Raw genomic sequence first — 230,686 nt, 5'->3', positions numbered from 1 at the left:
AAAGTTGCGATCGCGTGAAGAATTAGCCCTCCTAGGTGGCGCGGTAGGTATAACTAAAGGGCTAGTTTATTTAATCGCTACCCTGATGGTAAGTTCTACGGCTACGGTGATTTTTCATGTGCTGCTGGGTGCGGTCACTCTCAAGGTTTTTGAAGGTTTGGCTTGGAGTATTGTCGCTTTAGGATTAAGCCCCTATTTAGAGCACGTTTTTGACCTAATTACACCCATACGACTAGCAGAATTAGCTAATCCGAATCGGCCCCTACTGAAAAGATTAGCCACAGAAGCTCCTGGCACTTTTCAGCATACCATGTTTGTGGCTAGTTTAGCAGAAGCCGCCGCCAGTGACCTAGGCTGTAATGTGGAACTGGTACGGACGGGAACCCTTTACCATGATATTGGTAAAATGCACGACCCCCTAGGATTTATTGAAAATCAGATGGGTGGTCCGAATAAACATGATGAAATTGACGACCCCACAGAAAGCGCTCGCATTATTAAAAAGCACGTCAGCGAGGGTTTAGTTATGGCTCGTAAATGTCGCTTACCTAAAGCTATTCAGGCTTTTATACCCGAACATCAGGGACAAATGTTGATTGCTTATTTTTACTATGCAGCCCAACAAAAAGCCAAAGAAGATAATAGCATTGTAGTTAAGGAAGAAGATTTCCGCTATGATGGACCTATCCCCCAATCTAAGGAAACTGGTATTGTCATGTTAGCAGATTCCTGTGAGGCGGCATTGCGATCGCTTAAAGATGCCACCCACGAAGAAGCCTTACAAATGGTTAATAAAATTCTGCGCGCTCGGTGGCAAGATAATCAATTAGTAGATTCGGGATTAACACGGGAAGAAATGGCAAAAATTGCCGAAATTTTCGTCCGGGTCTGGGAACAAGTTAACCATAAACGTATCGCTTACCCCAAAGGTGTTTTCTCATCAAGATAATGGATAATTGACAAATGTTTTCCCAAGTTTATTATTTACTCTGCTCTCAAAAAGATGGTCAATATGTAGCCGCTCATCCTAACCCGGATTTACCCGAAAGCTATGTGCTGCTATTTGCCGAACATTTTGAAGCCCTTAGCTACCTGAACCAACATGGCGCAGAAGTAAGCGATCGCTTTACCGTTGAATCTATCTCAGGTTCTCAAATCCAAAGCATTGTTCAACGTTGGGGATTTTCTGGGTTAGGGATGGTCAAAGACCCCCTGATTCCCACCATTGAATTTTTATCCATTCAAGCCGAATAATTAGATAGGCCCCCTGGGATATTTCCTCTAACTGCATTTCACAGATGCCATCTAGCCCTCAATGTGCAAAAATAATCCCAGAGAGTTCTATGATCATCAACAGCGCGGAGTTAAACTGTGGAGTCCCGATATAATCCTGCATCCATCGAACAGAAGTGGCAAAACGCATGGGCTGAACAGGGGTTGTACCAAACCCATCAAGACCCCAATAAACCCAAATTTTATGCCCTATCCATGTTTCCCTACCCATCGGGAAGCCTGCACATGGGTCATGTGCGTAATTACACCATCACCGATGTAATCGCACGACTCAAGCGGATGCAAGGATATCGTGTCCTACACCCCATGGGATGGGATGCCTTCGGACTACCAGCCGAAAATGCGGCCATTGATCGCGGTATCCCTCCCCAAACCTGGACTTATCAAAACATCGCCCAAATGCGCGAACAACTCCAACGGCTGGGATTCTCCATTGATTGGGATGCTGAAGTAACCACCTGTTCCCCGGAATATTATCGCTGGACTCAATGGATTTTTCTGCAATTTTTCCAAGCCGAACTCGCCTACCAAAAAGAATCGGCCGTTAACTGGGACCCCATCGACCAAACCGTATTAGCCAACGAACAAGTGGATAATGAAGGGCGTTCCTGGCGTTCTGGTGCCATAGTAGAACGGAAACTATTACGCCAGTGGTTCCTTAAAATTACCGACTACGCCGAAGAACTCCTCAATGACCTGGAAAAACTCCCCGGTTGGCCAGAACGAGTGAAACTAATGCAGGCTAACTGGATTGGTAAATCTGTGGGGGCGCGTTTAGATTTCCCCATTGTGGGAGTTGATGATCAAATCTCTGTGTTTACCACCCGTCCTGATACGGTCTATGGGGTGACTTACGTTGTTCTCGCCCCAGAACATCCCTTAGTCGCCCAAGTTACCACCCCAGACCGCAAAGCTGAGGTAGAAGCCTTTATTAAACAAGTGACGGCTGAAAGCGAAATGGAACGCACCGCTGAGGATAAACCCAAGCGCGGTATTCCTACCGGTGGAAAAGCTATCAATCCTTTTACTAAAAAAGAGGTTCCTATTTGGATTGCAGATTATGTCCTGTATGAATACGGAACTGGGGCAGTGATGGGGGTTCCCGCCCATGATGTCAGAGATTTTGCCTTTGCTAATCAATACAATTTGCCCATTCGTCAGGTGATTGTTCCTGATGATGCTGATAACGATAATGACCCCGATGATCAACCACAGAGTGCTTACACGGAACCGGGGATTATGGTAGACTCAGGACCTTTTAGCGGTGAACATTCTAAACATGGTAAAAAGGCGGTTATTGAGTATGCCGAAGATGAAGGCTATGGGGAAGGAAGGGTTCAGTATCGCCTGCGGGATTGGTTGATTTCCCGTCAACGCTATTGGGGTTGTCCGATTCCGATCATTCATTGTCCAGACTGTGGGGCGGTTCCAGTTCCTGAAGGGGATTTACCGGTGAAGTTGCCGGAAAATGTGGAATTTAGCGGCCGTGGTCCATCTCCGTTAGCAGCCTTAGAAGATTGGGTTAATGTTCCCTGTCCTAGTTGTGGCACGCCAGCGAAGCGGGAAACTGACACTATGGATACATTTATTGATTCTTCCTGGTATTTCCTGCGCTATCCTGATGCTAAAAATCCTGACCAGGTTTTTGATTTAAGCAAAACTAACGATTGGATGCCTGTTGATCAGTATGTGGGGGGCATTGAACACGCGATTTTACATTTATTGTATTCTCGCTTTTTTACTAAGGTACTACGCGATCGCAATTTGTTAAAATTTGATGAACCTTTCCAGCGGTTATTAACCCAGGGGATGGTGCAGGGGATTACTTACAAAAACCCCAAAACTGGTAAATATATCCCCCCTACTAAGATTAACCCTGATGAACCCAAAGATCCAGAAACAGGCGATCGCTTGCAGGTTTTCTTTGAGAAAATGTCGAAATCTAAATATAATGGAGTTGACCCATTATTAGTAATGGAAAAATATGGCGCAGACACCGCCCGTATGTTTATCCTCTTTAAAGCACCCCCAGAAAAGGATTTAGAATGGGATGATGCTGATGTCGAAGGACAATTTAGATTCCTGAATCGGGTATGGCGGTTAGTTACCGAATTTGCGGCTAATCACTCGGTTAGTAGTACCAAATCAACTACTGGGAATCTGAATAAAGCCGAAAAAGACCTGCGCCGCGCTATCCATAATGCTATTAAAGAAGTTACCGAGGATTTAGAGGGAGATTACCAATTTAATACAGCCGTATCGGAAATGATGAAATTGAGTAACGCCTTATCTGATAACAGCAAAATTCAAGACTCGCCTATTTATCAGGAAGGTATCGAGACTCTGTTAAAACTTCTCGCCCCTTTTAGTCCCCATATAACCGAGGATTTGTGGCATCAAATTGGTTATGGTGATTCAGTTCATTTACAATCTTGGCCGACATTTGACCCCAGTGCTTTAGTGGTGGATGAAATCACCTTAGTAATTCAAATCAATGGTAAAACTCGCGGCACTATTCAGGTAGCTAATGGGGCGGATAAGTCTACTTTGGAACAACTCGCCAAAGACTCGGAAATTGCTCAACGACACCTAGAGGGTAAGCAGCTACGCAAGGTGATTGTTGTACCTGGTAAGTTAGTCAATTTTGTGGTCGGTTAATTTACCATTTAACGATTTTGGTAGGGTGCGTCAGAAATCAATTATCGGGTGTTCAGGATAATTCTCTAATCATGATTTTGGTAGGGTGCGTCCAAACCCGGCTATATAAATCCTCACCGAATAACTATCGGCTGACGCACCTTCAATCAATTATCGGGTGTTCAGGATAATTATCGGTGTCTGACGCACCCTACGGGAACTAGGGTAGCTGGTGGTTAAAAGCGGATTTTGTTTTTCATAAAATGCCCGAAAAGTCCGAAACAAAGGGCAATTTCTGCGACAATGATTTGATCACCAAAATGGTGATGGCGTTGGGGGGAATTATAATGAACTTGGCTGATGGCATTTAAGTCAATAATGCGATCGCTGATGGGAATCATCAACTTATCCCAGTGGCTACCTTCGCCAATTTCTACAGCCCAACTACCCATGACTGAGTAATCAGGTTCAAACAAAAATAAACCGTTTTCGTCTGTTATTCCTTTGGTCTCGGGCAAATTGGAGTCGGCGGGAGGATGCACGACTACATCGGCATTATAAAAGGCTTCTCCGGTACTAAATACGGCCTCGATTTCTAGGGCTTCCCCTTGTAGATGATAGTTGGTGAGGACACTATGGGCTAAGGCATCTCCGGGAAAACCTAGGAGACTAATAAAAATGGCGATCGCTACTACAAACTGTTTAAATTTCATCGGCTTTTGAGACTACTAAAATTGACTAATTGGCACTACTGATATCGGTCGTTTTAGGCGAAAGAGTGGGCTGAGATAAATGTTAAACCCATGCCAATCAAAACGACAAAGAAGGCACTTACAATAGATAACTTCTGCAAAATCATCTGATTTTCTGGGAACTTTTCCAGCCACTGACCAGCATAAACGGCTACTAAGCCTAAACTGACTAGGACTAATGCTAACCCTAAACTAAAACCGCCCACTAGAAATAATCCATAGACGATCTGGTGTAGGGCTACTGCACTTAATAACAGAACAAGTGCTGTAGGGCAAGGAACTAACCCGCCAGCAATCCCTAATTTAATCAGAGATGATACACTACTTGAGGTGTGGCTGTGGCTGTGACTGTGACCGTGGCTGTGACCGTGTCTGTGGCTGTGACTGTGACCGTGGCTGTGACTGTGACCGTGGCTGTGGCTGTGGCTGTGGCTGTGGGAATTTAATCTTTTTCTGAGTAGGTCTAAGCCAATGAGACAAATGGCGAATCCACTGAAACCACTCAGTAGGGGATACAATTGTTCTGGTAAGATATATTGGGAAGCAAATAGGGCGATCGCACCTAAGACAAAAACACTGAGGGTATGGGTGGCTGTGGTGGTGACTCCTAGTAAAATGGCTTGTTGTGGGGTTCCCTTACTGCCGATTAAATAGGCACTTACTAGGGTTTTACCATGTCCTGGGGATAGGGCATGAATTGCACCTAGACCAAAGGCAATGGCTACCCCTACCAGAATTGTAGTTAAATTCGGATCGGCTGTAAGCAGATTCACCAAATCGGCGCTATGGTTGAGATGGGCGAAAATTAGATTTGCTCTCATGTTAACAGTGATATGCTATAGGTCTGATTTGACGGTTAAGTTGATATTACGACAATAGCCAATTATAAGCTGTCGTTGATGGATATGGGGAAAAGTTGCAGGGTGAGTTTTGGTTGATGACTTGTGATTATGATTGATTTGCCCTAATAGTGCGGTTGATTTTTGGGCAGTTTGATAAGTCTCATGGGTGAGGATTTACAGGTGATTAAATAACGGGGATTTACGGGACTATTTTAAGGTTCTGATAGTCACCACCTGGGGAGGTGTAGCATCTGGGGGATAGCGGAAATCTAACCGAACTAAACGGGTTTCTTGTGGCTTCAGCTTGAGAGTTAGTAGGGGTTCAAGAATTTGTCCGCGACGATGCCATAAATGCAGATATTTAGTATTTTCCACAGAGCGATCGTCGTGATATTGTAGGCGGACGGTGCCGCGAAAATAGGGGAAATCCCAGGGAGGCTGTCGGAACATCAACCCGCCTTGGGATAGGTTTTCTTCCTTTTGAGGAGTTTCTAAAGTAATGGTGACTACCTGTTGAGTATCTGTAGGATTAAACAGGGGAGTAGTTAGATCATAATGAACGCCATAATTACCATGGGATTGATAAGCAGTATCAGGATAGCGAACGGCTAATTCGGCGGCTTGAATTTGACGGGTTCCCAAGGTGCCGCTTCGGATGGTACTAATCACATAAGAAATGGCTTTTCCGGCTTCAGGAATAGTTAGGTAGTTAGCGGCTTCATCAACTAAATCGGCTTGCCATTTAGAACCCTTTTGTACTCCAGCGACTCGACTATAAACTAACTGACCAGTAGTTTGTTCGGGTGGAGTTGGTAAGCGATCGCGAGGCTGTGCTAAACTGCCATTATACAGGAGATTTTGCCATTCTTGTAATTCTGGCGATCGCTCCTTACCATCAGGGGAAATCTTGGCATACATTGCCAAACTTGCCACATACACATGAGAAGGAGTGGGAACAGTGCCACTGGTGGTACAATTGAGGCGCATAAAAGTCGATCGCCCATTGACCGGACGTTCCAAGCCTTTAACGGGAATTGGATGATTTAACAACATCCGCATTTCGCCGGGGGGAATTTCTAACTGAGAGGGAAAATCGGCTAGTCGGGTTCCCCGCATCACCGCATCAACGGCGCGAATACCGGGTCCTGAATAGACATTTCCCAGGGAATTATCAGCCATGGGCGGTTTCTCCTGAAAAGGGGCATCAGGTTCCAACAAATAACTCGCCACCGCCGGAATATACAGCCTCACAGGCTCGTTATGGGGGTTGTAGACCAAAATACCTATATAGAGGGTTTTGGACTCTGGTGGCGTATGTACGAAGTGATGGGCGAACAATTCAAACTCACCCCCCAGAGGATAATCAAGATGGGCTTCTGGGACAGCCTTACCATGAGGGGGAAATGTGGATAGCAAAATTCCCTCCTGCTTCACCCACTCCGGGCTGTTACTATTAAACATTGGGATATCGTCCAAAGCGCCGGGGAGAGGTCGCACTTCCCCCGGTTGAATGGCGACTGAATGTTCCCCTTGGGCTTTCAGAGCAGCCAATAGGGGGTTTTTAGGGGACTTCCAGGCTAGTAATTGGGTAGTTACCTGGCTTTTCACCGGAACTACCACGGACACCCGAAACAAGATCCCCGCCAAACCGCCGCCTAAAGCTGCGAGTGCGACAATGCAAATAGAGGTGATGAGATTGAAAACTCGATCCTTCATTGATCCTGAGATTTTAGAGTTCCAAATTGTTAATTGATTATGTCCTATTCACCACAATTCCTCAGCGGGAGCGAAATTCGTCAGAAATTCCTCAATTTCTACGCCGAACGTCAGCATAAAATTATGCCTAGCGCTTCTTTGGTCCCAGAAGATCCTACCGTCCTGCTAACTATCGCGGGAATGCTACAGTTTAAACCCATATTTCTAGGACAGCGACCCCGGGAAGTTAACCGCGCCACTACGTCCCAGAAATGTATCCGCACCAATGATATCGAAAATGTAGGACGCACCGCCCGCCATCATACTTTTTTTGAGATGTTGGGTAATTTTAGCTTTGGAGACTATTTTAAAGAACAAGCGATCGCTTGGGGTTGGGAAATTTCTACCGAGGTATTCGGACTGCCGCCAGAACGTTTAATTGTTAGTGTATTTGAGGAGGACGACGAAGCGTTTGCGATTTGGCGAGATCAAATTGGTATCCCCCCCCACCGCATTCAACGTATGGGTGAAGAAGATAACTTCTGGAAATCTGGACCGACGGGACCCTGTGGCCCCTGTTCTGAGATTTATTATGATTTCCACCCAGAAAAGGGGGATGACCATATCGACTTGGAAGATGATAGCCGATTTATTGAATTTTACAACCTGGTTTTTATGCAATATAACCGGGATGCTGATGGCAACCTGACCCCTTTACAAAATCAGAATATTGACACGGGTATGGGGTTGGAAAGAATGGCGCAAATTCTGCAATGTGTGCCGAACAACTATGAAACTGATCTGATTTTCCCGATTATTAAAACGGCGGCGGATCTGGCGGGTATTGATTACGCTAAAAGTGATGATAAAACTAAGGTTTCTCTCAAGGTGATAGGGGACCATCTGCGGGCGGTGGTTCATCTGATTGCTGATGGGGTGACTGCTTCTAATGTGGGGCGAGGTTATATTCTGCGGCGCTTAATTCGCCGGGTGGTACGTCATGGGCGCTTGATTGGTATCACGGGAGAATTTACTACGAAGGTGGCGGAAACGGCGATTAGTTTATCGGAAGATGTTTACCCGAATACCCGCGAACGGGAAAGGGTGATTAAGGGGGAATTGCAACGGGAAGAATCGCGGTTTTTGGAGACTTTGGAAAGAGGAGAAAAACTGCTGGCTGAATTGTTGGCAAAACAGCCGGATCAAATTTCTGGTCAGGATGCTTTTGTTCTCTATGATACCTATGGATTTCCCCTAGAATTAACTCAGGAAATAGCTGAGGAAAATGGGTTAACTGTTGATGTGGATGGTTTTGAGGCGGAAATGTCTGCCCAAAGAAAGCGATCGCAAGCCGCCCATGAAACTATTGATTTAACTGTTCAGGGTAGTTTGGATAAGTTGGCAGAACAGATCCACCCAACGACATTTTTGGGCTATGATTTCCCGGACTCTGAAGCGACGGTGGAGGCGGTTTTAATTGCTGGTAAATCGGTGACGGAAGCGGTGGCTGGAAGTGAGGTGCAAATTGTGCTTGACCAAACTCCTTTTTATGGGGAGTCTGGGGGACAAATTGGCGATCGCGGTTATTTGACTACTTCTGATGTGATTGTCCGGGTTGATGATGTGAAAAAAGATTCGGATATTTTTATTCACTTTGGTAGGGTGGAAAGGGGAACTTTAACTGCGGGAATTACTGTGAATGCACGCATTGACCGCGCTTGTCGTCGTCGCGCGCAGGCTAATCATACGGCTACCCATTTATTGCAAGCGGCACTAAAATTAATTGTTGATCCGGGTATTTCTCAGGCGGGTTCTTTGGTGGCTTTTGACCGCCTACGATTTGATTTTAACTGTCCTCGTGCTTTGACAACTGAGGAGTTACAACAGGTGGAAAATCAGGTGAATAGTTGGATCGCTGAAGCACACCCAGCCACGGTGACACAAATGGCTTTAGAGGAGGCTAAAAATAAGGGGGCGATCGCTATGTTTGGGGAAAAATATGCGGCGGTGGTGCGGGTGGTTGATTACCCGGGTGTATCTATGGAGTTGTGCGGCGGAACTCATGTTACTAATACGGCGGAAATTGGATTATTTAAGATAGTTTCGGAAACCGGAATTGCGGCGGGTATTCGGCGCATTGAAGCTGTGGCGGGACAGTCGGTTTTGGATTATTTGAATGTCCGAGATGCGGTGGTTAAAGAATTAGGCGATCGCTTGAAAGCTAAACCCGAGGAATTGCCAGAACGCTTCACTAATTTACAAGCGGAATTAAAAACGACTCAGAAACAGTTGGAAGCTGTGAAAGCTGAGTTGGCTATAGCACAATCTGACCAATTATTATCTACTGCTGAAAGGGTGGGAGATTTGCCAATTCTGGTGGCGGAACTTCCCGGAGTTGATGGAGAGTCCCTGAAAACGGCGGCGGAACGTTTACAGCAGAAATTAGGCGAAAGTGCGGTGGTTTTGGGGTCTGTAAGTGATGGTAAGGTTAGCCTGGTGGCGGCTTTTAGTCCGGTGGTAATTAAGGATAAGAAGTTGCAGGCTGGTAAGTTTATTGGTGCGATCGCTAAATTATGCGGCGGTGGCGGCGGTGGTCGTCCGAATTTAGCCCAAGCTGGCGGACGCGACCCTAGTAAATTACCCGAGGCTTTATCAACAGCAAAATCTCAGCTAATTGACGCATTGAAATAGTTAGTAAATCAGGTGGGTATTTTACCCACCTTTTTTGATACCTAGGCTATAATTATGGCTACAGGTTCAACGAATAATCAATCCAGATAATTAATTAAGTGCCTAGATTTATGTTATAATTGGCTGCTGCCATAATTTACCGATAACGTCAAACTATGAAAATCAATCAACTACAATATTACGATGAAGAATATCAATGGAGGCTGGCACCCATAGATTTATTAGAAAATTGTAACCTACTGGTGGGGGTGTCTGGTGCTGGGAAAACCAGAATCTTAAAATCTATCTATAGTTTAAAAGCCATAGCTAATGGTGCGTCTTTAAATGGCGTTAGCTGGAGTGTTAATTTTTCTACCAAAGATAATCATCAATATCTGTGGTCTGGTAAATTTGAAACCAAAGAAAATTTAACCCTTATTGATAGTGATTCTGAGAAAGAAGACTCGGTTAGAATTATAGAAGAAACTCTAGTAGAATTAAATCAAAATATCATTGTCGTCGAGAGAACACCAGAACAGATAATTTTTCAGGGTTCAAAAACCCCTAAGTTATCGCCTTTTGAGAGCGTTATAGAATTATTAAAAGAAGAAGATATTATTATTCCAATTAAACAAGAACTAGACAAAATTATAATTACTGATTCAGAACGTGATTTTGATAAAATCTGGAGATTACCAGTCTCTGTATTTAGAAAGCATGAAAATGCCTCTTTGTCAGTTATTAAAGGAAGTGATTTACCTATTTTTATTAAATTAGCTATTGTTTATAGAATACTTCCCCAAGAGTTTGCCAAAATCAAAACAACTTTTATCAGTATCTTTAATAATGTCGAAGATATCAAAGTAGAAACTTTAAAAGATGAGGATATTCCTATGGCATTATCCCGATTATTACAAGAGGCGACGATGGTGAGTATTAAGGAAAAAGGGGTAGACAAATGGATTGATAATATTTCATCAGGAATGTTTAAAACTTTGATGTATATCAGTGAATTATATTTATCTCCTAATGATGGCGTGATTCTGATTGATGAATTTGAGAATAGTTTAGGAGTTAATTGCATTGAACAGGTCACGGAGTTAATTTTAACCGATAGACAATCTCAATTTATTCTGACCAGCCATCACCCTTATATCATTAATAATATCAGTCCTGCTTATTGGAAAATAGTCACTCGTAAAGGGGGTTTAGTCACCGTGAAAAGTGCCAAAGATTTTCATATCCCAGAATCGAGACAAAAGGCTTTTATTGATTTAATTAATGTCCTTAAAGATAACGAAGAAGATGGGGAGGATTAATGAATATTTACTTCTTAGTAGAGGGAAATAGTACGGAAAAAAAACTTTATCCCAAATGGCTGTCATATTTAGTTCCTGAATTAACCGAAGTTCAATATTATGACCAAGTTAAAAAGAATAATTATTATCTCATAAGTGGGGAAGGCTATCCGGCTATTTTGCATGATGGTCTTGATAACGCTATTGACAAAATTCGGGAAACAAACAATTATGATTATTTAGTGATTTGTGTAGATGCTGATGAAGAAACTGTGGAGCAAAGATTAAATTATGTTCAAGAATTTATTGATGATTTTCAAAAGAGCAAAAATCTAAATATAGGGAATACTAAAATTAAAATTATTGTGCAAAATCGTTGCATAGAGACTTGGCTATTGGGAAATAGAAAAATTTTTGATTCCAGACAACCTTTAAAATCTCCATTATTAGATTATGTTAATTATTATGATGTTTCTCAAGATGATCCGGAAGCTATGGGTAGCTATAATAAGAGAAATCATGCTGAGTTTCACGGTGAATATTTAAAAAAGATTTTCGCAGCCAAAAATATATCATATACGAAAACCAGACCTGGAGAGGCTACAAAACAATATTATTTACAAGAATTGCAAAAAAGGACAGTATTTAATAGTCAGCATTTAAAAAGTTTTCAAACCTTCTTGAGTTTTTGTGAAATGATTAAAACCCAAATATCTACATAGGTGGATATTCGGTAGATAATTCCTGGGGTGGGGTAGCGGTTAGATGGAGATTTGCGCCAGTTTGAGGATGCTGGAAACTCAGAGAATAAGCGTGTAAATAATATCCACAATCTCCCGGAAATGTGCTATGATGGTTTGAGGTTGGGTCGGGTATGCGTGGCTTTCCGCCAATGGTATAAAGAGGATCTCCCACTAGGGGAAATCCGGCGGCGGCGAGGTGAATGCGAATTTGATGGGGTCTACCTGTCAGAATGGTTACTTGTACGATCATTTTATCGGTGTCTCGCTTAATTACTTGACAGTGACTTTCGGCGGATAATCCGGTTTCTGTCGCGCCGTAAATATACCCGATAATCGGATGGGGAATTTTGCCGATCGCACAATTAATACTAAAATAATCCCTAGGACTACAACCTTCAGCTAAGGCTAAATAAACCTTAGTAATTTGTCGGTGGCGCATTTGTTGGGTTAAATGCGATCGCGCTAAGGTAGACCTCGCCAATAGCACCAGTCCTGATGTTCCCCTACCTAAGCGATGAATTGGTATCGGTGTATCCTGGGGATATTTCCTTTGTAATTGTCGCAGTAGGGTATGTTCCAAAAAACCGCCACCAGGTATCACTGGAAGTCCTGACGGTTTAGCAACTACTAAAATATCTGCATCTTCATAAATTACCTGGAAAGATAGGGGAACATCTGGTTCACTCCACGGGGGTCGATGATAGGCGAGTTGCTGTCCGGCTTGAAGTTCTATTTCTGCTGTCGCTGGCTTTCCATTTAACCAAATCTGCTGCTTATTAATGCGATCGCACCATTCATTTCTACTGGAATGGGTATATCGCTTGCTATAGTAATCCAAGATAGTTAATCCGGCGCTAAGGCGATCGACTTGTTCCCGATAAATCCAACCTGAATTTAACAATTAACTCTCTTCTCAAGACATGACATTAAATCTATCACCAAATCACCAATTTGTCAACCCATAATCATCACAGATAACATGGGGGAAACTCTCCCTAATAGGTAAATTTCCCCCTCAACATACTAGATGATTACACCAAATTTTATACATGAGATAACCTCTGATTAATTGGTGAATTAAAGTAGACTTTACTGCGGTTTGTTTAGGAGTGTTTTTACCTGCTCTAGTAAAACTGTGGGAATTTGGCAAATACCCCCTTGTTCCAGTACACCCCAAGTCATTTCTAGCCAAGGTTCCCGTTTATGGATTACCTCCTCTATTTCCAAAGAACTATGCAGAACCGCCAGACATTTGAGATTACCGCGATCGCGACAAAATTCATGCCAATGGGCAATTTCTTCTGGCTTAGAACTAATGATTAAATAATGAGTACAGGCTTCTAGTAACGGTACTTTTTCCGTCTGTACTTGACCACCTACATCTACCACAACTAAAGTTTTTTGACGACGTAGATTAAGGATAGCTTGACTATGATGCTGGAAAAAATTATCAGTTATCCCACCCTTATAAGCAAGTTTATAGGCTTCGCGATCGCTTGATTTTGTCATCTCCCCTAACTCCAAAATCCAGTTACCTTCACCATCCCAGTGAGCCCTCTGTAAATATATGTCAGAATACTCAGTTAATAGGGTGCGGAATAGTGCGTGGGACAGGACAGATTTACCGCTGTCAGGTGGTCCTACAATCATCATGGCTGGACACAAACGCGGGGGTAAATTTTCCTGTACATCGATAGATAAAACCTGTCCGACCTGAGTTTGGCGGGAGTGGGTGGAAACTACCACCGCACCTAAGCGCGGATCGTAGCAAGCCACCCAAGCAGCCGGGTGTAGTTCATGAATTAGATAGCCATAAAGCCAGATCGGACCACGCCCTGAAATCACTATACCACCTTTATAGTCAATGTGGGCAGGTAAATTCTGGTCTCTCAAATCTTCCGGGGAGATTAGGCGGTCTTTAGTTACCAATTCAATAGACAGAATCTGATAACTTAACCCTTGTACAGACCGGGATTGACTTAAAGTTAATTTAATCGCTGGTTCAGCAGACTGGGGCATTTTTTTTAACCGACAAATTAAGCTACAAATATTGTAGAGTATTATGGCATAGCAATTGAAGAGGGTACTTCTACAACTAATTAGTATGTTTACTTATCCACCTACTCCCGCGATTTTGCAATGGTTGAGTCAGGGACAGTTTCCTAGTCGGTTACATAGATCAGTCAGAATGTGGTTAATACTCGATCGCCTTTATGGAGGACAATTTAACTGGGTTCAATCTCTATCCCAGCCATTTCGTTATAGCCAATTACGCGATCGTCTATTTTCTCTCAGTCATAGCAAAGGCGAAACTTTATCAGCCCAAGAATTAACCGTAAATTGTTCTGACCCCAAATGTTTATGTCATCAGTCACTTAGTACCATATTAAGCCATAGTAACTTACCTCAAAGTTTGAGTGAATGGGTAACTGAAACATCCCAACGCACAGGCTTATCTGTCGCGGAAATTCAAACTCACCTAGATGACTGTCCTTTTGCTACTGTTCACCGTTCATTACGAGACGATTTAACCCTGTTAGCATCCCAGGGATGGTTAAAGCATAGAACCCGCCAAGGCTATTATTCTTTCCCTCCCCAACAGTTACCAAAGCCACCTATAGCCACTCACCCTAGCCGCCACTTTGAGCAACTATCTTCTACCCAAAAATCCCATCTTATTCATATATTAGAATCAGTGGCTTTTGTACAGCCAGATATTGACATCGCCATTAATACATTGTGGGAGGAATTGACTAACTCAACGCCTAACTCATCTGACTATTTGACCGAGAAAAATCGGCGGATATTTCTGCACTTTGACTATATTCTGTCGTCGGAAATCCAAGAAAAAGTCGATGATTGGCAACAACAAATTGAATCCTTATGGTATAATCGTGATGGTGGCATAATTCAATTTAAAACCTGGGTGGCAAGGGAAAACAGGGTGGCTTTAGTTACAGTGTATCCTGTGTGTTTACACTATGCTAGACGCGCTAAATATCTAAGTGCTTATGGAGTTGATCCTTGGGGTGAAATCACTTGGCATAATTATCGACTCGATCGCATTATGTCTCCCCAATTGAGGATTTTATCCTGGGATGATCCAGCAGTTCCTCAACTGCTCAAAAAACAGCACGAAACTGGTACACTTCCTAATCCTGGATGGATTGAAGAACAACTAGAGGAAGCCTGGGGGTTTAATTTTTATCTACCTAAAGCTCTATTGATTATGCGCTTTCCTGTAGACTTTGCTAGTAATTATGTGGATGATACTGTGAGACATTCAACTTTTCAAAAAATCCCTTATTCGGAATTATTTAGCTCCGTTGAAACCCAGATTAATAATAGGGAAGAAAGACAACTTATCCAGAAAATTTTGCGGCAACGTTCTCCTGATGATGCCTACTATCAAGCATGGGTGAGGGTCGGTGATATTAACATAGTGATGCGACTGCGAGACTGGCGACCAAAGGGAGAAATAATTGCACCAGTTGTGCTACGTCAACAAATGTGGGAGGAGGTAGAAGCCGAACGTTTGCATTATGGTCAGGACTTCAGCAATTAACAGGCTGATTAAATGTTAATACAGGCATTAACAAATTTATCAAATTTTCGCGAGTAAATATCAAGCCATGGTTTCAATTTCTAGCTGGTCTAAAAAAGAGCTAATCATTCATAAACTGCGCCATCATATTCATAATGCCGCCACTGAGTTTGCGATTTCTCCCGAAATTGTGGGAGGGATTATTTTAGATGAATTACAACGGCGAGGTTTTAAAGATGATTTGGAAGAAATTATTGCCAGAATTTTCCCTCGGTTAGTTTATTGGGCTAACTGGTCTATTGGGGTGGCTCAATTTAAACCCAAAACGGCGGAATTAGTCTATAGTGAATTATTAGATGATTATCCGAGACCTGTAGCCATTGTGCGATCGCTTCTTGATGATGCTTTATCCTGTCGTTTAGTCGCCGCCTATTGTCGTTATATTATCAATCTCTGGAAGCCAGTATATCCCCAGGCGGAAAATACTAATATTGACCAAAATGGCGCTCGTTTGTTAGGAACCCTGTACTCCCTAGAAGCTACGGGAACTTGGGGAGTAAATGATAATCCCATATTTAATGACCGAGGAGAAGGTATAGTCTCTAGTATGCCGAAAATTAGGCAATTAATTCAGGATTAAAAAACCCAGATTAATTACTTGGTTTTTCGGGAAAATTTAGCCAATCACTTGCTAAAAATCCCCAAATCTGCTAAACTGGAAATAATACGATAAAATGGGCGCGGTCTGTGACTAAAGATACCGAAGACCAATTAAACCCGTCCCCTGATAGCGGGTGGAACCTGTGGGACTCAAGCTATAACCTCGACTCGGAGACAGCAGAAATCAGCAGGCGAGAAAGACAAAAAGCCCTTGATAGCATAGAGTCTAGCCTACGTCCGGGACAGGATGCGATGGGTAAATGGAAAGGGGGACCCTTGGCGGTTTCGGCGGTTCCTGGTGCGGGAAAATCGACGGGAATGGCAGCGGCGGCAGCTTTAGCGATCGCCCGTCATCAACTCAACCCCCAACGCCAATTAATCGTTGTCACCTTCACCCGCGCCGCCGCCAGTAATATCCGCGCCAAAATTCGCCAACACCTGAACAACCTATCCATTCCCCCCGTCGGCTTCGTGGTGAATACCCTCCACGGACTAGCGCTATACATTGCGACCAGTCACCCGGAATTATCAGGCTTAGACCTAGACAACTTCACCTTAGTAGTTCCCACTTCCAGCCACCGCCTAATCCGCGCCTGTGTGGAACAGTGGATAACCCATAATCCCCGCCTGTACGAAACCCTAACCGAGGGATGTCAATTTGACTCGGAAGAAACCGAAAAATTGCGGCGGCGATCGGTTTTGCGTACCGAAGTTTTACCAGAGTTAGCCTGGAAAGTTATTCAGGAAGCCAAAAGCTCTGGTTTAACTCCCGACCAGTTGCGAAGTTTAGGGCAAAAAATCCCGGACGATTACGAAATCATGAACATAGCGGCTGGCTTATATGATAACTATCAACAGCTGTTACAAAAGCAGCAATTTCTGGATTACGAGGAAATGATTTTAGGGGCGTTGCGAGTCTTGGAAAATCCCCAAGTCTGTCAAAGTTGGCAACAGCGAGTATTTGCGGTATTTGAAGACGAAGCCCAAGACTCTACGCCTCTGCAAAATAAACTCATAGAAATTTTAGCCCAGGATAGTAGTAATAACTCCGATTTAGTGAACTTAAACTTAGTGCGAGTGGGAGACCCAAATCAAGCAATTAACTCAACATTTACCCCTGCTGACCCGGTTTATTTTCGTCAATTTTGTGAAAACTGCGAAGCCTTGGGAAGGTTAGCTACCATGGATAGGGCGGGACGTAGTAATCAGATTATTATTGCAGCGGCTAACTTTGTATTAAAGTGGGTAAATCATAAATTTGCGGGGCTAAATGAACTGCCGTTTAGAGAACAGGAAATTCGCCCGGTTGACCCGGATGACCCACAAGAAAACGCCAACCCTAATCCCACAGGAAAAGGATTAGAAATATATGAGCCGGAAACTATTTATGATACAGTTAACCTCATTTTTAAGCGAATTATATCCATTTTTCAGCAACACAAGGAGGGAAGTTTTGCAATTTTAGTCCGAGAACATCGCCAAGGAGAATTTATCGCTAATGCACTGCGTCAACCCCAAGAATATGACCTAGAGGTTAACTTTAGTGATTATCCAATTACCATATTTGATGCTTATGAAAGCACTCGTCAGTCTCATATTCCTAGGGAAATGTTGCACTTACTGCAATTTATACACCGTCCCCATTCTCCCGAATATTTGAAGGCTGCTCTCAAAGTATTAAGCGATCGCCATCGTATTCCCAACCAAGATTTTAACATACTAGCAGCACAGCCAGAACAATTTTTATATCCCAGTCCTCTCTCACCTCCTCAGCCAGAAACAGTCAGCCGCTGTCGTCAACTTTGCTGTAACCTAATTAAAGCCCGTGTCGAACTTCCCGCTTATGAATTAATTGCATTTATCGCCCTCGCTTTACAATACGAAAAAAGCGAACTCGCCAGCGCCGATAAACTCGCCACTAAAATTTCTCAGAAGACCGCCGAAAATCAATCCTTATCGGCAATGTTAACGGCTTTGGATGAAATGGTTAGTTCCGCAAGATTTGAGACCATAGAAGAGGAAGAAAATTCAGATGATAGTATTTTTACCCGTCCCGGTCAGGTGACAATTATCACCATGCACAAAGCCAAAGGACTAGACTGGGATTATGTATTTCTGCCATTTTTACATGAAAAAATTATCCCCGGCAACCTGCGAGTTAATCCCCAAATCAGATTTTTAGGGGATTTTACCCTATCGGAAGTCGCTCGCGCGCAAATTCGCGCTAACCTCCATAATTCCCAGCAATTACCGGATATAACCACGGCTTGGGAACAGGCAAAATACCTAAAAACTGCTGAGGAATATCGCTTACTTTATGTAGCCATGACTAGAGCCAAACGGCTGTTATGGATGTCCGCCGCCCAACTCGCTCCCTATTCTTGGCACAGACCAGAAAACCAGCAGAAACAAACACCATGTCCGGTTTTAGCTGCCTTAAAAAAAGAATTTCCCCATAGTTTCATATCTAGGAGTTACAATGAAGATAATTAATTAGGTATCCCCTTGTAATTCATCGACTGTAAACAATCAACTCTCAACTATTTCCCATTATGTTGAAGTTTAAACTACCTTTACTGTCACTTTCCCTTTCCGTGGCCGCCTGGCTGAGTGGTTGTACTCAGGAGCCACCTTTTGAATGCACAGATGCGATCGCTTGCGTTACCATTAACCCAGGAGAACCTATAAAAATAGGAGTTCTGCAAACTCTGAGTGGGGGAACTGCTCCCGGTGGTATTGATCAAGTCCGTACCATTGAACTGGTGGTAGAACAACAGGGAGATATATTAAATCATCCCATTCTTCTCAAAGTTCAAGATGAACGCTGTTCTCCAGAAGGAGGTGCAAACGGCGCTTTAAGACTAATTGCTAACCCTCAAGTTATCGGAATTTTAGGCACTAACTGTTCCGGCGCGGCTGTCACTGCCAGCAAAATTATGTCCCCAGCTGGATTAGTGATGATTTCTAGTGCTAATACATCACCATCTTTAACCTCTGTAGGTAATGAACCAGGAGAGAATTTTCATCCGGGATATTTTCGGGTAATATATAATGATGCGATCGCTGGAAAAATATCAGCAGAATTTGCGAGATGGGTGCTAGGAATTGAGCGAGTCGCTATCATTGGGGTGAGCAATATTTACTCCCAAAGCCTGTTACAAATGTTTGCGGAATCCTTTACTGCTCTTGGCGGGGAAGTGGTATTTATAGGAACCATAGATCCAGAAGATACAGATATGAAACCTGTGCTGATAGGAGTGATTAATTCTGGGGCGGAATTGCTATTCTTTCCCTTGGGAAAACCAGACCAAGGAGCGCTCCTAGTAAAACAGGCTCAACAACTTTTGGCGACTCAGGAAAGCCAGGAATTGGTTTTATTGGGGGATGAGGCATTAATGTCGGAGCAATTCTTACAAGTGGTGGGAGATGATGCTATTGGTATGTATCTTGCTGGACCCGCATTGATTGATACTCCCGAAGTTCAACAATTGCAAAAAGCCTATCAGGAAAAGTATAATCAGCCCCCCATAACTACCCTCTATAGTTTTGCTAGTGATGCTACTAATTTGCTCTTAGATGCTATCATTTCAGTGGCTATCATAGACTCTAACGGCAGCCTACATATTGGCCGCCAAGCCTTGCGAGATGCTCTATACAATACTGAGAATTTCCCCGGACTTACAGGCAGCCTGACCTGTAATAAATTTGGTGATTGTGGGGCGATCGGTTTCAATATTTATCGCCTTGATGAACCCGATGCTGGGATGCCGCGATTAAGCGAAAACATAGTTTATAGTCGTTAATTTTGTAATATATGAAGTTTCCCTTATTGCAGTTAAAAAATCCGCTGAAAATTTACATAATTAGGATTCGTAAATATTGGAGAAATCTGCGAATTACCAGTAAATTTGGGACGGTTTTTAGTCTTTTATTATGTTTAATGATATTGGTGAGTATTACCAGCTACTGGTCACTACATATTGTCCGGCGTAAAACCGAATCTGCTATTTTAGTCAGTACAGAAATTCAGCGATTAGTATTAACTATGGCTCATGGTTTACAGTCGGCTCGCGTATATCACCGGGATTTTTTCTTACAATATCCAGAGATAGGATTTGCTCAGGCGCGAGATACTTATGCTCAAAAAACCGTCCACAATATTGCCGAAGTTATTACAATTAGTTATCAGTTAAAAGACCTCATCTCAGAATCAGAAGTTAGCCAGAATTTTGCCGATAAATATAGTGATATTAACCTATTTTTATCTTCTTCTCAACGCTATGCTGAGACTTTCTTAGACTCAGTAGATTTAGTAACGGAACTAGCAGCAGAGGATACAGGACTACTGGCACGAATAAATAACATTTCCTCATCTATTCACGACACACTAGAAGATAAGGAATATGAACTGTTCGATTTATATATCCAGATGAAAATGAATGAACAGCAGTATTTTTTAACCAGAAACAGACCATTTATGCAGACTGCATTTAATACAATTGCCCAAATAATTGAGATTGTCGAAGCATCGGATAACTTTAATGATGAAGAAAGAACACAAATCTTGAATTACCTGGAAACTTATCAAAATATTGCCGAAAAAATTTTAGATATTGATGTCCAGATACGCCGTAATTTTCGAGACTTTGAGTTACAAGCAGAGTCCATTGACCCCATTGCTGAAGAATTAGTAAATTTAGCCAGTTTAGAACTTGAGAGAGCTCGTCAGCAAATTCAGGAGACCAGCAGACTGGCGCAAATTATCTTAGTAGTGGCGATTTTTTCAGGACTGATGTTGGCGATCGCGATCGCTAAATTATTAAATCATAGTATCACTAATAATATTGTTAACTTAACCCAAGTAGCCCAAGAATTACAGGGGGGAAATTGGCAAAAACGAGCTACCATAGACAGTAAAGATGAGTTGGGCTTATTAGCCACAACTTTTAACACCATGGCCGATCGCCTTTATTCCCTAGTAGGAAACCTGGAACAACAGGTAGATGAACGTACAGAAGCCTTAGTTAAATCCAATCAGCAATTACAGCAGGAAGTTCTAGTGCGCCAAAAAGCTCAAGAAGCTGCTCATCAATCTCAGAAAGCCGCCGAAGTCGCCAACAAAGCCAAAAGCGAGTTTTTAGCTAATATGAGTCACGAACTCCGCACCCCATTAAATGGGATTTTAGGTTATACTCAAATTCTACTACGCGATCGCACTGCTTCTCCTAGCCAGCTTTCTGGGGTGCAAATAATCCATGACTGTGGCACTCACTTACTCAACCTGATTAATGATATCCTAGATTTGAGTAAAATTGAAGCACGCAAGCTAGAATTATGTCCCCAACCCTTTGAATTGCAAACCTTTCTGACAGGAGTTATAGAAATTTGTCGGATCCGCGCCGACCAAAAAGAAATAGGCTTTATTTACCCAAACTTAACCCCCCTTCCTCAAGCCATTATTGCTGATGATAAACGCCTGCGACAAGTATTAATTAATCTTTTGGGAAATGCCATAAAATTTACCGATCATGGGGAAGTTATGTTTACCGTAGAAACCATAGACGAACAAGAAAGCGACCCCCCTATAGTGCAGTTACGCTTTCAAATAAAAGATACGGGAATTGGCATGAGTCCAGAACAAATTGAGCGCATATTTTTACCCTTTGAACAAGTAGGCGATCGCGAGCGAATGGCGGAAGGAACTGGTTTAGGACTAGCCATCACCCATACCATTGTCAAAATGATGGGCTCAAAATTATCAGTACACAGTGAAATTAACCAAGGGAGTACATTTGAATTTGAGATCTCTGTTCCGGTTGCGACTACCTGGACTCAAATTTCATCTGAGAAAACCGAAAATGCGATCGCCGGCTATTTAGGACCACGACGCTGTATCCTAGTGGTAGATGATTCTTGGGAAAATCGGTCTGTAATTGCTGATTTAATCACACCCTTGGGGTTTAATGTACTCCAAGCCAGTAATGGTCAAGAAGGGCTACAAAAGGCTATAGAGGCTCACCCAGATGCTATTATTACAGATATAATCATGCCGATTATGAATGGGTTAGAAATGACTAGACAACTACGAAGACTATCAGAATTTGAAAAAATCCCGATTATAGCCTCCTCCGCTAGTGTTTTTAACATGAATCGCCAAAATACTCAAGATTCTGGCTGTGATGAGTTTATTCCCAAGCCTATACAAGCCAAGGAACTGCTAGATAAAATTGGTAAATGTCTTGGTTTAGAATGGATATATGAGGAAACCATCGAATCTCCGCAGGATCTTCACATCTCTGGTATTAAATCAGAGTTGGAGGATGTTAATCTAGTCTACTTACCCGCTGAGGAGTTAGCCACCCTTAAAGAAGCTGTAGCTATTGGTGATGTCGAAAACATACAGAGAACCGCAACTCGTTTAACCCAGTTGTCTCCTAAGTTTACAGCCATCGCTAATCAGTTATTACAGTTGGCTGAGGAGTTTAATATGGAAAAACTTCAAGTTCTGGTAAATCAATATATCTCAGAGTAGTGCAATGGATAATGAACAGTCAGCCAAGATCTTAATTGTTGATGATACACCAACTAATATTAAAGTCCTGTTTAACTTACTCAAAGAAGCCGGATTTAAGGTGCTGGTAGCCAACTCGGGTGAAATTGCACTATCTAGCCTGGCTAAAGTTACACCCGACTTAATTTTACTGGATGTTCAAATGCCGGGAATTGATGGCTTTGAAACCTGTCGCCGTTTCAAAGAAAATCAGGCGACCCAGGAAATTCCCGTAATTTTTATGACGGCTATTTCTGATGTGGAACATAAAGTCAAAGGCTTGGAACTTGGGGCGGTTGATTATATTACTAAACCCTTTCAGCATCAAGAAGTATTAGCCCGGGTTAAAGTACATTTACAGATGCGACAACTCCAGAAAAATCTCAAAGACAAAAATTTGGAACTGGAAAAGCTCAATCAAACCCTAGAACATCGAGTTGAAGAAAGAACCGCTCATCTCCAAAAAACTGTTCATCAGTTACAGGAGATGCAAGACCAGCTAGTTAATCATGAAAAAATGTCCGCCTTGGGACAGTTGATGGCTGGGGTAGCCCATGAAATTAATAATCCTATTAATTTTATTGTGGGTAATTTAAAATATGCGGAAGAGTATATTCAAGATTTGGTTGATTTATTGGCTTTATATCAACAAAAATTTCCCGAAGGTGATGACGATATTAATGAAAAAATCGAGGAAATTGATTTGGATTATTTACTGACAGACCTCCCCCAACTTATCGCTTCAATGAAGGAAGGAACCTGTCGCATATCTCAAATTAGCACATCTTTAAGAATCTTTGCTCGTTCGGATACCGATGCCAAAATTGACTTTGATATTCATGATGGTATTAACAGCACTTTATTAATTTTAAAACATCGCTTTAAAGCCAATCAAAATCGTCCGGGTATTCGGGTAATTAAAAACTATGGTCAATTGCCCAAAATTCAATGTTATCCAGGACAATTAAATCAAGTATTTATGAATGTTATTAGTAATGCGATCGATGCCTTAGAAGAAGCCAGCACCGGTAAACTTAGGTCAGAACTTGAAGCTAACCCTAATCAAATTACGATCGCCACTAGATTTGAACCATCCAGACAACTGGCTATTATTTCCATTAATGATAACGGTCCGGGAATGTCTCCCGAAATTCAAGCCAAGATTTTCGATCGCCTATTTACCACCAAATCAGTAGGAGTCGGTACTGGTTTAGGTCTATCGTTATCCCGCCAAATTGTCGAAGACAAACACAACGGTAAAATCCTCTGCAAATCGGAACCCGGAGAAGGGGCAGAATTTATCATTGAAATTCCAGTCAATTAATAATTAATAATTATTAATGGTAGGGGCGGGTTCTGTTGTCAATTCTCCATCCCCACGACTTAATGAATAAACCCGCCCCACCGTGTTGAGAAACCGGGTTTCTTGACCTTTGGGGGCTGTTAGTATAACTCATACTTGAGTAAAGTGCAGGGTAGGGCCCCATTGTATAGGGGTATCCGTTGGGAAGTTCTTAATCCAATGCGCTTTGATAGGGCTTTGTTTCCGGTAAAGATAAACGCCGTCCACCCCTTAAAGCGTTGTTTGAGAATATCCCCAAGTTGCTGATATAAGTCTCCCAACTCCTCCACATTTCCTAAACGTTCCCCATAGGGAGGGTTGCAGACAATTAAACCATTATCCCCGGTGGGTTCCACCTCTGATAGGTCTGCCTTCCATAAGCTAATATGACTATCTACGCCGCACTTTTTGGCATTATAATTGGCTTGGGCGATCGCTTCTGAATCGCGATCGCATCCCCCGATAGAGATCTTCAAATTTTCCCGACAACTAGCTTCCGCCTCCCGGACCAACTGCTTCCACAGAGACTCATCAAAATCCGACCACTTCATCAAAGCAAATGTTTCACGAAATAGCCCTGGCGCGACGTTGAGGGCTTTTAAAGTCGCTTCTAGGGGGAGAGTACCAGAACCGCACAAAGGGTCTAAAAACGGGCGATCGCCTTGCCATTGTGCTAAGTCCAATAACCCCGCGGCCAGACTTTCTTTAAGGGGTGCTTTTCCCACCGCCGGACGATATCCCCGCCGATGTAGACTAGGACCAGAACTATCTAGGCTGAGGATGCCATGATTACCGTTAATATGCAGATTTATGTGTAGATCAGCATCCAAAATATCCACCGTTGACCGCTGACTAAACTTGTCTCGCTGTTGGTCAACGATCGCATTTTTCACCTGTAAAGCCGTAAAATGGGTATGATTTAACTGTCTATTTTTACCCGTACAGTGAACCGATAAAGTCTGATGGGGTTTAATATATTCTTCCCAGTCTATTTTCTGGACTTCCTTATAAAGGCGATCGCCATTCGGACAGGGAAATTTCGCTATGGGAACCAAAACCCTAAAAATAGTTCTCGACCATAGATTCACCTTATAAAGCAAGTGGCGATCGCCACTAAAACTCACCCCCGCAAAGTCCGGCTTTACCTGTCTCGCGCCCAAACTTTCCAACTCATTAGCCGCCACCGATTCCAACCCATGAGCCACCGTCGCAAAATACTCAGACATTCAACTACCGCTCACAATTTCACCCGAATATTTACTAGGTGCAAATACCAACTCTCACATGGCAGTTTACCATCACAACCACAATTCTATATCCTTTTTACTCCAATCTAAGCAGCCAGACACATATCTGCAATCAAAATTTAATCAGACAAAGCCCATATATGGCACTCCTAATTAAAAGCGGAGATTATGGGAGCGACCATTAAAGCGATCGCCCCATTTCACTCACACACCACATAAGAATGAAGCATATTTAGCAGAGACATAACTATTGTTTTTTCAGAAAGGACACCGACGACTGGCCGTGTTTCGTCTCGGTGTCCCAACTGGTTCGCTCCTCACACGATTGTAACTCTAGCCAACCCCCATAGTTTTGTCAACACTTTTATCAAAAAAAATTTTGATGAATGCCCAAAACCCTTGCCAAATAGGTAATTTTTATAGTTCCCCACACCGTTAGCAATGGATGTTTGCTCAGACCCATTCAGCAGCGAATAGGGGGGGTCAGTCCCCACCTTCGATAAATTCTGACCCTAAAGCGACCCACCCAGGTTGTCCAACCAATTAAGAATCAGAGGATTAACCACAGTTGGCCGTTCATCGTGGGGACAGTGGCCAGTTTCGGGAATAGAAACAAACTCAACCGATGCACCAGTTGTCGCTAAATCCCGATAAATTTCCGCACCCTTAATCGGAGTCCAGGGGTCATTTTCCCCCCAGATTACTAATAAAGGACGCTGTAATTTCGGCAAAAGTTCCCAAGGGCAAGGGCCAGCCGGGGCGGTTAAAATGGAAGCAAAAACCTGTTGTGCGCCGACATCATTAGAGGGTTGATAGAGTAAATCCACCAACTCATCTGTGATTGCGTCTCGGTTTCCGTAGACTTGGCGGAGGGTGTTGCGGATGCGGTGTTTTTGGCGGACTTGGTTAAACACAAACGGCCCAATAGCCGGGGAAGCGACTAGCTTAGTAAATGTTCCCATGACCACCCGTAGGGGAAAATTCAACTCTTCCGGGCGATGATTCAAGCCTCCCGCGCAGTTTAACAGGACTGCCCCTCGGCAAATATCGGGATAATTGACCGCCATCATTAAACTCAGCAGCGCCCCAATGGAGTTACCGACAAAAACAGCAGGTTCTCCCACTTGTTCACTCCAGAAATCCCGCAGCAATTCTTCCCATAGGTCTAAGCTATAATCAACGGCTGGTTTCCCAGAAGCCCCAAAACCCAATAAATCTAAGGCAAAGACCCGATATCCTCCAGCGGCTAAAACGGGGATATTTTGTCGCCAATGACCAATCGAAGCCCCAAACCCATGGACTAAAATCAGGGGTTGGCCTGTTCCCTGGACTGTATAGCGGATTTGGTGACTTTTCCAGGTCCAATCGAGAGGTTCCAAACAACTACGGACAGTAACAGACGGTTGGGTTGCGGTCATATTGTGAACTTTTGTAAACTCTGTACTTCCATCATACAACATAAATAATTAATAATTAATAATTAATAATTAATAATTAATAATTGTAGGGGCGGGTTCTGCTGTTAATTCTCCCACCCCACCAGGATATTAATAAACCCGCCCTCCGGGTTCTGCTGTTAATTCTCCCACCCCACGGTTGGCTTAGAAACCGGGTTTCTTGACCACGATAGGGGCGGTGCGTCAAAGGAATCAAATTTGCCGTTTACCCGATAGGTTATCCCTCTGACGCACCCTACGAGAGTGATAATAATTAATAATTAATAATTAATAATTAATAATTGTCGGGGCGGGTTCTGCTGTTAATTCTCCCACCCCACCAGGATATTAATAAACCCGCCCTCCGGGTTCTGCTGTTAATTCTCTCACCCCACGGTTTGCTTAGAAACCCGGTTTCTCAAAGAAACCGGGTTTCTTGACCAATAATTAATAATTGTAGGGGCGGGTTCTGCTGTTAATTCTCGGACCTCACCAGGATATTAATAAACCCGCCCTCCGGGTTCTGCTGTTAATTCTCGGACCTCACCAGGATATTAATAAACCCGCCCTCCGGGTTCCGCCGTCAATTCTCGGACCCCACCAGGATATTAATAAACCCGCCCTCCGGGTTCTGTTGTCAATTCTCGGACCTCACGGTTTGCTTAGAAACCCGGTTTCTCAAAGAAACCGGGTTTCTTGACCACGATAGGGGCGGTGCGTCAAAGGAATGAAATTTGCGGTTAACCCGATAGGTTATCCCTCTGACGCACCCTACTTCCTATCAAAGTCCCTCTACCCGTCTGGGATCCAGATTTAGGGTGAGGGCAATGTATTATTAGAAACCCGGTTTCTTGACCACGATATGGGCGGTGCGTCAAAGGAATGAAATTTGCTACTATAATTGTTAATGGATAATTGTTGAGTTTTAATTATGATTAAACTAGAAGATATAACTCGTGGTACAATTATTAAAGGGATTTTGCCTAATGAAAATGTTACCGTTATTGATGCTGCTTGGTATGGTGATGATGCGATTGAATTGACCTATAAAGATAGTCGGGGGAAACCTGGTAATGAACTACTATTTCGCAGTGACCAAGATAGATTAGAAATTGTTAGGGATGGACAGCCCTGGAGTTTTAACGGAGATGGTGCTATATTTAGATTGGTTTCGGAAGCTCACCGCATTCGCCTGGCTCATTTGTTTGACCCTCGGCTGGCTGTTCATACTTCTTTGGTGGAACCTCTCCCACACCAAATTGATGCCGTTTATAACCAAATGCTGAACCGTCAACCTTTGCGGTTTTTGTTGGCTGATGACCCCGGGGCGGGTAAAACTATTATGGCAGGATTATTTATTCGGGAATTGTTGATTAGGGGGGATTTACAAAAGTGTTTGATTGTCTGTCCGGGGAGTTTGGCGATACAGTGGCAAGATGAATTATATCATAAGTTTCACCTACCTTTTGAAATTTTGACAAACGATCGCCTTGAAGCAGCCCGCAGCGGGAACGCCTTTACAGAAATTCCCCTACTGGTCGCCCAATTAGATAAACTGAGCCGTAATTCCGATTTACAGGCGAAACTCAGCACAACTGATTGGGATTTGGTCGTAGTTGATGAAGCCCATAAACTCTCGGCTTCCTTTTTTGGGGGGGAAATTAAGGAAACCAAGCGCTATAAATTGGGGAAACTTCTGTCGGGTTTGACCCGCCATTTTTTGCTGATGACCGCTACGCCGCACAATGGGAAAGAAGAGGATTTTCAGCTATTTTTGGCTCTGTTGGATGCCGATCGCTTTGAGGGGAAATTTCGGGATGGTGTCCATGTCTGCGAGACCGCTGATTTGATGCGTCGCCTGATTAAAGAAAACCTGCTAAAATTTGATGGTCGTCCCCTGTTTCCGGAACGTTGCGCCCACACGGTGGAATATCGTCTTTCCGAGTTGGAAGCCATCCTTTATAAACAAGTAACCGACTATGTGAAAGAAGAATTTAATCGCGCCGATAACCTCACCCAAAAAGGACGTAGGGGAACCGTAGGTTTTGCCTTAACTATTCTCCAGCGTCGTCTGGCTTCCTCTCCCGAAGCCATTTATCAGTCTCTGAAACGACGGCGCGATCGCCTCCAAAAAAGACTGCGGGAAGAACAGCTAATCCACCGAGGACTCAAGGGGGAATTAGACCCGGGAAGGATGATTGATCAACAAGACATTGATGATGATTTGGAAGACTTACCCAGTAGCGAGAGGGAAAACATCGAAACCGAAGTCGTTGACCTGGCGACCGCTTCTCGGACTATTCAGGAATTACAGACAGAAATCGAACGTTTGCGCCAATTGGAAGAGTTAGCCCAACGGGTGCGCCAGAGTGGGAAAGATTGCAAATGGGAACAATTATCCCAGGTCATGGAAAACGAAATTTTTACCATTCCCAACCCCCAGAATAGCGACCATGAACCCGGACAGAAAGCATTGCGGAAACTGGTAATTTTTACCGAACATCGCGATACCCTTAACTATTTGCGCGATCGCATTAAAACCCTTTTAGGTCGTCCTGAAGCCGTAGTTACCATTCATGGAAGTATGGGACGGGATGAACGCAAAAAAGCCGAAGAAGACTTTAAACAGGATGTTACCGTCCAGGTATTAGTAGCCACCGACGCAGCGGGGGAAGGAATTAACCTACAACGCGCCCATCTTATGGTTAATTATGACCTACCTTGGAATCCGAATCGTTTGGAGCAGAGATTTGGGCGCATTCACCGGATCGGACAGACCGAAGTTTGTCATTTGTGGAATTTGGTCGCCGGGGAAACGCGGGAGGGGGATGTATATTTATCCCTGTTGCGGAAACTGGAAATTGAGCAAAACGCCTTGGGGGGTCAGGTGTTTGATGTGTTGGGAAAAGCGATCGCTCAGGTAGAATTGCGGGAGTTACTCATTGAAGCTATCCGCTATGGCGATCGCCCTGATATTAAAGCCAAACAGCAGCAATTGAGCGATCGCCTGAACCGGGAATATTTGCAAACACTCATCGAGGAAAAAGCCCTCGCGAGAGACTCCTTGGATACCACCAAAGTTCAAGCCATTCGGGAGGACATGGAAAGGGCGCAAGCGCGGAAACTCCAACCCCATTTTATCGGCTTATTTTTCCAGGAGGCTTTTACCCGCTTAGGGGGAACCATGCGTCTCCGGGAACCCCGACGTTATGAAATTACCAACGTTCCCGGGGTCATTCGTCATCGCGATCGCCAAATAGGACTGAGTGAACCTATACTAAGACGTTATGAGCGGATCTGTTTTGAGAAGGACTTGATCAGCCTTCCGGGGAAACCCATAGCCGACCTAGTTTGTCCTGGTCATCCCCTTCTTGATGCCACCCTAGACCTGATTTTAGAACGTCATCGAAATCTATTGCGTCAGGGGAGCATTTTGGTTGATGATAGTCCTAACCCGCAGCCAGAGAGAATCTTAGTTTATCTGGAACATAGCATTCAGGACGCGCGAACCGACTCCAACGGACAGCGGCGGTTAGTCTCCCGCAGAATGCAATATGTGGAACTTCCCTGTAGTCTGTTTCCCGACCGCGACCCGACTCCCTCCCCCGCTATTAATGGGGGATATGCGCCTTATTTGGACTATCGCCCCCTCACCGAAGAGGAACATAAAGCGATCGCTCCTTTTCTGCCTAATTTACCCCCAAAAGAGGACATTGAGAAACAGGCGACTACCTACGCCATTACCCATTTAGTCCAACCCCACCTCGAAGAAGTCCAGAAACCCAAACAGGAACTCATTGATAAAACCCTAGTCGCCGTCAAAGACCGACTCACCAAGGAAATCAACTATTGGGACCAAAGGGCTGTCAGTTTGCGCCTGGATGAACAAGCGGGGAAACCCAATGCTAAACTTAACTCTACCAAAGCCCAGCAACGGGCGGACGAGTTAGCCTCCCGCCTAGAAAAAAGGCTCCGCGAACTGGAAGACGAGCGCCGACTTTCACCTTTACCCCCCGTGGTGGTAGGGGCAGCTTTAATCATTCCCAGCCACCGTCTGGCAGCCCTACAACCCCCCTTGCCGAAGATTTCCGACACTTTTGCCCAAAACCGGAAAGCGGTGGAATTAGCGGCAATGGAGGCGGTGATGCGGAAGGAAAGGGAGTTAGGCTATCAACCGCGAGACGTTAGCGCCGAAAAGTGCGGTTATGATATCGAGTCGGTCATTCCCGAAACCGGACAATTGCGGTTTATCGAGGTGAAAGGACGCATTGAGGGGGCGCAAACGGTGACGGTGACTAAAAACGAGATTTTGACCGCCTTAAACCGACCTGATAGCTATATCCTAGCATTAGTGGAAGTTCCAGGCGATCGCATTTCCTATATCCACCAACCCTTTCAGCAACAACCCGATTTTGCCGCCCACAGTATCAATTATAATTGGCGAGACCTATGGGAACGCGGAACAATTCATAATTAATTGTAGGGGCGGGTTCCGCCGTCAATTCTCCGACCCCACCAGGATATTGATAAACCCGCCCTCCGGGTTCCGCCGTCAATTCTCCGACCCCACCAGGATATTAATAAACCCGCCCCCACCGTTTACGTTTACTATCAAAGTCCCTCTCCCAGAGGGGGAGAGGGACTTTGAGAGGTGATCAGATGATTTCTCAACAGGCTGTAATAAACCCGCCCCCACCGCCCATAATTAATAATTAATTGTAAATGTGGTGCATCAGATTGAGAAAATTGGCTGCTGACCGGGTAGGTTATCCTTCTGACGCACCCTACCAGTTACCAGCTATACTGGGAGTCGGTGTCTACACTGCTTCCCATGACCTACCGCAAAAAACTCATCGAAGTTGCCCTACCCCTCGAAGCCATTAATATGGAGTCCGCGCGGGAAAAGTCTATTCGTCACGGACACCCCTCCACTCTGCATTTGTGGTGGTCGCGGAAACCAACCGCTACAGCTAGGGCGGTGCTTTGGGCTTCTTTGGTAGATGACCCCAGTAGTTGGCCGGAAAAATTCCCCACCCTGGAAGCACAAACCCAGGAAAGACAACGCCTTTTTGATATCTTAGGCCGAATTGTCGTCGATACCGATAAGAAGGGGAAACAAAAACAGGTGGTGCGGGGTTTGGTGTCTTGGGATGATATCAAAGACCCCCAGGTTATTCAAGACGCACAAAGGGAGATAGCCCGCTGTTTGGCGTGGGGAAGGGGGGAAAAACCACCCACGAAACCCGAAGAGGTCCGGGAGTATATCGCCCAGTATGCGCCACCCGCCTATGACCCTTTTGCCGGAGGTGGGTCTATTCCCCTGGAAGCGCAACGGTTGGGGTTGGAAGCCCATGCTAGTGATTTGAACCCGGTGGCGGTATTAATTAATAAGGGGTTGATTGAAATTCCCCCTCGGTTTGCGAATTTACCCCCGGTGAATGGAGATGATAGAAAACGGACTGGGTTGGAGTCTTGGCGTGGCGCACAGGGGTTGGCTGCCGATGTGCGATATTATGGAAGTTGGATGCGAGAGGTGGCTGTTAACGGCATTGGGGATTTATATCCTCCGGTGACTTTGGAAAATGGCGACAAGGCGACGGTTATTGCTTGGTTATGGGTGCGGACGGTGACTTGTCCTAACCCGGCTTGTGGCTGTCAAATGCCTTTAACGAGTAAGTTTTGGCTTTCCACAAAGAAGGGAAAGGAGGCTTGGGTTGAGTATGCCATTAACGGGGAAACTAGCCCCCCCGAAATTGATTTTGTGGTGAAGACGGGGAAGGGAAAACCACGGGAGGGGACGGTTAACCGCCAGGGGGCGGTTTGTCTGGCTTGCGACACTTCTGTAAAGTTGAAATATGTGCGTTCAGAAGGTCGTGAGAAGCGCATGGGGGCTCAGTTAATGGCTATTGTGGCTGAAGGAAAGAAAGGCAGGATTTATTTACCCCCTACCAAACAACAGGAAAAAATTGCTTTTTCCGCTAAACCAACATGGAAACCTGATGCAATTCTACCCAAAAATCCACGGGATTTTAAAACTCCTAATTATGGGATGACAAGTTTTGCTGATTTATTCACCTCCCGTCAATTGGTGGCTTTAACTACTTTTAGTGATTTGGTCAGTAAAGCTAAAGATAAGGCGTTTCAAGATGCCCTGGCTGTAGGGTTATCTGATGATGATATTCCCTTGAATAAGGGGGGGAATGGCGCGAGGGCTTATAGTGAAGCGATCGCAATTTATTTAGCGTTTGTGTTGAGTAAAGTAACAGATAGAGGTTCCACATTGGGACGATGGGACCCTACTCCTACACAAAGTGGGGTTATTAATACATTTAGCCGTCAAGCATTGCCAATGACATGGGACTATGCAGAGACAAATTCATTAGGTGACGCTTCTGGAAGTTTTATGGGTTCAATTAATTGGGTGATAAAAGTTATTGAAAATCACGATAATGTCAATGTTAAAGCTAGGGTATTTCAACATGATGCACAAGTAAACCATGACAATGACTCACAAGCAAAAATAGTCTCAACCGACCCGCCCTATTATGATAATATTGGCTACGCGGATTTATCCGACTTTTTCTATGTGTGGCTGCGTCAATCTTTGGGTTCAATATACCCTGATATTTGCAGCACCCTGTTAGTGCCGAAATCTCAAGAATTGATAGCAGCCCCGCACCGCTTTGAAGGCAGCAAAAAAGGGGCTAAAGAATTTTTTGAAGCCGGATTAATGCAGGCGTTTAAGCGCATGAATAGCATAGCTGATGCTAACTATCCGCTGACCGTTTATTATGCTTTTAAACAAGCCGAAACTGATGCTAAAGATAAGGTGGCTTCTACGGGTTGGGAAACCATGTTAGAAGGGTTAATGCAGGCTAACTTTAGCATTGGTGGAACATGGCCGATGCGTAGCGAATTGAGTAACCGCATGGTTGCCAGTGGTACAAACGCCCTCGCTTCTTCTATAGTGTTAGTGTGTCGTCCCCGTGGTGAGAATGCCGCACCAACGACCAAGCGAAAATTTTTAAGTGAATTGCAAAACGAACTCCCCCAGGCGCTAAAAACGCTGCAAGAGGGAAACATCGCCCCCGTTGACCTAGCCCAAGCCAGTATCGGACCGGGTATGGCAATATATAGCAAGTATAGCGAAGTTTTAGAAAACGATGGCAGCAAGTTGACCGTCCGCAGCGCCCTACAATTAATTAATCAACTCCTAGATGAATACCTGACCGACCAAGAAGGGGAATTTGACAGCGATACCCGTTGGGCGTTGACATGGTTTCAACAATACCAATTCGACCCCGGACTATATGGGGAAGCGGAAACCCTGTCGAAGGCGAGAAATACCAGTATACAAGGGTTAGAAACGGCGGGAATTTTAACCGCGAAAGCCGGGAAAGTCCGGTTGCTGAGACGGGATGAACTCCCGGAGAAATTGACGGCGGAAAAAGATACACGCCTCCCCCACTGGAAACTCACCCAAGGGCTAATTCAGCGACTCCTAGAAAAGGGAGAAACCGGGGCGGCGGAGTTGCTGTCTGGGCTTCGACAACAGAAAGCCGAGGTAGAAATAGCCAGGGACCTCGCCTATCGTCTATATAATTTATGCGATCGCAAAGGATGGTCATCAGAAGCGATCGCCTATAATAGTCTAGTAGTATCCTGGCCGGAAATCACCCGTTTAGCCAGTGAGTTTGCGGCTAAACCTTCCCAAGGGGAACTTTTCAATTAATAATTAATAATTAACAATTAATAATTAATTGTAGGGGCGGGTTCCGCCGTCAATTCTCCGACCCCACCAGGATATTAATAAACCCGCCCTCCGGGTTCCGCCGTCAATTCTCCGACCCCACCAGGATATTAATAAACCCGCCCTCCGGGTTCCGCCGTCAATTCTCCGACCCCACCAGGATATTAATAAACCCGCCCTCCGGGTTCCGCCGTCAATTCTCCGACCCCACCAGGATATTGATAAACCCGCCCTCCGGGTTCCGCCGTCAATTCTCCGACCCCACCAGGATATTAATAAACCCGCCCTCCGGGTTCCGCCGTCAATGTATTATTAGAAACCCGGTTTCTTGACCACGATATGGGCGGTGCGTCAAATGAATCAAATTGGCGGTTAACCCGATAGGTTATCCCTGTGACGCACCCTACGAGGGGGGGGAATTGGTGGGAAAAGTGGGTTATTTTCAACAGGTGAACAAAATGTGCGGTTTTGGCATATAATTGATCTCAATCACGCATCCTACCGATTATGGCTATCAGCAATTACGAGAGAGTTGGTCGCGCCTTGGGGATACTCCGAGATGGATTGTATCCTTTCGTGGAAAGGGAAATGCGATCGCATTATGGCGATCGCTGGTTGACCGCCGCCAGCGCCTCCCTCCCCGATAATTATGTTAGCCGACAATCTGTCGAGGAAGTCCTGAAAAAAGATGTATCCGCCCTGCTGATTATCCTGTGGGAACATTGGAATGACGTATTTCGCCAAATTCTGGGAAGGAGTGAACGCAGCATTGCCAGCGAATTGCGCGACAACCGCAACCAATGGGCGCACCAAGGGACTTTTTCCACTGATGATGCTTACCGTATCCTTGATAATATCGCCCGTCTGTTAACCGCTATTTCCGCCCCAGAAGCCAGCCAAGTGGAAAAAGAGAAAAATGAATTGATGCGATCGCGTTTTGAAGCCGAAGCCCGTCGCGAAAGAAGGAAAGTCACCGTCACCCCCACGGAAGGACAACCTCAAACCGGACTCAAACCCTGGCGAGAGATTGTTACACCTCATCCTGACGTGGCTGGCGGGACTTTCCAACAAGCAGAATTCGCCGCGGACTTATGGGAAGTATACCTCGATCAGGGGTCTGATGAATATAGAGACCCGACGGAATTTTATCGCCGCACTTACCTCACCGAAGGCTTAAAACAGCTTCTCAGTAATGCACTGCTACGGTTAACTGGTCAAGGGGGAGACCCGGTAATTGAATTGCAAACTAACTTCGGCGGCGGCAAAACTCACGCCCTGTTATCCCTCTATCACCTTTGCCAAGCCTGCCATATTCATAACTTACCAGGGATGGAAGAGATTTTTCAACAGGTGGGTATATCTCAACCTCCCCAAAATGTTAACGTGGCTGTGTTGGTGGGGAATAAACTGCCCCCCAGTGGCATTAAACCCTATGGAAAAGGCGATCGTAACCGCCCCCCATAATTAAAACCCTCTGGGGGGAGTTGGCTTGGCAGTTGGGAGGAGAAGAAGGTTATCAAATGTTGCGGGAGGCTGACGAAACGGCAACTAATCCCGGTGATATACTTAAACAACTGTTTAACCACTTCTCCCCCTGTCTAATTCTGATTGATGAATGGGTCGCCTATGCTAGACAACTCCACGAAAAACCTGATGTGGTGGGGGGGACTTTCGACACTCAATTCACTTTTGCCCAAACTTTGAGTGAGTCCGCCAAAAATGCTAAGGATACCCTGCTGGTGGTGAGTGTTCCCGCGTCGGATATTGAAAAAGGCGGCGAGAAGGGATACGAAGCGACCGACAGGCTGAAAAATGCGATCGGTCGCGTAGAGTCCCCTTGGCGACCTGCCAGCGCTGAGGAAAGTTTTGAAATCGTCCGGCGGCGCTTATTTCAGTCTACCACGGATACGACTCTCTTCGCTCAACGAGATGCGGTGATAGATACCTTTTACAATATGTATCGCGCAGATAGCCAGGAGTTTCCCACGGATACCAAGGAGGCTAACTATAAACGCCGTATGCGAGAGGCTTATCCTATTCACCCAGAATTGTTCGATCGCCTTTATGAGGACTGGTCGAGTTTAGATAAGTTTCAGCGGACCCGTGGGGTTTTGCGTCTCATGGCTAAGGTGATTCATACCCTATGGGAACGTAATGATGCTAATCTGTTGATTATGCCGGGAAATGTGCCGATGGATGACCATCAAGTGCAGTCGGAACTTACCCGCTACCTGGAAGATAATTGGACTCCCATTATTGATAAAGATGTCGATGGACCATTATCTTTACCCCTAGATATCGATCGCCAATACCCTAATTTCGGCCGTTATTCGGCTTGTCGTCGCGTTACCCGCACTATCTACATGGGGTCAGCACCAACCCAGAAAGCGGCTAACCGTGGCTTGGAAGACCGTAGAATAAAACTAGGTTGTGTGCAACCGGGAGAGTCGGCCGCGACTTTTGGGGACGCACTCCGACGACTCAGCGATCGCGCTACCTATCTCTATGTTGATAATAACCGCTACTGGATTTCCACTCAACCTAATGTTAACCGCACAGCCGCAGAAAGGGCTGATCAGTTTCTCGGTGAAGGCGATCGCTATTTGGTCGAGGAGGAAATTGTTAAACGTCTCAAAAAATTTGGCGATCGGGGTATCTTTACCACGGTTCATGTGGCCCCCAATTCTAGCGGGGATATCCCTGATGATAACCGCTCCGGTGTGCGTCTGGTTATACTCCCCCCACAATTCCCCCACGACCAAGGCTTAAATTTACAGAGTCCGGCTTGCCAACGGGTGGCTGATGTGTTAGACTACAGGGGGGAAACTCGTCGCTATTACCAAAATACCCTGGTGTTTTTGGCTGCTGATAAAACCAAGTGGGAAACCCTGGGAAAAAATGCCGCCCAATATCTCGCCTGGGAGTCCATTTGTAGCGAAAAGGAAGAGTTGAACCTAGATGCTTTTCAGGCTAAACAAGCCCACACCAAACTACAGCAGTTTGATAATGATGTCCAAAAGCAGATTTCCGAAACCTACCAATGGTTATTAGTCCCTGAACAACCAGACCCCAAAGAAGCGATCGCCTGGAAAACTATCCGCCTCCGTAATCTTGAGTCCTCCCCGACACTTAACGCCAGCAAAAAGGCGATCGACGAATCCCACCTCTCAGATACCTACGCCCCCCTAAATCTCTATTTAGAGGTTTTGGAACCCTTCGTCTGGCGCGACAAAAACCACATCAGCCTACAGGATATCTGGGAATATCTAACTAAATATCCCTATCTGCCCCGCCTCAAGGATGAACAGGTTTTGCTAAAAGCGATCGCCGACGGCGTATCCTCGACCGCTTGGAGTCAGTGGTTTGCCTACGCGGAAGGCTTCGATCCAGAAACCGGCACCTATCAGGGACTGAAAGCCGGGGAATCCATCAATCCTACAATAGCTCAAAATAGTTTAATTGTCAAGCCCGATGTAGCCCAAAAACAGTTACAACTGAGCCAGCAGCCCAGCCCCAATTCCTTGGAGCAATATTCCGCCCCCTCACCGGGTCAGGAAAGGGAGGTAAATGCGATCGTAGGGGAGGACATAAACCCCGGAAATTATAGAGTTTCCCCGGCTCAAAATCAGCCCCTAAGACGCTTTTACGGGGTGGTAGAAATTGAGGCTTTACGACTCAACAGAGACGCGGGAGTAATTAGCGATGAAGTCATTCAACATTTAATCTCTCTCAAAAACACCAAGGTAAAAATTACCCTAGAAATTCAGGCAGACATTCCCGACGGTATCCCGGAAAATGTAGCCCGGACAATTATGGAAAATTGCCAAACCCTAAAATTCCAGCAAAAAGGCTTGGAAACCAATTAATAATTATCACACTCGTAGGGTGCGTCCGAGGGATAACCTATCGGGTAAACGGCAAATTTTATTCATCTGACGCACCACCGATATCGCGGTCAAGAAACCCGTTTGTCCCAGAGGTCAAGAAACCCGGTTTCTCAATTATTAAATTAATTTTTGCTTGAGTTGCTGTAATTTTTCTGGGGTAAGAATTACCTTGACATCCAATAATTGTGCCGGGTCTCTAAATAGTATCATTAAGCCATTATTGCCCACGGCAATATGAGGATTTTCGATATTGATGGTGTCATATTTAAGCTCAGGGATACTAACTTTCAGCACCAGTTGCTGTTGAGATTGAGAGAAAATATAAAGCTGTTGGTGGTCAAGGTCAAGCACCATTTTCCGGGGGGTGATACTACGTTGGTCGGGGTTGTTTGGTTTACTCCAAAAAATGGTGATTCCCCTGATTTCGGGGTTGCAAATTACAAAATTTTCGTCAAACTTTTGGGGTTCCCAGTTTAACTGACTGGGGTCTGTATCCTGTGGCATAAGTCGCTGTTGCCAGTCGATTTTAATATTCTGGAGGTTAGCCCACCATTGTCTAATAACTTCCAGGTTATTGGCATGATCAGGGTTGCTGCTGCCTAACTCCCAAATAGTTGTGCTATCCATGTTAATTGTCTCTAGTTGAATTTAATATTAGTTAGATTGTACAACCTGAATATATGCACCGATGAATTTGCCGATTGTTTTTCATCCCGACTATGTAGCCCCCCTGCCACCAGGACACCGTTTTCCGATGCCGAAATTTGGGTTACTTTGTGATATGTTACTCCAAGAAGGCGTAATCAGACGATCGCAACTTCACCTACCCAAACTGCCACCTACTGAGTGGATCGAATTAGTCCACCACCGGGACTATGTAGAGGCTTACTGTCAGGGGAAACTAGACCCGAAAGCACAACGCCGCATAGGTCTCCCCTGGAGTCAGGCTTTAGCCCAGCGGACTTGTATCGCAGTGGGGGGTGCGACATTGACCGCTAAACTAGCATTATCTCACGGTTTAGCCTGCAACACGGCCGGAGGCACTCACCACGCCTTCCCTAACTATGGATCTGGTTTCTGCATATTCAATGATATAGCGATCGCTGCCTGTGTCATGCAAAAATTAGGACTAGCCAAAAAAATCCTGATTGTGGATCTTGATGTACACCAGGGGGACGCAACGGCGGTAATTTTTCAAGATAACCCCCATGTATTTACCTTTTCAATGCACTGTCAAGCTAACTTTCCGGCTAAAAAACAAACAAGCGATCGCGATATTCCCCTAGCCGTGGGTATGGAAGACGAAGAATATTTGCAAATTTTAGCCAGTCATTTACCTGACTTGCTTACGGAATTTCGCCCAGATCTAGTGATCTATGATGCAGGAGTAGATACCCATATTGGCGATCGCTTAGGAAAATTGGCCCTAACTGACTCTGGGTTATGGCGGCGGGAAATGCAAGTTTTGTCTACCTGTGTGGGAATGGGATATCCGGTGGCGGGAATTATTGGCGGTGGTTACTGTGAAGATATGCAGAGTTTGGTTTACCGCCATTCTCTCCTACACCGCGCCGCTACGGACGTTTACCGCCAGTATCGCCTGTAATTAGATAATAGTAGAAAGTGAAAATATGATGATGAATTATCTGTTAGGGATTTTTTGCGGCGTTGGTTTAAGCGCCGCCTGTGGGTTTAGAATATTTGTACCCCCGGTAATTTTGAGCACAGCCGCCATATACGGCGATTTTGACCTACCCCCCGACTTAGAGATTTTGGGAACCGAGACGGGGTTGATAGCCGTCGCTACTCTGTTAGCAGTGGAGGCGATCGTCTATTTTATCCCCGGAGTCGATCATGCTTTGGATATCCTGGAAGCACCGATCGCTATGGTGGTGGCTACTTTGATTGTAGCTGCATTTTTACCAGACATGGAACCTCGGTGGATGTGGACAGTCTCTATAATTCTGGGGGCTGGATCAGCCGGAGTGATTGAAATGTTAATGGGTATTACCCGTGTCGCCTCTACTATGGCCACCGGAGGCTTGGCTAATCCATTGGTATCCACAATGGAGTTGCTGTGCGCTATGATCTTATCAGTATTGGCGATTTCTCTGCCTATATTGGGGGCGATAACAGTGGCGATCGTACTGGTGTTGGCAGTTCCGAAAATTTTGAGACGTAATTGGCAGCGATCATAAGTTGGGAAATAGGATTTTTACCCCCCACAAAGTTGCCCCGGTTGGCATAGGTGGAAAATGGCGATCGCCCCTGTGAAAATGGTAACAATGTCTCCAGTGATGCAGTGGCTTAGAATTGCTGTCAGCTAATATAAAAAAACAGACAGTGGGACACACATACTATGAAACCCGAATCAAACGCTGACATTTTAGCCCCTCTCAAAAATAACATTTTATTTGATAAACTACCTCCAGAAGCCCAACAATGGGCGGAAAGTTTACCTTGGGAACAGCGGCGCTATTTACTGTCTTTGTGTTACATATTCTGTGCCTCCCATCCCGAAAAACAGGCGGAATTTTTAGATGAATATACCGCCGATGGCTTAGTGTCTAAACTACTGGAAGATATCGACTCAATTAATCGGATTCAAAGATACTTTAACTGGTTTAAAGTGACTAGCCCCTTGACCGAGGGAGTTCTCCGCAAATATATCCGTCAGTTTTATATCCACTCCGCCCAAGATGCTAGATGTCAGCCAGATATCTACTTAGAATCAGCTTTAAAATTGGTAGCCAGCACCAAAGAAAAAGAGAACGTTTTTAATTATATTGTCGGTTTTGAATTGATTAAAATCATGTTCAAAATGAGTTGGCAACAACACGAAAGACTAGCCCGACTGCAAAAAAATCAGGACGATTTTATCAAACAATATATTAAACCTATTCAATATGCCCACCGCATTAATCGCCTGGTGGTCCCGAAAGATGAAAAAGTATTTTTTGCCAAACGAGATTATTTTGTGAAACCACCGGAAGTCAGTTCTCAAAAACTCATGGCTTTAATTATGGCAACTTTTACCACTGACCAAATTGTTAACTGTGGCTTTTCTGTAACTAGGCATATCCGGGCGCTAGAATTTGATTATGACTATATTTTTAACTTTTCGGAATCGGAAAGTATTTTTCCTTGGAACTCCGAATCAATGCTAGAATCAAGTTAAAACTCACTCTCAGAGTGGGTCTTAGTCGTGATGTCTATAAACACGGGAACTGGGAAAGTCGGAGTCCTTACTTAATAACTGTCAACTGTCCACTATAGGGACCCTATCCTAGTTTCCGTTAATCTAAATTAAGTGAGGCACAAAAGTGTTACTACCCAAAGGTTTTGAAGTCGAAATGTACACGGGTACACCCCAGGGGGACATAGTAGGCTTTTCCGATAAAATAGTTAAAAATCTTGATGGGTTTGTCCGGGAACCAGATACCCGCAATGTGGAGTATATAACCGCCCCAATTTGCAGTTACGATCGCTCTCTTTGCGCTTTAGTCAAACCTCGGCAACAACTGCGACAATACCTGCGCCAACTTGGCAACTACACCATTATACCAGGTAGCACTCTCTCTCTGGGAGATAGTCGGCGCTTTTACCGTTCTGACCCCAACAACCCCTATCATGCCTACATTCAGGAAACCTACGGAACTGATGTAGTTACCGCCAGCATCCATATTAACATCGGTATTGATGATCCAGAAGTGCTAATGCGTGCCGTGCGCCTAGTGCGGGTAGAAGCACCATTATACCTCGCCCTAAGCGCCTCCTCTCCGTTTTTGGACGGTAAACCCACCGGTTATCACTCCCAGAGGTGGCATTTGTTCCCCAAAACTCCCCGCCACGTTCCCCTCTTTGAAAGTCATTCTCATTATATCCAGTGGACTAATGAACAACTAGAAGCCGGAACTATGAGAAATGTGCGACACCTGTGGTGTTCCGTGCGTCCTAATGGGGTTCGTCGCCCCTACAGCCTCAATCGCCTGGAATTAAGGATTTGTGACCTAATGGTGAATCCCATAGCCTTACTGGCGACTACAGCCCTCTTAGAGGCAAGGTTATGGCAACTGATGGAGACCCCGAACCTAGACCCCCTGGAATTGAGTAGCCTACCAGCAAACACCCGCAATCAGGAATTAGTGGCGATCGCAGATGCCAACGAGGAAGCAGTAGCCCACCGGAGTCTCGATGCTAACCTGAAACACTGGAAAGATGGCAGTAGTATTTTAGCCCGCGATTGGATCGAGAATCTGTATCAAGAAGTTTGGCCAGTGGCTAAACAGCGTGGTTTTAGCTGTTTTCTGTCTCCCCTCAAAAAGATTCTGCGGTCGGGAAACAGCGCCCAACAGTGGCTAAAACAGTATGAAAGCGGCATCGATACTCGTAGTATTATCAAAAAGGCGATCGCTGATGCTTATGAACAAGAACAGGAACTTGAAGATAAATTATGTCAACTACTGGTTACCTAGTGGGTTGATGCAAAAGACCTATTAATATATCTTATATTCTCAGCGAAGGAGGAAATATAAAGAAAAGCTATAGAAATGTGGCTTTTAGTTCAGAAGTTGGGGATGATCATAGTATTGACTTCTGGTAGGTAAATTCCTGGCCTTTCAATGCGATCGACTATGCCCCAACTCGTTCTAGTTAATCCTCAAATCCCCCAAAATACAGGGAATATTGCCCGCACCTGTGCGGCGACCCAAACACCCTTGCATCTGGTGGGCCCCCTGGGATTTGAAATTAGCGATCGCTATCTGAAACGGGCAGGACTAGATTACTGGCCCTATGTACCCCTTAAATACCATACCCATATAGAGGATTTCCAAGCCTTTCACCAACCATTAGGGGGCCGCTGGGTAGGATTTAGCGCCCGTGGAAAACAGAATTATGTGTCCTTTCAATTTCAGGAAAATGATTGGCTGCTGTTTGGTAGCGAGACAGAAGGGCTCCCCCCAGAAGTTCTAGCCCTCTGTCAAGCTACCGTCTACATCCCCATGTGTCAGCCGAATGTCCGCAGCCTGAACCTCTCCGTTAGTGCCGCTGTAGGATTGTTTGAAGCCCGCCGACAACTAGGTTTGCTGGCTTAACCCCCACGGTTCAAACATAAGTTTTGATTATATCCTCTAGGAGGAGTAGCTCTATGTCTTCTGATAGATTTTCGTGATAAATCCAAGGATGTCTGGGTGAGGGGGTAAAGTCGGCGTAAGGATTGATATATCAAGTTGTTGGGTACTTGAGTATATTCTTAACACTACTCTGCTAAAGTTGGGAAACCACAAAACAATGGTTCCCAAGCCATTGTGTTTTTTGAGGTAGATGGTGTAAAGTCTCATTCGGGATCAGCAAATTCCCAATCTGCATTTCCTACAAACTGTCTTTTATCTATGACATCAAGGGAATTGCCAGATTGTTAACTCACACTCTCAACTTTGGGGTAATTGATGGGTAAAGGTGGCTTGTCGAAATTCAAAAAGCAAGGTAATCTGACCTAATCAATATGGCTGACAGTGGTGGGCCTCATGCAATCAGCATGATAAATATCACTTATCAGTTACTGTAATCGCAGGTTCTGCTTAAAGCCGTGTTAAATACAGATAACTGAGGAAAACCAGCCCCAAAAACAGTTTAAGCGCTTCTCCATAGGAGGTCGTTCTTTGAAAGGAACAGTTCCAAACAACAATCAGCCTGTTGTTACGGGTGCCATTAATACAGATATGAACGTGGAAACTACACAACAGGTCACAGTCCCCAGTCGGAGCAAGGTGAAAACCTCTGCGGCGTTCTTGGGTTTAGCGATTGCATCAGGTCTTCTGTTTCCCGAAGGGGGTAGTGCTGCTACTGAGTCACTAAAAGCCGATAGCAACAACGCGATGCAGTCTTCTTCTAATCAAGCTGCAATTAATCAAAACGGCGACTCAGTATCTGATTCATCAGATTGGCAACCATCCATTCTGCGAAACCTGACAGAATCTAATTCTAGGTCTATGGGTTCGGCAACCCCAGTAGAACCAGCAGCAGTTATTGACCATCAGGAAAACGAGACTCAAGCCCAAGAGCAAGCCCAGCCTGGGTCTGTGGTTGTCTCGGAATCGTCTTTATCAAAATCTGAAGAAAAACCTTTCCCCTATCAGTTTGACACCATAGAAAGGTTTGACACCACAGAAAGGGCGGGGGGAAATGGCATTAGCGGTTCAGACTCCTACGGTTCTGGTGTTACCGAAAACACTGCCCCTAGCCCACGGTTTTCTCAACCTTCCCAGGTGAGCAATGCGGTTAGGGAGACAATTAGGGAAACTGATATCAGTTCCTTTAATAGGGTTCCCGGTACCTTGGTGATTGACTCAGACCCCACTCAGTCGGTTTCGGTGGTCTATAAGGTCAGTTCAGGAGACACTATAGCTCGAATTGCTGAGGCCCACGGGGTGTCAGTAGATGATGTGATTAGAGCTAATAATTTGACTGACCCTCACTTGATTAAGGTTGATCAAGAACTGAGGATTCCTAAACGTTTGCATAACTATCTGGCATCTCCAAGAGATAGTTACACAGCAGATAACAACTTAAACAACTCCAGAAGTGATTTGGGTTCTGCCCAAACTACTACTCCTAGCCACAGAGCATCTACTAACGACAATACTCCGGGAGCTTCTGTTAGACTACGCTTGAGTCAAACTGTGACTCCTACGGTTCTCCCGTCCCAAATATCTGGCGATATCACCAAACCGGTGGGCCTGAAAGTGGATTTGGGCGATCGCTTGGGTACATCAAATGATGGCGGCGATCGCATTTCCCCCAGGAAACTTTCGGAACTCAGTCAACAAACCCCTGTCATAGAGTCTAACTATACTGATAACTCAACTACAGCTTCACGAAAGGATCTATCAACTAGTGGTGAGTCCCAACCCAGTAGTAATGGGGAATTTAGTCTTGCTGATGCTGAGGAGAGAAGGCTTACCCCTCTCAATCGCCGCCACAGCGGCAGTAGACTCTATAGCGATCGCCTGAGAACTGAGATTGAGCGACTGCGAAACGAGTACCACGCTCAACAGTCTCAACCCACCTATTCCTATCAAACTGTCAGCTTTTCTCAGGAACCAGAAGAAGTAGCGATCGAGGCGAAAGCCGAAAAAGCCGAAACCGCTGATCAGGTGTTGGCTGCTACTGAACCTAACCCCAGACGACTACAACGGATTAACCCTGAGTTTAACCCCACAGCCTACCAATATCAAAAGGATATCGATGGGGAAAAACCCTCAGACGGGGCTACTCAAGAGATTTCCCGCCGCCCAGAACCAGGTTCCGAAGATAACCCCAATTCATTGGTTGCTACTGCTCCTCTGGGGGCTAGTGCTTATGATCCACTTCAGAACCCTACTCTCGGTCGCATTGTTTCCCCCGATTTACCGCCACTACTTGGCCCGGATGCCTACCTACCGGGAGGCTCCACACGGTTTGCTGGCTATATTTGGCCAGCCGAGGGAATTTTAACCTCCGGCTACGGTTGGCGCTGGGGAAGAATGCACCGAGGTATTGATATTGCCGGTCCGGTGGGTACTCCCATCTTAGCAGCCGCTCCGGGAGTGGTTATCTTTTCAGGTTGGAACAGCGGTGGCTATGGCAACTTGGTGGAACTAGAGCATCCTGATGGCAGTGTTACCCTTTATGCTCATAATCACCGGAATCTGGTCAGTAAAGGGCAGAAAGTTACCCAAGGTCAGCTAATTGCGGAAATGGGTAGCACCGGGTTTAGCACTGGTCCTCACTTGCACTTTGAAATTCACCCCACCGGAAATGGGGCTGTCAATCCTATGGCTTTGTTGCCCAGGGATTAATGACCAATTTGGGGCTAAGAACAGACCCAGATTTTCCCCTGGTCTGTTCTCCCCCTTAACAGGTTGAAAATTTTTTTTGGCGATCGCTTGCCATATATGGGGAATAGGTGCTATATTTATAAATCGTTGAGAAACAAGGCTCTGTAGCTCAGTGGTTAGAGCAGGGGACTCATAAGCCCAAGGTCGCAGGTTCAAATCCCGCCAGAGCCATTTATTGAACTGATTTAACGTAGAGTCCTACACAAAAAAACATGGGACCCTTTGAGCCAGGCCCCCCATAAACCGGGGCCTCCAAGCGACGCGCCGGCGGAAATATCTGGCGGTCAATTATAGTATGATCAGGATGATGCAAGCATAACAAATTGTCAACTCAGCCATAAAAAACTGGGTTTTCAGAGGAATTAGGAGATTTACCCATGACAAGTGAGTGTATTCGCGTTGGTTTAGCAGCCCCGGATTTTACCGCCACAGCGGTTATTGACCAAGAGTTCAAAACTATTAAGTTATCTGAATATCGGGGTAAATACGTTGTTCTGTTCTTTTATCCCCTGGACTTTACTTTTGTCTGTCCTACAGAAATTACCGCATTTAGCGATCGCGCTGAAGAATTTTCAGCCATTAACACCCAAATCTTAGGGGTTTCTGTCGATAGCGAATTTTCTCACCTAGCTTGGATTCAAAGCGATCGCCAGTCCGGTGGAGTTGGCGACCTCAACTATCCCCTAGTGTCTGACATTAAAAAAGAAATCAGCGCCGCCTACAATGTGCTTGACCCAGAAGCCGGAATTGCACTGCGGGGTCTGTTCATTATTGACAAAGATGGCATTATTCAACACGCCACTATCAATAACCTCGCCTTCGGTCGTAATGTAGACGAAACCCTACGGACCTTACAAGCGATCCAATATGTGCAAGCTAACCCCGACGAAGTTTGTCCCGCAGGTTGGAAGCCAGGAGATAAAACCATGAACCCCGACCCAGTTAAGTCTAAAGAGTTCTTCGCGGCCATCTAAATCAACAATAGTGCATAGTTAACAGTTGACTCTGACAGGGAGCTAGGGGCTTAGTCCTCCCAGCAATGGGTCTCAAGCCTCCCCCTTGTAGGGTTCCTCCTCACTCAAATTATAATCCCGCCGCCGTAAAGCCTGACGGTTTCTCACCTCTAACCTTTGGTATAGTGGCAGTCATCTTGGGACAATTAAAATAGAGAAACTGTATTCTACTATCACTTCAAGTCACAGACCCAATGAGATTCACAATGATTCAACCCCTTACTCCAATTGCTGGCGGTGTGCTAGGAAGTTTACTCTTGATGGCTTGTGCAACACCAACCGGAGTAGAAACCCCACCGGAGAACCCTATAGGACAAATCCTATCCACCGACCTTGAATCTGGTGCATCTATCCCTCTGAATCGGGAGTGGGAACAAACCACAGTGGTGGAGAATTTGGAACATCCCTGGGGATTAGCGTGGCTTCCTGATGGGACAATGCTGATTACTGAGCGACCAGGACGCTTACGGATAGTGCGCGATGGGGTTCTCGACCCTACTCCTGTAGCTGGGTTACCAGAAATCTTAGTCCTGAATCAGGGAGGTTTACTCGATATTGCCGTTCATCCCCGGTTTGAGGAAAATTCATTGATTTATTTCACCTATTCCCAAGGAACGCCCGAAGCCAATGGGGTGGCAGTGGGTAGAGGGGAGTTAAGGGGAAACAGCCTAGAGAATGTCGAGGTGATTTTCCAAGCTGTTCCTTTGAAGCGGGGAGGACAACACTTTGGTTCGCGCATCGTGTGGTTACCCGATGATACTCTGTTGGTGGCGATTGGTGATGGCGGAAATCCACCGCTGGAACTCGATGGGGAACTGATTCGCTTACAGGCTCAAAATCGAGAGAGTCATTTGGGTAAGATTGTACGCCTGAATGACGATGGCTCAATTCCCGGTGATAATCCTTGGCAGGGAGACCCTGATAGTGACCCTGCTATTTGGAGTTATGGTCATCGGAATATTCAGGGGTTAGCCATTGATTCCCAACGGGGTCACGTTTGGTCTACCGAACATGGTTCCCGTGGTGGGGATGAGTTAAATCTGATTAAAGGGGGGGAAAATTACGGCTGGCCTCTTGTTACCCATAGTCGGGAATATACGGGGGGGCAGATTTCCGATCGCCAAACCCATCCAGATATGGTTGACCCCCATATCGTCTGGACACCAGCGATCGCTCCGTCCGGGTTAGCCGTGCATGGGGGTGATTTGTTTGCTGGGGGTTTAGTATCCCAATCCGTGCATCATATCCAATTAAATGACTCCGGTGAGGTGGTAGACCAACGAGCGATCGCGATCGGTCAGCGTGTGCGGGATGTTCGGGAAAGTCCTGATGGTCATCTCTATGTGTTGACTGATGCCGCCCCCGGGCGGTTAATTCGACTTCATTAACTTAGTTAGCGCGAGTTTTCTGGCTGTCTCCTGGATCCGGAAAAATTCAGTTTCTGCCTCAATTCTAACCCCTGGCGTGCAACTGACCGGATTTTCCAGAATTTGACCCTTCTCCCAGGTTAGGGAACTGGCGTCTTCTAGCTTGGTCTCACAGCGCAGCGGGGATTGGATTAGCCCCGTTGTATGCCCTCAATCATCAGGATTATCAACAAATCCGCCAGAAAATTGATACAGCTCTGGACGACTGACGATATCAGTGACGAGTTCGGCGTTAGGGTAGAGTTAGAGTTTCCCCTAAGCAACTTTTAATCCAGTCGAAAATTTCCCGGTTCACCCGTTCGGGACATTCATCATGGGGGCAGTGACCCGCGCCCTCCAGTTCTACTAACTTGATGTGGGGATTATATTTTAGGTAGAGGTGAGGTTTAGCCAGTTTCAGGGGAATCAGTCGATCCTGTTTTCCCCAGAGTAGTAATATGGGAACCTGCACCTGGGGAAATAGACTGCGTACAGCAGGGCCGAGTTTAGAACTCCCCATAATCCGAAACAGAATAGTAAAAGCCCTAGCTGCCCCTCGTTCTTGGGGTGGAGTAGATAGAATATGTATCAGTTCCTCTGTAACTGCATCAGGATTGTGATAGGCTAATTTAACCCAACGACTGATGACAGATGGTTGTCTCACTAGATAGAATATGGGACGTAATATAATAGGGGAAGCAACCAAACTTTGGATTAACTCAACTGGGGGAACCATCCACCCAGGTAATAAGTCCGCTTGAGCGGCGGGATCGGGTAAACTGAGCATAACCAAACCTTTAGCGGTTTTGGGATATTGAGCAACAGTTGCTAAGGCGATTAGAGAACCAATAGAGTTTCCCACCCAGATGGTCGGACGGCGGATAAAAGTTTGCCAAAAGTCATGCACCAATTCTGTCCAGAGGGAAACATTATATGGAGCGATCGCCTTTTCAGAACCACCAAACCCCAATAAGTCCAAAGCATAAACTGGGTGCGAATGACTGAAGACCGACAAATTGTGTCTCCAGTGGCCGATAGATGCACCAAAGCCGTGAAGGAAAATTAAAGGAACAGGAGAGTTGCTCCCGAGTGGGTCTTGAACCTCAAAAATAGGCGATTTAGCCTCTTTAGGGTGCTGCCAACGCAGAAAAGTATAGCGAACTCTCCAACCCCTCCAAATCCAATCACGCTGAAAGCCCATCTGTTTGTGCAAGTCTGGTAAATCCATCTAACCGTCGTCCTGAGTGCAACATAACTTGAAAGTTACCCCTAAAATACTAGGGTCCCTAAAGTTTAGATTAAATGTCAAGCCTATTGATATGGGAAATCAGTACAATGTTCGGTTAGTGCGACCCACAATTTTCGAGACATTCGTTAACCTCATTAACTTAAAATTCCTGTAATGCCTGTGATAGAATCAAAAAGAAATCGCAACTTACCTCAAATCAACGACAATATCCGCTTTCCTAAGATTCGCCTGATCGATACCGAAGGCGGTCAGCTAGGGATCATGACTCCCAGGGAAGCCATGAAACTAGCTCAGGAAAAGGAACTAGACCTAGTTCTGGTTAGCGATAAAGCTGACCCTCCCGTATGCCGGATTATGGACTATGGGAAGTTCAAATATGAACAGGAAAAGAAAGTTCGGGAAGCTCGTAAAAAGCAGCATACCGCCGATGTCAAAGAAGTTAAGATGCGTTACAAAATTGATGATCACGACTATCAGGTGCGTGTGAATCAAGCCAAGCGCTTCCTTAAATCCGGCGATAAGGTCAAAGCCACAATCATGTTCCGGGGTCGAGAAATTCAGCATAGCAACCTGGCCCGGGAACTGCTCAAACGTATGGCAGTAGACCTAGAAGAACACGCAGAAGTTCAACAGTCCCCCAAACAAGAGGGACGGAGCATGATGATGCTGTTGGCTCCCAAAAAAACAACTAGCTGAGACTTAGGAATTGCGGGCCATTGTCATTTATCAAACCTGTTGCTGCTACAGTTATGATAAACCAGTAACCCCAGTTCCCCCCCCATAACTGATAATTTAGAAAAGAGTTGACACTCCCCGTTCTAAAGAGACGGGGATTCTTGGTTCGCGCTACTCGCCATTAGACCGCAGGTTTACACCAACAGCCCAAGATAGCCAATCTCCCCCAGCGTAAGTTCCGGCGTGCCCCGCCTTAGCTAGTCCGCGTTTCCGGATATTCACTGCCACATTAACATCACGGTCGGCTACATACCCACAGTGCGAACACATTATGTGTTCTTTCTCATAGGGTTTTCTTGACTCATTGACCCCAGTTTGAGCATTCTTGGCTGGTATAGCGAGGCTCTGCAGCTACCGTCACCTTGCCATATTTCACACCAAAATACTCTAGCCAACTGCGAAAAGTAGACCAACCTGCATCAGAAATAGATTTAGCTAGTTTTCGATTTCTTGCCAGCCCTTTCACATTCAAGTCTGTAGATTGGATAACGGAATATGCTAATCTCTTGCAATATTCTTTTCGCTGCCTACTTACTCTTAAATGCTTACGAGCATATCTATTTCTAGCTTTGTGATAGTTTTTAGATGGTTTTTGTCTGGCTTTCTTTTGAGCGTAACTGTACTTTTTAGACTTCTCTACCATAGCATCTACAGCATCTACAGCGATCGCAAATTGAGCATAGTATCCATCAGCCTGGCGGACTAATCTTACTCGCTTAATTTGTGTGATGTCGTAGTAGTTCAGGTCCCAGGTTCCCTTTAATTTCAGAGTCCCGATACCTTTTTTGTCAGAAAAGGTAATAGCTTTTCTGGTTTCCGAAAGTTGCCATCCGCTAGTTTTATATTCAACAGAGCGACTATGTTTTTTGAACTTAGGAAAACCTTTTTTACCCTTAACACTCAGCGAAGTCAAGGCTTTAACTTTTTTCTGACAGTTATCGTAGAACCGAGAAATAGCAAACCAAGCGCGTTCAGCAGCTGATTGTCTAGCCATCGAGTTCAATTCCTTGGCAAAAGGAAACTCAGCCGCTAAGACAGCACAATATTTATTTAGGTCATATTTACCCACCCCTTTATTATCCATCCAATAGCGCCAACATTTGTTTTGGATAAACTTAGATGTGCGAATAGCCTCGTCTATAGCTTGGTACTGAGATGGTTTAGCTTTGATGGGCGAACTCGTATACAATCATTGCTCACTCTAACAACCTTATGCTATTATAGGATACCAATGAAAAGATAGCAATAGTAGGTAGGCGAATAAATTTGCCCTAGCCGCTACATCCGCCCTATAAAGAGAGGCGGCAAAAGTGGCTATCAGGTGTTTTCAGATAACATTGAGGGGTCTCAATACGGGATGGAAAAGCGAATTGGTGAACCCGCAGGAGTGGGACAGGGTGTGCTACGCGGTCTAAATCTCCGCCCAGAAGAAGTAGAGCGAACCTTATTAATGTTCGCAGTTTATACTTTTTCATCCATCGGACTGATTTGGTTAGAACTAAGTACCGTCGGCCTATTTATTGATCAATATGGGGCAGAAAAACTGCCTTGGATTTATATTGCTAGTGCTGGGATCGGGTCTAGTTTGGGTGTAGTTTACTCTCGGTTACAGACCTTTTTACCCCTGCGCCGGGTGATTGTTCTGATTTTACTACTGATGGCAATCCCCCTGTTTCTATTTCGTTTTGGTTTGGGAATAGAAGATTTCCGGGTCTTGGGATTAAGTCTTCAGTTTGTCACCCTATTTGTCATGTGGCTGTGGGTTGAGGCTTGTTATCTTCTCAACGATCTCAATACCTCCATTACCTCTAATCAACTTTTTAACATTCGGGAGATCAAGCGCACCTATCCCATTATCAGTAGTGGTTATCTGGTGGCTGGGGTGGTTAGCGGTTTCTCCCTACCCCTATTACTGAGATTTGTAGGATTAAACAATGTCACCCTAGTATCTGGGACTATGGTTCTCGTGGGTGCAGGTGTTTTATTTTATCTGTCCCAAAGATATGAACAGTCTTTCCCAGATTCTTCCCGGTGGACCCCCGAAGACGAACTCCCCGAATTTAGTACCCGTAGCCTCAAAGGTCCCCTACAAGGCTATGTCATTCCCTTGGTGCTATTTTTCGTCATGGCTGAAGTCGTCTATGTCATGGTCGATTTCCAGTTTTTCAGTCAATTAGAATACCGTAGTGGTATCGGTGGCGCTAGTTGGATTGTTAGCTTCCTGGGACTATTTGAGGGGGTTTTGAGTACCTTCCAAGTAGCCACTCAGTGGTTTGCTTCCAGTCGCTTGGTCGAAAAAATAGGCGTGTTTGGTACAGCATCTATCCTTCCCGTGGGGGTAGTCGCCTTGGGCCTGTTTTCCTTGATAGGGGGGGCTACGGGTTTATTTACCATATTTATAGGGTTTTTGATTCTCAGATTTTTAGATGAACTGTTCCACTACACTCTCATCGAAACTACGGGGACGGTTCTATTTCAACCCCTACCAGAAAATATTAGGAGTGATATTCAGACCCTGGTTAATGGTGTCTTTGAACCCCTGTCAACGGGTTTGAGTGGTATAGGGATTTTGCTGTTGCTGTGGCTGATTCACATATTTTTACCCGATGGTGTCCCAGAAGGTATTTTCCAGCAAGACCAAAGTCTGATTTTTGTCGTAACTATTATTTTGTTGGCTTTTGTCTGGTTGTGGGTGGTCTGGAAAATTCGCTCCCAATATGTAAGACTTTTAGTTCGTAGTGCTGAACGCGGTCGCCTGGGAACTACAGATATTGATATGCGTAGCCTCAAGCGATCGGTGGTCGATGAGTTGAAACAGCCAACCCCAGAAGCTGATAAGCGTTCCTGTATTGAATTACTCAGCCAACTTGATCCTAAAAATGTCGGGGATACTCTGGTTCCACTACTGGAGATTATGTCCCCGAATCTTCAGCGTCAAGCCCTAGAACTGATGCTAGATTATCCTAATCCCGCTCATTTAGAGGCGATTAGATCCCTATCTCATAGCAGTCTACCTCCTGAAGTTTTGGCTTTGGCACTACGCTATATCTGGTTAACTGAATCTAACCCAGATATTAATCAGTTGAAACCTTACCTACAACCAAGGGTCGATCCGGTGGTACGGGGAACAGCTGCGGCCTTGATTATGCGTCGTGGCGATCGCGAACAAAAAGCGGCGGCTACTAATACTATCCGCCGCATGATCGTCTCTAATCAAGAACCCGAACGGGTGATGGGAGTCCGCGCTCTGGGTGATGCTGATTATCTGCAAGGGTTGCGAGTTTATCTTAATGACCTCCTCGCTGATGAATCTCTCAGGGTCCGCTGTTCGGTCTTGGAAGTCATTGCGGCTACTAAGATGGAAGAATACTATGGCTCCCTATTAAAAGCCGTTTCCTACCGTTCTACCAGAGAAGCAGCAAGAATGGCCTTAGTCCGATTGGGAAATGAGGCTATTCCTCTATTAATGAGAATAGCAACGGATATCTATAAATCAGATTTGGTCAGACTTCAGGCTTGGTCTGCTTTGGGAGAAATTGGTACGCCAGAAGCCTTAGATACTCTCATTGATAATCTGTTAATTTCCTGGGGAACCACCCGACGTAATATTCTCCGCATTCTCCTGAAAATTCCCGATGATGTGGGGATTGAAAGAACTTTAGACCGCATTGGACGTAATGGGGTGGAAACGTTAATTGAACAGGAGTTGATGTTTATTGGTCAAATCTATAGCACTCTTTTAGACCTCGAACCTGAAAAACCTACAGCTCCTATCTTACCTTCTACTGTCTCCCTTGAGGTCGCTTCCCCCTAGAAATGCTCTGTCGCGCGCTCCGTAATCTTGAATCGGATGCCATAGACCGCTGTTTTCTGCTGATGAAGTTCCTTTACTCCCTCGGATCTATTCAGGCGGCGGCTTTCAATATTCGCTCTGGACAACAGGGAAATATTGCTCGTGGGTTGGAAATCTTGGATAATACTGTTGATATTTCCCGTAAACGAGCCTTGATTGGCATTTTGGATAATCACTCTATTGTCCAAAAAATTGAGGACCTCTCCCCTTTGATTTCCTATAAACCAATGACACCTAGCGAGCGCCTTCGTCGTTTACTGGAGTTTCGCCATTTCCTCTCGGATTGGTCTTTGGCTTGTTGCTTCCACCAAGCGCGGTCCGCCAGTTGGAGCCTCACCGCTGAACAGACTTTGATGTGTCTGAGACATCCCACAGGTTTTGTCCGGGAAGCTGTTTTGGCTTACCTCAAGATGGGAGCGCGTCAGGCTTTGGTAGAATTATTGCCAATGCTACAAACCGATCCGGACCCTTTGGTGGCTCACCAAGTACAACAATTAATCTCGGAATTAGCTGTACACATAAAAACCGAAATGCCTTGAGCAATGGGGAGTCCCTCTGGATTCAAGTTTACTAACTCGCGCTTTACCTCGTCTGATTATGTTAACTAGCGTACAACGCCTATTGTTTGTCCGAAAAGTCCCCATTTTTCAAGAACTTAGGGATGATTTCTTGGTGCGTCTTGCTTCTGTTATGGATGAATTGTCTTTTCCCCCTAATCAAAGTATTTTTACTGAGGGACAAGAAGGGCGATCGCTTTATATTGTCGTTTCTGGTCAGGTCAAGGTTCATCATGGCGATCGTGAATTGGCTCGTTTGGGTAAGGAAGACTGTTTTGGCGAAATGTCTCTATTTGATGCTGAACCGCGATCGGCTTCTGTCACTACCCTAGAATCCTGTGAATGTCTCATGCTCACACAGATGCAGCTTTATGATGCTATTGATGAGACTCCTGGTATTGCGGTTAATATTATTCGCTTACTATCTCGCCGCATCCGAGAATTGAACCAAAAAGCCAACGCTCAAAACCCTAAATCTTCCATTTCCGAAGTTAAAGTCCCACCCCCTCGGTCTTGATGTATCTTGATTTTTTTTCAAAAAAAAAATTGGGGTCGCTTTTTTGCCTCGCGGGCATTGACAACCCAGGGCATTCCTGCTATTATATTGACAATATCTTTAATAATTGGGTATAGCCAAAAATAAAAATTTTACAAGCATCCCATTATATTAAAAGTGTAGCGCAAGTAGCCACGAAAGGCAACCCCCCCTCCCCCCAAAAAAATTCGCATTTTGCCAGTTGATTTTTTTTTCAAAAAAAAAATTGGGGTCGCTTTTTTGCCTCGCGGGCATTGACAACCCAGGGCATTCCTGCTATTATATTGACAATATCTTTAATAATTGGGTATAGCCAAAAATAAAAATTTTACAAGCATCCCATTATATTAAAAGTGTAGCGCAAGTAGCCACGAAAGGCAACCCCCCCTCCCCCCAAAAAAATTTTTTGCAACATTTCTTAAAATTTTGTTACAAAAGTTAATAAAGTTCTAGTTTGGTAGGAAGGGATTAGTCTGTAAGCTAATGTTTGGACACACAGTTACCCATTAATCCCAAAATTGGGCAGCTATTTGGCTAGGGTAGGTGTAGCAGTTCGTGGCTGACAGAAGCAGTCCGAGGGCGGGTGTAGCAGTCTTGCTGGTGTTGGTAGTAGCTGACAGAAGCAGTCCGAGGGCGGGTGTAGCAGTCTTGCTGGTGTTGGTAGTAGCTGACAGAAGCACCCCGAGGGCGGGTGTAGCAGTCTTGCTGGTGTTGGTAGTAGCTGACAGAAGCACCCCGAGGGCGGGTGTAGCAGTCTTGCTGGTGTTGGTAGTAGCTGACAGAAGCACCCCGTGGGCGGGTGTAGCAGTCTTGCTGGTGTTGGTAGTAGCTGACAGAAGCACCCCGAGGGCGGGTGTAGCAGTCTTGCTGGTGTTGGTAGTAGCTGACAGAAGCACCCCGTGGGCGGGTGTAGCAGTCTTGCTGGTGTTGGTAGTAGCTGACAGAAGCACCCCGTGGGCGGGTGTAGCAGTCTTGCTGGTGTTGGTAGTAGCTGACAGAAGCACCCGCCCCTACTGTCAATGCGGAAAGAAAAGTCTTGTATCTGCTATGATAATTCAATAGCCCAGGTACTCTGGGTGGTAATGCCTGTGGAGCTGTCGGAACGGGGTAAGACTGTTGGGAGGTTTCGGCCACTTGTACCAACAACTGCTGGGGAAGACCAAGGAAGCAGGAATGCCTTATCGTGAGGTAAGGAAGCCCGTGTCGTAATCTTTGATTCGATGACGGGAGGATGTCACGTCGGAGATGGCAAAATCTATCAAGGTCCTATGTCAACAGAAATTAAGGACGAATTACAGCTAGAAGTGCAACGCCGCCGTAATTTCGCCATTATCTCCCACCCAGACGCGGGAAAAACCACGTTAACAGAAAAACTACTTCTGTATGGAGGAGCCATTCACGAAGCGGGAGCGGTAAAAGTCCGCAGGTCGCAGCGTCACGCGACATCAGACTGGATGGCGATGGAACAACAACGGGGGATTTCCATCACTTCAACAGTGTTGCAGTTTGAATATCATAACACTCAGATTAACTTACTGGATACTCCCGGACACCAAGATTTCAGTGAAGATACCTATAGGACGTTGGCGGCGGCGGATAATGCGGTGATGCTGGAAGATGCAGCTAAGGGTTTAGAACCTCAAACCCGGAAGCTGTTTGAAGTGTGTAAGATGCGGGGCTTACCTATTTTTACGTTTATTAATAAAATGGATCGCCCTGGTCGGGAACCTTTGGAACTTCTTGATGAAATTGAGCAGGAATTGGGGTTACACCCTTACCCGGTAAACTGGCCTATTGGTATGGGCGATCGCTTTAAAGGAGTTTTTGACCGCCATAAGGGACAAATTCATCTATTTGAACGGACAGCCCACGGTTCTCGGGAAGCGGTAGATACAGTGATAGATTTGGGAGATCCGCGCATTGAGGATTTATTAGACCAGGATCTGTATTATCAACTCAAGGAAGAATTGGAACTGTTGGACGCTTTAGGTTCAGACTTGGATCTGTCGGCGGTACATAGTGGGAAAATGACCCCAGTATTTTTTGGTAGCGCCATGACTAACTTTGGGGTACAACTGTTTCTGGATGCTTTCCTAGAATATTCGTTAAAACCAGGTCCCCACAATAGCACGATTGGGGATATTCCCCCAGATTATCCAGAGTTTACAGGGTTTGTGTTTAAGTTACAGGCGAATATGGACCCGAAACATCGCGATCGCGTGGCTTTTGTGCGGGTATGTACAGGAAGATTTGAGAAGGACATGACGGTTAGCCATGCTAGAACCGGAAAAACGGTGCGTCTGTCACGTCCGCAAAAACTGTTCGCGCAGGATCGTGAGTCAATTGAGGCGGCTTATCCTGGGGATGTCATTGGTTTAAATAATCCGGGAGTATTTGCGATCGGTGATACCATCTACAATGGTCAAAAACTCGAATATGAGGGGATTCCCTGTTTTTCGCCGGAACTTTTCGCCTATCTGAAAAATCCTAATCCGTCTAAATTTAAGCAGTTCAATAAGGGTATTACAGAACTGAGGGAAGAGGGAGCAATTCAGATCATGTATTCTCAGGATGATTCTAAACGCGATCCAATTTTGGCGGCGGTGGGTCAACTTCAGTTTGAGGTAGTTCAGTTTCGGATGCAGAATGAATATGGGGTGGAAACTCGCCTAGAATTGTTACCCTATAGTGTGGCTAGATGGGTAGCAGGGGGATGGGAAGCGTTAACCAAGGTGGGAAGACTGTTTAATACTGTTACTGTTAAGGACAGTTGGGGTCGCCCAGTTTTGTTATTTAAGAATGAGTGGAATTGTCAACAGGTACAGTCGGAACATCCAGAACTGGAATTAAGAAGTTCGGCTCCGGTGGTGTCGGGTCAGCAACCGCAATAGTGGGAAAAATTGAGTAGGGACAACATATAGTTGTCCCTATCGTTTGTGTGTATATACAGAATTGACAGAAAGACAATGAGGATCCTTGTGTTGACTACTCCCCGCGCTAAAGCGACGGGGATTCCCCGGAGGGATTTCAGAACTTCCGACAAGTCGGACTCCTAGGCGAAGTCAAATACGCCTCTATAGGTTGCCCGAAGGCTTCCTTTTACTTATTTTCATTCAATCACCTTTTGTCTCTCGCCAATGAAACGTCTTTGCTGCCGACATTTCTGCATGATGCAAGTCTGCCCTCACGGGATGTTAAGCCCCTTTCATTTGGGTCATAGAGAAGGCGATACCATTCTATCATAGTCATTGCGGCTAAAGCCGCCGAGTCGTTTTTCCGCCCCGCTTTAAAAAGACGGAGCTACCAAACTCCCGAATTTTTGCCGTGTTGTATATGGAGGGAAGCGCAATAGTTAGTTATTCGACAATAGCGGGGGTTTCTTCGATTGGCGTTTCAGAAAATAAGGCTGTATAGGCATATCCGGCGGCGATCGCTCCTACAATGGGAGCCAACCAGAATAACCACACTTGACTAAACAATTCTACGCCAGCAAACAGGGCTGGTCCTGTGCTGCGAGCGGGGTTAACAGAAGTGTTGGTCACGGGAATGCTGATTAAGTGAATTAGGGTTAGGGCTAAACCAATAGCAATAGGAGCAAAGCCCTTGGGGGCTCGGCTATCTGTTGATCCCAAAATCACCATCAAAAACATGAATGTCAGAACTACTTCTGTGATTAAACACGAAAGTAAGGAAAAGCCACCGGGAGAGTGAGGCCCAAAACCATTAGTAGCCAGAGGATTAGTACCAGTAAGGATAAAATCTGGTTGACCTATGGCGATTAGATAGACCAAACCGGCGGCAACGATCGCACCTATAACCTGAGCGACAATATAGGGGAGTAAATCCGAGGCTGGGAAGCGTTTTGCTGCCCATAAACCAAAGGAAACTGCCGGGTTAAGGTGACAACCGGAAATGTGACCAATGGCATAAGCCATAGTCAATACGGTGAGACCAAAGGCGATCGCCACACCAATAAAGGCAATCCCAAAAGGATTATCAACACCCCGTGGAAATTCGGCTGCTAATACCGCACTACCACAACCTCCGAACACGAGCCAAAACGTACCGAGAAACTCGGCGATGCACCGTTTATTCAGGGGCATTTTTTTCACCTCAAATAACTAATTGGGTAAGTTTAAGCAGCAATGCTATCACGTCTGCTTCTGGGAGTGAATTGTTGTTAGTAAAACTTTATAATTGTCGTGGCTATCTGGAAGCCCTAGACTATGATTCAATGAACATATAACTATATGTTAACCTAACAGATATCTAGTATTTGTTGGGTATGCCCTGAGACCAGGTATGGCTTATATATCCTGTGGAAAAGCAGTTATAGAGTTAATTAAACATAGTTAATCAAAGACGATCGCCTGTTTGTGGGTGAAAAAGATGCACTTTTTCATGGGCGATCGCCAAGTTAATTTTATCCCCCAAACTGACATCAATGGCTGCGGGAATCCTCACCTGTAAGCCATCTTCTGGGGGGTGGGTAAACCTAGCAAATAACAGGGTTTCATGTCCCAAGGATTCGACCCGTTCAACCCTGACATTAAGATGATTCGGGCTAGGTTCTGCGAGGGTTAAATGTTCCGAACGCACGCCCAAAACGATAGACTGATCAGCCAAATTCGTGAGATTAGCTATGGTTTCCTGAGATAAACTGAGGCGAAAATGGGGATGGATTAACTCACCGGACTTAGACAATTTAACGGTGAGAAAATTCATGGGACTAGAGCCAATAAACTCGGCTACAAAACGATTAGCGGGGGAGTTATACAAAACCATGGGACTGTCAATTTGCTGAATTTGTCCGCCATTCAGGACAGCAATTCGAGTCCCCATAGTCATAGCTTCGGTTTGGTCGTGGGTAACATAAATAGTGGTAGTTCCTAACTGTCGTTGTAAGTCAACAATTTGCGATCGCATTTCGGTGCGTAACCTAGCATCCAAATTAGATAAGGGTTCATCCATGAGAAAAACCTGGGGATTTCGAGCCATAGCCCTTCCTAAAGCGACCCGTTGCTTTTGACCGCCGGAAAGTTGTTTGGGAAACCGATCTAGTAGGGGTTCAATTTGCAACATCTCAGCAATTTGTTGTACTCGCAGCGCAATGGAACGTTCCCGACTAGACTGGTTACGGAAGGAATTAGGAAAAGGGAGCGATCGCTTTATAGTTCCGGCTAGTCTTTGAGGCAATTTTTCGGGTTGGCCAGTACGTCGCAACCCAAAAGCCAAATTATCATAAACTTTAATGTGGGGATATAGGGCGTAATTTTGAAATACCATAGCGACATCGCGGTTTTTGGGAGGATAATCATTAACTAAGCGATCGCCAATCCAAATCTTTCCGGCTGTGGGAGTTTCCAAGCCAGCAATCAAGCGTAATAGGGTACTTTTTCCGCAGCCAGAAGGTCCGACAAACACCATAAATTCACCATCACGGACGGTGAGGTTAATATTACGAAGGACGGCTCTATCTCGGTCGGTTTCCGAGGGGGTATTTTCCGGGGAAAAACGCTTATAAATATTCTCCAAAACGACGATCGCCATAGTGATTAACCCTCGATTTTTGTACGGTGAATGGGGCTAACCACGGACAAAATCGGTTCCCCAGCATTCAATTCTACCAGGCGATCGCCATAACCATCCTTACCCCAAACCGGAACCACATCAGGAACTAAAGTTACCTAATGATTTTCACTGGTTAAACAATATACAACCTCACGGGGAGTAGTCGCGGCTAACCCCCGACAAGCATATCATGATGACGGAGAGTTTAACATCTGAGTACCAAGGACTAACTGGACTATGGAGGTTTAAGCGATCGCAATTCATTTTTGAGGGATTTTAATAACTCGGAGCGATCTGATCATCAACCGCCTACCCCCACCGGGTGCGATCGTTTGATTCCCGCTCAGTTAGTAGGGTGAGATGGTGGTGTTGGGTTCCGTACCTCCACCCAACCTACTCAAATAGGCGATCGCTCTTTGTTGCTAGGGTGAAACCCAACATTTGTTGCTTGGGTTTCACCCAACAGGGAGAGATATGACGGAAAAAGCGATCGCCCTTTGTTGCTTGGGTGAAACCCAACAGGGAGAGATATGACGGAAAAAGCGATCGCTCTTTGTTGCTTGGGTTTCACCCAACATTTGTTGCTAGGGTGAAACCCAACAGGGAGAGATATGACGGAAAAAGCGATCGCTCTTTGTTGCTTGGGTTTCACCCAACATTTGTTGCTAGGGTGAAACCCAACAGGGAGAGATATGACGGAAAAAGCGATCGCTCTTTGTTGCTTGGGTTTCACCCAACATTTGTTGCTAGGGTGAAACCCAACAGGGAGAGATATGACGGAAAAAGCGATCGCTCTTTGTTGCTTGGGTTTCACCCAACATTTGTTGCTAGGGTGAAACCCAACAGGGAGAGATATGACGGAAAAAGCGATCGCTCTCAGTGATTAACCCTCGATTGTTGTACGGTAAATGGGGCTAACCACCGACAAAATCCGTTCCCCAGAATTCAATTCCACCATGCGATCGCCATAACCATCCTTACCCCAAACCGGAACCACATCAGGAACTAAAGTTACCATACGATTTTCACTGGTTAAACAATAGACAACCTCACCGGGACTAATCGCCGCCAACCCCCGACAAGCATCATCACGGGTGTGAAACTGTAACATTTGAGTACCAATTCCCCCTCGACGGGAACGTTGGAGACTTTGTAGAGAAATCCGTTTAAAATACCCTTGTTCTGACACCAACAGAATAAACTGGTTGTTTAACTCACCCGTTGATGACAGCGTAATACAGCCCACCAACTGTTCATTTTTTCGGAGTCGGGTAGCCACAGAACCCTGAGCGGTTCTTCCCATGACCGGGATCTGCTCAGAATTAATATCCAAACGCAACAGCCGCCCCCCAGAGGTAGCTAAAACCACTTGATCGCCTGTAGCAGCCAGATTAGCATAACTCAACTCATCATTATCTTTGAGTTTCATTACCGTAATCCCCCTAGCACTCAAATCCATGAAATCAGTCCCGGAGAAGCGCTTAATCTTCCCCTCTGCTGATAGCATGATTAAATCAGTCTCTGGGGAAAAAGCACTCTTGGGGGAGGTTCCGCCATCAGTTGTCCGTCTTAGGGGAGAGCTTTGTAAACCCGCCCCCGCAAATGCAGCTACAATCAAATCTTGAGGGCGACTACTGGCATCTTTGGTGGCGGAGGGGGATAATAACGTGATTAAAGGTACACCACGGGACTTCTGAGAAACACTGGGGATATCAGCGACGCTCAAGGGGTAAGCCTTACCCATGCGGTTAATAATCACCAGGGTTTCCGCTGTGGTAGTTAGATAAGAAGCTACGGGAAAATCATCGATCGCCTCAATCGTAATATCCTCACGGGACTGGGGACGAGACAGGGCGCTGGGAGTCACTCGTCGCACATATCCTTTTAGGGTCATTTCGACCAAAGTCTCTTCTACGGCCGGTAATTGGGGGCGTAAAATCTTGGATTTCGTAGGTTTTGAGGAGGGATGCACCTCCTTAGAAGAGGGGACAGACACGGAGGGAGATTCCTGGGGTTCTGAAGAAACAATGCGAGTGCGACGTGGGTCTGAATATCGACGTTTGAGCGATCGCAATTCCTTTTTGAGGGATTTTAATAACTCCGCGCGCTCTGATAATAAAAGGCGCAGGCGATCGATTTGCGCCGCCAACTCCGCCGCTTCCTGCTGCAACTTTTGCCCCTCCAACTGCGTCAATCGTCTGAGGGGCATAGCTAGAATTGTATCGGCTTGCTCGCCAGTCAGATCTAAACGAGTTTCTAGGGACATTTTAGCCGAAGTACCATCGGGAGCATTTCGCAAAATCTCGATCACCTCATCCAAAGCTGCTAAAGCCTTGAGTAAGCCTCCCACCATCAAAGCGCGACGTTCCGCTATCTGTAACTCGGATCTATAGCGACGCAGGAGAGTTTGTTCACGAAACCCTAGAAATTCCTGGAGGATTTGTTTAAGGCTCAGTTGTCGAGGTTGACTGTTGACCAAAGCCAGGAAAATCGCCCCAAATTTCGACATCAAATCCGTGTGCTGATAGAGATTATGCAGCACCACTTCTGGGGTGGCTTCCCGTTTCAGTTCGATTACCACTCTAATCCCTTCGCGATCGCTTTCGTCTCGGATATCAGAAATCCCCTCCAATTTACCCGCATTCACCAAAACCGCCACCTTTTCAATCCATCCGGCTTTGTTGACCTGAAAAGGTAATTCCGTCACCACAATCGCATTTTTAGTGCGTTTACGACCCGCCGTTGGTACCTGCTCAATTTTCGCGACCCCCCGCATGACAATACTACCTCGCCCTGATGTGTAGGCTTCTGTAATCCCTGCTGTAGCCACAATTTCCCCCCCAGTGGGAAAGTCCGGTCCCGGAATGAGTTGCATTAACTTCTGATCGGAAAGGTCGGGATGATCAATCAAAGCGATTAAGCCATCGACTACCTCCCCTAAATTGTGGGGAGGAATATTAGTCGCCATACCTACTGCGATACCAGAGCTACCATTGAGGATTAAAAACGGTAGTTGCGCCGGGAGAACTGTGGGTTCTTGTTGGGAATTGTCAAAGTTACTCGTAAAATCAACCGTCGCTTCTCCTACCTGGGTAAGCAGTCCCTCATTACCAATAGCAGCTAACCGGGTCTCTGTATACCTCATGGCGGCGGGAGGGTCGTTATCTACCGAACCAAAGTTACCGTGACCCGCCAATAACGGATAACGACTAGAAAACTCTTGCACTAACCGCACTAGAGCATCATATACCGACTGGTCGCCGTGGGGGTGGTATTTTCCTAATACGTCCCCAACTACCCGCGCACACTTACGATAAGGGCGATCGGGTGTTAGCCCTAGTTCGTGCATCGCATATAATATGCGACGGTGTACTGGTTTTAAGCCGTCTCGGACATCTGGTAGCGCTCGCCCCACAATTACACTCATGGCGTATTCGAGGTACGATTGCTGCATTTCATTGGTTAATGATGTGGGTATCACTTCCCCGCTCAGAAAATTTAACTGTTTAGCCATGAGTTGGATCGATTTTAGGGTTTAGCAATTTTAATATTTGGGAAACTCTAGGGATTTCAACACCTGAGTTAAGGACGATTTCGGAGCCTACTATTTTAGGTTAACTGCAATGTTGCCCGGTTTTGACCAAAATTTTCAGATTCAATTGCGGGTTAAATCAGGTTCAAGTTGCTGTTTTGTGGTCATAATGATATCAGACGGGGATTTTTTGGGTTCGCCCAATACTATCAACGTCGTGTTATGATTGCACATCGTAACTGGAGAGTATGTCCAGCGGAGACTCTGATGAAGACCGTTCTGATTGTAGAAGACGATCCGGTTAATGCCCGCGTTTTTGCCAAAATTTTGAGCAAACGAGGGGGATTAGCGGTTAAGCACACTGAAAACGTAGACGAAGTAATGCAGATAGCTCGCACTAAAGAGGCTGACCTGATTTTGATGGATGTGTCATTGGCTCGCAGTGTGTATCTGGGTAAAGCAGTCGATGGGATTAAAATTACCCAGTTGCTCAAGGCTGATCCAGATACAGCTAAGTTACCAATTATTCTAGTGACCGCCCACGCTATGGCGGGCGATCGCGAAGATTTTTTGGCGGAAAGTGGCGCTGACGACTATATTTCCAAACCTGTGATTGATCATCAAGAATTTGTCAATAAAATTAAGTCCCTACTCCCCAAGGATTAGCTATGCTATCCTTAGAGTCGGCTGATGGTTTGCTGCATCCGAGGTGTGGAAAGAAAAGTCCGAGCATCCTCCATGAGGCGATCGCCCCAGAGATTTTCTCGGAGAAATTCAAGCTCTGCATAACGACTGTCTAGTTGCAGGGCTTGTTCTCCCAAGGTTAAAGCCCTTTCTGTGTCGCCCTGTCGATAAAGGGCTACTGCAATCGCTAACAACGGCTCGGCGGCGGTTTCATCAATGGCAAAAGCCTCTTCCCAACGCTGCACCGCTGAATCGGTTTGACCGAGTTCGTATTCCACTAAACCAATATTATTAATTGCTGGCCAGAGGAGTCTTTCCTGGTTATAGGCTTCTTTGTATCTGGCGATCGCTTGCTCGAATTTTCCCAGTTGGAAATAGGCATTACCTAAATCAAACAAGGCTCCGGGAACGTTAGGATTGATTCTTAAACCCTGTTCGATTTCCTCCACAGACCTCTGATACTCTCCTTTGCGAAAGTAAGCCTCCCCTAAGACAAACCTAATTGCTGGGTTGTCAGGGGCTAAGGCTTGGGCTCTGTTTAGGGATTCGATTCCAGCTTCTATGCGATCGACTTGGATATACAGACTACCTAATAAAGCCCAGGTTTGATAGTTGTTGGGTGCTAATTGGGTGGCTAATTCAGCCCTGGGTAGGGCGAGTTGGTATTGCTGAAATCGTGTGAGTTGGGCGGCTTCTTCAATTAAACCATCTCCGGTTTGTTGTAAATGTTCTGAGTCTACTTGCAGAGTGTAAGGTAATAAGGCTTGGGCGAATGCCGCTTGACGCACACCCGTCAGGTTTACCCATAGGGGGAGGGTCAGCAGTAATCCTCCTAATTGCCTCACTAGGCGGAAATGGCGACTTGTGAAATGGCTAAAAATTGATGTCCAGAGCATGATGATTACAGGTGATCAAAGGGGGTTTAATTTAGATTTAGGTTAGGGGGAGCCAAATTTCAAATTCTGTGCCTACACCCAGTTGCGATCGCAGATTTAGCTTGCCTCCGTGTTTGGCGGTGACAATTTGATAGCTTAACCCTAAACTGGTTTCTTTGTCAGCGCGACGATGGGCCGAGAATGACTCCAGGATTTTTTTCAACTGCGACGATGACATCCCCGGACCATTATCACTTATTTTAATTAAAACCCAGGACTCCTGATTTGACTCCCCCCTGGGGGTATCTCCTTGGTCCTCTGTCATGGCGCTAACCTTGATGGTAATTTCAATTTGGGGGCGATCGCTTCTTTGAATTCGATGCACAGGCCCGAACTCTTCTACCCAGTCCTGTCTCACCGCCCGATCAATCAGAGCGCTAACCGCATTGGTGAGAATATTCATAAACACCTGATTTAACTGTCCAATATAGCAGGAAATCGGCGGAACTTGCCCATAGTGCCTAATAATTTCGATTTCCCCTTTGATTTGGCTTTGGATTAACAAGACAATACCATCCAAAGACCCCTGCAAATCTGCTGGCTTGGGGTGGACATTATCAATATGGCAGAAGTTCTGTAAGCTGGTGGCTAATCGATTTAGGCGATCGGCCCCTCCACTAATACTAGCAACTACTCGCGGTAAATCCGATCGCACAAAGTCTAAGTCTATCTCCTCCTGTTTAGCTTCAATCTCTGGCGGCACTTGGGGAAAATGCTTCTCATAAGCTGATAATAACTCCATTAACCCTTGGGCGTATTCGTTTAAATGGGTAAGATTACCCCAAATAAATCCCACCGGATCTAAGATTTCGTGGGCGACACCATCTACTAAGCGCCCTAGGTTACTCATTTTTTCACTCTGAATCATTTGGATCTGGGTGCGTTCATAACGCACTTGGGTTTCAATACCTCTAATTTGCCAATGGGCAATATTGAGATCGTCAATATTTAAAATAGAATAGGGGATGGCTGGATTTCCTCGATGAGCTACAACAATTGGTTCGGCAATTAGTTCTGGCGATCGCCTTCTAGCATAGCGCGCCGCTTCTAAAATCGTCATCGTTTCCGGTAAAACCAGCATCGGGAAACCCCCATAGCTATAACAAACTCCCAAGGGTTGACTTGACAACATTTCCCCCCCTTGAGGTCGGATGAAAAACTCTAATAATTGTCGTCGGGAAAGTAGCCCCACTAATTGGGGTTCCTCCGATTCTATGTCTTCCCAAATTAATACCCCAGGTAGTAAAGCGTGACCCTGAAATTGTCGGACTACTTCTGAGACTTGGCTATCTGATTTTATACCAAAATGATAAGTGGGTAAATCCCCTAAAGTGGCTTCCCAGTCTAGGTCGGGGCTATTTCCCTCTAACCTCTTGGGAAAGGATAAGTAAGTTTTAAATGGCTCTGACACTGGATACTATGGCGATCGGAATTTTGATGATAATTTAATTATAAATTATTCCGAGCCTTGGTCAGATTAAATTTGACTATCCCTGCGTAAATCCATGGGGACCAATAGTGCGATCGCATTGTTCAGGAGATAGATTAACTCCCTTAGCCCGAAACAGGTTACAACCAATAAATATAGCCTTTTCTATCTGGGCTCCTTCCAGGTTAGCACCCTGTAGGTCAACATTGACTAGGTAAGCATCTTGTAAATCCGCATTATACAAGTCCGCCGCTTGTAAATTTACATCAGACAATTGCGCCCTCTGTAAGTTACTATAGCGCAGATTAGCTCGATAAAAATTACTATGGGATAGGCAAGCATCAGATAAATTACCCTCCTTCAGCTTCACATCCCCAAATTCACTCTCAATAATCTCTGTATTGCTCAAATTAGCATAACTTAAATTAGCATAGGGCATATATACTTTAATTAATCGACTTGCTACCAGTTGAATATTTCGCAAATCTACCTCAAATAAATTCGCTCTCACTATTTCAATATTTACAAAATCTCGTTGACCATTAACATAATTTCGCCATAAATCCTGATCAGTTAACTTCTGCATTTTGGAATTAGCTAAGATATCATTCCTTTTCGGGAATCTTTCCCCGAAAAGTCGATTGCCATTTTACACTGTAGGACACCTAGACACCAAAACCGATAAGTTTTAATCTTTTTTTTATAGTTAGCGATTTATGGCACTGAATAGCCAGTAGTTTTATAAATATAATCTTGAATTCTTTGATAAGTACCGGGGTTGCTGTGGCGATTAATCACTACCTGTTCACGGGTATTCGCCAACCAAAATACAATCCGCTGGGTACCATCACAGCTAAATACTTGGATACGACTCAAATCAATTATATATTCATTGCGGTCATAATTAAACTTAATCCAAAACCCTGTGGCTGGACTTGCTGCTGTTTGTTTTTTGATGTAATCCAGAATAATTTGATAGGTTTCTGGGTGAGTTTTCGGATGAATTACAATGGGATAGTTACCGTCTTTTAACCAAAAGGTTAGGCGATTATTTAACCCAAAACAAAATGCACCGATGCTATGGAGATCGATAATATAGGTTTCTCTTTCATAGATCAGTTTAATCCAGTGCGCCACAAGATTACCTCAAATCTGTGATTCTTGCCATAATGAGTATTCAGAAAATGCAGCATTAAGGATTACCTAAAATCAGCCCGAACCAATTGATAAAATCTCCTGGGCGGGCTGTAATTTTTAGGACTTATCAGCGGAATTATTGACTACCGCCTTCGGTTTGTTCTCCGACCTAAACGTGTTTTTTTTGTCTTTCTCTAATAGATGACAAGCTGCTTGAATCAACCCTTTGAACAGGGGGTGGGGAGTATTAGGTCGAGACTGGAACTCAGGATGAAATTGGGTAGCAATGAAAAATGGATGCTGGGGAAATTCAATAATTTCTACCAAGCGACCATCTGGAGATGTACCACTGATCATATAACCGGTTTCCAAAAACAGACTCCGATAGGCATTATTAAACTCATACCGATGTCGGTGGCGTTCATAAACCACTTCCTGATCGTACAGTTTGGAGGCGAGGGTATCAGGCTTTAACCTACAAGGATATAACCCTAAACGCATAGTTCCACCAAGATCGACAACATCCTGCTGTTCTGGTAATAAGTTAATTACCGGGTTAGGGGTGTTGGGATCAAATTCGGCACTATCTGCGTTTGCTAGTCCCGCACAATAACGCGCCCATTCGATAATAGAACATTGCATCCCTAAGCATAGACCTAAAAACGGGATTTGATGTTCTCTGGCATAACGAATCGCCGCAATTTTACCATCAATTCCCCTGACCCCAAATCCCCCCGGTACAATAATACCGTGAACTTCTTTCAGGGCTGATTGTACATCATCAGTTTGTAGGTCTTCTGAATTTACCCATCTGAGATTGACTTCGGTTCCCACATCAATTGCTGCATGGCGCACGGCTTCTACTACGGATAGGTAAGCATCGCTTAACTGGATGTATTTACCGACGATCGCAATTTCCACGGGGGTGGGTTCCATAGTCGCCAATCCACCCCTTTGGGTATGATAGAGGCGATCGACAAGAGTTTGCCAAGAACTCAGATCTGGCTGTCGCTGTTCTAATTGTAGAAGTTCCAAGGTTTGCTGGGCGAGTCCTTCTTTTTCCAAAATTAGGGGTACTTCGTAAATGCTATCAGCATCTTGGGCTGTAATCACACTCTCTACCTCTACATCGCAAAACTCGGAGATCTTCTCTTTTATCCCCATAGGTAAAGGGCGATCGCATCTACAAACCAGAATATCTGGTTGAATACCAATTGATCGCAATTCTTTCACAGAATGTTGAGTCGGCTTAGTTTTCATCTCCCCCGCCGCACTAATAAAAGGCATTAAGGTAACATGGAGATAGACCACATTTTTGCGGCCCACATCTTTCCGAAATTGTCGGATCGCCTCCAAAAAGGGTAAAGACTCGATATCCCCCACGGTTCCACCCACCTCTGTAATTACCACATCTGAGTGAGTATTCTGGGCTACCCTATGGATACGTTCCTTACACTCATTGGTAATATGGGGGATCACCTGGACTGTTCCCCCGTGATAGTCCCCCCGTCTCTCTTTATTGATTACAGCTTGATAAATCGCCCCCGCTGTCACACTATTTAGGCGGGACATAGAAGTGTCAGTAAATCTTTCATAATGTCCCAAGTCTAAATCAGTTTCTGCCCCATCTTGGGTAACAAACACCTCCCCATGCTGAAACGGACTCATAGTTCCCGGATCTACGTTAATATAGGGATCTAACTTGAGGATGGAGACCGAATAGTTACGGGATTTTAGCAAACGCCCTAAACTCGCGGCCACAATTCCCTTACCGATACTGGAGACGACCCCACCTGTAATAAAAACAAACTTAGCCATAAAAATGATCCAACGCTCACCCATTGGGACTACACTTATTCTGCCATAAAACTGAACCCTTGCTAGTTAAATCTTGACACTGAACACTTAATTTTTGTTAATGTTCGTTAATGTGTTTCCCTCTGGGCTAGACTAAAGCATCCTCCCGGCTACATTTGTTGACAGCCATTAAACCCCATTAGTATCACGATATTTAAACATATAATCTACTGGGAGATAATTGCTCAAATATAGAATCGGCTTTTCCAGCTAGATACTCCCCATAGCGTTGGGCTAAGGGTGGCACAAATACCAAGGGATTACTAAAACCTGAAAATATATGGATTCCTGACCAATTTGGCACCGCACCTATCAGGGGTAAACCATCCCCGCTAAAGGCGACTAAACAGTGATGCCAAGTGGCTGGCAAATGGGCTAAACTCGGTAAAATTTTGGCGATCGCCTCTCGGATAGTTGCCTCACTTTCCGCCTGATTAATCACCGCGTTGGGATTACTCAAAGTTCGCGAAGGTTGCCCGATTCTCAAACGACCATCTAACAATTGTACAGCACTAGGGTCTATAATAAATGGTGCTAATTCCTGATAGGGGTCATCCCACAACTCTTCTAGTTCCGGCTGAGTAGCGATCGCTTCCAGCCTAAATCTGGGCATAGTCGCCGACATCACTACAGTTCTCAATTTTGGCGGCAATTTATCGGTTTCTAAAACCTCCGTATGAGTAAAGTGTATTTTTACTTTAATTCCCGCTGCTTTTAACAGTTCCCTACTCATACCACCCGCACAAACCACCACATTAGCAGCCGATAAATTTTCCCCATCTGCAATCACACCAGTTATCCGATTTCCCACTCTGATTAAATCAGAAACTATGCCAATTTTGACAGTTCCCCCTAACCGTTGGAAACCATGTATATATCCCTGGTTTAGAGCCTCTGGTAAAATGTGACCATGGCGCACCGTAAACGCACCAGCTATTTCTTCCGGGTTTAGTAGGGGTTCTAATTCGCAAGCGGTTTGAGTATCCACCCACCTAGGAGGAGTCACAAAAGGGGGATAATTAGCGGCTATGGCTTCCGGGTCAGTATCTCTGGGGACTGTTAACACCAGATCGACTTCCCGCAACTGCGTATCAACCCCTAACTCCTCTGATAAAACCTGATGGCGTTTCCGTCCCTGTTGACACAATTCATAGGTTAGATCATTATAACCCGCCCAATAAGCTAGTCCCCCATAACTGTAGCACGTAGCATTTTCTGGAGTCGGAAACTGATCTATTAACATCACGGAAAATCCGTTTTTGGCTAATTCATAACTGAGGGAAGCACCAGCAATTCCCGCACCAACTACAATCCAATCAACAGTTTTCATGGTCTAATTTTCATATAGATTACCTAAGATTTTCCCATAAATAGCGATCGCACTACTATATTATTCATACCCACCCCAATGGTTCAGGAAAGGGTCAACCCCATAGTTACTATAGGCGATCGCTCCAGTGTCAGACCCCCTAAACCTATCACCTTACCCAATAACTTGGAAAGTGGCTATTCTGTTACTCATCCTGATGAGAATCGATATAAGCAAGCAACCATTTAGCTTCATCGAAATCTTCCATGATAGTTTTTAAGTCTAGTAATCCGATTAATTTATAAACATCAACAAATTATTAACAGTTAAAATCGCCTTATGTTCTGCTTTAACTACTTCTATATAAATCGTAATATCTATCATGTCTCACCGCCTTCATTTTATGATTTGTCTGAATTTTGGGTATATTACAGACATGAATAATGGATGGCTATGATTGGCTAACTCTATGTAATTAAAATTTATGTATATCAACGGAATATCTACCATCTTTTACCGCCTATAATACCTTGCAGCCATGCTTGACCGACCAGAAAATTATCAAGCCAGTCCTCAAACTCATCTGATGACTTAAAATTTACCTCTGTCTCATTTTTCTGGTTTTTTTCAAATATTAATACATCCTCAATATCGAATGAATTTAGCAGCAATGGTGAATGAGTCGTTACGATTATTTGCGTATTTTTGGATGCTTGCTTGAGTGCATCTGTGATGGTATTAATCATGTCGGGATGAAGATTTGTTTCCGGCTCATCAATACAGACTAAGTTACCTCGTTCAGGGTTAAATAATATGGATAATAGCAAAAGATAGCGGAGGGTTCCATCTGAGATATGTTCAATAGAAACTGACTTAGCCAGATAATCTTCACGAAGGACTAAGTATAATTTAGAACCCAAAAAATTAAAATTGATGTCTTTAAAATGTGGGTTAATTTTCTTGATGGCTTGCTCGATTTCAGCATACCAGAGAGAATTGTTATTTCTGATGTTGTTAATAATCGTCATCAGGTTTTGTCCATCATGGGACAATTTTCTTTCAGTACCATAGCTGGAAGGTTGTCTGATGACACTTTCAAAGGTGGTATCAAAATAATAATAGACAGCTACCTCTTCTAAAGCTCTTTTTAAGGTGAAAATAGGATAAAATCTCTCCGGGTCTGAAATCTGACTTAAAACGGGTTCTGTGGATTTAAAATTGACCTGTTGACTTTCTTGGGGATATCTCTGAAAACCCACTTTTCCTTCTTACCGAGTGGAAATAACTCCCTGGGCATTATTCATGTCCATGAAGATAAAATCATCTTGATCATCACTTCGGCAATATAGCTTTTCTTTCAAGTAATATGAAGTTGACCCCGCTTTAAAGATTGTGAGTTCGTAAATGGGATTAGTTTTAAATTGGAATCCTCTTCTATCGTGATTTTGGTGAATTGCATCTTTGCTAAATTCAAAGCCGAGTTTTATATAGTCTTTGGTGTCCTCATTAAAATTGGCCACGGCATCAAAGCCACTCCACTTTTTTAAAAAAGTCTTTTCCAATCCATTCCCGGCAATAATCTCATACAGTAAAGCGATCGCCTTTAACAAGTTGGATTTGCCACTACCATTAATACCTAGGAGAATATTCACACCAGGATTCAGCTTGATGGTTGTGGGTTTTCGGAAACTAAAAAAGTTTTCTAAGGTAATTTCTGACAGCATTCTTATGGATTTTTCTTTGATATGGTCTGTGTCTGTCTAAGTTATACAGCTTGTTCACCAGTCGCTTAATACATTGCCCTCACCCTAAATCTGGATCCCAGAAAGGGAGAGGGACTTTGAGAGGTGATCAGATGATTTCTGAACAGGCTGTAACTTGGATTATACTATAAAGATGCTTGATTTCGGTCTGGGGACTGTTTCTGGCTGCTGTCTTTTCATTCTTCCACACTTCTCCTCTTGATAGTCAGACAAGTTTGCGCCCCAACTAGGCTGGGGGTGAATGGCGACTATGGGGACTACAATCCTATCCATTTATGGGTAAAAATTAAGGCGGCGATATGGGTTCATATAAGATAGTTTTTCCTCGCCTTTGACCAGAATCTTGCCATCCCCGTTTATGTAGTTCTCCTAGGCGGTTTAAAGTGGTAATATATGGGGCGGAAACTCCCAAAATTTGCGCTAATTCTTTGCCGGTTTTTAAGCGAGAATCTATGGGTTGATGTGATGGTTGGCGTGATGATGGTGGCGAGGGTTTTGATAACTTATTTGATAACTTATCAGCCGGGGAAGCTGGCGGCGGTGGTGCCGAAGCGCGATCGCTCGCTTTTGAGTCTATATAATTCGGCAATATGTCCCGAATTTGGGGTTCCAGATTTTGTTGCAAATAATCTTCAATAATTTGTTTGATATCGAGATCCATTCTCCCATCTGAACCAGAGGAAAAGGCGATCGCTACCTGATGATCCAGAGGTGCCAGATAAATTTTGATTAACCCAACTAACACCTGTTCTGGGGACATTTGATAGGTCGCACAACGTTGCTGGAAATCCTCCCACAGCTTAGGATTAACCCTCAAATTAATCGAAACTTCATGGTTTGAGACAACCACAGAATTTACCCTATTGTAATAGCCTTTCTCATTATAGATTACTCCTTTTCCCGCCCAAATCACACAGAGAACAAAGGATAATTATACCCATTGTGCAAGTTATCCTAAAACCCTGCTATACTATTGATAAAGAAACTCAAAAAGACCTAATTATGAGCGCTTCCAAACCCTACCAGCCCTTGCTATTTCGCCTATTACACGGCTTAAATAGCCTTTTAGTATTTGGATGTATTATCACTGGCTATCTCGTTTACGAAAGCTACGATCGCCGTTTCGGGACTCTCTGGTTAATCCCGGAAGATAGCAACCTGATCGACATCCATGGAACCTGGGGATTTTTCCTATTCTTTATGGCCTTAGCCTTCACCTACTACAGCCTACGTCGGGGGAAAAAACGCCTCATCCAACCTGACACCCTAGCCCAACTCAAACGGACCCCACAGCCAATCTGGTGGTACACCCTCCATCGAATCACCAACACCATAGCCTTATTAGCCCTAGCACTAGCCGTCATTTCTGGGAAATTCCAGGACGAAAACTGGCTGAGGGTAGGGGAAACACACCATTTGTCGTATAATATCCACCTGTTAGCTTGGGCAATTATGATTGTGGCGATCGCCCTTCATGTTCTCATGGCGGCGCGGGTTGGAGGTGTTCCCCTGCTGCTGTCTATGGCTAATTCTCAAATCAAATCCAGCGACCATCCCCGTCTCTGGTGGGGTAACTTGCGAAACTGGCTAAAACATCCCCGAATTTGACTACAAAAACGGAAAAGGCACCTGGGAGTCTGGCCGAGTTTCGACCCCAAGTACCTCTTCCTTCAAACCTTACTCCTCACACTTGACAACCAATATATACTATTTTCCGAGATTGTCAAGGGCATTTCCCAATTAAGCCACCGCCGGCTGAGGCTGAAACTGGAACATCGAGTAAATCACATTCCGGCGAATATCCGTCATCATATCCAGGAAAAGTTCGTAACCCTCCCGTTTATACTCCACCAGCGGGTCTTTCTGACCATAGCCTCGCAGACCCACAGACTCCCGCAAAGCATCCATTTGCTGCAAATGTTCCCGCCACAGAGTATCAATCTGTTGGAGAATAAAAAACCTTTCCGCATCACGCATCAGTCCAGGGCGAATCTGATTTACCTGAGCCTCCTTAATATCATAAGCATTACGCAGTTGTTCATACAAGAAAGTCTTAATCTCCTCAACCGTCATATCAAACAACTGTTCAGAAGTAAGATCCTTCAGCAAATAAACAAACTCCTTCACCTTAGCCACCAAAGTCTCAAGATCCCACTCTTCCGAAGGCAGATCCGGGTTAATATAAGCCTCGACGATATCATCCATCGTCTTTTCCCCATACTTAATCACCTGTTCCTTGAGATCCTGACCCTCTAATACCCGGCGGCGTTCCGCATAAATAGCCCGACGCTGATTATTCATTACCTCGTCGTACTCGAACACCTGCTTACGGATATCATAATAATAAGTCTCTACCTTTTTCTGGGCATTTTCCAGCGATCGCGTCAACAACTTCGACTCAATAGGTAAATCCTCCTCCACCTGAAAAGCCGTCATCATCGCCGACACCCGTTCACCACCAAAAATCCGCAGCAAATTATCTTCCAGACTCAAAAAGAAGCGAGTCGAACCCGGGTCTCCCTGACGACCAGCCCTTCCCCGCAACTGGTTATCTACCCGACGGGACTCATGGCGTTCTGTACCGATAACGTGCAATCCTCCCAGGGACACCACCTCATCATGTTCCTCATGAGTAAACACCTCATACTCAGCCACAATAGCCTGATAAACGTCCCGTATCCGCTGAACCACCACATCAGTAGTGGGAGCTTTTTCCGAAGCTACAGCTAGGATATCCTCAGCCATAAGTTCAGGAACACTACGTTCCCCATAAACCGACACCGCAAAATCTACCGCCGATCGCAGTTTCTCTTGAGTCTCTACCGACAACTCCGTGGGAAAAATTCCCGCCGCCACCTTCCAAACCTTCGGCTTATCAGCAGCAGCAAAACCCTGGGGCTTATTACGACGGGGACCCCCTCCGATTTGAGGGATAGCCAATTCTCGCTCATCTTGCGGTTTCACAATTCGGGGCATAAAATACTCCCGTAACTTCAACCGCGCCATATAATCAGCATTACCCCCCAGGATAATATCAGTTCCTCGCCCCGCCATGTTAGTAGCAATAGTCACAGCCCCTTTGCGACCAGCCTGCGCCACAATTTCTGATTCCCTTTCCACATTTTCCGGCTTCGCATTCAAAAGATTATGGGGAACCTCCTGCTGTGATAACAAACCAGAAAGCAACTCCGATTTTTCCACACTGGTAGTTCCCACCAATACAGGTCTACCCATATTGTGCATTTGCGCGCATTCAGTAGCGATCGCCAGCCATTTCCCCTGCTCAGTTTTATAAACCATATCCGACAAATCCGCACGAGCCGTCGGTCGGTTAGTCGGAACTACCGTCACCTGCAAATTATAAATCTTCTCAATTTCCGCCTCCTCAGTTTTCGCCGTCCCCGTCATCCCCGACAATTTGGGATATAGCAAAAAGAAATTTTGATAAGTAATTGTCGCCAAAGTTTGGGTTTCCGGCTGAATTTCCACACCTTCCTTAGCCTCGATCGCCTGATGTAAGCCATCACTCCAACGCCGACCCTGCATTACCCGTCCCGTGAACTCGTCTACAATAACGACTTCATCATCCCGAACGATATAATTAACATCCTTGATAAACAATTCTTTTGCTTTCAACGCATTAAACACAAAATGCGCCCAAGGGTCATTAGGATCATATAAATCCTTAACCCCCAAAAACTCTTCCGCCGCCGCAAAACCCTCATCCGTCAGCAGAACATTACGCGCCTTTTCGTCCACCTCATAATGTTCCTTATCCTTCTGTAGCGCCTTCGCCACCTCCGCCGCCCTCATATACTTCTCACTAGGACGTTCTACCTGACCAGAGATAATCAACGGAGTGCGCGCCTCATCAATTAGCACCGAGTCCACTTCGTCAATAATGCAATAATTGAAAGGACGCTGCACCACCTCTTCCATAGAGGTCGCCATATTATCCCGCAAATAGTCAAACCCAACCTCACTGTTAGTTGCGTAGGTAATATCACAGCTATAGTTCTTTTTCCGTTCCTCTGGACCCATTCCCTGCTGGATTAATCCCACACTCAACCCCAGAAAACGGTGTACCTGTCCCATCCACTCAGCATCACGACGCGCTAAATAATCATTAACCGTGATAATATGCACCCCGTGACCTGATAACCCATTCAGATAAGCCGGGAGGGTCGAAACCAGGGTTTTTCCTTCCCCCGTTTTCATCTCCGCGATTTCCCCCTTATGTAAAATCATACCCCCCAGCACCTGAACATCAAAGTGCCGCATCCCTAACACCCGTCGGGAAGCCTCCCTGACTACAGCAAACGCTAACGGTAAAATTTCCTCCAGGATTTGTTCCCTTTCCTCCCGGTTTTTGGCTTTCGCCAACATCTCCTTAAACTCCCCAGTCTTCGCCTTTAGACCTTCATCGGAGAGCGATCGCACATCTTCCTCTAGGATATTAACATCCGTCACTACAGGCTGATATTTTTTGATTTTCCGGGCATTAGGATCGCCCAGCAGAGCTTTAAGCATAGCAATAACAGGATAATCTCAACACTTTCCTATCTAGTATAGGGTTTATTCTTTACCTTGAAACTCCCATAGCCAGATCTTTTCCAATACGATCGCATCCCTGTTGGTTTAGATTATAATTACTGATTGCCATTGCTTTTTATGTTTCCTGAGTATTTACCCCCACTGGCTGAACCACTCACCGAATTGACTTCTATCTCCCTCGCTGAAGCAATTATTGCTCAACCCATAACCCTCCCAGCCGTCCCTCAACCTATCCTCACTACCTATGTCCGCCAAGGAAACCCACAGCCTCCCATTCTTCTCCTACACGGTTTCGATAGTTCCGTCCTAGAGTTTCGCCGACTCTTACCACTATTAGCTAATACCACCGAAACCTGGGCTGTGGATCTCTTCGGCTTTGGCTTTACGCAGCGATCGCCTTATTTAACCGTTAATCCTGCTCATATCCTAGCCCATCTCTACGCTTTCTGGCAATCCCGCATCAATCAGCCAGTTATCTTAGTTGGCGCTTCTATGGGAGGTGCTACAGCCATCGACTTTACCCTAAATCATCCCCACGCTGTACAATCTCTCGTCCTAATTGATAGTGCCGGAATTAATAAAGGTCCCATCGCTGGCAAGTTTTTATTTCCACCCTTCGACTATCTCGCTACCGAATTTCTGCGCCAACCTAAAGTTCGCCAAAGTATCAGCGAAAACGCCTATTTTGACAAAAGCCTCGCCTCCCGTGATGCTCAGTTATGCGCCGCATGGCATCTACAATCACCATTATGGAATCGCGGTTTAATTGAGTTTACCAAAAGTGGCGGTTATGGTGCTTTTGGCGATCGCTTAAATACTATTCAACAACCCACCTTAATTTTATGGGGCAACAATGACAAAATCTTGGGAACCAAAGATGCCGATAAATTCCGAACCGCTATCCCTAACAGTAAACTTATCTGGATTGACAAATGCGGTCATGTTCCACACCTCGAACAGCCACAAATTACCGCCAATCAAATACTCGAATTTGTCAATTAGCCACCCTCTCCCCCGCCCCCGCCTCATTCCCCCCAACCCTTGACAATTCCCCTCCCCATCAGTTATCATAATCCTGTGGTGGTTACATGGCTATACGCTTGATTTTTTATTCAATATCCCGTCCGCGCCTCATTTCCCCCCAACCCTTGACAATTCCCTTCCCCATCAGTTACAATATTCTTGTGGGGGTTACATGGGTATACGCTTGATTTTTTATTCAACATCCCGTCCGCGCCTCATGTCCCCCCAACCCTTGACAATTCCCTTCCCCATCAGTTACCATATTCTTGTGGGGGTTACATGGGTATACGCTTGATTTTTTATTCAACACTCCGTCCGCGCCTCATTTCCGCCAACCCTTGACAATTCCCTTCCCCATCAGTTACCATATTCTTGTGGGGGTTACATGGGTATACGCTTGATTTTTTATTCAACATAGAGCGATCGCCTCTATTAAATACATATCCTGCCAGAGGGAATATGATCCAACAACTTACCATTACAGTTCTGGTAGAAAATACAGCCGGGGGGAAAGGACTGCTAGGAGAACACGGGCCGTCTATTCTAGTGGAATTAGAATTTCATTCTAAATCGGAGGTATAACTATCATTCTGAGCGAAGGCATCGGCATCCAGTTCTAATACTTCGATCGCTTTCGTTTTCACCCCGATTCCATATTCGATTAACAGATCCAGCAGTTTTTCTCCGTTGATTAACGTGATTGGCGGCGCACCCGGGGCGAACGCCACCTCCACCGTCCCCTTGGAAAAATCGCCCGTGGTGATAATCGTACCCCGCACCGCTTGAAACCGATACAAACACCCCCGCAAAGCATCCAAAATTGGTCTTTGAATGTTCCCCTGTTGTCGCTTCACCTGCACCACTTCCCGCACCGAAGTGATCCCCAGTTCGATATCCGCGACCACATCGACTCCCTTATCATTCGTCGGTGATGTCACCTCCACATTTTGATAATTCATTGCCTCCAACAATTGCTTGATCAAATACTCAAAAGCGGTGGGAGCCATCGTCGATAGGATTTCTTGAATGCTGGATCTGACCGAGGCTTTCTGCTCTTTAACCAGGGTTAAAATTTCCTGTACTTTCCCCCCGCCGTCGAGTTCTTCATCGCCTCCCGAATCTTTCAAATAATTCAAACCCGCGTCGGTAATGCTGTAGGTTGTCCCCGTTTTGATCAATAATTCGCGATCGGCTAAATTGTAAAGCCGCCGCCACAGCGTATCTTTGATGGTGCTGTCTGTGCCGAATTGGGAGTAACGCTTGAGATAGTCCGACCAATCGGGTACAAAATCTCCGCGACGACCTCCCCCTTTTTCAGCCACCACACTTAGTAATTTTAATAAGCCTTCCCGTTCGTCAATTTGTTTTTCAACGTCTCCCAAGGAATGGCAGATAAAATCCCGTCCCGCATCAGTTAATACAACTTTCCCCCCTGAATCGTCTTCCAGCAATTCATAGATTCGAGACAGCAGCCAGTGTCCGTAAACGTGACGGGGGTTCACCCGGCGATCGCTTCCCGTCCAAATCGCCTCCGCCAGTTCTCGATTTTCCCCTTCCAGGCGTTCGGAGATCCAGCGATCAGGATTGGTCCAATCTACCGGATTTTGGGGGGTTCCCGACAGACTCATTATCGCCGATCGCAGTCCCGTGATTTGCGCGCGATCGCGTCCATTCCAAATCGGTAAAATCAATCTCAATTCCGAATAGGTGGGAAAGTGGGGAATTTTAACCCGGCGTTCGGTTTGCGGGTCTGATGTCGTCGAATTCGATTCGGAATCCATCGAGGTTACATCCCATTTTCTCAACCCAAAAACCCCGCGATTAATCTTCACGAAGCGACTGTGATCGCCCTTCTGTTTGATTTCGACGGCGATGATGGCGTTGAGGGTGGCTTCGGGACTTTTGCCGTTCGTTGGAATTAAATTCCGTGCGATCGCGATTTCAGCAATTTTGCGATAGTGCAGGGGAGAGCCAACATCTTCTAAAACTTGAATGGCAGCATCGGCGAAAGACATAGGAATCGTTAAAAATCAGAAATCATCAATTTTGTCACATCTAAAACAACCCGATTCGGCGAGATCTCCAATTAAAAGGACAACTCGATCCGCAATGGGGAGGTTATGGGGTGTTGGTTCCGAATTGCAGGCGGGTTCCTACGCGAACATCAATGCTACATCCAAGATGCCATAGATGGGCGATCGCATTAATGCCTGTACAGTGGTTAGCGCCTAGTAGTTGGACTTGATAATGCTTTAATTGGGCGGCGGTGGCTTCCAGGCGCTCTGGGTTAGCCTTTAACAGGTGCATACCTGATACATTTACGCGACATTTATCCGGCTATTGCCTGACAATGCGACGATAGCACTATTACCCGTTAAGGTAACAGAGGCGGTATCCCGCAAAGCTTTTAGAAAGATTCCAAAAGCACCGTTCCAGTCCCTCGGTAGAGTGAACCCACACTCCGGACATCGGAACACTTTTGAGCCACCTAGCTGGGAATGCACATGACCACAGTGAGTACAGGTTTTGCTGGTGTATTCTTCCGTCACATCTACAACTGTGGTTCCAGTTATTTCCCCTTGATGTCTCAGGGTTAGTTTGAATCGATAATGCGCCCATGTCAGCATGGCGCGGGCAGTCTTAGACCTGATTAGACGCTTCACCTTGGCAACCATATCGGAAGTCTCGAAGGTCGGCAGAAAAATTATGCTGTAGTTGTGAGTCAAGTAGTGAGCAATTTGTTTGTGGGCTTCATCAACTAGATTGCGAATTTTGGTTCTCATTCGTTGAGCCGCTTGCCTCATCCGTCGCCTTCTTGAACGACAGGGTTCCTTGGCGATTCGGCTCATCAAATCATCCAAATGTTGACATAGCCTAGTAATGCCTCCAATATCCCCGGAGCCCAATTCCAGAAATCGTGAACCATCAAACCCGGTCATAAAAGTTCGCACACCCGGGTCTAATGCAATCACGCCAGTAGCGTCAGTTGGGGTAACGGCAACTGGTTCAGGGAAAATCGCCAACCATCGACCTTTGGTAAACACCAACTGAGTCCCTTGCCCGCAAGTTTTAGGGATAGCTTCGGAAACCATGAAAGTTAATCCTTTCGTTAGTCTTGGATACCAACTCCCTGAAGAGAAATTAGTATTATTGAACTTAATCCCTTGAGAGCTGTCACGACAACTTCTAAACCTGGCATCAGGACTGGCGGTCAAAGCCTGATAGGCATCAAAGATGGCATTTTGCCGAATGTGGCAGGGTGTTTCTTTGACCCATGCAGGCAAGTCGCTCTGCATCACTTTATTGCGTAACTTTAACTTGCTTAGTCGTTTACCACTCCGGGATAATGCAATTGCTTGGTTGTAGCAATACCGACAAGCGGCTAACCATTTGCGCCAGACTTGATTTAGCTCCGGGCTGGGGTAAATCCGGATCTTCTTTGACCTGAGTTTTGTATTTACTCCGTCCGTATAATCGGGAACTGAAGCAGTGGAGGATGGCGAGGATGTCCTCAACCATTTCTGGTTCTGGACTGAGACTTGTCTGGTTGAGAACCATGAGTGAGCACCTGTTTTGCTCATAGAGCCATCGAAACAAGTCAAATCCCCATATTGCCAATCGGTCTTGGTGGGCAACGACAACCATGCCGACATCTCCTGACAAATGATGTCCCAGTAAGGCCAGCATTTTCTTTCCCTTGAAGTTGAGCCCGCCTCGGATTTCTGAGACGACTTCTGCTTCGGGGTAGAGGTTGGACAGTGCGGCCACCTGTCGGTTGAGGTCGGACTGCTGGGCGCGGCTACTAACTCTGGCATAGATAACGACTTTGCGTTTGTCACTGCCTGATTTGGCAGTATATCACTCAACGTTGTATCGTCGTTGCCCAGCGGGGGTTCTGATGGTCTCGATTGAGCCATTGTCGTCCCATCTGCGGAGTGTTCTTTCATGGACTCCAAGGATTTGGGCGGCTTCCTTGGGTTTGACATATCTGGCAATAGGTTTATCCTCAACCCTTCTCGCTTATTATACTGTATTGCCCTAAAATATTAACCGAATTTGTGATTAAATCATGCTCCCACGCTGAAAAATTGATTTTTTATTCAACAATCTCGGCCGCGCCTCATTTCCCCCAACCGTTGACAATTCCCCTCCCCATCAGTTACCATATTCTTGTGGGGGTTACATGGCTATACGCTTGATTTTTTATTCAACACAGCGATCGCGCCTCATTTCCCCCAACCCTTGACAACTACCCTCCTCATCAGTTACCATATTCTTGTGGGGGTTACATGGCTATACGCTTGATTTTTTATTCAACACAGCGATCGCGCCTCATTTCCCCCAACCCTTGACAATTCCCCTCCCCATCAGTTACCATATTCTTGTGGGGGTTACATGGCTATACGCTTGATTTTTTATTCAACACAGCGATCGCGCCCATATTCAGGGGATGAGCAACAACTTTTGAGGGGGAATTTTTCATTCCCCTGCTAACAACCAAAAACCCGTATAAGTTACCCCAGAATCATCAGGTTGAATCAAGAGAAAATGTAATCCCTTAGCCAAGCGTTTACGAGTCTCAAACATCCGCGCCGCCTGAGCGACATCATCATCATCAAAAGTAGCAACTACCCAGCGATCGCTCAACCCCGCCTCTAAAATCAAGCCATCAGGTTGTCCGGGAATGTAATTCAAGCCGACAGGTTTAACCGACTGTAACCATCTAGCCAAGCGCATAGACTGGCGACCCCCATCAATAACCACCCCGGAAATAGCAACGGTAGAAGCCAGACCCAAATTCAGGGGTAGTAAAAATGATGGCATATCCAAAATAGGAATAGGGCGATCGCCAAAGACTTCCTGAAGGTCTCCCGCTGGAAGAGTCGCAAACCGCCAGCGCGTCCCCCAGAGATTTTCCGGTAGAGGTAAAGGGGGTAATTTATCAATAGCCAAAGGATCATAATCCTCGCCAGTATAACCTGGCATTTGGGGATAAATTAACATCATCTCTGCCAGCAATTTTTTTAAACCCAGCGTCCGACGAGTCCCCTGGACAGTCACCCCCAACTGTTTACCCACCACCTCAAAGAGATTCAAGCAAGCAGGTCGAAACACCTGAATCAGATCAGGTTGATCAGTGTCCCAAATTTCTTCTAACTGTTTCAGCAGCCAAGTAGAGTTAGCTTCCGACTGAGGACAAGTCGCCACCAATAAGCGATCGCCCAATTCATCACAAAGTAACAGTTCCCACAAAGGCTGTCCGCTGTCATTCCGAAGAGGACGGCGATAAAAATCAGCTTGCCATATCCGCATAAAAAATTAAGCCATTAGTGAATCATTTAATCAATCTTAAAGTCAAAGGATAGCGATATCTGATACCCTCATTAGCTTTGCTGGCTGCCACAATAGTAAAAATCAAATCAAACAACAACACCGCAAATAGCAGAGGAATTCCAACTAAAAACACAATCAACACGATGGATACAAACAGATATATCAAAATGCTGATTTGAAAATTCAACGCTTCTTTAGCTTGATATTCAACAAATGGCATCTCATCCTTTTTCAGCAGCCAAATCACCAAAGGTCCAACGATATTAGCAACAGGTATGACATAACCCACAAAAGAGCTCAGGTGTGCGATCATACCCCAAGTTCTGCTTTCTTGATCTATCTGGTTCCGTCGATCAGTCATGTTGCCTCCATAGCTAAGTATGATGCCACTGTTGATCTATCTTAATACCATTTTAAGCAGATAGTACCTTAGCGCACCCCGTAGAACCATCAACTGTGATAGGTTAGGTAGAGAAAAAGCCTACTAATTAGGGTATCAACTAGCTAATTATACAAATGGGAACCGAAACAATCGTACTGCTATCGAGCCGAGAAATTGAAAAGATGCGCCAAGCCGGAAAGTTAGCCGCGCAACTACTGAACCACCTAGAACCGATGGTTAAACCAGGAGTCAGTACCCTAGAACTCAACGATGAAGCCGAACGCTGGACTCAGGCTCATGGTGCCCGTAGCGCTCCCCTCGGTTATAATGGGTTCCCCAAGTCTATTTGTACCAGTGTTAACGAAGTTATCTGTCACGGTATCCCCAGCGCCAAGCAGATTCTTCAAGATGGAGATATCATCAATATTGATGTCACCCCTATAGTTGATGGCTACCACGGCGACACCTCAAAAACCTTTTTTGTAGGTAATCCTTCCCCCACGGCTCAAAAATTGGTTGAAGTCACGGAGGAATGTTTGCGGCGGGCTATTGCGACGGTGAAACCGGGTAGTCGCATAGGGGATATTGGGGCTGCTATTCAAGAGTACGCGGAAAGTTATGGGTTTTCTGTAGTGCGGGATTTTGTCGGTCACGGGGTTAATACGGTCTTTCATACAGCACCGCAAATTCCCCATTATGGAACCCGTGGAAAAGGTAAAAAACTGCGCTCAGGAATGGTTTTTACGATTGAACCGATGATTAATGAGGGAACCTGGGAAGCAGAGGTACTCGATGATGGTTGGACAGCAATTACCACAGATGGTAAGCTGTCTGCTCAATTTGAACACACGATCGCTGTAACCGACCAGGGAGTTGATATTTTAACTTTACCATAGCGCTCTTGGTTAAACCAGCCAGGTAGGGACAATTGATCAGTTGCCCCTACTCTCGGAAATGGCTAAGATTAACTCCAGCCTAGGATATGGCTTGATAACTCATTACAGTAAACTGGGGCGGAAGGATTCGAACCTCCGAATGGCGGGACCAAAACCCGCTGCCTTACCGCTTGGCCACGCCCCAATAATCTCTCAGCCTTATTATCATATCAACACTCACCCCGGTTTTGTCAAGTGTTTTTGGAAATTTTTTTTCAGCCCCTGATATTTACCGGACAGAGAAAGCACTCAGAGGCTGGTAGATCTAATGAGCGTGCTTGAGTTCCGGGGGTGGTTCAATAGGAATCTGAATGGCAAAAGTGCAGCCCTCTCCCGGCTGTGAGATACATTTGAGGCTTCCTCCGTGCTTTTCAACAATAATCCGGTAACTAATTGATAGTCCCAGTCCGGTCCCCTTCCCAACGGGTTTAGTGGTAAAAAATGGATCAAACAGTCGATTTTTTAAATCATCGGGAATACCTGAGCCATTATCATGAATCTGAATCAACACCTGTTGACTTTTGGATACGGGAGGTTTGATCATCCCTTCAGAGGTGGTTTTGATGACATCAGAAGCGGGAAGTGGAAATAAGTTAGACCCAGAGCTAATTGATACGACTTGGGTGGTAATGGTGATCATACGGGGGTCTGGTTGATTATCTAAAGCATCGATCGCATTACTGAGAATATTCATAAACACCTGGTTAAGCTGTCCCGCATAACATTCCACCCTAGGAAGTTGACCATATTTTTTAACTATTTCAATACCAGAACTACTACCTTTTGCTTTCAGGCGGTTTTGCAGAATCAATAAGGTGCTATCAATACCCTCGTGAATATCCACGGGTTTCATTTCCGCCTCGTCTAAACGGGAGAAGTTCCGTAGAGAGACGACAATTTGACGAATGCGATCGGCTCCCATTTCCATGGAAGACAGGATTTTCGGTAAATCCTCCACCAAAAAGTCTAGGTCAATATCTTCTATGCGTTCTTGGATCACTTCCAGGGGTTCTGGATATTGTTCTTGATACAGTTCCACCAATTCCAGCAGATCCTTAGTATAATCGCGGGCATAGGTGAGGTTCCCATAGATAAAATTAACCGGGTTATTAATTTCGTGGGCTACCCCCGCCACCATTTGTCCTAAACTAGACATTTTTTCACTTTGAATCAATTGTGACTCTTTTTGTTGCAAGTCCTGGAGAGCCTCGCTTAGGTGGAAGGCTTGAGTTTGGGCGGCTAAGGCGGCGGCTCTAGTTTGGGCGTAAAGTTCGGCTTGGTCAATGGCGATCGCTAATTGATCTACTACGGCTCGCAATAGTTCCACATCACTATCTATCCAATCGCGAGGACTATTATATTGATTACAGACCACAGCCCCCCGCTGTCCCGATCGCGTCTCCAGGGGTAGTAAAATTTCCGAAGCAATTCCCGCATCTTCCAGTAATCCCCTGGTAGTTGCATCTAAAACTGTTGTATCTTGTAGATTATTAACCTGTACTGTTTCCCGGTTACAGATTTTATTAGCCAACCAGCCAATTTTATCGGAGGGGTAATCTTCTAAAACTGTTGATAAAGAAGGCGATCGCGATTCGTGAGTAATGGCAAAATTATGTCTGTTCGGTTGAGTGGGTAAGTACCACAAAAAATGGCATTGGTCGATTTGTAGAACACTGCGGATCTCCTGAACTGCTGTTCCCAAAATTGTGTCAATATCTAGGGAATTGCGGATTTGACTAGCCAAGCGAAATAGTAAGGCTTCCCTACGGCTTTGCAATTCTTCGCGGGCTTTTACCCGGTCAATTCCTACAGCGATCGCATTAGCAATCCAACCTAGCACATCCTGAACTTGCGGAGATAATGGATTAGAGCTACAAATAGCCATCATCCCCATTAACCGCCCTTCTACCACCAGTGGAACTTCTAAGGTTTGGTGGGAAGCCTGCGTGATCTGTTGAGACACTTGCGATAGTTCATGGTTCAATAGCTGAGGTCTCGGTGCTTTCAGGGTCACAATTCCCGCCCCAGCTTGTCGTTCAAGTTGATTAGTTTGACTGTTTAGGGTCCATATCGATACCCCGGCGACTTCTAAATATTGATCCATTGCTTTCGCGCAACGATTCAGAATAGTTGAAATTGTGCCACCCTGTCCTAGGGCTTTCCCAACTTCCGCCTCTAATAAAGAAAGGTGCGACCGCTCCCGCAGGATTTCTTCTGCTTGTTTGCGTTCGGTAATATCACGAGATATAGATACGATTTCTTGGATACTATTATTGTCAAGATTCCGGATAGCGTGAGAAGTGGTTTCAAACCATATAAAACTACCATCATAACGCCTAACTCGATAACTTACCGTATCTACATCCGAGTTACTCAATAAGGTCTGGTGAGATTTCTGGATGCGCTCTATATCATCACGGTGGAAAAAATCATAAGCTGACATTCCTATTAATTCTTCGGGTTTATAACCTAGTAAATCACGACAGGCTGGAGACGCATAAAGATAAATACCCTCAGCATCATGTCGGGAGATTAAGTCCGTAGCATGATCTGCTAACAGACGGTAGCGGGCTTCACTTTCTCGCAAAGCATCTTCTGACTGCTTCCGTTCGGTAATATCAGTTTGAATACCAATAAAATGCGTGAGTTGTCCTCGGTGGTCTCGCACCGGAGAAATAGCTAATTCATTCCAGAAGGAGCTACCATCTTTTCGATAATTTTTTAACGTCACTTTACATCCTTGATTGCGTTTGAGGGATTTTCTAATCATAGCGATCGCATCTTCATGGGTTTCTGGTCCTTGTAGAAACCGACAGTTTTGACCAATCACCTCTTCTTTAGTATACCCAGTTAGCTTTTCAAAAGCTGCATTACAGTAAATAATTGGCAGATCATTTTTGGTACTTTCCGAAATCACAATACCATTAGGACTAGCTTCGATCGCTCGTTGCAATAAATGCAACATTTCTTCGGACTGTTTGCGGTTAGTAATATCAATTCCACAGCCTAATATATATCTGAGAGAGCCATCTGGATTCATAATGGCACTATTTGACCAAGCTACTAAATGAGCATCTCCATTAGCTCCTTTCCAGAGGTTCTCACACTGTCTCGGAAAATGACCCATCCTTATACTATTGGATTGGACATGATGAGATGATGGGGGCGGATCGTCAAACTCAATGGCTGCTAAACCCCAATCCAACGACTCCCAGTCTTGATCAAAAATTGATAATCCTAAATCCTGAATCAATAAGCCCTCAACATCTCCCGCTTTATATCCCGTTAATTGTTCACAACTTTTATTAAAACGGACAATCTGACCCTCCGGATCAATCACCACTACTAGGGCGCTAATAGTATCTAAAACCGCATTGACAAAATCCCGTTCTTGTCGGACAATATCCCATACCTTTCTCCTTTCTTGGATAATAGTTTCCAGATGACTTAGTTTCCCGTGTAGGTCGATTAATTGTCGGTGTAAATTAACTTGGTTAGCTACTTGACGACTGAGGGATTCTAGTGCTAGAATCTGCTCAGGTAGAGGTTGCCAGCAATCATAATTCATTACTGATAGCATCCCCAATTGATAGCCGTCTAGGGTAGTAATTGGAACACCCAGATAGGATTTTATCGGTTGCTCATTATTAGCGATCGCGTGATTAGCCAGCTTGGGGTGAGTGCTGATATCTTGAATAATAATGGGTTGGGAGGTAGGACTGTCGGGTTCGGTGCTGAGACTCCCCCCACGATGATAGGCGATCGCATATCCGCAAAAATCCAAATAAACACTCAGATCATCAGACAAGCCTATTTGAGCCTTCAGCCACTGATGAGTTTGGTCGATAAAGCTGATGAAAGCGATCGGTGCATTGGTAATGTGAATAGTTAGGCGAGTTATATCGTCAAAGGAGATGTCAGGGCTAATGCCGATCTGACGCAATACCCCACTTCCCAGGTCGAAAACTCGGCCGTTTAATCTGGACATAGTTTTACCTTAAATTTTACTGTCATATAATTATTCCCACTTCAGGGAAGAGACTGGAACAAAGCACGGAACAGTCTATAACAAGGGGTCTGACTATAACAGACCTTAATTGAGAGGGGTAATACCAAACATCCGCATTTATTTTTTAACTCGCAACTGGCTTTAAATGGCTTGTCCAAAGTCTTAATGCCACACCGCAATTACCTTTAATTTAATCTTAACAAAAAAACAGGCCGTTCTTATAAATTTGTAACTGGACTTAACACCATCAATTACCGAAGCGTGAACATAACCATACTGTTATACCCTTCTCCCGTACTCACCCCTATTACCCATGATATCTAGGATGTGGGGATAGCAAGCCCCACCAAAATCTACAATAAATTGTTCAGATCAGGAACATCAACCCAAGTCCCTGTAACATTAGATTCATGGGTGATATCCATTAGTAATTGAGAATAGACCCCCTCCCGCAAAGAAGGTGCCAGGGACTCATGGCGTGATATGGCTTCCATCCAGCGATCGACAACCCGCAAAAAGGCAGAGATGCGACCATCATCATGAGTTTTGGGAAAATGCAAATTATCGGGAATGGCAATTTCTGCCAAATCTTCCCCAGCTTTACTTCCCCACAATTTGAAACCGTGGATATAGTCTTTTTGATTATTGCTACCGAGAATTAATGTTCCATCACTACCATAGACTTCTACCCAGTGTCCCCGTCCCTGGAAGGTGCAAGAACTCAAACATACCTGACAGGGGGTTCCGTCGGCTAACTCCAAGATTAAATTACAGGTATCATCGGCATCTACAGGCTTCAGTTTGCCGGACTCAGCCGGATCAGGACGTTGGGCTATAGTTGTGCTTAACTGTCCGCACAGGCGGCTTATCGGACCAAATAGCCAGTGTATATAGTCGAAGCTGTGGGAACCGATCGCGCCTAAAGCACCGCCGCCCTTTTGTTTCTCAGCATACCAGTTCCAGGGTCGATTAGCATCCGCGCGACTGGACACTAACCAATCAATCTTGACTAGCCTCGGTTGTCCGACATATCCCTGGCGTAGTAGTTTTTCTAATTGCAGCCATTGCGGGACAAAGCGAAATTCAAAATCCATGGTGGTGACACAGTTTTTGTCGTTAGCCAGTTGATACAGATATTTGGCCTCTTCAACATTAAGAGTGGTGGGTTTTTCTAATAACAGATGTTTTCCAGCGTGGAGAACTTCTTTGGCCATCTGAAAGTGGAGAAATGGGGGGGTAGCAACCGTAACAGCGCTGACTTCTGGTATAGTGACCATTTGACTCACCCGATCGCTGGCGTGGGGAATGTTATGTTCAGAGGCGATCGCCTTGGCTTTGTCTAGATCTCGATGGTAAACTGCTATAATCTCCGTGCGGGGGTGTTCCTTGAGGGCTGGGATGTGGACTTTTTGACCAAATCCCGTCCCGACTACGGCAATACCAATTTTATTTGCGGTCATAACTTACTCGTTCCGATCATCTATCCTAAGTGCGATCGTAGCACTGTTTAGTTAACTATTGTTAGCCGCTGGACTGCTAATGATGGTCAACTATTGCTAACAGGCGATCGCACCACAGACTTGATCAACCTCCTTGCTACTAGCCCAAAAGCTGACCTAAGTTCACCAAGATTTAATTTTAACCATCGTCAAAAATCTCGAAGTGTGTTATAATAGGAATGGTGGCGGAAAATGGTTTTTTCCCCGTGCATTAGATACATTAATTTTTCTAACTCCAATCAACAATGGGTCTTGTATTTAAGCAAGGCTGTGCTTGTCGTGTTCCTGGTAATATGAATTTGCTTTATAGGATGAGGTGCGATCGCGCCGCTTTGGCTTTATTATTGTTTTTAGGTGGGCTGCTGTTCTGGTTATCGCCATCTGCGGCGTGGGCGGGTTCATTAAGCGATCGTGAATTTCCCGACTGGAAAGGAAAACCCGTCTTGAGTGAAGCGAGGGGAGATTTAGTCTACCCAGAATGGATGGCGGGAAAATGGGATGTCACCAGTACCCTAGTGGAGGCGCGCGCCCCCCTAGCACCGGATCTGGTAACTCCTGGTTTTGAGGGAAATCTTGGCTATCTCGATCAACCCATAAGTTTTCAAGTCCAGTTTAGGGAGATGAAATCTGCGCCTATATCCTCGGTGTTATCTCCGGTTCCCCGGTTGAAGTTAGAGGAAAAACTCTATCCTGAGATAGTAGCCGATCGCTCTGGTAATGGGTTAAATATTGCTAAGGCTATATTAGGCGATCGGGGGGTGATATCCGTACAGGTTGACCCCAATAATCCCAACCGCCAAATTACTAAATTTCCTGGCGATCGTAGCTTGATATCTGTGGTAACCAGTCGCGGAACAGAAACACCATCACCAGGAGAATTTATCGCCTCAGAAATCGCCCAGCAGATATTTGAGGGAGAATCAACCCTATATCTGAATGAGGTAGAAACAACCACAGCTTATCGACAGGAGAAACAAGGGATAGTAGGTAATCAGATGACAGCGATTTACCTATCCCCACAAGATCCTAATTACTTTAAAGCCGCCGGAAATCCCGTCGCCCTTTATCGCTATCAACTAACGTTACAACAAGTTACCAATCAGGGGGATTAATTATCTATGAAATTCAATTTAGGCTGTCAGCTAAATTATGAGATTTATAGCGATAGTACCTTAATTTTCAATATTGCAGTTTGCAATAACCGATTTCAAAATATCCTCCAAGAAGACCTACACATTGCACCTGATGTTCCTATGGATGAATACATTCCTCCAGAACTAGAAAACCGATACATTAGGGTTAATTCACCTCCCGGAAATTTGGAAATATCTTATCAAGCAACAGTTGAATTTAAACCCTTTGAAGAACACCCTCACGATATTCATGAAGTTACCCCAGCGAAACTGCCTTTGGATGTGTTACCTTATTTATATCCTAGTCGCTATTGTGAGTCCGATCGCTTGATGCGGTTCGCCCAGACCGAGTTTGGTGATTTAGTTCCTGACTATTCGCGAGTGACAGCTATCTGTAATTGGATTTATGAAAATGTCACTTATTTATCCGGGAGTACCAACGCCCATACCTCCGCTTTTGATACGGTTACGGAAAGGGCGGGAGTTTGTCGAGATTTTGCCCATTTAGGTATTGCTTTGTGTCGGTCTTTGAATATTCCCGCGCGGTTTGTGACTGGCTATGCTTATGATTTGCAACCCCCCGATTTTCATGCCTATTTTGAGGCTTATTTAGGCGATCGCTGGTATTTGTTTGATGCGACTCGTTTAGTTCCCCGGACTGGGTTGATCCGCATTGGGACGGGAAGAGATGCCGCCGATGTTTCTTTTGCTACCATTTTTGGGTCAGTCTTTATGTCAAAAATGGAGTTATTTGTTGATTGTATCAGTCCCGGTGAATGTCCTATATATACTGAGGAGGCGATCGCCTTTTTGGAGTAGTCAACATCAGATTACGCTAATATGAAAGAATCCTAGTCAAGTGATAACCATCGTGGTTATAGGAGGGTCAAACATCATGTTGGGAAGGATAATGGCGATCGCCAAAAATGTGTTTTGGGAAGTCATGCGCGCTAGGGTTCTCTATATTTTGGGTATCTTTGCGCTGTTGATGGTAGCAGCAGTTGAACTAATGCCGCAGGTCGCTGCTAGTTTAGAAGATAAAATTGTCTTAGATCTCGGTTTAGCTGCTATCAGCATTCTTAGCTTAATTGTCGCAGTTTTTGTCAGTACCAACTTAATTAACCAAGAAATTGAAAAACGCACCGTTTACTTACTGATTTCCAAGCCAGTTAGTCGCCCAGAATTGATTATTGGTAAACATTTGGGTTTGTGGGCGGTCTTAGCAGTTTTATTGGTGGTAATGACAGTCATATATATGGGGGTTTTAAGTCTTAACCAAATTCCCTACCCAGGAAAAAGTATCGCCATTTCTAATCTGTTTATTTGGATTAAGTTTGGGCTAATTGGGGCCGCCGGGATTTTGTTAGGGGTGTTGACGAGTTCTCTCTTGGCTACACTCCTAACTTTTGCGGTTTATGTAATGGGGAGTTTGAGTCGAGACTTACTCGAATTAGGTCAAATTAGCGATAGTAACACCATTGAAAATGTCACTACGGCTATGTATGTCATTTTACCGGATTTAGCCCGTCTTAATCTCAAAAATGATGCCGTTTATGCCGATATCCCTGATGTTCCTATTCTCGTGGCTAATGCTGGATATGGTATAATCTACACTGTCCTACTATTAGCCTTGGCGATCGCTATTTTTTCCCGCCGAGAATTATAAGCCAAGCCATTAGTCATCATATCCCGCCCACACAGAGGCTAAATTTCCCTGACTGGGTGCTAACTGGTTAATGAGTTGGTTAATCCGCTTTTCTAGCTGTTGTAAAGACCACTCTCGGCTGGCTGGTTTGAGATCGGATAAATTCCAATACTCGACCGTATTCACCCAGGAAGGATATCGTTTAACCATTAATGGACGATAGATTGATTCATCAATAGCAATCGTTTTATTAGCATTTTTAAAGTTTATTTGAGATACGGGTCTGATAGTCCGCACAGAATAATCTAAGGAAATACCCCGTTTCTCCAATTCGTTAATCACCTCTAAGGCGATCGCCCCCATTGAATAATTACTAGAATAATGGCTTTTATCTACTGGTAATAAACCAGAATAAGCACGCCAACTCAAGCCCCTGGTTTCCGCCAAATAATTAAACAAATATTCAGAAAATCGACTGAGGTAGTCATTTCCTGTAGACAAAAATAAAATTGTTTTCATAAGCACCTTGATGTTGATTAGATGTGGGTTCAGACAGCGACCATGTATCTGCTAGGGGAGAAGTTGCTAAATTAGCCCTGCCATGTTCTCAATCAATCTTACCGTAGATCATAGTATAGCAACAACCACTATAACTTATTTGATATATTTCGGCAATTTATTTGATGGCGATAAACTTAGATCGCCCCCAGACAGTGGATAATCAGAATAGTCTCAACTCATAGACTGAGTACCATAGTGATAAAACTTCTCAAAAGTGATCATCTGAACCCAGTGGCGAGTTGTGACAATTGACTAAAAATGCGATCGCATTATACCACAACCATAGCCATTCAGTGTATTGTCAATCACATAAAACTTTTCAGTTATACAATTGGTTCACCATCACGGCGTAAATGGTTAAGGCTGGGGTTCTGTGGTCACTTATTAAGTTTTTTGGAAAACTGAATCATTTTCTCCCAGATGGCAGGATAATAACAGAGATAGGGTTAGGTCCACAAAGCTGAGACTTTGAGGACAGCCGGGCAATTATCCGCCCTCAACTCCTATCAGTAATAAGATTTACAAGCCAATCACCTATGAATATTCAAACGGTTATCCTACGGGGTTCTTATTTAGATCAGCTAGTCCATGAACTCTGCGACTACTTCCCCGATGTCATTGTCCGCACTATTGGTAATGTCAATATCTTAGTCGAGGAGTCTTTGTCGGCGCGAATTTCTGCCAATTTGTCAACCACGATAATTTTAAACTATGCCGAATTTGACTATTGTGAAATCGATGTCATCACTGCTGGTGGAGATGTCGGGTTTTTAAATCTAGGTTATGGTGCGGGTAAAGCTAGGATTGACAGCTTTGTGGAGATGCTAGAATCAATCTGCAAGTCCCATAACTGGAAAATTGAACGAAAAATCGATCAGTAGGATCACTTTATTGTTAAAATTCGTAAAGGAACTGTTAAGGATAATGTAGGATGCGGGTTGCGATCGCTGGAGCTGGATTAGCTGGCATGGCCACGGCTGTTGATCTGGTTGATGCCGGACATGAAGTAGAACTATTTGAGTCTCGCCCCTTTGTGGGTGGTAAAGTAGGTAGCTGGGTAGACCCAGAAGGTAATCATGTCGAAATGGGTCTGCACGTCTTTTTTGGCTGCTACTACCAACTATTTGATTTAATGAAAAAGGTGGGAGCCTTTGAGAATCTGCGATTAAAAGACCATATTCACTGCTTTGTCAACCGCGATGGCGTGATCGGAAGTTTAGATTTCCGGTTCATCACTGGCGCACCCTTCAACGGACTCAAGGCCTTTTTCACAACTTCTCAGCTTTCCGTTCAGGATAAATTGCAAAATGCGATCGCCCTGGGAACTAGCCCCATTGTCCGGGGTTTGGTAGACTTTGAGGGAGCCATGAGAAACATTCGAGACCTAGATCAAGTCAGTTTTGCGGACTGGTTTCGCCGCCAGGGAGGGTCTGAAGGTAGCCTCAAACGAATGTGGAACCCCATCGCCTATGCTTTAGGTTTTATCGATACTGAAAATATCTCCGCGCGCTGTATGCTGACGATTTTTCAGTTTTTCGCCGCCAAAACAGAAGCCTCCGTCTTGCGAATGTTGGAAGGGTCTCCAGCGGAATATCTCCATAAACCTATTGTTAACTATCTCCAACAACGGGGCGCTAAAATTCATCTGCGACGACGGGTTAGAGAAATTCAGTTTACCGAAATTGACGGCCAAACCCATGTCACTGGCTTGGTGGTAGCCCAAGGGGAAACCGAAGAAACCATTATTGCAGATGCTTATGTTTGCGCCTGTGATGTTCCTGGGGCTCAAAAAATGCTCCCAGAGGCTTGGCGAAAATGGCCGGAATTTGACAATATTTACAAGTTAGATACTGTTCCCGTAGCCACAGTGCAATTGCGCTTTGATGGTTGGGTAACAGAACTTCAAGACTCACTCGCACGCCAACAGTTAGAAAAAGCCGCAGGTATAGATAACTTGCTGTATACTGCTGATGCCGATTTCTCCTGTTTTGCTGATTTGGCTTTAACCAGTCCGGGGGACTATTACCGTCCCGGACAGGGTTCTCTGCTACAGTTAGTTTTGACTCCTGGCGACCCTTTTATTAAACAAAATAATGAGGCGATCGCCAATCATGTTCTCCAGCAAGTTCACCAACTTTTCCCATCTTCCCGAGAGTTAAATATGACTTGGTATAGTGTAGTTAAACTAGCCCAGTCCCTCTATCGGGAAGCCCCCGGAATGGACCCCTACCGTCCCCCCCAAAAAACTCCCATTGCTAACTTTTTCTTGGCTGGAAGTTACACACAACAGGATTATATTGATAGCATGGAAGGTGCTACCCTCTCTGGGCGACAGGCTGCCAGTGTGATCCTGGAAAATGCTGCTAACTTTCTCCAAATGAGCAAGCCGGGCGTACAGCCATAAAATCTTGTCCCTGTCTGGCTTGCTATAAGTAGGGCGGGGACTGTGCCTAAATATCAACTACCTCACACCTTAATAATTAAGTAACTAAAATGGCTGATTGGTTAGAACATAGCGTGCAAATTGAAGTTAATGTTCCCATTGATATCGCGTGGGATTTATGGTCAGATTTAGAACAAATGCCACGGTGGATGAAGTGGATCGAGTCCGTCAAAATCTTAGACGACAACCCGGAACTTTCTAAGTGGAAATTAGCTAGTGGTAACTTTGAATTTAGCTGGCTTTCTCGCATTCTTAAAGAGATTCCACATCAGATTATTCAATGGGAATCAGTCGATGGGTTGCCTAACCGAGGCGCTATCCGTTTTTACGATCGCCATGGTAGTAGTATTGTCCGCCTCTCAGTCTCTTATGCCATTCCCGGTCTGTTAGGGAAAATTATGGATAATCTCTTTCTTGGGGGTGTCGTTGAGTCTACTATTGCTAAGGATTTGGAACGTTTTAGGGATTATGCTTTAGATTATTATGCTCGTCGCTGAACTTTATTTATGGGAAGGGTTGACAGGTCGCCCCAAATCGTGATACTATATTGACATACTTTTAAATAATGGTAGTATTTGCAAACCATAAAATTTTGTCTATATTCCCATTTTTTAATATAGTAGCAGAAACGAACTCAGAAAGCAACCCCTACCCCCTACTTGTGACGAGGGGCTTGTTACAAAACTTAACATAATTCCGAGGACAATTAACAATGAACAATTCCCGGTGATTGGCTATTGCCTAATGGGGGCGGGTTGAGGAAAATAAAATGATGTAGGAATTGATCATTGAGAGGGTCTGGGGTGAAACGATCCATGATCGACAATTCCGAATTATTTTCCTTTAAAGGTCCGGTGTTGGGGTATATTCAACAATATTGCAGGATTCGTAATACAGATTTTGTGGATTCTGTCTATGTAGTTTAGAACAAATGGGAGAAGAATTTTAATGAAACGATTGGGTCAGGTATTAGCCTTAGTAGGCTTGTTGGTAGGTTTGCTAGGATGGAGTGTCCCTCAGCCTGCATGGGCAGCGGATTTGAGTTTTGTTCAATTACGGAGTCTGCAAGCACCTGTTTTGGCGGAAGTTAACCGTAGAAACAAGGCTGATGCCAAGTTGGGTACTGAATTTGGGAAAAAATTGGATTTGAATAATAGCTCAATCCGAGAATTCCGTCAATATCCGGGAATGTTTCCCACCTTGGCCAAAATTATCATTGACGCAGCGCCCTATGATTCAGTGGAGGAAGTATTAGAAATTCCGGGGTTAACCGATGCCCAGAAAGAGATTATAGAACGCTATATCGGTGAGTTTACCATCACTCCGGTAGAGCCGATTCTACAGGAAGGAGATTTCCGCCTCAATACCGGAGTCTATGACTAGGTTGGAGTAGAGAATCCGTTGATGGCTAAAATGTAAGTATTCAAGGCTAGGAATCAGGCTAAGAATTATGACCGCCGCCATTTCTCTGGACAACGCGCCCTAAGTAGGTGTGGGTCTGTGAGAAAGGGAGGCGGTCCATTTTTGTGGTCTATGGGTATAGATGTTGTTGTTGGATGATCTGACCGAGTGAGTTGACCCAAATATGGGAGGCTTCCCGAATTTGACCCTGTTTAAGTATAGCGATCGCAAAATGTCTATATTTATCAGGTCCTGTGCCTTGAATGCGTGGGACGCTGGCAGCATTAAGATATATAGTCTGATGTTCATCGACAGCTAGGGATTTCCGCAGATAGGCTTTAGTATGGCGGAGGGTGTGGTGCATATGACCAAAACCGACTAGGGGGATAGTTTTTCCATAATTGCGGGTTTGGGTAATAGCTTCGGCAAAGTCTGGGTCGCCATAGTCGCCGCCAATAGGTTTCCAGTCTTTACCACAGGGTGATTCTGGGGTATCTCCTAAACCAAATGGGCCGTTATGTCCCAAAAAAATAATCTGGTCAAATGCGGCGTTTTTAACTTGGGCTAAAATGCGATCGCTTGATTCTTGGTTGCTGTTGACACCAAAGCGGGTTTGATAAAATTCTTGATTGGTCCATTGTGGCCCCCCCCAACTAAAGGGTCGAGTACCCACAACCGTTAATCCTAACTCAGGAAAATCTCGTTTTCCATAGCCCACGTGGGCGGGTCCCAGCATATCAATTTGGGTTTGCACCCGGTCTTCCATGGTGCGATCGTAAGGACACTTTTGGCGACCCCATTCGGTCATGCTATACCAAGCATCATGGTTTCCAAACACTACCGCCTTGGGTAAATCTAAGTTAGCGATCGCCTTGACCACCTCTAGGGCTTCATTACCAAAATCACCTACAAATAGGGCTAAGTCTACCCCCAACTGTTTTAAGGCTATCTCATCTTCTGGTTCCCATTGGTCGTGGATATCTCCAATGAGGGCAATTTTGATAGTTAATTCCGGTGATGGGCTCATTGTATCTGATAGTACGTTTTTTTCTAGGATAAGTTGTTGCGACCCCAGGTTGAGATTTCTGGCTTTACTCTTTTTGGTGAATTCAACTATAATTAGGAATTAGAGAATCACAAACCAGAGGTCAACTGATGTTTGCAGCGACTTTAGACCGACAACCGACTGAATATGAGAAGCCAGAGGACTTGTTTGAGGCGATCGCCACTTTAAAGAAGGACCTTAATGCGATCGTGCTGGCCCACTATTACCAAGACCCCGATATTCAGGACATCGCTGATTATATTGGCGACTCCCTAGGACTGTCGCGCCAAGCTGCCGAAACCCATGCAGATGTTATTGTCTTTGCGGGGGTTCACTTCATGGCAGAAACCGCTAAAATTCTCAATCCAGAAAAACAGGTTTTACTCCCCGATCTTAATGCAGGATGTTCTCTAGCTGATAGTTGTCCTCCCGATGCTTTCGCTGCCTTCAAAGCTGCCCATCCTGACCATTTAGTGGTATCTTATATTAATTGCACTGCCGACATTAAGGCGATGAGTGATATCATCTGCACCAGTGCTAATGCCGTCAAAATAGTTAGCCAAATTCCCGCAGATCAGCCAATTATTTTTGCACCCGATCGCAACTTAGGGCGCTATGTCATGGCGGAAACTCAACGAGAAATGGTATTATGGGAGGGGGCTTGCATGGTGCATGAGAATTTCTCCGAAAAGAAAATTGTGCAACTACGGATTGAATATCCCGGCGCGGAAATTATTGCTCACCCCGAATGTGAACCCCCAGTTTTACGTCATGCCAATTATATAGGTTCTACCACTGCTTTATTAAAGTATGCCAAAGAAAGTGCTAATTCTACCTTTATTGTGGTTACAGAACCCGGGATTATTCACCAGATGAAAAAAGAGGCTCCCGACAAACTGTTTATTGCCGCGCCCCCCCTAAACAGTTGCGCCTGCAATGAGTGTCCCCACATGAGGTTAAATACCCTCGAAAAACTCTATTTATCTATGAAAAATAGACAGCCAGAAATCACCTTACCCCAATCTACCATAGAGGCGGCTTGGCGACCTATTCAGCGGATGTTAGAGATGAGTTAATTAATTAGGGAATAGAGAATTTGACACCCCCTCTCTGTCTACCTCTGGGAGAGGGCGATCTCATGTAGGGGCGGCGTTCCGCTAGTTCCTCGACTAGCGGCGAGAAGATAAATAAACCCGGCTTCTGGGTTCGGGTAGTTCTTCCGGGGGTAGGTGGGGGCGAGAAGATAAATAAACCCGGCTTCTGGGTTAGGGTAGTTCCTGCGGGGGTGGGTGGGGGCGAGAACATGAATAAACCCGGCTTCTGGGGAGGGGGTGAGACGAAAGGTTTTTTTGTGAGTTTCGGCCAGATAGGTTAAAATTATTAAGAGATGTGAAATTTTTGCATTTCCAGATAATCTCTGTTATCCCAACTGATCAAGTATGTCTCTTCCCATTCGCAACGTTGCTATTATCGCTCACGTCGATCACGGCAAAACCACATTAGTAGATGCTCTTCTCAAACAGTCCGGTATTTTCCGGGAAGGGGAAGATGTCCCGGACTGTATTATGGACTCCAATGATATTGAACGGGAACGGGGAATTACGATTCTCTCTAAAAATACCGCCGTTCGCTACGGAGAAACACTAATTAATATTGTCGATACCCCCGGTCACGCCGACTTTGGCGGAGAAGTGGAACGGGTGCTAGGTATGGTTGATGGCTGTATACTGATTGTCGATGCTAACGAAGGCCCGATGCCTCAAACGCGCTTTGTCCTGAAAAAGGCGCTAGAAAAGGGACTCCGCCCCATTGTGGTGATTAACAAAATCGATCGCCCTCGTGCCGAACCCTATGGCGCAGTTGATAAAGTCCTAGATTTATTCTTGGAACTGGGGGCAGATGATGACCAGTGCGAGTTCCCCTATCTGTTTGCATCAGGTTTAGCAGGATACGCCAAACAGGACTTGGAAGAAGAAGGGGTAGACATGAAACCCCTATTTGACTACATTATCGACCATGTACCACCACCTGTAGGCGACCCAGAAAAACCCCTACAACTGCAAGTTACCACCCTAGACTATTCCGAATATGTAGGGCGTATCGTGATTGGTAAAATCCATAATGGGGTGATTAGAGCCGGACAACAGGCTGCTTTAGTCAAAGAAAATGGCGAGGTAGTTCGTAGCAAGGTCACTAAGTTAATGGGATTTGAAGGTCTGAGCCGGATTGATTTAGAATCCTCTAGCGCCGGAAATCTGGTAGCTGTGGCTGGTTTCAGTGATGCTAATATTGGGGAAACCATCACCTGCCCTAATGAACCCCAGGCTTTACCTTTAATCCGGGTGGATGAACCGACTTTGCAAATGGCTTTCTCGGTGAATGATTCCCCGTTTGCTGGTCAGGAAGGTACTTATGTCACTTCTCGACAATTACGCGATCGCTTAATGCGAGAATTAGAAACCAACGTCGCCCTACGGGTTGAAGAAACCGACTCCCCTGATAAATTCATGGTTTCCGGTCGTGGGGAACTGCATCTAGGTATTTTAATTGAAAATATGCGTCGGGAGGGTTACGAGTTCCAAGTATCCCAACCCCAGGTAATTTACCGAGAAGTTAGCGGTCAACCCTGCGAACCCTTTGAATATCTGGTTTTAGATGTTCCAGAAGAGGCTGTAGGGAGTTGTATGGAACGCTTGGGTCAGCGCCGCGCCGAAATGCAGGATATGCGTATGGGGGGTAATGGTCGTGGCCAATTGGAATTTGTAGTTCCCGCCCGTGGTTTAGTAGGTTTCCGGGGGGAATTTATGCGGATGACCCGTGGTGAAGGGATTATGAACCACAGTTTCCTCGAATATCGTCCCATGAGTGGAGATATTGAAGCGCGACGCAATGGGGTGTTAATTTCTTTTGAAGAGGGGGTTAGCACTTTCTACGCCCTGAAAAATGCTGAGGATAGGGGTGTGTTTTTCATTACCCCGGGAACTAAGGTTTATAAAGGCATGATTGTTGGGGAACACAACCGACCCCAAGACCTGGAGTTAAATGTCTGCAAAACTAAGCAGTTGACTAACCACCGTTCTGCTACTGGGGATGAATTGGTACAATTACAGACTCCCATGGATATGAGTTTAGAACGTGCCTTAGAATATATCGGCCCTGATGAGTTGGTGGAGGTTACTCCTGAGTCCGTGCGTCTGCGTAAGGTGAGTAAAAAGTTGGTTAAACGCTAAACCTACCTAAAACTACCTTGGCGCTAAGGTTAAGCGGGCGGGTTGCTGTGGCTGTATATTACACAATACAGCGCGCACCCGCCCCTCAATTTTTCTGGGCCGGGGACAGGGAACCGTCAGGAAATCTTGACCCCAATTTAAAGGAAGGTTATTGACATATTATTAATTGTGTTATAATTGATAAAATATACAAAACGTTCATCTCCCCCACCCGTTAACTTAACTGGCTGTTTGTCCAGTTATTGGTTAACGTTCTGAGGAAGACGGAAGTAGGGACCCATGCCCGAAGGAACGCGCCACATTTTGACAGTTGGTTGAAGGGAGTCAGTACAATGTTTGTACCTTCTTTGGTGGCTTTTTCCGTCGCTTGCTTGGCGATTTACTTGAGTTTTCAGACTTCTGAGGAGGTTGTTAAGGTTGGAGCGAGGGGGACTGCATTTGTCTGTTTATTGATCAGTCTGGTTTATGCACCTTGGTCAGTTTTGCTGGTCTTAATTGTTCCAGTATTGGCTTTCCGACTGGCATAACAGAGATTTGCGTGATTTTCTCCTGAAAAATGATAGATTTCCAGAACTGAGACAGGGATTTTGACAAAATTAGCGAGTTTTTTGACTGCTAATTTTACCCTGCCCCAGTCAGCCCTTATGGGGGTCTTTTTTTTATTCTGGTAGTTTGTACTGTGCTACAATCCGTTTAGCAAAATCGGGGACGTGATTCTCTAGTTTCTCTGGGTAATTGCGTTTGACATAGAGATAGTTGCGGGTGTAGTGAGAGTCGATGGAAAAGCGGGCATATTCTAAGCCTTTGGGTCCAATGCGTTCAATAACTACCCCCATCATTTTAGCTGCCCACATGGGTATGGTGACGGCTTTATCGTAGGCGGGGATGCTCTGTTGAACGGCGGCGCGACGATCGCCCTGGGAAGATACGGGCTGAGTGTCCAGTTGGTCTTGAATCAGATCGAGCATTTCCTGTCCGCGATCGTTACGAACGACGATCCATTGCCAGCCAAAAGGAGCCCCCATATATCCTACCACTAAATCAGCAAGTGAGTTCACATAATCAAAACAACTGAGACAGGAGGGGGCAAAAATATCTTTAAGTTGGTTAGTTTTCAAGCCAAAAAATGGGACGGTTTCGGTGGAACCATCTTCGTGCTTAAAGTGGACGCGGAAATCCTGCATAAATTCATAATGGACAACAGTTTCCGGCGATCGGCTAGTAGTTTCCAAAAACTTTTGTAGACCGGCGCGGGTAACATTGTCAACGCAGGGAGTACCGAGAACATAGAGTTTTTCTAAGCCCATTTGTTTCTCAACGGCACGAAGGGCTTGAATCTGACATCCTACACCGATAACGAGTAATTTTTTCATACCCGATCGCTCTACTTCTTCCAAAACTGATAAGTTAGGGGAGAGGGTAGGCTTGTTAACCCTGGCGGCGAGAACTTCCTCCGGGGTGCGGGCGAGGATCGGCATAGGTCCAAAGCGATCCTCTTTGGTATTTTGGACACAAACCACCCCTTCGACTATACCTTGGTTAAGCATCTCACAGGCGATCGTGCTGACAATGCCTGTCCACTGTGCGCCTGGTATAGGTTCTTTTTTGCGGGCGGCCATCATATCCTGATGAACCCCAAAATACAGGTCATCTGAGTTGTCTAAATTACGGGATCTGCCGTGGGCTTGTTCTTCGAGGTTAGCGATCTGTTCGTTAAGAAAAGCACAGGCTTCCTTGACATAGTGGATATAGTAGGTATCGCAGAGACCGCATTCGCTACAGAGGGCTTTAGCGGGGCGACGGCTTCCGGGTTTAAGGGCTTTGGCTTTCTGATGCGAGTGAGGTTGCTGTAATGAAGTCATTGAAAGCGTGTTTGTTATGTGTAAGATTCAGTGGCTCAATTTTAGCATTTAGGCGACCACTTGGGGATTACGTGAGAATTTATTGTATAATTATAAGTGTTTTTTTCACCCTAGGGGGAGTAATAGGAGAATTGATGAAGGGGAGATATCCTAATCATTAAAAAGGCGATCGCCCCTCAAATGCCTATTTTTTTATTCAGGGTTCTGAACTATCAAAACCGAACACCTGAGATGATGGATCACATGATTACTAACACTACCAAGAAACAGTTCAGCCAGTTCGGAACGCCCCCGTCTTCCCATGACGACTAAATCAGGATTCCAGGATAAAGACACTTCTCTAATCCAATAACCTGCCTCACCAATTTTATACTCAGATGTAGCCCTAATCCCATGCTGTTCACACTCATCTAAAAAAGTTTGTAGCCAACTTTTGACCTCCTCAACTTCCTTAGCCATAAGTTCTTGTTGCACCTGCGCCGCCCGTCCCAACCCCTGTCCATAAATATCCCCAGCCGAACCAAAAGCCAGGGGAGACAGTCCCACACAATGAAAAATCTTCAGTTCCGCCTGTTCTACTTTAGCGAGGTGAAATGCTTTTTGGAACACGAGCCTACTTTGGGATGACCTATCAATGGCCACCAAAATTTTAGAATATTCCATAACCCGAACCAAATACGCCTTAAATTCATGATACCCCTTTATTGACAGTATCAGAGGAAATTATCTATTTTCCTGTTATGATATAAGGTTGCACTGCAATATATGAAACGATATCAAAATGACCCAAAACTACCGCATTACCCTTCTGTCAGGTGATGGCATCGGCCCCGAAATTATGGCGGTGGCGGTGGATGTCCTCAAGGCTGTTGGTAAACAATTAGACCTAAATTTTGAATTTAAAGAAGCTCTCATGGGGGGAGTGGCTATTGATGCTACAGGGGAACCGCTACCAGAGGAATCATTACAGGCTTGTCGCGATAGTGATGCGGTGTTGCTGGCGGCGATCGGTGGCTACAAGTGGGACAATTTACCGCGTCAGCAGCGCCCAGAAACGGGACTTTTGGCACTGAGAGCAGGTTTGGGGCTATTTGCTAACCTGCGTCCGGCTACTATTTTGCCTCACTTGATTGATGCGTCATCTCTGAAGCGGGAAGTTGTGGAAGGGGTAGATATTATGGTGGTGCGAGAGTTGACGGGGGGTATTTATTTCGGTCAACCCAAGGGTATTTTTGAGACGGAGACGGGGGAAAAACGAGGGGTCAATACGATGGCCTATGGAGAATCGGAAATAGACCGGATTGGACGGGTGGGGTTTGAAACGGCGAAAAAACGCCAGGGTCGCCTGTGTTCGGTGGATAAGGCTAATGTTCTGGATGTTTCTCAGTTATGGCGCGATCGCATTATGGCTCTGGCGGCGGACTATCCAGAGGTGGAATTGTCTCATTTATATGTGGATAATGCGGCTATGCAATTGGTGCGCTGGCCGAAACAGTTTGATACTATTGTGACTGGTAATTTGTTTGGGGATATCCTCTCAGACGCGGCGGCTATGCTAACGGGAAGTATTGGGATGCTACCTTCGGCGAGTTTGGGTGCTTCTGGTCCTGGGGTGTTTGAGCCTGTACACGGTTCGGCTCCAGATATCGCGGGACAGGATAAGGCGAACCCGTTGGCTCAGGTATTGAGTGCTGCTATGATGTTGCGTTATGGTTTGGATGAACCGGCAGCGAGCGATCGCCTTGAGAAAGCGGTGTTAAAGGTTCTGGATTGGGGATACCGCACGGGGGATATTATGTCTGAGGGTATGAAGGCGGTAGGCTGTCGGGAAATGGGGGATATGTTATTAAAGGCTTTGTCTGAACAGGGTTGATGACAATTCCCTGATCATGCGATCGCTTCGGGTTAGCTTAATTCTGGGGTTAATTTTGGGGAGGCGATCGCTATTTTCATAAGGTTATGAGATTTTGAAGAATGCTCAAAGGTCGAACTCCCCTTGCTTAAAGTTAACCAGTTTCTGTTTTTCGGCACTTTTCAGCACTTCATAACTGAGCCGAATATTTAATCTCTGTCGCTTCTCCACAATATCCTTAACGGTAACAATCTGAATCTTATCACAACTCTCAGTTATGTATTGGCTGCGATAAAATCCCGCAGATTTTGCGGTTGTTAGCATTTCTTTAGTAGGTTCTTGGAGGGTGATAAAAATCGCAAGACTAGCATTTTGTAGGGTCATGGTTCCGATTAAGTCCCGAATGTCTCCTGATTTGACTTTTCCTGATTTGACTTGGAAAATCATTTTTTCCGGTGTCTGTTGATCGCCTTGAAATAAAACGACTCCATCAACTCCTTGGTCTGCGCCTTTTTTGTGGTTAATTAATGCTCGGTTATTTGTATATGTTAAAACCGCCCATTTTTCAAATTCTTTCCTAGTGCGATCGTCCGCTTTGTTGGCTAATGCTATGGCGCTTTCCATGTCTTGGGGTATACCATGCCGTTTGATGGTCTCTAATACTCCCTTACCAAAGCTATCTTCTAATCTTTTTAAAATTAAGCTAATACTTTGATAGGTAATATCAATTCCTATCCATTTTCGGTTAAATTTTTCGCACACTGCAACTGTTGTACCACAGCCACAATAAGCATCTAATACTATATCACCCTCATTAGAACTGGCTTGGATTATTCTTTCTAATAATGCTTCTGGTTTTTGTGTAGGATAACCTAAACGCTCTTTAGCTTGAGAATTAAGCAGAGAAATCGGAAATATATCTCCAAAACGAATTTGAATCTTTTTGATAATGCTTTCTAAAGTCTTTAGTTCTTTGCTATCAATACCATAGATATCAAAATTTTCTTTAATCAAAGTTAAATAATTAAACAAAATAGAATTAAATAATTCTTCATTTTCTAGGCAATTTAATAATATTCTTTGCAAATCATGTAAGTCCTTAACTTCCCATACATCATTATCCTTAACTCCTGCTTGATTGATTTCGGTGACATAAACATCACCATTTTTGATGCGAGTATGATAATTTTGTTTTCTAAAAAAAGATTCACCAGAATATGCAGTATAACCTACATTAAAAGTATGGTTTTTATTATTTTTAGTGTAGAAAAAAATAATGTCATGCATTTTGAGAAAAGACTTGGAATTTCCCGTCCATCTTCTATAATGCCAAATAATCTCGTTCTGAAATTCTCCACCCTGAGAACAAAAAACCGCATCTAACACTAACTTTAAATAATGGCTGGCGGTTGGATCGCAGTGTAGGTAAAAGCTCCCGGTAGGTTTTAAAACTCGATGAATTTCGGTTATTCTTAAAGTCATACTAACTAAATAAGCTAGTAAACTTCCTTTACCCAATACATTCTCTAACCCAGTGATTAAATAAACAGCTTGCTCAGTGAATAAACCATTATAATTGGTGCTGATTTCCTCAAAGCCGTGCATAGCACGATTGTCCCATTCCCAGGTGTCAATAAATGCTTGAGCTTGTGCTTTGTCTTCCGAACCAATATTATTATAAATTTGATTATAATTTCGCTTAGAATTAAAAGGCGGATCGATATAACATAAGTCAACCGAATCATCTTTGATGTAGCGTCTCAAAACCTCTAAGTTGTCACCGTAATAAAGATGATTAGCCATGATTTTTCACCAAAGTGGTTGGGTTGAACTTGTTAAATCTCTACTTTTTCTAATTACGACAATGCCACAAACTTTAGGTATTTGGCTATACTTAAAAATCAGATTATGACGTAAGTTTTGTGAATAAATATTAACTAAATGACGTAAAATGACGTAAAATAACGTAAAATGACGGGCATCAACTAAGGTATAATGGCTAAATCGATTAGCCTGTTTAAGTTCAATGGATGTAACAGAAGTTTTACAATTGGCAGATCATCTAGTGTTTCAGCAAACAGAAAAGCACTTAGACGACTCTCAGCAAACTGTGATTAAGGGAGTATGGGAAGGGAAAACCTATGATCAAATTGCCGATTTATCTCATTTGAGTGAGCGTTATGTTAGAGATATTGGTTATAAATTATGGCAAATATTGTCTGAAGCATTAGGTGAGGATATAAAAAAAAATAACTTTCGCTCAACCTTTGAAAGGTTAGAATTTAACTCATCACAATTCATTCATATTAATACCATAGAAAGTAGTCATAATTTGCAATTTTATTCATCTCCTAATCAACCCCCAAATAGGGAGCAACGACACGAGGATATATTCCAGAAAATCGATTTAAGTTTAGCGCCTGAAATTATTGGTTTTTCCAGACGAGAAACGGAATTAAAGATGCTGGAAAATTGGTTATTAAATAAGGGAAAGAGTCGTTTAATTTCGGTGTTAGGAGTATCTGGTATTGGGAAAACTACTCTAGTTAAAAGATTTGTAGATCAGCACTTAGATAGATTTGAAGTAATAATTTGGAGGGACTTAAAATTTCCAGAATCGTTGACATCGCTAGTTAATGATTTATTGAAAGTTAGCGAAAAAGAACCAAAAGGAACTGTGAGCGATCGCCTTAAACAACTATTAGGTTTCTTGACGGAAAAGCACTGTTTAATCATCCTGGACGATGTACAAAATCTGTTTACGAGAGGCGCATTAGTCGGACAATACGAAAGAGACTATCAAGATTATCAAAACTTTTTCCGGGCGATCGCCGACTTAGAACATCAGAGTAATGTTATATTAATCAGTCGAGAGAAATGTCGAGAGATGGAGTGTTTAGATGAGCAATTATATCCGATAAAATCTTTAGAGTTATCCGGTTTAGAGGATGTAGAAATCCTGAGAAATATGGGAGGAGGACTGCTGAAGAATGAGGATAATTGGTTAAAGTTAATCCAATTATATCAGGGAAATCCTGGTTATTTGAAACAGATTGCTTTTATCATCCACAACATTTTTGATGGTCATGTCGCTGATTTTTTAGCCGAGAATAGCTTGATAATCACCCCAGAAATGCAGTTTGGTTTTCAGCAGCTATTTGAGCGACTCTCACCCATAGAACAGCAACTTATCTTAGAGTTGAGCCAGTTAGATAAACCTGTAACTAGAGAAGATTTAACCGAGAGTTTACAGTTATCATCAATGGACTTAATTAACGGGTTACAGTCCTTACAGCAGCGATATATAGTTACGAAAATTCGAGAAAATCGGCTGTTGTTTAAGGTGTGTCCGGTATTGAGGGAGTATCTGATCCGTTGTCAAAAGTGATAGGAATTGGTAGAATGGATTGGTATAGTGATGTGGCTAAAGAGAGCGATCGCAGTTATTCGGGGTGGTTGAGGTATATATGGCAGTGATTTCTTTAAAAATCTCCGAGGATAGATTCGAGGCGGTCGAGATCGCATCTTTGGGTAAAATCGACCTTTGATTTAACTCCGAAATAAAAAATTTGCAGATAGGGATATAGACTGAAGGTTTATTGGTCTCTTTTGACTTCTTCAGTTTTTCCTTCATCGCCAAAGCCAAAAAATTGCTCGAAAGTTCTTGATAATTCAGCTTTTGCAGGCGAACATAGTCCAGATAAGCATTCGCTGCCAAGTCGTTCGCATTTTCATAGGGGAGAAAATACCTCTCGACCCAATTTAATTAGATGGGGTAAACGTCTGGTTGCATTAACTCCAGCACCGGAATTATGGCGATAGGTTGGATTTGACCAAATGCCCTTGATGCGATCGCAGACTCGATCTTTGTGAAGGGGATTTTTATAATGATACCCTATTCCGAGGGCAATTACTTCATAGGCAGACAATAAAAACCCACCCAGAAATCTATCATCTTCGAGTTTATATCGCTTAAAGCTATTATCGCCCATCGTTTCATGCAAGATCTTAAAAGTCACATCAAAGGCTGTTTCTATATCGCCAAAATTCCAATTATTATCGATGGTTTTATCTCGCATTTCCTTAGTCAATAAATCACTGACATCACCTTTCATGTTTTCAAGATTTTCATCATCCCGGTCAAACAGAAGCATGAAACGCAATACTAATTCCATATCATACTGTTCTTCATAGAGGCGATCGCTCAAAGCAATACAGTTTTTGAAGGTATCCCTTTCCGCAAGCGATCGCATCACATTATATAGATTTTTATCTAACATTAATGCCATGCAATTCCTCACTTCTTGAGGCGTAGCGATCGACCCCCTTGTGTTGAGTCGCTGAAATAACTCATATTTGATAATTCTATCACTTTCTGGCAAAACAATATTTACCGTAATTTTGGCTCTCTTAATCAACAAACGCTGTGTCGGAGTCAGAGAATTTTCCTGGTCGTCCGGATCATCCCATTTTTTGCCCTTTAATGAAGGCAAGTACATGGTAGAATCCAAAATATAGAAATCGGTATCTTTATCTGGATGTTTGTCTCTCAAAATGCCGACAAATTCATAGATAGTTGAAAGTCTTTGTAAACCATCAATCACCTCCCACACACCGTCATTTCCTTGACTGACAAAAATTGGTGGAATCGGTATTCCCAAAACTATCGATTCTATAAATGATGATTTTTGGTAGTTTGACCACCTAAAATAACGTTGAAAATCCGGGCGAATTTCGATTTCTTTATGCTCATATAGACTCATCAACTCACCGATGGACATTGAGTAGCTGTCCGTTTTGATATTTCGTCTGTGTTTATCGATTTCTTGTTGTAATGACATGGGGGGATAAGTAGCAAATTTTAAAAGAGATTATAACCCATTATAACAGCATATAATCGATGGTGTAAAAACCATCCCATGGCGCGATCGCTCCATTGATCTGCGAGTTCGTCTCATTCCACCTAGTATCTATAAATCACTCCTCCCCAATTCCCTTTTTTTTCGCCAACCATCCCCCCTTGTCCAGATATTTGGGAAATGGGAACCCCCCCACCACTGGGAAATGTCTATTGATTCTCCGAGCATTTGACACTCCCCGACAAAAAAGCAAAAGCAAGATGTTCTCACTTTTGCCTAACTTGTAATAATTTAGGGATTAGGGGATAATAGACGAATTACCCCTAGTTTGATTGTAGTTTACCTTGGGGACTGTTTACGTTTCCGGGGTGCGATCGCCGCCTCAGCCGGAAAACCAACCCTAGCGATCACCTGATTTTGACGTTCTTGTTCAAGGACTTTGAGTTCCGTATAGTCAACCCAGTGAATGCAATCAACCGGACAAGTATCGATCGCCTCTTGAATGACATCTTCCGAATCTCCATCCTGGCGAAACACTCGCGATCGGCCATGGTCTGGCTCAATATAGAATGTGTTTCTAGCCACATGAGCGCAATGCTTGCAACCAATACAAGTAGGCTCATCAACATAAACCCCTTTTTGGCGCAGTGTACCCCCCAACTCTGGCTCAAACCCAGAACGCTCAGGTGCATCCCGCAAAAACCCACCCAATTCCGGTTCTAACCCCGAACGTTCTGAGTGAGACTGTTGTGATGATGCAGACAATTGAGACATTAAGCACTCCAGCGTTGAACAACTAAGCGGATCGATCCATCTTGATTATTGTGCTGTTCGGAAACTTGGAAACCTTGGGCCGTACTCGCGGTAACCACAGTGTGGAAAGCATAACGTTGAGTAACTTTTCTCAGGAAATGATCAACCGGGGTAGCTTGTTGCCAAAATTGCAAATCTGCCACCAGTTCATATTCCTGACCATTCCAAGCGAAGCCGATATCATAACCATTCTCTTGTTGGATAACCACTTCCGCGGCCAGAGTTTGACCACGATAACCTCGAACCTCGCGGGGTCCAGGCTTCCAGTCAATACCTAAATCAGTCAAAGCAGCTTTTAAAGACGTGATATTCCGAATTTGGGTTTTGATTTGGCTAAAGTGTGACATAGTTGGTAAATTGTGAATGAATTGCTTGAACGGTATAGATAGAATTTACCAGTTACTCAAACCCACTTGAGCAGTGGCATTCTGAGACTGGTGATTCCCTTGGGCGAAATATTCAGAAGTTGTCTCCTGATTTAATACCACCCCTAACTCAGCTTCGATCGCCGCCGTAACCTCAGCACAGGACGCACCAACAATTCCGGTGACTCGTTCCTGAACTCGGCCGTCGGGATGGATGATAAACTCTAGGGTTTCCATAGCTTAAATCGACTGCACAAAGTGGTCTAATACAATACCGACACCAGAGAAGATCTCTGATATAGGCAGGCTGTCAGCTAAATCAGATGGTTCTGACTGCACTGTTCAGACATCAGGGGTAATCAGTTGGACAAAAACCCCTGAGAACTTGACAAAAGTTATCAATGCCTGAAGCAGTAGGTTCATTATATGTTAAGTTTCGCGTAGATGCTCGGAACCGTCAAGGCATGGTACTATTGACCCGATAACATCTACTTCCGACTCTCTGTATTTCCCCTCTGAGCCTGGGTAGGAGACGGCTGGCAGGGATTGGTCAGCTTTGCTGCTATCCTTAGTTGAGTCAGCACCCCCGGCTGAAGCACGGGGGCTTCGTGCCCCCCTTTCAGGTAGCTGACCAGCTATAGCCTTAACTGGCTCCGTTCAGAGCAAGAGTTAAAGTTCCTACCCTGGAATGCGTGCTAGTTCCAGGCTCATGAACCGAATCGTTAAACATCTCTAAGGGGTTAAGGACGTGCGATTTGGATAGTACCGACTCTGAACATTGGCGAAGCAAACATTACCCCGCAAGGGAGTCGGAGCCAACCATAGCTCCATGGAGGGGCAACCATACCCCTCCACCCCGCAAGGGGGTGCTGGCGGCTAAAGCCGCTTGAGTCGGTTTTCCTCTCCGTGATCAATCACGGAGCTTCCAACCCTCCCAGGAGTTTTACGTGAACTCACCAGACCAAAGGACTCGTTAGAGCTATGAATGTACAACAAGCAACTGGTAAGCTGAAGCATATCAATCTCAAGTCTCGCCTGATTGCTGGCGGTTTGGGGTTATTGGTGGCTATTTCTATTCCCCTGATTGGTCACGAAACCTTGGCTCGTACCCGCAGTAAAAGCGATTACGAACAGCGACTTTTTGATGCCGCTTTGGGATTTACTCTCTATTTTGAGGGTGGCTTTAGTGACCATCCGGCAGATATTGGCGGCCGCACCTATAGGGGTATTCTCCAAACTGAGTATAATGCCTATCGTGCCAGCAGGGGTTTACCTCCCTTGGATGTGCTACAAATGTCTGATGCGGAAATGCTGGAAATTTATGATGGCTATTGGAGAGGTAGCGGCGCTCCCGCCATGCACCCGGCTTTAGCGATCGTCATGTTTGACACAGCCGTTAACTTTGGCATTCATAATTCCATTACTTTTTTACAACAAGCCCTGGGGTTGCCACAAACGGGGGTATTTGATGCCGAAACTCGCGCCGCTATGGAACAGGGTAACAATAAGTTTACCGCTCTCCAAATTGTTAATGAGCGCATCCTGTATCGTTATAAGCGGGTTCAGGAAAAGCCCAGTCAAATGGCTTTCTTTCATGGTTGGCTCAGTCGTGATTATAGTCTCTGGGGATATGTTAGCCAGATTCAAAATTAATTGATATTCCGGGATTGATCACAGAGCTATAATATCGGTTAGAGATATATATTCCGGTGCGTCAGAGTTACCAGTGTTTCTGGTGACCCAAAAGCTCCTGGGTCTGACGCTACCTTACTATTTTCTATGTGGGGGATATCTTTAATCTATGACTGACAGATTTTTTCAGAATAAACAATCGTTTTTTGACCGCTGGGCTCCTTTTTATGATTTCCTGCTGACCACGGTTTTCTATCAGGCTGTACATAAGCGTTTATTGGAGTTTGCGGAGTTTCCTAATTCCGCTAATATTCTTGATATTGGCTGTGGTACAGGACGACTGCTACAGCGTTTGGCTAAACAGTTTCCTGACCTTCAGGGGACGGGGTTGGACTTATCTCCTCAAATGATTAAAGAGGCGAAAAACCAAAATGTCTATGGCGATCGCCTACAGTTTCTACAGGGGAATGTTGAGGCTTTACCTTTTCCTGAGTTGAGTTTTGATGCCGTTTTTTGTACTATCAGTTTTCTCCATTATCCTCACCCTGAATTGGTCCTAGCAGAAATTAAACGGGTTTTGCGATCGCAGGGAGTTTTTTATCTGGCTGATTATACCGTTAATGATTGGACTGAATATCGAGAGGTTGCTGTCTCTCCTGGTAAGTTGCGGTGGTACAGCCGCAAAAAAAGGGAACAGTTGGCTAATTCTGCGGGTTTGTCTTGTTTGGGTCATCACTATTTAATCGGTCCGGTTCTCCTCACTAAGTTTGTTAATTATTAACCAATGAACTGCCTCTTATTTTCACTTCCTCTCCGTCCGGGATAGGCTGCGGAAAGCGGTTATGCACATAATCGCCTTTTTGTCAATAGGTAGAAAATTGGCCGTCCCCTTTTTCCCAAAAACTCGTGCATCGCCAGCTTAATTTTTTCCTCAGAGAATAACTTTTAGCGCCATAGAATCAGGGTTGTAGCCTTTTTTTTGGCATATAGACACAGTAACCCCTTGGGTGCGATTTATTTGAGTGTATCACAACCCCCATAATCTCGTCAACTATTTGCGAGCAATTAGCAATAAAATTGTAACAAATCTTAACAATCTTTGTGATATTAAATTCATCTGGCGGTATGAATTAGTTGAACTTATGTTTTTGGGGGTGATCATGGCTGTTGGGGGTTAATAACCCAACCTAGGATCGAAAGGCGATCGCCTCCCAACGAGAAAATTAATCAACTCAAACCTCCCCCCGAAACGGCTATGCACATAATCGCCTTTTTGTCAATAGGTAGAAAATTAGCCGTCCCATTTTTCTCAAAAACTCGTGCATCGCCAGCTTAATTTTTTTCTCAGAGAATAACTTTTAGCGCCATAGAATCAGGGTTGTAGCCTTTTTTTTGGCATATAGACACAGTAACCCCTTGGGTGCGATTTATTTGAGTGTATCACAACCCCCATAATCTCGTCAACTATTTGCGAGCAATTAGCAATAAAATCGTAATAAATCTTAACAATCTTTGTGATATTAAATTCATCTGGCGGTATAAATTAGTTAAACTTATTTTTTTGGGGGTGATCATGGCTGTTGGGGGTTAATAACCAAACCTAGCAGAATATCGCCTAAACTTGCGCGGGGGAAACCCGGTGATGATCAGGTTCAAAAGCCGGAAGATGCCAATATTCTGGTTTAAAATCTTCTAGGGAAGTCAGGACTTGATCAGCTTGTTGATAGGCGCTGTAGTCCATTTCTGGCGGTGGAATAGCCACCACATACATTCCCGCCTGTCGCGCAGCCATTACCCCAGCGAGGGAGTCTTCAAACACTAGGCAATTTTCAGGTTTAGCACCTAGTCGTTTAGCCGCAATTAAGAATATATCTGGTGCGGGTTTTCCTCTGGTTAATTCCGGGTCATCTCCTCTGACAATACAGCGGAATAGGGAAAACCAGGCTTGATGGGGTTGGGTTTTGGCGGTAAAGGGTCTGGTAGCAGAACTGGTGGCGACGGCTTGGGGGATATTGTGGTTAGCGAGGTGATGGGTAAGCCGAACTATTCCGGGTAGGGGGGGAACTTGGGGATAGTATTGATAGATAATTGCGTCTTTTTCCTGCAAAAATGCTTCGGGGGTTAGGGGTAATTGCAGGGTTTCTACAATTAAGGCGGCGGAGTCTTTAGACTTACGACCACAAAGTTGATATTGTAGGGTTCTGTCAATGGTTTTACCATAACGGTTAGCGATCGCCTGATTTACTTGAGCATGGAGAGGTTCAGTATCTAATAGTATACCGTCAAGATCATAAATAACGTGGGTGATCGCCATAACCAATAAGGTAGGAATTACTTGGAGTTTTGGGCTAGTTAGGTGTTATTTAACTACGGAAACTAGGGAGACATAAGCCTTGTCTGTCCTAGTTATGGTGTTTGATGTTGGGTGGAGACACCCCCCCGAAAATGGGGGGGATGTAGGTAGGTGTTCAGTGACAATTAGCGAACTACACCATGACTGGGTTCTACATTAATGGGTTTGAGTAGGTACAGGTTTAAGAACTGCCAACCATTAGAGATGTAGTGGGGTAGTTTTTGGAAGAACTTGACGAAACCAGGTGCGTTAGAATTAGCGATCGCACTAAGTTTTTCATTAGTCTTCACGCAATCATCAAGACGTTGGTAGAAACTGGGGTGATTGACATTAAGGACAATGGGGAATACCCGACCAGCAGTTTCGTTAGTTTTTTCGATTACTTCGATGTCATAATCGCGAGCATTCAAGCCAATAGCCGCATAGAAGTCCGCACGCTGTAGGTCATTTAGATACATAGTCGCGAACACAGACAGCAGGAAGAAGCGACACCATAGGCGAGCTTTCCAGTCGTTCAACAGGCTAGGCTGAGACTTGAGCATAGCATCAAAGAAATCACCGTGGCGGTTTTCATCCTGACACCAGTTTTCAAAGAAACGGAAAATCGGGTAAATCCGATCTTCTGGATGAGCTTCTAAATGGCGATAGATTTTGATGTAACGCCAGTAACCAATCTTCTCAGAAAGATAGGTAGCGTAGAAGATAAACTTGGGTTTAAAGAAGGTGTACTTCCGGCTTTTGGTGAGAAAACCCAGATCCAGAGATAAGTTAAAATCGGACAGAGCTTTGTTAAGGAAACCGGCATGGCGTGCTTCATCTCGTGACATGAGCAAGAAGCATTCAGCCAAGACAGGGCTTTTTTCTTTAAGGCGACGGCTGAGTTCTTTGTAAAGCAGGAAGCCAGAAAATTCGGCGGTGCAGGAACGCTCTAAAAACTCTACAAAAACCTTGCGAGTTTCGCCATCAATGTGGTCCCAGGACTGTTCAAACTCTTCGTCACGGACAAAGTGATGACGGTTGTAGTCAACCCGGAACTCTTCCAAGATCGCCCTGATTTCCTCTTCATTAGCAGAGATGTCCATTTTTTCCATCTCTTCAAAATCTGTGGTGTAGAACCGAGGTGTCAGGATGGTTTCCTTAGCTGGAACCTTAACCCCAGGACGTATCTCTTCAAATGTGGGTTTTTTCAGGGAATCTACCATAATGCTCGTGTTTTATTAATTATTGCAAGGGACTTGGTGTGGGCGATGGGCTACTATGGGCTGAACATCGCCGTTTAGTTAAAATGACCAACCCGCTTGGGGCTGCAATCAAAAGCGTTTAATATGCAACGCATTCCAGTCTAGCAAGTAATGGTATCGCCTGCACGATCAATTCCGTTAAGAATTGCTACACCATTGCTACACGGACTGATCTGCACCAAAGATATTTCAGATGTGCGATCATGGTTATAGTCCCTTGATGTCAGGACTTGGAGGTTATCGTGAAAAAAATTACCACGAGTTATATATTATGGGCGATCGGCTTGATTACTCCCATAAGTGGTTTACATCGCCTGTACAATGGCCAGATTGTCACCGGTGTAATTTGGATGTGTACTTTGGGACTGTTCCGAGTTGGCCAGTTGGTGGATGTATTTTTGATTCCCAGTATGGTGGAGGAATATAATGCTAAAGCACAGGCCAGGCTGGGAGTTGCGCCGGACGGTTCCCCACTTCCCGAAAGTAACCCAGTGACGTTAATTGTGACTGGAGACTTGCAGGAACGTCTGCGAATGAGATTACTACAGGCAGCGGCGGCGCGGGGTGGTAAACTGTCAGTTACTCAGGGAGTAATGGCAACCGGGGCGGACTTTGAACGGGTGGAAAATGTTTTAAATGATATGTTCAAAAAAGGTTATGTTACTATTACCAACCACCCGGAGTCTGGTATTGTGATTTATGATTTCCACGAGTTATAAATATGTACGGAGTTCGCAGCGCTTTTCTGGATTTTATTGATGATCCGTTTGTGGTGTCTCCCACGGAAAGCTATCGCTATCTTGAGGATGGGTTATTAATTGTTGAGGATGGCAAAATTCAGGCTTTCGGTTCCTATGACCATATCCGAACCGATTATCCTGAAATTGAGATTATCGACTATAGCCAAAGGTTGATCATCCCTGGTTTTGTTGATACTCATGTTCACTATCCACAAACGGAGATTATTGCTTCCTATGGGGAACAGCTTTTGCAGTGGTTAGAAAAATATGCTTTCCCAGGTGAACAAAGGTTCAAAGACCCTAGTCACGCTCGCGAGGTCGCGGGGTTCTTTTTTGATGAGTTGGCGCGGAATGGCACGACTACAGCAGTGGTAATGACAACGGTTTTCCCAGAGTCAACCCGGGTATTTTTTGAGGAAGCACAAAGTCGTAATATTCGGGCGATCGCTGGTCAGGTGATGATGGACAGAAATGCACCTGAGTCCCTATTGGATAACCCGGAAACTGCCTACCACAATAATAAAGATTTGATTAAAGAATGGCATCATCGCGGTCGGTTGTGCTATACAATTACTCCTAGGTTTGCGATAACTTCGACCCCAGAACAGTTGGAAGTAGCCGGACAACTAAAACGAGAATTTCCTGATGTGTATGTTCATACTCATTTATCAGAAAATCAAGAAGAATTAGTGACGGTTTCCCAATTGTTTCCTGATTGTAAAGATTATTTGGAGGTATACGAAAAAGCAGGTTTAGTAGGCGATCGCTCAATTTTTGCCCACGGCATTTATTTAAGCAATTCCGAGTTTAAACGTTTGTCCGAAGCGGGTTCAGCCATAGCTTTCTGTCCGACTTCCAATATGTTCATTGGTAGTGGATTATTTAATCTGAAAGAGGCGAAATCACCCGCGCACCCCATAGCGGTAGGTTTAGCCAGTGATGTGGGTGCGGGAACCAGTTTTTCCATGCTAAAAACCATGTCCGCCGCCTATAAAGTCACCCAGCTACAAAAGCAAACTCTGTCACCATTGCCAGCCTTTTATTTAGCTACCCTAGGGGGCGCTAAAGCCATTCATTTAGACTCATATATCGGCAACTTTCAAATAGGGAAAGAATCCGATTTTATTGTATTAAATTGGCAAGCCACACCATTAATGGCATTCCGCCACCCTCAGCATAGCATAGAATCAGTAGAAAAACTCAACGAAATCCTATTTTCTCTGATGATTTTAGGGGACGATCGCAGCATTGATGCTACCTATATTGGGGGGAACCTAGCCTATCGCAAGCCTGATTATATGACCTGGTAAAATTGTCAAATTATGGAACATTTAATTGTTTTCACCCGTTACCCAGAACCCGGTCAAACCAAAACGCGACTAATTCCGGCGCTGGGTATTGAAGGCGCGGCGAAACTACATCGCCAAATGACCGAAAAAGCGATCGCCACAGTGGACAAACTCCAGGAATTGCGTCCCATTTCCACAGAAATTAAATTCACAGGAACTACCCTAAGTCAAATGCAAGATTGGTTAGGGTGTCATCTGTGTTATAATCCTCAAGTAGGGGGGAATTTAGGCGAGAGAATGTCGGAAGCATTCCAGTCAGCATTTAACCGTAAATATAGGTCGGTAGTGATGATTGGAAGCGACTGTCCAGCCATCACTTCCCATATCCTTAGTCAAGCCTTCCAGCTACTCCAGCAGTTTGATATAGTCCTGGGACCCGCGACGGACGGCGGATATTATTTAATCGGACTGTCAAGGTTTATCCCCGAAATATTTGAGGGAGTGAATTGGGGAACCGAATTAGTCTGGAAACAAACGATTTCTATCTGTCATCATCTTAACATAGCGGTTGCTAATTTAACCATTTTGACTGATATTGACAGACCAGAAGACTTAGAAAAACTCACAGATCCCATATCGGAAATTATCTAAAATCATCAGATCAGGGAATAACTGTGAGTCCAGTCTATTGGCTACGGTTGAATATAGCCGGTATCCTGCAAAAACCGTGTTACATCTGCTAATAAATCGGATATATTTCTATCCTCAAAAAGCGATCGCACTTTTCGCCACCCCAACTCTCCCTGACCGAGGGAATATTGATTAGCCATATAAGCGGCGATCACCCCGCGAACATCCTGATTTTGGCGGTGTCGTTGTTCAATATCTCGCCAAATGCGATCGAGGTGAAGGGTCACAAATTCCGGATAATTAGCAGTAACATTTTGAAATTGTCCAGCGCGATATTCCCAAATTATCAGAGGGACCTGTGATTGAGATTGCAGATTAAATTCCCGCGCAAATCGGTAATCATACCCCACAAATCTTGGTAAGCCATCATCAGTAATTTCGGTTAAATCATAGCGCCAAATACCCCAACTTTTAGGAATAATACCATATTGCTTGGCTAAGGGTCTATAATGGTAAATCAGCGAGTAATAACCGCCACTTTGGAGGTCTACAATTAACTCAGGTTCCCTATCTCCATTTAAATCGATAGTGCGGACATCTAAAAGCCTGATGGTATCTAAGTTACTTGATATCAAATTCTTGAGGATATCTTCTGGTATATTATCATCTAAAACAACCTCTCCGCGCCGCGTAATTTTCAAGCTAAATTGAGGACTAGGGCGAGGGTTAAAATCAAATTCTGCTAGTAAATTCTCAAATTCAATAGTTTTGTTAATGGGTTCTTGTGGTAGCAATGCTTGGGATGGTGGTTGAAAAAATTGAGTTTCAGTAGGTGGAGAATGGGGGATTTGTTGAGGTGATTCTGATGGGGTTTCGGGGGGTTTATTGATGGAAATATCGGCGGGACTTGATGGAGTTTCGGCGGGTTCGGACTCGGTAACTGCTTGGGTTTCTGGGGTAGTCAGTGGCATTTTTGCTAAGGGTTGATCATCCACAGAAATGCGGGCAATATACTGAGAAGGAACTAAGGCATTTTCATCAAAGTTAGTGATAGCCTGACAGATAAATGTAGCTACATCAGCCCTAGTCGCCGGACGGTTAGGCTGCAATTGTCTAACATTAGGATAGTTAACGACTAACCAATTTTCAGTGGCGGCGGCGATCGCTTCTTTAGCATAATCAGGAATGGTGGCGCTATCGATAAAAACATCTCCCAATTGTTCAGGAGACAACTGCTGGGGCTTAAATCCTAAACCATTGCTAATAGCCACCAGGGCTTGTACCCTAGGAATATTAACCAGAGGATTAAAAACACTACCGATATATCCTGATAAAAACCCTTTTTGACTAGCCAGACTAATGGCATCATAAGCCCAAAAATCTGTGGGAATATCGACAAAATTCTGGCGGCGGCGGGTGGGTTGTACTCTCGGAAATGCTTGATTAACCAGGGCGGCGAATTCAGCGCGGGTAATGGGGTTATTAGGGCGGAAGGTGTTGTCACTGTAGCCGGTAATAATTTGGCGATCGGCTAATTCCTTAATACAAGGCTGCGCCCAATGGTTTTGGACATCTGTAAAACCAGCTTCCCCGACAGGGAAAGCTGGGTTAGTTTGGGATGGGTGGGTTATCAAAACTGCGATCGCTGCGACTAAGGTAAGTATGATATGCCATCGATTGGTTTTCATAATTCGTTATTTGTTGCGTCTCTCACACCATTTACTTACCCTATTTTGTCTGACAATTAGCCGTTTGTGTGAAAAATTTTAACTTTCCGTGTTTTCGGGTATCCAACCTAACAGCAAGTAGATGCAGCCTAAATAAAACACCGCTGGGATTAACATTCTCAGCCAGTCGAAATCAGCCATGATCATATTTCTCCTTGTTGACCCTAAGTTACGTTGTTACTACGGTTGAAGAACTCCCCTTTCAGTTTGGTTAAGATATGATTTATCCTGGGTCTGTTGACCCTAAGCCTATATATTGACGGGCAATTCCATCTACTTCTATTATGGCTTAATTTCAGGAATTTAGCAAAAAAATTAGGGGAAAGTATGAACTATGGTCGCTGGTCTGCCCCTAGTCCGGGGGGATGATTTCACCAAGTAGCCTGGTTTTGATTACCTGTTAAACGGTTAACAATTAACCGGAGTAATGATAAACTAAAAACTATTCCAAATAGCACTAATCCAATGGTGCAGGCATAACCAATATCTAAGTTTTGAAAAGCCCTTTCATAGAGATAATAAACAATGGTTTTAGAACTATTTAAGGGGCCGCCTTGGGTCATGATATAAACTTCTTCAAATACCTTGGTAGCGGAAATGGCAGAAATTACCGAGACTAAAATTATATAAGGTGTCATTAAAGGTAAGGTGATATCCCAATGACTTTGCCACCCGTCGGAACCGTCTAAACTAGCGGCTTCGTAAAGTTCTGCGGGGATAGATTGTAAGCCAGCGAGATAAATTACCATATAATAACCCAATCCTTTCCAAATGGTAACTGCCATGACTGAAAATAAGGCTAAATTAGGATCGGTTAACCAGGGAATTCGGAATTGAGTAGATGAGGGGAGGAAAAATGAGGTAAAATATTGGAGTAATTGATTAAGTAATCCATTCTCTGCATATAACCATTTCCAGGCTAGTCCGGCTACGACCATGGAAATGACAACCGGCACATAATAGGCGGTTCTAAACCAGTGAATGCCACGGAGTTTTTGATTAACTAAAATGGCTAACCCCAAGGGTGCGATCGCCAAAATAGGAACGACTACTATTATATAAAGTCCGGTGTTTTTTAAGGTTTGCCAAAATACTTGATCTTGCCAAAGTCTTTGAAAATTCCCCCAACCGACCCACCGAGGTTCTCGAATTAAGTCATAATCAAAAAAGCTGAGATAAAAGGCTTGTAAGGACGGCCAAAATACAGTGAGGGTTAAAATGAGTAATGCGGGTAATAGAAATAAATAGGGGGTGAAATTAAGTCGCGATCGCATGATAATCTTTGTGAAAAACCAGAAATCCGGAGGCAAACCGGGTTTCTTGAGAGAAGCCCGGTTTGGGGGTAGGGTTCAATTATTGATGGTCAAATCATCTGGAAGAATGGAAGAACCATGAGGATAATTAACTTCGGCAACCTCTGGAATAGGACCAGTAGAGGAACGAACCATAGCCACTGCTGTCTGTAGAGCTTGCATTCTATCCATGACCAAATTATCGGGACTGAGCATTTCAAAAACTCCCAACTTCTGTAAGCGCTGTTTACACTGTCCAGCAGCGCCGACAATGAAAACATGACGACCGAGATCAACGGCTTCTTTAATAGCATTTTCCAAGGCGAGAGAAGAAGTGACCCCCAACAGAGGCACATCACTTAAATCTAAGATGAGAACATCATAGCTACCAATAACTGCGTGTTCACGGGCGATCGCTTTAGATACACCAAAAATCATCGGACCGCTAAGATGGAAAAGTAGAATGCGACCATTAGCCTGCTTGAGCAATGCTTTTTCATCGGGACTTAGAACAATGTTGTCATCAGCATCAGTAATGGCTTTAACATCCTTAGAACGCAAATCAGTGAGGCGCTGAATAGTGAGGATATTAGCGACAAATAGCCCCAAGCCCACAGCCATAATCAAGTCAACAAAAACAGTTAAACCAATCACCCCATACATAATCAAGGCAGCTTTGACAGATACCTTGTGGGCGCGTTTCAAGAAGCCCCAATCGATGATATCAACACCAACTTTTAAGGCAATACCAGCCAAAACCGCCATAGGGATACTTTGAGTTAAAGGAGCCGCCCACAGCACCACAACTAACAGAATAATTGCACGAGTGAGACCGGATAAAGCCGTGCGACCGCCAGCCTGAATATTAACCACTGTCCCCATAGTAGCTCCCGCCCCAGGAATACCGCCAAACAAACCAGAAGCGAGGTTTCCTAATCCTTGACCAATCAATTCTTTATCAGAGTCGTGTTGATAGCGGGTGAGACTGTCAGAAATCACAGAGGTGAGGAGAGCATCAATACAACCCAACATCCCCAGCACCAAGGAATCAATGAACATGGTCTGGATTTGGCCTGCACTAAATGTAGGAACTTGCAGGGAGGGGAGACCGGTAGGAATTTCACCAATTCGACGAATATCAATATCAGGAAAAGCAATTAGGGAAAATATGGTGACGGCAACCAAGGCTAATAACTGAGGAGGAACCAAGCGTTTTAGCTTACCAGGCATCAACACCAGAATTGCCACAGTGATGAGACCCAAGATGGTTTCAGAGGGGTTAATATTAGTCAGCAGTAATGGTATATTCTGAATAGTACCAATGACACCACCTCTGGGGGGAGCCTGCCCCAAAAAAGGACCGATTTGGAGAACTACGAGAATTATACCAATCCCGGACATAAAGCCGGAGATAACTGTATAGGGCATGAGGGTGACATATTTACCCAGACGCAGAAAACCAAATACAATTTGGACAATCCCTGCCATCATCACCACGGTAAAAGCCATGGCCATGGTGCGAGACGTTTAGGAGTCAAATAAGGCTGCAATGCCTGAAATAACCTCCTAGTGGGACTTTCACCCCTTGGTGAAATATAAGGGACTCGTACCCTGACCATCCCATAACTGTTTATATGTCCCAACGTTTGGTATAGAAATATACAAAACAAGGCAGGGAACTCAAGGTCAAAACGCCCAACTGGAAATATTAATGATTCCTTAACAATTGCGTTGAGAGTAACGGCGATAGCCACCCCCAGTTTTGGGAATCATAACCCCAGGATTGAAGCGGGGAACGGAAGGCGTGAAGTAGAACCTACTACCAAATGCGACCACTGCCAACCATCCATGATTAGGGAAACCGAATGTCCGGCTTGAACCATCGTAATGATTTAGCAGCGAAACAGGTTGATACGCTGCGTTCAAAAGAGCAAGGGGAAAAGTAGGGTAATCATGACATCACCTACACAGACTTTTAAAAGTACCCCGGTGGAGAGGACAAATCTAAAGATGGAATGCCCGTATAAACGGAACGTTTAAACCCCTTTTAGGCTCTCAAGTGGCAGGATGTACCTGCGGAGTAGTGAAAGTGTAAGCGTATACCTTTAAGGGGAAAGGATGTGACTGAAAGCCAATGCCTAACTGTAATGGTTAGGATATGCCCACTAGTCACGGTGTGGATATAGAGACTGCGACAATTAGGAGTGTTTACGACGAAAGCGAGTTTAAACACTACGATGTTGTATTTAGCTCCAAAAGTTGAAATCACAAAAGCAGGGAGTCGTTACCCTGTTCCCGATGTCAAAAGGGGTATCCACATCAGGAGCCGTGTGATGTGAAAGTATCAAGCACGGTTTTGAATTGGAGTTGGGGAAGGCGACTTCCCTTTCGACCATAACCCGTTCTCAGGATTAGCAGCGGTGAGGTTAGCAATAACAGCAGTCATAACCACGGTCATGGGACCGGTAGGCTCAGAAATGAGGGTTGGGGTTCCCCCAAACAGAGCAGCAAAAAAACCAACTAGGACGGCTCCATATAAGCCAGCAGCAGGACCAGCACCGGAAGCGACACCGAAAGCTAGAGCCATGGGTAGGGCAATGATAGCAGCAGTCATGCCACCAAAGATATCGCCCCGAACGTTTCTAAAGTGAATATGATTCAGGAGTTGCATGATCAGGGAAAACAGTTAACAACCAGGTATTTATCGCTATTAATCTATAACAAAATTTTAATTCATAGATTGCAATGAATCATATATCCAAAATAAATATTTGTCTACACATTTTCTTAATTTTTTCTGATAGAGCCACCCCTGACCAGCTTATGGGATATTTCGGTGATTATGGCTAGGTTCGGGGGGCTGAGTCCCTAGCTGGTAGGGTGCGTCAGATAGAGAAAATGGGAAGGAATAGGGGATAATTGATTGCTGACGCACCAGAAAAATTATCTGGCCCTACAGCTAGGAGAGATCAGCATTAGTGGTGATGCTGGGCTGTTTTTGCTTGACGATCGCTAAACCTTCTTTGAGTGCTGTTAAGCGATCGCCCATCCAATAATTACCAGGAATTAAGCCAGCAATTCCCAATTTTTCTAACCTGCCTTTCACCTTACCAGTTGCACCGACTACAATCACATCACGACCTGCATCAATTGCCTCTTTAATGGAACTTTCAATAGCCAAGGAAGAAGTCACGCCCAAAATTGGCACTTCACTTAAATCAACAATCAACACATCATAACTATTAATAGCCTGATGTTCTCGGGAAATAGCTTTAGCCACCCCAAAAATCATCGGACCACTCAAATGGAACAGCAGAACCCGGCCATTTGCCAAGTCTAAAATTTCCTTTTCTTGAGCATTTAGAACAATTTGGTCATCGGCATCAGTGATAGCTTTTACAGACTGAGACTGAAACTCATTCAGACGTTCAATGGTCAAGATATTGGCAATAAAGACACCGACAGCGACGGCTACCATTAAATCAACAAATACGGTGAGGATAACGACACCATAAACAATGCCAGCGGCTTTCCAAGAAATTTGGTGAACCCGCTTTAAAAATCCCCAATCAATGATATTAATACCGACTTTGAGGACAATAGCTGCCAAAACTGCTAAAGGGATACCAGAGGTTAAAGGTGCTGCCCATAACACGACAATTAACAATATAACAGCGCGAGTAATTCCAGCTAAGGCGGTGCGTCCTCCTGCGTAAATACTGACGACGGTGGCTGTGGTGGCTCCTGAACCGGGAATACCACCGCACAAACCAGTAATTAAATTGGCTGCACCCTGACCGATTAATTCTTTATTGGAGTTATGTTCGGTGCGGGTGAGACTATCTGATACTAAACAAGTTAACAGACAATCAATAGAACCGACCATTCCTAAGACCATAGCATTGACAAACATTAACCGCAAATCTTCTTGGGTAAATGTGGGCATTTGTGGTTCAGGAAAGCCGGGGGTAATTTCACCAATGGTGGAAATTGTCCGAATTTCTACGCCACTAAATACGACTAAGGAAATGATTGTACCAATGAGTAAAGCGACGAGTTGAGGAGGTACAACTTTTTTGAGATTAGCTGGATAAAAGAACAGAATAGCTAAAGTAATTGACCCTAAAATAGTTTCCCAAGGATTAATATTGGAAATTATATCGGGAAAATTTCTGATGACACCAATTACGCCACCAGGGGGGGTTGCTTGACCCAGGAAGGGGGCTATTTGTAGAAAAATCAGAATCACGCCAATTCCGGTCATAAACCCGGAAATCACGTTATAGGGCAGCATGGTAATATACTTACCTAATTTTAAAACCCCAAAGATAATTTGAAAGATACCGGCGAGCATGACTACGGTAAAAGCCATGGCTAAACCGTTTTCTGGGTTCTTAGCCATTAATTCGGCTATGACTGCTGTGATAATGACGGTCATGGGACCTGTGGGTTCAGAAATTAGGCTAGGAGTTCCGCCAAATAAGGAAGCAAAAAATCCGATTAATATTGCGCCCCATAAACCAGCAGAAGCCCCCGCCCCAGAGGCGATTCCGAAAGCTAGGGACATAGGTAAAGCGACGACGGCGGCGGTTAAACCACCAAATATGTCGCCTTTGAGATTACGAAAATGTATGGTATTAATAATCTGCATAAACTAAATATCCTTGTTTTTATGATGATGCACAAAACCATCAGCTAAATTAAAGTAAAATCAACTGAGATTATCGAGTAACTAAGGGAACTATAAAACTGGGATATGGCTGCTTATGAACATGGGGCGCTGGTGCTGCTGATTACTGAATGCCGGATTCGAGGTAAATTTCCCCCAGATGGACTTCAGCCCAAAGGGTCGGCAACCCGGGTTTACCCTGTACAATTAAATCATAATTGTGGTGCGAGACGTTTAGGAGTCAAATAAGGCTGCAATGCCTGAAATAACCTCCTAGTGGGACTTTCACCCCTTGGTGAAATATAAGGGACTCGTACCCTGACCATCCCATAACTGTTTATATGTCCCAACGTTTGGTATAGAAATATACAAAACAAGGCAGGGAACTCAAGGTCAAAACGCCCAACTGGAAATATTAATGATTCCTTAACAATTGCGTTGAGAGTAACGGCGATAGCCACCCCCAGTTTTGGGAATCATAACCCCAGGATTGAAGCGGGGAACGGAAGGCGTGAAGTAGAACCTACTACCAAATGCGACCACTGCCAACCATCCATGATTAGGGAAACCGAATGTCCGGCTTGAACCATCGTAATGATTTAGCAGCGAAACAGGTTGATACGCTGCGTTCAAAAGAGCAAGGGGAAAAGTAGGGTAATCATGACATCACCTACACAGACTTTTAAAAGTACCCCGGTGGAGAGGACAAATCTAAAGATGGAATGCCCGTATAAACGGAACGTTTAAACCCCTTTTAGGCTCTCAAGTGGCAGGATGTACCTGCGGAGTAGTGAAAGTGTAAGCGTATACCTTTAAGGGGAAAGGATGTGACTGAAAGCCAATGCCTAACTGTAATGGTTAGGATATGCCCACTAGTCACGGTGTGGATATAGAGACTGCGACAATTAGGAGTGTTTACGACGAAAGCGAGTTTAAACACTACGATGTTGTATTTAGCTCCAAAAGTTGAAATCACAAAAGCAGGGAGTCGTTACCCTGTTCCCGATGTCAAAAGGGGTATCCACATCAGGAGCCGTGTGATGTGAAAGTATCAAGCACGGTTTTGAATTGGAGTTGGGGAAGGCGACTTCCCTTTCGACCATAACCCCACATTCCTCTAAACAATCTACCCCCAATCCAGTTTGGTGAATCAAGTTAATTGGCTCTGCAAGCAGGAGCTTTGCGACTTAGGTATTGAGTCCCCTTTTGATAACTATTCCTATTTGGGTTTACTCTCACAGTTACACCGGGATTATACAGGAGGAGGGGTAAATTTTGACATGAAATTTAATTAATCTCGCTCTAAAGATTAATAAAAACCTAGGAAAACTACGATTGATAAAATGGGGGCAATATGAATAATTACATCAGCAACTATATGGGAAAAATGGCTGTTAATAGTGGCTGATAGTGATGGCAATATCTATATTATTGGTGATTTTAAGTGGTATCATAGACATCAATTAAAAGGCGGGTTATATGGTGTCAAATAACGACAATATACCCGCCTGCATATTTGGAGAAATTTTCGGTTCAAAATCTCTCGCCGACAACGATGCTGCGGACTTCTCCATTGCGACGAATGACGGCTTCCTGGTTAGCAACTGATGATAAACTCCAGCCGCTGGCTGCAATACTTTCACCGACATAAATACGGCGAGCTACTCCATTGACTTCAAATAAGGCGGCGGAACGATCGCCTAATTCCAAAATCCCGACTAAGGTATGAATAGCAGCAGCGGGGGAAGTAGTAGTATCTGGTGACACGGCGGCTGTTTCTTCGGGGGGCGCAGTGGGGGGAGTAGGAATTGCTGGGGGGTCAGGAATGCTGACGGGAGCAGAGGCGGTGGTTTCCTGGGTGGTGGTGGGTGCAGGAGAACTAGAGGCGGTGGTTTCAGGAACTACCCCGGATGCTTGACCCCCTGGGGTAGCCTGTGCTTGTGGCGCTGGTTGTTGATTTTGCTGATTTTGGGCTTGCAGACTTGCCATAACTTGATTAGACAAGGCTGCGGTCTGATTAGAGGCTTCTTGAACTGCCTCAGCGACCCGGTTGATAGCAGCAATTAAATTATTAGTATTAGCGAGGGCGGCGGCATCAGGGGCTGGGGCGGGAGCTGGAGTGTCAGGAATTGCTAGGGTAGGGAGTTCCATCATTGGGGGAGCGCCGGGGACAGGTTGAGCCATAGCTGGTTGAGCGGTTCCAGCTTTGTTACGGCTAATGGCTTCGAGCGATCGCTGTAAATAATTGACAAACTTAGCATCTGCCTGGGTTTGTCCGCTCAATTGAGGATCTACGGCCACAGGTGCAGGGGCAAACAGTCGCTCCAGACCGCCTCTAGTTGCCATCCACAGGGACAAAGTAACCACGAGGGAAGCACAGGCGGCCCCCAATAGAATTTTATCAAAGGAATGAGAGCGATCGGCGTTAGCGTCGCGGAGTTGAGTTTCTGCGGAAATAGCGACCTCACTATCAGCCTCAGTTTCGACGGAAGGCAGAATAATCTGAGGAACCTTAATAGATTGAAGTGAGACAAACTCCGGCTGTACAGGGTCTTTAGGCAGCTTAGTTATACCACTGAGACTGCGATCGATATCCTGAAAGATGTCATCAATGAACTGATCAGCATGAACATCGATCGCCAATGGTTCCATTGGTACTTGTTCTGCCAAATTGACATCAGAGTTTTGACGTTGGATTTCCTGAACCATCCCTTTATATCCTCCCGACCCATTGGATCAACCTATACCGATTAATATTATGCGATTGTTTGAACCGATCGCCGTTTCTATCATTAACAAATTTTATCTAAAATTGGGTTGCCACTGTCCTAGGGACAATTATATATCTGTCCCCTTGGGTATCAAAGTTGATCCAATTAAAGATACCATAATCGAAATATATGCTGCTAATGACGATAAAGATAGCGATCGCCTAATAACTACAGAGCCAATTAACTTATGATGGATAACTCTAACCTAACCGCCCAGTATCAATCTGTTCAATCCTTACCAGAAATTTGGCCAATTCTCGCCCAACAGATCCCGCAACAAGTCGCCCTATTTAACCCCCACAGTCAGCCAGAAGTACAAATCACCTATAGCGACCTGTGGACTCAGATCCAACAATTTGCGGCCGGACTGCAACAATTGGGAGTTGAACCCGCCGAGGACTTACCTAGTCGTGTCGCCTTATTTGCTGATGATAGTCCCCGGTGGATGATTGCTGATCAAGGTATTCTCACCGCCGGAGCTGCTAATGTGGTGAGAGGTGCGACCGCCGACCCCCAAGAACTCGCCTATATTCTCCAAAATAGTGGGAGTACGGGGTTAGTAGTCGATAACCTAGCCTTACTGCACAAGTTAGAAAAAGCGATCCAAGATTTGCCGATTCGGTTTGTGGTGTTACTGTCGGATGAAGACATAACCGCTGAGGATAGCCTAAGTATACCCATTGTCAACTTTAGCCAACTGATGACTAAGGGTGAGGATATGACTTTGTTAAATCCCCCCACTACCAAACTGGAAGATTTAGCGACTCTGCTTTATACCTCTGGGACAACCGGGAAACCCAAGGGGGTGATGTTAACTCACCGGAATTTTTTGCACCAACTGATTACTATTGCTGATGTGATTGCGCCGCAACCGGGGGAAATTGTCCTGAGCATTCTGCCGACGTGGCATAGTTTGGGGCGGAGTGGACAATATTATTTTCTGTCCCGGGGAACCATGGTGATTTACACTAATATCCGCTATTTTAAGCAGGATTTGCAGGAGTTTAAGCCTCAGTATATGGTTAGTGTGCCTCGGATTTGGGAATCGATTTATGAGGCGGCGCAGAAGCAGTTTCGTGATGGACCCGCCACCCGGCAAAAGTTGGTTAATTTCTTCTTTGGGATGAGCAACCGCTATATTCAAGCCCGCCGCATTGTACAAAAATTGACAATTCCCGGACAAGGTAGTAACCAGAACTCATCCACAGCTTTGGCTAAATTGCAAACTATTCTGTTAACTCCTGTTCACGCCTTGGGGGATAAATTGATTTATCAGAAGGTGCGGCAGGCTGTGGGGGGAAAACTCAAGTTTGCTATTAGTGGTGGTGGGTCGCTAGCCATGCACTTGGAAAATTTCTATGAAATTGTGGGAATTGACCTGTTGGTGGGTTATGGGTTGACGGAAACTGCTCCGGTTTTGACGGCGCGACGACCTAGCCATAATTTACGGGGTTCTGCGGGGCGACCTATCCCTGAAACGGAAATTCGGATTATTGACCCGGAGACTCGCCAAACCTGTGAACCGGGATATAAGGGGTTGGTTTTGGCGCGGGGTCCCCAGGTGATGACGGGCTATTTTCAAAATCCTGAAGCCACTGATAAGGCTATTGACCCGGAGGGGTGGTTTGATACGGGAGATCTCGGTTGGCTGACTCCTCAGAAAGATTTGGTGTTGACGGGACGAGCAAAAGATACGATTGTGTTAACTAATGGGGAGAATATCGAACCTCAACCGATTGAGGATGCTTGTGTTCGTAGTCCCTATATTGACCAAATTGTTTTGGTTGGTCAAGACCAGAAGTCCCTGGGAGCGCTAATTGTGCCTAATTTGGATGCGCTGAAACAGTGGGCTAGTGGACAGGGTTTGCATCTGCAAGTACCTGGGGAAGAACAACAGGGGGAAACTGAAAATGCGATCGCTATCGATAGTCAGCCTATACAAAGTCTGTTTCGTCAGGAGTTGAACCTTCAGGTCAAAAACCGCCCTAGTTTCCGACCTGATGATCGCATTGGTCAGTTTAGGTTGATTTTGGAACCCTTTAGTATTGATAATGGCCTACTGACCCAGACTTTGAAAATCAAGCGCCCGGTTGTAATGGAACGTTACCGCGATATGATTGACGAGATGTATTAAACGGGGTCAGCAGTAATAGATGGCTCACCTGTGGCTGGTTTGATGGCCTGACGGCGATTAATATAACTTCTGCTGGGTGCGATCGCCTAACTCTTGTCAACTTCTGAACATAAGCTATTGGCGATCGTCATGATGATTTGGTGGTTTAGACCGTCTAAAACACCCCCTGACTCTCGATTACTGAATTGGTGAAAACTACAGGACACTATACATGGAGATTTCTAAAAATCAACTGCTTCTCAAACGTCCCATCAACGTGAAAGCTGTGGTTACCCCTCGCTGGAAAGAAGAAGCACAACAACAACTACAAGCCCAAATTAATCAGCTTGATAGTCAGCTTCAACAACTGGAAATGCAAGGACAACGCATGATTGGGGAACTCAAAAAACAAAGCCTACAACCTCCAGGACCAGAGACTTTGGTTCAAATTGATAATATCCAAAATCAGGTGAATGAACAAAAAAGTAAACTTCTGGATCAGAAAAATCAGATCCTCCAACAACTTCAGCAATTGCAAACTTTGGAACTAGAACAGGAAGTCAGCCAAGGTCAAATTGACAGTGTATTTGCGGTCGAACAGGGTGATAACTTAATCCGCAAAATGCAGGTGGAAATTCTCCTGCGAGACGGTGTGGTTGAGGAAATACGCGGTGATGTTTAATGGACTGAACGGCGGCAGGCTCTAGGTAAGCCATAGCCCATCACTCATTAATGATTACCTATTTTATCCCATCCTATTTTAAAATGGGTAAACCTGGATATAAATAGGTTAACTAGCCGCTACAATTGATGGCTGGCTTTTCCTCCCCGGTATTTTTATGCCGGGTTTTCCAAGCTAATAGGAGGCTATTATGATTCACGAAGTGTTTATGCCCGCCCTCAGTTCAACTATGACAGAGGGCAAAATTGTATCGTGGCAAAAATCCCCAGGCGATCGCGTCGGGAAAGGGGAAACCGTCCTGATTGTAGAATCAGATAAGGCTGATATGGATGTAGAAGCCTTTTACGAGGGCTTTTTAGCTACCATTATCGTTCCGGAAGGGGGAACCGCTGGGGTCGGTCAAACGATCGCCCTCATTGCCGAAACAGAAGCGGAAATTGAAGAGGCCAAAAAACAAGCCACCGCCACCGCCCCCACCCCATCACCAGAAGCTACCCCTACCCCCTCTGTAGGTACTCCAGAACCTGTGGCCGCTACCGTTGCCATAGATAGCACCCCTAGCCGTCGTAATGGTCGCATTGTCGCTACTCCTCGCGCTCGCAAATTGGCGAAACAACTCAATGTAGACTTAAATAACCTCCAGGGTAGTGGCCCCCACGGTCGCATTGTGGCTGAAGATGTCGAAGCGGCTACCGGAAGGACTCAGACTCCTACCGTTGCGCCTCAACCTACTGTTTCCCCTGTTGCGCCTCCCACACCTATTGCCACCCCCGCACCAGCCCCGGTTCCTTTAGGGGAGGTTGTGGGGATGAATACTCTACAAAATGCCGTAGTCCGCAATATGTTGGCGAGTTTGCAGGTTCCTACTTTCCATGTGGGCTACACTATCACTACCGACAACTTGGATAAACTCTATAAACAGGTTAAGTCCAAAGGTGTGACCATGACCGCTTTGCTGGCTAAGGCGGTGGCAGTTGCTATACAGAAATATCCTATTGTCAATGCCAGTTATGTTGACTCTGGTATTCAGTACAATAAGGCTATTAATATTGCTGTAGCAGTAGCCATGCCCGACGGTGGGTTAATTACTCCCGTACTCTCCAATGCTGATCAGATTGATATTTATTCCCTCTCTCGCACTTGGAAAGATTTAGTCGCCCGCGCCCGCAGCAAACAATTACAACCCCAAGAATACAGCAGCGGAACCTTTACTCTCTCTAACTTGGGGATGTTTGGGGTCGATCGCTTTGATGCCATTTTGCCTCCCGGTCAGGGTTCAATTTTGGCGATCGGTGCTTCTCGTCCTACTGTCGTCGCCACCGATGATGGCATGATGGGAATTAAACCGCAAATGCAGGTTAACATTACCTGCGATCACCGTATCATCTACGGCGCAGATGCCGCAGCTTTCCTGCAATATCTCGCCCAACTGATTGAAACTAACCCTCAATCATTAACCCTGTAGAAACCCATCGAAGCGTCACACTGAATCATTCCCTGGGGAAACCGAAAAATGTGGTGATGTGACCCACCAAACATTAATCATTCCCTGGGGAAACCGAAAAATGTGGTGATGTGACCCACCGACTTAGGAAAACTTTTACTAATGGTAAATTGAAGCAGATGAAAGCCATTGTCATGACCAAAGTTGGGAAACCCGAGGTTTTGCAACTCCAAGAAGTCCCCGACCCGCAAATCAAAACAGCCACCCAAGTTTTAGTCCGACTAAAAGCCGCCGGAGTTAATCCTATTGATACTAAACTCCGCAGTCGTGGCACATTTTATCCTGACCAAATGCCCGCGATTTTAGGCTGTGATGGTGCTGGGATAGTTGAAGCTGTCGGTAGCGCAGTTGAAGATTTTGCCGTTGGTGATGAAGTCTATTTTTGTGATGGTGGACTCGGCGCACAGACCGGAAATTATGCCGAGTTAACAGTAGTAGAAGAAAAATTTATCGCCCGGAAACCTATTTCCCTTGGCTTTGCTGAGGCTGCCGCCGCACCTTTAGTATTAATTACTGCTTGGGAGGCTTTGTACGATCGCGGCAGGTTACAACCCGGACAGCAGGTGCTAATTCATGCTGGGGCTGGAGGTGTTGGTCATGTCGCTATTCAACTAGCTAAACTGCAAGGGGCAGAAGTAGCAACTACTGTTAGTTCAACCGAAAACGCCGCTTTTGTTCAGGAGTTAGGGGCTGATTTAGTCATTAACTATAAAGAGGAAGATTTTGTCGAGGCTGTCCTGCATTGGACTCAAGGCGAAGGCGTTGATTTAGCCTTTGATACAGTCGGGAAAGAAACATTTTTTCAGAGTGTTTATGCCGTCCGCAATTATGGAGATATTGTCACCATATTAGAACCTGATTTTACCCTCGGAAATCTCAAGGATGCCCGAACTAAAAATCTGCGGATTTCTTTGGAATTGATGTTAACTCCCATGCTGCAAAATCGCGAGGATGACCAGTTAGACCAAACCAAGATTTTACAGCAGTGTGCCAGGTTAATTGATGAGAATAAGTTAAATATTTGCCTTAACCAAACTTTTCCCCTCGCCGAGGCGGCCGCTTCTCATCAGTTATTGGAAGCTGGGGGAATGAAAGGTAAATTAGCCTTAGTTATCAATGATAATGATGATAGTGATGATGATAGTGATGATGATAGTGATGATGAGAATCAAGGTTAGTTGGTGTTAATGAGGCTAATTAAAATTGCCCTGTGTGTTCTGCTGTTGACTGTTTTTATGCTGCGTTCATCCCTATCTGTTCAGGCGGAAAATGGTCAACCAGAACCCACTTTATTGACCCTAGAATTGCTCCAGGAAAGGCTAAATAATCCTAGCAACATTGAGGGAGTCGCTGCTATTGATTTACAGCATCTCATTATTGATATACGCCCCGAAAATGCTGAGTTTAGGAACCAGTTTTATCGACTATTAAAAACTACTCTAAATCAGTCAACTAAACCCCTAGGATTAGACTTGAGTTATTCCCAAATTCAAGGAGATTTTAATGGGGGTAACTTGGGGGTGAGAGTTCCCCTGATTGAAGAAACTATTAAATCTGTATTTTCCCAGGAAGAAGTAGAGCAAATTAAGTCTAAATCCGCCTATTTATCAATTTTTAAATCCCCTCAATCTTCCTCAGCATCTTTGCCTAAATTAACCGTATGGCGGGGACGATTGAAATTAGAAGAAACACAATTTCAGGGAAAAGTTGATTTTCACAATATCTTTTTTCTCAAAGGGGTTGATAGTCGTTATGCAGATTTTCAGAAAACCGCTAATTGGTCTGATTGTCGGTTGAGTTTGTTGGCAAATTTTGGCGGGGCTAGTTTCCGAGAATCTGCGAATTTTCAACATAGCTATTTTATCACATCTGCACAATTTAAGCAAGCTAATTTTCAGGGATTAACCGACTTCCAAGGTAGTCATTTTAATGGGGGTAATTTTCACCAAGTGCGATTTGGTGGGGCGGCGGATTTTGACAAAACTGTTTGGGAGGAAAGCACAGATTTTAGCGATTCTTTGTGGTCAGACAGGGCGGGTTTTACTAAGTCTATATTTAATGCTTCTGTGAGTTTTAATCAGTCTCGATTTGCGGATTCTGTGGATTTTAGAGATACTCGCTTTAGTGAAAACTTGAATCTCCGAGAAGCCAGTATTGAGGGATTAATGGATTTTAGTGATGTGGGTTTTAATCATGGTAAAATGTTGAATATTGACCATTTTATGTTTGACTCTAAAGCCGCTCAAATTATGGGAGATCCGGGAATAATTGGTCAATTGATAACTGTTCCGACTCTTCAGGGAAATGAGAATTTACTGCGAAAGTTGATTAGAAATTTTCGGGAACAGGAACAAATTGTTGATGCTAATTATATCGAGTTGTTGCGGGCGAAATTACGATTAAATACTTGGTGGGGACGAATTTTTGGGGTGAATATTAACACCGCTTCCGTTTCCCGGTTGGTGGCTATTGGTTTTGAACCGCAACAGGCGGAAACTATTGTCCGAGTTAGGGAAGAACAACCTTTTCGGAATTTGGTGGAAATTCTCAGGCTGGATGATATTAATTTGGCGACTTATATTACAGTATATAATCGCGCGATCGCCAATAGTCAAGAAGCCGCTATAGCTGATAACTATAGTAGTTGTTGGCAGCGTTTTTTGAGGCTAACTCATCTCAAATATGGGGTCGAAAAACTGTTAACTATTCTCAAATGGTTACAGTGGGAAATTTTGCTATTGCTAACTGGATATGGCACTAATTTTCCCCTAATTTTTGGGGTGGGAATAGTGGCGATCGCCTATTTTGGCTTATTGTTTTGGCTGGTAGATCGGGTCAGACGCTGGCGACCATCTCCCATTCTTCCCACCCCTTTAGAAACTACTTCTATGGTGGGAAGTTATGCTATATTTACGGCGATCGGTTTATTAGAAATTTTCTCCGCTTCTACTCAACCAGGACTTACCCTCCTCTGTTTAGGTGTGTTTCTCCTTCCTATTCCGGGTCTAATTTTAGGGATTATTTATCGGCGCGGACGCTATCATAATTTATTGAATACCTCCTATTTAACAGAAGATGGTAGCCTGCGACAGTTACGATTAATGATTGGTCGTCTTCCCATAATGCCGCGTTATCCTCTCTTCCGTGAAAGGTATTTACCGATTTTATGGGATCGGCGTTGGAATTGGTTAAATTACTATGATTTCAGTTTGAATAATTTGCTCAAATTTGGCTTTAATGACCTGCGAATGCGCGATGAATTTGTCCCCGGTTTAATCACCACTTTGGTTTGGTATCAGTGGAGTTTGGGAGTCCTCTATTTGATTCTGCTATTATGGACCCTTTCTCGCACCATCCCCGGATTAAACCTATTAATCTATTTAAAATAATTATCTGCTAGGGGGGGTTATACTCTCAGTGATTAATTCCGTTAATCTGACTCAACCCACCCCCCTCACCTGGTTAGGTCAGACTAAACAACTATTTAACTGCTGCTTAATTTCCTCGCTGTTGAGATGACGACCAATAAAAACTACCTGGTTTTTAGATTGTCTCAAAGTTTCCCCTAGTTGAATATCATACCGGGGACCGCTGAGTTGAAAAATGTAGGGTGTTTCACTCTCACTAAACCAGAGAATCCCTTTAGCGCGAAATACTCCAGTTGGCATTTTTTCAGTTAAAAATTGCTCGAATTTCTTGACATCAAAAGGGCGATCGCTTTCAAATGCAATAGACACAAAACCATCATTGGCTAAATGATCAGAATGGTGATGATGATGATGGTGGTCGTGGTCGTGGTCGTGGTCGTGGTCGTGGTCGTGGTCGTGGTCGTCGTGGTCTTGATACTCTTCAGTAGGCGTTAAACCCACATCCAAAATTAACGGTAATGGAACCCTACCATATTCACTTCTAATAATTCTTGCACCCCGTTTAACGGTGGAAATATAAGCCTCCAATTCTTGCAGCTTCTCAGCAGTCGCCAAGTCAGTTTTATTCAAGATAATCATATCACTGTAGGAGATTTGTTTTAAAGCCGCTTCACTGTCAAAGTGATCTGGGGTAAAACTTTCCGAGTCCACCACACCAATCACAGAATCCAGGTTAGTTAAATCTCTTAATTCCGTACCTAAAAACGTTAAAATAATCGGGAGAGGGTCAGCCACCCCTGTAGTTTCAATCACCATATAATCAATGCGATCGCTTCTTTCCAAAACCCGATAAACCGCATCAACTAACCCCTCGTTAATCGTGCAGCAAATGCAACCATTGCTCAACTCCACCATATCATCATCAGTGGAGACGAGCAACTGAGAATCAATATTAATATCCCCAAATTCATTAACCAAAACCGCAATTTTCAAATTCTGTTTATTTTCCAAAATTTGATTAAGTAAAGTGGTTTTACCACTCCCCAAAAAACCCGTAATAATTGTCACAGGCATTCCCCGCTTCGGCAAATCTGGAATCAAAGCCGATGATGATTGTGTGGCTCCGGTCATAATCTTAAATTACTCCTAGTAAATCCTCAATTAAATTATATAGTAATCCCCCAATTAATCATAGTCAACTTTGCAAAATGTAACCTGATTAGAATAGGGATTATATAAAGTATAGGTAGCCGTACCCCAATGGCGACCCACCGCACCGACTCCAATCACTTTTTTATTTTTCAATTCCACAGTTTGGGAAGGTTGTTGTTCATCCAAAGTTAGAACAGTAGAAGCCAGGGAACCCGCCGCCAATTCATACTCAAAAATCTGACCAGACCGACCACAAAACAACTGATTTGCGCCAACCCTTTGCAAGCGATCCAACATTTTCCAAGCCGGGGTATCCACGGTCAGTTCATCACTGACCCCTACACTACTTCCATGAATTAACAAACAGTCCAATTCTAAAAAGCCAAAATTCTGTTCTCGCAGCCATTCAACGGTTTTCCGAGAAACCGATTTCCACAATAACTTAACCGTATCTCCCCCATATTTTTTCAACAATTCATCACCCTGTACATTCGTCCCAAAACCATACAAATTAAAACACTGTTCCTCCCACCACCCCAGACAGACTTGGGGTTGAATTTCTCCCGACTCAGCGGCATTTCTGACCATCTCAACCAGCAATTCACTGTTAGGATTTGGACCGACCAAATCTCCCAAAATATAAAACTGTTCAATCTCAACTCGGCGTTTAATGATATCCTTAACCACTTCTTGATAAGCCACCAAATTGCCTTCAATACCGCTTAAAATAGCCCACATAACCATAACTTAAAAGTAAAATAAGGTGTTGAGTTAGGCGCAAACCCAACCCAACTATTGCGATCGCCAAACGGCGAGGATAAAATCCCCAAAAACTAGCTAAAATTCGGGGTATGGCGAATCAAAGACATAAACTCTTGGCGAGTTTTGGCATCCTCAGAAAACACCCCCCGCACCGCACTGGTAGAAGTCCAAGAACCCACCTTTTGTACACCGCGCATGACCATACACATATGGCTGGCTTCCACGACAACAGCGACCCCTTTCGGCTTGAGTAAACCCTGTAAAGCATCGGCAATTTGAGCAGTCAATCTTTCTTGAACCTGTAACCTTCTAGCATACATTTCACAGATACGAGCCACCTTAGATAATCCGATAACTTTACCATCAGGAATATAAGCGACATGAGCGCGACCTAAGATAGGTAAAATATGGTGTTCACAAGAACTAAAGATATCGATATCTCGCACCAAAACCATCTCATCAGTATTCTCATGAAATACCGCACCATTTAGCAGTTCATCCAGAGACTGATGATAACCAGAGGTCAAAAACTTTAAGGCTTTAACCACCCGTTTAGGGGTATCCTTCAAACCTTCCCGGTCGGGATTTTCTCCAAGTCCCAGTAACAAAGTCCGCACCGCTTGACGCATTTCTTCCTCAGAAACTAAAGGTGCTGTTTCGGTGGTCAAATTGGGTAAATTGCCATTGATACTGGCTTGAAGTTCCTGGGCTAAAGTCATGTTTTTAAGTGAAAGTAAACTACAATTGGCGGGCTTAATCTACCCGGAAAATTGGGCAAAGTGATAATTTTATTATAGCATAAATTTGCCCAAATTGCCAGGTTTTTGGAAACTTATTTAACGTTGACAAACATGGGTCGGGTCATCAGCTTTTTCGGCATATTCCAAACCCTGAGATAAACGCCAAGCAAAAATAGGCGGTAACCCCTTCTCAATAATGGCGGCACAAGTTTTGCGATAATCATACTCAACCTCTCGGAGAGTAACCTGTTGGGTATCGGTATCATAAATCACATAGGTAGCATTAGGGCGACCGTGGCGAGGTTCTCCGACAGAACCGACATTAATCACCCGTTTTAAGGGAGTCTGAAAACTGCAATCTTGTGGATTTTCACCCCCACCCATTTGGCGAATTTTAACCTGTAGTTGACCCGCTTCTAACTGTCGCACGTATGGAACATGGGTATGTCCACAAAAAAGCACATCCGCATCAGTAGACAAAACTCTTTCTAACACGGTAAAAGCATCCATATTCGGCATCAAATACTCATGGTTGCTATGGGGGGAACCATGAACAAAACAGAGATTATCCTTCTTTAAACTCAAAGGTAATTGAGCCAAAAATTCCCTGGTTTCTGGGTAAACATTATCATTAGTCCACTCATGAGCCAAGCGCCCCCTTTGTTCCGCCAATAGGGATGGATAACTACATTCACAAGCATTTAATCCCTCGACAATATCTTCATCCCAACATCCTTGAACAGTGGGAATATCTAGGGAGCGAATTTGCTCAACTACGGCATGAGGAAAAGGACCATAACCGACCAAATCTCCCAAACAATAAATTTTGTCAGCTTTTTGTTTATCGATATCCAACAAAACTGTATCCAAGGCTTCATAATTACCATGAATACAAGACATGACGGCTATTTTCATACTAAAACCTCGGTTTCTATCGCTAAGGAATCCTGCTGCATTTGTTGCTGATAATAGTGAATATGAGATTCTGGTAAACAGCAATCTTTGAGAGTTTGTGATATCCCCTGTTTATCTAATCCTTTTCCGACAATTTCAAAGCCACTAAATCGCTCAGGTCTCCCGGAAGTGTGGATAGGTAAATCCAGGGCGACAAACTCCCGATTAGCTGTCCCAAAGACGAAATCTCCATAAATTGACTCACCGCTAACAATATCAAAAATTCCCTTAGCTCTAATTACCTGACCGTATGCTCCATGAATGAGTTCAAACCAAAACACGGTCAAACTCGCCCAATCGATAATTTCGCCGGATAGTAACCCTTGATGAATTTGCACATCATCAGATATACTCTCCCACAATTCTTGGCTGGGGGCTGCCGCTGAATTTCCGTTAATTATTTGGTCTGACCACTGTTCAAACTCGGAATTTTGCGGGGTGGCAGGTAGCACAGCAATCCGTTGACAATCGAGGTTATTTAAAAGGGGTTCAAAGTTGGATAATTCCAAATAACAAGGTAATTCAATATAAACATTAACCCCGGATTCAATTAAAGTTAATAGTTCGGCTTCTTGACCACGAGATAGGATGTGCAGATGGGGAAATTCTGTGGCTAAACAGGTTTTATCAATGCACACGCCATTAATCTCTGGGGCGAAATAGCACTGTGGTTGGGGGTTTTGGGCTATCTGTTCTCGAATCCAGTAGGTTTTCCCAGCACCGGGGGGACCTGCGATCGCAAAAATCATGGTTAAACAAGAATGAGAATCATTATCATATTAACATAACACACATAACACAGGATTCGAGAAAATTCCGAAAAATATGTTCGATCGCCCTTTACCGAGTTTGATTGACCTAGCGATTGTGGGAGCAGGTCCCCAAGCCCTGACGTTAGTTACCCATATATTGCAGAAACGCCAAAAATTCAGGAACCGATTTATGGTCTTAGACCCCAGTGGGACTTGGTTAGAACAATGGCGACATCAATTTAAGGCGCAGGAAATCCCCCATTTGCGATCGCCAGCAGTACATCACCCCGACCCCGACCCCTATAGCCTCAGACGATTTGCTGAGAATAGGTCGATGGAATTGTTCCCCCCCTACGACCTACCAGGAACCCAGCTATTTGAGGATTTCTGTGGTGAGGTAGTGAAAAAATGGGAGTTAACAGACCGGGTATATCCGGGAAAAGTCAGCCAAGTGTTACCCATTCAATGGTCCCAAAAGCCCAGATTTCAGATAGTTTTAACTGATGGTAGTTCCTTAATTGCGCGGCGGGTAGTATTAGCAACCGGGGCGGCGGTTCCCAATATTCCCCAGTGGGTAGAAGAAATTAGGACCCCCTATCCTCCCAGTAGCCTTTGTCATTCTCAACAGGTTGATTTGCGGTTAATTAAGGATTTGTCTGGAGAAGATATTGTAATTGTGGGAGGGGGTTTAACCAGCGGTCATTTGGCTATGGGGGCGCTAAAACGAGGCGCTATGGTGACATTAGTAGTGCGGCGACAGTTGCGCGAGAGGTTATTTGATGCGGAACCTGGTTGGTTAGGACCCAAATATTTAAAGGGTTTTGAAGGGGAGGACTGTTGGTATGGTCGTTGGGAGATGATTAAACAGGCTCGTGATGGGGGTTCGGTGACTCCAGCGCTGATGTTACAGTTAAGACGGGCGGCGCGTCAGGGGAAATTGAGGATTTTAGAAAATACTGAGATTCTGGGGGCGGTTTGGAAGGATGAACAGTGGCGAGTGAGGCTGAATGGGGAAGTTTCACTAATGTTTAATCGGATTTGGTTGGCTACGGGAACTCAATTTAATGGACACCAAGATAATTTACTGACTGATGTGCTACGAATTTATCGGACGGAGATGATTAATGGTTTACCTGTCCTAGATGAAAATTTGCGGATTCCTGGGTCTGAATGTTTTATAATGGGGGGATTAGCGGCTTTGATTGTGGGTCCTGTGGCTAGGAATTTATCGGGGGGAAGAATGGCAAGCGATCGCCTAGTTAAAGCGATTATTAAGCCTAATACCATGCTTCCTTTAGGGATTTCCTAAGCCAAAAAGCGGAGGATTTGCGGATGAATGGGGCGGAAAGTCAGCACCCCCGGCTGAAGCACGGGGGCTTCGTGCCCCCGCTTTCAGGTAGCTGACCAGCTTAAGCCTTAACTGGCTACGTTCAGAGCAAGAGTTAAAGTTCCTACCCTGGAATGCGTGCTAGTTCCAGGCTCTAGAACCAAATCGTTAAACAGTCCTAAGGGGTTAAGACAGTGCGATTTGGAAAGTACCGACTCTGAACATTAGCGAAGCAAACGTTACGAGCAATCAGAACAGACGCAACAATGTCTAACCATGTTTTCGTTTTAGATACCAACCGCAAGCCCCTGACACCGTGCAAGCCAGGGATGGCACGATCACTGCTCAAAGCCGGGAAAGCATCGGTATTTCGACGCTACCCATTCACCATTATTCTAAACAAGGAGGTTGACGCTAATCCTGAACCCCTCGAACTCAAATTAGACCCAGGCTCTAAAGTCACTGGAATTGCCTTAAAGCAAGGGAATCATATTATCTTTGCTGCCGAGTTGCAGCACCGAGGACAGCAGATTAAAGAAGCATTGCTCTCTCGTCGTCAACTCCGACGTTCTCGACGAAACCGCAAGACCCGATATCGACCAGCTCGGTTCTTGAATCGGACTCGGAGCAAGGGTTGGTTAGCTCCCAGCTTGCAGCATCGAGTAGATACTCTAATGACCTGGGTTCACCGATTTCGTAGACTTGCCCCAGTTGGCCGCATTACCCAAGAGCTAGTACGGTTCGACCTGCAATTGATGGAAAACCCTGAGATTTCAGGTGTTGAGTATCAGCAGGGAGAATTACAAGGCTATGAAGTCAGGGAATACCTGTTGTTCAAGTGGGGCAGAACCTGTGCTTACTGTGGGGCTCAAAATGTACCACTTGAAGTTGAGCATATCCAGCCTCGGTCTAAGGGTGGCTCTGACCGGGTTTCTAACCTGACGATGGCTTGCCACTCATGCAATCAAGCCAAAGGCAATGGGGACATTCGGGATTTTTTATCGGGCCAGCCTGATGTCCTGAGTCGTCTTCTCAGGCAGGCCAAATCACCCCTTAAAGATGCGGCTGCCGTTAACTCGACCCGATGGGCCTTGTTCAAGGCTCTCAAAGCAACAGGACTCCCAGTTACCACAGGAACGGGCGGACAAACGAAGTTCAATCGACTGAGGCTCAACCTACCTAAAGCTCACTGGCTTGATGCTGCCTGTGTTGGACCAGTCGAATCACTCGAAGTTCTGACTTCAAAACCGTTGCTAATTTTAGCAAAGGGGCATGGAACCCGTCAGATGTGCGGGACGAATAAGTACGGATTCCCTACTCGTCACCGCTCCAGGAGGCAAATTCATAAAGGCTTTCAGACTGGCGACATGGTGACGGCACTGGTCACAGCGGGGAAGAAAATTGGCTCATATCTAGGACGGGTTCTCTGCCGTGCGTCTGGTAGTTTTGATATTACCACCGCTTCGGTACGGGTGGCAGGCATCAGCCACAAATACTGCCAACCCATTCACAGGAAGGATGGTTACGCCTATGCTTGAAAGATTGACGGGGACTAAAGTCCCCCTGTCGCGTTTCCTCCCCGGTCTAAAGACACGGGGCTTCCACGCTCCCAAGAGGTTTACGTGAATGCAGTGGCGATCGCGCCGGACGGCAAAACTGCCGTTTCCGCATCCTCTGATCGCACCCTGAAACTGTGGGATTTGGCAACGGGGGGAGTGTTAGCTACCTTCACCGGGGAGGCTCCGATGATTTCCTGTGCTGTGGCTGATGATGGGGTGACGGTGGTAGCAGGGGACTCATTCGGGGGAGTAAATTTTCTGCGGTTGGAGGGGTTGAGAGATTGAAAAACCGGGTTTCTGGGATGTGGGTGGGGGGCCAGAAACCTGGTTGCTGGGACGATTTGAAAACCATGCTAGAAATCACCCTAAACTAGGACATCACCGCATAAATTCAATGCCCGTCGGGTTGATCATATCGGATAAATTGACCCCCCACATTTATTAAATCAAATGATGGATAATATACTGCTTGATGGCTTTGGGTAGTCTGTAGAGATTGTCTGGCTTTTCCAGCCAACAACGTCGCAGCAAAGATTGAATCGAATTGAGACAATCTGCGGGAGGCATTATCGCCATTTCTAGCAATCCTCCCAAGCTGATAGGTTCGCTCTCGCCGGCTAATAAAACCATCACTTGTTTTTCAGTTTCCGACAGGCGATCGTACTGTTGCCGTAAAATACACTTCACATCTTCCGGCAACAATAAAGTATCATTTTTCAAAATATCGGGGACAAACCCGCCCAACTCTTGAATCTGGCTGGCGAGACTTTTCACCCAGAAAGGATTTCCATCATAGCAGTCAATCAGTGGGGAATTTTCATCAATTTCTGTCAATTCGTAATCTTGGAGAATCTTTCGAGTCGTGGCGATATCTAACCCGGTGAGTTGTAGCGTCCGCAGCGGGCTATTTTGCTTGGCACTGGGGGGGAGTTCAATGGAGGGTTCCCAACCGATGAGTAAAACGCAGCTTTGATGGGATAAGTTCTCAACTTGCTTAAAAAAGGATTGATAGTCTTGGCACTCGGCTTGATATTTGCCCGCCAACTCTCCCGAAACAAACAAATTGTGAAGGTCATCTAAAACTAGCAAACAGCGATATTGTTGTAAATAATGAATGACGAATAAAGGCTCTGAGGTGAGGTGGAAAGAGCGATCGGTTGGCGATGTTGATAAAAACTTTAGCAGGCGATTTTGCCAGTCTGAAAAGGTGGGAGGCGACGCTAGGCTACACCAGAAAACGGACTCGAACTCATCTTTGATTTGCTGCACCAGTTGGGAGACTAAGGCGGTTTTGCCGATGCCACTCATGCCTGTGATTGCTATGAGGCGACAGCGTTCGTTTAGAATCCAATCACTCAGGGTTTCCAGTTCGAGGGTGCGATCGTAAAAAACACCCAAATCCGGCATCTCGCTTAACTCTTGACTGCATACCTCTCGATTGGGTGGCTGTCGGTTTGGTATATCCGGCGGGTGTCTTCCCTCCCCACAAACGTTAATATTGCCAACTCCAACATAATCTTGTACAACATTTGAAAATAGGGAAAATTGAAACCGCTCCATTGCCGAGCGAAAATTGGATTTATTAACTTCTTCTCCCAACTCCTCCGAAAGGATATGCCACAACTGCGAACCCGCATTTCTGACGCTGCTTTCCGAGTAATCATACTCTTTGGCAATGCGTTGATAAGTCTCCCGTTCCAGCGTTCCTCTCAGTACCGCCTCCTGTAGATCGTCAAGGTGATGTCCGGTCTTCGCAAACACGATGCGATCGGCGATATTTAACATTTCTTTAAGGTTCATAGCATAGGGGTGCTTGTACGGGACTTTGGTATTATACCACATTTTAGTACATTTTTAGATAATTGAGTGTGAAATGCGACACAATATTAGGTACAATCCGGAAAATTTTGTAATAAAATAATACAATTTTATGCTTTACAAAAAAATATATTTAAACTAGAATATTATTCCGTACAGTCAATAATCAATGAATGGGATATCTACATGAGCAAATCAAAACGTCGCAATCAACAGGGGCCTAGTTTTGGTTTTGGCAAACCCAAGTGGCAAAAAGACAGTAAAAATTTTGAATTAGAAGTTGAGCCAGACTATCCATCTTTGGTTGACTTATATTTATCTGAGGGAACAGCAGGACTAATGCCTGCCATCCTTGATTGGCTTGTAGAAAGTGGACAAATTTATCATGAAGAGCCAACATCAGCTTTATTGAACCGCGTTAATCAAGTCAGCATGACAGTCTATGATATCGCATCTAAGCAGGCTCAAAATCTTGCATCTAGGGATTTAAAATTGGCAGAATTTACATTGAAAATTCCGATGGAACCAGATGATTTTATAAGTTATCTGCCTGTTCAGAAAAATCGCTTGCTTGCAACAGAAGCCATGCGACTAATCAACACGGGTTTTTTTGACTCGGCAATAACTTTTTTAATTAATGTTGAAGGTGATGCGGTTCAAACATTAAGAAAATACGGAGTCATTTTATATATGGGTACAAACAGTAATTATGAGATTATTGATGCTGCTTGTGCGCTGGCGAGTTGGAAGCCATTTGAAGTCTTTACCTATGCAGGAGAACAAAGAAGCAGTTTAAATCCGATAATTTTCAAAACTTTTTCTCCCCTGATCAATCAAATTCAAAATTTTAGAATTCAGCAGAAAGGTGCCAACAAGTTTCCGTGTTTATCTTTGCTTACTCTTGTTGAAAACAAAGCTAGTGGAGCTATTTGTGAGTTTCGCAAACATTATACCGCTCAAGGAGGCAACCAATTAATCATTCCTGGCTATAGCAGTGGGGGCAATAATAGCTTTTCTATATATCCCAAAATGAATGTTTTAGGAAAGCCCGCTAAAATGCCGGATATTAGAGGATTTAATCACAAAATAATAGACGGAAAAAAAACATAAGAAACTTTATTATAATTACGGATATATCATTCCTTGCAATGATGCGACGGAAAAATATTGAGATGAAGTTTTGACTCCAATTATCAAAATAATTTAGATCAAAGTATGGAGGACAAAGTTGTGATTATCAAACATGAAGCAATGACTAAAAGATTGACAAAACCAATCTACATTGATGGTGCTAAAGTTGAATCAATTCATATGTTAGTTTGTCATCATCCTGCATACTTTAATCGAGGATTTTGCCATATACAAACTCAAAAAAATAAAATCACTTTATGGTTGGATGAACCATTTAAAAAGAAAAATCCCAAAACACAAAACTTTCTGGAATTGGCAAATCGAGAGTGGTATGGAATATTTACTACTGAAATCATTGACGGAAAGGTTATTTCTGTGAAGAGGAAGTTTTTGATGAAATCTCTACCAAATGTAGGGATGGAAGCTCACATACAGGCTATGTTTACAGGAGAAGCAGTCGATAAATTTATCATCGCAGGACTGATATCAACAGAAACCTCCGTTGATTTACCACCGGAAGAAATTATCATTCAAGCTCCTCCCTCCATCTTTTGAGGGAAAAGATAGTTTTCATCCAATCAGTAGATGGCCGAACATTTTTGAGATTCAATTTGTTAACGGAGTAAATGAAGATGCAAGAACTGACAGGAAATTTTACAACTGCATCAAACTGTCCAGCATTTAGGTTGACATCAGAACTGCTAACAGAGACTTTAGAAAAAGCCAGAAAAGAGGGAAGGGACTATGCTTGGGGTCCTATAGATGATGACTATTGGCTGGCTGAAAAAAGTGATTTTAATTATGAAATATCATGTCCCAACTTTATAGTCGGTCAAACTAACTCTCTTTCAGGTGTGGTTCTTGAAGTTGAGGTGTGTGCAATTTTTGAAAGTTATCAAGGATATGAAAATTTCTGGTCTTCATTCGCCAAAGTATTTCAAGTTAAGGGAGATCCAAATCTTGAAGAGCTAGTTGATATTGCCAGGATGTTTTCTTACTTAAGATTTAGCAGTAGAGACTACTATAGAGAGGTTGATCGGAAATTTTGGTCAGAGTTTTTAACCCAAAATGTTGTCAGTAATGAAACGATTTTGATCTTCACAGAAGATAAAGATGTTGCCCGTACTTGGGCGCAAAGGACATTCCCTAATAACTATTTGAATGCTTGGGTTGGAAAGTGTGGAGAATTCGTATTTGCAGGTTGGGCGGGTGAATGTAACATTCCCGTGTCTAGAGTTGATTTAAAAAAACATGAACAAGGAGATGAGTATGACTTTTCGCAAAATACTTTGTTGATTAATACATCAGGTGAAAAGTTATTAAAAATGGACATTAAAACCTTTCAGCTAGAAAGCGGCAAACAGCGTGACTGGTGGAATGTAGGAGAAAATTGCTTGGCTGGAGATCGTCGGCAAGATTTGATTGTTTTTGTAGTAGTAGATGAAAATTTTAAAATGGGAAAAGTTGTAGGTTATCTCTCACCAGAAAAGATTTTAGAAACCGGAGAATATGTTCAAAATTATTATAGCCAAGGGTATTATAGAGTTTATTTAAATGAAATTTTAAATCCGTATTATTTGAGATCTACAATTGATCAACAAAATCAAATTTTTGAAGGTTTGTTTTTTGGCAATTCTCCTCATCAAGTTGTAACAGAGATAATTAAAGGTTATCCTTTAGATCCGATAACAGCTTATTATTCTGGATATAATTGGCACACTTTCAATCGAGGAGGATTGGCAAATTTAACTGCAAAACCTACGTTAAAAATGTTTGTTTCTCCTAAATGATACTATTTACAAACCCGGTTTCTTCTATTCTGTCGCCGGTCAAAAAAATGCGATCGCCAGCAGTTCATCACCCCGACCCCGACCCCTATAGCCTCAGACGATTGGCTGAGAATAGGTCTATGGAATTGTTCCCCCCCACTACTGGCCAATGGGAGTTAACAGACCGGGTATATCCGGGAAAAGTCAGCCAAGTGCTACCTTTCGGGAGGGGGAAAGAAACCGGGTTTCTTAACGTGATGTCGGTGAGGATGCCGAGATTTTCACAGAAACCCGGTTTCTCAGCCTGGGGGGGGAAAAGAAACCGGGTGGATCAGAGGGCCACTCATCGGCACAGTAGCACCATATCTTTGAGTGGTCAAAATGCGCTAGGATAGCGGGGAAAAACCATGCTTAATTGATTATGGATAACCCCGGTTGCATCACCAAGTCTAAATCATATTCTAGCGGTTATCGACCTGTTAACCTTCTCCGACGGTCGATGCTGGGTCTCCCTTGTGCGATCGCATTATTATTAACAGGAGTGACCGTAGCCTCTGCTGAGAGTCCCATAAATCGAGAAACTCAAATAGTCGCCCGCGCCACCCCTACTGAAAATCAGACCCCACCAGTTTTAAGGCGCGGTAGCCGAGGTCAGGAGGTAGCCGAATTACAGATTAGACTCCGAGAATTGGGATATTTTAATAACCCTAATTTAGGTAATTTTGGTCCGATCACTCAACAAGCAGTTAGACAATTTCAAAGCGATCGCGGATTAAGGCCAGATGGCATTGTCGGACAAGAAACTCGCCAGGCTTTAGCCCTAATTCCACCCTCCCCAAAAACCCCAGAAGTCGCTACCACTCCCCCTCCTCAACCCACAGCAACTCAGCCGCCGCCACCAGCCGCCAAACCCCCAGCCGCCAAACCCCCAGCTGCCAAACCCCCAGCTATCAACATCAACTATGATTTACCAAAAGGCTTTCAGACAGCGATCGCCCTCTTAAAAAATCCCGGTTTTGTGGAAGCACCCCCCCGCGACCCATCTGGAAAAATGAGCCATGTTAAAACTATTACCGGCCCTATTGCACCCAAATCAATTGTGCATTCAGGGAAAGGCTTATTTTTTGCCCAAAATATGATGTATCGCCACACAATAACCGTCTATGACCGTAACTTTGATTTAATCAAGACTATTCCCGACAGCATCAAATTCTCAGATTTTGGCTTCTCGAAATTCACCGGAAATCATAGAGGTTCACCCGTAGAAGCCTCCTTTTCTCCTGATGGAAAATACGCCTACGTTGCCAATTATAAAATGTATGGTTCCGGCTTTTCTCGCCCCGGAAATGATAGATGTTCTCCAGCCGGGAGACATGATGATAGTTTTATGTATAAAATCAATACCGAAACCCTGAACATCGAACAAGTGATTCAAGTCGGACCCGTGCCGAAATTTAATACAGTTACTCCTGATGGTCGTTTCGTATTAGTTAGCAATTGGTGTGGTTGGGATTTAAGTATTGTTGACACCCAAATAAACCAGGAAATTCAACGGCTAAAAATAGGTCGTTATCCGCGAGGAATTGCTGTTGATTCTAACTCAGAATTTGCTTATGTAGCCGTCATGGGTTCCACCCAAATCGCCAAAATTAACCTTAATGATTTTTCCCTCACCTGGCTTAATAATATCGGACGTTCCCCTCGACATTTGAATATAGATCCTCAAGGGAAATTCCTGTATACCACCCTTAATGGTGAGGGGACTGTGGCAAAAATCAACCTAGAAACGGGTAAAGTCATCCGCCGAATTAGGACAGGAAGCGCCCCCGTAGTATGGCAATTTCTGATGATGGTCAATTTTTGTATGTGGTTAATTATCACTCTAATACCATGAGTAAAGTCCGCACAGAAGATATGAGAGTCATTCATACTGTCCGCACTAACCACCGACCCATTGGTGTGACTTACGACCCCCAAAAGCGACAGGTTTGGGTAGCTTGCTATTCTGGCAGTGTTATGGTATTCCAAGATTAATATAACATTCGGATTCAGTTAACTTACCCATGATTAACCTAGCTGTCTAGTTTTTCTGGGTAAGTTTTTATTAGTCGTTTGGTGGTGTCAGGAGATTATGAACAAACTTAATAAATTCCATTTGATGTTGATGCAAAAATCCGGCAAAACCCTAATTATAGCATCTATTTCTCTAGTGGTGTTAACCTTAACCGCGATTCGATTGGCGGTAGCTGACTCAGGTTCTGATATTTTCAAATTAGGCGATCGCATAGATTTTCTACAGCAGAAATTAAGCAATCATAACTCATTAGATAACTCTGAATCTCAGGAAACCATCGCTTTTTTACCCCCACAACCTGGTCAATTTGAAATTATTAAGACTATCAAAAGTGATGATTTAACCCCCAAGTCTGTTGTTTATGCAGACCCCGGAATGTTCTTTGTACAAAATATGATGTATGAACATTCAATTGCTGTTTATAATCGTCAATTTGAGCAGGTTAAAAAAATTGCTGATCATGTGAATTTGTATAAGTTTGGTCATCGAGATTTTACCGCCGAAAAATACAAAGGTTCTCCCGTAGAAGCAGCAGTTTCTCAAGATGGCAAATTTGCCTATATCTCCAATTATCGGATGTATGGTCCTGAGTTTAATAATCCCGGTCATGATACCTGTTTACCATCAGACAAATTCGACCCTAGTTTTATCTATCGGATTAATACCGAAAATTTAACCATTGACAACGCCATTAAAGTCGGTTCAGTTCCCAAGTTTATCGCCGTTTCTCCCAATGGTAAATATGTCTTAGTAACTAACTGGTGTTCAGGGGATGTTAGCGTTATTGATACCGACACCAATCAAGAAATACAAAGGATATTTGTAGGCAGATTTCCCCGGGGAATTACCATCTCTCCGAATTCTGAAACTGCTTATATAGCCGTGATGGGAACTTCCGATATTGCCAAAATAGACCTACAGGACTACTCAGTAAATTGGATGTATAACGTAGGTTTATATCCTCGCCATCTGATTTTAGATTCCACCGGAAAATATCTATATGTTACCCTGAATGGTGATGATCATGTAGCCAAAATTGACACAGAAACCGGGGAAATTATCAGGAAAATTTTTACAGGTGCAGCCCCTCGTAGTATGGTATTATCAGATGATGATCAATTCCTCTATGTGGTGAACTATTACTCCCACACCGTTAGTAAAGTGCAAGCTGAGGATATGGAAATTATTGATACCATCACCGTAGGCTTAAACCCCATAGGAATTACTTACGACCCGAAAACTCGACAGGTGTGGGTAGCTTGCTATACGGGGAGTTTGGTGGTCATTCAAGATTAACAGATAAAGATTTCGGGAATTGGCGGTTTATCTCTTGTAGTCATCAGGTGTTGTCAGCCAGGAGTGAACTATGGAGGTCCTGACCGTTATTCCCAAAATGGCGATCGCCCTTGGGGTGGCAACTGTTTCGATGATATCACAAATACAGTTTCGCGGGACAGTTTCATCCCCTACAGAAGTTGGGGCGGAATATATTGTCTTTCAAACTTACCCAAATAATCAAGTTAGGGGTTTAGTTTATATTCAAAACTCCGATATTGGTTCATGTTTTGAAGGAGTTTTTAATTCCCAGCAAACCCAAATCCAACAAATCACCTATACTCACCCAGTCATTGGAAACAACCATGATGATGGTTGGGAGACTCATGTATCAGATGAAGCCCTAAATTTAAGCACCTTTTCCCACTCCTTTAATTCCTCAGAAATCAATGAAAATGTGCAAGCATGGTTTAATGAATGCTTAGAGGTCATCTCAAATCCCCTTGAATAGTGAGTGATTGATGATTACTTTCTCTCTCCCGTCAGTTAAACCGCCGTTACCCACGGCTAATTAGGAGACAATCAACTTTCTAGGTTGCCGCTGATATACCCTCCAAAAAAGAGTGAGATTGAATCATCAACCTCACTCTAATTTAGCTGTTAATTGTCCGAGTCAGTTTCCCTATATCTCAAGGGAAACTTAACTGATATTTTACACAGAGAAGGCATCTACTTCATCGATAATGTCATCGATAATGTCATCGATATCATCAATGTCATCGATGGTACTGATGCCAGAGAAGGCATTAACCTCATTGATGGCTTGGAAGTTATAAACATCCAAGAAGGTCACCTGATTAATAGACCGAACTCCAGCAAACTCAATCAAAGCAGCAGAGTTTTCTTCCAGGTAAATATCCATTGCCATTTGCGGATTAGCTTCTAGGAACTCCTCACTGTAGGGGTCAATTCCCGCTTGCAGACCAGCACCGAACATATACTCTAAGCGCTGAGTAAAGGTAACGTCCTCAAAGGATTCCACACCAAAGAACTCAGCCACCTCTTCTTGCACATCTTCCGACTCGAAATATTGCTCAAAGCTGTAGATATCGGAAGTTTCGTTACCTTGTTCCAGCAGTTGACCGGTCAAAGCATCGAACAGTTCCGAATTATCAATCTCACCATCGCCATCTTGATCAAAATCAGTGAGATTTTCAGCCAAGATATCAGCATATTGAGTCAGCGCCCAATTGAGATCGATGGTCGGTGCTCAGTGCTGAAATTGCCTTGCAAACTAAACTCAAACACTTGTTGAGAATCAATGCGGAAGACATTTTCAATGCGATAGTTCTGAAGAACTTGTTCGCTGGCTTGTTGGCGGAAGAATTCAATATCAACAAATGGGCTGATATCGATGCCAAGTTCCGAGGCAATTCCCAAGTCAAAACTTTGCAAAATTGACAGATCCAGGTTGAAAATTTCCTCAACCGGGATACCAAAGAAGTCAGCAAAGACTTGGGGATATTGAGTGGCGATCGCATCATAATCAATGGCCACAAAATTAAACTCTTGTTCCAAACCTACCGTATAGGCGTGTTCAAGAATTTGTGCGCGAGTCAGACTCTCAGCACTGATTCCAGTAAAGGTAGACTCCAAGGAAGCAGCATATTTAGTGCGGTAGAACTCGAAGTCAATTTGGGTCGAAAGACCACCATAGACATAATCCAGCACCAAAGAGCTTTCCAGGGAGGCAACTGCGCTAACATCAATGTTATAGGCTCGCGCGATGTCAACGGCGAACTGTTGTCGCAGAAAATCAACTTCCACAAATTCCAGCGGGTTAATTCCAAATTGCCATCCTTGTCGGAAGGCAAAGTTAAACACCTGTTCAGCAGAAAGGGAACTAACATCAATCACACCAACATCATCACCATCAGCGGTAAAAGCAGCTTCTGCAGTTCCGCGCAACTTACTGCTAGCACTGCGACTTCCGCCGGACTGTACACTGGTTAGACGAACTCCAAATTCCTGACCCACAAACTGGTCTAGGCTCAATTCTTCACCATCTGCAGTAATCACAAACACTGTGGATTGAATATCATCCTGACCAATACCAGGAGTTCCGATTTGGACACCAGCATCAAATTTCAGCGGTGAAATCGAGGTATTTCTTACCCGTTTCACATCACCACTAAAGTTAGAATTGGTGACATCATCCCCAGTTACAGACAGACTATCGAGAAGGCTACTATCTTCGATATTGAAGAACACACCGTTAATATCGGCGATGGGTTCCACACTGTCAACGGTGACTTGAATGCCTCCTTCCACTTCTTCTAATGTCACTGTTACCTGTGCTTCTGCTCCGGTGAAATTCGACAATTCAACCACTACAGAATTAGGAGCCTGACCTTCTGGGATAGCTGGCACGAGGAAGGCTTGATAGAAATCAGCCAAGTCTTCTGCATTAGCTTCGGCATATCCTTGCCAATCAAAGGCTAGTGTTTGCAGGGTTTCAATTCCGGTAATGGTTTGGAACTCACTGCTGTAGAAAATTTCGATGAGTTGCTGATGGCTGAGGGATTCGCCTTCGTTAACTTGAATACCCAGAGAATCCAACAACTGTGTTTGTACTTCTGCTGTAAACTGGTTGAATTGAACATCCAGGAAGTTGACGTTAATCAATGAGAAATCGGTGTTAAACCAGTCAAGAATGGTGCTATCTGGCAGTTCCTGGGATGCGATCGCACTCATGAAAGTCTCACGGAGATAGTCAAAGTTGACAAATCCCTGAATGCTGACTTGTCCACTGAACATGAACCCATGAACTTGTTCTAAGGTCAGCTCTGTGACATCATCCACCTCAAACTGTGCGATTAAGGTTTCTGCATTCGCCTCAATGAATGCCTCGTAGTTGATAGCAGATAGCTCTATAGTCTGCTCTGCTTCCATCAGCAAGGCTTGGAATTCTCGGTTGTAGACCAAATTGATGATTTGAGCATCATTAAGCTCTACAATGGCTTCTATGGACTCCTCAAGAGACAGGCTCTCATTAACCTGTTCAATGGTAATGGTTGTCTCGGTCAGAAGTTGCTCAACTTGATAGCGAATAAATCCGACATCAGCAGTTAAGAAGTTCTCCTCGAAGGCTGCCAAAATCTCAGCATCTGTCAAGGGTTCGATTTCACCGCGTAGGACATCCTCAACGGTAATCGGATTTTCTTCTGTGCTGAATAAATCAGCGATCGCTTGAGCTTGAGAGGCTCGCAGATAGCTGTAGTTAACTTCAGACTGTACCAGTTCAATCTCGACATCCTCACCTAGAACCTCTTGGAATTCAACGCTAAACGCCAAAGTCACGATGTCTTCAGTGGTTAACTCATCCACAGATTCATATTCAGTCTCCAAGATGGTATTGACATCTTCTAGGCTGAAAACAGAAGCCTGGAACAGTTCCTCAAGCTGATAGGTGACAAACTCGATATCGATTTCTTCGGTTTGGGTAACGGTCTCGACATCGACCATCAACTGCTCGATGTAAGCCAGAACGTCCTCGGCTGCAAACACTGGACCGTCGTCGGAATCATCATCCTGGTCGTCGTCGTCGTCGTCTTCGTCGTCTTCGTCGTCGTCTTCGTCGTCTTCGTCGTCGTCGTCGTCTTCGTCGTCGTCTTCGTCGTCGTCGTCGTCGTCGGAATCATCATCCTCGTCGTCGTCGGAATCATCATCCTCGTCGTCTTCGTCGTCGTCGGAATCATCATCCTCGTCGTCTTCGTCGTCGTCGTCGTCGTCGTCTTCGTCGTCGTCGTCGTCGTCGGAATCATCATCCTCGTCGTCTTCGTCGTCGTCGGAATCATCATCCTCGTCGTCTTCGTCGTCGAGATCGTCATCATCTTCGCCGCCGACAACAGTTTCCCCAAGGAATTCAGCGATCGCCTCAGCTTGAGTAGAGCTAAAGAATTCGATAATTTCTTCTTGAGTAAATTCTTTCGCCGCGAATTCTTCGGGAGACAAATTGAAGAAATCAGCCAATTCAGCAGAGAATCGAGAAACCACAAAACCGATACTCAGTTCTGTTTGAACCAGACTAATCTCTAGGGAGAATTCAGCTTGAAACTCAGCATTGAGACCGAGGTCAACAATTTGTTCATCTGTGAGGTCATCAAATTCCTCAACAGGTTCATCAAGGATGGAATTAATATCCTCAAGGGAGAACTGTTCATCATCGAGAGACCGTTGCAATTGATATTTAACGTAAGCAATATCAACCTCAACAGATAAACCCTCAACAGTAGTCACCGAGTTAGTGATAAACCACTCTTGAGCCAGTTCCAGAGTCACATCATCGGCATCAATTTCCAGTTCGCTGGCAATTTCTTCCGACTGAGCCAGTAGAAACTCATCAAGCTGTTCATTAGGAACCGTGAGGACTTCCTCACCAGTAACAGCGGTGATATCAACTTCCAAAGTATGAGCGATCGCCGAGGCAAATACAGTCCGCACATAGTCAATATTGAGAGTTTCTTGGAAAAGTTGAATTTCCACATCACCGATAATTTCTTGGAAATCGGCATCAAACACCAAGGTAATCAGATGGCGATCGCTCAACTCATCCAAACCCTCAATTTCCGTCCCCAAAATCTCATTTACCTGTTCCAGGGTCAGGGTTTCATCTAGCAGTAACCCTTCCAATTGATTCTGAACATAAGCAGTATCAACATTCAGGAAAGAGAAACTTTCCAACCATGCGTTAACCGCCAGATCGCTGGAAACAATAGCCGCGTTGAAGGTTTCCCGAATATAGTCAATATTAAGCGCACCTTCAATGCTGAATTGTTGAACACCGATATTCAGCGCAAAATCACGGATCTGAGTTACCGAAAGTTCATTGATGGAACTTACCCGGAAAAATTGTGCGATCGCCGTTTCCGCCGCCGAACCATGTTCTTCCAAGTACGCTTCAACATTAAACCAGTGTAGGGAACTGACACTAACCTCCTGTTCATAGAGATACTCTACAATTTGGAGTGTAGTAACTTCGCTGATGCTTTCCACCCCAAAAGTCGCTTCGACATCTCCAGTAAAAGTAAACCGGAAATAGTCATAATCAACTATCCGAGACAAGCCACCATAAATAAAATCGAGAACCACATTAGTGCTGAGAGTTTCTACGTTTTCCACACCGTAGAATTCTATTAGCAAGCTGCTGTACTCTTCCCGCAGAATTTCCAGTGCTTCCTCATCTACCACTTCAGCCAGGCTCAGACCCTGCTCTAAAGCCTGACCAACCACAAAACGATAAATTTGCTGTTCACTGAGAACCGCTACATTTGTCACTCCATAAAAAGCTCTCAGTTGAATCTCATATTCAGTCCTGACAACCTCAATATTAAACGGAGTTAGCGTATTTTCAACATCAAAGCCTTCAGTAAATAGATAGAGGCGAACCTCATCATCAGTCAGAGTTTCCAGCGTCCGACCTAAAGACTGTGCCTGTTGTTCCAGTGCCGCTCGATATTTAATTTTAGCAAACCGGATGTTAATAGCAGGCGCTGCATCTCCAAACACAAATTCAAGTACATTTTCCTCCGTCAACTCTTCGCCAAAAGTAGCCGTCAGAGCCTCCGAGAAAATAGTCTGGTAATAGTTGACATTAACCACATTAACCAGCTCATTAACCCGTCCCGAAACTCGGCTTTGATTGATGACGAACGAGTTAACTTGACTATCGCTCAGAACCGTGACATCCGAAACTCCGAAAAATGCTTGCAGTTCAGTCCCAAATAATCGGCGAATTTCAGCCAAGTTAATAGGAGTAGGATTAACCTCTAAATTGGCTCCCGCACCCAACGTGAAAGAAATCACCTGTTCCGAACTTAAAGAATTAACCTGTTCTACCTCAATTTCGTAGAACTCAGCCAGTTGTTCAGCATATTGAGTCACCACATAGTTAACATCAACCTCAACATTAGCTTGAATGCTGTTGATTACCTGCTGATTAGACAGTTGTGTAGCGCTCTCAACATTGAAAAATTCCTGAACTTCTTGCGATTGGCTTTGTTGCACGAAATCCAGATGTACAAACACAGAAGGATTAACGTTTTCTGGTAAGCCTTCCCGTTGAATAAATGCCAGCACTTCCTGCTGAGTGGCACCTTCTCCCAGAGCTACAGTGATTCGTTCACCATAGACAGATTGCAGATAGCTAAAACCTAATTTAGCCGAGGTATTTAACCCTTCTTGCAAACCAATTGTATTGACAAATGTAAATACTTGAGAGTTGGTGATTTCGGCAATTTCAACACCAAAAAATGCTTCTAAACGCTGGCGATGAACTGCTCGGAAGTAGTTGAGACTTACTAAGGTAGAAGGAGTGACTCGTTCTAAACCCTCGTCGGAACTGATAAACCGCACAATCTGAGCATTAGTCAGGTTAGAAATTTCTGTCCCAAAGTGGGATTCAATAGCTGTCACCGACTGCTGATTTGACAGTATGAAATTCAAATCAATCAGAACTGACGGACTCTGACCCTGTTCCAGACCAACTTCAACAATGTAACTGAACAGTTGAGCATTAGTAATATTCTCAATGGAAGTCCTAAAGAAGGCTTCTATTTGGCTGCTGTAGGTGGCTTGAAAGTGAGCAAAGTTGATATTCGGACTGGGGGAAAATCCACGCTCTAAGCCTGGTCCTTCTATGAAGTTGACAATTTGCAGGTAACTTAGCTCTTCAACAGAGGTTACGCTGTAAAATCGGGTTAATTGCTGACCGAAAGTCGTTACATAAAACTGGATATCGACGAAAGGAGACGGGTTAATACCATCTTCTAAAGCATTCTCATCTAGCCAATCTAAGAGTTCCCGAGTGGAAATCGTGGTAACATCTTGAACCTCGAAAGCTATTCGTAACTCAGCTTCATAGGTGGTCAGAATGTAATCTACATCCAGAACAACGTCTAATGGTAATTCGGGTTCTTCCGGTTCCGGTTCCGGTTCGGGTTCGGGTTCCGGTTCGGGTTCGGGTTCGGGTTCCGGTTCGGGTTCGGGTTCCGGTTCCGGTTCCGGTTCGGGTTCCGGTTCCGGTTCCGGTTCGGGTTCCGGTTCGGGTTCCGGTTCGGGTTCGGGTTCCGGTTGCTCTGCTATAGGAGGTATTACCGGTAATGGGGGTATCTGTGGAATCTCGGGTGCTGTAGCATCGACATCATCATCGACATCATCATCGATATCATCATCGACATCATCATCGATATCATCATCGATATCATCATCGATATCATCATCGATATCATCATCGACATCATCATCGACATCATCATCGATATCATCATCGACATCATCATCGATATCATCTTCACTCTCAAGAATTAAAGCGAGATTACTTTCTATTTGAGCAAACAGTTCCGAGATATTGATTTCAGTTAAACTGCTGAGGCTGAGAGTTCTTAAAACCTGGGAAACCGAGAAGGAAAGACTAAACTCGCGCCGTTCAGAAATACCGAATCTTACCCAGTGGTCGATCGCGTTAATTTCCCCACTTTCAACAAAGGGAACTAAATCGGGGTTGAGTTGCAGGTATTCGCTAACATTAAAGATATTGCTAAACTGCCGATTTTCAGACCTACCCCTGGTGATAAAATGACTAAAGGCACTAATTTGTATACCTAGGTTAGCTGATTCTTGCAGTAACTGACTAACGTCTGGGTTAAGTTGTAGGTAGGTATTGGCATCAAATACTCGGCTACACCTGCGATTTTCAAACTGTCCTACACCCAAGAAGTGAGCAAACTTACTAACTAAAGTTTCCTGGGTAATAGCAGCCAAGTCTGGATTCGCTTCTGCATAAAAACTGGCGCTAAAAAAGTCGCTAAATTCTCGAGCTTCATTCAGACCAAAATCTAAGAAGTGACTGAAGGCTTCTTCACGATTGATGACTAGGGAAAGGTCAGTGTTTTTCTCTAGGTATCGAGTCACACTGAAGAAAGCACTAAATTCGCGACCTTCAAATTTGCCAAATTCGCGAAAATGCTCCCGTGCATTAAACTGAAAACCCGCTGATTCTAATTCTAATTTAAACTGTGCGAGATCAGGGTTTTGAGCTAGATATACTTCCTCATCAAACAGTTGTTCAATAATAAAGTCCCGAAGATTTACTACTTCACTCAGGGGATTTACCGGGGTGGCTGTGGTAGTAACTTCTACCGCCGGGTCATCTACACTTTCTGTAGGCAATAAAAACGGAGTTTCTGCCTCTAAATCGTCGAAAATATCATCTATTTCCTCATCTTCTAGGAAGACTGTTGTAAAAAGTTCTTCGTCCATGCTAGAAAAATCCTCAATTGGAATAATTAACAATCAATGGTTTAGTTCAAATTTAACCCCTCTGTGATCTGGTAAATCACTTAGAGTTATCATCTGAGGCTCACAACAGCCTATAATGCTGTAACGGCATAATCGGGGATAATAACGTCCTCAATGTACCACTAAGCAGTCAGATGGGTTGTAGTCCAACTTCTGAGCAATGGGAACAGATGACCTCCTGTCAATATACAGATAGTTCCAGAACGACAAGTTGACATGGTGTAATATACCATTAGATCAGTTTTATGTGATCTTGAGCTGGGGTGGGTCGCCAAGGAACTTGGCTGATCAGCAATCCGAGGGTTTCCGGTTTGTACCCCTCATTATAAGGGTATTGTTTAAGATATCCATGAAGTCTTGGTGAGAAAATTCTTAATCTACAAAACAGCGATCGCTTTACCATAGCAAAGCTCACATAAAACCCGAAAAAAGGATTTTATGCGTAGGCAATTAGGGGCTAATTTGAGCTTGGACACACCCTTTAATTATCAAACTAAATTGGAAGTGGGATTAATTTTAGGTTAACCCCTAACCTAAACAATCTGAATCGAGCCAAACAGTTATAAACAAGACGATCGCTCCGGATCAATTGTTCGCCCAAAAATTGCAGATGATATCAACCACTGTCAAATTTGACTGGAGGAAGCGGGGGAAGTACATAACCGATAACCCATCCCTCTAACTGTTTCAATGCGATCGCTTCCCAATTTTTTCCGCAGATACCCCACATAAACATCAACGATATTAGAGCCGGGGTCATAATCATAACCCCAAACTTGATCAAGTAACTGTTCTCGACTAAGTACCTGTTCCGGGTGACGCAGAAAAGTCTCCAATAGGAGAAATTCTTTAGCGGAAAGTTGGAGAGTGCGATCGGCCACCTGTACCTCACGAGTGTACAAATTCAAGCAGATATTAGCGGTGGAGAGAGTTTTATCATCATCAGCATTTTTAGAGGGTTGGTTGCGGAGTCTAGCGCGGACTCTAGCCAGCAATTCAGCGAAGCGAAAGGGTTTAGTCACATAATCATCAGCCCCCGCCTCCAGACCCGCCACCTTGTCGCTGAGGTCATCCCTAGCGGTGAGGATGATAATGGGTAAAGTTTCCCCCTGACCGCGCAATTCTTTTAAAATCTGGAAACCGTCGCGGTCAGGAAGTCCCAGGTCTAGGATCAGCAAATCAAAATTATGGCCACACGCCTGATCTAAAACATCTTGTCCACTATTAGCGATCGCAGTAGTAAAACCACTAGCCCGCAGTCCCTTTTCCAAAAAAGCAGCTATCCGGGGTTCATCTTCAGCAATTAAAATCCGGCTCATGGTACAAGGCCTTTAGTTCACTAACTAATACGGGCGACTGTTAAAATGTTGAGTAATGTAAATATGGGCAGCACCTAGCTTAATTGTGACATGACTCCTGCCGTTCTTATCCAAAATCTCCAAAAACGTTACGGCTCAGTAGAAGCCGTGAAAGACATTTCCTTAGAAATTCAGCCTGGGGAAATTTTTGGCTTGCTTGGTCCTAACGGCGCTGGTAAGACCACCACCCTGCGATCGCTGTGTACCTTAATCACTCCCGACGCAGGAAAGTTAGCCGTTTCGGGAATTTCAGTTCTCGAGGAGCCGAAATTAGTGAGACAGCGCCTTGGCTATGTAGCCCAGGAAGTAGCCATTGATAAAGTTCTCACAGGTCGGGAACTGTTGCAACTACAAGCCTCCTTGTACCATATCCCCCGTCCTCGCATCAAAGATCGCATTGAAACTGTGTCCAATTTGCTAGGCTTGGGGGAATGGATTGATCAAAAAACCGGGACTTATTCTGGGGGTATTCGTAAGCGTTTAGATCTCGCTTCTGGACTTCTGCATCAACCTGATGTTTTGGTCCTTGATGAACCGACTGTCGGGTTAGATATTGAAAGTCGGGTGGTAGTGTGGGATTTCCTGCGACAATTGCGAGAACAAGGAATCACAGTTTTGATTACCAGCCATTATTTAGAGGAAATAGATGCTTTAGCCGATCGCGTCTCCATCATTGATAAAGGGGTAGTAATTGCCACCGGAACCCCCTCCGAATTGAAAGACAGAGTAGGAGGCGATCGCATTACCCTGAGAATTCGGGAGTTTTCCCCCTTATCAGAAGCCCAAGCCGCCAAAGCCCTATTAGAGCCGCTTCCCTGTGTCCAAGAGGTAATCATCAATCAGGCTCAGGGAAACTCTCTTAACCTCGTAGTTGCATCCCAAAATAATGCCCTATTTACCATTCAACAAGCCCTTAAAGATGCTGGCTTACCCACCTTTGGGATAGCACAATCTCGCCCTAGTTTAGATGATGTCTATTTAGCGGCGACAGGTCAAACCCTAATGGATGCAGAAATAGCCGCCGTCGCCACTCGCGACCCCAAAGCGGAGAAAAAACGCAATATGCGTTAACTTGTCGAAAATAACCTGTTAATGGAGACTTGCAAACCATGAGTAGTACCAGCATTAATCAGTTATCAACTGCTGAAATTAGACCAGAAAAAACCAATGATATCGCCGATTTTATTCAGGAAACAGCCGCTTTAACCCGTCGTTTATTTATTCAATTACAGCGACGACCATCAACATTAATAGCCGGAGTAATTCAGCCATTAATGTGGTTAATTCTGTTCGGTGCATTATTCCAAAATGCCCCCCAGGGCTTATTTGGAGAAACTGATAATTATGGTCAGTTTTTGGGGGCAGGAGTGATTGTCTTTACCGCTTTTGCGGGGGCTTTAAATGCCGGATTACCCGTAATGTTTGACCGAGAATTTGGGTTCCTTAATCGCCTCCTAGTAGCGCCTTTGGCTTCCCGGTTTTCCATTGTTTTAGCCTCGGCGATTTATATTGTCACCCTCAGCTTGATTCAAACGGCGGCGATTGTCACTGTCGCCGCATTTATCGGGGCGGGATTGCCAGGAATTGCCGGATTAGCAGTAATTGCCCTGGTGGTGTTATTGTTGGTTTTGGGGGTGACGGGTTTAAGTTTAGGTCTGGCTTTTGCCCTCCCTGGTCACATTGAACTAATTGCGGTGATTTTTGTCACTAATTTACCGCTATTATTTGCTAGTACCGCCTTAGCGCCTCTGTCATTTATGCCTCGGTGGTTACAGGTGGTGGCTACCCTGAATCCATTAAGTTATGCGATCGAGCCAATTCGCTATCTTTATACCCATGAGAGTTGGTCTTTCGGTAGCGTGGTCATGGCGGCTCCTTTTGGTAATATAACTTTTGGGGTGGCTTTGGTGGTATTGTTGGCGTTTGCGATCGCCTCCTTATTAATCATTCAACCCCTCTTACGCCGTCGGTTTGCTTAATAGTCTGACCAATGCTTAAATTGCCATACCTCTTCTGTACAGGAGAGGTATGATTTAATCTCAAATTAGGTTAATATTTTAGGGCAATACGGTATAAGAAGCGAGAAGGGTTGAGGATAAACCTATTGCCAGATATGTCAAACCCAAGGAAGCCGCCCAAATCCTTGGAGTCCATGAAAGAACACTCCGCAGATGGGACGAAAATGGCTCAATCGAGACCATCAGAACCCCCGCTGGGCAACGACGATACAACGTTGAGTCATATTCTGATTCCATATCAGGCAGTGACAAACGCAAAGTCGTTATCTATGCCAGAGTTAGTAGCCGCGCCCAGCAGTCCGACCTCAACCGACAGGTGGCCGCACTGTCCAACCTCTACCCCGAAGCAGAAGTCGTCTCAGAAATCGGAGGCGGGCTCAACTTCAAGGGAAAGAAAATGCTGGCCTTACTGGGACAAATCTTGTCAGGAGATGTCCGCATGGTTGTCATTGCCCATAAAGACCGACTGGCAAGGTTTGGATTTGACTTGTTTCGATGGCTCTGCGAACAAAACAGGTGTGAACTCGTGGTTCTCAACGAGACAAGTCTCAGTCCAGAACCAGAAATGGTTGAGGACATCCTCGCCATCCTCCACTGCTTCAGTTCCCGATTATACGGACTGCGTAAATATAAAACTCAGGTCAAAGAAGATCCGGATTTACCCCAGCCTAGAGCTAAATCAAGTCTGGCGTAAATGGTTGGCCGCTTGTCGGTATTGCTACAACCAAGCAATTGCATTATCCCGGAGTGGTAAACGACTAAGCAAGTTAAAGTTACGCAATAAAGTGATGCAGAGTGACTTACCCGAATGGGTCAAAGAAACACCCTGCCACATTCGGCAAAATGCCATCTTTGATGCCTATCTCGCCTTTTCAGCCAGTCCTGGCGCCAGGTTTAGGAGCTGTCGGGATAGTTCTCAAGCCATCAAGTTTAACGATGCTAATTTCTCTTCAGGGAGTTGGTATCCAAGACTCACGAAAGGATTAACTTTCATGGTTTCCGAAGCTATCCCTAAAACTTGTGTTCAAGGGACCCAATTAGTCTTGGCCAAGGGGCGGTGGTTTGCGGTGTTTCCTGAACCTGTGGCCATCACTCCGACTGACGCTACTGGCGTGATTGCATTAGACCCGGGTGTGCGAACTTTCATAACCGGGTTTGATGGCTCTCGGTTTCTGGAATTGGGCTCCGGAGATATTGGACGCATTACTCGGTTATGTCAACATTTGGATGATTTGATGAGCCGAATCGCCAAGGAACCCTGTCGTTCAAGAAGGCGACGGATGAGGCAAGCGGCTCAACGAATGAGAACCAAAATCCGCAATCTAGTTGATGAAGCCCACAAACAAATTGCTCACTACTTGACTCACAACTACAGCATAATTTTTCTGCCGACCTTCGAGACTTCCAACATGGTTACCAAAGCCAAGCGGAAAATCAAATCCAAGACTGCCCGCGCCATGCTGACATGGGCGCATTATCGATTCAAACTAACCCTGAGACATCAAGCCGAGATAACTGGAACCACAGTTGTAGATGTGACGGAAGAATACACCAGCAAAACCTGTACTCACTGTGGTCATGTGCATTCCCAGCTAGGTGGCTCAAAAGTGTTCCGATGTCCTGAGTGTGGGTTCACTCTACCCAGGGACTGGAACGGTGCTTTGGGAATCTTTCTAAAAGCTTTGCGGGATACCGCCTCTGTTACCTTAACGGGTAATAGTGCTATCGTCGCATTGTGAGGCAATAGCCGGATAAATGTCGCGTAAATGTATCAGGTATGATTACAGTAGTTGTTGGAATCTGATAGTCATGATGAAATTAACACCTTTGAAATTTACCCTAGGTTTGAGTATTTCTGCGATCGCTACTTTCGGCTTCGGGTCTGCGGTTCAGGCAGCACCTGAATTAATCGCCCAAGCCACCATTAATCCCCTGCAAGATTTTGATAGTCGTAATAGCACTACCGACTCCTCCAATACCCTTAATCAGCGGACATTGTTTGATATTCTCCACAGTGTCCAGCAAGGTCGGTTTGATATGAATGGGGAATTCATCCAAAATCAACAAAATCAAAATATCCAAGATGCGGCGGCGGAATTTCGCCAAAGACAACGCCAGGCGATCGAACTTCAACCCAGCCTAGAACCCACGGCAGAAGTTGAGTAAAACCTATTGGGGAGGGGTTGTAGAGAATTAATCGCCCTATTTAATGATTAATTTGACCACAGCCTCACCCGATTATATTATACATTAATAAATTATCTGTGATTCATCCATTTTACAAAAACTTCTCATTCTGGCTAAATCCTTTACAGTAGCTTGATGATATCTAGCATTTTTGGGGAGCCTCAAACCACAACTTCCCCTGGAAAAGGGCTTACCATGGGGAACTATGATTTTTCCGCCAAGTGTAACAGTCAAAAATAGACCTGGTATTGATATATCATAAGAATTCAACCGAACTGTCAGGATTATCGGTCAAAGAGCATGAACCAAATGTCATCGCCATATTATTGACAATAGCTAATGTAGCTGTTACATTTGTTTTGTGATATGAAAACCCGAAGAGCATGATTTGCCTCTCTAGTTTGCATGAGCGTAAATGGCTGATTCATGTTTCTATTATGGAGACTTGCACCGCCACATAATAGGGTGATTGAGCAATCTAGTGGTTGCTTATGTGATTGATTTTTAATTTTTTGACCACAACCGTGTATCTACCAGGAATGAATTACCATGACCGCCGAATTAATACCTAACCCCACACAGCCCGAAAGTAGCAGGCCCAACCCGAATGCGATCGATGGTGGCTTAATCATCGAAGGGTTTATGAACCAGGAGAACCGCCTCATAGGTACCGGAGGTAGTGATTTGATCGCTGGTGGGGACCTGAATGATGTGATATATGGGGGGGACGGGGGCAATAATACCCTATCTGGAGGTGCGGGAGATGACATCATTTACGGAGGTAAGGGAGATGACCTAATTTATGGTGGTCAGGGAAATGACATCATCTACGGCGGGGAAGGTAAGAATACAATCTCCGCTGGAGAAGGGAATAACACCCTATTGGGAGGTGCGGGAGATGACCTCGTTTATGGTGGTAAGGATGATGACATCATTTATGGGGGTAAGGGCAGTGACACAGTCTATGCTGGAGAAGGCAATAATCTGCTGTTTAGTAACCTGGGAGATGACCTCGTGTATGGTGGTCAGGGAAATGACATCATCTATGGAGGTCAGGGAGATGACATCATCCACGGCGGGGAAGGCAATAATACCCTGTTGGGAGATAAGGGTAATGACCTAATTTATGGTGGCACTGGTAACGATACTATTTACGGTGTCGAAGGTAATAACACCATACTTGGTGGACCTGGAAATAACCTGATTTTTGGTGGTAAGGGTGATGATGTTATCCATAGCGGTAAAGGGGATAACACCGTTTATGGTGGTCAGGGGAACGATCGCATTTTTGCCGAGAAAGGTAATGACCTTCTGACCGGGGGTAAAGGATCTGATACCTTTAGCTTAGTTTCTAGTGACCCCGATAAGGAATCCTTCAGCATTCAAGAGTTGTTTGGACTCGACACCATCACAGATTTTACTGTGGGTGAAGATCGCATCCAATTAGATGCGGATATTTTTGATGCCTTGGGAGGGGCGGAAAACCTCGCTGATAGTGAGTTTACCACAATTGCCAACTTTGATCCGACTAATCCCACCAATACCGGAGGGGCTAACCTAGTTTATAATTCCACCAGTGGCGTTTTGTACTACATTGACGGCAATGGACAAGCCATTCCGATTCTGCATTTAGGAGAAGGGTTAGATGACCTCGACTCTGACAGCTTCGATTTAATCTAGTGGCTGGCTAGGTGCTAGGTGGAGATATTTTTCTTAACTGAAATTACCATATTTTTAGCAATGTATTAAGATTTATGAAATTTTGCCGGATAATAGTGGGGGTAGTTTAGGCTACATACGGGGCGGTGAATTTAAGTGATTATTAATTGTAAAAAAAGTAACGATGTATACAGACAAAAAACGATGAATGATGATGGTTAGTAACCAGTCAACAAACCAAGTATCTCCAGCGGCTAAGTCCCTAGCCGAGCGAGGTTTATGGTGTCAGCAGCAGAAAGATTATGGGAAGGCGGTAGATTGGTATAAAAGGGCGTTAGAGGTTTATTTGCCGTGGCCGGAGGTACATTATAATCTTGGGATTTGTTTAGAAAAATTGGGAGATGTAGAGGAGGCGATCGCCTGTTACCGTCAAGCGATAATCCACAAGCCGAACTACACCAACGCCTATTATAACTTAGGGTTAATCCTACAACAGTCAGGGCGAGAAATCGAAGCGATCGCCGCCTATCAAAGCGCGATTTATCTGGAACCAGAAACCCCCATGCCTTATAGTAATTTAGGGGGTATTTTAGTAGGAAGAGGGGAATATAAAACCGCCTTAGAGATTCTCGGAGCCGCCCTCAAAAAGTGGCCGCAGACAGCCAGCCTCCATAATAACCTCGGTCGATCGCTATTAGGAAAACAGGATGGGGATAGGGCGATCGCCGCCTTTTTAAAAGCCGTACAACTGCAACCGGACAGTGCCATAATTCAACATAACCTAGGGAAAGCCCTGCAACAACAGGGAAGCCATATAGCCGCCCTAGAGTGCTTCCAAAAAGTGTTAAGCCTAGCGCCAGAATTTCCGGGTATCCATAGTGATTTAGCCTGGTCTCTGATGGAATTAGCAGATTTTCCAGAAGCGATCGCCCATTTAAAAGAAGCCATTAAAGGGCAGGAATTCCTGTTAACCGCCTATATAACCCAAAGTGAAAACCAAAGCGTTGACGGCAGTTTAGGAGAAGCCCAAAAAGCCTGCGCCCAGCTACTACAAGCACTCAACCAAAACGATATATCCGTGAGTGTGATCAAACTAGCCCAAACCTACTTTCACTTAGGTCAAGCCTTAGCAGAATACCAGAACTTTGGAGCGGCCGAACAATACTATCAAAAAACCCTGAAACTGCAACCAGACTTCACCGCCGCCCATTTAGCTTGGGGAGACATTCTGAGGGAACAGGGTCGTATCAAAGAAGCCCAAAAACATTATAACCAGAGTTTAGAACTATTAACCGCCGAACCGGAAACCAACCCACCCCTATCTCAACCCATTCCCGACCTACCAGAGTTACCCCCGGCTGACCCCGACCTACCAGCCTGTCAGGGATTAGACTGCCATCCTTGCCTAAAGCCGATTATAGAAAACTTTCCCCCCAACAGGTAGGCAGCCATCAATACAAATTGAAACCCCCAGCGCCCTTACCTTTATCGAACATCACCGGAAACGTGACCATTTTACCCCAGGGGCGGGCGATTGTTGATCCGCGTCGCAATTGGTGGAAAGTCTGTAACGCCACCGCCATAATTAACGCGGAAGGGGAGATGCTGCCGCCATTTTCCCGATTTTATCCTACCCCCTTACCAGGTTGCCGTAACCATGACCCTCGCCGCCACCCAATTTTTGCCAAGGATGGACTCACAGAAGCAGAGGCGATCGCCGGAACTGTTGCGGTAGTATCAGGAATATCGGGTAGTGTTTACTTTCACTGGATGGTTGACGTACTGCCGCGATTAGAAATTTTGCGACAGGCTGGCTACAATTGGCAGGATATCGATCGCATTGTAGTGAACAGTATCCGTCACCCCTTCCAACGAGAAACCCTGCAACGGTTAGGTATACCAGAATCCCAAATAGTCGAAAGCGACATTCACCCCCATATCCAAGCAGATCAGCTTTTAGTTCCGGATTTTGCCGGACCCGTAGGCTATCCACCACCGTGGGTGTTAGCTTGGCATCGTCGGACTTGGCTACAGGAGGAAACCGTAGGGGTTAACCTTAACTCAGAGGGCTTTCTGGAACTCTCTGACCCACAGAAATCTAAATTAGGTGATGAAAAACCACCAAAGCTCATCTATATCAGCCGTCATAGCGCCAAATATCGGCGGTTGTTAAACGAAGAGGCGATCGCCTCCCTATTGCAGCAGCGGGGATTTACCACCATCAACCCCGAAACCCTATCTGTAGCCCAACAGGCTCAAGTATTTTCCCAGGCGAAAGTCATTGTCGCATCCCACGGTAGCGGGTTAACCAATTTAATTTTCTGTCAGCCTGGAAGCACCATCATTGAACTCATGTCTCCCCACTACATTCGGCCTTACTTTTGGGGGTTAAGTCGGCAAGTGGGACTCCATCACTACTACATCACCGGAGAAGCCTTAGACTGCTATCCCCTCCGACAACTGATGTATCCTACTGCCTTAACAGAAGATATCTGGATTAACCCAGAGACCTTGCTAGAGTTGCTAGATTCTATACTCGCCACCGATACAGCCAGCCTCCCGACTTCTAGCCAGAAAAATGATCTCACCCAGCCCTCAATGTCTAAGGTTACTATGATCAATTTTCCCAATTTAAGCGAAACCGCCCTAGCCGCCGGGTTTCAGAAACAAGCTGAATTTCATCTCCAAGGGGGTGACATTGATGCAGCCATAGCCGCTTGTGAACAGGCGCTTCACCATGACCCTAATTCTGCCATCACCTGTCAGTTGTTGGGTAAAGTTTGGCAACAGCGGGGCGATGAATATTGGTCAAGATATTGGTATCAAAGGGCGCAGGCTCTTGGTTATAGGGAATCTGTGGTTGAGAGGAAAGACCCCCCCCAACCGGAAAGCCCAAGTCAGGGGAAACCAGAGATTCCTCAAGCCCCAGAGGAGCCACCATCGGATATGGTGGCACAGGTAGAAGCGAATTTGCAGGAAAAACAATTTCAGCAGGCTTTGAGTCTGTGTCAGCAGGCTCTGGCATTAGACCCGGAGGCGGCGAATATTTACCCCCTGTTGGGTAAGGCTTTGTTGGGGTTGAAACGATTATCGGAGGCGGTGGCTGCTTTTGAGAAGGCGGTGCAGTTGAACCCCGCAGATGCCACAATTCACACGAATTTGGGAAGTCTCTATGCTCAAATGCAACGCTGGGAACAGGCGGTAAAATGCTATGAAAGGGCGATCGCTCTCCAACCGAACTTGGTAGCGGCTCATCGGAATTTGGGTAAAGTATGGCAGAAGTTGGGACAACCTCAGCAAGCCCTTAGTTGTCGATATCAGGCTTTGATTTGGCAGCCAGACCAGGGGGAAGTCTCGGAGTTTTTGGCGGTGGGTAATAGCCTTTTACAAGGTGGCAGACTCCAGGAGGCTGAGGTGTGTTATCGCCAGGTGGTCAGGCGATCGCCCCACGATTCCCAAGCCTATCACAATTTGGGGGAGGTTCTCTCGGCTCAAGGTTTGTGGTCCCAAGCGGAAGCCGCCTATCGGCGCGCGGTGGAGTTGCAACCGGACTCTTTTGAATCTCGCAATAGTTTGGGACAAGCCCTGGTGGCTCAAGAAAAGTGGGATGATGCGATCGCCTGTTATGGTCGCGCCCTGGAACAAAATCCCCGCCTGTTGATGGCTTTGGAAAATTTGTCTAAGGCTTTACGCCATAGTAACAAGACCTTACCTCCTAGTCAGGCGCGTTGGTTAAGTTTGATTGCTGGGCGACAAATACCCGAAGAGTTGCCACCGCCAGGGGGTGGGGCTTTTGCGCCGCCAGATGTAGATGTAGCCTTGGAAAGGGCCACGGAGTTATATCAGCAAAAACGCTATCAGGCTTGCGTCCAGCAGTGTCAGCAGGTGGTGCAGTGGCGACCGAGGGAAGCCAGAGCATATAGTCTCTGGGGGAAGGCTCTGGTGGGTTTGGCGGCTTATGGTAAGGCGCTACGCTGCTATCGACAGGCGATCGCTTTGGAACCGAAAAATGGCCTATGGCATCAGGAGTTAGGGGAATTGTGTCTGCAACAGCGACGCTACCCAGAGGCGATCGTCAGTTTACAGGAAGCTGTCAAATTAAAACCCCATCCCCGCATTTATCGCAGTCTAGCCAGCGCCTGGGGAGCCTTGGGTAAAGAAGGGGCGGGTTGACAAGGCTGGCTGGTCGGAAGCATGGCTGACCGTGGAACCCGCCCCTACAGGACTGTTTGTTTGAAGCTATCCAGGCGAAACCGGAACTGGCTTCCTTGGGGGAATGTTTGGTTGGGATAGGGGGTTATGGCGTAGGGGGCAGAAAACTCAGGCGATCGCTTGTTATCAGGTGGCTGTTACTACCCACCCCCACAGTGCTAAGGCTCATCAACAGTTAGCCGAAGCCCTCTATCATTTAGGGCGACAGGGAGAGGCGATGACCTATTATCGTCGCGCATTTGAGTTAGCCGAACGTCGGGAACCTACACCCCCCCGACAAGTTCAGCCACAACGACCTTGGTGGGAGCGTTTTCCCGGTTTCGGTTGGCTGAGAGGGAACCGCAGAAGGCTTCCTATAGGGGAAGATTATCAATCTCCGTTACCTACTTCCCACCACCAGATTTTACCCTCTCCACCCGTCGCGGTTTTGCCCCCGGTGCAATCTGTGAGTTCCCCGACAGCAGACACCCAGAAACCTCCTCAGCGGCGGGTAGAAGAACCTGTAACCCCCCCAAATCACATCCCTATGGGGGGGGTGGCTTCTGCATCACCACCCGGTCAACGAGGCTGGGAAGAGGCGATCGCTGCAGCCACAGGGGAAAATTGGCAGGGCTGTGTTGATATTTGTCGCCACCTGCTCGAGAGGGAACCGGAACGCCTGGAGGTGTTGCAGCTATTAGCCCAGGCTCTGGAAGCCTTGGAGCAATGGTCTGATGCCGCTGGGGTCTACCAAAAAGCGGTGGCTTTGGCTCCTGAACATGGGGAAATGTGGGTGCATTTGGGGGATGTTTATGTGGTTATGCAGGCTTGGGAGCAGGCGATCGGCGCTTATCAAAAGGCAGTGGCTCTGGCTCCCGATTTGGTCTCAGTTTGGGAGGTGTTGGGCGACCTGGAGTCGGAACGAGAAAATTGGTCCGAGGCGGCGGAAATTTATCGCCGGGTGCTGGAGTTGAATCCCAACAGTTGGGAGGTTTATCATAAGTTGGGTGATGCTCTCCAGGAGTTGGGTCGCATTGATGAGGCGATCGAAGCCTTCCGGCGGGCCACGGAGTGCGCCCCAGAGGGGGAGGGGGAGGATCATACATAAGGAGGGGGTATATATGGGTGGTAATTAACCAGGAAAATCTACAGGCATCAATTGTGAGTTATGGATAGAATATATAATTTTGGATAAATGATAACCAAGTACCTGTCACAAATCTATGGGCTGGCTTTTTTACAAATTTAAAAATACTTTGAATAAACTAACTTGGAAAAATGTCAACTTCCCACTATGTCAAGTTATGAGCGCATGAGTATGGTGCTGGTGAACAGAAATTTTTGGTTTTGGACTTGCACTTTTAGATGAGCATCGTCTATACTGAATTAGGCAAAAAAGGGAACGCCAAGTTGCATCAGCAATAGTATAGTTACCTAACCAAGCCTTGCCCAGGTAACACAGTGCTATCCCTTGTATCCTGGGAATTTAAATTTTCCATTTCCTTTGATCCGGTTACTGACTCCCTAGGGAGAAGATTAAGTCATAAAGTTAAACCTAATTCGATTATCGCATCCTCGTTATGTCTATTAAATCTCCTCGATTCGGGATCACACAGAGTCGCCGCCGAAACACTAGACCACTACAACAACATAGGACAGTGGCAGAAATTCACTGGAAGTTGGGGAGAGCTTTGGCTTTACGAGAAAAATGGTCAGAAGCAGCGATCGAATTGCGACAAGCGATCGCTTTAGACAACGACTGGGTGGAACCTCAGCGAGAGTTAGCTCGGGTTTTGGTGAAGTTATCAGCCTGGGATGAAGCGGCGGGGGTGTTGCGACAAGTAGCGGAAAAGTCCCCAGACGATAGCCAAGTTTGGCACCTGTTGGGGGATGCTTTGACGGGGTCAGAACAATGCTCAGAAGCGGTGGCAGCCTATCAAAATGCGATCGCTCTTGAGCCGGATTTTGTCTGGTCTCATAATAACTTAGGAGATGCGCTGCGACAGTTGGAGCGGTGGTCGGAGGCGGCGGAGGCTTATCAAAATGCGATCGCTTTAAAAGGGGATTTTGTCTGGTCTCATAATAACTTAGGAGATGCTCTCTTCAAGCTAGAAAGATGGTCGGAGGCGGCGGAGGCTTATCAAAATGCGATCGCTTTAGACAAAGACTCACTGATACTTCAGCGAAATTTAGGTAAGGTTTTGGTGAAGTTATCAGCCTGGGAAGATGCGGTGACCCTGTGGCAACAGGTAGCGGAAAAGTCCCCAAACGATAGCGAAGTTTGGCATCTGTTGGGGGATGCTTTGTCGGGGTCAGAACGATGGTCAGAAGCGGTGGCAGCCTATCAAAATGCGATCGGTCTTGATGGGGAGTTCTCTGGCTCTCATAATAACTTAGGGGATGCTCTATTAAAGCTAGAGCGATGGTCAGAAGCGGTGGCAGCCTATCAAAATGCGATCGGTCTTAACCCGGAGTTCTTTTGGTCTCATAATAACTTAGGGGATGCTCTATTAAAGCTAGAGCGATGGTCAGAAGCGGTGGCAGCCTATCAAAATGCGATCGGTCTTAACCCGGAGTTCTTTTGGTCTCATAATAACTTAGGGGATGCTCTATTAAAGCTAGAGCGATGGTCTGAGGCGGCGGAGGCTTATCAAAATGCGATCGCTTGGCGGGATGATTTACCCTGGTCTCACTACAATTTAGCCGAAGCATTGGTCAAGTTGGAGCGGTGGGAAGCAGCAGTTAAGGCTTATAAAAGGGCAATAGAAATTCAGCCTGATTTGCCTTGTATCTATGAAAAGTTAGGGGATGCACTCCGACATCAAGTCCCCCCCAATCTGGAAGAAATTTCTCAGGTTTATTATAAGGCGATCGAAGCCAATCCCGATAACTTACAGATTTATTATAGAGCTTTAGAAGCTAATCCTCAAGATGCCAAAATTTCTTTAATGTTGGCGGATGCTTTCAGAAGTCAAGGTCAGTTAGATCAAGCAGTTACATTTTATAAAAACACTTTACAAATCGCACCAAATAATACTCAATTGCAAATCAATGCTTGGCAAAATCTGGGAGATATTTGGCGTACTGTTGGGCGTTTAGAAGAAGCTGCTAAAGCCTATCAACAGACAGTTAATTTGCATTCAGATGATGCTTGGCATCATTTTAATTTGATTCGGGTTTTACTAGAGTTAAAACGTCTATCAGAAGCAGAAAAGGCTGGTAATATGGCTGTTAGTATTGAGCCTAAATTGACTAATTTTTATCTGAATTGGGGCGTTATTAAAGAAGATAATGTAGGAGTTTATGATACTGTTCAAATTGCAGATAAACCTAAAGTGGCTGTCTGTAGCTGGGAACTGGCTCATAATCCGGCGGGTCGGGTTTATAATCTCGCTCAACTTTATGAAGCGATCGCAGATGTAGAAATTATTGGTAGTATTTTCCCTAAGTATGGAAGAGAAATATGGGAACCGATACGCCATATCTCTATTCCTTGCCATAGTTTCATCGTGGAGGATGAAAGTCAGTTTATTGAACAGGCGATGAACCTAGTATTTGCTCATCCCTATGATATTGTGCATCTTTCCAAACCGCGTATTCCAAATATGATTTTTGGGCTGTTATATAAGTTAGTGTGGAATGCGCGGGTGATTGTTGATATTGATGATGAAGAATTAGCCTTTGTCCAAGCTGAAACTGCCATTCAATTAGAAGATTTGCTCAAATCTCAAGGTCAATTACCTGAGTTCAAGAATTTAATAGATAAAGAATGGACACAAATTGCTGTAGGACTAGCTCAAGAGTTTGATGCAGTCACAGTATCAAATCCGGCTTTAAAACAGGTTTATGGGGGTGAAATCATCCGCCATGCTAGGGATGAAAGGATTTTTCAACCTTTCCCTGAACGCCGGAGTCAAAGTCGGAAAAGGTTGGGTATTTCTGATGATAAGAAGGTGGTGCTGTTTTTCGGCACACCCAGGGAACATAAGGGTTTAGTGGCAACGGCAGAGGCTTTGGCAGATCTGGGGCGTAGAGATGTGGTATTTGCGATCGTGGGTGATTTTCCAGATCCAAGTATGAAAGCCAATTTACAAGAAATTCAGGGCGTAAACTATCTATTTTTGGAGAATCAGCCCTTTGATCAGATTCCTGATGTAGTAGCAGCCGGAGATATCTGTGTTTTATTGCAGGATCAGAAGTCTCCCATTTCACAATTCCAAATTCCAGCCAAGTTATCGGATGCTTTGGCGATGGGGTTAACTGTACTGCTATCTGAGGGAGCAGCAGTGGCAGATATTATTGATTCAGATGCGGTTATGCGAATCACTGAAAAAAATTTAGTAGCTACTCTAAGTCATGTGCTATCCGATGGTGCGGTGGCTCATAGCTGTAGTTATAAGGCTAGAGAACTGTTTACACTGGAATTTAGTCATGCTCAAAATTTAGAGAGGTTGAGGTCGGTTTTAAGTGGACTACGAAAACAGCCGATAAACCAGGTCAAACTACCGGAAAAACTTAACCTGCTATTGAAAAATACTATAGCCGATCCGCTACTTACGTCTTTTTTCCAAAAATATAAGTTCATACAAAGATTTATAGATCACCCAAAAGAGGTAAATAAGGATCATGAAATTCACACAAGAGATGAAACTAATACACATGATGTATACCTATCACATGATAGCCATAAAAAAACTTTTAGTATTTGCATTCCATTTTTCAATGGTTTTAAAACTTTTGATCGCTGTATAAAATCAGTATTACAACAAACTTATGATAGCAAACTTACCGGCAGCATATCAGTTAATGATATTGAGATTATTGTAGTTAACGACAATACATCACTTGAAGCACGGGAGTTTTTAGATGAACGATCGCAGATATATGGTTTTCGAGTAATTCATAATGAAGCAAGACTAGGTTTAACGAAAAACTGGCAGAAAGCTATATCTTCAGGAATAGGAGAAATAAAGACTCTTCTTCATGAGGATGATTGGTATAATCCTGATTGCTTATCAGAAGTTTTTCAGGCTTTTCGCAATGATCCTGATTTAGTGATGGTTGGGACGAATGCCTATCTGGTCAGCGCCACTTGTGAAGAAACATCAACTTTACAAGTGGATCAAAAACGAATCCATCACCCTTGGCAGACAACAAAAACTTTATATTATCAAGATTTTATATCAAATCTTGTCAATAATTATGCGTTAGCTCCATCTACTGTATTTTTGAGTTCAAAACACATAAAATACTTAAATATGTACTACGATAAACGATTTTTATGGTGTCCTGAATTAGATCTATACAAACGCCTAGCTTTGCATTGTACCCAAGGGAAATTTCGATTTGATCATCGACCATTAGTGTCACGTGGAATAAGTAAAACACAATATAGTATAATTAACCGGGATCTTAGAATACAAGATTACTTAACCTTTGGCAATGATATTGATAGTAATCCAAGGATCATACAGAAAATTAAGGATAATTTATTACAAGATATCACTGAATTAATTTATAAGCATATTACTGAAGAGATTATGAAAATTTTTAGTAGGGATCCCCGTAAAATGCGTAGAATACTATTAGATATAAAAAATATTTTTGCGGACGTTAACTTATATAAAATTATAGAGCGTGATCACTCAAGCAAAATAAAATTTATTGAATCTATCTCAAATTTAATAAAAGATAGTCCCGATTTTCCGGTGGCTGAGTTTTTATCTGGAACAGCTATATATAATTGTCTTGTGTCAGCTTATAGTTCTAAACTACATAGATGTATTGACCGTGCAACGATTGAGTCTAAATTACCTCAAAGAGGTAGCCATTTAGATCATGATTTTTACAAGCAAAAAAATTTTATTCTGGAAAGTGAATATTTCAACCAGCCCGTAGTCATGTGTGGTTTTCATCATTCAGGAACCCGTCTTTTAGCTGAATTACTCGAAGCAGTAGGAGTTTTTCAAGTAACCAATAGTTCAACCAAAGAATGGACTCTTATTCAATGGCTCAATATGGGGCTACTACCGGAGTGGAATGATCCACAACTTGCACAAGAATTTATACCAGAAAAAGCTATCGTACCAATAGATAAATCATATTTAGCTTTTCGTCTTGCTCTAGCTGGGTATATTGGTCACAGTCCATGGGGACATAAAGACCCACGTAATTCTATAACTCTTTCAGCTTGGCTTGAGTTGTTTCCAAAAGCCAAAATTATTTATCTAACCCGTGATCCAATTGATATTATTGGAACTTTACCTCAAGATTATGCTCAATATAGTTCTGAGGGAAAACCACCACAGGAGGACTACGAATTTTGGGTTACTTGTCTTGACGCATATAATAAAAAGGCTTATGAAGGCATCCAAAAATCTAAGTATCATGCAGTAGTGAAGTTTGAAGATATGTGCTATAACCCGTTGCAAACTTTAAAGAAAATAGTACAAAAATTAGAACTAGATTGTAGTGTAAATCAAAGCGATTTGGGTCATGTTATGATTAATAAAGATAAGATTGGAATACACAAAAAGTGGCTTTCAGAAGGAAAGCTTAACTATACTGCATTGGAATATATCAACAGCAAATTAGCTTAAAAAAATCATAAATAGAGTTTTGCAATGTATAATCATTACCTTAATAACCAAATTATTCCATTCCATAGTAATAATATGTCATATAACCTAGTGGACCGTTTCGGCTAATTTGCTGCTTTAGTATGCTCCACAAACAGTGACGCTCAAAAACTATCAGGCGATCGCCGAAAACGGACAGCACAAAACAGGCGATCGCGTCAAAAGGACGACACCAAACGGGCGATCGCCGAAAACGGACAGCACAAAACAGGCGATCGCGTCAAAAGGACGACACCAAACGGGCGATCGCCGAAAACGGACAGCACAAAACAGGCGATCGCGTCAAAAGGACGACACCAAACGGGCGATCGCCGAAAACGGACAGCAAGAAACAGGCGATCGCTCCCAACTAACTCTCAGAAAGTGTGGGGGAATTCTGGAGGTCAAGCCATTTCAAAAACCGGATAAAGATGTTTTAATTTGAGGCGGGCATCGCCGGTGGCAAATTTCCAGATTACCCGAGATGCGGTCTGATTTCGCTCTTTTTGCCAGGCTTCTATCTCCCGGTGCAGCGCTTCTTTGGTGGCGATCCTTCGGGCCAAACATTGCTTGGATAAAATACTCAGTTCAATTTCGGCGACATTTAACCAACTGCCATTCCGGGGTGTATGATAAATTTCCAGCCGCCGGGCCAAACGATGGGCTTCGGGAGCCGGAAAAGCCTCATAAAGTGAGGCGATGTTATGGGTATTCAGATTGTCACACACCAGCTTGACTTTTCGAGCATGAGGATAGTCTTCATCTAAAAGTTGACGCACTTCCTCAGCCCAATCTACCCTCGTCCGAGAGTCTCGGTTGCTGACCCGTCGCCAGCCCCGATTGGGATCGAAAAACATGAACAAAGCTTGCACCCCTTCACGGGTATAGTGATAGTCCTCTTTTTTGTCATGTCCGGGTTTCATGGCGACCGCCTCATAGAGATGTCCTCGGAGTTGGATTGAGGCTTCATCCATATTGATTAAAGGCTCCTCTTCACTGTGGACGCTACTGTAGAGGTCGAGAACGACTTCCATTTGAGCCACAAATCTGGCTAAATCTCGTTCGGGAATACAGAATCGTTGGGTTTTCCAAGGTCGCAATTGGTTTTTTTTAGAGTCCGCCACACGGTCGTACAGGAAATTTCGGTGACAATTTGCCGTTTTTTGAGTTCGGATGTTAACAGTCTGAGCGTCCACTGAGCTCTCCCAGATGGGGGGTCCGAACAACACAGGGCAATAATTTGAGCCTCGGTGGCTCCATCTACTTTGGGTGGAGTCGGTGGAGTTTTTCTCGGTTGCCGATTGAGAGCCACTTGTTCCCCTTTTTGAAGGAATCTTTGGCGAATGCGCCCCACTGTATTCTGATGGACTTGTAAAGCTTCTGCTATTTGTTGGTCTGTCCATTTTCTCGGAGCCATTTCTCCTTCATCAGACATCAGCAAAATACGAGCGTGTAGGATTTTTTTGGCGGGTGCATGACCATTTCGACTGATTTGTTCCAGATTTTCTCTCTGTTCGACCGTTAGATAGACTTTATCTCGCCGACCTCTTCCCATAATTGCAGTCCTCCGTCCTCGGTATCTATTACCCTATTTTAGCCGAAACAGTCCACTAGTAGATGCCATACTAAAATGGAACGATTGTCATTTAGGAAAAGATATTTTTGTCGTGGGCAGTTCTTGTCAACTCCTTGACATTAGCCAGCATCAAATGAACAGCCTCAATAACAAGATAGTAATAGGAGGAAACAACACATTTTATAAAGTGCCTTTAACATATCTTTTGTCAGCTTATACTCCTCAAATTATTTTAGGTAGTTTGTATTTGCGTAATTATCAATTAATTAAAATCAACAACAAGAATGAAAATACTTGTGATTTATCTGAGAATTTAATTAAAGAAAAATATAGTGATATCAACGGATTAACACGCCATTTTACCATTCAAAAACCTTATATTATGACCTTAAGAAATCAAGCGCTTGCCATGACACATTTAGCAGTAATAATGGGTGCTAAACGTATAATTTATATAGGAGTAGACCAAACGAACCACGGGTATTTTTGGCAAAAAGAGCAACAAACGCTACAGAATATTCGTCAGGATTTGCACAAAATACAGACTGGGAAGTTCTCTAAATATTACAATATTTTTGATCATAAAGATTATTTTTACAATCAGTATAGATTGCTTAAAGAAGATCCATCATTACAAAATGAAAAGCCATTTTATTACGACTTTACTGATTTATTTAGGTCATATTTTCACGATATGATTAATTTCGGGATAGAACCAATTGCCACATTGAAAGATAGCGTGGTTCATCGCGCAGGAGCTAAACTTTTAAGCATAGAACAAGTATTAGAAACCAAAAATAATCTTGTACTACATAATTTTCAAAAAATCAATAATTCCAATAAATTAAACCATCAAAATCTAATATTTAACAATAATAATACTTTAACTGATATTATGAATCCTGAATATTGGAGTCAATTATACATATCAGGTTATTGTCAGCAAGATCTTGAATCTATTTTTATGTATTTTTTGACTAATAATATTGTTGAAATAATAGATCATCAAGACTTCAACTATCTAATAAACATCATAGCCAAGTTTGAAAATTTACAGGCAAATTATGTATTTTCCATCAGAAAACTTGAATCCATATTATTGGTTCCGCAACCAAGCCAGGTTTTAGCTTTAGCAGTTATGACTTACCTATTAGGTATTCCTTCTATTGCTTTAATACATTTACATGAACTACTAAATAAACATAATATTTATTACATTATAAATAAGGTTATTGAACTAAAACCAATTCCTTTTATCGCTGGTTCAACATCACTATCTAAGTTAAAAAATGACGAATTCTCAAAACAAGATATAATCGTAGTTGTCATTAAAGATAATAACGATTTAAGGATTTTATATGATTTAGATAAAATGAAGTCTAACTTAATAGTTTTATGTGCATCGAAAATAATATATCAAGAAGTTGCATTAATTCAAAAACAATTCTCATCCTCTGTAAAAATCCTAGAAGTCAAAACAAAATTATTAATAAAAAATGCGACTAACTTGCACGATCAATACTACAATTTGGGTTGTGAATTTCAAAGAATGCATTTGTTTACTGAGGCTTCTTATGCTTATCAGTCAGCATTGAAAATTAATTCACAGTCTGCTGAACTCAACTTTCGAGCTGGCTATACTTTGGCAACAACTGATAAGTGGCAAGATGCGATAAATTTCTATGAATTGGCAATTAGTTTAGATTCTGGTCAAGCCAATTGGTACTTTAGACTAGGTATTGCTCATGAAAGATTAAAAAATTGGAAGGAGGCTGCTGAGGCTTATCAGTGTGCTATATCGATTGATAATGATACATTACCCAAAACTGTGCATTATTCTCTTTGGCGTTGTCTTAGTAATTATGGCCAAGAAAATGCAGTGATTCAATCTATTTTTGAATATTTTAAAACTAATGATATTACACAAATTGATAATAGATCATTAGCTGATATTACCAAGATGTTGAAAAAATTTCAAAATATTTCAGAACATCACGCATTTGTTATGAAAGAAATCGAGACAAAATCATTAAATCAAAACAGTATGATTACCTTGGCTATGTTGTCATGGATGTTGAGTATTCCTACAGCAGTTTTAAAATTATTACCAAAATTGGATCAATCCATAATTAGTGAAGCTATCATACAGCAACTAATAAGTATTTGTCCTTTACCGATAACCAGCGAAAGAATACCACGTACAGAATTTTATAGTATTGATATAACTCCAGCGGAAAAGATAGCTGTTATTTTGGAACCTTCCACAGATGTCAAGATTTTGTATGACTTAGCTCTCATGGCAGATCAAATGCTAATCTTGTCTAATAATGCTAAGATTTTGCAGGCAGTACATGGTATTATAGACCAACTACCATGTGAAGTAGACATATTAGAAATTGGTTCAAATTTACCGGTAAACTCTTCATTAGATGTAGCAATAGCAAAAGATTCTGAAGTCATTGCTAGTTATATAACTCAATTTATTTCAGATACTTTTAAAGGACATTCTTTGTATGAAATGATAAATCGCTATGCTCCAGCATTGTCTATTTCATTGGACGATTTGTTATATATCAGGTCTTGTTTTGCTACTAGCCTTATAATGTATTTAAAAAACTTTAACCCTGAAATAATATATTTTATTCACTCTAAAACTGTAATAGTTGATTATATATGCAGCATTTTATTCTCATCATATCCTGAAAAACAATCCTATTTAATTGATACTTCTATTAATCCTAGTTTAAGTCTTATGGAGAATTTATTGCCCACTCATATTAACGACGTTAACAATCACCAATTGTGGGATTTAGCTAATTACTTAAACAACTTTTTTATTACAAACAAACAAAAATTGTGGGATGACATAGAAGATTTCTGTATAGGAGTCATTAGTAATTATGCTCCTTCTGACTTTAGGGTTGCTGGAGTTACTAAGAAAATATTGCAAGCTATTTTGGAACAACATAACTGTCTGGCAATTCAGAGAACAGCTATACCATCGAGACTACAAACAAAAATTACGAGATATATTGCGAATAATTTATCTGACTATAAAGCTAATCATCTTTATACGTTTTTGGGCATGGAAAGTATAGTTAATAAGGCTCAAAATATTGATTTTTATTGGAAGAATATGCTGTACGCTTATTTGATACAAAATATTGATATTAAAAAAGTGAATAATTTGCGAGGTATTCAAATAAACATATTAGGAATTTCATTTTTTTCTAAAGCGCTAATAGAGTTTTTGACAAAAGACTTTTTTGGTATTCTTAATTTTGCTTTTTCTGTAGAAAATACATTAGTGACTAATAAAACTAAAATAAACCGGTTGTTAATGATTTCGGGTGATAGATCGGTATCTTCACGTATTTTTACAATAGCAGCTCAAAATTATCAAATTCCGACTTTTTCCTATGCTTTCTTATTTCATAGCTCTCACCCCAGATATAAAAAGCCTATTACTAACTATATTATTATACCTGATACTTATTTTGCTGATTTTTATGAATCCCACTTTAAGTTAAATAAAAATCAAATGCTTTTAAGTGGCTCTCACATAACATTAAACAAAATTATTGAAGCCAGATATTTTGAGCAAAAACTCCATTTAAATAATTATATAAAAAAGACTGAAAGATCTTATGTGATAGTTTTTGCTACTCAGCAGAAACTTTTTGAGTCTTGTTGTAAGGCCATAATCACTTTAATTGCTGCATGTAAAGGGCTTTCTGTTGAGATTATTATAAAGTTACATCCTGGAGATATGAACAATCAAGATAATTACAGCTTACGAATCAGCCAGCTAGGTGCTTCTGAATGGGTTTGGGTAGATTTGGATCATAACTTAACCGAGGCAATTCTTGCCTCAGATCTAGTTGTCACACTGTTCAGCAATGTTGGAGTAGAAGCGGCTGCCCTCAATCGTAATGTACTATCCATCCAACTGGAGGATGAACCCTTTCCGATTGACCTTGCAGAAGTTGGTGTGGCAATAAGTGCAAAATCAGAAGATGAATTGTATACAATTGTTCCTGAATTACTCCATGGAGGGCTAGCAGCTAAACTCTGTCAAGCTAGGCGTGATTCATATTTTGCTAAAAATCCCCAGATGCTATCAGGAACAGTTGAAGATCGTATTGCAGATTTTGTGATGGCAGGACATGATGCTAACAAGTATTCAGTTTCAGAAATAAATATGATTAAGAATCATTCATGAATATATTGAAATTTTATACAAAAGAATGAGCCAACATATTGCTACTACTAAAATTATTATTTGTAAATAAATTTAAATTTACCGATTTATGCACCTAGCTAGTGTACAATAGTATAGTTAGAAGCAAGCTGATTTTTTCAATAAAAAACAAATGAGAGATTTCTTGATGGTTTCAGGTACAATGAGGTCTGGCACATCTTTCTTGTCTGACTTGTTATATTCACGACATCTGAATATAGCAAGGCATCCAGATATTGCTTTTTCGATGGAAGGAATTCCTATATATCGTAAGATAATGAATATTTTTTGGAGTTATACTGAAAATCAAATCTTACATTATCAGCCATCAAAATCTCCTGTATTTAAGGATGAAGTGTTGTTTCCTGTGATTGGTAAAATATCCAGTGAAGGTGAATTTGTTATCAAAACTTTGCGAGTTATTGAAGAAGATATTTTAGCGGCATGTAATAATTGTAATAATCCCAAAATATTCGGACTCAAGTATACCAATAGTTGGATGGATTATAAGTTATTTTCTAAATATTATCCTACCAAAATTTTGTTGTTAATTCGCGATCCACGCAATGTTTATGCTTCGCATATTATTAGAAAGTTAAATGGCAATTTATTCTGTAGACAAAAGATATTGATTGACATCTTGTCATTATATAAATTCATCAACTTTACTACAAAAGATACGAATGTTAAAGTAATCAAATATGAAGAATTAGTCGCTAATAAGCAGAAAGTTATAGATGATATTTTAAGTTTTATTGGGATTGATAATACAAGTTATGATTATGAAAGTCTATCAAAAAAAGGTATGCTAATAAATAGTTCTTTTTTGAGTATTAAGCCAGGTAAAATTAATACCATAAAAAATGAACAATGCTCCAATAAAAATAAGAATAATTATCAAAATTTTATTGCCCCATATGAAATTGTATTTATAGAGCATATATGTCAACCCATTTTTGAAGAATATGGTTATGAATATCAATATATCCAGGAGCAAGAGTTATTGTATCAAGCATTCGACTTACTTGCTGAACCATTGCTCACACAGATGGAATCATTGGGTTATGATCACTCTATAACCCAAATGATTTCTCTTGAAAAAAATTAAGCTATTAGATAAATAGCTGATTAATTTTAAACCTTATATAGTAGTATTATATATTACGAAATTAAATTAGATCTTTGACAACACAGCGATTGAACATTAAAATTCAACTCAGGAGTTCTATAAAATTTATATGTTGACATCAAAGATGGTTTATGTGGTTGCCGAAATGGCTTGTTCCCACGAAGGGGATACCGCCCGCGCAAAAAAAATTATTGATGGTGCTGGTCAAGCTAATGCCAATGCCATTCAATTTCAGATTTGGTCTGTCGCTGATATGGTGGTACCCCATCATCCAGACTACGAAAAATTAACTCAGATAGAATTGTCCCGTCAAGAGTGGACGGAATTAGCCAAGTATGTTCGGGACAGCTACCCGAAAATGGACATCATTGCTTGCGTTTACGAGCGCAGCAGTGTGGATTTTGCAGAAAGTATTAATTTGGATGCCTACAAAATTCATTCTTCAGATCTATCCAATCCCTATCTAGTTAAGTATGTTGCTGCCACTAACAAGCGCATTGATTTGAGCGTGGGCGCTTCGACTTTGAATGAAATTCAAACAGCAATTGAGTGGATTAGAGAATCCGGAAAAGCTGATATTTGGTTGATGTACGGATATCAAAATTTTCCGACTCCTACAGACGGAATTCATCTTAATTATATGATGAAAATCAAGAAAATGTTTGAGTTACCAATTGGCTATCAAGACCACAGTGATGGAAATAGTCTAGCTGCATTTTTATTGCCAGCAGCAGCAGTGGGTATGGGAGTAGATATCATAGAGAAACACATCACCCACGATCGCTCTTTTAAAGGCATTGATCATGAATCGGCTCTTAACCCAGATGAGTTTGCCAAGTTCGTAGCAATGGTGCGAGAAATTGAGGTTGCTATGGGAGTGGCAACTCCCAAGCCTTTCTCGCCAGAAGAACTGAGGTATAGGAAATATTCTAAAAAAAGCATAGTTGCTTGTCGGGATTTACCCCCCGGAAGTCAAGTGACAGAGGGAGACTTATTGTTTATGCGCGCCGATAAATTAGGTTTGCCTCCCGATCAAGCGCAGTGCATTATTGGTAAAAAAATCAAGGAACCTATAGCAGCCCATCAATTAATTACGGAGGAAGATGTTCTGTGAAAACAGCTATTTTAATTACTGCCCGACTCAAGTCCACTCGTTTACCGATGAAGGTAATTAAGCCCATTTTAGGAAGGCCGATGATTTGTCATATGATAGATAGACTGAAATTGTCTAAACGTCCAGAAAAGATCGTTGTTTGTACCTCTCCTATCTCTCAAGACGATCCTTTGGAAGAAATTGCCAAGCAAGAGTCTATAGATTGCTTTCGAGGTGATCCAGAAGATGTTCTTCAGCGATTGACTGATGCCGCAACTTATTATAATGTTGATACTGTTATCAGTTGCACCGCAGACAATCCTTTTGTCGATCCAGGGTATATTGATAAATTGGTAGATTTTCATATTGAACAAGACAACGATTTTACAAATACTGAAGGATTACCATTTGGAACATTTGCTTACGCCCTTTCCTATCCTGCTATGGTGCGAGCTTGTCAAATAAAAGATGAAATAGATACAGAAGTGTGGGGAGGTTACTTTACTAAAACTGGCTTGTTTAAAGTAGGAACTTTAACTGTGACAGATTTAGAAATCAGAAGACCAGAGCTACGGCTAACAGTAGATACTCCTGAAGATTTTAAGTTGATTGAAAAAATCTTCGAGGCTTTGCACGTCAATGATCGGGTTTTTGGTTTGCGGGATATTGTGAAATTGTGCGATCAAAATTCAGATTGGCTGAAAATAAATGCAAACATTAAACAAAAACCTGAAAAGCCAATCCGTATCAAGTCTCAATCAAGTTTTGGAGATCAGGTAAAATCCGACTAAATGCTCAACGCGATTCTGTTTGATTAGGTTATTTGGGGTGATTATGAAAAAAGTTTTGGTTACTGGTGCCGATGGTTTTATTGGCTCTCACCTGACAGAACAACTAATAAAGCAAGGTTATTCTGTCAAAGCATTTGTTCTCTACAATTCCTTTAACTCCTGGGGCTGGTTGGATCGATCGCCACAAGAAATTTTAGATAACTTAGAGGTGTTTGCTGGCGATATTCGAGATCCACATGGTGTCAAAGAAGCCATGAAAGGCTGTGACACGGTTCTTCACCTGGCCGCTTTAATTGCAATTCCTTACTCTTATCATTCTCCAGCTACTTATGTCGATACAAATATCAAGGGGACACTAAATATAGTTCAGGCAGCCAAAGAGGTAGAAGTTCAAAAAGTGGTACACACTTCTACGAGTGAAGTCTATGGAACCGCTCAATTTGTGCCAATTACAGAAGACCATCCTTTACAAGGACAGTCTCCCTATTCTGCAAGCAAAATTGGAGCCGACCAAATTGCCATGTCATTTTACCGATCTTTTGGTACGCCAGTTTCTATTATTCGCCCATTTAACACTTATGGACCCCGACAGTCGGCTCGGGCTGTCATTCCCACGGTCATTACTCAAATTGCAAATAGACGACGTAAAATCAAGCTGGGAGCATTGCATCCAACCCGAGATTTTAACTACGTTAAAGATACAGTTCACGGGTTTATTAGAATTGCCGAGTCTGAAAAATCTGTAGGAGAAGTGATTAACATCGGTAGTAACTTTGAAATTTCAATTGGTGACACAGTGCGACTGATTGCAGAAGCGATAGGTGTAGAGATAGAAATAGAAACGGATGAGGTTCGTTTGCGTCCCGAGAAAAGTGAAGTGAATCGACTGTGGGCGGATAATACAAAAGCCAAACAGCTTGTTGGTTGGGAACCTCTTTATGGCGGTCGGGAAGGCTTTAAACGCGGTTTGGCAGAAACGGCCGAATGGTTTATGAATTCCGCAAACCTGTTAGGATATAAAAGCGATCGCTATAATATTTGAGGGAGAACCCAAGGGTGGACAAGCTGGAGCGAGATTTTTTGAAGGCTTTACAAAGAGTTTTAGGTAAACCCGATCCATTTATCCCCCTCCATGAACCCGAATTTTTGGGTCATGAGTGGGATAAGGTGAAGGATTGTCTAGATTCTACTTTCGTTTCATCGGTGGGTCAGTATGTGGATAGCTTTGAGGCAATGCTGGCAGAATATACGGGGGCTAAATATGCTGTAGCGGTGGTGAATGGAACCGCAGCACTTCATATTGCCTTACTGTTGGCAGGAGTTAGACCCGGAGACGAGGTTTTAGTGCCGAGTTTATCTTTTGTGGCTACAGCTAATGCCGTGGCTCACTGTGGAGCAATTCCCCATTTCCTGGACAGCGATCCGGTGACTTTAGGTATAGATGCTCACGTGCTAAGGGATTACATCAAGGAGTGCAGTGAGGAACATGAAGGGACAGTCGTTAATCGATTCACTCGACGGCGCATTGCTGCACTGGTTCCGATGCACACCTATGGTCATCCAGTGGATATGCCATCATTGCTTGATGTCCCTATTTGTAATCGTTTGACGGTGGTCGAAGATGCGGCAGAGTCTTTGGGGAGTACCTATCAAGGTCAGCATACAGGCACTTTTGGCAAGTTGGGCATTTTGAGCTTTAATGGTAATAAGGTGATTACAACTGGAGGTGGTGGTGCAATTCTGACAAATGATGCCGATTTAGCTAGGCAAGCCAAACATTTGACAACTACAGCCAAACAGCCTCATCGTTGGGAGTTATTTCACGATCGCATCGCGTGGAATTATCGATTGCCCAACTTGAACGCAGCATTGGGGTGCGCTCAGATGGAACAGTTGCCTGATTTATTGCGACGTAAACGATTGTTGGCGCAGCAATATCAGGAAGTGTTCGCGGATGTTGCCGGACTTGAATTTGTGGGCGAACCGGGAAATAGCCAAAGTAATTACTGGCTGAATACGATTCGCTTAAAGCAGCCCAGTTTGGAAGTGCGCGATCGCTTACTTGCAGTTGCAAATGATGCGGGTTATCAATGTCGTCCCACTTGGACATTGCTTCATAAGCTACCCATGTATGCTGACTGTCCACGTGCTCCCCTACCAATTGCAGAGCAGCTAGAAGCGAGTTTGATCAATGTTCCAAGCAGTGCCAAATTTGGAGGGAGTGGAACATGAACCCTCAGCGCAAAGTCTGCATTGTTACGGGGACTCGTGCCGAGTACGGTTTGCTCTACTGGCTGATGAAAGAAATTGCTGATGATCCCGACCTGGAATTACAAATCATCGCCACAGGGATGCACCTTTCCCCTGAGTTTGGCTTGACTTATCAGCAAATTGAGGCTGATGGTTTCGCCATTGATGCCAAGGTGGAAATGTTGCTATCATCTGATTCGCCTGTGGGAATTGCTAAATCTATTGGTTTGGGAACGATTGGCTTTGCCGATACTTTGGAGCGATTGCACCCTGATATTTTAGTATTGTTGGGCGATCGCTTTGAAATTTTAGCTGCAGCTCAAGCTGCTATGGTAGCTCGAATTCCCATGGCTCACATACATGGTGGAGAAACTACAGAAGGAGCTTTCGATGAAAGTATCCGCCATGCCATTACAAAATTTTCTCAATGGCATTTTGTTGCTGCGGAACCTTATCGCAAGCGGGTCATTCAACTTGGAGAATCGCCCGATCGCGTCTTTAACTTCGGGTCGCCCGGACTCGATCATCTTCAATATATGGACTGGCTCGATCGCCCGAGTTTAGAAAAGTTATTGGGGATGACATTGCAACCACCTGTTTTTCTCGTGACTTATCATCCCGTCACCCTTGAGGAAGAATCCCCATCCCTTGCCATGCAGGAGTTGTTAACATCTCTCGAAGGCTTTCCCAAAGCAACAGTAATTTTGACCTATCCTAATGCAGATACAGGGGGAAGAATTTTGATCGATCAGATAGATAATTGGGTGAGGAAAAATCAGCATAGAGCTAAGGCATTTGTGTCTCTAGGTCAGCAACGCTATTTAAGCCTGATGCGTGAAGCTGATGTAATTATCGGCAACTCCTCCAGTGGATTAACTGAAGCTCCCGCTTTAAAAAAGCCAACAATCAACCTCGGCGATCGCCAAAAGGGTCGCCTCAAAGCCGAATCTGTCATCGACTCTTTAGAACGCAGCGCAGATATTATTGCAGCAATTCACAAAGTCCTATCTGATCAATTTCAAGTTATACTACCCTCAGTAAAATCATACTATGGTTCAGGCTATGTGAACCGCAGAGTTAAAGAAAAACTTAAAACTGTAATCTATCAAGCCCCAAAATCTTTCTTTGACATTGAACATGGTTTTTAACCAATCCACATTTATCATTGCAGAAGCAGGTGTTAACCACAACGGCGATCGCAATCTTGCCAAGCAACTGATTGATATCGCTGCTGATGCGGGTGCAGATGCAGTTAAATTTCAAACTTTCCAATCCGAAAAACTAGTTAGTCGTCATGCTCCTAAAGCCGAGTATCAAACTCAAACGACGGATCGCACAGAAAGTCAATTAGACATGATCCGGAAGCTAGAACTGAGCCAATCAGACCACGAGGTTCTAATTGATCATGCTAAGACACGGGGCATTACTTTTCTTTCAACGCCCTTTGATGTTCCCAGTTTGCATCTGCTCACCCAGAAGTTGGGCTTGCAAACTATCAAAATTCCATCAGGGGAAATTACCAACGCTCCTTTCTTATTGGCGATCGCTCGTTCTGCAAAAAATGTGATTTTATCGACTGGTATGAGTACCTTGGCAGAAGTTGAAGCTGCCTTGGGAGTGTTAGCATTTGGCTTTACCACCCCTGAAGACAATATCCCCAAACGAGGGGACTTTGAACGGGCTTTTGCTTCAGAGCAGGGTCAACAGCATTTACAGGAGCGTGTCGCTCTGTTACACTGTACAACTGAATACCCAGCTCCCTTTGATGAAGTGAATTTACGGGCGATGGATACTCTTGCTTCAGCTTTTGGTCTTCCCTTAGGCTATTCAGACCACACTCCTGGCATTCATATCTCCCTTGCTGCCGTCGCACGGGGAGCTAAAATTATTGAAAAGCATTTTACGAGCGATCGCGCTCTTCCCGGCCCAGACCATCAAGCTTCTTTAGAACCAGAAGAATTACGGCAACTGGTTAAGACAATTCGAGAAGTGGAACAGGCATTAGGTGATGGCATCAAACGCCCCACTGCTTCCGAATGGAAAAATCGGGATGTAGCCCGTAAAAGTTTGGTAGCAGCAAAGACAATCAGAAAGGGGGAAACCTTGAAAGAAGAACATTTGACTGGCAAGCGTCCCGGAACAGGTATTTCTCCCATGTTGCACTGGGAAATCCTTGGTAAAATCGCGAAAAAAACTCATCAAATCGACGAACCTTTAGATGTGTAATTTTATGTATATCTTGGGGGGAGGAGGACATGGAAAAGTAGTTATAGATGCACTCCTTAGAAAAGGGGTAAAAGTGACGGGTATTCTTGATGCTAAAATTAAACCATCCGCTCAGATATTAGGAGTTCCAGTATTGGGAGGAGATGAATATTTGGACACGATATCAATTTCACGAACAAGTTTGGTGAATGGAGTCGGTGCCAATCCGAAAACGGCGACTCGAAAAAAATTATTCTCCGCAATGAAATTGAGAGGTTTTCAGTTCGATTCTGTGATCCATCCTCAAGCCATTGTTAGCAATTTTGTAGAAATTGGTGAAGGTTGTCAGATTATGGCTGGGGCTGTGGTTCAATGCGGAGTCAAACTAGATAATAATATTGTCATCAATACACGTGCAAGCATCGATCATGATTCCATAATTGAATCTCATGCCTTCATTGCACCTGGAGTAACCATCTGTGGAAATGTCAAAGTTAATTCCTCTGCGTTCATTGGCGCAGGTGCAGTTATACTGCCCGGTGTCAGTATAGGACGCAATTCTGTTGTGGGTGCTGGGGCATTGGTGAAAAAATCTGTTCCAACTGCTTGGATCGTAGCTGGCAATCCGGCTGTTAAAATTGGAATCAATGAGTAACAAAAAAAGTTGATAGATAGAATATTTTGTCTGTCCTAAAAACTTGTGCAAGCCGAATGAATAGATCGAGACTCTTAGGCAATAATTGAAAAAACTGTATTTTAATTTTGTTGGTTTGCCCTACATTTTTCAGGTATTTCTTGAGAAGAAGATATCCCGCCTAAAACTGGAACCTATGTCGGTTTTGGTACGTCCCTTATTATAGGGTTCTCGAATTACTTGTTGTGACTGCTGTTCCGAGAACAATTTTAAAGAGAGGAAAATCATCATGGCTCATATGCAAGACTTATTCATATCTCCCAATGAATCAATTGGCGATGCGATCGCTAAAATCAATCAAAACGCTAAAGGAATAGTCTTGGTAGTTGATGAACAAAAACATTTGATTGCTACCATCACTGATGGCGATATTCGTCGCTGTATAATTTCAGGTATCAATTTAGAAGAACCTCTTACATCCTTAATAGAGTCAAAAACAAGTGAGCCAATAACTGCATCAGTTGGCAGTTCAGAGTCACATATTCTGAATTTAATGACAGAAAATGATGTTCGTCAAATTCCCATCGTAGATGTAGAAGGAAAGGTTGTAGACATTGCTTTGCTTAGTGATTTATTCAAAATTATAAGTTACCTCTAACTGCGGTCATCATGGCAGGTGGTTTTGGAACTAGATTAAGACCACTAACCAATAATATACCTAAACCAATGCTGCCTTTAGGGGATAAACCTATTTTAGAAATAATTATCGAACAACTGCGTAAGGCAGGAATTCATCGGTTAAATATTACCACTCATTATCTAGAGGAAGTTATTACCCAACATTTTGGTGACGGTAAAAGTTTTGGCGTTGATATTGAATACGTCAAAGAAGAACAACCTCTCGGCACGGCAGGATCCTTGAGCTTACTAAAACCACCTCAAGAACCATTGCTGGTGATGAATGGTGATATTGTCACAAAGCTTGACTTTCGCGCTCTGCTGGATTACCATCGCGAACAGGGAGCTGATATGACGGTAGGAGTCAAACAAGAAGAATTCCAAATTCCCTATGGCGAAGTAGAACTTGATGGAGTATTAATTACAGGAATTACAGAAAAGCCAATTAAACGCTATTTTATTAATGCAGGCATTTACTTACTTAATCCTGATGTTTGTCAGCAAATTCCTCATAATGAATTCTATGATATGCCATCTCTAATCCAAAAATTAATCTCTCAAGGAGGCAAGGTTGTTAGCTTCCCCATCCATGAGTATTGGTTAGATGTTGGCAAGCATCCAGATTACCAAAAGGCTATGGATGATTTTACTCATGAAACTAGCATCAGTACATAAATCAGATTTTTTGATATGCAACTTTCATGATTATTATACCAAGACAATGACAAGAATCAAGATTTGGGATAATTTGGATTTTATATAGAGGTTGATTTTAACTGAAATAATTAACAGATTATAATTTAATAGGGTGTCCTAATTAGATTTGGTCATCATGGACTTTCTACCACTCTATAAATCAAATTCTGCCAATCCGGTAAATCTGTCAAAAAACCAATATCCCAACTCTGACCATTCTGCACGGAAAACTTTTTAAAGCACCCCACCCAGTCGGCAATAGTCTCGATTCGATAGTAAGGGGTATATTCCCAAGAGCGATTTAAAAAATCAGCCATGTCAGCATACAAGCCCTTATCATAGTGATACCAAGCCAGCCATACCAGAGTATGATAGCGCACAGAACTCTCGATCGCTCGGATGGACTGGGGTAAATCTTGATGAGCAAAAAACTTATCTAGTACCCTCACTACACAATCAGCCTGAGTTTTCGCGTTTCTGGTGGTGTTCCCCCCATACCGACGATAACCCACGGCAACCCGCGGCCACCAAGTCGCCTCACACCCCATCAAGGCTAAACGCAAGACTAAATCGACATCGTGGGATTGTCGTAACTCCCCATCAAAACCCCCCGCCTTTTCTAGGGAATTCTTTGTGACTAATAAGCCACTGGTTTTGATGGGTTTATACATTAACCAACTCTCTAAGGTGAGTTCAGGAACCTGATGCCAAGGTTCGACATCAATGATTTGATTACGGAGTTCATCGACAATGCGCCATCCGGTCTGGACGATCGCTAAATTAGGCTGTTGGTCAAATAAACTCACCTGTTGTGCTAACTTTTCTGGTAACAGCCAAAAATCATCGGCATCTAAAAAAGCAATTAACTCCCCCTTGGCTTGTTGAATCCCCAAATTCCGAGCTACAGCAGAACCTTGATTTTCCTGGTGAAAATATCTAATTTTATCCCCTAATGATGCGACTACTTGGGAGGTTCCATCTGTGGAACCATCATCAACAAGGATGATTTCATAGTCTTGATAGGTTTGGCTTAAAACACTGTCGATCGCTTCCCCTAAAAAGCGATCGCCATTATAAACGGGAATAATTACACTCACCCTCGGATGTTGATTCAGATTCCGCCTCCTAGTGACTCACAATTAGACTGCAATTATAACACAGGCAACAGGCCAGTTATCCTTCTATACAGGTTGTTCAGAAATCGTGCTAAACATTACCCTCACCCTAAATCTGGATCCCAGGTGGGCAGAGGGACTTTGACAGCCTATTGCATAATTACTGAAAAGGTTGTAAGCGATCGCCTAGGGTCTGCCTAGCACATATCGCCTATCGCCGCCAGACAACAAATAGGAACTGCCGACAATTTTTGAGAGAATGCGATCGCCGCCGAGGGGATAGCGGTTTCTTTTTCATGAAATCATGTAATTTTCATCAGCTTAACTGATGATTTGGATACCATTTATCATCCAATAATTGTTCAAAATTATAAGGGCAATTAGCCGGAAATATACTTTGAGATAAACCCGTTTTTTTGCTTACGAAACTTACCGCGACATGATAGATAGAGTCCAATTGGAGAATCAGCTTATTTTGCAAACTGGCGGTCAGTTCATGAATCAAATCATCTCGAAACGCAATTATTTCTGATTGCCAATGCCGACAGTTGCGCTCGTATTCTTGCTCCCAGTATTCCAATAACAGAAGATGGATGATGATTTGTCGCAACCGACTTCTGGCTTGATTAAATTGACTCCTACCCCAACTTTCCAACTCCTCAATTAAGCCGTCTAAATCCAAATATCGGAAGTCTTCTGCTTTTAACAATTCTACGGTTTTTTGCAACCATAAATAACTGTCGGTTTGATACAAGTCTTGCAGTTGATTGTTGAGGGCATTTTTCATATTGTTTCCCCATATCCGAATGGTCGCCCTTGATTGGCGATCGCATCCTTAATGTGAAATCATGTTACCATAAGATTGACAACATAGCGCCGACCGGATCGCAGGTTTCAACAAGCACCGATGCCGGTGCTACCATGGGAGGCATTGGCATGGTGAAAAAGCGATCGCCTCACCCCACCTCGGAATTATAACACAGGCAACAAGCCAGTTCTACTTCTATAAGCGATCGCCATCAATCCCCGCTTCCCGCAACAACATCTCCAACCTTTTAGTCTTTCGGCGCTCCTCTTCCAACTCGGCGGTCACTTGTTCGGCTCGCGATCGCTCCTGTTGTAATTGTTGCTCGATTTCCAGGGGAGAAGAAAACGGCTGACCCTGGGGATTATAAAGTGTTAAAGTCTCCTCGGACAACTCAAATCGAACTTGCAGGCGGGGACTCACCCAATTCTGCATTTCCTCAATCATAGCCAGACGATCGCCCGAACGGATACACCCGCTCAAATCATTGTTTTCCGGGTCATAAATATAATATTCCTCCACCCCATAGCGATCGTAAAATAACAACTTCCGAGTCAGTTCTCCCGGTCGGTTCCCCGGAGACAGAATTTCAAACACGACCTGGGGGGCGATCGCCTTTTCTTTCCACTGTTGGTAAGAACCCCGGTCTCCCTTCTCCACCCCAAACACAACCATAACATCCGGCGCTTGGCGTATCTTATTATTCCCTTCCACCGGATACCAGAGTAAATCCCCCGCCACAAACACATCCGCCTGTAGGGCAAATAACCACGCCAGATTGTGATATATGGTCATAATCCAGCGAAACTGAATCGTATTCTCGGCCATCGGTTTACCGTCAGAATCAGGATAGATAATTTCGTGCTGAGTTGCGATTTTTGGCTGAGAAACCATTGCTCATCTCCCTATCAACTCATCTGGTGTTTCCCCTCTCTGGGAATATGATAACCCAATCCTAAGCAAATGCCAGCATTTCCCATCCCTGTGAGTTACCATCAACAATATCCGCCCACATTCCCGGAGGAAATCTGATGCACAGCACCCTCACGCTGCAACTCCCCCCTTCCACGGTTCTCCACGTCACCCTGGAACAATTCCAGGCGATCGCCGCCGCCAACCCCGATTTAAGATTGGAACGCACAGCCACAGGAGAATTGATTGTGAACCCACCCACCGGAAGCGAATCAAGCCAAAAAAATAGCAGATTGACAACCCAACTGGGAATTTGGGTGGAAGCCCACGAAGAGTTGGGTGTTACCTTCGACTCTTCCGGGGGATTTATCCTCCCCAATGGTGCGATCCGTTCCCCTGATGCTTCTTGGGTGAGTCGCCCCCGTTGGGAAGCACTGACACCCGATATGCGTCGCGGTTTCGCTCCTTTATGTCCTGACTTCGTGGTGGAATTGCGATCGCCTACCGATAGCTTATCCCTACTGCGAGAAAAGATGGGGGAATATTTGGAAAATGGAGCCCGACTGGGATGGTTGATTGACCCCCAAAATCGACGGGTAGAAATCTACCGCCCCGGACAAGAAATCGAAGTTTTGCAGCCTCCCACAGAACTCTCAGGCGGCGATGTCTTGCCGGGATTTGTTTTGAGACTTAATCGGATTTGGGGATGAGAATTGCCTGGCTTTTTTAGTAGAGCGATCGCCTCACCCCACCCCTGAATTATAACACAGGCAACAAGCCAGTTATACTTCTATAAGCGATCGCCATCAATCCCCGCTTCCCGCAACAACATCTCCAACCTTTTAGCCTTTCGGCGCTCCTCTTCCAACTCGGCGGTCACTTGTTCGGCTCGCGAGCGCTCCTCTTCCAACTCGGCGGTCACTTGTTCGGCTCGCGATCGTTCCTGTTCGGCTCGCGAGCGCTCCTCTTCCAACTCGGCGGTCACTTGTTCGGCTCGCGAGCGCTCCTGTTGTAATTGTTGCTCGATTTCCAGGGGAGAAGAAAACGGCTGACCCTGGGGATTATAAAGTGTTAACGTCTCCTCGGACAACTCAAATCGAACTTGCAGGCGGGGACTCACCCAATTCTGCATTTCCTCAATCATAGCCAGACGATCGCCCGAACGGATACACCCGCTCAAATCATTGTTTTCCGGGTCATAAATATAATATTCCTCCACCCCATAGTGTTCGTAAAATAACAACTTCCGAGTCAGTTCTCCCGGTCGGTTCCCCGGAGACAGAATTTCAAACACGACCTGGGGGGCGATCGCCTTTTCTTTCCACTGTTGGTAAGAACCCCGGTCTCCCTTCTCTACCCCAAACACCACCATAACATCGGGCGCTTGGCGTATCTTATTATTCCCTTCCACCGGATACCAGAGTAAATCCCCCGCCACAAACACATCCGCCTGTAGGGCAAATAACCACGCCAGATTGTGATATATGGTCATAATCCAGCGAAACTGAATCGTATTCTCGGCCATCGGTTTACCGTCAGAATCAGGATAGATAATTTCATGCTGAGTTGCTATTTTTGGCTGAGAAACCATTGCTCATCTCCCTCTCAACTCATCTGGTGTTTCCCCTCTCTGGGAATATGATAACCCAATCCTAAGCAAATGCCAGGATTTCGGAGCATCTGGCAAGTTACCATCAAGAATATCCGCCCACATTCCCGGAGGAAATCTGATGCACAGCACCCTCTCCCTGCAACTCCCCCCTTCCACGGTTCTCCACGTCACCCTGGAACAATTCCAGGCGATCGCCGCCGCCAACCCCGATTTAAGATTGGAACGCACAGCCACAGGAGAATTGATTGTGAACCCACCCGCAGGGAGCGAATCGGGAAAAAGAAATTTTAGCTTGACAACCCAACTGGGAATTTGGGTGGAAGCCCACCCGGAATTGGGGGAAGGGTTCGACTCCTCGACCGGATTTATCCTGCCCAATGGTGCGATCCGTTCCCCTGATGCTTCTTGGGTGAGTCGCCCCCGTTGGGAAGCACTGACACCCGATATGCGTCGCGGTTTCGCTCCTTTATGTCCTGACTTCGTGGTGGAATTGCGATCGCCTAGCGATAGCTTATCGGTACTGCGAGAAAAAATGGGGGAATATTTGGAAAATGGAGCCCGACTGGGATGGTTGATTGACCCCCAAAATCGACGGGTAGAAATCTACCGCCCCGGACAAGAAATCGAAGTTTGGCAGGAGCCCACAGAACTCTCAGGCGGCGATGTCTTGCCGGGATTTGTTTTGAGACTTAATCGGATTTGGGGATGAGAATTGCCTGGCTTTTTTAGTAGAGCGATCGCCCCATGTATTTTTTGCCGGGAAAATCACCGTGATTAAGACATCATTTATTTTACAGCAGAATCCGTGAAATCACCAGGGGAATTGGTGCATAATCATCACCTCTGTTCCTGAGAGTTGAAATGATACCAGTAAAGATGGTCTGTGAGGGGGTGAAAAGTTCCGGGAGGTGATTTACCAGAAACTTGACGACTGATAGACCAAGTGTAAAGCTATTTAAGGACACAATCTCAACTAATTATATCCCCAGGAGTTTTTATGCCCTACGATCGCGAAAAACAAGTCGCTATTGATGCGGTACTCGCCGCCTCTCGTCTGTGCGAACAGGTCAGACAAGCCATTCCCCCGGCTATGGAAAAAGGGGATAAAAGCCCCGTAACCGTTGCCGATTTTGGTTCCCAGGCGATTATCTGTAAAGCTATCTCAGAAGCCTTCCCGGATGATCCGATAGTGGGAGAAGAAGATGCTACTACCCTGAAAACCCCGGAAATGGGGAACAACCTAGAGAAAGTCACAGACTATGTTAGGAGTATTGTACCCGATGCCACCCCGGAGCAAGTAACTACCTGGATTGATCATGGTAATGGCAGTGTAGGAAAGCGATTCTGGACTCTGGATCCCATTGATGGCACTAAAGGGTTTTTGCGAAAAGACCAATATGCGATCGCACTAGCCCTAATTGAAAACGGGGAGGTTCAACTAGGAATTATGGGGTGTCCGGCTTATGCAATTGATGGAGATACTCCCGGAATGTTGTTTGTGGCTGTGCGAGGTGAAGGGTCGATGAAAATGCCTTTTTCTAGTGGTAAATTTACCCCGATTCAAGTGGTGAAAGCTGAAAATACCGAAAATATGCGCTTTGTGGAAAGCGTGGAAGCCGCCCACGGTGATCAGTCTCGCCAAAATGCGATCGCCCAAGCTGCGGGAATTACCGCCCCCTCGGTGCGGATGGACTCCCAAGCTAAATATGGCGTTGTAGCATCAGGACAAGCGGCTTTATATCTGCGTCTTCCTTCCCCTAAATACCCTAATTACCAGGAAAATATTTGGGATCATGCTGCGGGGGCGATCGTCGTTGAAGAAGCCGGAGGTCGCGTCACAGATATGCACGGGAAACCCCTGGATTTTGCTTCTAGCATTAAAATGGTAGACAATCGGGGTATAGTGGTCAGCAATGGATTGATTCATGATCAGGTTTTAGCTGCCTTGAAATCATAATTAACTGGTGGGGTTTGGGCGGCGGATAGGCAATTATCAACAATTGTATGGCGGGTGTTCCGGTCAGCTTTCCCAACAATTATCAACCCGCCCTTTGAGTGGAAATTTCATCTCCCATCCAGTTAACTACCGATAGGGGTGCGTCTTCATGTATTGACCAGTTATAATCTAAGGGGCTAGTTAGTCTATGTCTACCCACAGCCAACTAATCGCTAATAAGTTTAACTACTTATTCCAAATTTTAATAACTGGGTGATAACTGTAATGAGTCAATTGGGAAATAGTTAACTATGGAACAGTTAAAATGGTACTTAGTTCAGGTAAAATCACAAATAACATGATGTCTAAATTTGCGGCTTTTCGGCGGCGTAATGGTTCCCTATTGGCTTCTCTGGTATTACTGTTGGGTGTAAATTTGCCCGCCATATCCCAGCCGATTGGCAACAGCCCAGAGCCTAGATCATATAATATTGCTGGAGTAGATACTAATGCGATCGTGAATCAAAATAACCAATTTGCTATCGACCTATACAACCAACTCCAAAGGGAAATATCAGGGAATTTATTTTTCTCACCCTATAGCCTTTCGACTGCTATGGCTATGACCTATGAAGGGTCACGAAATCAAACCGCGATCCAAATATCCCAGGTTTTCCATTTCCACCAACCTCCTGGTAGTTTGTACCCGGAATTTACCAGTCTGGTTAATGATATTAAAAGCCGCAACTCTTCCCAACTATACTTAGTTAATCGTCTGTGGGGACAGTCTGGCTATAGGTTTCAGGAACCTTTCTTACAAATTACCAAAAATCATTATAATGCGCCGTTAAATCAAGTGGATTTTATGGGGGATAATGAAAAGTCCCGCCAAATTATTAATGATTGGGTAAGCCAAGAAACTAATCACAAAATTACTGACCTAATACCACCGGGAACTTTGGATAGATTAACTCGACTAATTCTGACGAATGCCGTTTATTTTTCGGGGGAATGGTTATCACCTTTTCCCGAAAAATACACTCAGGATGGCATCTTTAATTTGCCATCAGGAGAAACTATTTCCGTGCCGATGATGCACCATCCTAATGTATCTATTGGTTATCAGAGTTTACCGGAAGTTAAGATCATTGAACTTCCCTATGCTGATGGGAATTTATCAATGATAATTCTGCTACCTGCGGAAGGAACCGATCTGCCTACTTTCGCCGAAAATATGACGATCGCTAATTTCCACAACTGGCTGCAAAACCTGGAATATGTGAACCTACAAATATGGCTACCCAAGTTTAATTTTAGCTCATCATTTAATCTCAAGTCAAGCCTCAGTTATATGGGTATGGAATCAGCTTTTACGGAAACTGCTGATTTTTCTGGTATCAGTTCCGAAAAACCGTTTTTCTTATATGATGTGGTGCATCAAGCCTTTGTCAATGTCGATGAAAAAGGCACAGAAGCATCAGCCGCTACTGGGGTAATCGCCGGAAGCAGAAGTTCCATCCGCGATCGCATTCATATTAATCGACCATTTATGTTTATAATTAGAGAGTTTGACAGTGGCACTATATTATTTATGGGGTCTGTGGTCAATCCATTAGAACAGTGAAAGGGTGAACAGTTCACTGTTATTGTTCAGCCTAGGGCCGTGATCGGGCATCACCGTGAGAGTTAGTCCACCAGGCTGAGATTGGGGAAAATCCCCAAATTTAAACTGAATTTTTGGCAATTGTTTCAAAGATAACTGACGCATTGCCAAATCTCAAGATACAATTTCTTGTGATAGACTCTAATCTTGCTGTATCAAATTTTGCTATGACTGAGCCAATCAACGAGTCCAATGAGAGTTTACCCCGGGAATTTCGAGTCAATCAACTTAGGAATCTCATAGAAACCCTGCATATTGCCGACGAAATTGCTAGTAAAGGCTATTTGATCAGTAGTTCAGAACTTGCTGATTTAATGGATATTAACGCTAGTGCGGTCACCAGTCGCGGCGATAACTGGGCGTGGCGAAATTGGGAAGTTTCCCGGGTTAGACGGGAAGGCAATCAAATCCTCTGGCAATTGGAGAGGGTTGATTAACCAACGCGGTAATTTATTATTATTGTTCATTGTTCGCGGCAAGTTATTGATGCTTTGGGCAATGAACATTAGTGATAATTACGACTGAGTTTCACGGGGTCAACTGCTGGAATGGGGATAGCGATCGCTGATAAATTTTGTCGCCTCCACAGTATCGTATATTATACCATCTAAGGTAGCATTTAGCAAGTCATTTAACATAACTTGAAATTTGGGCCCAGGTTTATATCCCAACTTTTTCAAATCATTACCATTGAGAATAGGTTTAGCATTCCACCAATTATTTAAATATCTCCAAATTTGCTTTCTCACCCACCGAGGCGAATGGGAAGCAATTAAAATCAACATGGGCAAATCGTAGGGTTCAAACACCCAAAAATAATCGCTAGGCTGCTGACAATTTGGCAATAAATCCGCCACTCGAGTTTGAGCATTTTCCAAGTTTAATAAACGGTCTACTTGCTGAGAATTAAACTGAAAAATATCGGCAACTTCCCGGCGATATTCGGGAGACAAAGCGGCGATTAACACATCGAGGCGAATTTGCCAATGGGCGAGAGTGTGGTTAGGATCAAACCGTTTTAAACAGCGGTCTACGGTTCTAATTTGCCGCCAGAGAAGCTGATTTAACTCCAAAGTAGGATGAATACAGCGCAGGGCTTTTAACTCCCCTAATAAATGTAAAGCTGGTTGCCAATAGGGGGCTTGCAGGATATATTTTAACTCACTTTTTAGCCTAGCTTCCAAAGCCGGAATTTTGGCAGAATTGCGTTGTTGTCGTTGGCGGTCATAAATACCACTATTAATGGCATAATCGACATATTCTTTAGTGTGATTTTCCAGATTAAAACCCAGTCTAACGGCAAATCTGACGGCGCGATAAATGCGGGTAGGGTCTTCAATAAAACTATTAGGATGCAATACCCTAATTTCTCGTAATTCCAAATCTTTAACCCCCCCAAAAAAGTCTAATAATTCCCCGGAGTTAGGTTCGGTTAATCTCAAAGCTAAAGCATTAATAGTAAAATCGCGACGGTAGAGGTCTTGACGAATAGAACTTGCTTCGACTTCCGGGTTAGCCGCCGGATAGGGATAAAACTCGGTTCTAGCAGTAGCAATATCAATCCAAAGGGAGCCTAAAATCGGGTGATTATGCCACAATAAGGCGGCGGTTTGAAATTGACCATGAACTTCTAGTCGCGCTTGCGGGTAATATTCTTGTAGCGATCGCGCTAGATCGACAGCGGGAGAAATGGTCGTAGTTCCCTCATCTGATATATTGTTGGTAGAATTGTGATAGCAACCATCAACCACCAAATCAATATCATGTAATAATAGATTGTCGGTAGATTCAGCTAACAATAAATCTCGCACTCCCCCACCAACTAGATAAATTTGCCAACCGCGCTGTTGACTAAGTTCGGCAATTTTGGCTAAAATTTGCCAAAGTTCGGGGGCTAAACGTTCTTGTAAAAGTTCATCAACGGTGCTACAAGTAGAACCGGGAATACAACCTCGGCGGGGGGTAGGCTTGGGTAGACAATGCTGTTGATAAAGTAACCTTAATACATCGGTGCGGGTGACAATTCCGACCAAATTACCATTTTCTAAAACTGGTAATCGACCAATATCATAAGTTACCATAATTGACTCAATTTCCGGTAGTGAAGTATCCGGGGTAATTGTCCGCAGTTGGGGAGTCATATAACCTTTAACTGGGGAATGCTTGAAACCATGATGTAGGGCGATATCGATATCACGACGGGAGATAATCCCCACCAGTTGATGGTTATCGTCCAAAACAGATAGCCCTGAATGACCATAACGTAGTAGTATACGGTGAGCCTCGCCAACGCTGGTTTCGGGGCGAATAGTGCGTACTGGGGAAGACATTAATTCCCTAGCGGTAGGTGATGGGGGAATTTGTGCCTTAAAATTAGTTACCAGAGTTTCTAAGGTGGACTGCGGATCGACATCTCGTAAAATCACGGAAGCGGCGCGGGGATGACCACCACCACCGAAGGGATTAAATAGACGGTTGAGGTCGGTTTGATCAATGCGCGATCGCCCAATAATAGTTAATCGTTTCTCCCCACCACTACGGACTCGATATTGATTAGCTAGTAATAATCCATCGCTTTCGGTCAGGTCTAATAATTCGGAGGTTAAACTAGACAGACCTGGTACATAATCATCAGTTTCCAATAATACCCAGGATATGGTGTGACCTTTGACAGTTGATTGATGTAGAGTTTCTAAAGCTGTGGTTAATAAGTCCTGTAGGGTAGGGGATAAGCCGGGTTCTACATATTCGGCGATCGCAGATAAACTCAGATTTTGTTCCATTAACCAAGCTAAGGCGATCGCATCCCGTGGAGTAGAATGGTCAAAGGTTAGCGATCCGGTATCCACATGAATACCTAAAGCCATGACTGTGGCTTCTGCTGGTCGGGGAACCACAGGGTTAGCCATGGCTCGCAAATGCTCTACAATCAAAGTAGTAGTCGCCCCCACCGCTTCAATTTGAGTCCAGGTAGCGGGGATATCTAATTTTAGGTGAGGGTGATGGTCATACAACCGGATTTCCAAATTCGGTAAGTCTAACCATTCGGCTGCTTTCCCTAAGCGATCGCGATTTTGGGTATCCACCACCGACAATTTACAGATCCGGTCAGGATTAACCGATCGCCTTTCAATCAATGGAAACTCATCTCGATACAAAGCCAAAAAATCCCGCACGGCTGGATGAGATCCCCCCGTCAGCACTATTCTACTACCTGGATACAGGCAAGTTAAACCTACCGCCGCCCCCAAGGAGTCAAAATCTGCTGTGGTATGACATAGAATCAAGTGCATATCAGGTATTTTTTGGACTTTACACCTATTTTATCTCGATCCTTGACACTCTCTAAGATCCATCCACTAATATTGTTGGGTTCAGTCCTCATACTGATCTGCTATTGGGCGATCGCACTGATTTGAATACTATTGTCTGTAGACTCAGGGTATCTGTAGCTGACATAATTTCAGTATGACAGAGATTAACAAGGCTTTAGGTCAAGTTCTGATTAAGTACAGAACACTAGCAAAGATTTCCCAAGAAGAACTCGCGGACAGAGCAGGTATACATCGTACCTATGTCAGCCAGATAGAACGTGGTTTAAAATCACCCACTTTGTCTGTCTTGTTTCGGATTTCCCAATCTCTAAACACTACTGCTAGTGTTTTGATAGCTGAAGTTGAACGAGCATTATATGACATACATTATTAATCCTAATTTCCATATTTTGGGGGGATTTGAAGTCAATGCTAGACATATAGATTCAGCACTGTCCCAAACAAATCAATTCCTAGAAACTATTCCGGCGGCTGTTTATAAAAATATTGATTATAAAACTACAAGTTCGATTGTTGGTTCCATGTTTTGCCAGTCTATAGCCGAAGTAACAGAAGCGATCGTTAACCCCATAGAGAAAGGACATCCCGATCTTATCCCCAAGGGAAGTGAAAACTCGCCGGAGGAAGAATTGCGTAATTATCCTGTGGGTTTAGAGGTGAAGTGTACTATTGGAAATATAACTAAAGGTGCAAATCTCAGAGCCGGACAACCAAGAATCAATGCTTTAGAGGGAATTACCTGGCAAGCTCATCATCAAGAAGTAAAAGAGTTATTGGGATTAGTTTGGGATTTTGTCCTCAATGAAAAGGATTTTAACTATCCCAAAGTTACGGCTATCTTTTATGCTAATAATCTGACTCAAGATGATTGGGGAAATATTAGTGGGACACGAGGTAGAAACACTAAAGTAACGGGGATGAAAGTAAGTGGTAAACAGAAAATGGCAGCAGGTTGGGTAGCCTTAATTGATGACTATCTATATAAACAGGTTTATCAGATGATTATGAAATTTTCGATTTAGCTAAAAGCTGAGGGTCACTATCGGAACGATAGTAGATCATTTCCTTGCTAGTTTTTCCGGCTACACCTTTTAAGTATAGCAATGGCTTGAACGGTAGATAATCACCACAATGACCTTCACAAAATATAACTTCTCCCTTCCTATTCTTAGACCATGTGGCTAGTTTTTGATAATCAATGAGTTTACTTCCATAGCGATAACCTTCCCCAGAAGCGTCTTTATAGGGTGGGTCAATAAACCAAGTTGCTTCTATATCGGGGGCTAATGTATAATCTCCACAGATAATCTTCCAGTGCTTAATCTTAAATAAGTTGTCGCACATATATCTTTTGCTAATCTGCCAATTTCTAGCTAGAACCGCAGTCACTTTAATAGTTTTATAGTGAAATGCCATTTTCGTGGCTGCATGAATAATATGAAGAAATTCGGAACTCTTTTCGCCGATTTCTAAGTCAGGTAAATTGTTGATTACTTGGGGCGTTGCTTCTTCAATTAACCATTTCCAAATCTCGGAGACGCTCTCATCTTTTTCTACTAAAAAAACATCTTTTTGCCAGTTTTCTCGGTACAATGAATAAGCTGCCGAACCGGCAAAAGGTTCCACGATCGCCTCAAAATTAGGAGAAGGATAATGCTTTGCTATTTGCTTTTTTCGGCCGTAGTAGTAGAACATAAGTGCCTAAGTTTAGCTATAAAAAATCCATCCATTTGGTGACGATGGGGCCATATTTTCAGCCAACCTTCCTTAGTCGGTTCCACCGGAAGATCTATATTAGGAACCTCTACACGCCAGGTGGGATGACGACTTAAAAAAGATGCGATCGCCCATTCATTTTCCTGGGGATGTAAAGTACAAGTGGCATAAACTAACACCCCTCCCGGCTTCACCCAATGACTGACCATCTCTAATAATTCTGCCTGAAGTTGAGACAATTGCCGAATCTGATCGGGAGTTTGTCGCCAACGCGCATCAGACCGCCGATGCAAGGTCCCACCACCAGAACAAGGTGCATCTAATAGTACGCGATCGGCTGTATTATTATATTGTGGAAAATGACGACTATCTCCCACTTCCACCTGAATCGATCGCAACTTGAGGCGCTTAATATTCTGTTGTAAAGGTTTTAGCCGTCCCGGGGAGCGATCGATAGCAATAATTTTACCATTATCCCCCATCAGTTCTGCGATATGGGTAGTTTTTCCGCCGGGGGCGCGCAGGCATCAATTATAATTTCCCCAGGCTGAGGATCTACCACATATCCTACCAGTTGGGCGGATGCGTCCTGAACCGTCCACCAACCTTGATCATATCCCGGTAAATTGGCGATCGCCCCCACACCATAAGATAATCGCCAACCCTGGGGAAGTTTGGGAATAGGCGATCCGATGATTTCCCGTTGTTGAAAGGCTGTTTCCACCGTTTCCAACGTAGTCGAGAGGGGGTTAATCCTTAAATCTAAACTAGGGGACTGATTAAACCAGTCACAGAGTTGTTCAGTTTGAGACTCCCCCAACTCCTCCAACCAGAATTTGATCATCGAGTCGGGGAAACTGTGGAGAATACCCAGCCGAGAAACGGGATTTTCCGGTAACTGCAAAATTGACTCGAGGGAATTTCCCGCCTCCAACAGGCGCAAATACTGACGTAGGAGACCATTAACAAACCCGCCTAAACCTGATAAGTGGTTGACTTTGGTTAGGTCTACAGTGGTATTCACCGCCGCCGACGGGGGAATATTCGTGCTAAAGGAGAGTTGATATAATCCTAAATGCAGAATAATTCTCAGATCTGGCGGCTGTTGGTGGGCGGGTTTTTTGGCTAGGCGATCAATAATTGCATCGAGGGTTCGCCTGCGTCGGGTACAACCGTAAACTAATTCTGTTCCCAGGCGGCGATCGGCATCTTTGAGATCAGCCTGACGCAACTTTTCATCTAAAACTAGATCAGCAAATGCGCCCCGTCGTTGAATGTCTCGGAGGGTGACAAAAGCTAATTGGCGAGGATTATCAGTCACAGCAGACTCGATTTTTGTACAAAAGGGGGCTATTGAGGGCTGGCATCATGGAAAAGCGATCGCACTTTACCAACTCTTCCAGAATTGTATCAAAAATCATCGGATTTTTCTAGCCGCTCAATTCCAAAGCACATATACAACTTTCCTGGTGTAGCCACTGTTCCCCCACTTGTTTCATGGCCAAAATTACAGGTTTTAGTTCCCGACCTTTAGCAGTTAGAGAATATTCCACATGGGGAGGGATTTCTGGGTAAACGGTACGGATTAATAAGCCATACTTTTCTAACTCTCTCAATCGGATAGTCAGGGTCTTTGTGCTGATACCTGGTAAGGCTTCAATCAATTCATGGGTTCTCATGTCGCCTCGGAATAACTCCCGCAAAATTTGGACTGACCATTTGCTACCAATGATATCCATTAAAAACTGAATGGGACAAATGATCTCACCGCACTGATCCCGTCCATAGGGGGCAACCGATTCGTAATATTTCTTAACTTTCATTTTAAGCTCCTGATCCGCTTAATCTTTTTTAAGAATAACCTATATTCCAGACAATTCACCATAATTTTAGTCTGGTAACTATGGCTTAGGGTGATCAGGAGATGTCGTTTTATGAGAAAAGACATATAATAAAAGTAGCCACCAAAAAAATAACGTTTAATCGTTCACCTAGATAAGAAATCCCTGAAAACCGGTTTTCTGTGACTGCATAAAATTGGGGATCAAGGTAAAAACCATTTTCAATAACTGCCTAAAACTCGTAACCCAGGAGGATTAAGGGTTTCCATCCCGTCCTTCATTTGTTTCTGATTAAATTTGATAAACCGGAAGCCGCCAACTTGATGACGGCCACTTTAATTTGGAGTGTTTCAGCCCATGTTAAAACTATTTGCCAATAAAAAAGCCCAGATTAAGCAAAACAAAACTCTGATTTTATGGTTTGAAGATGTGCGACTTGCTGACCTTCCCCTAGTGGGTGGTAAAAATGCTTCCCTAGGGGAGATGATTCAACAACTGGAATTGCGGGGAATTAATGTTCCCCAGGGTTTTGCGATCACCGCCGAAGCCTATCGCTATTTTATTGAATATGGCCGTTTGGAAAGTGAGTTGCGGCGGTTATTGGCGGATCTGGATATTGAGGATATTAAAAACCTGCGCCAGCGGGGGAAAGAAGCCCGATCGCTAATTGTTAATACCTTGTTACCCCCCGATCTTGAACAGGCGATCGCCATAGCCTATAAACAACTGTGCGACCTATATGGTAATGAAACAGATGTAGCAGTGCGATCGTCAGCCACCGCTGAAGATCTCCCATCAGCCAGCTTTGCGGGACAACAGGAAACCTATTTAAATATTCACGGTATCAAGGGAATTTTAGAAGCGACCCGCAAATGTTTCGCCTCCCTATTCACCGATCGCGCTATTTCTTACCGTAGCCTCCAAGGTTTCGATCATTTTGATGTAGCCCTATCTATTGGCGTACAAAAAATGGTGCGATCCGACCTAGCCACTTCCGGGGTAATGTTCTCAATTGATACAGAAACCGGATTCAAAAATGCCGTCATCATTACCGCCGCCTATGGCTTAGGGGAAACCATAGTCCAAGGGACTGTCAACCCTGATGAATTCATGGTATTTAAACCCATGTTGCGGGAGGGTTTTCGACCCATTATCGCCAAGCGTCTGGGTAGTAAAGCCGTGAAAATGGTTTACGATCGCCAGGAAGCTACCCGCCTTATTCCCGTCCCAGAAACCGAAAAACAAAAATTTGCCCTAAGTGATGAGGAAATTCTCAAGCTGGCTAAATGGGCGCAAATTATCGAAGATCACTATAACCAAATTCGGGGCTGTTATTCCCCCATGGACATTGAATGGGCGAAAGACGGCCAAACTGGGGAATTATTTATTGTCCAGGCGCGTCCCGAAACAGTCCAATCTCAAAAGTCCGATCGCATTTTGCAACAATATCACCTCCAAGGTACAGCAGAAGTCTTAGTCGAGGGTCGCGCTGTAGGCGATCGTATTGGTCAAGGTAAAACCCGCGTTTTGCTTAATGTCCAGCGCATTCATGAATTTAAACCCGGCGAAATTTTAGTTACCCAAAAAACAGACCCCGACTGGGAACCAATTATGAAAAAAGCCTCCGCCATTATTACCAACTCCGGCGGTCGCACCTGTCATGCGGCGATTATTGCGCGAGAAATGGGCATTCCCGCCATTGTCGGCTGTGGTAATGCTACCGATATCTTACGCACCGGTCAAGCCGTAACCGTTTCCTGCGCCGAAGGCGAAGTCGGTAAAGTCTATCAGGGTTTAGTACCTTTTGCGATCGCCAAAACCGTATTAGACGATTTACCCAAAACCCGCACCCAAATTTTACTCAATATTGGCAACCCAGCCGAAGCCTTTAGCCTTGCTTCTCAACCCTGTGACGGCGTAGGACTAGCGCGATTAGAATTTATCATTGCTAATCAGATCCGAATCCATCCCCTCGCCTTAATTCACTTTGACCAACTCCAAGATGAAACCGCGCGCCAGGAAATTGACAGACTCACCGCCGGATTTAATAGCAAACCCGACTATTTTGTTAGTCAACTCGCCCAAGGAATTGGCACTATTGCTGCTGCTTTTTATCCCAAACCCGTCATTGTACGCATGAGTGATTTAAAAAGTAACGAATACGCCAATTTGCTGGGAGGGCGACAATTTGAACCCCTCGAAGAAAACCCCATGATTGGTTGGCGGGGTGCGTCTCGGTATACTGACCCCAAATATCGCCCAGCCTTCGCCTTGGAATGTCAAGCGATCAAGCGGGTTCGCGATGAAATGGGATTAGCTAATGTCATTCCCATGATTCCTTTCTGTCGCACCCCCGAAGAGGGTCAGCAGGTCTTAGCAGAAATGGCAAAACATGGCTTAAAACGCGGCGAAAATAGTCTGCAAGTTTATGTCATGTGTGAGTTACCCAGCAATGTTTTATTGGCTGATAAATTTTGCCAGGTGTTTGATGGTTTTTCTATCGGTTCCAATGATTTAACTCAGTTAACTCTCGGTTTAGATCGTGATTCCGGACTGGTAGCCCACATTTTTGATGAACGCGACGAAGCCGTTAAGCGCATGATTAAAATGGTCATTCAAACCGCGAAACGTTACGATCGCAAGATTGGTATTTGTGGTCAAGCCCCCAGTGATTATCCTGAATTTATCCGATTTTTGGTAAACTTAGGGATTGATTCAATTAGCCTCAACCCTGATTCTCTACTCAAGACCCTACTAGAGGTCGCCAAAATCGAGAAATAGGAGATCTGATTTCAGTTCAATATAGCAGTTTATCCTTTATCCTAACCCTCTCCTCCTTCTATGGCTCCCTATACCACAGGGACAGAGGGGGGTGAGGGAGTTTTTATGAGCGATTATTTATACCCCCCTGGGGGGGATATCCCCCCCAAAATCTCCGTATTTTCACTAAAAAATTTGCATAATCTTTATAAAACAAATAAATTATTTAAAGATTTAGTAAAGATTGCCAATTTGGCTGGACAAAGAACTGATAACTTTTCCATAATAGAGTCATCAGCTAAAAAGTTATGAATCTTCCAGGACTCGCATCTTACTGAACTGCTATCTTAAAACTTACGGAGACCAACCCCCATGAAATCCACAATCCTTGCAGCATTTACAGCCGTCACAACTACCCTAGCCGTTGCTGGTTCCGCTGCTGCATTCACTATTCAACGAGCCGATGAACACTTTCAAGGGCTGATTAACTCCGGTGTTTTTAATGACTATATCCACACCGAATATCAAGCCCTAGACCCCTCATTTGTTTCTAGTCGTCAGCTAGATTTGAGTAAACTAACATTAGATTTCAACCATGAAGTGAAAGTGCATTTCCTCAGTGAGGGTGCATGGTATCGCAACCAGTTAGGTGTTTCTGCTACAGGCGCTACCAACATATCAGACACTATTCTATTTGATGATATTGTCTGCCTAACTAGCAGTTGCTCAACTAATAGGAGTTATCGAAATTCTGGCACAAACCCAACCGCTAATCCTTTACAAGCAGGTGATTTTGTCAGCTTGGGTACAGTTAACGGAGGAACTACCCTAGACTTTTTCCTAAATTCCGATGGTTATGGACGCAGCAACCCCACTCGTTTATATGTTGACTCCAGCCGGAACAGAAATGGATTCCAACAAGTGATGGCCTATGAACAATCTGGCTATCTGGTGTTAGCTTTTGAAGATATCGTCGGTGGTGGTGACAGAGACTATAATGACGTTGTGTTTGCCCTTGATATCGGCAAGAAAAATATGAATGCCATCAGAGGTGTGCAAGTTCCTGAACCTACTATGGTGTTAGGACTCCTAGCAGTTGGCGCGGCTTTCTCCCTTGTCAGTCGCAAAGGTGAACAAAAGTCTTAGGCGCGAATTTCACTCGGAAATATTGTCCATATCTCCTGTTAGATCCAATTCTAGCGGGAGATTTGGGTTTGAGCATTCATAATGGATAGCGTGTCCTGATATCTGAGAGCCGAGATGATAAACGCGATAACAGCCCCCCAACCTAACCTATACTCCCGGAGTAGTGGTCAGTCTGTTTCTAAGAGTTTAGGCAAGTTGCCAATGGTTTTAATGTTCGGATGTTTATTGGGACTGACACCGACTAAAGCGATCGCCCAAGAAGAAATTAACCCTATCCTAGAAGTAGGCGTAGTGCAGCAATTTGGTAAAACCCCCACAGATACCCTCGTCTTGCAAGCCAAACCTGGAGACCATCTCAGCCTGCGTTTTGCCACCCCCGAAGGTGAACAAGTCCTGCATACCCTCAGCGCCGTTATTCAGGTGGAAATGCAACCCCTTCCAGAACCCCAAGTTAACGAACGTCTGATTTTTAGCAGTCACCGCAGCTATGAAACCGCCGCACAGCAGGCTAACAAATGGCGAGAAATGGGCATCGAAGTTGAACTAGCGCAACCCGATGTATGGCAGGTTTGGGCTTCTCGGGAAACTTATTCAACTCCCCTGTTGCGCCGATGGTTACTAGAAAGCATAAAAGCCCAGGGCTATCAGCCTACTTTCACCAGCCAAGTAGTCAGAGAGAAACCCGTCCCCTATTGGGTGTTAGGTGGCTATCGTTACAACCGCCAAGAGTTAAAAATTGAAGCTCCCCAGAATGTCATTTCCGTAGGTAAGAAAAGAGATGACCCCCAGGCTTTAGTTTATGGAGGCAGTTTAAAACTCCAGCCAGATGCCTACGGAACCTATACCCTGGTTAACCATGTTCCCTTAGAAACCTATTTGCGGGGAGTTGTACCCCATGAAATGGGCGCATGGCCTCCCGCTGCTTCTATTGAAGCCCAGGCTATTTTAGCGCGTACCTATGTCTTGCGGAATCTGCATCGGTTTGAGGCGGACAATTATCAAATTTGTGCCAATACCGATTGTCAAGTATATAAGGGGTTAACCGAGGTTTACCCATCTACTGATAACGCTATTACTAACACCAGGGGCCTAGTGCTGACCTATGACGGGGAATTGGTCGATGCGGTGTATTTCTCCTCTAGTGGTGGCATTACTGCTAATTTTAATGATGTCTGGGATGGACCCAAGCCACCCTATCTCAGGTCAGTATTAGATACTACTCAAAATGTGTGGAACCTGGAAAGCTACAGCCTAGCTGATGAACAGAACTTCCGGCGGTTTATGAGTCTGAGGAAGGGTTTTAATGAAGAGGGTTGGAGTGATTTTCGCTGGCAATACCGAACAGATCTCAAGGCCATGACTAATCATCTGCAATTTTATCTCAAGCGTCGCAAAAGTCCCCTGGCAGATTTTAACACTATTCAACAGGTGAGGGTGGTGGAAAGGGCTCACTCTGGCCGGGTGTTGAAAATGGAGGTACAAACTGATAAGGGTGTTATCCCCATCCATAAGGATGAGGTCCAAAGTGCTTTTTGGCCTCCTATTAGTACCCTATTCTATATTGATCCGATTTATGGCCCTAACCAAACTCTGCAAGGCTATAATTTTGTGGGCGGCGGGTTTGGTCATGGTGTCGGTTTCAGCCAAATAGGATCGCATAAACTCGCCCGGTTGGGTTGGTCTAGCGATCGCATTTTGGAATTTTATTTTCCGGGGACTCAACTAGAACCCCTGAACAATTATTTAATCACTGGGCAGCAAGCTCCATAAATCCTGGCTATAGGGGAAGGAAGAACAGATCCGCTCTAACCAAAATAACCTGTTCTCCCTTCTCTGACCAGGTGGCAGAAACTTAGTAGAGTGCTTCTTCTTGGTGAGTTTGGATTGTGCAGTCGGAGGTGGGATAGGCTACACAAGTCAAAACATACCCAGCTTCGATCTGATCATCATCTAAGAAAGACTGATCAGACTGGTCAATGGTACCACTGGTGATTTTACCAGCACAGGTAGAGCAAGCACCAGCACGGCAGGAGTAGGGCAGATCTAGTCCAGCTTCTTCGGCAGCGTCAAGAATATATGTATCATCATCGCATTCGATGGTTTCGTTGATGCCTTCAGCTTCGTTAATCAGAGTGACTTTGTAAGTAGCCATTCAGTGTTCCTCTCTAGTTCTCAAAAAAAATTGATAAGAAAAACCTATATAAATCACAAGGGAATATTAGCCTAACTCCCTGTGGTCTCGGTTTTCTTCACTTTCTGATATTAAAGGAAAAACACGAGGTTGTAAAACCTTTTACGGCCATATTATGAACGGTTTTTGTTATAAATTTTTCTAATTACATCCCAATTGCTTATATCTTATCTGGCCAGCCTATAGGGCCAGGTGGTTGCACTGTCGTCAGCATAAGGGATAATAATGGATGAGCTAGGGTTTTAGGCCTTACTCAGTATCCCCCGAAAATATATCAGTCTGTAGATGACAGCCAGTAATTTTTCTAATACAATTTTCAACCCTTCCACTATTCGCGTCGGTTTAGTGGGAACTGGGTATGTTGCTAAGTCCCGCGCCCAAACCCTGGAATCTGATCATCGATCGCATTTAGTGGCGGTTACCGGTCATAGTCCTGAAACTACAGCAGCCTTCTGTCAAGAGTTTAATGCGGAATTGGTCCCTAATTGGCTGGAATTGGTACAGCGAGACGATTTAGACCTGATTATGATTAGCACCATTAACCGCGATCATGGGGCGATCGCAAAAGCCGCCCTGGAAAATGATAAGCACGTCGTGGTTGAATATCCCCTCTGTCTCGATCCTCAACAGGGTGAGGAGTTGCTCGCCTTGGCTTCACGCCGCCATAAACTCCTTCATGTGGAACATCTGGAACTTTTGGGAGGATTGCACAATGCTATTAAAGCATCTTTAGAGGCGATCGGAACCATATTTTATGCCCGCTACAGCACTATTAACCCTCAACGTCCGGCTTCTGATCGCTGGACCTACCAAAATTCTCTGTTTGGTTTTCCCTTGGTGGGGGCGCTTTCCCGTTTACATCGTTTTACTGACCTATTTGGTGCTGTGGCTTCTGTAAACGCCCAGAGTCAGTTTTGGAATGTCGATGGCGATCGCGATCGTTATCGTTCCTGTTGGTGTCAGACTCAGTTACACTTTACCTGTGGGACCATTGGTGAGGTCGTCTACGGAAAAGGCGAAACCTTTTGGGAGTCCGAAAACCTTTTTACCCTTTATGGGGAAGCCGGAACTTTGATATTTACCCCAAAAGAGGGTAAATTACTACGGGGAGATACTCCTCAACCCATTGAAGTCGGAAGTCGTAGCGGTTTGTTTGCGCGGGATACTACCATGGTTCTCGATCACCTTTTTGACGGAACCCCTCTTTATATTTCTACCGCAGATAGTCTTTATACCCTGAAAGTAGCTGATGCGGCTAGACGGTCTACTGAAACAGGCGAAACTGTGATTTTAACCCAGAGTTAATCTAATGGCATTGACCATCAGTGACAATTTCGGTATCACCATTAATAGTTGGGTAAGCTGATCATAATGTTCTAACAACATGATATTAAGATTAGCCCGCATTTGAGCCATTAGACCAAGAACAGAGAGAAATGGTAATTTAGTTGCTGAAATCATGGCTGGGTTTGAACTGTGGTGGTTGGTTTATGCTTTGATCCTATTCACAGTTCATCCCTACCGCTACCGAAATTATGACACTGTTTTAATTGGGGTCCCTAGGAACTAAATTCCCCAATCTGCCATCTATGTAACTGCTTTGGTTCCTTAACCAAGGCAATGGATGATCAGCCAGTTGATTAATTGGCACAAATTCCCCATCCTTTCGCCTGTACTAGCTTCATTATATATTTAGGCGATCGACTTGGCAAATCTTGCCAAAATCATTTTTAGATGCCAGAATGGTTCCACTCACCTATTAACATGAATTAACTATCCTTAAACTATGTCCTCACCCTGGGAACGATGGATCGCGGTTAAAGTTATAATTAATCCAGATAATCCAGATCTGTTGGATGGTTTGGAATATTGGCTAGAATTAGGTTTAATTTCCCAAGAACAGGTTAAACAACTCTGTAAGCTGCATCTAAGTCAACCCCTACCCCTACCGCCACCTTCCCGCGTATATCATCCCCCTGTTAGGGAAGATCAACCACCTATTATTAGGGAACCTCAAACTACTTTTAACGCCACATTACCGCCAAACATTCCCCCCGTAATCACCCAATTATTACAGTCTTTTAAATCTGAACTTAGTGTGCGTTGGCTGCTATTTTTAGGACTGTTTATGGTGGTGGTATCTTCCGGCGTACTGGCGGCGAGTCAGTGGGAAAGATTCCCCGCTTTTGCACAATATGGAGTATTACTTGCTTATACTTTGGCATTTTGGGTGGGTAGCCAATGGACGGAAAAACAGAATAACTTAACCTTGACTGCTGCTACTTTGCGTCAAGTTACCTTACTGTTAATTCCCCTCAATTTTTGGGCAATGGATGGCTTAGGATTATGGGGATATCCCCTAGGATGGATAACCATTGCGATCGCCACCTTCCTGCTATCCACTACCACCATTAAACTCTATTCTACACCATCAGTTACCCACAAGCTACAACTCGCCAATTTATTACTTCTCAGTTACCTTCACTGGGGGTGGAGTTGGTCAAACTTTCCCATAATTGCCATTTATTTAGCCGTAATTATCACCGCATCTATATCCTTATATACTCGCCACAAACTTAATTATCAACCCTTAGCTAATCGTGATATCGCTCTGTTAATTTATAGCCTAATTATTATCCTGGGTCGCGGCATTTTTGTCGCCGAAGTCCCGTTGAATACTTTGGGATTAGCTGTAGGTATTTGTGGATGGTTAATCTACTCTTTTTCCTCACCATTGATAAATCGTGGCGGCTACGGATTACTACTTTTAGGCTGGTTAATTTCTCTGATATCCTATCCTTGGCACGGTTTTCTAATTAGCGCCTTGGTAATTTCTATCTGGACTCAACACCTGCGAAACTCTTGGCGACGGCGGGATTTATTAGTAATCTTTACCATAGGATTACAGATGGTTTGGTTACTAGGACTCATGATTCCTAGTGGTATGAGACAAACTACTATTATCACTGCTGCTGAAATTACTAACAGCCAAAATTACCCTTGGTCACTACTTAGCTTAACCTGGTTTCCCTATCTGATTTTGATGCTGGCGGTTACTGAGTGGCTGTATCAAATACCTAAGCGTAGATTGGCATTATTTGGCGAGAAAATCGCATTATTATTAGGAGTATTTTTAGCCTTGTTGGGGGTGATTAATCCTTTCACGCGATCGCTTAATTTAATCGCCTCAACTTTCACCTTAGCCGTAGTTACTAAACGCCGAAACTATCGCCCACCATTTCGAGTATATGTAACCCATATCACCGCTTTACTAGCTTTGGTGAGTAGCATCAACTGGCTAATTCCTACTCTTAACTATACCGAGTGGTCGATAATTTTATTGTCGCTAATGGTAGCAGAATTTGGCTTATATGTCGCCAGTCATCATTACTTTATATCTCGATATGATACCCCAGATCATAGTTGGGGAAAAAGTGGTTTTTATCTAGGTTTAGTCTTGGCGGGTTGTAGCTATCTCCTACTTAGCAATAGCATTGAACCTGTCAATTTAATCTGGTTAATCACACCTTTGGGCTTGACTTTTGTCGGGAAATATGGTAGCAATTCAAAACAAAAACAATCCGCTGAATTAGCCATTGTGACTACAGTAGTCGCGCAACTCTTGACAGTCGAAATACCTGTAATTCGGGCGATATCTTTAGGTATAAGCACCGTCATAATTGCCATTAACTCCTATTATATACGTCGGCTAATTGTAGCGGCGATCGCTGTAGGGTTTGGTCTCAGTTTCTTAACGGCTATCCTCTGGGAACTCCCGATAATTTCTAGCTTAGACTGGTTACTTATTAACGCCATAGTATTTAATATTCTGTGGATATTACGGCATAATTTACTCAACCGGGAAGCCTCATTATCCCAACTCTATAGACAAGCAGCAGACCTGTGGGGAACTTCACTGGCGGCGATACAGTTACTACTGATCACCTTTCATTCTCTGTTAGTTTTTCAACAACAAATACAACCGAGTTTATTAGCTGTCATAATCATCGCTTTAACCGTAGCAGCTATAGCATTTAGGACTCAGACAGCCACTCTGTCAACTCGCAGTTTTGAATTAGGTATTTATGGAATATTTTGGGGTATACAATTACTTATATCTGAAATATTGGGATTTTTCCCCCACTCTTTAATTCTGTTGGCGATCGCTAATACAGCTTTAGGAATTATTGTCCAAATAGGCGGTGATTTGTGGCACAAAAAACACCCAGATTTGAGTCTACCCAAATCCCTGCAAGTTATCCCTTTATTATATGGTATATTGGGAACAGTTCTGCGATTTAATGAAATAGCCGTATGGACTGGCTTAAATAGCCTGGGATTTGCCTTTATTTTAATAGGAGTAGGACGGCGACATTCTTCATTAAAACCCCTAGTTTATTTGGGAATAGTCGGAGTATCCGTCGCCACCGGAGAAATGTTATTCCAGCAAGTGAGTTCCCAACCCCTAGCTAATCAATTAGTCGCCTTCACCGTATTAACTACCAGCTTCGTCTATCTGTATCGGATCTTATCATCAACCTTAGCTGGATATTTGAACCTGGCGGCGGGAGAAATTAAAGCGATCGCCCATTGCCATTGGTTAATCGCTAGTGTATTATTAGTAATATCCTGTTTTATCCCCGGAAATACCAGTCCCTTAGTAGGGTTAGGAAGTGGCATCCTTCTCAGTCGTTATGCGATCGTACAGGGTCGCAGTCATCCCCACCAACAACCACAAGATATCTGGGTTTATTTGGGTTTATTGCAAGCCGTAGCCATCCTTTCTTATATGATTGATGTCTTGGGATGGGGAAATATTCTGTTTCCTTGGATAGGTGCGATCGCTTCTATAATTGCCTATTATTTCTATATATCCCCCTGGGAAAATTGGGGATGGTCACAGACACCCTGGCGACGGTCTGCCATCATTTTCCCAATAGGATCTATGGCAATTATTCATAGTTTCATTAATCCCCCCCAACTACCCTCCTGGTATATAGCCACCGTCATCACCGCCATTTTCTATGTATTCCTAGCCGAATTAAGTAAAAATATTCGGTTTACTTACATTAGTATTTTTCTGCTAAATTGGGTAATCTTAAAAGCCATTGTATCCAGTCCAGCAGATACTTATTTCCTGTGGCTAATCACCCCTCCCGCTTTATCAATGTTATATATTCTACAAGTGGAACCCTACTTAAAAGGTTCCCAACGCCGACCCCTGCGACACCTAATCCGCATCCTCAGTATTAGCTTAATTTGCGTAATCTCCTTATTAGAAAGTCAATGGGTAGGAATTATTCCCGGTCTCATTAGTTTAATCGCCATTGGTGCTGGTTTAAGCCTAAAAACTCGTGCTTTTCTGTACATTGGCACAGCCACATTTGTCATTAATATTGTCAATCAATTAATCATTTTAAACTCAGTTTACTCCTTTTTAAAATGGATAGTAGTTTTTCTCGGCGGATTAATTTTTATCTGGGGTGCCGCCAACTTTGAAACCCGCAGAGACCAAATTCTTAGCCTATTGCAAAACTCCCTTCAAGAATTAGACAGGTGGGAATAGCCGCTAGACCTTTGAGGATGAATTGAGAGGAAATACCAGCCCCTCCTGACCCAGAGCCGATTTTGTTAACTTTCTTAAAAAACCACCAGAATTTACCCGCCGAATGTTAAGAAACTTATCTAAATTTAAACCTTAATTTCAATTTAGCAACTTTTGCATCCACCCTGTCAATCATGGTGCTACAGTGGCAGCCATTGGAATTTATCATTATAAAGACTATGTATAAACCCAAATCAGAACGTGATCCGATTGGTGCAGCCGTGACCGCTGGCTTAGGGGCTGGAGTAGCCACATCTTTCGCTGTTAGTCAAGGTCAAAGTCCTTGGGTAGCCTTGGGAATTACCGCTTTTTCAGTGATTGTAGCGATGTTATGCGATCGCGCAGGTTTGGTATAAGTAATATAATGGAAAGGGAAACCGAAACCTATGGTTTTTGGGGTTCAGTGTTTCCCTTTCCTACCTATATTTTGCTGAAGAATTATTATGGAATCTTATGCTTATCTGCACCTCGCCCTGAGTTACGAAAATCCTCAGCAACTCATTCCCAACAGAAAACTATCTAGTCAAGCCTATCGATGGCTTCTATCTCTAGGGACAATGCTGCTGGTTCTGAGTATAACTTATGCAGCCCAGGCAGTTTTAGCTATTGGGGATTTCGGACCCGAAGTTACTCAAATTCAGAACCGCCTCAGAGAATTGGGATATTTAAGCGCTAACGCCACCGGATACTTTGGTGAAGAAACTCAAAATGCAGTTATTCAGTTTCAGCGCGATAACCGTTTAGCCCAAGATGGCATAGTAGGCCCTAATACCGTTGTGGCTTTGATCGCAACCAACCAGAACCCCATTAGTCCCCCTCTCAATACTACCCCAGTCAGCGATCGCCAATTAATCGGTTTAGGATTAGGAGACATGGGACCCGGAGTTACCAGCCTCCAAAATCGCCTGCGAAATCTTGGTTTCTTCAACAACAACCCCACCGGATATTTTGGACCGATCACCCGGGATGCCGTCATTCGTTTTCAGCAAGCCAACTCAATTGCAGCCACAGGTCTAGTCACAGAAGACACCCTAGCCATTCTCAATCGCGGCACAGGTAGCCTCGCTGGAAATGTTAGCCTTGGTCCCGGTAGTTTTGGCCCTATAGTCGGCTTAGTACAACGAGAATTGCAACGACTCGGTTTTTTCCCAGGTCAAATTACCAATTTTTATGATGAGGTAACATTCCAAGCCGTTCGTAACTTTCAAATGGTGAACGGTCTCACCCCCACAGGTTTTATTGGACCCACTACCCAAAGCCTCCTCGCCAGTCAACAGATGTTGGGTCATGGTGGTATTACTTCCAACTCTACCAATGTTTCCATGAACCAATCTAATCCCTCCTCAATTCTCCTGCTCGGAAGTCGGGGAGCAGATGTAATTGCACTTCAGCAGCGATTACAGCAATTAGGGTACTATACAGGGATGATTGATGGGGTTTTTGGTGAATCTACCCGCGTGGCTGTCGTTCGCTTCCAACGGGATAATGCCATCACCCAAACAGGTCAAGTGGGACCCACCACCCAATTCCATTTAGCTAGGGCTACTATCCAACGCCCCATCATACCCGCAGTTCCAGCCGGTCCAGGGTTCGTCGTCAGACCTGTGGCAACTAATCCTAATACATATATAGCAATGGGTAACGCCGGAGAAAATGTGCGACGCATTCAAAGGCGGTTAAGGGAGTTAGGATTCTATAATGGCCCGATTAATGGTTTTTTTGACGGCCAGACCCAAAATGCTGTGATTCAATTTCAGCAAGCCTATAACATCACTACCACCGGGATTGTTGGACCGACTACAGAGACCTACTTATTTAACGTCACTCGGCCTAGTTTTGGTCATATCAATCAGCACTCTGTCAGTATCAGTTCTTCCCATACCTCGCCGGGTCTGCAACGCCAAGCACAAAAATAACAAGGGAGCTTTTAGACCCCGTATCTGTATATATTTGAGGAACCGCATCAACCCGCTGGCGATCGCCCTAGGGATAGACAGCGGTTCCTGGGACTACCACGCCGCCAAGTGAAACTCAATCAGGGTTAAGGTACTCACCGGAAGTTTCTGCGATCGCCTGAGAACAAGACCAATTACTAGAAACCAATGAAGGCCAGCCCATGCGTAAAGCCTCATGACAAACAGTATGAACTGTCAATTGGCAATCTAGTAAATGCAACCCAGATTTCTCCGCCTGCTTCAAACCGATTTTGGAAATCGACTCATTCTGAAATTCTATGGTTTTGTTACACTGTACACAGACAAGATGGTGATGATGGTGTGGGTAAGGCTGATTTATTTCATAATGCTTGTGGCCCTCTGCCAGTTCCAACTCTCGCAAAATTCCCATCCGCGCCATTAACTTGAGTGTGCGGTAAATCGTAGACAAACTAATCGTCTCCCCACGACCTTTTAACAAATCATAGAGATCCTCAGCACTGAGATGATTTCCTTTTGGCAAATTTTGAAAAACATGGAGGATAGTTTCCCGCTGAGGAGTCAGTCGCCACCCTTTGTTATTCAGTTCCGATTTAAACGAAGTCGCGGTATATAACACCATCATTAAACTATCAATAAAACCTTAATACTGACAATGATACACAAGATTTTGAGATTCTGTCAAAAAAACTAGCTTATTGATAATCAATTCTGATAAACCCAACCCTAGGGGCGAGTGTTATCTCCCATAACCCCGCCACCAAGGCTCAAAAACTAATCCAGAGAATCCAGATAATCCCGCACTCGGTTACGACGCTTAGGCTGGCGCAGTTTTTGCAGAGCCTTAGCCTCGATTTGGCGAACCCGTTCCCGCGACAGATCCAGAGCACGACCAATTTCCGCTAGGGAGTAAGGATGACCATCACCCAAACCATAACGCATTTGGATGACAGCCCGCTCCTTACCACTGAGATCGGCTAGGAGGTGCTGTAGTTCCCGATAAAGAGATTCCCGCATCAACAGTTCTTCCGGGGTGCTTTCTTCTGTTTCTAGCAAATCTCCTAGTTCTGTATCTTTGTCGGTTCCCACTTTGGTTTCTAAGGAAACTGAACGGGGAACTCGCAGCAGCACTTCCCGAATTTGATCCGGGGTCATCTTGAGCTCAGTCGCGATGTCATCAATGGTGGGGGTGCGACTTTTTTCTTGGGAAATCTTGCGCTGGGCTTTCTTAATTTTATTGAGTTTCTCGGTAATATGCACCGGAAGCCTGATAGTCCGGCTTTGAGTGGCGATCGCTCGGGTAATTCCTTGGCGAATCCACCAGTAAGAGTAGGTGCTAAAGCGGTAGCCACGGGTAGGATCAAACTTTTCTACGGCTCGTTCTAATCCTAGGGTTCCCTCTTGGATTAAGTCTAATAGTTCTAAACCACGGTTTTGATATTTTTTGGCAACTGATACCACCAGGCGCAAATTAGCTTTGATCATGTGATCTTTAGCCTGTAGCCCTTCCCTCTGGACCTGTTTTAGCTCTTCCACACTCAGGTTAGCTAGTTCCGCCCAACAGCGCTTACCCTCTGCCATAATCTGCTTGAGTTGAGCTACATTAACCCCCCCAGCCGCAGCCCAACGCTCTAAGGATGGACGATGGCTTAATTTAGCACAGAGGCGATCGCGTACTTTCAGGAGATTAACATAGGTCTGGAGTACCCCCCCCTTGGTTTCCGCCTCCGTGTCCCGCAATTCCACCAGTTGTACATAACGCTGAACTTTTTGGGCTTCTGAGACTTCCTCATCTTTTCCCAGTAAGCGAACCCGACCAATTTCTTGGAGGTACAGACGCACTAAGTCCGTAGTGCGCCTACTGCTTTGAGCCTCAGAGAGGTCAACATCACTGAAGTCAAGGCGGATGAGTTCATCTGTTGGTAGTTCCATATCCTTGTCCTTAGTTGGGAAAGTTTGGGTGGACTCTTGATCTGGGGAAGCTTTGGTGGCTGACATGATCGTGTTCTCAGTTGCTTTTGGTTAAACACAAATTGCTCTCACAGAGCCTAGGATTCAGTATTCCCAGGATGTTAAGGTTGGCGATCGCACTAGCTAATTCTTGATTCAGGTTAAGACCGCTCTTGAGTCTTTCAGTTCCCAATGTTGCCGATCAGCAATCTGAGTCATGAATTATTGGTGAGGGATACCTGAATTAGTCAGTAGATCAATAATAAGGGTTACTTTTTCAGGTCTGTTACCTAGTATATGGAAACTCCCTCATTAAAGAAGTGACCCCTATCAGTTAACAAGCTAATCTTCATCACCTGTAATGGGGGTTCCCGATCACTTTTGAAGAATCTATGAGTTTCGTAATAAAAGTTTACAATGCCCGCCTGAACCAGCAGCGATGTCAGACTTAGTTACACTGATTTGAGATTTTCTTGCCCCAAATTGTAGCAGGCTTTTTTGGAGAATTTAATCCAGTCTAACACAGTTAAGTTAAACAAATTCCCAAGCTGATCTTAAATCTCAAAAGAGGACTCCCGTTAAGCCGATCGGCTTAACGGCGAGATGAATTTTGACCAGTAACCAAACGCTCCGGAAACGAATCCTTTTGTCGGGTCCGTCAGACCTATAGCTTAGGTAACGCCACCAATAACTCCCATATTGCTGACACACCGCTAACCAAACTCCCGAAGCGAATCCTTGGGAGTGTCAATGAGATCATGATCACAATTAGCCTTTCACCTGCTACTACTTTGATGGCTGGCTAATTGGAACTGCGAGGGTAAAGCTGCATCAACTTCTGCACCTGTTCAGCATGGTAGGAACTACGAGTCAGGGGAGAAGCGACAATTTGTAAGAACCCTAGAGACTCCCCGTAGGCTTTCCAAGTCGCAAATTGTTCCGGGGGAATAAAATCAGCTACAGCCAGATGCTTAGAACTCGGTTGCAGGTATTGTCCTAGGGTCAGGATATCGCAGTCAACCTCTCGCAGATCTACCATGGCTTGGCGGATTTCTGCATCGGTTTCACCTAATCCTACCATTAACCCAGATTTGGTATATAACCACGGGGCGATTTGTCGCGATCGCCTTAATAATTCTAAACTACGGTGATAGTCACCCTGGGGACGAACCCGCCGATATAATCGTTGGACAGTTTCAGTATTATGGTTGAGGACTTCTGGTTTAGCCTGTAGAATGGTCTCTAGGGCTTCCCAATTGCCACACAGGTCCGGGATTAATACCTCTATGGTAGTTTTGGGAGATAGCGATCGTACCGATTCAATACAGCGGACAAATTGAGATGCTCCCCCATCAGGTAAATCATCCCGGTTCACCGACGTAATCACCACATGATTTAACTGCATCCGTCGCACCGCCTCAGCCAATCTTTCCGGTTCTGTCGGATCAAGAGCCTGTGGTTTTTTCTCAAAGTCAATATCACAATAGGGACAGGCGCGGGTACAAGCCGGACCCATAATCAAAAATGTAGCCGTCCCCGCGTTGAAGCATTCCCCAATATTCGGACAGGAAGCCTCTTCACAGACAGTATTTAATCCCAGATCCCGCAGGATCCCTTTGACGTTCCCAACGCGCTCGAACTGGGGCGCTTTAACTCTCAACCAATCGGGTTTAGATACCATAGTAGCTCATGATATGTTTAGCTTGATTTTAGCCAATTAGTTCAACTAAAGATATAATGTGCTATCATAGCTAAATGTGAGGTCAAACTCCGGGATGTAGCGCAGCTTGGTAGCGCACCTCGTTCGGGACGAGGGGGTCGCAGGTTCAAATCCTGTCATCCCGATTTTATCTAAACCCCTACCCTAACGGCGATTATGGGAATGTACTTAACCCGATAATCATATCACTGCACTCTTAATGCACTCCATTCAGTCTTAGCATACGGGACAATTAGTGCATATCCTTTAGCAACAAAACTTAATTATTGACGGGTTAATCAATAAGCACAACTTAACCAATCTGTCAAATATCTATATCACCCCCCTAACCAAACAAGCGATAGGTTAACTCCCTTACGATACCCGTCAAGGGTATCCCTATCGGTTCGTACCTCACCCTTGACTGCTATCGTATCGGTCGTTTCCCCAAGATGTCTGTTCCGGTTAGGGGGGAGGGTATGGCTCTCAAAATCAAGACGATAACCGTAGCCAAAATTTCCTCCAGGTCTCCGAATTGATTCGATCTGGCTAAGTCCATTCATTACAATAGGTAAACCTATGAGCGATCGCCGTAGTGATTGTCTATGGGGTCAAGCCATGATTGTTACTGGGGAGATTCTTGGGAGTGCGATCGCAAAATCTAAATCATCTCCTACCGGAACCAACCCGATATCCCTAAACATCTTTACTACTGGCGGAGACTATCGAGATGTTGAACCGATACCAGCATAATCCTCAGTAAGTCTCCATTCTATGTTGGCAATCATCAGGTGCGTAACCGATACCCACATAATCACCTTACCCAAAAATCTTAGCCGTCTGTTGTAGGTAATTTAGTTATGGGTATTATGTGGACATGATAGGGTAGGCATTCATATAAACTTCTATCAGGCCTGATACGGGATAGGGTAAACGCTTTTTTGACTTCTATCAGGCCTGATGTATCACGCCTGATACGGGAAAATACATAGACACCCCTACAGTCAGAAACCATAGGGGCCATTTTAGAGTATTGGGTTAGGTGCTAGGCGCTAGGGTTTGCCTTGCTATCGGGATTGCACCGATAAAACATAGCCATAGCGGCTTGTTGGATTTTTTCGGTTGTCACTTGGTCAGATTTTCGGTGTAATGTTGGTATTGGTAACGTGCTGTTGTGTTTGATGTATGAGAAGCTACATATATGTAGCTTCTGTTAAGTAAATCGGAACCACCATAATCGGCGAATATACTGCTATAGTCTAAATATCGAATTGAGTAAAAATAAAACTATGGCCGCTCCCAAATTGCTAAATGCTACCACGATGGAAAATCAACTACTTGAACTTATCGAGCAAACCCAGCGTATGCAATCTATCGCAGCAAATAATCCCAATGGTGCAACCGTTATCACAAGCTACACGCGTAACATGGCTACAGGTCTTATCAGTGTCTCCATGTCAATCCCTAGTGATGATGTTTTAGACCCTACAGACGGTTCTATTGACGTGGTAGCGACTGAGTTATTTGTTGATTAATAGATATTGGGTAGGTGTTAATATCATCACTCTACCTACCCTAGTTTAGATAATTTAGAAAAAAGGAAACTAATATTATGCCTTTAGACGCTGCATACGCCGCCGCAGTCAAAGGATGGAAAGACGGCCTCCCCACCGCGAAATCACCCCACCTAGGGCCTAAGCTGGTAGTTGAAGTGCCAGTTGATAAAACGTCAAAAATAGGTGTTGCATTCCCTTTGTTATTGCTGTATGTGTTAGGTGGTAGTCAAGACACATTAAAAGATGAACCTGCGGAGGTAAAAAACTTAACCATCTGGAAACCGCCAGGAACCGCTACAACACCGGTTCCCAATAGGCGTACACCCCTAAAAAGCGCTAGGGTAGTAGCCTATCGTCGCAGTGAATATAATCACTATTTCATTAAAGCCCCGTTAGACCCAGGTTATTGGTTAAAATATAAACCCAAAACCAAAGAAAAAACGTTGCGTTATATCAGTGTTAAGGCTCCCCCTATAGTAGGGATAAACTCAATGCTATATGTCTTGGCTCACTATTTCACTAAACAGCCAGCAGCACTTAAAACCCACAAGAGTATGTTTGTTATACCAGACAAAGACACATTCACTTTAGATAACCTAGGTGAATTAACTGCTGGCAGGAGTGAAGCTGAAAGTCAAGAAAAAGGTGAAATTCCGGCAAGCGCGCCAGCCGACAATCCCGGGGCTAAACAGAGCACGAAAAGCTAAATCGCCAAAAAGTAAACAGAGTGAACTAACCACTATTTTTTTAGATAGTGGCTCTTTATTTGAGTTGTCTGTGGCGATAATTTAAATATTGCACAATTATCGTATAAAGTCAATAATTGTTTTATCGTTTTTGATGATATATTTATTATTTATTTATAAGTATTGATTAATTCTAAAGTAATAATCATAAATAACAAAAAATATAAAAAACAGTGAATTGTTGCGTATTTTACTTGATTTTATGAAAAGTTCCTTTGATAGAATCGTTTGTAAATCGAGTAACAATCATCAGAACCCTAACCGTAAAGATACCCCCAATGCTGATGATTGGCGCAAACCCTAGCACCTAGCACCTAACCCAATACTCTAAAATGGCCCCTATGGTTTCTGACTGTAGGGGTGTCTATGTATTTTCCCGTATCAGGCGTGATACATCAGGCCTGATAGAAGTCAAAAAAGCGTT

General features: G+C 44.2%; 176 protein-coding genes, 3 tRNA genes, 7 pseudogenes and 1 riboswitch (1 of these 187 cut by a window edge). Of the genes and pseudogenes, 111 read left to right on the top strand and 75 right to left on the bottom strand.

What is annotated here, in order from left to right; all coding sequences use genetic code 11:
* The 3 genes from NLZ44_RS04575 to leuS all read left to right on the top strand — a co-directional run.
* On the top strand, positions 1-949 hold the end of the coding sequence (locus NLZ44_RS04575) for an HD family phosphohydrolase (protein ID WP_493751991.1). It extends 1,565 nt beyond the left edge of the window; 949 of the gene's 2,514 nt are visible here — the last part of the coding sequence; its start codon lies beyond the left edge, outside the window; its stop codon occupies positions 947-949.
* Between the two features lie 14 nt (positions 950-963).
* A complete protein-coding gene (locus NLZ44_RS04570) occupies positions 964-1,254 on the top strand; it encodes a hypothetical protein (RefSeq protein WP_111891529.1) in 291 nt (96 codons plus the stop codon).
* Positions 1,255-1,371: 117 nt separating this feature from the next.
* The gene (leuS, locus tag NLZ44_RS04565) at positions 1,372-3,951 is read left to right on the top strand and encodes a leucine--tRNA ligase (RefSeq protein ID WP_493751990.1); all 2,580 of its coding nucleotides are present in this window, start codon (positions 1,372-1,374) and stop codon (positions 3,949-3,951) included.
* A gap of 215 nt (positions 3,952-4,166) precedes the next feature.
* Here leuS and NLZ44_RS04560 read toward each other — a convergent pair whose 3' ends face one another.
* The 3 genes from NLZ44_RS04560 to NLZ44_RS04550 all read right to left on the bottom strand — a co-directional run bounded on the left by NLZ44_RS04560 (position 4,167) and on the right by NLZ44_RS04550 (position 7,240).
* Entirely contained in the window at positions 4,167-4,643 is a 477-nt protein-coding gene (locus NLZ44_RS04560; RefSeq protein ID WP_111891533.1) for a hypothetical protein, read from the bottom strand.
* Between the two features lie 53 nt (positions 4,644-4,696).
* Positions 4,697-5,503 (bottom strand): HoxN/HupN/NixA family nickel/cobalt transporter, encoded by an 807-nt coding sequence (locus tag NLZ44_RS04555; RefSeq protein WP_493751989.1) that lies wholly within the window; start codon positions 5,501-5,503, stop codon positions 4,697-4,699.
* A gap of 228 nt (positions 5,504-5,731) precedes the next feature.
* The gene (locus tag NLZ44_RS04550) at positions 5,732-7,240 is read right to left on the bottom strand and encodes a DUF3370 domain-containing protein (protein ID WP_111893612.1); all 1,509 of its coding nucleotides are present in this window, start codon (positions 7,238-7,240) and stop codon (positions 5,732-5,734) included.
* Between the two features lie 39 nt (positions 7,241-7,279).
* Here NLZ44_RS04550 and alaS point away from each other — a divergent pair, with 39 nt between their 5' ends.
* The 3 genes from alaS to NLZ44_RS04535 all read left to right on the top strand — a co-directional run bounded on the left by alaS (position 7,280) and on the right by NLZ44_RS04535 (position 11,909).
* Positions 7,280-9,910, top strand: coding sequence for an alanine--tRNA ligase (gene alaS, locus NLZ44_RS04545; protein ID WP_493751988.1), 2,631 nt, complete (start codon positions 7,280-7,282; stop codon positions 9,908-9,910).
* 155 nt (positions 9,911-10,065) lie between these two features.
* The gene (locus NLZ44_RS04540; RefSeq protein ID WP_493751987.1) at positions 10,066-11,208 is read left to right on the top strand and encodes an AAA family ATPase; all 1,143 of its coding nucleotides are present in this window, start codon (positions 10,066-10,068) and stop codon (positions 11,206-11,208) included.
* Entirely contained in the window at positions 11,208-11,909 is a 702-nt protein-coding gene (locus tag NLZ44_RS04535; RefSeq protein ID WP_493751986.1) for a hypothetical protein, read from the top strand. The genes NLZ44_RS04540 and NLZ44_RS04535 overlap by 1 nt, the downstream gene beginning before the upstream one ends.
* Here the strand turns inward: NLZ44_RS04535 and NLZ44_RS04530 are convergent.
* A complete protein-coding gene (locus NLZ44_RS04530) occupies positions 11,902-12,831 on the bottom strand; it encodes an RluA family pseudouridine synthase (RefSeq protein WP_493751985.1) in 930 nt (309 codons plus the stop codon). The genes NLZ44_RS04535 and NLZ44_RS04530 overlap by 8 nt on opposite strands.
* Positions 12,832-13,019: 188 nt before the next feature.
* Positions 13,020-13,949, bottom strand: a complete 930-nt coding sequence (gene crn3, locus NLZ44_RS04525; RefSeq protein ID WP_493751984.1) for a CRISPR-associated ring nuclease Crn3/Csx3 — start codon at positions 13,947-13,949, stop codon at positions 13,020-13,022.
* Between the two features lie 85 nt (positions 13,950-14,034).
* Here crn3 and NLZ44_RS04520 point away from each other — a divergent pair, with 85 nt between their 5' ends.
* From NLZ44_RS04520 to NLZ44_RS04495, 6 genes are all read left to right on the top strand, one after another.
* Entirely contained in the window at positions 14,035-15,495 is a 1,461-nt protein-coding gene (locus tag NLZ44_RS04520; RefSeq protein ID WP_493751983.1) for a TIGR03985 family CRISPR-associated protein, read from the top strand.
* A gap of 67 nt (positions 15,496-15,562) precedes the next feature.
* The gene (locus NLZ44_RS04515; protein ID WP_493751982.1) at positions 15,563-16,114 is read left to right on the top strand and encodes a hypothetical protein; all 552 of its coding nucleotides are present in this window, start codon (positions 15,563-15,565) and stop codon (positions 16,112-16,114) included.
* Between the two features lie 107 nt (positions 16,115-16,221).
* Positions 16,222-18,627: an ATP-dependent helicase gene (locus NLZ44_RS04510; RefSeq protein WP_493751981.1), complete on the top strand. Its 2,406-nt coding sequence runs from the start codon at positions 16,222-16,224 to the stop codon at positions 18,625-18,627.
* Between the two features lie 59 nt (positions 18,628-18,686).
* Positions 18,687-19,937: a branched-chain amino acid ABC transporter substrate-binding protein gene (locus NLZ44_RS04505; RefSeq protein WP_493751980.1), complete on the top strand. Its 1,251-nt coding sequence runs from the start codon at positions 18,687-18,689 to the stop codon at positions 19,935-19,937.
* Between the two features lie 11 nt (positions 19,938-19,948).
* Positions 19,949-22,666, top strand: coding sequence for an ATP-binding protein (locus NLZ44_RS04500; protein ID WP_493751979.1), 2,718 nt, complete (start codon positions 19,949-19,951; stop codon positions 22,664-22,666).
* 4 nt (positions 22,667-22,670) lie between these two features.
* On the top strand, positions 22,671-24,008 hold the full coding sequence (locus NLZ44_RS04495) for a hybrid sensor histidine kinase/response regulator (protein ID WP_493751978.1): 1,338 nt from the start codon (positions 22,671-22,673) through the stop codon (positions 24,006-24,008).
* 119 nt (positions 24,009-24,127) lie between these two features.
* On the opposite strand, the gene NLZ44_RS04490 is transcribed toward NLZ44_RS04495, so the two are convergent.
* Positions 24,128-25,252 (bottom strand): THUMP domain-containing class I SAM-dependent RNA methyltransferase, encoded by a 1,125-nt coding sequence (locus NLZ44_RS04490; RefSeq protein WP_493751977.1) that lies wholly within the window; start codon positions 25,250-25,252, stop codon positions 24,128-24,130.
* Positions 25,253-25,785: 533 nt separating this feature from the next.
* On the bottom strand, positions 25,786-26,691 hold the full coding sequence (locus NLZ44_RS04485) for an alpha/beta fold hydrolase (protein WP_493751976.1): 906 nt from the start codon (positions 26,689-26,691) through the stop codon (positions 25,786-25,788).
* Positions 26,692-27,640: 949 nt separating this feature from the next.
* On the opposite strand from NLZ44_RS04485, the gene NLZ44_RS04480 reads away from it, so the two are divergent.
* From NLZ44_RS04480 to NLZ44_RS04465, 4 genes are all read left to right on the top strand, one after another.
* Positions 27,641-31,186 carry a helicase-related protein gene (locus tag NLZ44_RS04480; RefSeq protein WP_493751975.1) on the top strand — a complete coding sequence of 1,182 codons (3,546 nt, stop codon included), beginning with the start codon at positions 27,641-27,643 and terminating at the stop codon, positions 31,184-31,186.
* A gap of 354 nt (positions 31,187-31,540) precedes the next feature.
* Complete coding sequence (locus NLZ44_RS04475; protein WP_493752947.1) at positions 31,541-34,441, top strand: DUF1156 domain-containing protein; 2,901 nt, start codon at positions 31,541-31,543, stop codon at positions 34,439-34,441.
* Between the two features lie 525 nt (positions 34,442-34,966).
* Positions 34,967-35,923, top strand: coding sequence for a Swt1 family HEPN domain-containing protein (locus NLZ44_RS04470; RefSeq protein ID WP_493751974.1), 957 nt, complete (start codon positions 34,967-34,969; stop codon positions 35,921-35,923).
* A 20-nt stretch (positions 35,924-35,943) separates the two neighbouring features.
* Complete coding sequence (locus NLZ44_RS04465) at positions 35,944-38,325, top strand: ATP-binding protein (RefSeq protein ID WP_493751973.1); 2,382 nt, start codon at positions 35,944-35,946, stop codon at positions 38,323-38,325.
* 138 nt (positions 38,326-38,463) lie between these two features.
* Here the strand turns inward: NLZ44_RS04465 and NLZ44_RS04460 are convergent, their stop codons facing one another.
* Positions 38,464-38,973 carry a hypothetical protein gene (locus NLZ44_RS04460; protein ID WP_111894100.1) on the bottom strand — a complete coding sequence of 170 codons (510 nt, stop codon included), beginning with the start codon at positions 38,971-38,973 and terminating at the stop codon, positions 38,464-38,466.
* A 61-nt stretch (positions 38,974-39,034) separates the two neighbouring features.
* Here NLZ44_RS04460 and NLZ44_RS04455 point away from each other — a divergent pair, with 61 nt between their 5' ends.
* The 9 genes from NLZ44_RS04455 to NLZ44_RS04415 all read left to right on the top strand — a co-directional run bounded on the left by NLZ44_RS04455 (position 39,035) and on the right by NLZ44_RS04415 (position 48,627).
* On the top strand, positions 39,035-39,952 hold the full coding sequence (locus tag NLZ44_RS04455) for a histone deacetylase family protein (protein ID WP_493751972.1): 918 nt from the start codon (positions 39,035-39,037) through the stop codon (positions 39,950-39,952).
* Between the two features lie 25 nt (positions 39,953-39,977).
* Complete coding sequence (locus NLZ44_RS04450; protein ID WP_493751971.1) at positions 39,978-40,544, top strand: DUF4126 domain-containing protein; 567 nt, start codon at positions 39,978-39,980, stop codon at positions 40,542-40,544.
* A 161-nt stretch (positions 40,545-40,705) separates the two neighbouring features.
* Positions 40,706-41,524 (top strand): cobyrinic acid a,c-diamide synthase, encoded by an 819-nt coding sequence (locus NLZ44_RS04445; protein ID WP_493751970.1) that lies wholly within the window; start codon positions 40,706-40,708, stop codon positions 41,522-41,524.
* A 145-nt stretch (positions 41,525-41,669) separates the two neighbouring features.
* On the top strand, positions 41,670-42,821 hold the full coding sequence (gene gshA / locus NLZ44_RS04440) for a glutamate--cysteine ligase (protein ID WP_493751969.1): 1,152 nt from the start codon (positions 41,670-41,672) through the stop codon (positions 42,819-42,821).
* A 159-nt stretch (positions 42,822-42,980) separates the two neighbouring features.
* The gene (locus tag NLZ44_RS04435) at positions 42,981-43,442 is read left to right on the top strand and encodes a tRNA (cytidine(34)-2'-O)-methyltransferase (RefSeq protein WP_035759327.1); all 462 of its coding nucleotides are present in this window, start codon (positions 42,981-42,983) and stop codon (positions 43,440-43,442) included.
* Positions 43,443-44,009: 567 nt separating this feature from the next.
* Positions 44,010-46,187 (top strand): peptidoglycan DD-metalloendopeptidase family protein, encoded by a 2,178-nt coding sequence (locus tag NLZ44_RS04430; protein ID WP_493751968.1) that lies wholly within the window; start codon positions 44,010-44,012, stop codon positions 46,185-46,187.
* A 137-nt stretch (positions 46,188-46,324) separates the two neighbouring features.
* Positions 46,325-46,397, top strand: a tRNA-Met gene (locus tag NLZ44_RS04425).
* A 206-nt stretch (positions 46,398-46,603) separates the two neighbouring features.
* The gene (locus NLZ44_RS04420; protein WP_111893426.1) at positions 46,604-47,200 is read left to right on the top strand and encodes a peroxiredoxin; all 597 of its coding nucleotides are present in this window, start codon (positions 46,604-46,606) and stop codon (positions 47,198-47,200) included.
* A 245-nt stretch (positions 47,201-47,445) separates the two neighbouring features.
* Positions 47,446-48,627 carry a PQQ-dependent sugar dehydrogenase gene (locus tag NLZ44_RS04415; protein ID WP_493751967.1) on the top strand — a complete coding sequence of 394 codons (1,182 nt, stop codon included), beginning with the start codon at positions 47,446-47,448 and terminating at the stop codon, positions 48,625-48,627.
* Between the two features lie 271 nt (positions 48,628-48,898).
* On the opposite strand, the gene NLZ44_RS04410 is transcribed toward NLZ44_RS04415, so the two are convergent.
* Positions 48,899-49,873 (bottom strand): alpha/beta fold hydrolase, encoded by a 975-nt coding sequence (locus NLZ44_RS04410; RefSeq protein WP_006624330.1) that lies wholly within the window; start codon positions 49,871-49,873, stop codon positions 48,899-48,901.
* 174 nt (positions 49,874-50,047) lie between these two features.
* Here NLZ44_RS04410 and infC point away from each other — a divergent pair, with 174 nt between their 5' ends.
* Positions 50,048-50,590 (top strand): translation initiation factor IF-3, encoded by a 543-nt coding sequence (infC, locus tag NLZ44_RS04405; RefSeq protein WP_006624331.1) that lies wholly within the window; start codon positions 50,048-50,050, stop codon positions 50,588-50,590.
* 122 nt (positions 50,591-50,712) lie between these two features.
* Here infC and NLZ44_RS04400 read toward each other — a convergent pair.
* A pseudogene (locus tag NLZ44_RS04400) lies at positions 50,713-51,818 on the bottom strand (RNA-guided endonuclease InsQ/TnpB family protein).
* Positions 51,819-51,986: 168 nt separating this feature from the next.
* Between NLZ44_RS04400 and NLZ44_RS04395 the strand changes: the two are divergent.
* From NLZ44_RS04395 to NLZ44_RS04380, 4 genes and pseudogenes are all read left to right on the top strand, one after another.
* A pseudogene (locus tag NLZ44_RS04395) lies at positions 51,987-55,021 on the top strand (HEAT repeat domain-containing protein).
* A 58-nt stretch (positions 55,022-55,079) separates the two neighbouring features.
* Positions 55,080-55,556 carry a Crp/Fnr family transcriptional regulator gene (locus tag NLZ44_RS04390; RefSeq protein ID WP_493751966.1) on the top strand — a complete coding sequence of 159 codons (477 nt, stop codon included), beginning with the start codon at positions 55,080-55,082 and terminating at the stop codon, positions 55,554-55,556.
* Between the two features lie 573 nt (positions 55,557-56,129).
* A complete protein-coding gene (locus tag NLZ44_RS04385; protein ID WP_493751965.1) occupies positions 56,130-56,636 on the top strand; it encodes a hypothetical protein in 507 nt (168 codons plus the stop codon).
* A gap of 206 nt (positions 56,637-56,842) precedes the next feature.
* A complete protein-coding gene (locus NLZ44_RS04380) occupies positions 56,843-58,465 on the top strand; it encodes a peptide chain release factor 3 (RefSeq protein WP_035760108.1) in 1,623 nt (540 codons plus the stop codon).
* A 465-nt stretch (positions 58,466-58,930) separates the two neighbouring features.
* Here the strand turns inward: NLZ44_RS04380 and aqpZ are convergent, their stop codons facing one another.
* From aqpZ to NLZ44_RS04360, 4 genes are all read right to left on the bottom strand, one after another.
* Positions 58,931-59,677: an aquaporin Z gene (gene aqpZ, locus NLZ44_RS04375; RefSeq protein WP_006624338.1), complete on the bottom strand. Its 747-nt coding sequence runs from the start codon at positions 59,675-59,677 to the stop codon at positions 58,931-58,933.
* Between the two features lie 253 nt (positions 59,678-59,930).
* Positions 59,931-61,124, bottom strand: coding sequence for an ABC transporter ATP-binding protein (locus NLZ44_RS04370; protein WP_111891485.1), 1,194 nt, complete (start codon positions 61,122-61,124; stop codon positions 59,931-59,933).
* Positions 61,125-61,542: 418 nt separating this feature from the next.
* Entirely contained in the window at positions 61,543-61,959 is a 417-nt protein-coding gene (locus NLZ44_RS04365; RefSeq protein WP_493751964.1) for a hypothetical protein, read from the bottom strand.
* Between the two features lie 69 nt (positions 61,960-62,028).
* Positions 62,029-64,659, bottom strand: a complete 2,631-nt coding sequence (locus tag NLZ44_RS04360) for a DNA gyrase/topoisomerase IV subunit A (RefSeq protein ID WP_493751963.1) — start codon at positions 64,657-64,659, stop codon at positions 62,029-62,031.
* Positions 64,660-64,944: 285 nt separating this feature from the next.
* Here NLZ44_RS04360 and NLZ44_RS04355 point away from each other — a divergent pair, with 285 nt between their 5' ends.
* Positions 64,945-65,343, top strand: coding sequence for a response regulator (locus NLZ44_RS04355; RefSeq protein ID WP_006618172.1), 399 nt, complete (start codon positions 64,945-64,947; stop codon positions 65,341-65,343).
* Between the two features lie 11 nt (positions 65,344-65,354).
* On the opposite strand, the gene NLZ44_RS04350 is transcribed toward NLZ44_RS04355, so the two are convergent.
* The 6 genes from NLZ44_RS04350 to NLZ44_RS04325 all read right to left on the bottom strand — a co-directional run bounded on the left by NLZ44_RS04350 (position 65,355) and on the right by NLZ44_RS04325 (position 72,049).
* Positions 65,355-66,206, bottom strand: coding sequence for a tetratricopeptide repeat protein (locus NLZ44_RS04350; protein WP_493752946.1), 852 nt, complete (start codon positions 66,204-66,206; stop codon positions 65,355-65,357).
* Positions 66,207-66,294: 88 nt separating this feature from the next.
* Positions 66,295-67,707: a sensor histidine kinase gene (locus tag NLZ44_RS04345; RefSeq protein WP_493751962.1), complete on the bottom strand. Its 1,413-nt coding sequence runs from the start codon at positions 67,705-67,707 to the stop codon at positions 66,295-66,297.
* A 76-nt stretch (positions 67,708-67,783) separates the two neighbouring features.
* Complete coding sequence (locus NLZ44_RS04340) at positions 67,784-68,311, bottom strand: pentapeptide repeat-containing protein (RefSeq protein WP_493751961.1); 528 nt, start codon at positions 68,309-68,311, stop codon at positions 67,784-67,786.
* Positions 68,312-68,439: 128 nt separating this feature from the next.
* Complete coding sequence (locus NLZ44_RS04335) at positions 68,440-68,862, bottom strand: hypothetical protein (RefSeq protein WP_493751960.1); 423 nt, start codon at positions 68,860-68,862, stop codon at positions 68,440-68,442.
* 117 nt (positions 68,863-68,979) lie between these two features.
* Positions 68,980-70,680: a CTP synthase gene (gene pyrG / locus NLZ44_RS04330; RefSeq protein WP_493751959.1), complete on the bottom strand. Its 1,701-nt coding sequence runs from the start codon at positions 70,678-70,680 to the stop codon at positions 68,980-68,982.
* 193 nt (positions 70,681-70,873) lie between these two features.
* The gene (locus tag NLZ44_RS04325) at positions 70,874-72,049 is read right to left on the bottom strand and encodes an NAD(P)/FAD-dependent oxidoreductase (RefSeq protein ID WP_493751958.1); all 1,176 of its coding nucleotides are present in this window, start codon (positions 72,047-72,049) and stop codon (positions 70,874-70,876) included.
* 78 nt (positions 72,050-72,127) lie between these two features.
* Between NLZ44_RS04325 and NLZ44_RS04320 the strand changes: the two genes are divergently transcribed.
* The gene (locus NLZ44_RS04320) at positions 72,128-72,277 is read left to right on the top strand and encodes a hypothetical protein (protein ID WP_006624353.1); all 150 of its coding nucleotides are present in this window, start codon (positions 72,128-72,130) and stop codon (positions 72,275-72,277) included.
* Positions 72,278-72,531: 254 nt separating this feature from the next.
* On the opposite strand, the gene NLZ44_RS04315 is transcribed toward NLZ44_RS04320, so the two are convergent.
* From NLZ44_RS04315 to NLZ44_RS04305, 3 genes are all read right to left on the bottom strand, one after another.
* Positions 72,532-73,287: an AAA family ATPase gene (locus NLZ44_RS04315; protein WP_493751957.1), complete on the bottom strand. Its 756-nt coding sequence runs from the start codon at positions 73,285-73,287 to the stop codon at positions 72,532-72,534.
* 9 nt (positions 73,288-73,296) lie between these two features.
* Positions 73,297-73,752, bottom strand: a complete 456-nt coding sequence (locus NLZ44_RS04310; protein ID WP_493751956.1) for an AAA family ATPase — start codon at positions 73,750-73,752, stop codon at positions 73,297-73,299.
* Between the two features lie 325 nt (positions 73,753-74,077).
* A complete protein-coding gene (locus tag NLZ44_RS04305; RefSeq protein WP_493751955.1) occupies positions 74,078-74,641 on the bottom strand; it encodes a hypothetical protein in 564 nt (187 codons plus the stop codon).
* Between the two features lie 152 nt (positions 74,642-74,793).
* On the opposite strand from NLZ44_RS04305, the gene NLZ44_RS04300 reads away from it, so the two are divergent.
* A complete protein-coding gene (locus NLZ44_RS04300) occupies positions 74,794-75,399 on the top strand; it encodes a cytochrome b/b6 domain-containing protein (RefSeq protein ID WP_008052461.1) in 606 nt (201 codons plus the stop codon).
* Between the two features lie 132 nt (positions 75,400-75,531).
* On the opposite strand, the gene secA is transcribed toward NLZ44_RS04300, so the two are convergent.
* Positions 75,532-78,321 (bottom strand): preprotein translocase subunit SecA, encoded by a 2,790-nt coding sequence (gene secA / locus NLZ44_RS04295; protein ID WP_493751954.1) that lies wholly within the window; start codon positions 78,319-78,321, stop codon positions 75,532-75,534.
* A 141-nt stretch (positions 78,322-78,462) separates the two neighbouring features.
* Between secA and NLZ44_RS04290 the strand changes: the two genes are divergently transcribed.
* A complete protein-coding gene (locus NLZ44_RS04290) occupies positions 78,463-79,347 on the top strand; it encodes an alpha/beta fold hydrolase (protein WP_493751953.1) in 885 nt (294 codons plus the stop codon).
* Positions 79,348-79,928: 581 nt separating this feature from the next.
* On the opposite strand, the gene NLZ44_RS04285 is transcribed toward NLZ44_RS04290, so the two are convergent.
* The 6 genes and pseudogenes from NLZ44_RS04285 to NLZ44_RS04260 form a co-directional block, all read right to left on the bottom strand.
* The gene (locus tag NLZ44_RS04285) at positions 79,929-81,383 is read right to left on the bottom strand and encodes a restriction endonuclease (RefSeq protein ID WP_008052458.1); all 1,455 of its coding nucleotides are present in this window, start codon (positions 81,381-81,383) and stop codon (positions 79,929-79,931) included.
* Between the two features lie 103 nt (positions 81,384-81,486).
* Positions 81,487-81,675, bottom strand: a complete 189-nt coding sequence (locus NLZ44_RS04280) for a hypothetical protein (protein ID WP_008052455.1) — start codon at positions 81,673-81,675, stop codon at positions 81,487-81,489.
* An 11-nt stretch (positions 81,676-81,686) separates the two neighbouring features.
* Positions 81,687-82,883 (bottom strand): RNA-guided endonuclease InsQ/TnpB family protein, encoded by a 1,197-nt coding sequence (locus NLZ44_RS04275; RefSeq protein WP_493751952.1) that lies wholly within the window; start codon positions 82,881-82,883, stop codon positions 81,687-81,689.
* Positions 82,792-83,364: pseudogene (locus tag NLZ44_RS04270) on the bottom strand (IS607 family transposase); the annotation flags it as partial. The pseudogene NLZ44_RS04270 and the gene NLZ44_RS04275, both read right to left, overlap by 92 nt.
* Before the next feature lie 483 nt (positions 83,365-83,847).
* Positions 83,848-84,681 carry a Tab2/Atab2 family RNA-binding protein gene (locus NLZ44_RS04265; protein ID WP_046321387.1) on the bottom strand — a complete coding sequence of 278 codons (834 nt, stop codon included), beginning with the start codon at positions 84,679-84,681 and terminating at the stop codon, positions 83,848-83,850.
* 22 nt (positions 84,682-84,703) lie between these two features.
* The gene (locus NLZ44_RS04260) at positions 84,704-85,063 is read right to left on the bottom strand and encodes a DUF4870 domain-containing protein (protein WP_006624367.1); all 360 of its coding nucleotides are present in this window, start codon (positions 85,061-85,063) and stop codon (positions 84,704-84,706) included.
* A 155-nt stretch (positions 85,064-85,218) separates the two neighbouring features.
* On the opposite strand from NLZ44_RS04260, the gene map reads away from it, so the two are divergent.
* Complete coding sequence (gene map / locus NLZ44_RS04255; RefSeq protein ID WP_006624368.1) at positions 85,219-85,980, top strand: type I methionyl aminopeptidase; 762 nt, start codon at positions 85,219-85,221, stop codon at positions 85,978-85,980.
* A gap of 112 nt (positions 85,981-86,092) precedes the next feature.
* Here map and NLZ44_RS04250 read toward each other — a convergent pair.
* The 3 genes from NLZ44_RS04250 to NLZ44_RS04240 form a co-directional block, all read right to left on the bottom strand.
* A tRNA-Gln gene (locus tag NLZ44_RS04250) sits at positions 86,093-86,164 on the bottom strand.
* 120 nt (positions 86,165-86,284) lie between these two features.
* Positions 86,285-90,007, bottom strand: coding sequence for a PAS domain S-box protein (locus tag NLZ44_RS04245; protein ID WP_493751951.1), 3,723 nt, complete (start codon positions 90,005-90,007; stop codon positions 86,285-86,287).
* A gap of 374 nt (positions 90,008-90,381) precedes the next feature.
* Complete coding sequence (locus NLZ44_RS04240) at positions 90,382-91,488, bottom strand: Gfo/Idh/MocA family protein (RefSeq protein WP_493751950.1); 1,107 nt, start codon at positions 91,486-91,488, stop codon at positions 90,382-90,384.
* A 284-nt stretch (positions 91,489-91,772) separates the two neighbouring features.
* On the opposite strand from NLZ44_RS04240, the gene NLZ44_RS04235 reads away from it, so the two are divergent.
* The 3 genes from NLZ44_RS04235 to NLZ44_RS04225 all read left to right on the top strand — a co-directional run bounded on the left by NLZ44_RS04235 (position 91,773) and on the right by NLZ44_RS04225 (position 94,326).
* A complete protein-coding gene (locus tag NLZ44_RS04235) occupies positions 91,773-92,639 on the top strand; it encodes a DUF6816 family protein (RefSeq protein WP_493751949.1) in 867 nt (288 codons plus the stop codon).
* 6 nt (positions 92,640-92,645) lie between these two features.
* Positions 92,646-93,479, top strand: a complete 834-nt coding sequence (locus NLZ44_RS04230; RefSeq protein ID WP_006624372.1) for a transglutaminase-like domain-containing protein — start codon at positions 92,646-92,648, stop codon at positions 93,477-93,479.
* 76 nt (positions 93,480-93,555) lie between these two features.
* The gene (locus NLZ44_RS04225; RefSeq protein ID WP_315642408.1) at positions 93,556-94,326 is read left to right on the top strand and encodes an ABC transporter permease; all 771 of its coding nucleotides are present in this window, start codon (positions 93,556-93,558) and stop codon (positions 94,324-94,326) included.
* 9 nt (positions 94,327-94,335) lie between these two features.
* Here NLZ44_RS04225 and NLZ44_RS04220 read toward each other — a convergent pair whose 3' ends face one another.
* A complete protein-coding gene (locus NLZ44_RS04220; RefSeq protein WP_493751948.1) occupies positions 94,336-94,824 on the bottom strand; it encodes an arsenate reductase/protein-tyrosine-phosphatase family protein in 489 nt (162 codons plus the stop codon).
* Positions 94,825-95,402: 578 nt separating this feature from the next.
* Between NLZ44_RS04220 and NLZ44_RS04215 the strand changes: the two genes are divergently transcribed.
* The 4 genes from NLZ44_RS04215 (at position 95,403) to psbU (ending at position 98,692) form a co-directional block, all read left to right on the top strand.
* Positions 95,403-95,747 carry a hypothetical protein gene (locus NLZ44_RS04215; protein ID WP_006624375.1) on the top strand — a complete coding sequence of 115 codons (345 nt, stop codon included), beginning with the start codon at positions 95,403-95,405 and terminating at the stop codon, positions 95,745-95,747.
* 50 nt (positions 95,748-95,797) lie between these two features.
* Positions 95,798-97,270 (top strand): 9,9'-di-cis-zeta-carotene desaturase, encoded by a 1,473-nt coding sequence (gene zds / locus NLZ44_RS04210; protein ID WP_493751947.1) that lies wholly within the window; start codon positions 95,798-95,800, stop codon positions 97,268-97,270.
* 89 nt (positions 97,271-97,359) lie between these two features.
* A complete protein-coding gene (locus tag NLZ44_RS04205) occupies positions 97,360-97,806 on the top strand; it encodes an SRPBCC family protein (protein ID WP_006624377.1) in 447 nt (148 codons plus the stop codon).
* A gap of 451 nt (positions 97,807-98,257) precedes the next feature.
* Entirely contained in the window at positions 98,258-98,692 is a 435-nt protein-coding gene (gene psbU / locus NLZ44_RS04200) for a photosystem II complex extrinsic protein PsbU (protein WP_006624378.1), read from the top strand.
* 148 nt (positions 98,693-98,840) lie between these two features.
* On the opposite strand, the gene NLZ44_RS04195 is transcribed toward psbU, so the two are convergent.
* Entirely contained in the window at positions 98,841-99,737 is an 897-nt protein-coding gene (locus NLZ44_RS04195; protein WP_006624380.1) for a TIGR04168 family protein, read from the bottom strand.
* Positions 99,738-99,865: 128 nt separating this feature from the next.
* On the opposite strand from NLZ44_RS04195, the gene nadA reads away from it, so the two are divergent.
* The 3 genes from nadA to NLZ44_RS04180 all read left to right on the top strand — a co-directional run bounded on the left by nadA (position 99,866) and on the right by NLZ44_RS04180 (position 103,512).
* Positions 99,866-100,831: a quinolinate synthase NadA gene (nadA, locus tag NLZ44_RS04190; protein ID WP_493751946.1), complete on the top strand. Its 966-nt coding sequence runs from the start codon at positions 99,866-99,868 to the stop codon at positions 100,829-100,831.
* A gap of 363 nt (positions 100,832-101,194) precedes the next feature.
* Positions 101,195-102,985: a translational GTPase TypA gene (gene typA / locus NLZ44_RS04185; protein WP_493751945.1), complete on the top strand. Its 1,791-nt coding sequence runs from the start codon at positions 101,195-101,197 to the stop codon at positions 102,983-102,985.
* 193 nt (positions 102,986-103,178) lie between these two features.
* A riboswitch (Glutamine riboswitch) is annotated at positions 103,179-103,283 on the top strand.
* Positions 103,284-103,317: 34 nt separating this feature from the next.
* Positions 103,318-103,512, top strand: coding sequence for a hypothetical protein (locus NLZ44_RS04180; RefSeq protein WP_006617676.1), 195 nt, complete (start codon positions 103,318-103,320; stop codon positions 103,510-103,512).
* Positions 103,513-103,644: 132 nt separating this feature from the next.
* Here NLZ44_RS04180 and NLZ44_RS04175 read toward each other — a convergent pair whose 3' ends face one another.
* Together NLZ44_RS04175 and NLZ44_RS04170 are read right to left on the bottom strand one after the other, a co-directional pair.
* Positions 103,645-104,847: a Coenzyme F420 hydrogenase/dehydrogenase, beta subunit C-terminal domain gene (locus NLZ44_RS04175; protein WP_006668682.1), complete on the bottom strand. Its 1,203-nt coding sequence runs from the start codon at positions 104,845-104,847 to the stop codon at positions 103,645-103,647.
* A gap of 192 nt (positions 104,848-105,039) precedes the next feature.
* Entirely contained in the window at positions 105,040-105,510 is a 471-nt protein-coding gene (locus NLZ44_RS04170; protein WP_008052372.1) for a universal stress protein, read from the bottom strand.
* Positions 105,511-105,628: 118 nt separating this feature from the next.
* Here NLZ44_RS04170 and leuB point away from each other — a divergent pair, with 118 nt between their 5' ends.
* Positions 105,629-106,720 (top strand): 3-isopropylmalate dehydrogenase, encoded by a 1,092-nt coding sequence (gene leuB / locus NLZ44_RS04165; protein ID WP_493751944.1) that lies wholly within the window; start codon positions 105,629-105,631, stop codon positions 106,718-106,720.
* Between the two features lie 105 nt (positions 106,721-106,825).
* On the opposite strand, the gene NLZ44_RS04160 is transcribed toward leuB, so the two are convergent.
* On the bottom strand, positions 106,826-108,502 hold the full coding sequence (locus NLZ44_RS04160; RefSeq protein WP_493751943.1) for a DNA methyltransferase: 1,677 nt from the start codon (positions 108,500-108,502) through the stop codon (positions 106,826-106,828).
* 223 nt (positions 108,503-108,725) lie between these two features.
* Between NLZ44_RS04160 and NLZ44_RS04155 the strand changes: the two genes are divergently transcribed.
* Positions 108,726-110,087, top strand: coding sequence for a helix-turn-helix domain-containing protein (locus NLZ44_RS04155; RefSeq protein ID WP_493751942.1), 1,362 nt, complete (start codon positions 108,726-108,728; stop codon positions 110,085-110,087).
* Between the two features lie 36 nt (positions 110,088-110,123).
* On the opposite strand, the gene NLZ44_RS04150 is transcribed toward NLZ44_RS04155, so the two are convergent.
* The 6 genes and pseudogenes from NLZ44_RS04150 to NLZ44_RS04125 form a co-directional block, all read right to left on the bottom strand.
* Positions 110,124-110,417: an MAE_28990/MAE_18760 family HEPN-like nuclease gene (locus NLZ44_RS04150; RefSeq protein WP_006624393.1), complete on the bottom strand. Its 294-nt coding sequence runs from the start codon at positions 110,415-110,417 to the stop codon at positions 110,124-110,126.
* Between the two features lie 13 nt (positions 110,418-110,430).
* On the bottom strand, positions 110,431-111,540 hold the full coding sequence (locus tag NLZ44_RS04145; protein ID WP_273247362.1) for a DUF262 domain-containing protein: 1,110 nt from the start codon (positions 111,538-111,540) through the stop codon (positions 110,431-110,433).
* 357 nt (positions 111,541-111,897) lie between these two features.
* The gene (locus tag NLZ44_RS04140; RefSeq protein ID WP_006624397.1) at positions 111,898-112,332 is read right to left on the bottom strand and encodes a ferredoxin; all 435 of its coding nucleotides are present in this window, start codon (positions 112,330-112,332) and stop codon (positions 111,898-111,900) included.
* On the bottom strand, positions 112,332-112,718 hold the full coding sequence (locus NLZ44_RS04135; RefSeq protein WP_006624398.1) for a DUF1257 domain-containing protein: 387 nt from the start codon (positions 112,716-112,718) through the stop codon (positions 112,332-112,334). The genes NLZ44_RS04140 and NLZ44_RS04135 overlap by 1 nt, the downstream gene beginning before the upstream one ends.
* 45 nt (positions 112,719-112,763) lie before the next feature.
* Positions 112,764-112,973 (bottom strand): DUF2997 domain-containing protein, encoded by a 210-nt coding sequence (locus NLZ44_RS04130; protein WP_006617668.1) that lies wholly within the window; start codon positions 112,971-112,973, stop codon positions 112,764-112,766.
* Positions 112,974-113,529: 556 nt separating this feature from the next.
* Positions 113,530-113,753: pseudogene (locus NLZ44_RS04125) on the bottom strand (hypothetical protein).
* Between NLZ44_RS04125 and NLZ44_RS04120 the strand changes: the two are divergent.
* Together NLZ44_RS04120 and NLZ44_RS04115 are read left to right on the top strand one after the other, a co-directional pair.
* Positions 113,718-114,389 carry a glycoside hydrolase family 108 protein gene (locus NLZ44_RS04120; RefSeq protein WP_008052367.1) on the top strand — a complete coding sequence of 224 codons (672 nt, stop codon included), beginning with the start codon at positions 113,718-113,720 and terminating at the stop codon, positions 114,387-114,389. The pseudogene NLZ44_RS04125 and the gene NLZ44_RS04120 overlap by 36 nt on opposite strands.
* Before the next feature lie 148 nt (positions 114,390-114,537).
* Complete coding sequence (locus NLZ44_RS04115) at positions 114,538-115,149, top strand: class I SAM-dependent methyltransferase (protein WP_111893870.1); 612 nt, start codon at positions 114,538-114,540, stop codon at positions 115,147-115,149.
* A gap of 834 nt (positions 115,150-115,983) precedes the next feature.
* Here NLZ44_RS04115 and NLZ44_RS04110 read toward each other — a convergent pair.
* The gene (locus NLZ44_RS04110; protein ID WP_006624403.1) at positions 115,984-116,682 is read right to left on the bottom strand and encodes an HAD-IA family hydrolase; all 699 of its coding nucleotides are present in this window, start codon (positions 116,680-116,682) and stop codon (positions 115,984-115,986) included.
* Between the two features lie 164 nt (positions 116,683-116,846).
* Positions 116,847-117,923: a magnesium-protoporphyrin IX monomethyl ester (oxidative) cyclase gene (gene acsF / locus NLZ44_RS04105; protein ID WP_493751941.1), complete on the bottom strand. Its 1,077-nt coding sequence runs from the start codon at positions 117,921-117,923 to the stop codon at positions 116,847-116,849.
* 281 nt (positions 117,924-118,204) lie between these two features.
* Between acsF and NLZ44_RS04100 the strand changes: the two genes are divergently transcribed.
* From NLZ44_RS04100 to NLZ44_RS04090, 3 genes are read left to right on the top strand one after another with little or no spacing between them, the layout of a single operon-like run.
* Entirely contained in the window at positions 118,205-118,681 is a 477-nt protein-coding gene (locus tag NLZ44_RS04100) for an NINE protein (RefSeq protein ID WP_493751940.1), read from the top strand.
* A gap of 2 nt (positions 118,682-118,683) precedes the next feature.
* Entirely contained in the window at positions 118,684-120,012 is a 1,329-nt protein-coding gene (guaD, locus tag NLZ44_RS04095; protein ID WP_493751939.1) for a guanine deaminase, read from the top strand.
* 12 nt (positions 120,013-120,024) lie between these two features.
* A complete protein-coding gene (locus tag NLZ44_RS04090; protein ID WP_006624407.1) occupies positions 120,025-120,642 on the top strand; it encodes a TIGR04282 family arsenosugar biosynthesis glycosyltransferase in 618 nt (205 codons plus the stop codon).
* Positions 120,643-120,683: 41 nt separating this feature from the next.
* Here NLZ44_RS04090 and NLZ44_RS04085 read toward each other — a convergent pair whose 3' ends face one another.
* The 5 genes and pseudogenes from NLZ44_RS04085 to bicA form a co-directional block, all read right to left on the bottom strand.
* Positions 120,684-122,309 carry an S-layer homology domain-containing protein gene (locus NLZ44_RS04085; RefSeq protein WP_493751938.1) on the bottom strand — a complete coding sequence of 542 codons (1,626 nt, stop codon included), beginning with the start codon at positions 122,307-122,309 and terminating at the stop codon, positions 120,684-120,686.
* A gap of 410 nt (positions 122,310-122,719) precedes the next feature.
* Entirely contained in the window at positions 122,720-123,622 is a 903-nt protein-coding gene (locus NLZ44_RS04080) for a carbohydrate ABC transporter permease (RefSeq protein WP_315639826.1), read from the bottom strand.
* A gap of 75 nt (positions 123,623-123,697) precedes the next feature.
* Positions 123,698-125,155, bottom strand: a pseudogene (locus NLZ44_RS04075) (SulP family inorganic anion transporter); the annotation flags it as partial.
* Between the two features lie 880 nt (positions 125,156-126,035).
* A pseudogene (locus NLZ44_RS04070) lies at positions 126,036-126,311 on the bottom strand (SulP family inorganic anion transporter); the annotation flags it as partial.
* 288 nt (positions 126,312-126,599) lie between these two features.
* Positions 126,600-128,291 carry a bicarbonate transporter BicA gene (bicA, locus tag NLZ44_RS04065; RefSeq protein ID WP_493751937.1) on the bottom strand — a complete coding sequence of 564 codons (1,692 nt, stop codon included), beginning with the start codon at positions 128,289-128,291 and terminating at the stop codon, positions 126,600-126,602.
* 105 nt (positions 128,292-128,396) lie between these two features.
* Here bicA and NLZ44_RS04060 point away from each other — a divergent pair, with 105 nt between their 5' ends.
* Positions 128,397-128,558: a hypothetical protein gene (locus NLZ44_RS04060; RefSeq protein ID WP_493751936.1), complete on the top strand. Its 162-nt coding sequence runs from the start codon at positions 128,397-128,399 to the stop codon at positions 128,556-128,558.
* Between the two features lie 1,284 nt (positions 128,559-129,842).
* Here the strand turns inward: NLZ44_RS04060 and NLZ44_RS04055 are convergent.
* The gene (locus NLZ44_RS04055; protein ID WP_493751935.1) at positions 129,843-131,018 is read right to left on the bottom strand and encodes a hypothetical protein; all 1,176 of its coding nucleotides are present in this window, start codon (positions 131,016-131,018) and stop codon (positions 129,843-129,845) included.
* Positions 131,019-131,067: 49 nt separating this feature from the next.
* Between NLZ44_RS04055 and NLZ44_RS04050 the strand changes: the two genes are divergently transcribed.
* The 6 genes from NLZ44_RS04050 to NLZ44_RS04025 all read left to right on the top strand — a co-directional run bounded on the left by NLZ44_RS04050 (position 131,068) and on the right by NLZ44_RS04025 (position 138,768).
* Positions 131,068-131,271, top strand: coding sequence for a hypothetical protein (locus NLZ44_RS04050; RefSeq protein WP_493751934.1), 204 nt, complete (start codon positions 131,068-131,070; stop codon positions 131,269-131,271).
* Positions 131,271-133,214, top strand: coding sequence for an AMP-dependent synthetase/ligase (locus NLZ44_RS04045; protein ID WP_493752945.1), 1,944 nt, complete (start codon positions 131,271-131,273; stop codon positions 133,212-133,214). The genes NLZ44_RS04050 and NLZ44_RS04045 overlap by 1 nt, the downstream gene beginning before the upstream one ends.
* 211 nt (positions 133,215-133,425) lie before the next feature.
* Entirely contained in the window at positions 133,426-133,875 is a 450-nt protein-coding gene (locus NLZ44_RS04040) for a YlqD family protein (protein ID WP_006624420.1), read from the top strand.
* Positions 133,876-134,065: 190 nt separating this feature from the next.
* Complete coding sequence (locus NLZ44_RS04035) at positions 134,066-135,340, top strand: dihydrolipoamide acetyltransferase family protein (protein ID WP_006624421.1); 1,275 nt, start codon at positions 134,066-134,068, stop codon at positions 135,338-135,340.
* Between the two features lie 158 nt (positions 135,341-135,498).
* Entirely contained in the window at positions 135,499-136,557 is a 1,059-nt protein-coding gene (locus NLZ44_RS04030) for a zinc-dependent alcohol dehydrogenase family protein (protein WP_111893600.1), read from the top strand.
* A gap of 9 nt (positions 136,558-136,566) precedes the next feature.
* Positions 136,567-138,768 carry a pentapeptide repeat-containing protein gene (locus tag NLZ44_RS04025; RefSeq protein WP_493751933.1) on the top strand — a complete coding sequence of 734 codons (2,202 nt, stop codon included), beginning with the start codon at positions 136,567-136,569 and terminating at the stop codon, positions 138,766-138,768.
* A gap of 78 nt (positions 138,769-138,846) precedes the next feature.
* Here the strand turns inward: NLZ44_RS04025 and NLZ44_RS04020 are convergent, their stop codons facing one another.
* The 5 genes from NLZ44_RS04020 to NLZ44_RS04000 form a co-directional block, all read right to left on the bottom strand.
* Positions 138,847-139,878, bottom strand: coding sequence for a CobW family GTP-binding protein (locus NLZ44_RS04020; RefSeq protein ID WP_008052330.1), 1,032 nt, complete (start codon positions 139,876-139,878; stop codon positions 138,847-138,849).
* 54 nt (positions 139,879-139,932) lie between these two features.
* Entirely contained in the window at positions 139,933-140,637 is a 705-nt protein-coding gene (locus NLZ44_RS04015) for a metallophosphatase (RefSeq protein ID WP_493751932.1), read from the bottom strand.
* A 95-nt stretch (positions 140,638-140,732) separates the two neighbouring features.
* Complete coding sequence (gene folE, locus NLZ44_RS04010) at positions 140,733-141,380, bottom strand: GTP cyclohydrolase I FolE (protein ID WP_006624427.1); 648 nt, start codon at positions 141,378-141,380, stop codon at positions 140,733-140,735.
* A gap of 117 nt (positions 141,381-141,497) precedes the next feature.
* Entirely contained in the window at positions 141,498-142,316 is an 819-nt protein-coding gene (locus NLZ44_RS04005) for a metallophosphoesterase family protein (RefSeq protein ID WP_493751931.1), read from the bottom strand.
* Positions 142,313-143,104 carry a GTP-binding protein gene (locus NLZ44_RS04000; protein ID WP_493751930.1) on the bottom strand — a complete coding sequence of 264 codons (792 nt, stop codon included), beginning with the start codon at positions 143,102-143,104 and terminating at the stop codon, positions 142,313-142,315. The genes NLZ44_RS04005 and NLZ44_RS04000 overlap by 4 nt, the downstream gene beginning before the upstream one ends.
* Before the next feature lie 76 nt (positions 143,105-143,180).
* On the opposite strand from NLZ44_RS04000, the gene NLZ44_RS03995 reads away from it, so the two are divergent.
* From NLZ44_RS03995 to NLZ44_RS03985, 3 genes are all read left to right on the top strand, one after another.
* Positions 143,181-144,416, top strand: coding sequence for an FAD/NAD(P)-binding protein (locus tag NLZ44_RS03995; RefSeq protein WP_493751929.1), 1,236 nt, complete (start codon positions 143,181-143,183; stop codon positions 144,414-144,416).
* 284 nt (positions 144,417-144,700) lie between these two features.
* Positions 144,701-145,972 (top strand): RNA-guided endonuclease IscB, encoded by a 1,272-nt coding sequence (gene iscB / locus NLZ44_RS03990; RefSeq protein WP_493751928.1) that lies wholly within the window; start codon positions 144,701-144,703, stop codon positions 145,970-145,972.
* A gap of 84 nt (positions 145,973-146,056) precedes the next feature.
* A complete protein-coding gene (locus NLZ44_RS03985) occupies positions 146,057-146,278 on the top strand; it encodes a WD40 repeat domain-containing protein (protein WP_006624432.1) in 222 nt (73 codons plus the stop codon).
* A 156-nt stretch (positions 146,279-146,434) separates the two neighbouring features.
* Here NLZ44_RS03985 and NLZ44_RS03980 read toward each other — a convergent pair whose 3' ends face one another.
* Positions 146,435-147,793 carry a helix-turn-helix domain-containing protein gene (locus NLZ44_RS03980; RefSeq protein WP_493751927.1) on the bottom strand — a complete coding sequence of 453 codons (1,359 nt, stop codon included), beginning with the start codon at positions 147,791-147,793 and terminating at the stop codon, positions 146,435-146,437.
* Positions 147,794-147,997: 204 nt separating this feature from the next.
* On the opposite strand from NLZ44_RS03980, the gene NLZ44_RS03975 reads away from it, so the two are divergent.
* From NLZ44_RS03975 to NLZ44_RS03940, 8 genes are all read left to right on the top strand, one after another.
* Entirely contained in the window at positions 147,998-148,921 is a 924-nt protein-coding gene (locus NLZ44_RS03975) for a hypothetical protein (protein ID WP_493751926.1), read from the top strand.
* A gap of 105 nt (positions 148,922-149,026) precedes the next feature.
* A complete protein-coding gene (locus NLZ44_RS03970; RefSeq protein WP_493751925.1) occupies positions 149,027-149,497 on the top strand; it encodes a hypothetical protein in 471 nt (156 codons plus the stop codon).
* A 77-nt stretch (positions 149,498-149,574) separates the two neighbouring features.
* On the top strand, positions 149,575-150,732 hold the full coding sequence (locus NLZ44_RS03965; RefSeq protein ID WP_493751924.1) for a hypothetical protein: 1,158 nt from the start codon (positions 149,575-149,577) through the stop codon (positions 150,730-150,732).
* Positions 150,729-151,106: a hypothetical protein gene (locus NLZ44_RS03960; RefSeq protein WP_493751923.1), complete on the top strand. Its 378-nt coding sequence runs from the start codon at positions 150,729-150,731 to the stop codon at positions 151,104-151,106. Before NLZ44_RS03965 ends, NLZ44_RS03960 begins: the two co-directional genes overlap by 4 nt.
* Positions 151,107-151,132: 26 nt before the next feature.
* Positions 151,133-152,605: a peptidoglycan-binding protein gene (locus NLZ44_RS03955; protein WP_493751922.1), complete on the top strand. Its 1,473-nt coding sequence runs from the start codon at positions 151,133-151,135 to the stop codon at positions 152,603-152,605.
* Complete coding sequence (locus NLZ44_RS03950) at positions 152,602-152,745, top strand: hypothetical protein (protein WP_493751921.1); 144 nt, start codon at positions 152,602-152,604, stop codon at positions 152,743-152,745. Before NLZ44_RS03955 ends, NLZ44_RS03950 begins: the two co-directional genes overlap by 4 nt.
* A gap of 97 nt (positions 152,746-152,842) precedes the next feature.
* Positions 152,843-154,081, top strand: a complete 1,239-nt coding sequence (locus NLZ44_RS03945) for a YncE family protein (RefSeq protein ID WP_493751920.1) — start codon at positions 152,843-152,845, stop codon at positions 154,079-154,081.
* 70 nt (positions 154,082-154,151) lie between these two features.
* Positions 154,152-154,571, top strand: a complete 420-nt coding sequence (locus tag NLZ44_RS03940; protein ID WP_008052308.1) for a hypothetical protein — start codon at positions 154,152-154,154, stop codon at positions 154,569-154,571.
* 201 nt (positions 154,572-154,772) lie between these two features.
* Here the strand turns inward: NLZ44_RS03940 and NLZ44_RS03935 are convergent, their stop codons facing one another.
* The 3 genes from NLZ44_RS03935 to NLZ44_RS03925 form a co-directional block, all read right to left on the bottom strand.
* Positions 154,773-155,282 carry a hypothetical protein gene (locus NLZ44_RS03935; RefSeq protein ID WP_493751919.1) on the bottom strand — a complete coding sequence of 170 codons (510 nt, stop codon included), beginning with the start codon at positions 155,280-155,282 and terminating at the stop codon, positions 154,773-154,775.
* A 17-nt stretch (positions 155,283-155,299) separates the two neighbouring features.
* The gene (locus tag NLZ44_RS03930; protein ID WP_493751918.1) at positions 155,300-162,379 is read right to left on the bottom strand and encodes an energy transducer TonB; all 7,080 of its coding nucleotides are present in this window, start codon (positions 162,377-162,379) and stop codon (positions 155,300-155,302) included.
* Positions 162,380-163,044: 665 nt separating this feature from the next.
* Positions 163,045-163,737 (bottom strand): response regulator transcription factor, encoded by a 693-nt coding sequence (locus tag NLZ44_RS03925; protein WP_493751917.1) that lies wholly within the window; start codon positions 163,735-163,737, stop codon positions 163,045-163,047.
* 90 nt (positions 163,738-163,827) lie between these two features.
* On the opposite strand from NLZ44_RS03925, the gene NLZ44_RS03920 reads away from it, so the two are divergent.
* From NLZ44_RS03920 to NLZ44_RS03870, 11 genes are all read left to right on the top strand, one after another.
* Complete coding sequence (locus NLZ44_RS03920) at positions 163,828-164,847, top strand: ABC transporter ATP-binding protein (RefSeq protein ID WP_353912524.1); 1,020 nt, start codon at positions 163,828-163,830, stop codon at positions 164,845-164,847.
* A 38-nt stretch (positions 164,848-164,885) separates the two neighbouring features.
* Positions 164,886-165,755 (top strand): ABC transporter permease, encoded by an 870-nt coding sequence (locus NLZ44_RS03915; RefSeq protein ID WP_493751916.1) that lies wholly within the window; start codon positions 164,886-164,888, stop codon positions 165,753-165,755.
* A 124-nt stretch (positions 165,756-165,879) separates the two neighbouring features.
* Complete coding sequence (locus NLZ44_RS03910) at positions 165,880-166,488, top strand: IS607 family transposase (RefSeq protein WP_493752944.1); 609 nt, start codon at positions 165,880-165,882, stop codon at positions 166,486-166,488.
* The gene (locus NLZ44_RS03905) at positions 166,424-167,533 is read left to right on the top strand and encodes an RNA-guided endonuclease InsQ/TnpB family protein (protein ID WP_493752943.1); all 1,110 of its coding nucleotides are present in this window, start codon (positions 166,424-166,426) and stop codon (positions 167,531-167,533) included. The genes NLZ44_RS03910 and NLZ44_RS03905 overlap by 65 nt, the downstream gene beginning before the upstream one ends.
* A gap of 70 nt (positions 167,534-167,603) precedes the next feature.
* The gene (locus NLZ44_RS03900; RefSeq protein ID WP_006624446.1) at positions 167,604-167,960 is read left to right on the top strand and encodes a hypothetical protein; all 357 of its coding nucleotides are present in this window, start codon (positions 167,604-167,606) and stop codon (positions 167,958-167,960) included.
* A 570-nt stretch (positions 167,961-168,530) separates the two neighbouring features.
* Entirely contained in the window at positions 168,531-169,661 is a 1,131-nt protein-coding gene (locus NLZ44_RS03895) for a calcium-binding protein (RefSeq protein WP_493751915.1), read from the top strand.
* Positions 169,662-169,848: 187 nt separating this feature from the next.
* Entirely contained in the window at positions 169,849-171,084 is a 1,236-nt protein-coding gene (locus tag NLZ44_RS03890) for a tetratricopeptide repeat protein (RefSeq protein ID WP_493751914.1), read from the top strand.
* A 62-nt stretch (positions 171,085-171,146) separates the two neighbouring features.
* Entirely contained in the window at positions 171,147-173,813 is a 2,667-nt protein-coding gene (locus NLZ44_RS03885; RefSeq protein ID WP_493751913.1) for a tetratricopeptide repeat protein, read from the top strand.
* 103 nt (positions 173,814-173,916) lie between these two features.
* Complete coding sequence (locus tag NLZ44_RS03880; RefSeq protein WP_493751912.1) at positions 173,917-174,939, top strand: tetratricopeptide repeat protein; 1,023 nt, start codon at positions 173,917-173,919, stop codon at positions 174,937-174,939.
* 472 nt (positions 174,940-175,411) lie between these two features.
* Positions 175,412-180,430, top strand: a complete 5,019-nt coding sequence (locus tag NLZ44_RS03875) for a tetratricopeptide repeat protein (protein ID WP_493751911.1) — start codon at positions 175,412-175,414, stop codon at positions 180,428-180,430.
* Positions 180,431-180,566: 136 nt separating this feature from the next.
* Complete coding sequence (locus NLZ44_RS03870; protein ID WP_493751085.1) at positions 180,567-180,893, top strand: hypothetical protein; 327 nt, start codon at positions 180,567-180,569, stop codon at positions 180,891-180,893.
* On the opposite strand, the gene NLZ44_RS03865 is transcribed toward NLZ44_RS03870, so the two are convergent.
* Positions 180,853-182,003 (bottom strand): IS630 family transposase gene (locus NLZ44_RS03865; protein ID WP_493751432.1). Its coding sequence is split into 2 segments (ribosomal slippage): positions 180,853-181,562 and positions 181,562-182,003, totalling 1,152 coding nucleotides; the frame shifts between segments, so codons are not numbered across the junction. The two genes, NLZ44_RS03870 and NLZ44_RS03865, sit on opposite strands and share 41 nt — an antisense overlap.
* 154 nt (positions 182,004-182,157) lie before the next feature.
* Between NLZ44_RS03865 and NLZ44_RS03860 the strand changes: the two genes are divergently transcribed.
* The 11 genes from NLZ44_RS03860 (at position 182,158) to NLZ44_RS03810 (ending at position 195,719) form a co-directional block, all read left to right on the top strand.
* Positions 182,158-186,246 carry a hypothetical protein gene (locus NLZ44_RS03860; protein ID WP_493751910.1) on the top strand — a complete coding sequence of 1,363 codons (4,089 nt, stop codon included), beginning with the start codon at positions 182,158-182,160 and terminating at the stop codon, positions 186,244-186,246.
* A 151-nt stretch (positions 186,247-186,397) separates the two neighbouring features.
* A complete protein-coding gene (locus tag NLZ44_RS03855; protein ID WP_493751909.1) occupies positions 186,398-187,372 on the top strand; it encodes a sulfotransferase in 975 nt (324 codons plus the stop codon).
* Positions 187,373-187,502: 130 nt separating this feature from the next.
* Positions 187,503-188,507 (top strand): N-acetylneuraminate synthase family protein, encoded by a 1,005-nt coding sequence (locus tag NLZ44_RS03850; RefSeq protein WP_493751908.1) that lies wholly within the window; start codon positions 187,503-187,505, stop codon positions 188,505-188,507.
* Entirely contained in the window at positions 188,504-189,277 is a 774-nt protein-coding gene (locus NLZ44_RS03845) for a cytidylyltransferase domain-containing protein (protein WP_493751907.1), read from the top strand. Before NLZ44_RS03850 ends, NLZ44_RS03845 begins: the two co-directional genes overlap by 4 nt.
* 43 nt (positions 189,278-189,320) lie before the next feature.
* Positions 189,321-190,319, top strand: coding sequence for an NAD-dependent 4,6-dehydratase LegB (locus NLZ44_RS03840; protein ID WP_493751906.1), 999 nt, complete (start codon positions 189,321-189,323; stop codon positions 190,317-190,319).
* A gap of 14 nt (positions 190,320-190,333) precedes the next feature.
* Positions 190,334-191,509, top strand: coding sequence for a LegC family aminotransferase (locus NLZ44_RS03835; protein ID WP_493751905.1), 1,176 nt, complete (start codon positions 190,334-190,336; stop codon positions 191,507-191,509).
* Positions 191,506-192,675 carry a UDP-N-acetylglucosamine 2-epimerase gene (neuC, locus tag NLZ44_RS03830; protein ID WP_493751904.1) on the top strand — a complete coding sequence of 390 codons (1,170 nt, stop codon included), beginning with the start codon at positions 191,506-191,508 and terminating at the stop codon, positions 192,673-192,675. Before NLZ44_RS03835 ends, neuC begins: the two co-directional genes overlap by 4 nt.
* Positions 192,665-193,753 carry an N-acetylneuraminate synthase gene (gene neuB / locus NLZ44_RS03825; protein ID WP_493751903.1) on the top strand — a complete coding sequence of 363 codons (1,089 nt, stop codon included), beginning with the start codon at positions 192,665-192,667 and terminating at the stop codon, positions 193,751-193,753. The genes neuC and neuB overlap by 11 nt, the downstream gene beginning before the upstream one ends.
* Before the next feature lie 4 nt (positions 193,754-193,757).
* Complete coding sequence (locus NLZ44_RS03820) at positions 193,758-194,387, top strand: acetyltransferase (protein ID WP_493751902.1); 630 nt, start codon at positions 193,758-193,760, stop codon at positions 194,385-194,387.
* 268 nt (positions 194,388-194,655) lie between these two features.
* Entirely contained in the window at positions 194,656-195,024 is a 369-nt protein-coding gene (locus NLZ44_RS03815) for a CBS domain-containing protein (protein ID WP_493751901.1), read from the top strand.
* Positions 195,025-195,035: 11 nt separating this feature from the next.
* Entirely contained in the window at positions 195,036-195,719 is a 684-nt protein-coding gene (locus tag NLZ44_RS03810; RefSeq protein ID WP_493751900.1) for a nucleotidyltransferase family protein, read from the top strand.
* Positions 195,720-195,874: 155 nt separating this feature from the next.
* On the opposite strand, the gene NLZ44_RS03805 is transcribed toward NLZ44_RS03810, so the two are convergent.
* Together NLZ44_RS03805 and NLZ44_RS03800 are read right to left on the bottom strand one after the other, a co-directional pair.
* The gene (locus tag NLZ44_RS03805; protein WP_493751899.1) at positions 195,875-196,837 is read right to left on the bottom strand and encodes a glycosyltransferase family 2 protein; all 963 of its coding nucleotides are present in this window, start codon (positions 196,835-196,837) and stop codon (positions 195,875-195,877) included.
* Positions 196,838-197,171: 334 nt separating this feature from the next.
* Entirely contained in the window at positions 197,172-197,642 is a 471-nt protein-coding gene (locus tag NLZ44_RS03800; protein ID WP_493751898.1) for a DUF29 domain-containing protein, read from the bottom strand.
* A gap of 53 nt (positions 197,643-197,695) precedes the next feature.
* Between NLZ44_RS03800 and NLZ44_RS03795 the strand changes: the two genes are divergently transcribed.
* On the top strand, positions 197,696-197,833 hold the full coding sequence (locus NLZ44_RS03795) for a hypothetical protein (protein WP_158536351.1): 138 nt from the start codon (positions 197,696-197,698) through the stop codon (positions 197,831-197,833).
* A gap of 25 nt (positions 197,834-197,858) precedes the next feature.
* Here the strand turns inward: NLZ44_RS03795 and NLZ44_RS03790 are convergent, their stop codons facing one another.
* Positions 197,859-198,554 carry a Uma2 family endonuclease gene (locus tag NLZ44_RS03790; protein ID WP_493751897.1) on the bottom strand — a complete coding sequence of 232 codons (696 nt, stop codon included), beginning with the start codon at positions 198,552-198,554 and terminating at the stop codon, positions 197,859-197,861.
* 137 nt (positions 198,555-198,691) lie between these two features.
* Here NLZ44_RS03790 and NLZ44_RS03785 point away from each other — a divergent pair, with 137 nt between their 5' ends.
* Positions 198,692-199,282 (top strand): Uma2 family endonuclease, encoded by a 591-nt coding sequence (locus NLZ44_RS03785; RefSeq protein ID WP_493751896.1) that lies wholly within the window; start codon positions 198,692-198,694, stop codon positions 199,280-199,282.
* A gap of 80 nt (positions 199,283-199,362) precedes the next feature.
* On the opposite strand, the gene NLZ44_RS03780 is transcribed toward NLZ44_RS03785, so the two are convergent.
* Positions 199,363-200,163, bottom strand: a complete 801-nt coding sequence (locus NLZ44_RS03780) for a Uma2 family endonuclease (protein WP_493751895.1) — start codon at positions 200,161-200,163, stop codon at positions 199,363-199,365.
* Positions 200,164-200,302: 139 nt separating this feature from the next.
* On the opposite strand from NLZ44_RS03780, the gene NLZ44_RS03775 reads away from it, so the two are divergent.
* From NLZ44_RS03775 to NLZ44_RS03760, 4 genes are all read left to right on the top strand, one after another.
* The gene (locus NLZ44_RS03775) at positions 200,303-200,893 is read left to right on the top strand and encodes a Uma2 family endonuclease (protein WP_493751894.1); all 591 of its coding nucleotides are present in this window, start codon (positions 200,303-200,305) and stop codon (positions 200,891-200,893) included.
* Positions 200,894-201,181: 288 nt separating this feature from the next.
* Positions 201,182-202,141, top strand: a complete 960-nt coding sequence (locus tag NLZ44_RS03770) for a 3'(2'),5'-bisphosphate nucleotidase (RefSeq protein WP_493751893.1) — start codon at positions 201,182-201,184, stop codon at positions 202,139-202,141.
* A gap of 304 nt (positions 202,142-202,445) precedes the next feature.
* Complete coding sequence (locus NLZ44_RS03765; RefSeq protein WP_493751892.1) at positions 202,446-203,744, top strand: serpin family protein; 1,299 nt, start codon at positions 202,446-202,448, stop codon at positions 203,742-203,744.
* A gap of 206 nt (positions 203,745-203,950) precedes the next feature.
* Positions 203,951-204,220, top strand: a complete 270-nt coding sequence (locus tag NLZ44_RS03760; protein WP_006619157.1) for a hypothetical protein — start codon at positions 203,951-203,953, stop codon at positions 204,218-204,220.
* Positions 204,221-204,319: 99 nt separating this feature from the next.
* Here NLZ44_RS03760 and NLZ44_RS03755 read toward each other — a convergent pair whose 3' ends face one another.
* Complete coding sequence (locus tag NLZ44_RS03755; protein ID WP_493751891.1) at positions 204,320-207,076, bottom strand: CBS domain-containing protein; 2,757 nt, start codon at positions 207,074-207,076, stop codon at positions 204,320-204,322.
* A 175-nt stretch (positions 207,077-207,251) separates the two neighbouring features.
* On the opposite strand from NLZ44_RS03755, the gene NLZ44_RS03750 reads away from it, so the two are divergent.
* The gene (locus NLZ44_RS03750; protein ID WP_006624483.1) at positions 207,252-207,491 is read left to right on the top strand and encodes a helix-turn-helix domain-containing protein; all 240 of its coding nucleotides are present in this window, start codon (positions 207,252-207,254) and stop codon (positions 207,489-207,491) included.
* Positions 207,475-208,140: a hypothetical protein gene (locus NLZ44_RS03745; RefSeq protein ID WP_111894351.1), complete on the top strand. Its 666-nt coding sequence runs from the start codon at positions 207,475-207,477 to the stop codon at positions 208,138-208,140. Before NLZ44_RS03750 ends, NLZ44_RS03745 begins: the two co-directional genes overlap by 17 nt.
* On the opposite strand, the gene NLZ44_RS03740 is transcribed toward NLZ44_RS03745, so the two are convergent.
* The 3 genes and pseudogenes from NLZ44_RS03740 to NLZ44_RS03730 form a co-directional block, all read right to left on the bottom strand.
* Positions 208,121-208,813 carry a DNA adenine methylase gene (locus NLZ44_RS03740; protein ID WP_493751890.1) on the bottom strand — a complete coding sequence of 231 codons (693 nt, stop codon included), beginning with the start codon at positions 208,811-208,813 and terminating at the stop codon, positions 208,121-208,123. The genes NLZ44_RS03745 and NLZ44_RS03740 overlap by 20 nt on opposite strands.
* A pseudogene (locus NLZ44_RS03735) lies at positions 208,780-210,155 on the bottom strand (16S rRNA (cytosine(967)-C(5))-methyltransferase). Before NLZ44_RS03735 ends, NLZ44_RS03740 begins: the two are co-directional and overlap by 34 nt.
* 109 nt (positions 210,156-210,264) lie before the next feature.
* On the bottom strand, positions 210,265-210,657 hold the full coding sequence (locus NLZ44_RS03730; protein ID WP_493751889.1) for a winged helix-turn-helix transcriptional regulator: 393 nt from the start codon (positions 210,655-210,657) through the stop codon (positions 210,265-210,267).
* Positions 210,658-211,032: 375 nt separating this feature from the next.
* On the opposite strand from NLZ44_RS03730, the gene ppsA reads away from it, so the two are divergent.
* The 3 genes from ppsA to NLZ44_RS03715 all read left to right on the top strand — a co-directional run bounded on the left by ppsA (position 211,033) and on the right by NLZ44_RS03715 (position 216,351).
* A complete protein-coding gene (ppsA, locus tag NLZ44_RS03725; protein WP_493751888.1) occupies positions 211,033-213,456 on the top strand; it encodes a phosphoenolpyruvate synthase in 2,424 nt (807 codons plus the stop codon).
* A 351-nt stretch (positions 213,457-213,807) separates the two neighbouring features.
* Positions 213,808-214,581 carry a DUF4114 domain-containing protein gene (locus NLZ44_RS03720; RefSeq protein ID WP_493751887.1) on the top strand — a complete coding sequence of 258 codons (774 nt, stop codon included), beginning with the start codon at positions 213,808-213,810 and terminating at the stop codon, positions 214,579-214,581.
* 114 nt (positions 214,582-214,695) lie between these two features.
* The gene (locus tag NLZ44_RS03715; RefSeq protein ID WP_369299682.1) at positions 214,696-216,351 is read left to right on the top strand and encodes a SpoIID/LytB domain-containing protein; all 1,656 of its coding nucleotides are present in this window, start codon (positions 214,696-214,698) and stop codon (positions 216,349-216,351) included.
* 82 nt (positions 216,352-216,433) lie between these two features.
* On the opposite strand, the gene NLZ44_RS03710 is transcribed toward NLZ44_RS03715, so the two are convergent.
* Complete coding sequence (locus NLZ44_RS03710) at positions 216,434-216,733, bottom strand: ferredoxin (protein WP_493751886.1); 300 nt, start codon at positions 216,731-216,733, stop codon at positions 216,434-216,436.
* Between the two features lie 324 nt (positions 216,734-217,057).
* On the opposite strand from NLZ44_RS03710, the gene NLZ44_RS03705 reads away from it, so the two are divergent.
* Positions 217,058-218,077 (top strand): Gfo/Idh/MocA family protein, encoded by a 1,020-nt coding sequence (locus NLZ44_RS03705; RefSeq protein ID WP_493751885.1) that lies wholly within the window; start codon positions 217,058-217,060, stop codon positions 218,075-218,077.
* On the opposite strand, the gene NLZ44_RS03700 is transcribed toward NLZ44_RS03705, so the two are convergent.
* Complete coding sequence (locus NLZ44_RS03700; protein WP_493751884.1) at positions 218,063-218,233, bottom strand: hypothetical protein; 171 nt, start codon at positions 218,231-218,233, stop codon at positions 218,063-218,065. The genes NLZ44_RS03705 and NLZ44_RS03700 overlap by 15 nt on opposite strands.
* Before the next feature lie 325 nt (positions 218,234-218,558).
* Between NLZ44_RS03700 and NLZ44_RS03695 the strand changes: the two genes are divergently transcribed.
* The 3 genes from NLZ44_RS03695 to NLZ44_RS03685 all read left to right on the top strand — a co-directional run bounded on the left by NLZ44_RS03695 (position 218,559) and on the right by NLZ44_RS03685 (position 224,293).
* The gene (locus NLZ44_RS03695; protein ID WP_493751883.1) at positions 218,559-222,338 is read left to right on the top strand and encodes a hypothetical protein; all 3,780 of its coding nucleotides are present in this window, start codon (positions 218,559-218,561) and stop codon (positions 222,336-222,338) included.
* Positions 222,339-222,556: 218 nt separating this feature from the next.
* Positions 222,557-222,733 carry a hypothetical protein gene (locus NLZ44_RS03690; RefSeq protein ID WP_006619144.1) on the top strand — a complete coding sequence of 59 codons (177 nt, stop codon included), beginning with the start codon at positions 222,557-222,559 and terminating at the stop codon, positions 222,731-222,733.
* Positions 222,734-222,820: 87 nt separating this feature from the next.
* Positions 222,821-224,293: a peptidoglycan-binding domain-containing protein gene (locus NLZ44_RS03685; RefSeq protein ID WP_493751882.1), complete on the top strand. Its 1,473-nt coding sequence runs from the start codon at positions 222,821-222,823 to the stop codon at positions 224,291-224,293.
* Positions 224,294-224,408: 115 nt separating this feature from the next.
* Here the strand turns inward: NLZ44_RS03685 and NLZ44_RS03680 are convergent, their stop codons facing one another.
* The 3 genes from NLZ44_RS03680 to lipA all read right to left on the bottom strand — a co-directional run bounded on the left by NLZ44_RS03680 (position 224,409) and on the right by lipA (position 227,942).
* Positions 224,409-224,933 (bottom strand): ferric uptake regulation protein, encoded by a 525-nt coding sequence (locus NLZ44_RS03680; RefSeq protein WP_174447168.1) that lies wholly within the window; start codon positions 224,931-224,933, stop codon positions 224,409-224,411.
* A gap of 152 nt (positions 224,934-225,085) precedes the next feature.
* Positions 225,086-226,309, bottom strand: a complete 1,224-nt coding sequence (gene sigC, locus NLZ44_RS03675) for an RNA polymerase sigma factor SigC (protein WP_493751881.1) — start codon at positions 226,307-226,309, stop codon at positions 225,086-225,088.
* 754 nt (positions 226,310-227,063) lie between these two features.
* On the bottom strand, positions 227,064-227,942 hold the full coding sequence (gene lipA / locus NLZ44_RS03670; protein WP_493751880.1) for a lipoyl synthase: 879 nt from the start codon (positions 227,940-227,942) through the stop codon (positions 227,064-227,066).
* Between the two features lie 90 nt (positions 227,943-228,032).
* Here lipA and NLZ44_RS03665 point away from each other — a divergent pair.
* The 4 genes from NLZ44_RS03665 (at position 228,033) to NLZ44_RS03650 (ending at position 230,223) form a co-directional block, all read left to right on the top strand.
* A tRNA-Pro gene (locus tag NLZ44_RS03665) sits at positions 228,033-228,106 on the top strand.
* A gap of 433 nt (positions 228,107-228,539) precedes the next feature.
* Positions 228,540-228,713: a hypothetical protein gene (locus NLZ44_RS03660; protein WP_493751878.1), complete on the top strand. Its 174-nt coding sequence runs from the start codon at positions 228,540-228,542 to the stop codon at positions 228,711-228,713.
* A 536-nt stretch (positions 228,714-229,249) separates the two neighbouring features.
* On the top strand, positions 229,250-229,495 hold the full coding sequence (locus NLZ44_RS03655; RefSeq protein WP_493751455.1) for a hypothetical protein: 246 nt from the start codon (positions 229,250-229,252) through the stop codon (positions 229,493-229,495).
* Positions 229,496-229,572: 77 nt separating this feature from the next.
* Positions 229,573-230,223 (top strand): hypothetical protein, encoded by a 651-nt coding sequence (locus NLZ44_RS03650; protein ID WP_493751879.1) that lies wholly within the window; start codon positions 229,573-229,575, stop codon positions 230,221-230,223.
* Positions 230,224-230,686 lie beyond the last annotated feature (463 nt).

Source organism: Arthrospira sp. PCC 9901, from assembly GCF_059013425.1.
The sequence above is the reverse complement of the archived record's forward strand: the minus strand, read 5'-3'. Positions and strand labels throughout refer to the sequence as shown.

Coding starts and splice junctions, on each gene's coding strand:
- NLZ44_RS03980 (WP_493751927.1), bottom strand. CDS start 147,793: ATGAACCTTAAAGAAATGTTAAATATCGCCGATCGCATCGTGTTTGCG.
- leuB (WP_493751944.1), top strand. CDS start 105,629: ATGACCCAAAACTACCGCATTACCCTTCTGTCAGGTGATGGCATCGGC.
- lipA (WP_493751880.1), bottom strand. CDS start 227,942: ATGGTATCTAAACCCGATTGGTTGAGAGTTAAAGCGCCCCAGTTCGAG.
- map (WP_006624368.1), top strand. CDS start 85,219: ATGGGAACCGAAACAATCGTACTGCTATCGAGCCGAGAAATTGAAAAG.
- NLZ44_RS03780 (WP_493751895.1), bottom strand. CDS start 200,163: ATGGTTTCTCAGCCAAAAATAGCAACTCAGCATGAAATTATCTATCCT.
- NLZ44_RS04215 (WP_006624375.1), top strand. CDS start 95,403: ATGAATATTCAAACGGTTATCCTACGGGGTTCTTATTTAGATCAGCTA.
- NLZ44_RS03765 (WP_493751892.1), top strand. CDS start 202,446: ATGGTACTTAGTTCAGGTAAAATCACAAATAACATGATGTCTAAATTT.
- NLZ44_RS03785 (WP_493751896.1), top strand. CDS start 198,692: ATGCACAGCACCCTCACGCTGCAACTCCCCCCTTCCACGGTTCTCCAC.
- pyrG (WP_493751959.1), bottom strand. CDS start 70,680: ATGGCTAAGTTTGTTTTTATTACAGGTGGGGTCGTCTCCAGTATCGGT.
- NLZ44_RS03820 (WP_493751902.1), top strand. CDS start 193,758: ATGTATATCTTGGGGGGAGGAGGACATGGAAAAGTAGTTATAGATGCA.
- NLZ44_RS04080 (WP_315639826.1), bottom strand. CDS start 123,622: ATGCGATCGCGACTTAATTTCACCCCCTATTTATTTCTATTACCCGCA.
- NLZ44_RS03945 (WP_493751920.1), top strand. CDS start 152,843: ATGAACAAACTTAATAAATTCCATTTGATGTTGATGCAAAAATCCGGC.
- NLZ44_RS04500 (WP_493751979.1), top strand. CDS start 19,949: ATGAAGTTTCCCTTATTGCAGTTAAAAAATCCGCTGAAAATTTACATA.
- NLZ44_RS04085 (WP_493751938.1), bottom strand. CDS start 122,309: ATGAAAACCAATCGATGGCATATCATACTTACCTTAGTCGCAGCGATC.
- NLZ44_RS03940 (WP_008052308.1), top strand. CDS start 154,152: ATGGAGGTCCTGACCGTTATTCCCAAAATGGCGATCGCCCTTGGGGTG.
- NLZ44_RS03850 (WP_493751908.1), top strand. CDS start 187,503: ATGTTGACATCAAAGATGGTTTATGTGGTTGCCGAAATGGCTTGTTCC.
- NLZ44_RS03650 (WP_493751879.1), top strand. CDS start 229,573: ATGCCTTTAGACGCTGCATACGCCGCCGCAGTCAAAGGATGGAAAGAC.
- NLZ44_RS04560 (WP_111891533.1), bottom strand. CDS start 4,643: ATGAAATTTAAACAGTTTGTAGTAGCGATCGCCATTTTTATTAGTCTC.
- NLZ44_RS04220 (WP_493751948.1), bottom strand. CDS start 94,824: ATGAAAACAATTTTATTTTTGTCTACAGGAAATGACTACCTCAGTCGA.
- secA (WP_493751954.1), bottom strand. CDS start 78,321: ATGCTTAAAGCTCTGCTGGGCGATCCTAATGCCCGGAAAATCAAAAAA.
- NLZ44_RS04205 (WP_006624377.1), top strand. CDS start 97,360: ATGGCTGATTGGTTAGAACATAGCGTGCAAATTGAAGTTAATGTTCCC.
- NLZ44_RS04195 (WP_006624380.1), bottom strand. CDS start 99,737: ATGAGCCCATCACCGGAATTAACTATCAAAATTGCCCTCATTGGAGAT.
- nadA (WP_493751946.1), top strand. CDS start 99,866: ATGTTTGCAGCGACTTTAGACCGACAACCGACTGAATATGAGAAGCCA.
- NLZ44_RS04415 (WP_493751967.1), top strand. CDS start 47,446: ATGATTCAACCCCTTACTCCAATTGCTGGCGGTGTGCTAGGAAGTTTA.
- NLZ44_RS03950 (WP_493751921.1), top strand. CDS start 152,602: ATGAGTAAAGTCCGCACAGAAGATATGAGAGTCATTCATACTGTCCGC.
- NLZ44_RS04180 (WP_006617676.1), top strand. CDS start 103,318: ATGTTTGTACCTTCTTTGGTGGCTTTTTCCGTCGCTTGCTTGGCGATT.
- NLZ44_RS03970 (WP_493751925.1), top strand. CDS start 149,027: ATGGAGGACAAAGTTGTGATTATCAAACATGAAGCAATGACTAAAAGA.
- NLZ44_RS03775 (WP_493751894.1), top strand. CDS start 200,303: ATGCACAGCACCCTCTCCCTGCAACTCCCCCCTTCCACGGTTCTCCAC.
- NLZ44_RS03875 (WP_493751911.1), top strand. CDS start 175,412: ATGTCTATTAAATCTCCTCGATTCGGGATCACACAGAGTCGCCGCCGA.
- NLZ44_RS03760 (WP_006619157.1), top strand. CDS start 203,951: ATGACTGAGCCAATCAACGAGTCCAATGAGAGTTTACCCCGGGAATTT.
- NLZ44_RS04535 (WP_493751986.1), top strand. CDS start 11,208: ATGAATATTTACTTCTTAGTAGAGGGAAATAGTACGGAAAAAAAACTT.
- typA (WP_493751945.1), top strand. CDS start 101,195: ATGTCTCTTCCCATTCGCAACGTTGCTATTATCGCTCACGTCGATCAC.
- NLZ44_RS04000 (WP_493751930.1), bottom strand. CDS start 143,104: ATGATTTTTGCGATCGCAGGTCCCCCCGGTGCTGGGAAAACCTACTGG.
- NLZ44_RS04300 (WP_008052461.1), top strand. CDS start 74,794: ATGAGCGCTTCCAAACCCTACCAGCCCTTGCTATTTCGCCTATTACAC.
- alaS (WP_493751988.1), top strand. CDS start 7,280: ATGTCCTATTCACCACAATTCCTCAGCGGGAGCGAAATTCGTCAGAAA.
- NLZ44_RS03810 (WP_493751900.1), top strand. CDS start 195,036: ATGGCAGGTGGTTTTGGAACTAGATTAAGACCACTAACCAATAATATA.
- NLZ44_RS04370 (WP_111891485.1), bottom strand. CDS start 61,124: ATGGCGATCGTCGTTTTGGAGAATATTTATAAGCGTTTTTCCCCGGAA.
- NLZ44_RS04135 (WP_006624398.1), bottom strand. CDS start 112,718: ATGTCACACTTTAGCCAAATCAAAACCCAAATTCGGAATATCACGTCT.
- NLZ44_RS04355 (WP_006618172.1), top strand. CDS start 64,945: ATGAAGACCGTTCTGATTGTAGAAGACGATCCGGTTAATGCCCGCGTT.
- psbU (WP_006624378.1), top strand. CDS start 98,258: ATGAAACGATTGGGTCAGGTATTAGCCTTAGTAGGCTTGTTGGTAGGT.
- NLZ44_RS04455 (WP_493751972.1), top strand. CDS start 39,035: ATGAATTTGCCGATTGTTTTTCATCCCGACTATGTAGCCCCCCTGCCA.
- NLZ44_RS03955 (WP_493751922.1), top strand. CDS start 151,133: ATGGATAACCCCGGTTGCATCACCAAGTCTAAATCATATTCTAGCGGT.
- iscB (WP_493751928.1), top strand. CDS start 144,701: ATGTCTAACCATGTTTTCGTTTTAGATACCAACCGCAAGCCCCTGACA.
- NLZ44_RS04240 (WP_493751950.1), bottom strand. CDS start 91,488: ATGACCGCAAATAAAATTGGTATTGCCGTAGTCGGGACGGGATTTGGT.
- NLZ44_RS04160 (WP_493751943.1), bottom strand. CDS start 108,502: ATGGCTAATCATCTTTATTACGGTGACAACTTAGAGGTTTTGAGACGC.
- NLZ44_RS04360 (WP_493751963.1), bottom strand. CDS start 64,659: ATGGCTAAACAGTTAAATTTTCTGAGCGGGGAAGTGATACCCACATCA.
- NLZ44_RS03790 (WP_493751897.1), bottom strand. CDS start 198,554: ATGGTTTCTCAGCCAAAAATCGCAACTCAGCACGAAATTATCTATCCT.
- NLZ44_RS04460 (WP_111894100.1), bottom strand. CDS start 38,973: ATGGATAGCACAACTATTTGGGAGTTAGGCAGCAGCAACCCTGATCAT.
- NLZ44_RS03880 (WP_493751912.1), top strand. CDS start 173,917: ATGTTTGGTTGGGATAGGGGGTTATGGCGTAGGGGGCAGAAAACTCAG.
- NLZ44_RS04490 (WP_493751977.1), bottom strand. CDS start 25,252: ATGTCTGAGTATTTTGCGACGGTGGCTCATGGGTTGGAATCGGTGGCG.
- neuC (WP_493751904.1), top strand. CDS start 191,506: ATGAACCCTCAGCGCAAAGTCTGCATTGTTACGGGGACTCGTGCCGAG.
- NLZ44_RS04540 (WP_493751987.1), top strand. CDS start 10,066: ATGAAAATCAATCAACTACAATATTACGATGAAGAATATCAATGGAGG.
- NLZ44_RS04515 (WP_493751982.1), top strand. CDS start 15,563: ATGGTTTCAATTTCTAGCTGGTCTAAAAAAGAGCTAATCATTCATAAA.
- NLZ44_RS04230 (WP_006624372.1), top strand. CDS start 92,646: ATGAAATTCAATTTAGGCTGTCAGCTAAATTATGAGATTTATAGCGAT.
- NLZ44_RS03685 (WP_493751882.1), top strand. CDS start 222,821: ATGGAATCTTATGCTTATCTGCACCTCGCCCTGAGTTACGAAAATCCT.
- NLZ44_RS04340 (WP_493751961.1), bottom strand. CDS start 68,311: ATGCAGAAGTTAACTGATCAGGATTTATGGCGAAATTATGTTAATGGT.
- NLZ44_RS04555 (WP_493751989.1), bottom strand. CDS start 5,503: ATGAGAGCAAATCTAATTTTCGCCCATCTCAACCATAGCGCCGATTTG.
- NLZ44_RS03690 (WP_006619144.1), top strand. CDS start 222,557: ATGTATAAACCCAAATCAGAACGTGATCCGATTGGTGCAGCCGTGACC.
- NLZ44_RS04155 (WP_493751942.1), top strand. CDS start 108,726: ATGGATGTAACAGAAGTTTTACAATTGGCAGATCATCTAGTGTTTCAG.
- NLZ44_RS03700 (WP_493751884.1), bottom strand. CDS start 218,233: ATGATTTCAGCAACTAAATTACCATTTCTCTCTGTTCTTGGTCTAATG.
- NLZ44_RS03960 (WP_493751923.1), top strand. CDS start 150,729: ATGATACTATTTACAAACCCGGTTTCTTCTATTCTGTCGCCGGTCAAA.
- guaD (WP_493751939.1), top strand. CDS start 118,684: ATGTACGGAGTTCGCAGCGCTTTTCTGGATTTTATTGATGATCCGTTT.
- NLZ44_RS03995 (WP_493751929.1), top strand. CDS start 143,181: ATGTTCGATCGCCCTTTACCGAGTTTGATTGACCTAGCGATTGTGGGA.
- NLZ44_RS04060 (WP_493751936.1), top strand. CDS start 128,397: ATGGCTGCTTATGAACATGGGGCGCTGGTGCTGCTGATTACTGAATGC.
- NLZ44_RS04130 (WP_006617668.1), bottom strand. CDS start 112,973: ATGGAAACCCTAGAGTTTATCATCCATCCCGACGGCCGAGTTCAGGAA.
- NLZ44_RS03720 (WP_493751887.1), top strand. CDS start 213,808: ATGAAATCCACAATCCTTGCAGCATTTACAGCCGTCACAACTACCCTA.
- NLZ44_RS04050 (WP_493751934.1), top strand. CDS start 131,068: ATGCGATTGTTTGAACCGATCGCCGTTTCTATCATTAACAAATTTTAT.
- NLZ44_RS04325 (WP_493751958.1), bottom strand. CDS start 72,049: ATGAAAACTGTTGATTGGATTGTAGTTGGTGCGGGAATTGCTGGTGCT.
- NLZ44_RS03900 (WP_006624446.1), top strand. CDS start 167,604: ATGATGAAATTAACACCTTTGAAATTTACCCTAGGTTTGAGTATTTCT.
- NLZ44_RS03895 (WP_493751915.1), top strand. CDS start 168,531: ATGACCGCCGAATTAATACCTAACCCCACACAGCCCGAAAGTAGCAGG.
- NLZ44_RS03920 (WP_353912524.1), top strand. CDS start 163,828: ATGACTCCTGCCGTTCTTATCCAAAATCTCCAAAAACGTTACGGCTCA.
- NLZ44_RS04035 (WP_006624421.1), top strand. CDS start 134,066: ATGATTCACGAAGTGTTTATGCCCGCCCTCAGTTCAACTATGACAGAG.
- NLZ44_RS03800 (WP_493751898.1), bottom strand. CDS start 197,642: ATGAAAAATGCCCTCAACAATCAACTGCAAGACTTGTATCAAACCGAC.
- NLZ44_RS04410 (WP_006624330.1), bottom strand. CDS start 49,873: ATGGATTTACCAGACTTGCACAAACAGATGGGCTTTCAGCGTGATTGG.
- NLZ44_RS04435 (WP_035759327.1), top strand. CDS start 42,981: ATGCCCCAACTCGTTCTAGTTAATCCTCAAATCCCCCAAAATACAGGG.
- acsF (WP_493751941.1), bottom strand. CDS start 117,923: ATGGTAGATTCCCTGAAAAAACCCACATTTGAAGAGATACGTCCTGGG.
- NLZ44_RS03915 (WP_493751916.1), top strand. CDS start 164,886: ATGAGTAGTACCAGCATTAATCAGTTATCAACTGCTGAAATTAGACCA.
- folE (WP_006624427.1), bottom strand. CDS start 141,380: ATGACTTTAGCCCAGGAACTTCAAGCCAGTATCAATGGCAATTTACCC.
- crn3 (WP_493751984.1), bottom strand. CDS start 13,949: ATGCCCCAGTCTGCTGAACCAGCGATTAAATTAACTTTAAGTCAATCC.
- NLZ44_RS03705 (WP_493751885.1), top strand. CDS start 217,058: ATGACAGCCAGTAATTTTTCTAATACAATTTTCAACCCTTCCACTATT.
- NLZ44_RS04420 (WP_111893426.1), top strand. CDS start 46,604: ATGACAAGTGAGTGTATTCGCGTTGGTTTAGCAGCCCCGGATTTTACC.
- NLZ44_RS04005 (WP_493751931.1), bottom strand. CDS start 142,316: ATGAAAATAGCCGTCATGTCTTGTATTCATGGTAATTATGAAGCCTTG.
- NLZ44_RS03755 (WP_493751891.1), bottom strand. CDS start 207,076: ATGCACTTGATTCTATGTCATACCACAGCAGATTTTGACTCCTTGGGG.
- NLZ44_RS04055 (WP_493751935.1), bottom strand. CDS start 131,018: ATGGTTCAGGAAATCCAACGTCAAAACTCTGATGTCAATTTGGCAGAA.
- NLZ44_RS04115 (WP_111893870.1), top strand. CDS start 114,538: ATGACTGACAGATTTTTTCAGAATAAACAATCGTTTTTTGACCGCTGG.
- NLZ44_RS04520 (WP_493751983.1), top strand. CDS start 14,035: ATGTTTACTTATCCACCTACTCCCGCGATTTTGCAATGGTTGAGTCAG.
- NLZ44_RS04260 (WP_006624367.1), bottom strand. CDS start 85,063: ATGACTGATCGACGGAACCAGATAGATCAAGAAAGCAGAACTTGGGGT.
- NLZ44_RS03745 (WP_111894351.1), top strand. CDS start 207,475: ATGACATACATTATTAATCCTAATTTCCATATTTTGGGGGGATTTGAA.
- NLZ44_RS03860 (WP_493751910.1), top strand. CDS start 182,158: ATGAACAGCCTCAATAACAAGATAGTAATAGGAGGAAACAACACATTT.
- NLZ44_RS04030 (WP_111893600.1), top strand. CDS start 135,499: ATGAAAGCCATTGTCATGACCAAAGTTGGGAAACCCGAGGTTTTGCAA.
- NLZ44_RS04390 (WP_493751966.1), top strand. CDS start 55,080: ATGTTAACTAGCGTACAACGCCTATTGTTTGTCCGAAAAGTCCCCATT.
- NLZ44_RS04380 (WP_035760108.1), top strand. CDS start 56,843: ATGTCAACAGAAATTAAGGACGAATTACAGCTAGAAGTGCAACGCCGC.
- NLZ44_RS04550 (WP_111893612.1), bottom strand. CDS start 7,240: ATGAAGGATCGAGTTTTCAATCTCATCACCTCTATTTGCATTGTCGCA.
- NLZ44_RS04040 (WP_006624420.1), top strand. CDS start 133,426: ATGGAGATTTCTAAAAATCAACTGCTTCTCAAACGTCCCATCAACGTG.
- NLZ44_RS04110 (WP_006624403.1), bottom strand. CDS start 116,682: ATGGCGATCACCCACGTTATTTATGATCTTGACGGTATACTATTAGAT.
- NLZ44_RS04015 (WP_493751932.1), bottom strand. CDS start 140,637: ATGTGGGCTATTTTAAGCGGTATTGAAGGCAATTTGGTGGCTTATCAA.
- NLZ44_RS04310 (WP_493751956.1), bottom strand. CDS start 73,752: ATGCTGTCAGAAATTACCTTAGAAAACTTTTTTAGTTTCCGAAAACCC.
- zds (WP_493751947.1), top strand. CDS start 95,798: ATGCGGGTTGCGATCGCTGGAGCTGGATTAGCTGGCATGGCCACGGCT.
- NLZ44_RS04475 (WP_493752947.1), top strand. CDS start 31,541: ATGACCTACCGCAAAAAACTCATCGAAGTTGCCCTACCCCTCGAAGCC.
- infC (WP_006624331.1), top strand. CDS start 50,048: ATGCCTGTGATAGAATCAAAAAGAAATCGCAACTTACCTCAAATCAAC.
- NLZ44_RS04120 (WP_008052367.1), top strand. CDS start 113,718: ATGAATGTACAACAAGCAACTGGTAAGCTGAAGCATATCAATCTCAAG.
- NLZ44_RS03890 (WP_493751914.1), top strand. CDS start 169,849: ATGATGATGGTTAGTAACCAGTCAACAAACCAAGTATCTCCAGCGGCT.
- NLZ44_RS04170 (WP_008052372.1), bottom strand. CDS start 105,510: ATGGAATATTCTAAAATTTTGGTGGCCATTGATAGGTCATCCCAAAGT.
- NLZ44_RS03680 (WP_174447168.1), bottom strand. CDS start 224,933: ATGGTGTTATATACCGCGACTTCGTTTAAATCGGAACTGAATAACAAA.
- bicA (WP_493751937.1), bottom strand. CDS start 128,291: ATGCAGATTATTAATACCATACATTTTCGTAATCTCAAAGGCGACATA.
- NLZ44_RS03660 (WP_493751878.1), top strand. CDS start 228,540: ATGAGCGATCGCCGTAGTGATTGTCTATGGGGTCAAGCCATGATTGTT.
- NLZ44_RS04505 (WP_493751980.1), top strand. CDS start 18,687: ATGTTGAAGTTTAAACTACCTTTACTGTCACTTTCCCTTTCCGTGGCC.
- NLZ44_RS04445 (WP_493751970.1), top strand. CDS start 40,706: ATGAAACCCGAATCAAACGCTGACATTTTAGCCCCTCTCAAAAATAAC.
- NLZ44_RS04235 (WP_493751949.1), top strand. CDS start 91,773: ATGGGTCTTGTATTTAAGCAAGGCTGTGCTTGTCGTGTTCCTGGTAAT.
- NLZ44_RS04145 (WP_273247362.1), bottom strand. CDS start 111,540: ATGTCATTACAACAAGAAATCGATAAACACAGACGAAATATCAAAACG.
- NLZ44_RS04045 (WP_493752945.1), top strand. CDS start 131,271: ATGGATAACTCTAACCTAACCGCCCAGTATCAATCTGTTCAATCCTTA.
- neuB (WP_493751903.1), top strand. CDS start 192,665: ATGGTTTTTAACCAATCCACATTTATCATTGCAGAAGCAGGTGTTAAC.
- NLZ44_RS03715 (WP_369299682.1), top strand. CDS start 214,696: ATGATAAACGCGATAACAGCCCCCCAACCTAACCTATACTCCCGGAGT.
- NLZ44_RS04020 (WP_008052330.1), bottom strand. CDS start 139,878: ATGACCGGAGCCACACAATCATCATCGGCTTTGATTCCAGATTTGCCG.
- NLZ44_RS04485 (WP_493751976.1), bottom strand. CDS start 26,691: ATGACCGCAACCCAACCGTCTGTTACTGTCCGTAGTTGTTTGGAACCT.
- NLZ44_RS03710 (WP_493751886.1), bottom strand. CDS start 216,733: ATGGCTACTTACAAAGTCACTCTGATTAACGAAGCTGAAGGCATCAAC.
- NLZ44_RS04290 (WP_493751953.1), top strand. CDS start 78,463: ATGTTTCCTGAGTATTTACCCCCACTGGCTGAACCACTCACCGAATTG.
- NLZ44_RS03730 (WP_493751889.1), bottom strand. CDS start 210,657: ATGAAAGTTAAGAAATATTACGAATCGGTTGCCCCCTATGGACGGGAT.
- NLZ44_RS04025 (WP_493751933.1), top strand. CDS start 136,567: ATGAGGCTAATTAAAATTGCCCTGTGTGTTCTGCTGTTGACTGTTTTT.
- NLZ44_RS03815 (WP_493751901.1), top strand. CDS start 194,656: ATGGCTCATATGCAAGACTTATTCATATCTCCCAATGAATCAATTGGC.
- NLZ44_RS04280 (WP_008052455.1), bottom strand. CDS start 81,675: ATGCACCTGTTAAAGGCTAACCCAGAGCGCCTGGAAGCCACCGCCGCC.
- NLZ44_RS03655 (WP_493751455.1), top strand. CDS start 229,250: ATGGCCGCTCCCAAATTGCTAAATGCTACCACGATGGAAAATCAACTA.
- NLZ44_RS03740 (WP_493751890.1), bottom strand. CDS start 208,813: ATGTTCTACTACTACGGCCGAAAAAAGCAAATAGCAAAGCATTATCCT.
- sigC (WP_493751881.1), bottom strand. CDS start 226,309: ATGTCAGCCACCAAAGCTTCCCCAGATCAAGAGTCCACCCAAACTTTC.
- NLZ44_RS04245 (WP_493751951.1), bottom strand. CDS start 90,007: ATGTCCAGATTAAACGGCCGAGTTTTCGACCTGGGAAGTGGGGTATTG.
- NLZ44_RS03695 (WP_493751883.1), top strand. CDS start 218,559: ATGTCCTCACCCTGGGAACGATGGATCGCGGTTAAAGTTATAATTAAT.
- NLZ44_RS03925 (WP_493751917.1), bottom strand. CDS start 163,737: ATGAGCCGGATTTTAATTGCTGAAGATGAACCCCGGATAGCTGCTTTT.
- NLZ44_RS04090 (WP_006624407.1), top strand. CDS start 120,025: ATGGAACATTTAATTGTTTTCACCCGTTACCCAGAACCCGGTCAAACC.
- ppsA (WP_493751888.1), top strand. CDS start 211,033: ATGTTAAAACTATTTGCCAATAAAAAAGCCCAGATTAAGCAAAACAAA.
- NLZ44_RS04470 (WP_493751974.1), top strand. CDS start 34,967: ATGGCTATCAGCAATTACGAGAGAGTTGGTCGCGCCTTGGGGATACTC.
- NLZ44_RS04175 (WP_006668682.1), bottom strand. CDS start 104,847: ATGACTTCATTACAGCAACCTCACTCGCATCAGAAAGCCAAAGCCCTT.
- NLZ44_RS03930 (WP_493751918.1), bottom strand. CDS start 162,379: ATGGACGAAGAACTTTTTACAACAGTCTTCCTAGAAGATGAGGAAATA.
- NLZ44_RS03975 (WP_493751926.1), top strand. CDS start 147,998: ATGAGCAAATCAAAACGTCGCAATCAACAGGGGCCTAGTTTTGGTTTT.
- NLZ44_RS04265 (WP_046321387.1), bottom strand. CDS start 84,681: ATGCGGATATGGCAAGCTGATTTTTATCGCCGTCCTCTTCGGAATGAC.
- NLZ44_RS04480 (WP_493751975.1), top strand. CDS start 27,641: ATGATTAAACTAGAAGATATAACTCGTGGTACAATTATTAAAGGGATT.
- NLZ44_RS03965 (WP_493751924.1), top strand. CDS start 149,575: ATGCAAGAACTGACAGGAAATTTTACAACTGCATCAAACTGTCCAGCA.
- NLZ44_RS04320 (WP_006624353.1), top strand. CDS start 72,128: ATGGTTCAGGAAAGGGTCAACCCCATAGTTACTATAGGCGATCGCTCC.
- NLZ44_RS03840 (WP_493751906.1), top strand. CDS start 189,321: ATGAAAAAAGTTTTGGTTACTGGTGCCGATGGTTTTATTGGCTCTCAC.
- NLZ44_RS03750 (WP_006624483.1), top strand. CDS start 207,252: ATGACAGAGATTAACAAGGCTTTAGGTCAAGTTCTGATTAAGTACAGA.
- NLZ44_RS04225 (WP_315642408.1), top strand. CDS start 93,556: ATGTTGGGAAGGATAATGGCGATCGCCAAAAATGTGTTTTGGGAAGTC.
- NLZ44_RS04285 (WP_008052458.1), bottom strand. CDS start 81,383: ATGTCTTTCGCCGATGCTGCCATTCAAGTTTTAGAAGATGTTGGCTCT.
- NLZ44_RS03855 (WP_493751909.1), top strand. CDS start 186,398: ATGAGAGATTTCTTGATGGTTTCAGGTACAATGAGGTCTGGCACATCT.
- NLZ44_RS04570 (WP_111891529.1), top strand. CDS start 964: ATGTTTTCCCAAGTTTATTATTTACTCTGCTCTCAAAAAGATGGTCAA.
- NLZ44_RS04450 (WP_493751971.1), top strand. CDS start 39,978: ATGATGATGAATTATCTGTTAGGGATTTTTTGCGGCGTTGGTTTAAGC.
- NLZ44_RS04140 (WP_006624397.1), bottom strand. CDS start 112,332: ATGTCTCAATTGTCTGCATCATCACAACAGTCTCACTCAGAACGTTCG.
- NLZ44_RS04495 (WP_493751978.1), top strand. CDS start 22,671: ATGGATAATGAACAGTCAGCCAAGATCTTAATTGTTGATGATACACCA.
- NLZ44_RS03770 (WP_493751893.1), top strand. CDS start 201,182: ATGCCCTACGATCGCGAAAAACAAGTCGCTATTGATGCGGTACTCGCC.
- aqpZ (WP_006624338.1), bottom strand. CDS start 59,677: ATGCCCCTGAATAAACGGTGCATCGCCGAGTTTCTCGGTACGTTTTGG.